Origin of the sequence: Pseudomonas fluorescens NCIMB 11764 (genome assembly GCF_000293885.2) — a bacterium.
Classification (GTDB): domain Bacteria; phylum Pseudomonadota; class Gammaproteobacteria; order Pseudomonadales; family Pseudomonadaceae; genus Aquipseudomonas; species Aquipseudomonas fluorescens_B.
Window position 1 is genome coordinate 3,721,537 of the sequence record NZ_CP010945.1, and the last position, 230,686, is coordinate 3,952,222.

The 230,686-nt window shown below is 59.7% G+C and carries 209 protein-coding genes and 6 pseudogenes (2 of these 215 running past the window's edge); 126 read left to right on the top strand and 89 right to left on the bottom strand.

What is annotated here, in order from left to right; all coding sequences use genetic code 11:
• From B723_RS17225 to B723_RS17255, 7 genes are all read left to right on the top strand, one after another.
• Positions 1-618: the 3' portion of a quinone oxidoreductase family protein gene (locus B723_RS17225; protein ID WP_017337878.1), read on the top strand. The gene continues 363 nt to the left of window position 1, outside the view; only the last 618 of its 981 coding nucleotides appear in the window; its start codon lies beyond the left edge, outside the window; the stop codon is at positions 616-618.
• A gap of 14 nt (positions 619-632) precedes the next feature.
• Positions 633-1,481 (top strand): TauD/TfdA dioxygenase family protein, encoded by an 849-nt coding sequence (locus tag B723_RS17230; RefSeq protein WP_017337879.1) that lies wholly within the window; start codon positions 633-635, stop codon positions 1,479-1,481.
• An 87-nt stretch (positions 1,482-1,568) separates the two neighbouring features.
• The gene (locus B723_RS17235; RefSeq protein ID WP_017337880.1) at positions 1,569-2,621 is read left to right on the top strand and encodes a 3-keto-5-aminohexanoate cleavage protein; all 1,053 of its coding nucleotides are present in this window, start codon (positions 1,569-1,571) and stop codon (positions 2,619-2,621) included.
• A 91-nt stretch (positions 2,622-2,712) separates the two neighbouring features.
• Positions 2,713-4,044, top strand: coding sequence for an MFS transporter (locus B723_RS17240; protein WP_017337881.1), 1,332 nt, complete (start codon positions 2,713-2,715; stop codon positions 4,042-4,044).
• Positions 4,041-4,703, top strand: coding sequence for a DsbA family oxidoreductase (locus B723_RS17245; protein ID WP_017337882.1), 663 nt, complete (start codon positions 4,041-4,043; stop codon positions 4,701-4,703). Before B723_RS17240 ends, B723_RS17245 begins: the two co-directional genes overlap by 4 nt.
• Complete coding sequence (locus B723_RS17250; protein WP_017337883.1) at positions 4,700-5,026, top strand: Rieske (2Fe-2S) protein; 327 nt, start codon at positions 4,700-4,702, stop codon at positions 5,024-5,026. Before B723_RS17245 ends, B723_RS17250 begins: the two co-directional genes overlap by 4 nt.
• Positions 5,023-6,033 carry a YeiH family protein gene (locus B723_RS17255; protein WP_017337884.1) on the top strand — a complete coding sequence of 337 codons (1,011 nt, stop codon included), beginning with the start codon at positions 5,023-5,025 and terminating at the stop codon, positions 6,031-6,033. The genes B723_RS17250 and B723_RS17255 overlap by 4 nt, the downstream gene beginning before the upstream one ends.
• A 127-nt stretch (positions 6,034-6,160) precedes the next feature.
• On the opposite strand, the gene B723_RS17260 is transcribed toward B723_RS17255, so the two are convergent.
• Positions 6,161-7,213, bottom strand: coding sequence for an AraC family transcriptional regulator (locus B723_RS17260; RefSeq protein ID WP_017337885.1), 1,053 nt, complete (start codon positions 7,211-7,213; stop codon positions 6,161-6,163).
• A gap of 356 nt (positions 7,214-7,569) precedes the next feature.
• Here B723_RS17260 and B723_RS17265 point away from each other — a divergent pair, with 356 nt between their 5' ends.
• The 7 genes from B723_RS17265 (at position 7,570) to B723_RS17295 (ending at position 18,838) form a co-directional block, all read left to right on the top strand.
• On the top strand, positions 7,570-8,136 hold the full coding sequence (locus tag B723_RS17265) for an RBBP9/YdeN family alpha/beta hydrolase (RefSeq protein ID WP_017337886.1): 567 nt from the start codon (positions 7,570-7,572) through the stop codon (positions 8,134-8,136).
• Between the two features lie 128 nt (positions 8,137-8,264).
• Positions 8,265-10,268 (top strand): DUF1302 domain-containing protein, encoded by a 2,004-nt coding sequence (locus B723_RS17270; protein WP_017337887.1) that lies wholly within the window; start codon positions 8,265-8,267, stop codon positions 10,266-10,268.
• Between the two features lie 41 nt (positions 10,269-10,309).
• Positions 10,310-11,668, top strand: a complete 1,359-nt coding sequence (locus B723_RS17275; protein ID WP_017337888.1) for a DUF1329 domain-containing protein — start codon at positions 10,310-10,312, stop codon at positions 11,666-11,668.
• Between the two features lie 97 nt (positions 11,669-11,765).
• Positions 11,766-12,842 (top strand): WD40/YVTN/BNR-like repeat-containing protein, encoded by a 1,077-nt coding sequence (locus B723_RS17280; RefSeq protein ID WP_017337889.1) that lies wholly within the window; start codon positions 11,766-11,768, stop codon positions 12,840-12,842.
• Between the two features lie 16 nt (positions 12,843-12,858).
• Positions 12,859-15,378: an efflux RND transporter permease subunit gene (locus tag B723_RS17285; RefSeq protein WP_017337890.1), complete on the top strand. Its 2,520-nt coding sequence runs from the start codon at positions 12,859-12,861 to the stop codon at positions 15,376-15,378.
• A 7-nt stretch (positions 15,379-15,385) separates the two neighbouring features.
• A complete protein-coding gene (locus B723_RS17290; protein ID WP_017337891.1) occupies positions 15,386-17,164 on the top strand; it encodes an acyl-CoA dehydrogenase C-terminal domain-containing protein in 1,779 nt (592 codons plus the stop codon).
• A gap of 30 nt (positions 17,165-17,194) precedes the next feature.
• On the top strand, positions 17,195-18,838 hold the full coding sequence (locus B723_RS17295; RefSeq protein ID WP_031318700.1) for a fatty acid--CoA ligase: 1,644 nt from the start codon (positions 17,195-17,197) through the stop codon (positions 18,836-18,838).
• Positions 18,839-18,954: 116 nt separating this feature from the next.
• On the opposite strand, the gene B723_RS17300 is transcribed toward B723_RS17295, so the two are convergent.
• Positions 18,955-19,161: a hypothetical protein gene (locus B723_RS17300; protein ID WP_017337893.1), complete on the bottom strand. Its 207-nt coding sequence runs from the start codon at positions 19,159-19,161 to the stop codon at positions 18,955-18,957.
• Between the two features lie 235 nt (positions 19,162-19,396).
• Here B723_RS17300 and B723_RS17305 point away from each other — a divergent pair, with 235 nt between their 5' ends.
• Positions 19,397-19,591, top strand: coding sequence for a hypothetical protein (locus B723_RS17305; RefSeq protein ID WP_017337894.1), 195 nt, complete (start codon positions 19,397-19,399; stop codon positions 19,589-19,591).
• A gap of 46 nt (positions 19,592-19,637) precedes the next feature.
• Here B723_RS17305 and B723_RS17310 read toward each other — a convergent pair whose 3' ends face one another.
• Positions 19,638-20,675, bottom strand: a complete 1,038-nt coding sequence (locus tag B723_RS17310) for an AraC family transcriptional regulator (protein WP_017337895.1) — start codon at positions 20,673-20,675, stop codon at positions 19,638-19,640.
• A 9-nt stretch (positions 20,676-20,684) separates the two neighbouring features.
• Complete coding sequence (locus tag B723_RS17315) at positions 20,685-21,599, bottom strand: GGDEF domain-containing protein (protein ID WP_017337896.1); 915 nt, start codon at positions 21,597-21,599, stop codon at positions 20,685-20,687.
• Between the two features lie 416 nt (positions 21,600-22,015).
• On the opposite strand from B723_RS17315, the gene B723_RS17320 reads away from it, so the two are divergent.
• The 5 genes from B723_RS17320 (at position 22,016) to B723_RS17340 (ending at position 28,798) form a co-directional block, all read left to right on the top strand.
• Positions 22,016-24,544, top strand: coding sequence for a TonB-dependent receptor (locus B723_RS17320; protein ID WP_017337897.1), 2,529 nt, complete (start codon positions 22,016-22,018; stop codon positions 24,542-24,544).
• 278 nt (positions 24,545-24,822) lie between these two features.
• Positions 24,823-26,736 carry a phytase gene (locus B723_RS17325; RefSeq protein ID WP_017337898.1) on the top strand — a complete coding sequence of 638 codons (1,914 nt, stop codon included), beginning with the start codon at positions 24,823-24,825 and terminating at the stop codon, positions 26,734-26,736.
• Positions 26,737-26,833: 97 nt separating this feature from the next.
• Entirely contained in the window at positions 26,834-27,535 is a 702-nt protein-coding gene (gene tolQ, locus B723_RS17330; RefSeq protein ID WP_017337899.1) for a protein TolQ, read from the top strand.
• Positions 27,536-27,548: 13 nt separating this feature from the next.
• A complete protein-coding gene (tolR, locus tag B723_RS17335) occupies positions 27,549-27,995 on the top strand; it encodes a protein TolR (RefSeq protein WP_017337900.1) in 447 nt (148 codons plus the stop codon).
• Positions 27,992-28,798, top strand: a complete 807-nt coding sequence (locus B723_RS17340; RefSeq protein ID WP_017337901.1) for an energy transducer TonB — start codon at positions 27,992-27,994, stop codon at positions 28,796-28,798. The genes tolR and B723_RS17340 overlap by 4 nt, the downstream gene beginning before the upstream one ends.
• 49 nt (positions 28,799-28,847) lie before the next feature.
• Here the strand turns inward: B723_RS17340 and B723_RS17345 are convergent, their stop codons facing one another.
• From B723_RS17345 to B723_RS17375, 7 genes are all read right to left on the bottom strand, one after another.
• The gene (locus tag B723_RS17345) at positions 28,848-29,135 is read right to left on the bottom strand and encodes a DUF6124 family protein (RefSeq protein ID WP_017337902.1); all 288 of its coding nucleotides are present in this window, start codon (positions 29,133-29,135) and stop codon (positions 28,848-28,850) included.
• Between the two features lie 349 nt (positions 29,136-29,484).
• Positions 29,485-31,668 carry a lipase family protein gene (locus B723_RS17350; RefSeq protein WP_017337903.1) on the bottom strand — a complete coding sequence of 728 codons (2,184 nt, stop codon included), beginning with the start codon at positions 31,666-31,668 and terminating at the stop codon, positions 29,485-29,487.
• A gap of 12 nt (positions 31,669-31,680) precedes the next feature.
• Positions 31,681-32,475: a hypothetical protein gene (locus B723_RS17355; protein WP_017337904.1), complete on the bottom strand. Its 795-nt coding sequence runs from the start codon at positions 32,473-32,475 to the stop codon at positions 31,681-31,683.
• Between the two features lie 13 nt (positions 32,476-32,488).
• On the bottom strand, positions 32,489-33,283 hold the full coding sequence (locus B723_RS17360) for a hypothetical protein (RefSeq protein WP_017337905.1): 795 nt from the start codon (positions 33,281-33,283) through the stop codon (positions 32,489-32,491).
• A 13-nt stretch (positions 33,284-33,296) separates the two neighbouring features.
• Entirely contained in the window at positions 33,297-34,079 is a 783-nt protein-coding gene (locus B723_RS17365; protein WP_017337906.1) for a hypothetical protein, read from the bottom strand.
• Positions 34,076-34,930 (bottom strand): DUF4123 domain-containing protein, encoded by an 855-nt coding sequence (locus B723_RS17370; RefSeq protein ID WP_031318703.1) that lies wholly within the window; start codon positions 34,928-34,930, stop codon positions 34,076-34,078. Before B723_RS17370 ends, B723_RS17365 begins: the two co-directional genes overlap by 4 nt.
• Positions 34,927-36,996: a type VI secretion system tip protein VgrG gene (locus B723_RS17375; protein ID WP_017337908.1), complete on the bottom strand. Its 2,070-nt coding sequence runs from the start codon at positions 36,994-36,996 to the stop codon at positions 34,927-34,929. Before B723_RS17375 ends, B723_RS17370 begins: the two co-directional genes overlap by 4 nt.
• Positions 36,997-37,288: 292 nt before the next feature.
• Between B723_RS17375 and B723_RS17380 the strand changes: the two genes are divergently transcribed.
• Positions 37,289-38,515, top strand: a complete 1,227-nt coding sequence (locus B723_RS17380; protein ID WP_017337909.1) for an RtcB family protein — start codon at positions 37,289-37,291, stop codon at positions 38,513-38,515.
• Positions 38,516-38,522: 7 nt separating this feature from the next.
• On the opposite strand, the gene B723_RS33930 is transcribed toward B723_RS17380, so the two are convergent.
• From B723_RS33930 to B723_RS17395, 4 genes are all read right to left on the bottom strand, one after another.
• On the bottom strand, positions 38,523-38,648 hold the full coding sequence (locus B723_RS33930; RefSeq protein ID WP_017337910.1) for a hypothetical protein: 126 nt from the start codon (positions 38,646-38,648) through the stop codon (positions 38,523-38,525).
• A gap of 119 nt (positions 38,649-38,767) precedes the next feature.
• Complete coding sequence (locus B723_RS17385; RefSeq protein ID WP_017337912.1) at positions 38,768-39,181, bottom strand: VOC family protein; 414 nt, start codon at positions 39,179-39,181, stop codon at positions 38,768-38,770.
• Positions 39,182-39,346: 165 nt separating this feature from the next.
• Positions 39,347-39,949 (bottom strand): TetR/AcrR family transcriptional regulator, encoded by a 603-nt coding sequence (locus B723_RS17390; protein WP_033037264.1) that lies wholly within the window; start codon positions 39,947-39,949, stop codon positions 39,347-39,349.
• Positions 39,936-40,787: a 3-hydroxybutyryl-CoA dehydrogenase gene (locus B723_RS17395; RefSeq protein WP_017337914.1), complete on the bottom strand. Its 852-nt coding sequence runs from the start codon at positions 40,785-40,787 to the stop codon at positions 39,936-39,938. The genes B723_RS17390 and B723_RS17395 overlap by 14 nt, the downstream gene beginning before the upstream one ends.
• 168 nt (positions 40,788-40,955) lie before the next feature.
• Here B723_RS17395 and B723_RS17400 point away from each other — a divergent pair, with 168 nt between their 5' ends.
• The 3 genes from B723_RS17400 to B723_RS17410 all read left to right on the top strand — a co-directional run bounded on the left by B723_RS17400 (position 40,956) and on the right by B723_RS17410 (position 44,727).
• On the top strand, positions 40,956-41,984 hold the full coding sequence (locus B723_RS17400) for an AraC family transcriptional regulator (RefSeq protein ID WP_017337915.1): 1,029 nt from the start codon (positions 40,956-40,958) through the stop codon (positions 41,982-41,984).
• 169 nt (positions 41,985-42,153) lie between these two features.
• On the top strand, positions 42,154-42,750 hold the full coding sequence (locus B723_RS17405) for a DUF6338 family protein (RefSeq protein ID WP_017337916.1): 597 nt from the start codon (positions 42,154-42,156) through the stop codon (positions 42,748-42,750).
• Between the two features lie 162 nt (positions 42,751-42,912).
• Positions 42,913-44,727 (top strand): ABC transporter ATP-binding protein, encoded by a 1,815-nt coding sequence (locus B723_RS17410; protein WP_017337917.1) that lies wholly within the window; start codon positions 42,913-42,915, stop codon positions 44,725-44,727.
• A gap of 3 nt (positions 44,728-44,730) precedes the next feature.
• Here the strand turns inward: B723_RS17410 and B723_RS17415 are convergent, their stop codons facing one another.
• From B723_RS17415 to B723_RS17425, 3 genes are all read right to left on the bottom strand, one after another.
• On the bottom strand, positions 44,731-45,687 hold the full coding sequence (locus B723_RS17415; protein ID WP_017337918.1) for an alpha/beta hydrolase: 957 nt from the start codon (positions 45,685-45,687) through the stop codon (positions 44,731-44,733).
• A gap of 99 nt (positions 45,688-45,786) precedes the next feature.
• Entirely contained in the window at positions 45,787-46,785 is a 999-nt protein-coding gene (locus B723_RS17420) for an NAD(P)H-quinone oxidoreductase (protein ID WP_017337919.1), read from the bottom strand.
• 57 nt (positions 46,786-46,842) lie between these two features.
• Positions 46,843-48,054: a YbfB/YjiJ family MFS transporter gene (locus tag B723_RS17425; protein ID WP_017337920.1), complete on the bottom strand. Its 1,212-nt coding sequence runs from the start codon at positions 48,052-48,054 to the stop codon at positions 46,843-46,845.
• A gap of 112 nt (positions 48,055-48,166) precedes the next feature.
• Here B723_RS17425 and B723_RS17430 point away from each other — a divergent pair, with 112 nt between their 5' ends.
• Complete coding sequence (locus tag B723_RS17430; RefSeq protein ID WP_017337921.1) at positions 48,167-49,042, top strand: LysR family transcriptional regulator; 876 nt, start codon at positions 48,167-48,169, stop codon at positions 49,040-49,042.
• Between the two features lie 93 nt (positions 49,043-49,135).
• Here B723_RS17430 and B723_RS17435 read toward each other — a convergent pair whose 3' ends face one another.
• A complete protein-coding gene (locus B723_RS17435) occupies positions 49,136-49,858 on the bottom strand; it encodes a pirin family protein (protein ID WP_017337922.1) in 723 nt (240 codons plus the stop codon).
• A gap of 259 nt (positions 49,859-50,117) precedes the next feature.
• Here B723_RS17435 and B723_RS17440 point away from each other — a divergent pair, with 259 nt between their 5' ends.
• Together B723_RS17440 and B723_RS17445 are read left to right on the top strand one after the other, a co-directional pair.
• Positions 50,118-51,068 carry a GlxA family transcriptional regulator gene (locus tag B723_RS17440; RefSeq protein ID WP_031318704.1) on the top strand — a complete coding sequence of 317 codons (951 nt, stop codon included), beginning with the start codon at positions 50,118-50,120 and terminating at the stop codon, positions 51,066-51,068.
• Positions 51,069-51,245: 177 nt separating this feature from the next.
• Positions 51,246-52,730 carry an ATP-binding protein gene (locus tag B723_RS17445; protein WP_017337924.1) on the top strand — a complete coding sequence of 495 codons (1,485 nt, stop codon included), beginning with the start codon at positions 51,246-51,248 and terminating at the stop codon, positions 52,728-52,730.
• Here B723_RS17445 and B723_RS17450 read toward each other — a convergent pair.
• Positions 52,695-55,499, bottom strand: coding sequence for an ATP-binding protein (locus tag B723_RS17450; RefSeq protein ID WP_017337925.1), 2,805 nt, complete (start codon positions 55,497-55,499; stop codon positions 52,695-52,697). The genes B723_RS17445 and B723_RS17450 overlap by 36 nt on opposite strands.
• Before the next feature lie 357 nt (positions 55,500-55,856).
• Here B723_RS17450 and B723_RS17455 point away from each other — a divergent pair, with 357 nt between their 5' ends.
• The 3 genes from B723_RS17455 to B723_RS17465 all read left to right on the top strand — a co-directional run bounded on the left by B723_RS17455 (position 55,857) and on the right by B723_RS17465 (position 58,802).
• Positions 55,857-56,432 carry a flavodoxin family protein gene (locus tag B723_RS17455; protein WP_017337926.1) on the top strand — a complete coding sequence of 192 codons (576 nt, stop codon included), beginning with the start codon at positions 55,857-55,859 and terminating at the stop codon, positions 56,430-56,432.
• A gap of 31 nt (positions 56,433-56,463) precedes the next feature.
• The gene (locus B723_RS17460; protein WP_017337927.1) at positions 56,464-57,288 is read left to right on the top strand and encodes an alpha/beta fold hydrolase; all 825 of its coding nucleotides are present in this window, start codon (positions 56,464-56,466) and stop codon (positions 57,286-57,288) included.
• A gap of 71 nt (positions 57,289-57,359) precedes the next feature.
• Positions 57,360-58,802, top strand: a complete 1,443-nt coding sequence (locus B723_RS17465) for a catalase (RefSeq protein ID WP_144425245.1) — start codon at positions 57,360-57,362, stop codon at positions 58,800-58,802.
• Between the two features lie 29 nt (positions 58,803-58,831).
• Here the strand turns inward: B723_RS17465 and B723_RS17470 are convergent, their stop codons facing one another.
• Entirely contained in the window at positions 58,832-59,287 is a 456-nt protein-coding gene (locus B723_RS17470; RefSeq protein WP_017337929.1) for a helix-turn-helix domain-containing protein, read from the bottom strand.
• Positions 59,288-59,499: 212 nt separating this feature from the next.
• Here B723_RS17470 and B723_RS17475 point away from each other — a divergent pair, with 212 nt between their 5' ends.
• From B723_RS17475 to ycaC, 6 genes are all read left to right on the top strand, one after another.
• On the top strand, positions 59,500-60,483 hold the full coding sequence (locus tag B723_RS17475; RefSeq protein WP_017337930.1) for an MBL fold metallo-hydrolase: 984 nt from the start codon (positions 59,500-59,502) through the stop codon (positions 60,481-60,483).
• Positions 60,484-60,514: 31 nt separating this feature from the next.
• Positions 60,515-61,435, top strand: coding sequence for a LysR family transcriptional regulator (locus tag B723_RS17480; protein ID WP_017337931.1), 921 nt, complete (start codon positions 60,515-60,517; stop codon positions 61,433-61,435).
• Positions 61,436-62,078: 643 nt separating this feature from the next.
• Positions 62,079-62,495 carry a DoxX family protein gene (locus B723_RS17485; protein WP_017337932.1) on the top strand — a complete coding sequence of 139 codons (417 nt, stop codon included), beginning with the start codon at positions 62,079-62,081 and terminating at the stop codon, positions 62,493-62,495.
• Positions 62,488-63,078 carry an antibiotic biosynthesis monooxygenase gene (locus B723_RS17490; RefSeq protein ID WP_017337933.1) on the top strand — a complete coding sequence of 197 codons (591 nt, stop codon included), beginning with the start codon at positions 62,488-62,490 and terminating at the stop codon, positions 63,076-63,078. Before B723_RS17485 ends, B723_RS17490 begins: the two co-directional genes overlap by 8 nt.
• The gene (locus B723_RS17495) at positions 63,075-64,913 is read left to right on the top strand and encodes an amidohydrolase (protein ID WP_017337934.1); all 1,839 of its coding nucleotides are present in this window, start codon (positions 63,075-63,077) and stop codon (positions 64,911-64,913) included. Before B723_RS17490 ends, B723_RS17495 begins: the two co-directional genes overlap by 4 nt.
• A 70-nt stretch (positions 64,914-64,983) precedes the next feature.
• Entirely contained in the window at positions 64,984-65,610 is a 627-nt protein-coding gene (gene ycaC, locus B723_RS17500) for an isochorismate family cysteine hydrolase YcaC (RefSeq protein ID WP_008032694.1), read from the top strand.
• Between the two features lie 173 nt (positions 65,611-65,783).
• Here the strand turns inward: ycaC and B723_RS17505 are convergent, their stop codons facing one another.
• Positions 65,784-67,220, bottom strand: coding sequence for a mechanosensitive ion channel family protein (locus B723_RS17505; RefSeq protein ID WP_017337935.1), 1,437 nt, complete (start codon positions 67,218-67,220; stop codon positions 65,784-65,786).
• Between the two features lie 203 nt (positions 67,221-67,423).
• A complete protein-coding gene (locus B723_RS17510) occupies positions 67,424-68,443 on the bottom strand; it encodes an alpha/beta hydrolase (protein ID WP_017337936.1) in 1,020 nt (339 codons plus the stop codon).
• Positions 68,444-68,603: 160 nt separating this feature from the next.
• Here B723_RS17510 and B723_RS17515 point away from each other — a divergent pair, with 160 nt between their 5' ends.
• Complete coding sequence (locus tag B723_RS17515; protein ID WP_017337937.1) at positions 68,604-69,500, top strand: LysR family transcriptional regulator; 897 nt, start codon at positions 68,604-68,606, stop codon at positions 69,498-69,500.
• Positions 69,501-69,583: 83 nt separating this feature from the next.
• Here the strand turns inward: B723_RS17515 and B723_RS33685 are convergent, their stop codons facing one another.
• From B723_RS33685 to gspG, 3 genes are all read right to left on the bottom strand, one after another.
• On the bottom strand, positions 69,584-70,159 hold the full coding sequence (locus tag B723_RS33685) for a hypothetical protein (RefSeq protein WP_080995127.1): 576 nt from the start codon (positions 70,157-70,159) through the stop codon (positions 69,584-69,586).
• 149 nt (positions 70,160-70,308) lie between these two features.
• A complete protein-coding gene (locus tag B723_RS17525; protein WP_017337939.1) occupies positions 70,309-71,496 on the bottom strand; it encodes a type II secretion system F family protein in 1,188 nt (395 codons plus the stop codon).
• Positions 71,497-71,508: 12 nt separating this feature from the next.
• Positions 71,509-71,958, bottom strand: a complete 450-nt coding sequence (gspG, locus tag B723_RS17530; RefSeq protein WP_017337940.1) for a type II secretion system major pseudopilin GspG — start codon at positions 71,956-71,958, stop codon at positions 71,509-71,511.
• 193 nt (positions 71,959-72,151) lie between these two features.
• Here gspG and B723_RS17535 point away from each other — a divergent pair, with 193 nt between their 5' ends.
• The 20 genes from B723_RS17535 to B723_RS17630 all read left to right on the top strand — a co-directional run bounded on the left by B723_RS17535 (position 72,152) and on the right by B723_RS17630 (position 94,593).
• On the top strand, positions 72,152-72,760 hold the full coding sequence (locus B723_RS17535; RefSeq protein ID WP_017337941.1) for a lytic transglycosylase domain-containing protein: 609 nt from the start codon (positions 72,152-72,154) through the stop codon (positions 72,758-72,760).
• Between the two features lie 206 nt (positions 72,761-72,966).
• Complete coding sequence (mnxG, locus tag B723_RS17540) at positions 72,967-78,783, top strand: manganese-oxidizing multicopper oxidase MnxG (RefSeq protein ID WP_017337942.1); 5,817 nt, start codon at positions 72,967-72,969, stop codon at positions 78,781-78,783.
• 79 nt (positions 78,784-78,862) lie between these two features.
• Complete coding sequence (locus B723_RS17545; protein ID WP_017337943.1) at positions 78,863-80,815, top strand: YncE family protein; 1,953 nt, start codon at positions 78,863-78,865, stop codon at positions 80,813-80,815.
• Between the two features lie 13 nt (positions 80,816-80,828).
• Complete coding sequence (locus B723_RS17550; RefSeq protein ID WP_017337944.1) at positions 80,829-81,485, top strand: SCO family protein; 657 nt, start codon at positions 80,829-80,831, stop codon at positions 81,483-81,485.
• Positions 81,482-82,102, top strand: coding sequence for an SCO family protein (locus tag B723_RS17555; protein WP_017337945.1), 621 nt, complete (start codon positions 81,482-81,484; stop codon positions 82,100-82,102). The genes B723_RS17550 and B723_RS17555 overlap by 4 nt, the downstream gene beginning before the upstream one ends.
• A gap of 9 nt (positions 82,103-82,111) precedes the next feature.
• Entirely contained in the window at positions 82,112-83,662 is a 1,551-nt protein-coding gene (locus B723_RS17560; RefSeq protein WP_017337946.1) for an ABC transporter substrate-binding protein, read from the top strand.
• 15 nt (positions 83,663-83,677) lie between these two features.
• A complete protein-coding gene (locus tag B723_RS17565; RefSeq protein WP_017337947.1) occupies positions 83,678-84,631 on the top strand; it encodes a peptidylprolyl isomerase in 954 nt (317 codons plus the stop codon).
• Positions 84,632-84,852: 221 nt separating this feature from the next.
• Positions 84,853-85,386 carry a response regulator gene (locus tag B723_RS17570; RefSeq protein ID WP_017337948.1) on the top strand — a complete coding sequence of 178 codons (534 nt, stop codon included), beginning with the start codon at positions 84,853-84,855 and terminating at the stop codon, positions 85,384-85,386.
• Between the two features lie 84 nt (positions 85,387-85,470).
• Positions 85,471-87,177 carry a GspE/PulE family protein gene (locus B723_RS17575; protein ID WP_017337949.1) on the top strand — a complete coding sequence of 569 codons (1,707 nt, stop codon included), beginning with the start codon at positions 85,471-85,473 and terminating at the stop codon, positions 87,175-87,177.
• A complete protein-coding gene (locus tag B723_RS17580) occupies positions 87,158-87,961 on the top strand; it encodes a hypothetical protein (protein WP_017337950.1) in 804 nt (267 codons plus the stop codon). Before B723_RS17575 ends, B723_RS17580 begins: the two co-directional genes overlap by 20 nt.
• Before the next feature lies 1 nt (position 87,962).
• Positions 87,963-88,508: a PilN domain-containing protein gene (locus B723_RS17585; RefSeq protein WP_017337951.1), complete on the top strand. Its 546-nt coding sequence runs from the start codon at positions 87,963-87,965 to the stop codon at positions 88,506-88,508.
• Positions 88,495-89,043: a GspMb/PilO family protein gene (locus B723_RS17590; RefSeq protein WP_017337952.1), complete on the top strand. Its 549-nt coding sequence runs from the start codon at positions 88,495-88,497 to the stop codon at positions 89,041-89,043. Before B723_RS17585 ends, B723_RS17590 begins: the two co-directional genes overlap by 14 nt.
• Complete coding sequence (locus tag B723_RS17595; protein ID WP_017337953.1) at positions 89,043-89,561, top strand: hypothetical protein; 519 nt, start codon at positions 89,043-89,045, stop codon at positions 89,559-89,561. The genes B723_RS17590 and B723_RS17595 overlap by 1 nt, the downstream gene beginning before the upstream one ends.
• Positions 89,558-91,396, top strand: a complete 1,839-nt coding sequence (locus tag B723_RS17600) for a secretin N-terminal domain-containing protein (protein WP_017337954.1) — start codon at positions 89,558-89,560, stop codon at positions 91,394-91,396. Before B723_RS17595 ends, B723_RS17600 begins: the two co-directional genes overlap by 4 nt.
• Before the next feature lie 2 nt (positions 91,397-91,398).
• Positions 91,399-91,872 carry a type II secretion system protein gene (locus B723_RS17605; RefSeq protein ID WP_017337955.1) on the top strand — a complete coding sequence of 158 codons (474 nt, stop codon included), beginning with the start codon at positions 91,399-91,401 and terminating at the stop codon, positions 91,870-91,872.
• Between the two features lie 4 nt (positions 91,873-91,876).
• Positions 91,877-92,251 (top strand): type II secretion system protein, encoded by a 375-nt coding sequence (locus B723_RS17610; protein WP_017337956.1) that lies wholly within the window; start codon positions 91,877-91,879, stop codon positions 92,249-92,251.
• Positions 92,252-92,426: 175 nt separating this feature from the next.
• Positions 92,427-92,891 carry a type II secretion system protein gene (locus B723_RS17615; RefSeq protein ID WP_238588341.1) on the top strand — a complete coding sequence of 155 codons (465 nt, stop codon included), beginning with the start codon at positions 92,427-92,429 and terminating at the stop codon, positions 92,889-92,891.
• Positions 92,888-93,277 carry a curli production assembly/transport protein CsgE gene (csgE, locus tag B723_RS17620; protein ID WP_017337958.1) on the top strand — a complete coding sequence of 130 codons (390 nt, stop codon included), beginning with the start codon at positions 92,888-92,890 and terminating at the stop codon, positions 93,275-93,277. The genes B723_RS17615 and csgE overlap by 4 nt, the downstream gene beginning before the upstream one ends.
• Entirely contained in the window at positions 93,274-93,708 is a 435-nt protein-coding gene (locus tag B723_RS17625; protein ID WP_017337959.1) for a curli assembly protein CsgF, read from the top strand. Before csgE ends, B723_RS17625 begins: the two co-directional genes overlap by 4 nt.
• Before the next feature lie 30 nt (positions 93,709-93,738).
• The gene (locus B723_RS17630) at positions 93,739-94,593 is read left to right on the top strand and encodes a CsgG/HfaB family protein (RefSeq protein ID WP_031318713.1); all 855 of its coding nucleotides are present in this window, start codon (positions 93,739-93,741) and stop codon (positions 94,591-94,593) included.
• 554 nt (positions 94,594-95,147) lie between these two features.
• Here B723_RS17630 and B723_RS17635 read toward each other — a convergent pair.
• From B723_RS17635 to B723_RS17650, 4 genes are read right to left on the bottom strand one after another with little or no spacing between them, the layout of a single operon-like run.
• Positions 95,148-96,593 (bottom strand): curlin, encoded by a 1,446-nt coding sequence (locus B723_RS17635; protein ID WP_017337961.1) that lies wholly within the window; start codon positions 96,591-96,593, stop codon positions 95,148-95,150.
• 27 nt (positions 96,594-96,620) lie between these two features.
• Entirely contained in the window at positions 96,621-97,082 is a 462-nt protein-coding gene (locus B723_RS17640) for a curlin (protein WP_017337962.1), read from the bottom strand.
• Between the two features lie 59 nt (positions 97,083-97,141).
• Positions 97,142-99,391 carry an Ig-like domain-containing protein gene (locus B723_RS17645; RefSeq protein WP_017337963.1) on the bottom strand — a complete coding sequence of 750 codons (2,250 nt, stop codon included), beginning with the start codon at positions 99,389-99,391 and terminating at the stop codon, positions 97,142-97,144.
• 35 nt (positions 99,392-99,426) lie between these two features.
• Entirely contained in the window at positions 99,427-100,773 is a 1,347-nt protein-coding gene (locus B723_RS17650) for a hypothetical protein (RefSeq protein ID WP_017337964.1), read from the bottom strand.
• Positions 100,774-101,053: 280 nt separating this feature from the next.
• Between B723_RS17650 and B723_RS17655 the strand changes: the two genes are divergently transcribed.
• From B723_RS17655 to B723_RS17675, 5 genes are all read left to right on the top strand, one after another.
• Positions 101,054-102,499 (top strand): sensor histidine kinase, encoded by a 1,446-nt coding sequence (locus B723_RS17655; RefSeq protein WP_017337965.1) that lies wholly within the window; start codon positions 101,054-101,056, stop codon positions 102,497-102,499.
• A gap of 182 nt (positions 102,500-102,681) precedes the next feature.
• Positions 102,682-105,489 carry a multicopper oxidase domain-containing protein gene (locus B723_RS17660; RefSeq protein ID WP_017337966.1) on the top strand — a complete coding sequence of 936 codons (2,808 nt, stop codon included), beginning with the start codon at positions 102,682-102,684 and terminating at the stop codon, positions 105,487-105,489.
• On the top strand, positions 105,486-106,517 hold the full coding sequence (locus B723_RS17665; RefSeq protein WP_017337967.1) for an SCO family protein: 1,032 nt from the start codon (positions 105,486-105,488) through the stop codon (positions 106,515-106,517). The genes B723_RS17660 and B723_RS17665 overlap by 4 nt, the downstream gene beginning before the upstream one ends.
• A 96-nt stretch (positions 106,518-106,613) precedes the next feature.
• Positions 106,614-108,110 carry a sensor histidine kinase gene (locus tag B723_RS17670; RefSeq protein WP_017337968.1) on the top strand — a complete coding sequence of 499 codons (1,497 nt, stop codon included), beginning with the start codon at positions 106,614-106,616 and terminating at the stop codon, positions 108,108-108,110.
• Positions 108,079-109,509: a sigma-54-dependent transcriptional regulator gene (locus B723_RS17675; protein ID WP_017337969.1), complete on the top strand. Its 1,431-nt coding sequence runs from the start codon at positions 108,079-108,081 to the stop codon at positions 109,507-109,509. Before B723_RS17670 ends, B723_RS17675 begins: the two co-directional genes overlap by 32 nt.
• On the opposite strand, the gene B723_RS17680 is transcribed toward B723_RS17675, so the two are convergent.
• Positions 109,500-109,895 (bottom strand): hypothetical protein, encoded by a 396-nt coding sequence (locus B723_RS17680; RefSeq protein ID WP_017337970.1) that lies wholly within the window; start codon positions 109,893-109,895, stop codon positions 109,500-109,502. The two genes, B723_RS17675 and B723_RS17680, sit on opposite strands and share 10 nt — an antisense overlap.
• Before the next feature lie 172 nt (positions 109,896-110,067).
• Here B723_RS17680 and B723_RS17685 point away from each other — a divergent pair, with 172 nt between their 5' ends.
• The 8 genes and pseudogenes from B723_RS17685 (at position 110,068) to B723_RS32315 (ending at position 116,696) form a co-directional block, all read left to right on the top strand.
• The gene (locus B723_RS17685) at positions 110,068-110,874 is read left to right on the top strand and encodes a class I SAM-dependent methyltransferase (RefSeq protein WP_017337971.1); all 807 of its coding nucleotides are present in this window, start codon (positions 110,068-110,070) and stop codon (positions 110,872-110,874) included.
• A gap of 220 nt (positions 110,875-111,094) precedes the next feature.
• A complete protein-coding gene (locus B723_RS17690; protein WP_017337972.1) occupies positions 111,095-111,763 on the top strand; it encodes an ABC transporter ATP-binding protein in 669 nt (222 codons plus the stop codon).
• Between the two features lies 1 nt (position 111,764).
• Entirely contained in the window at positions 111,765-114,236 is a 2,472-nt protein-coding gene (locus B723_RS17695; protein WP_031318715.1) for an ABC transporter permease, read from the top strand.
• Positions 114,226-115,293 carry a lipocalin-like domain-containing protein gene (locus tag B723_RS17700; protein WP_017337974.1) on the top strand — a complete coding sequence of 356 codons (1,068 nt, stop codon included), beginning with the start codon at positions 114,226-114,228 and terminating at the stop codon, positions 115,291-115,293. Before B723_RS17695 ends, B723_RS17700 begins: the two co-directional genes overlap by 11 nt.
• A gap of 65 nt (positions 115,294-115,358) precedes the next feature.
• Positions 115,359-115,601: a hypothetical protein gene (locus tag B723_RS17705; RefSeq protein WP_017337975.1), complete on the top strand. Its 243-nt coding sequence runs from the start codon at positions 115,359-115,361 to the stop codon at positions 115,599-115,601.
• 11 nt (positions 115,602-115,612) lie between these two features.
• A complete protein-coding gene (locus B723_RS33490) occupies positions 115,613-115,786 on the top strand; it encodes a hypothetical protein (RefSeq protein WP_017337976.1) in 174 nt (57 codons plus the stop codon).
• Positions 115,787-115,865: 79 nt separating this feature from the next.
• A pseudogene (locus B723_RS17710) lies at positions 115,866-116,237 on the top strand (hypothetical protein); the annotation flags it as partial.
• Positions 116,238-116,456: 219 nt separating this feature from the next.
• Positions 116,457-116,696 carry a hypothetical protein gene (locus tag B723_RS32315; RefSeq protein ID WP_425311785.1) on the top strand — a complete coding sequence of 80 codons (240 nt, stop codon included), beginning with the start codon at positions 116,457-116,459 and terminating at the stop codon, positions 116,694-116,696.
• A 43-nt stretch (positions 116,697-116,739) separates the two neighbouring features.
• On the opposite strand, the gene B723_RS17715 is transcribed toward B723_RS32315, so the two are convergent.
• The gene (locus B723_RS17715; protein ID WP_017337978.1) at positions 116,740-117,675 is read right to left on the bottom strand and encodes a DUF6708 domain-containing protein; all 936 of its coding nucleotides are present in this window, start codon (positions 117,673-117,675) and stop codon (positions 116,740-116,742) included.
• A 133-nt stretch (positions 117,676-117,808) separates the two neighbouring features.
• On the bottom strand, positions 117,809-118,912 hold the full coding sequence (locus B723_RS17720; RefSeq protein ID WP_017337979.1) for a DUF6708 domain-containing protein: 1,104 nt from the start codon (positions 118,910-118,912) through the stop codon (positions 117,809-117,811).
• 795 nt (positions 118,913-119,707) lie between these two features.
• Between B723_RS17720 and B723_RS17725 the strand changes: the two genes are divergently transcribed.
• Entirely contained in the window at positions 119,708-120,703 is a 996-nt protein-coding gene (locus tag B723_RS17725; protein ID WP_017337981.1) for a formylglycine-generating enzyme family protein, read from the top strand.
• Positions 120,704-120,741: 38 nt separating this feature from the next.
• Here the strand turns inward: B723_RS17725 and B723_RS17730 are convergent, their stop codons facing one another.
• Together B723_RS17730 and B723_RS17735 are read right to left on the bottom strand one after the other, a co-directional pair.
• Positions 120,742-121,224 carry a hypothetical protein gene (locus tag B723_RS17730; RefSeq protein WP_017337982.1) on the bottom strand — a complete coding sequence of 161 codons (483 nt, stop codon included), beginning with the start codon at positions 121,222-121,224 and terminating at the stop codon, positions 120,742-120,744.
• Positions 121,225-121,504: 280 nt separating this feature from the next.
• Complete coding sequence (locus B723_RS17735) at positions 121,505-122,401, bottom strand: LysR family transcriptional regulator (RefSeq protein ID WP_017337983.1); 897 nt, start codon at positions 122,399-122,401, stop codon at positions 121,505-121,507.
• Between the two features lie 139 nt (positions 122,402-122,540).
• Here B723_RS17735 and B723_RS17740 point away from each other — a divergent pair, with 139 nt between their 5' ends.
• A complete protein-coding gene (locus B723_RS17740) occupies positions 122,541-123,671 on the top strand; it encodes an asparaginase (RefSeq protein WP_017337984.1) in 1,131 nt (376 codons plus the stop codon).
• A gap of 178 nt (positions 123,672-123,849) precedes the next feature.
• Here B723_RS17740 and B723_RS17745 read toward each other — a convergent pair.
• Positions 123,850-124,263, bottom strand: a pseudogene (locus B723_RS17745) (IS66 family transposase); the annotation flags it as partial.
• Between B723_RS17745 and B723_RS17750 the strand changes: the two are divergent.
• Positions 124,264-124,977: pseudogene (locus B723_RS17750) on the top strand (transposase); the annotation flags it as partial.
• Between the two features lie 312 nt (positions 124,978-125,289).
• Here the strand turns inward: B723_RS17750 and B723_RS17755 are convergent.
• From B723_RS17755 to B723_RS17790, 10 genes and pseudogenes are all read right to left on the bottom strand, one after another.
• Positions 125,290-125,511: a hypothetical protein gene (locus tag B723_RS17755; RefSeq protein ID WP_017337987.1), complete on the bottom strand. Its 222-nt coding sequence runs from the start codon at positions 125,509-125,511 to the stop codon at positions 125,290-125,292.
• Between the two features lie 651 nt (positions 125,512-126,162).
• A pseudogene (locus B723_RS34130) lies at positions 126,163-126,298 on the bottom strand (RHS repeat-associated core domain-containing protein); the annotation flags it as partial.
• A gap of 135 nt (positions 126,299-126,433) precedes the next feature.
• Positions 126,434-126,784 (bottom strand): hypothetical protein, encoded by a 351-nt coding sequence (locus tag B723_RS17760; RefSeq protein ID WP_017337988.1) that lies wholly within the window; start codon positions 126,782-126,784, stop codon positions 126,434-126,436.
• 123 nt (positions 126,785-126,907) lie between these two features.
• A pseudogene (locus B723_RS33495) lies at positions 126,908-126,997 on the bottom strand (Hcp family type VI secretion system effector); the annotation flags it as partial.
• Between the two features lie 59 nt (positions 126,998-127,056).
• Positions 127,057-128,151: a DUF6708 domain-containing protein gene (locus tag B723_RS17765; RefSeq protein ID WP_031318719.1), complete on the bottom strand. Its 1,095-nt coding sequence runs from the start codon at positions 128,149-128,151 to the stop codon at positions 127,057-127,059.
• An 81-nt stretch (positions 128,152-128,232) separates the two neighbouring features.
• Positions 128,233-129,390, bottom strand: a complete 1,158-nt coding sequence (locus B723_RS17770; RefSeq protein ID WP_338012302.1) for a DUF6708 domain-containing protein — start codon at positions 129,388-129,390, stop codon at positions 128,233-128,235.
• Positions 129,360-132,680 (bottom strand): toxin VasX, encoded by a 3,321-nt coding sequence (locus tag B723_RS17775; protein ID WP_017337991.1) that lies wholly within the window; start codon positions 132,678-132,680, stop codon positions 129,360-129,362. The genes B723_RS17770 and B723_RS17775 overlap by 31 nt, the downstream gene beginning before the upstream one ends.
• Positions 132,677-133,576 carry a DUF4123 domain-containing protein gene (locus tag B723_RS17780; RefSeq protein ID WP_017337992.1) on the bottom strand — a complete coding sequence of 300 codons (900 nt, stop codon included), beginning with the start codon at positions 133,574-133,576 and terminating at the stop codon, positions 132,677-132,679. The genes B723_RS17775 and B723_RS17780 overlap by 4 nt, the downstream gene beginning before the upstream one ends.
• The gene (gene tssI / locus B723_RS17785; RefSeq protein ID WP_052909695.1) at positions 133,569-135,611 is read right to left on the bottom strand and encodes a type VI secretion system tip protein VgrG; all 2,043 of its coding nucleotides are present in this window, start codon (positions 135,609-135,611) and stop codon (positions 133,569-133,571) included. The genes B723_RS17780 and tssI overlap by 8 nt, the downstream gene beginning before the upstream one ends.
• Positions 135,612-135,738: 127 nt before the next feature.
• Positions 135,739-136,254, bottom strand: a complete 516-nt coding sequence (locus B723_RS17790; protein WP_007919523.1) for an Hcp family type VI secretion system effector — start codon at positions 136,252-136,254, stop codon at positions 135,739-135,741.
• A 410-nt stretch (positions 136,255-136,664) separates the two neighbouring features.
• On the opposite strand from B723_RS17790, the gene B723_RS17795 reads away from it, so the two are divergent.
• The gene (locus B723_RS17795) at positions 136,665-137,342 is read left to right on the top strand and encodes a type 1 glutamine amidotransferase domain-containing protein (RefSeq protein ID WP_017337995.1); all 678 of its coding nucleotides are present in this window, start codon (positions 136,665-136,667) and stop codon (positions 137,340-137,342) included.
• A gap of 96 nt (positions 137,343-137,438) precedes the next feature.
• Here the strand turns inward: B723_RS17795 and hglS are convergent, their stop codons facing one another.
• The 3 genes from hglS to B723_RS17810 form a co-directional block, all read right to left on the bottom strand.
• Positions 137,439-138,818 (bottom strand): 2-oxoadipate dioxygenase/decarboxylase HglS, encoded by a 1,380-nt coding sequence (gene hglS, locus B723_RS17800; protein WP_017337996.1) that lies wholly within the window; start codon positions 138,816-138,818, stop codon positions 137,439-137,441.
• Positions 138,819-138,944: 126 nt separating this feature from the next.
• Entirely contained in the window at positions 138,945-139,886 is a 942-nt protein-coding gene (locus tag B723_RS17805; RefSeq protein ID WP_017337997.1) for an alpha/beta fold hydrolase, read from the bottom strand.
• Between the two features lie 22 nt (positions 139,887-139,908).
• Positions 139,909-141,363: a flavin-containing monooxygenase gene (locus B723_RS17810; RefSeq protein ID WP_017337998.1), complete on the bottom strand. Its 1,455-nt coding sequence runs from the start codon at positions 141,361-141,363 to the stop codon at positions 139,909-139,911.
• A gap of 193 nt (positions 141,364-141,556) precedes the next feature.
• Here B723_RS17810 and B723_RS17815 point away from each other — a divergent pair, with 193 nt between their 5' ends.
• Together B723_RS17815 and B723_RS34135 are read left to right on the top strand one after the other, a co-directional pair.
• Entirely contained in the window at positions 141,557-142,630 is a 1,074-nt protein-coding gene (locus B723_RS17815; RefSeq protein WP_017337999.1) for a diguanylate cyclase, read from the top strand.
• 46 nt (positions 142,631-142,676) lie between these two features.
• Positions 142,677-142,826, top strand: a pseudogene (locus tag B723_RS34135) (glutamate carboxypeptidase); the annotation flags it as partial.
• Positions 142,827-143,030: 204 nt separating this feature from the next.
• On the opposite strand, the gene B723_RS17820 reads toward B723_RS34135, so the two are convergent.
• The 3 genes from B723_RS17820 to B723_RS17830 form a co-directional block, all read right to left on the bottom strand.
• Positions 143,031-143,900 (bottom strand): isocitrate lyase/PEP mutase family protein, encoded by an 870-nt coding sequence (locus B723_RS17820; protein ID WP_017338000.1) that lies wholly within the window; start codon positions 143,898-143,900, stop codon positions 143,031-143,033.
• A 154-nt stretch (positions 143,901-144,054) separates the two neighbouring features.
• A complete protein-coding gene (gene astA / locus B723_RS17825) occupies positions 144,055-145,089 on the bottom strand; it encodes an arginine N-succinyltransferase (RefSeq protein WP_017338001.1) in 1,035 nt (344 codons plus the stop codon).
• Positions 145,090-145,144: 55 nt separating this feature from the next.
• Positions 145,145-146,161 (bottom strand): arginine N-succinyltransferase, encoded by a 1,017-nt coding sequence (locus tag B723_RS17830; RefSeq protein ID WP_017338002.1) that lies wholly within the window; start codon positions 146,159-146,161, stop codon positions 145,145-145,147.
• Positions 146,162-146,700: 539 nt separating this feature from the next.
• On the opposite strand from B723_RS17830, the gene B723_RS17835 reads away from it, so the two are divergent.
• Complete coding sequence (locus B723_RS17835) at positions 146,701-147,273, top strand: histidine phosphatase family protein (RefSeq protein ID WP_017338003.1); 573 nt, start codon at positions 146,701-146,703, stop codon at positions 147,271-147,273.
• Positions 147,273-148,028 carry a precorrin-6A synthase (deacetylating) gene (cobF, locus tag B723_RS17840; protein WP_017338004.1) on the top strand — a complete coding sequence of 252 codons (756 nt, stop codon included), beginning with the start codon at positions 147,273-147,275 and terminating at the stop codon, positions 148,026-148,028. The genes B723_RS17835 and cobF overlap by 1 nt, the downstream gene beginning before the upstream one ends.
• Before the next feature lie 20 nt (positions 148,029-148,048).
• On the opposite strand, the gene ftrA is transcribed toward cobF, so the two are convergent.
• Positions 148,049-149,023 carry a transcriptional regulator FtrA gene (ftrA, locus tag B723_RS17845; RefSeq protein ID WP_017338005.1) on the bottom strand — a complete coding sequence of 325 codons (975 nt, stop codon included), beginning with the start codon at positions 149,021-149,023 and terminating at the stop codon, positions 148,049-148,051.
• Between the two features lie 101 nt (positions 149,024-149,124).
• On the opposite strand from ftrA, the gene B723_RS17850 reads away from it, so the two are divergent.
• The gene (locus B723_RS17850; protein WP_017338006.1) at positions 149,125-149,559 is read left to right on the top strand and encodes a rhodanese-like domain-containing protein; all 435 of its coding nucleotides are present in this window, start codon (positions 149,125-149,127) and stop codon (positions 149,557-149,559) included.
• Between the two features lie 226 nt (positions 149,560-149,785).
• Here B723_RS17850 and B723_RS17855 read toward each other — a convergent pair whose 3' ends face one another.
• Positions 149,786-150,427, bottom strand: a complete 642-nt coding sequence (locus tag B723_RS17855; protein ID WP_031318722.1) for a type 1 glutamine amidotransferase — start codon at positions 150,425-150,427, stop codon at positions 149,786-149,788.
• Positions 150,428-150,601: 174 nt separating this feature from the next.
• Here B723_RS17855 and B723_RS17860 point away from each other — a divergent pair, with 174 nt between their 5' ends.
• From B723_RS17860 to B723_RS17870, 3 genes are all read left to right on the top strand, one after another.
• Positions 150,602-151,381, top strand: a complete 780-nt coding sequence (locus B723_RS17860) for an ABC transporter substrate-binding protein (protein ID WP_017338008.1) — start codon at positions 150,602-150,604, stop codon at positions 151,379-151,381.
• A gap of 203 nt (positions 151,382-151,584) precedes the next feature.
• On the top strand, positions 151,585-152,697 hold the full coding sequence (locus B723_RS17865; protein WP_017338009.1) for a succinylglutamate desuccinylase/aspartoacylase family protein: 1,113 nt from the start codon (positions 151,585-151,587) through the stop codon (positions 152,695-152,697).
• 179 nt (positions 152,698-152,876) lie between these two features.
• Positions 152,877-153,593, top strand: a complete 717-nt coding sequence (locus B723_RS17870) for an alpha/beta hydrolase (RefSeq protein ID WP_017338010.1) — start codon at positions 152,877-152,879, stop codon at positions 153,591-153,593.
• A 3-nt stretch (positions 153,594-153,596) separates the two neighbouring features.
• On the opposite strand, the gene B723_RS17875 is transcribed toward B723_RS17870, so the two are convergent.
• The 3 genes from B723_RS17875 to B723_RS17885 form a co-directional block, all read right to left on the bottom strand.
• The gene (locus tag B723_RS17875; RefSeq protein WP_017338011.1) at positions 153,597-154,166 is read right to left on the bottom strand and encodes a hypothetical protein; all 570 of its coding nucleotides are present in this window, start codon (positions 154,164-154,166) and stop codon (positions 153,597-153,599) included.
• A 166-nt stretch (positions 154,167-154,332) separates the two neighbouring features.
• Positions 154,333-155,007, bottom strand: coding sequence for a glutathione S-transferase family protein (locus B723_RS17880; protein WP_017338012.1), 675 nt, complete (start codon positions 155,005-155,007; stop codon positions 154,333-154,335).
• A gap of 84 nt (positions 155,008-155,091) precedes the next feature.
• Positions 155,092-155,883 (bottom strand): hypothetical protein, encoded by a 792-nt coding sequence (locus tag B723_RS17885; RefSeq protein WP_017338013.1) that lies wholly within the window; start codon positions 155,881-155,883, stop codon positions 155,092-155,094.
• Between the two features lie 188 nt (positions 155,884-156,071).
• Here B723_RS17885 and B723_RS17890 point away from each other — a divergent pair, with 188 nt between their 5' ends.
• A complete protein-coding gene (locus B723_RS17890) occupies positions 156,072-157,391 on the top strand; it encodes an Nramp family divalent metal transporter (protein ID WP_017338014.1) in 1,320 nt (439 codons plus the stop codon).
• 264 nt (positions 157,392-157,655) lie between these two features.
• On the opposite strand, the gene B723_RS17895 is transcribed toward B723_RS17890, so the two are convergent.
• The 3 genes from B723_RS17895 to B723_RS17905 are packed head-to-tail and all read right to left on the bottom strand — an operon-like array spanning position 157,656 to position 160,249.
• Entirely contained in the window at positions 157,656-158,837 is a 1,182-nt protein-coding gene (locus tag B723_RS17895; RefSeq protein ID WP_017338015.1) for an acetyl-CoA C-acetyltransferase, read from the bottom strand.
• An 11-nt stretch (positions 158,838-158,848) separates the two neighbouring features.
• A complete protein-coding gene (locus B723_RS17900) occupies positions 158,849-159,514 on the bottom strand; it encodes a CoA transferase subunit B (RefSeq protein WP_017338016.1) in 666 nt (221 codons plus the stop codon).
• 36 nt (positions 159,515-159,550) lie between these two features.
• The gene (locus tag B723_RS17905) at positions 159,551-160,249 is read right to left on the bottom strand and encodes a CoA transferase subunit A (RefSeq protein ID WP_017338017.1); all 699 of its coding nucleotides are present in this window, start codon (positions 160,247-160,249) and stop codon (positions 159,551-159,553) included.
• Positions 160,250-160,484: 235 nt separating this feature from the next.
• Here B723_RS17905 and B723_RS17910 point away from each other — a divergent pair, with 235 nt between their 5' ends.
• A complete protein-coding gene (locus B723_RS17910; RefSeq protein WP_017338018.1) occupies positions 160,485-161,387 on the top strand; it encodes a LysR family transcriptional regulator in 903 nt (300 codons plus the stop codon).
• A 118-nt stretch (positions 161,388-161,505) separates the two neighbouring features.
• Here B723_RS17910 and B723_RS17915 read toward each other — a convergent pair whose 3' ends face one another.
• Together B723_RS17915 and B723_RS17920 are read right to left on the bottom strand one after the other, a co-directional pair.
• A complete protein-coding gene (locus B723_RS17915) occupies positions 161,506-162,348 on the bottom strand; it encodes an NAD-dependent protein deacetylase (RefSeq protein WP_031318725.1) in 843 nt (280 codons plus the stop codon).
• A gap of 147 nt (positions 162,349-162,495) precedes the next feature.
• The gene (locus B723_RS17920; protein ID WP_031318726.1) at positions 162,496-163,542 is read right to left on the bottom strand and encodes a class I SAM-dependent methyltransferase; all 1,047 of its coding nucleotides are present in this window, start codon (positions 163,540-163,542) and stop codon (positions 162,496-162,498) included.
• A 348-nt stretch (positions 163,543-163,890) separates the two neighbouring features.
• Between B723_RS17920 and B723_RS17925 the strand changes: the two genes are divergently transcribed.
• The 3 genes from B723_RS17925 (at position 163,891) to B723_RS17935 (ending at position 166,959) form a co-directional block, all read left to right on the top strand.
• The gene (locus B723_RS17925) at positions 163,891-165,225 is read left to right on the top strand and encodes an acetamidase/formamidase family protein (protein WP_017338021.1); all 1,335 of its coding nucleotides are present in this window, start codon (positions 163,891-163,893) and stop codon (positions 165,223-165,225) included.
• A gap of 143 nt (positions 165,226-165,368) precedes the next feature.
• Positions 165,369-166,208, top strand: coding sequence for a DUF692 domain-containing protein (locus tag B723_RS17930; protein WP_031318727.1), 840 nt, complete (start codon positions 165,369-165,371; stop codon positions 166,206-166,208).
• The gene (locus tag B723_RS17935) at positions 166,201-166,959 is read left to right on the top strand and encodes a DNA-binding domain-containing protein (RefSeq protein WP_017338023.1); all 759 of its coding nucleotides are present in this window, start codon (positions 166,201-166,203) and stop codon (positions 166,957-166,959) included. The genes B723_RS17930 and B723_RS17935 overlap by 8 nt, the downstream gene beginning before the upstream one ends.
• 82 nt (positions 166,960-167,041) lie before the next feature.
• On the opposite strand, the gene B723_RS17940 is transcribed toward B723_RS17935, so the two are convergent.
• The 5 genes from B723_RS17940 to B723_RS17960 all read right to left on the bottom strand — a co-directional run bounded on the left by B723_RS17940 (position 167,042) and on the right by B723_RS17960 (position 171,360).
• Entirely contained in the window at positions 167,042-167,989 is a 948-nt protein-coding gene (locus tag B723_RS17940; RefSeq protein WP_017338024.1) for a phosphatidate cytidylyltransferase, read from the bottom strand.
• Positions 167,986-168,585 (bottom strand): lysophospholipid acyltransferase family protein, encoded by a 600-nt coding sequence (locus tag B723_RS17945; RefSeq protein WP_017338025.1) that lies wholly within the window; start codon positions 168,583-168,585, stop codon positions 167,986-167,988. Before B723_RS17945 ends, B723_RS17940 begins: the two co-directional genes overlap by 4 nt.
• On the bottom strand, positions 168,572-169,204 hold the full coding sequence (locus B723_RS17950; protein ID WP_017338026.1) for a CDP-alcohol phosphatidyltransferase family protein: 633 nt from the start codon (positions 169,202-169,204) through the stop codon (positions 168,572-168,574). Before B723_RS17950 ends, B723_RS17945 begins: the two co-directional genes overlap by 14 nt.
• Positions 169,205-169,309: 105 nt before the next feature.
• Positions 169,310-170,623 (bottom strand): ATP-binding protein, encoded by a 1,314-nt coding sequence (locus B723_RS17955; protein ID WP_017338027.1) that lies wholly within the window; start codon positions 170,621-170,623, stop codon positions 169,310-169,312.
• Complete coding sequence (locus tag B723_RS17960) at positions 170,620-171,360, bottom strand: response regulator (protein WP_017338028.1); 741 nt, start codon at positions 171,358-171,360, stop codon at positions 170,620-170,622. The genes B723_RS17955 and B723_RS17960 overlap by 4 nt, the downstream gene beginning before the upstream one ends.
• A gap of 306 nt (positions 171,361-171,666) precedes the next feature.
• Between B723_RS17960 and B723_RS17965 the strand changes: the two genes are divergently transcribed.
• The 3 genes from B723_RS17965 to B723_RS17975 all read left to right on the top strand — a co-directional run bounded on the left by B723_RS17965 (position 171,667) and on the right by B723_RS17975 (position 173,572).
• Positions 171,667-171,927 carry a DUF2790 domain-containing protein gene (locus tag B723_RS17965; protein ID WP_017338029.1) on the top strand — a complete coding sequence of 87 codons (261 nt, stop codon included), beginning with the start codon at positions 171,667-171,669 and terminating at the stop codon, positions 171,925-171,927.
• 48 nt (positions 171,928-171,975) lie between these two features.
• The gene (locus tag B723_RS17970; RefSeq protein WP_017338030.1) at positions 171,976-172,230 is read left to right on the top strand and encodes a hypothetical protein; all 255 of its coding nucleotides are present in this window, start codon (positions 171,976-171,978) and stop codon (positions 172,228-172,230) included.
• Positions 172,231-172,339: 109 nt separating this feature from the next.
• A complete protein-coding gene (locus B723_RS17975; protein WP_017338031.1) occupies positions 172,340-173,572 on the top strand; it encodes a cytochrome c biogenesis protein DipZ in 1,233 nt (410 codons plus the stop codon).
• A 17-nt stretch (positions 173,573-173,589) separates the two neighbouring features.
• Here the strand turns inward: B723_RS17975 and B723_RS17980 are convergent, their stop codons facing one another.
• Together B723_RS17980 and B723_RS17985 are read right to left on the bottom strand one after the other, a co-directional pair.
• Entirely contained in the window at positions 173,590-174,051 is a 462-nt protein-coding gene (locus B723_RS17980; protein ID WP_017338032.1) for a GNAT family N-acetyltransferase, read from the bottom strand.
• Positions 174,052-174,092: 41 nt separating this feature from the next.
• Entirely contained in the window at positions 174,093-175,082 is a 990-nt protein-coding gene (locus tag B723_RS17985; RefSeq protein WP_017338033.1) for an AraC family transcriptional regulator, read from the bottom strand.
• Between the two features lie 182 nt (positions 175,083-175,264).
• Between B723_RS17985 and B723_RS17990 the strand changes: the two genes are divergently transcribed.
• Entirely contained in the window at positions 175,265-175,534 is a 270-nt protein-coding gene (locus B723_RS17990) for a DUF4242 domain-containing protein (protein WP_017338034.1), read from the top strand.
• Between the two features lie 36 nt (positions 175,535-175,570).
• Positions 175,571-176,383: a class I SAM-dependent methyltransferase gene (locus tag B723_RS17995; protein WP_017338035.1), complete on the top strand. Its 813-nt coding sequence runs from the start codon at positions 175,571-175,573 to the stop codon at positions 176,381-176,383.
• 136 nt (positions 176,384-176,519) lie between these two features.
• Here the strand turns inward: B723_RS17995 and B723_RS18000 are convergent, their stop codons facing one another.
• The 3 genes from B723_RS18000 to pcsA form a co-directional block, all read right to left on the bottom strand.
• Positions 176,520-177,446 (bottom strand): universal stress protein, encoded by a 927-nt coding sequence (locus B723_RS18000; RefSeq protein WP_017338036.1) that lies wholly within the window; start codon positions 177,444-177,446, stop codon positions 176,520-176,522.
• A gap of 167 nt (positions 177,447-177,613) precedes the next feature.
• Positions 177,614-178,000, bottom strand: a complete 387-nt coding sequence (locus tag B723_RS18005; protein ID WP_017338037.1) for a DUF488 domain-containing protein — start codon at positions 177,998-178,000, stop codon at positions 177,614-177,616.
• 6 nt (positions 178,001-178,006) lie between these two features.
• Entirely contained in the window at positions 178,007-178,729 is a 723-nt protein-coding gene (gene pcsA, locus B723_RS18010; RefSeq protein WP_031318729.1) for a phosphatidylcholine synthase, read from the bottom strand.
• A 601-nt stretch (positions 178,730-179,330) separates the two neighbouring features.
• On the opposite strand from pcsA, the gene B723_RS18015 reads away from it, so the two are divergent.
• Entirely contained in the window at positions 179,331-180,047 is a 717-nt protein-coding gene (locus B723_RS18015; protein WP_017338039.1) for a tellurite resistance TerB family protein, read from the top strand.
• Between the two features lie 9 nt (positions 180,048-180,056).
• Here the strand turns inward: B723_RS18015 and B723_RS18020 are convergent, their stop codons facing one another.
• On the bottom strand, positions 180,057-180,488 hold the full coding sequence (locus B723_RS18020) for a cupin domain-containing protein (protein ID WP_017338040.1): 432 nt from the start codon (positions 180,486-180,488) through the stop codon (positions 180,057-180,059).
• A 194-nt stretch (positions 180,489-180,682) separates the two neighbouring features.
• On the opposite strand from B723_RS18020, the gene B723_RS18025 reads away from it, so the two are divergent.
• The 4 genes from B723_RS18025 to B723_RS18040 all read left to right on the top strand — a co-directional run bounded on the left by B723_RS18025 (position 180,683) and on the right by B723_RS18040 (position 186,828).
• Positions 180,683-182,068 (top strand): iron-containing redox enzyme family protein, encoded by a 1,386-nt coding sequence (locus tag B723_RS18025; RefSeq protein WP_017338041.1) that lies wholly within the window; start codon positions 180,683-180,685, stop codon positions 182,066-182,068.
• A gap of 10 nt (positions 182,069-182,078) precedes the next feature.
• Positions 182,079-183,071 carry a methyltransferase gene (locus B723_RS18030; protein ID WP_017338042.1) on the top strand — a complete coding sequence of 331 codons (993 nt, stop codon included), beginning with the start codon at positions 182,079-182,081 and terminating at the stop codon, positions 183,069-183,071.
• A gap of 3 nt (positions 183,072-183,074) precedes the next feature.
• Entirely contained in the window at positions 183,075-185,660 is a 2,586-nt protein-coding gene (gene ligD, locus B723_RS18035; protein ID WP_017338043.1) for a DNA ligase D, read from the top strand.
• A gap of 106 nt (positions 185,661-185,766) precedes the next feature.
• Positions 185,767-186,828 carry a hypothetical protein gene (locus B723_RS18040; RefSeq protein ID WP_017338044.1) on the top strand — a complete coding sequence of 354 codons (1,062 nt, stop codon included), beginning with the start codon at positions 185,767-185,769 and terminating at the stop codon, positions 186,826-186,828.
• A gap of 41 nt (positions 186,829-186,869) precedes the next feature.
• On the opposite strand, the gene B723_RS18045 is transcribed toward B723_RS18040, so the two are convergent.
• From B723_RS18045 to B723_RS18060, 4 genes are all read right to left on the bottom strand, one after another.
• Positions 186,870-187,151 carry a DUF3303 domain-containing protein gene (locus tag B723_RS18045; protein WP_017338045.1) on the bottom strand — a complete coding sequence of 94 codons (282 nt, stop codon included), beginning with the start codon at positions 187,149-187,151 and terminating at the stop codon, positions 186,870-186,872.
• A 202-nt stretch (positions 187,152-187,353) separates the two neighbouring features.
• Positions 187,354-187,755: a hypothetical protein gene (locus B723_RS18050; protein WP_017338046.1), complete on the bottom strand. Its 402-nt coding sequence runs from the start codon at positions 187,753-187,755 to the stop codon at positions 187,354-187,356.
• Positions 187,756-187,900: 145 nt separating this feature from the next.
• Complete coding sequence (gene grxC / locus B723_RS18055; RefSeq protein WP_017338047.1) at positions 187,901-188,152, bottom strand: glutaredoxin 3; 252 nt, start codon at positions 188,150-188,152, stop codon at positions 187,901-187,903.
• A 27-nt stretch (positions 188,153-188,179) separates the two neighbouring features.
• Positions 188,180-188,698 (bottom strand): carboxymuconolactone decarboxylase family protein, encoded by a 519-nt coding sequence (locus B723_RS18060; protein ID WP_017338048.1) that lies wholly within the window; start codon positions 188,696-188,698, stop codon positions 188,180-188,182.
• Positions 188,699-188,832: 134 nt separating this feature from the next.
• Here B723_RS18060 and B723_RS18065 point away from each other — a divergent pair, with 134 nt between their 5' ends.
• The 6 genes from B723_RS18065 (at position 188,833) to B723_RS18090 (ending at position 194,890) form a co-directional block, all read left to right on the top strand.
• Positions 188,833-189,660, top strand: coding sequence for an AraC family transcriptional regulator (locus B723_RS18065; protein ID WP_017338049.1), 828 nt, complete (start codon positions 188,833-188,835; stop codon positions 189,658-189,660).
• 281 nt (positions 189,661-189,941) lie between these two features.
• Positions 189,942-190,439: a hypothetical protein gene (locus B723_RS33690; protein WP_017338050.1), complete on the top strand. Its 498-nt coding sequence runs from the start codon at positions 189,942-189,944 to the stop codon at positions 190,437-190,439.
• 364 nt (positions 190,440-190,803) lie between these two features.
• Complete coding sequence (locus B723_RS18075) at positions 190,804-191,361, top strand: polysaccharide biosynthesis/export family protein (protein WP_017338051.1); 558 nt, start codon at positions 190,804-190,806, stop codon at positions 191,359-191,361.
• 26 nt (positions 191,362-191,387) lie between these two features.
• Entirely contained in the window at positions 191,388-192,503 is a 1,116-nt protein-coding gene (locus B723_RS18080) for a hypothetical protein (RefSeq protein ID WP_031318732.1), read from the top strand.
• A gap of 21 nt (positions 192,504-192,524) precedes the next feature.
• Complete coding sequence (locus tag B723_RS18085; protein ID WP_031318733.1) at positions 192,525-194,090, top strand: GumC family protein; 1,566 nt, start codon at positions 192,525-192,527, stop codon at positions 194,088-194,090.
• Positions 194,091-194,158: 68 nt separating this feature from the next.
• Positions 194,159-194,890: a CpsD/CapB family tyrosine-protein kinase gene (locus B723_RS18090; RefSeq protein WP_238588342.1), complete on the top strand. Its 732-nt coding sequence runs from the start codon at positions 194,159-194,161 to the stop codon at positions 194,888-194,890.
• A gap of 43 nt (positions 194,891-194,933) precedes the next feature.
• Here B723_RS18090 and galE read toward each other — a convergent pair whose 3' ends face one another.
• Genes galE through B723_RS18105 form a run of 3 tightly spaced genes read right to left on the bottom strand, consistent with a single transcriptional unit; the run spans position 194,934 to position 200,104 of the window.
• On the bottom strand, positions 194,934-195,911 hold the full coding sequence (gene galE, locus B723_RS18095; RefSeq protein WP_017338055.1) for a UDP-glucose 4-epimerase GalE: 978 nt from the start codon (positions 195,909-195,911) through the stop codon (positions 194,934-194,936).
• A gap of 45 nt (positions 195,912-195,956) precedes the next feature.
• Complete coding sequence (locus tag B723_RS18100) at positions 195,957-198,572, bottom strand: cellulase family glycosylhydrolase (RefSeq protein ID WP_017338056.1); 2,616 nt, start codon at positions 198,570-198,572, stop codon at positions 195,957-195,959.
• Between the two features lie 5 nt (positions 198,573-198,577).
• Positions 198,578-200,104 carry an O-antigen ligase family protein gene (locus B723_RS18105; protein WP_017338057.1) on the bottom strand — a complete coding sequence of 509 codons (1,527 nt, stop codon included), beginning with the start codon at positions 200,102-200,104 and terminating at the stop codon, positions 198,578-198,580.
• A gap of 95 nt (positions 200,105-200,199) precedes the next feature.
• Here B723_RS18105 and B723_RS18110 point away from each other — a divergent pair, with 95 nt between their 5' ends.
• The 13 genes from B723_RS18110 to B723_RS18170 all read left to right on the top strand — a co-directional run bounded on the left by B723_RS18110 (position 200,200) and on the right by B723_RS18170 (position 213,399).
• Positions 200,200-201,576 carry an oligosaccharide flippase family protein gene (locus B723_RS18110; RefSeq protein ID WP_031318735.1) on the top strand — a complete coding sequence of 459 codons (1,377 nt, stop codon included), beginning with the start codon at positions 200,200-200,202 and terminating at the stop codon, positions 201,574-201,576.
• A gap of 119 nt (positions 201,577-201,695) precedes the next feature.
• Complete coding sequence (locus B723_RS32350) at positions 201,696-201,890, top strand: hypothetical protein (protein WP_080995132.1); 195 nt, start codon at positions 201,696-201,698, stop codon at positions 201,888-201,890.
• Positions 201,887-203,350: a GMC oxidoreductase gene (locus tag B723_RS18115; protein WP_017338059.1), complete on the top strand. Its 1,464-nt coding sequence runs from the start codon at positions 201,887-201,889 to the stop codon at positions 203,348-203,350. The genes B723_RS32350 and B723_RS18115 overlap by 4 nt, the downstream gene beginning before the upstream one ends.
• Positions 203,351-203,426: 76 nt before the next feature.
• Entirely contained in the window at positions 203,427-204,041 is a 615-nt protein-coding gene (locus B723_RS18120; protein ID WP_031318737.1) for an acyltransferase, read from the top strand.
• The gene (locus tag B723_RS18125) at positions 204,038-204,994 is read left to right on the top strand and encodes a glycosyltransferase family 2 protein (RefSeq protein ID WP_017338061.1); all 957 of its coding nucleotides are present in this window, start codon (positions 204,038-204,040) and stop codon (positions 204,992-204,994) included. The genes B723_RS18120 and B723_RS18125 overlap by 4 nt, the downstream gene beginning before the upstream one ends.
• A gap of 8 nt (positions 204,995-205,002) precedes the next feature.
• Entirely contained in the window at positions 205,003-205,554 is a 552-nt protein-coding gene (locus B723_RS18130) for a serine O-acetyltransferase (protein WP_017338062.1), read from the top strand.
• Positions 205,555-205,559: 5 nt separating this feature from the next.
• Positions 205,560-206,537, top strand: a complete 978-nt coding sequence (locus B723_RS18135; RefSeq protein ID WP_017338063.1) for a glycosyltransferase family 2 protein — start codon at positions 205,560-205,562, stop codon at positions 206,535-206,537.
• Positions 206,538-206,544: 7 nt separating this feature from the next.
• The gene (locus B723_RS18140; protein WP_017338064.1) at positions 206,545-207,534 is read left to right on the top strand and encodes a DUF535 family protein; all 990 of its coding nucleotides are present in this window, start codon (positions 206,545-206,547) and stop codon (positions 207,532-207,534) included.
• Between the two features lie 12 nt (positions 207,535-207,546).
• A complete protein-coding gene (locus tag B723_RS18145) occupies positions 207,547-208,749 on the top strand; it encodes a glycosyltransferase family 4 protein (protein WP_017338065.1) in 1,203 nt (400 codons plus the stop codon).
• Positions 208,746-209,933 carry a glycosyltransferase family 2 protein gene (locus B723_RS18150; RefSeq protein ID WP_017338066.1) on the top strand — a complete coding sequence of 396 codons (1,188 nt, stop codon included), beginning with the start codon at positions 208,746-208,748 and terminating at the stop codon, positions 209,931-209,933. Before B723_RS18145 ends, B723_RS18150 begins: the two co-directional genes overlap by 4 nt.
• On the top strand, positions 209,933-210,667 hold the full coding sequence (locus B723_RS18155) for a WecB/TagA/CpsF family glycosyltransferase (protein WP_017338067.1): 735 nt from the start codon (positions 209,933-209,935) through the stop codon (positions 210,665-210,667). The genes B723_RS18150 and B723_RS18155 overlap by 1 nt, the downstream gene beginning before the upstream one ends.
• 375 nt (positions 210,668-211,042) lie before the next feature.
• Complete coding sequence (locus B723_RS18165; RefSeq protein WP_031318739.1) at positions 211,043-212,185, top strand: hypothetical protein; 1,143 nt, start codon at positions 211,043-211,045, stop codon at positions 212,183-212,185.
• A gap of 77 nt (positions 212,186-212,262) precedes the next feature.
• Complete coding sequence (locus B723_RS18170; protein WP_017338070.1) at positions 212,263-213,399, top strand: glycosyltransferase 61 family protein; 1,137 nt, start codon at positions 212,263-212,265, stop codon at positions 213,397-213,399.
• A 23-nt stretch (positions 213,400-213,422) separates the two neighbouring features.
• Here B723_RS18170 and B723_RS18175 read toward each other — a convergent pair whose 3' ends face one another.
• From B723_RS18175 to B723_RS18205, 7 genes are all read right to left on the bottom strand, one after another.
• Positions 213,423-214,847 (bottom strand): undecaprenyl-phosphate glucose phosphotransferase, encoded by a 1,425-nt coding sequence (locus tag B723_RS18175; RefSeq protein WP_017338071.1) that lies wholly within the window; start codon positions 214,845-214,847, stop codon positions 213,423-213,425.
• A gap of 414 nt (positions 214,848-215,261) precedes the next feature.
• Entirely contained in the window at positions 215,262-215,783 is a 522-nt protein-coding gene (locus B723_RS18180) for a hypothetical protein (protein WP_031318741.1), read from the bottom strand.
• Between the two features lie 100 nt (positions 215,784-215,883).
• The gene (locus B723_RS18185) at positions 215,884-216,405 is read right to left on the bottom strand and encodes a methylamine dehydrogenase light chain (protein ID WP_008079640.1); all 522 of its coding nucleotides are present in this window, start codon (positions 216,403-216,405) and stop codon (positions 215,884-215,886) included.
• 19 nt (positions 216,406-216,424) lie between these two features.
• Positions 216,425-217,045, bottom strand: coding sequence for a methylamine dehydrogenase accessory protein MauD (gene mauD / locus B723_RS18190; protein ID WP_017338073.1), 621 nt, complete (start codon positions 217,043-217,045; stop codon positions 216,425-216,427).
• 3 nt (positions 217,046-217,048) lie between these two features.
• On the bottom strand, positions 217,049-217,588 hold the full coding sequence (locus tag B723_RS18195) for a MauE/DoxX family redox-associated membrane protein (RefSeq protein ID WP_017338074.1): 540 nt from the start codon (positions 217,586-217,588) through the stop codon (positions 217,049-217,051).
• Positions 217,589-217,601: 13 nt separating this feature from the next.
• The gene (locus tag B723_RS18200) at positions 217,602-218,750 is read right to left on the bottom strand and encodes an amine dehydrogenase large subunit (protein WP_017338075.1); all 1,149 of its coding nucleotides are present in this window, start codon (positions 218,748-218,750) and stop codon (positions 217,602-217,604) included.
• A 275-nt stretch (positions 218,751-219,025) separates the two neighbouring features.
• A complete protein-coding gene (locus B723_RS18205; protein ID WP_017338076.1) occupies positions 219,026-220,507 on the bottom strand; it encodes a PAS domain-containing sensor histidine kinase in 1,482 nt (493 codons plus the stop codon).
• 225 nt (positions 220,508-220,732) lie between these two features.
• Between B723_RS18205 and B723_RS18210 the strand changes: the two genes are divergently transcribed.
• The 9 genes from B723_RS18210 to feaR all read left to right on the top strand — a co-directional run bounded on the left by B723_RS18210 (position 220,733) and on the right by feaR (position 228,704).
• A complete protein-coding gene (locus B723_RS18210) occupies positions 220,733-221,896 on the top strand; it encodes an acyl-CoA dehydrogenase family protein (RefSeq protein ID WP_017338077.1) in 1,164 nt (387 codons plus the stop codon).
• A 26-nt stretch (positions 221,897-221,922) separates the two neighbouring features.
• A complete protein-coding gene (locus B723_RS18215) occupies positions 221,923-222,294 on the top strand; it encodes a hypothetical protein (RefSeq protein WP_008033901.1) in 372 nt (123 codons plus the stop codon).
• 3 nt (positions 222,295-222,297) lie between these two features.
• Positions 222,298-222,783, top strand: coding sequence for a nuclear transport factor 2 family protein (locus tag B723_RS18220; RefSeq protein ID WP_017338078.1), 486 nt, complete (start codon positions 222,298-222,300; stop codon positions 222,781-222,783).
• The gene (locus B723_RS18225; protein ID WP_017338079.1) at positions 222,780-223,928 is read left to right on the top strand and encodes an amidase; all 1,149 of its coding nucleotides are present in this window, start codon (positions 222,780-222,782) and stop codon (positions 223,926-223,928) included. The genes B723_RS18220 and B723_RS18225 overlap by 4 nt, the downstream gene beginning before the upstream one ends.
• 22 nt (positions 223,929-223,950) lie before the next feature.
• A complete protein-coding gene (locus B723_RS18230) occupies positions 223,951-225,234 on the top strand; it encodes an aromatic ring-hydroxylating oxygenase subunit alpha (RefSeq protein ID WP_017338080.1) in 1,284 nt (427 codons plus the stop codon).
• Positions 225,231-225,731 carry an aromatic-ring-hydroxylating dioxygenase subunit beta gene (locus B723_RS18235; RefSeq protein ID WP_017338081.1) on the top strand — a complete coding sequence of 167 codons (501 nt, stop codon included), beginning with the start codon at positions 225,231-225,233 and terminating at the stop codon, positions 225,729-225,731. Before B723_RS18230 ends, B723_RS18235 begins: the two co-directional genes overlap by 4 nt.
• A gap of 11 nt (positions 225,732-225,742) precedes the next feature.
• A complete protein-coding gene (locus B723_RS18240; RefSeq protein WP_017338082.1) occupies positions 225,743-226,483 on the top strand; it encodes an SDR family NAD(P)-dependent oxidoreductase in 741 nt (246 codons plus the stop codon).
• Positions 226,484-226,682: 199 nt separating this feature from the next.
• A complete protein-coding gene (locus B723_RS18245) occupies positions 226,683-227,630 on the top strand; it encodes a PDR/VanB family oxidoreductase (protein WP_017338083.1) in 948 nt (315 codons plus the stop codon).
• 153 nt (positions 227,631-227,783) lie between these two features.
• Positions 227,784-228,704: a transcriptional regulator FeaR gene (gene feaR / locus B723_RS18250; RefSeq protein WP_017338084.1), complete on the top strand. Its 921-nt coding sequence runs from the start codon at positions 227,784-227,786 to the stop codon at positions 228,702-228,704.
• Positions 228,705-228,739: 35 nt separating this feature from the next.
• On the opposite strand, the gene B723_RS18255 is transcribed toward feaR, so the two are convergent.
• Positions 228,740-229,369: a response regulator transcription factor gene (locus B723_RS18255; RefSeq protein ID WP_017338085.1), complete on the bottom strand. Its 630-nt coding sequence runs from the start codon at positions 229,367-229,369 to the stop codon at positions 228,740-228,742.
• A 261-nt stretch (positions 229,370-229,630) separates the two neighbouring features.
• Here B723_RS18255 and hpaC point away from each other — a divergent pair, with 261 nt between their 5' ends.
• Positions 229,631-230,143 carry a 4-hydroxyphenylacetate 3-monooxygenase, reductase component gene (gene hpaC / locus B723_RS18260; RefSeq protein ID WP_017338086.1) on the top strand — a complete coding sequence of 171 codons (513 nt, stop codon included), beginning with the start codon at positions 229,631-229,633 and terminating at the stop codon, positions 230,141-230,143.
• 83 nt (positions 230,144-230,226) lie between these two features.
• Here the strand turns inward: hpaC and B723_RS34140 are convergent, their stop codons facing one another.
• Positions 230,227-230,686, bottom strand: the 3' portion of a protein-coding gene (locus B723_RS34140) for a methyl-accepting chemotaxis protein (protein ID WP_425311822.1). It continues 305 nt past the right edge of the window; the window shows 460 of its 765 coding nt (coding positions 306-765); the start codon falls outside the window, past its right edge; the stop codon is at positions 230,227-230,229.

Here is a 230,686-nt window from a genome sequence, read left to right on the forward strand (position 1 = left end):
ATGACCATGCGTGGCCTGACCTCGTCGTACCTGATGCGACGCATTTACGATTTCAAGGCCGGCGACAGTATTCTGCTGCACGCCGCCGCCGGTGGTGTGGGCCTGATCGTTTCGCAGTGGGCCAAGCTGCTCGGCCTGAACGTCATTGGCACGGTGTCCACCGAGGCGAAGGCTGACATTGCCCGGGCCCATGGCTGCGAGCATGTCATCAACTACAGCCATGAAGACGTCGCCCAGCGCGTTCGCGAGCTGACGGACGGCGAGGGGGTCAACGTGGTTTTCGACAGTGTCGGCAAGAACACCTTCATGGGGTCGCTGGATTCGCTCAAGCGTCGTGGCCTGATGGTCTGCGTCGGTACGGCATCCGGTCCTATCCCGGCCTTCGATCCGGTACTGCTGGCGATGAAAGGCTCGTTGTTCCTGACCCGCCCAGCCCTGGCCGATTACATCGCCGACCCGGCGGAAAAAGCCGCGTTGGCGGGCGAGTTGTTCGACCATGTCGGCAGCGGTCGGATCAAGATCGAGATCAACCAGCACTATGCCTTGCAGGACGCCGTACAGGCCCATCGCGACCTGGAATCACGCAACACCACTGGCTCATCGATATTCGTCATTTAGGGGAGTTGCCTGCCATGAAAGTCGAACAATTGACCTGCAGCATTGGTGCGGAGCTGGTAGGCGTCAACCTCGCCGACGCGGTCCATGACGACGATCTTTTTGCCGAGATTCGTGCTCAGTTGCTCAAGCATCGAGTGGTGTTCCTGCGCGATCAGGACATCACTCGCGACGAGCATGTGGCCTTCGCTCGCCGCTTTGGCGAGTTGGAAGACCATCCGGTGGCCGGCAGCGATCCGGATCATCCTGGGTTGGTGCGCATCTACAAGAACCCGGACCAGCCGATGGACCGCTACGAAAATGCCTGGCACACCGACGCGACCTGGCGCGAGGCGCCGCCGATGGGCTGCGTGCTGCGCTGTGTAGAGTGCCCTCCGGTGGGCGGCGACACCATGTGGGCCAACATGGTCGAGGCCTATGCGCGCTTGCCGGAAGACGTGAAGGTGAAGATCGCCGACCTGCGTGCCCGTCACAGTATCGAAGCCAGTTTCGGTGCCGCCATGCCGATTGAAAAACGTCTGGCGCTCAAGGCGATGTACCCGGATGCCGAGCATCCGGTGGTGCGCACCCACCCGGAAACCTTGGAAAAGGTGCTGTTCGTCAACGCCTTTACCACCCACTTGAGCAACTACCACACCCCCGAGCGGGTGCGTTTTGGCCAGGACGCCAACCCGGGCGCAAGCGAGCTGCTGCGCTACCTGATCAGCCAGGCCTATATCCCCGAATATCAGGTGCGCTGGCGCTGGAAGCCCAACAGCATCGCCATCTGGGACAACCGCAGTACCCAGCACTACGCCGTCATGGATTACCCGCCGTGTCATCGCAAGATGGAGCGTGCCGGAATCATCGGCGACAAGACTTACTGATCGACCCCTTCTGCATATGCACTCGTAGACACGTCTGCCCGGCACGATTCCGGGTGGGCGCAACAATCATAAGAACAGGAGTAACCCATGCAATTCTTCGACGATTCCCTGCACCCGGAAAACATGGAAAAGGTGGTCATCACCGTGGCTCCGTACGGCCCGGAATGGATGCCGGAGGACTTTCCCGAAGACATCCCGCTGACCATGGACGAGCAGGTCCAGAAGGCAGTCGATTGCTATGAAGCCGGGGCCACGGTTCTCCACTTGCATGTGCGTGAACTGGACGGCAAGGGTTCCAAGCGACTGTCGAAATTCAACGAGCTGATCGCCGGTGTGCGTGAAGCCGTACCGGACATGATCATCCAGGTCGGCGGCTCGATTTCCTTCGCCCCGGAAAGCGATGGCGAAGCGGCCAAATGGCTGTCCGACGACACCCGTCACATGCTGGCCGAGCTGACGCCAAAACCGGATCAGGTCACGGTGGCGATCAACACCACCCAGATGAACATCATGGAGTTGCTGTACCCGGAGTATCTGAAGGGTACTTCTCTGGACAACCCCTTGATCAAGGCGGCCTACAGCGAAATGACCGTACCCGCCGGCCCGGCCTGGGTTGCCGAGCACCTCAAGCGCCTGATGGACAACGGCATCCAGCCGCACTTCCAGCTGACCGGCATGCACGCCCTGGAAACCCTTGAGCGCCTGGTGCGCAAGGGCGTCTACAAGGGCCCGTTGAACCTGACCTGGATCGGCATCGGCGGCGGTTTCGATGGCCCCAATCCGTTCAACTTCTTCAACTTCATCCACCGCGTGCCGGACGGTTGCACCCTGACTTCCGAGTCGCTGCTCAAGAACGTCATGCCGTTCAACACCCTGTCGATGGCCATGGGTATGCACCCGCGTGTGGGCAATGAAGACACTATCATTGATCACAAGGGCGATCGTTTCGGCTCGGTGGCGCAGATCGAGCAGACCGTTCGTATCGCACATGAACTGGGTCGCGAGATCGCCACGGGTAAAGAAGCCCGAGAGATCTACCGCATCGGCGTGCAGTACCAGAGCATCGAAGAAACCCTGCTGGCCAACGGTATGGCGCCCAACCGCAAGGCTGGGCAGAAAGGTGTTCCGCAACGCGGCTGATCGGCAGACGAAGCGGGGGGCCATGGCCTCCCGCTCGCTGCACTGCAACACGCTTGATAACAACAATAAAACAAAGCTTTGAGGAGGCTGCATGGCCTTTCACCCAATCGCCACCGACGATGACGACGCAGGTTGCGTCGGCGTGTCGCGCCAATATGCCTGGATCGTTTTTGCATTGACGTTCGGCCTGTTGATTTCCGATTACATGTCGCGTCAGGTATTGAACGCGGTATTCCCGCTGCTCAAGGGCGAGTGGGCCCTGAGCGACGGCCAGCTCGGGTTACTCAGCGGCATCGTTGCCCTGATGGTCGGCCTGCTGACATTCCCGCTGTCGTTGATGGCTGACCGCTTTGGACGAGTCAAGAGCCTTGCGCTGATGGCGCTGCTGTGGAGCCTGGCCACGCTGGGCTGCGCATTGGCGCAGGATTACCAGCAAATGTTCATTGCCCGGTTCATGGTCGGCGTCGGTGAAGCGGCTTATGGCAGCGTCGGCATCGCTGTGGTGATTTCGGTGTTCCCGAAACACATGCGCGCCACCCTGGCCAGTGCCTTCATGGCGGGCGGCATGTTCGGCTCGGTGTTGGGCATGGCATTGGGCGGTGCCATTGCGGCCAAGCTGGGCTGGCGCTGGTCGTTCGCCGGTATGTCGCTGTTTGGGCTGGTGCTGGCGGTGCTTTACCCGATCATCGTCAAGGAAGCGCGCATCGCACCGCAACGTGCCGCCCAGATGGCAAACAAGGCAACCGTGGCCATCAAACGGCCGTTGCGCACGCTGTGGTCCAGTCGTTCGGTGGTGGCGACCTACGTCGCCAGCGGCTTGCAGTTGTTCGTCGGCGGCACGGTGATGGTGTGGATTCCCAGCTACCTCAATCGTTACTACGACATGCCGACGGACAAAGCCGGCGGCATGGCGGCGATCATTGTCCTGTGCAGCGGCGCGGGAATGATTCTGTGCGGCATGCTCAGCGATCGCCTGTGCCGTCACTCGCCCGAGCGCAAAGTCAGCCTGGCCATCGGATTCTGCCTGGGCAGTTGCCTGCTGTTGTCGGCGGCGTTTGCCTTGCAGGCAGGGCCGGTGCAGTTGCTGTTGATTTGCCTGGGGATGTTGATCGCCACCGGCACCACCGGCCCTTGCGGCGCAATGGTCGCCAATCTGACCCATTACTCGGTCCATGGCACGGCCTTCGCCACACTGACACTGGCCAACAACATGCTGGGGCTGGCGCCGGGGCCGTTCATCACCGGTCGGGTGTCCGACCAGATCGGTCTGCATGCCGCTTTCCAGTGGGTGCCCTTGGTCAGCCTCGCGGCAGCGGCCGTGTTTTTTTATGCCAAGTGTCATTACCACAAGGACATTGCCCGGCTTAAGGGCGAACGGGTCAACGACCCGGTGGGTGAATCCGTGTTAGAGGTGAAGTTGTGAGTGGTCGTCTACGTATTGATGTGTTTTTCGATTTCATCTGTCCCTGGTGCCTGATTGGCAAGCGTCAACTGGAGCATGCGCAGGTACAGTTTCGCAGTCGCCACCCGGATGTGCAGATCACCACGGTGTGGCATGGCGTGCAGTTGCTGCCTCAGTTGCCGGTACAAGGTGAGCCCTTCGCCGACTTCTACCGCAAACGTCTGGGCAATGCCGCGGCTATGACCATGCGCCAAACCCAGGTACAGCAAGCTGCCGCAGCGGTTGGACTGACCATCGACCTCAGCCGTATCGAGACGATGCCCAACACAGCAGACGCCCACCGTTTGTTCGAACGAGTCAGCGTACTGGGCAATGCTACTCAGCGTGAAATGTTGCTCGAACGGCTGTTCGCCGCTTATTTCCGCAAACGCGAAAACCTTGGGTGCCGCGAGACTTTGCTCGCCATTGTCCGCTCCTGCGGCGTCGACGCGGACGTGGTGCTCGATTGCCTGAAGGGCGACGCCACGCCCTTTGAAGGCTTCCCCGGCGCGGCGAGTGGCGTGCCGAGCTTTCAGTTCGACCGCCGGATGACGCTGATCGGTGCACAACCTGCACAGGCGCTGCTCGAAGCCATGAACGAGTCACTCAAGGAAAGTGATCACGAGCGGCAACCTGCATGATCCGGCGTATCCCTGTGCCTGCCGGAAAACTCCCGCAGGCGGGCGGTCGTGCACTGTTCGAATTCGATGACAAAAGCCTGGCGCTGTTCAACGTCGAAGGTGACATGTTCGCCATCGACGACAGTTGCCCGCACCAGGGCGCCTCGCTGTGCGGCGGGCGCCTTGAGGGGCGGGTGATTCAGTGTTGCGCCCATGGGCTGCGCTTCGATCTGCGCAGCGGTTACCTGCTCAATTCCACCGCAATCAAAGTCACCAACTACCCGGTCGAGATCATCGACGACCAGGCATTCATCGTCATTGTTCCCGAGGAGGCCACGCCATGAGCGCCATCGCTCTCACCCGAATCCACAGCCGAACGCGCGAACTGGCACCGGGTTTTGTCGTCAGTCTGATCGTGGCGGCGGCCGCGTCCTTTTTGTCCGAGCACTACGGCGCGCCGGTGATGCTGTTTGCCTTGCTGTTGGGCATGGCACTGAACTTCCTGGCCGGGGACGGCGCCTGCAAGGCCGGCATCGAATTCACGGCGCGCACCGTGTTGCGCGTCGGCGTGGCGCTGCTGGGCATGCGCATCACCCTTGAACAGATGGCGGCGCTGGGCTGGAAGCCCGTGGCGCTGGTGGTGATTCTGGTGGTGGTGACCATCGGCGTTTCGGTGATCGCCGCCAAGGCCCTGGGCTTTCAGCGTTTGTTCGGCATGCTCACCGGTGGAGCCACGGCGATTTGTGGTGCATCGGCTGCATTGGCGCTGGCGGCAGCGTTGCCCAATCATCCGCAGAAAGAACGCGCGACGCTGTTCACGGTGATCGGGGTGTCGGCGCTGTCGACCCTGGCGATGATCGTGTACCCGATGATTGCCAATGGGCTGTCGTTGTCGCCACAACTGGCCGGCGTGTTCCTGGGCGCGACCATCCACGATGTCGCTCAGGTGGTCGGTGCCGGCTACAGCCTGTCGACCGAGACCGGCGATACGGCCACGGTGGTCAAGCTGATGCGGGTCGCCATGCTGCTGCCGGTGATTGTCTGTGCCGCCATGATTACCCGCCTGCAGGGCGCGGACCCGACCGGTAAACGGCCACCGCTGCTGCCCTGGTTCGCCGTCGGGTTTCTGATTCTGGCCTGTATCAACAGTACCGGCTGGGTGGCCCCGGTGGTGCAGGGATCGGTCAATGAATTGTCGCGCTGGTGCCTGGTGGTTTCCATCAGCGCCCTGGGCATGAAAACCCAACTCAAGGAGCTGGCGGCCGTGGGTATCAAGCCGATCCTGCTGATGGTGGGGGAGACGGTGTTCCTCGTTGTGCTGGTGCTGCTGTTGCTGCGTTGGGGAATGTAGGCACACACATTGTGAGGAGGGCGCAAGCTCCCTCGCCACAGGACTCCTCGGCCGGTGTCACGGACACCGGTTCTTTTGCGGCGACTGTACCAGCAGTCGTCGCTTTTTTTTTTGCATGCCGTTCGGTTCAGCGTTCGCTGGAACCGGGCAGGGTGATCAGGTCCGGCGGTGGTTTGACGGTATGCTTTTGCGCGCTGCGCCAGGCAGCGGGCGGCATACCGAACTGGGTGATGAACCAGCGTGTGAAGGAACTCGCCATCGAATAGCCGAGCATGTCGGCTATGCGCCCCAACGAGTAATTCGGATTGTCCAGGTAGCGCAACACCAGGTCGCGGCGCACGTCATTGATCAAGTCATTGAAGGCGCAACCGTCGTCTTTGAGACGGCGCTGCAACGTCCGGACGTTCATGCCCTGGGTCTGGGCGATCTGTTCGATGGTGGCGCGGCCCATCGGCAACAACAGGTAGATGGCTTTGCGCACCTCGAACAGCATCGAAGGGCCTTCATGACTCTGCAGCGAGTCCAGGTAACGCTGGGCGTAGCGCGCCATGGCCGGGTCGGCATGGGGGTTGGTCATGTCGAGGCTGGTATTGGGACAGACAATGCCATTGAACTCGCTGCCGAACTCCAGTTTGCAGCCGAACAGACGGCGATGCAGTTGCAGGTTCTCGGGAGGCTGGTGCGTGAAGTTGACACTGTAGGGTTGCCAGTGTGCGCCGAGCAGGGCGGCGCATAGACGGAACATCACCCCGATTGCCAGTTCATTGGCTTGTCGGCAGGGCATCGGCGATTCCGTAACCACCTCTTCGCGGATGATCACCATCTTGCCGGTCTCTTCGATGAAGAGCGCCAGCGAATCGTTCATCAGATGGCGGTAATGCACCAACACTTGCAACGTATCGCGCAGCGTACGCTGGTGGCTGAGCAGCAGGCTGACCACGCCGAAGTCCGAGAGCTGGCGTGACTCGGCCATGCTCAGGCCGAAGCTCTGGCAGCCGCTGGCGGCGGCCGAATCCTCCAGCAGACGCACGGCGGCATCGATGGGAATGCGATGCTCAGGGGCTTGCAGCAGGGCTTTGCTCAAGCCGACGCCGGCCAGTACATCGCGCGGGTTGAACCCCAGGTACTGAGTGACCTCCAGGTAGTTGGTCAAGACGGCGGCGCGAACAAGCTTGGGCATGCGAAGGTCTTTCCTGGGCCGGTTGCGATTCAAATGAGCGTGGCGACTATATCCAGCACATCAGCAATTTAACAGTTGTGATGGTGTCGAGGGCGTTCGCCCGATTCTGTCCGCAATCACCTCCGTTGTCGTGGAGCAATCGACGCTCACCCATTGATTACAGTGAGCTGCAGAGAACCTGCGGGGATTTTCGACCAGTGGTCGGTGCGCGCCGATACCTGGAAATTTGTCATGAAAAGAAAAGTGCCTGACGTCCAATGAAAAGCACCTCGGGCGGGGGCTCTTTAATGTCAGTCCTACAAAAAGCCCCTGGCGAATAGAGCCAGTCGAGTCATCGAGAAAGCGAAGGTGTTGAAGTGGACAAACTGCAAACTGCCGCAACCGTTCTGATTGTACCGGGTCTGCGCGAGCACGTAGCCGAGCATTGGCAAACGCTGCTTGAAGCCAGGCTGTGCAAAGTGCGCAGTGTGCCGCCGCTGGAAACCGACAAGCTCGATTGCGCCAAGCGGGTCGAAGCGATTCAACACACCCTTGCGCAGATCGACGGGCCGGTGATTCTGGTCGCTCACAGCGCCGGTGTGCTGATGGTCGCGCACTGGGCTGCGCGGCACAGCCGGCCGATCAAAGGCGCGTTGCTGGCCGCTCCGCCGGACCTTGATGCCCCATGGCCGCAAGGCTACCCATCCGCTGAAACCCTGCGTGCCCAGGGTTGGGACCCTCTACCCAAAGGCCGGTTGCCGTTTCGCAGTCTGGTGGCCGCCAGTACCAACGACCATCTCGCCAGCCTGGGCGCCGTCACGCGCATGGCCGAAGGCTGGGGCAGCGAACTGCTTAATGTCGGCGAAGTCGGTCATCTCAATCCTGCTGCCGGGTTTGGGTACTGGCCACATGCCGAAGCACTCATCCTCGAGCTGGATCGCTAGTTCAGGCGCCGGTTGGTTCGCGCCATCCGGCATTTGCCCTCACTCCTGAAAAACGTAAACCCCTGGAACAAGGGGTTGCGCGAGGGCGGCTGCGCTTAAAACAAATACAAAAAGGCGGAGACAACGCAATGCACAACAATCAGCGTCACGGGTTCGCACCCTCGCGTTACACCTTGTTGGCCTCGGCCATTCTGGCCGCTGCCGTGCCGGTCGCGCAGGCGGTCGAGGTCGATACAGGTAACCCGGACTGGACCGTGCGTCTTGATAACACCGTGAAGTACAACTACGGCGTACGCACCGAAAGCGCCGACAAGCGCATGCTGGCAACGCCAAACAACAACGACGGCGACTACAACTTCCGCAAGGCCGGGACCAACATCACCAACCGTATCGACCTGTTGACCGAGATGGATGTGGTGTACCAGAACCACATGGGTTTTCGCGTCAGCGCTGCCAGTTGGTACGACAAGGCCTATGAGAACACCGGTTCCAATTCCAACCCGTTCGTCAACGGCAACGGTGCGAGGTCGGGGCTGGTCGCCAACGACCCACGTCTGGCCGCGGTCACCGGCGACAACGTCGGCAATGGCAGCCCGCACCTGAGCAACTACGCCCGGCGCTACTACACCGGTCCGTCCGGCGAAATCCTCGATGCCTTCGTGTTCTACAGCACCGAAGTGGGCGAGGAGTCGCTGCTGAGCGTCAAGGCCGGCCAGCACAACGTGTTCTGGGGCGAGACCATTCTCAACCCGGTGCACTCGATCAGCTACGGCCAGTCCGGCCTCGACCTGGCCAAGCTGGCTGCGTCGCCGGGCACTGAAGCGAAGGAACTGTTCGTTCCGCGCAACCAGCTGTCGATGTCATTCACGGTCAATCCCGAACTGACCGTGGGCGCCCAGTATTTCCTCGATTGGGACGCCGCGCGCCTGCCGGAAGCAGGCACCTATTACGGGGGTTCCGATCTGGTCGGTTTTGGTGCGCAGTCGTTCCTGTTGGGCAACACCAATGGCGTGGTCCCGGGCAGCCCGCTGGGCTGTGGCCTGGCGCCGTGCAACGGCTTGACCAACGTGCGTCGCGGTCACGACCTGACGCCGGACAAACGCGGCGACTGGGGCGTTATGGCCAAGTGGTCACCGGCCTGGCTGGACGGCGCCCTCGGCATTTACTACCGCGAAACCTCGGAAATACTGCCGCAAGCCTGGCTGGATGCCAGAGGCCTGAGTTCGGCCAATCCAAACGGCACCCGTCCGGCAGGGCAGGTACCCGCGGTGATCAACACCCTCAATTCGCTGAGCACCGCCACCTATCAGATGGCCTATGCCGACAACATCAAGATCGTTGGCCTGAGCCTGTCCAAGGACGTGGGTGGGGTGAGCGTGGGTTCTGACCTGAACATTCGTCACAACATGCCGCTGGCCAGTATTCCGGCGGTTGTCAGTACGAACAGTCCGCTGGGCCTGGGTGCGGGTCTTGGCCTGTTGCCGGCGCGTACGGCGGCCACCGGCGTGGTGTATGACACCCCGCATAAGGGCGACAGCATGGCCGCCACCGGCGACACCTTGCACTGGACGCTCAACGGTCTGATGACCTTTGCCAAAACGCCCGTGTTCGATTCGGCAACCCTGCTTGGCGAGCTGTATTACAGCAACCTGCTCAAGCTCGATAGCAAGAACGAGGCGCTCTACAAAGGCAAGGACAGCTATCGCGGCATCGACGCGCCGACCCGGGACAACTGGGGCATCGCGGTCAACTTCACACCGACCTGGTACCAAGTGTTTCCCGGTGTCGACCTCAACGCGCCGATGTCCATCAACGTCGGTCTCGATGGCGTGTCACCGGTCTCCGGTGGCGGTGCCAAAGACACCGGTAACTACGCCATCGGCCTCGGGGCCGTTGTGTACAACAAATACTTTGTCGATCTGAAGTACGTGGACGCTTTCGGCAAGACCGACAAGTGCGATGTCAGTGGCGTGAGTACCGGCCCGACCGGAGGTGACGGCGCTGCGCCGAACGCTTTCAGCGGCAACGAAAACTACGCCTGTTACGCCGGTGGCTACTCAGCCTTTTCCGGCGGTGGTGCAACGACTGAGGACCGTGGCGCCGTTTACCTGACGATGAAAACCACTTTCTGATTCACCACTGATTTGCTCAATGCAAGCAGGAGAATAACAAGATGACATTCGCCAAAACCGTGTTGGCCGCTTCTCTGGCCATGGTCCTTGCCGCCCAGGCACAGGCCGCTGTTTCAACCCAGGACGTTGCCAAATTGGGCAGCAGCCTGACCCTGGTGGGCGCCGAAAAGGCCGGGAACGCTGATGGTTCCATCCCCGCCTACGACGGTGGCCTGACCACTGCCCCGGCCAGTTTCAAATCCGGTGACAGCATGCGCCCGGATCCGTATGCCAGTGAAAAACCAGTGCTGGTGATCGACGGCAAAAACGTCGATCAGTACAAGGGCATGCTAAGTGCCACCACGGTGGAACTGGCCAAGCGTTTCCCGACGTTCCGTGTCGATGTCTACCCGACCCACCGCACCGTTTCGCTGCCCAAAGCCATCCTCGACAACGGCGTGAAGAATGCCAGCGGCGCCAAGTCTCTCGAAGGCGGTCTGGCCATCGATAACGTGCTGCCGGGTGTGCCGTTCCCGATCCCGCAGTCGGGCAACGAAGCGATGTGGAACTTCCTGTTGCGTTATCAAGGCGTGAGCATCAACTCCAAGTACGACTCCTGGAACGTTGACTCCGCCGGTGTGCCGAGCCTGGCCACCACCGGCCAGGCGTTCATTTCCTACCCGATCTACGAAAACCTGACGCAGCCGATCAGCAGCGCCGACGTGTACTACCAGATGAAGCTGTCCTACACAGGCCCTGCGCGCCGGGCCGGCGAAGCGGTAATGCTAAAGGACGCCGCCAACCCGCTGACGCAACCGCGTCGTGCCTGGCAGTACTTGCCGGGCCAGCGTCGGGTCAAACTGGCACCGAACCTGGCCTACGACACGCCTAACCCAGGCACCGCCGGCGCGGGTACCTACGACGATGTTTTCGTGTTCAACGGCGCGCTGGACCGCTACGACTGGAAGCTGGTGGGCAAGCAGGAAATGATCGTGCCCTACAACACCTACAAGTTGACCTACGCCCAGGATCCGAAGTCGTTGACCACCGCCAATCACCTGGCACCGGATTTTGTGCGCTGGGAAAAACACCGCGTCTGGGTGGTGGAGGGCAACCTCAAGGCCGGCGCCCGTCACATCTATCAAAAGCGCCGCTTCTACCTCGATGAAGACAGCTGGACCGCTCTGGCCTCGGATCAATACGACGCTCGTGGTCAGTTGTACCGTGGCTCCTTCGCCTTCCTCAGCCAGAGCTACGACAAGCAGATTCCGGATTCCACGCCTTTCATGATCTACGACCTGGTCGGTGGTTCCTACAACATCAACGGCGTGGTCGGGCCTTACGGCGGCATCAAGTACATCGATCCGCTTTCCAAGGCGCAATGGTCATCGGAGTCCCTGGCCGGCAGCGGCATTCGCTAAGCCAACTGCAAAAAAGCGCCCACAGGGTCCACTGCCCACAAGGCGGTGGACCGTGCGCCGACGGCGCGGGCGCCAGGTTTTCCGAAGAGGAAGCGGTATGTGTTCGTATAAAGACTATTTGCAGCTGGCGTTGGGTGTTGTGCTCGGCGTGCTACAGGGCGTGACCCACGCGGCTAATTACATCGATGTGCTGGACCTGCCCTCCAGGGTCAGTGCCCTGGCCATCAACAGCCCGTTGTCCGGCGTGGCCCGCGCCGGTGAGCGCGTGATTGCCGTCGGCCAGCGCGGCCATATCCTGTTTTCCGATGATGCTGGCAAGCATTGGCAACAGGCCGCCGTACCGGTCAGTGCCGATCTCACCGCGGTGAATTTTCCGACCACCACCCAAGGTTGGGCGGTGGGCAACGACGGCGTGGTGCTGCACAGCAGTGACGCCGGCGCGACCTGGCAAAAGCAGCTCGACGGCCGCCAGATCGGCGATGTGCTGGTCAAGCATTACACGGCGTTGGCCAGTGCCGAACCGGGCAATGAGCAATGGCCGTTGCGGGTTGCCGAGGGCCAACGGTTGATCGAGCAGGGCGCAGACAAACCGCTGCTCGACGCATGGTTCGCCAACGACAAAGTCGGTTATGTGGTCGGCGTGTTCAACCTTATCCTGCGCACCGAGGACGGTGGCCAGAGCTGGACGCCATTTCAGGATCGAACCGACAACCCTCAAGGTTTCCACCTCAATGCCATCGCTTCCACCGGCGACGCGTTGTACATCGCTGGCGAACAAGGCCTGTTGCTCAAATGGGATGACAACACCCAACGCTTCGCTGCCGTGCCGACGCCTTATCAAGGCAGCTTTTTCGGCGTGCTCGGCAAGCCTGGCGAAGTGCTCGTCTATGGGTTGCGCGGCACCGTCCTGCGTAGCACCGATGGCGGCCATGACTGGACGGCACTCGACACCGGGCTGCACACCAGCATCACCGCTGGCCTGATCGATGCCCGTGGCAATTACGGCCTGTTCACCCAAGGTGGGCAGATGCTGGTCAGCCGGGGCACGGGTGCGCAATTGCGCCTGCTGCGCCAACCGGTGCCGACCCCGGTCGCCGGTGCCACCCAGTCCGCCGCGGGTGCGTTAGTGGTCGCGGGCAGCCGTGGTGCCCAAACGCTAGCCCTCGAACCCTAAGAGCGAGAACCCTGACATGGGCACTATCAAACAAGACGCCATGCCGGTCATCCGCGAGCTGCGGGATTTCGACCGGCACTCCGGCAACCTCCTCGAACGGCTGGTGTTCAACTACCGCCCGCTGTTCATGCTGCTGATGGCACTGGCCACCGTGGTGCTGGGCTTCATGGCCGTGACACGCCAGGAGCTGCGCCCCAGCTTCGAAAAAATGATTCCGCAGAGCCAACCGTACATCCAGAATTTCCTGGAGAACCGCCAGTCGCTGCGGGGCTTGGGCAACTCGGTGCGCGTGGTGGTCGAGAACACCCAGGGTGATATTTTCGACCCCGCCTACCTCGACGTACTCAAGCAGGTCAATGACCAGTTGTTTCTCAGCGAGGGCGTCGACCGCGCGTGGATGAAATCCCTGTGGAGCCCGTCGGTGCGCTGGACCGAAGTCACCGAAGAAGGTTTCCAGGGTGGTCCGGTGATGCCCGATACCTATTCCGGGCAGCCTGAACAAATCGAACAACTGCGCCAGAACATTTCCCGCGCCGGCCTGGTTGGCAGCCTGGTGGCCAGCGACTTCAAGTCGAGCATGTTGATCGTACCGCTGCTGGACAAAGCCGCCGCCGGTGGTCAGCCCATCAACTATCACGCGTTCTCGCGGATGCTCGAGGAGCAGTTGCGCGACAAGATCGAGTTCGTCGGCGACAGCGCGGCGCGCAAATCCGGAGAAGAGGGCAAGGGCCATTACAAGGTTCGGGTCATCGGTTTCGCCAAACTGATGGGCGACCTGATCGATGGCCTGATTCAGGTGATGATGTTTTTCGGCCTGGCGGTCATCACTTCGCTGGCGATCATCTACGCGTACACCCGTTGTGTGCGCAGTACGTTGCTGGTGGTCGGCTGCTCGCTGATTGCAGTGGTCTGGCAACTGGGCATCGTCGCCTGGCTCGGTTATTCCATCGACCCGTACTCGGTGCTGGTGCCGTTTTTGATCTTCGCCATTGGCGTGTCCCACGCCGCACAGAAGATGAACGGCATCATGCAGGACATCGCCCGTGGCACTCATAGACTGATCGCCGCGCGCTATACCTTCCGCCGCTTGTTCATCGCCGGCGTCACCGCGTTGCTGGCCGATGCTGTGGGTTTCGCGGTGCTGATGCTGATCGACATTCCGGTGATCCAGGACCTGGCGGTCACCGCCAGTATCGGTGTTGCCGTGCTGATCTTTACTTCGCTGTTGCTGATGCCGGTGGCGCTGTCCTATGTCGGTGTTGGCGCCAAGGCCGCGGAACGCGCGCTGAAGATCGACACCCGCGCCGAACACCACAGGGGTTTCGGCAAACTCTGGGACCTGCTCGACCGCTTCACCACCCCCCAGTGGGCGACCGGCGCAGTTCTGGTCGCTGTGCTGATGGGCATCGGCGGCTTCATCGTCAGCCTCAACCTGAAGATCGGCGATCTCGAAAGCGGTGCGCCTGAGCTGCGTGCCGACTCGCGTTACAACCGCGACAACGCCTACATCACCCAGCATTACGCGCTGTCCAGCGACCTGTTCGCGGTGATGATCAAAACCCCGCCGGAAGGCTGCCTGAACTACAAGACGTTAGTCCTTGCCGATCGTCTGGCCTGGGAGCTGCAACAGTATCCGGGCGTGCAGGCGACGACCTCGTTGGTCAACGCCGTGCGCCAGATCACCGCCGGCACCTATGAAGGCAACCCCAAGCTCAACAGCATCCAGCGCAACCAGGACGTGCTCAACTACGCCGCGCAGCAAGCCTCGGTCAACTCGCCTGAGCTGTTCAACAACAACTGCTCGCTGATGCCGGTGATCACGTTCCTCAAGGATCACAAGGCTGAAACGTTGGACGCGGTGGTGGCGATTGCCGACAGGTTCGCCAGGGAAAACAGCACCGAAGAGCGTCAGTTCCTGTTGGCGGCCGGCAGCGCTGGCATCGAAGCGGCGACCAACATCGTCGTGCGCGAAGCCAATCGCACCATGTTGCTGTACGTCTACGCGGCAGTGACGCTGTTTTGCCTGATCACCTTCCGCAGCTGGCGCGCCACGCTGGTGGCGCTGTTGCCGCTGGTGCTGACCTCGATCCTCTGCGAAGCGCTGATGGTCGCCATGGGTATCGGCGTAAAGGTGGCGACCTTGCCGGTGATCGCCCTCGGCGTGGGCATCGGTGTTGACTACGCCTTGTACCTGCTCAGCGTGCAACTGCACTTCCAGCGCCAGGGCTTGCCGCTGTCCCAGGCCTACCGCAATGCGGTGTCCTTCACCGGCCGGGTGGTCGGGCTGGTGGGCATCACCCTGGCGGCCGGCGTGGTGTGCTGGGTCTGGTCGCCGATCCAGTTCCAGGCCGACATGGGCATCCTGCTGACCTTCATGTTCCTGTGGAACATGCTCGGCGCGCTGATCCTGATTCCTGCCCTGTCTTATTTCCTGCTGCGCGAACGAGCGATTGAGCCCGGTCCTGTTGCGCAGGGCGATCACACCGAAATCTCTCAACGTCCTGGCATGCCCCATGCCCTGACCACTTCCGAGTAAGCCAACGATGTCTGACTACAAAGCTCCTTTGCGTGACATGCACTTCGTACTCAACGAGGTTTTCCAGGTGTCCCGGTTGTGGGCCAGATTGCCTGGCCTGGCCGAGGTGATCGATGAAGAAACAGCTGCCGCAATTCTTGAAGAGGCTGGCAGGATCAGCGCCGAAGTGATAGCACCGCTGAACCGCAGCAGTGATGAACAGGGCTGCACCTGGAGCAATGGCTCGGTGACGGCACCGGACGGTTTTGCCGCCGCGTACAAGGCTTTTGCCGAAGGTGGCTGGGTCGGCGTAGGCGGCAATCCGCAGTTCGGTGGCATGGGCATGCCCAAGGCCATTTCGGCGCAGGTCGAAGAAATGGTCAATTCGGCGAGTCTGTCCTTCGGCCTGTACCCGATGCTGACGGCCGGCGCGTGCCTGTCGATCAATGCTCACGCCAGCGAAGTACTGAAAGCCACCTACTTGCCGAACCTCTATGACGGCACCTGGACCGGCTCGATGTGCCTGACCGAAGCGCATGCCGGCACCGACCTGGGCCTGATCCGCACCCGAGCCGAACCTCAGGCCGACGGCAGTTTCAGGATCAGCGGCAGCAAGATCTTCATCACCGGCGGTGAACACGACCTGACCGAAAACATCATTCACCTGGTACTGGCGCGGTTGCCGGATGCGCCGGCGGGGCCGAAAGGCATTTCGCTGTTCCTGGTGCCCAAGGTGCTGGTCAATGCCGATGGCACGCTGGGCGAGCTCAACTCGCTGTCCTGCGGTTCCATCGAACACAAGATGGGCATCAAGGCGTCCGCCACGTGCGTGATGAACTTTGACGGTGCCACCGGCTGGATCGTCGACGCACCGAACAAAGGGTTGGCGGCGATGTTCACCATGATGAATTACGAACGTCTGGGCGTGGGGATCCAGGGCCTGGCGCAAGGCGAGCGTTCGTACCAGAACGCCGTCGAATACGCCCGTGACCGTCTGCAAAGCCGTGCGCCGACAGGTGCGCAGAACAAGGACAAAGCCGCCGATCCGATCATCGTTCACCCGGATGTACGACGGATGTTGTTGACCATGAAGGCCTTGAACGAAGGCGGGCGGGCATTCTCCAGTTATGTCGCGCTGCAACTGGATACCGCCCGGTACAGCGATGACGCGGCAACCCGCACCCGCGCCCAGGAACTGGTGTCGCTGCTGACCCCGGTCGCCAAGGCGTTCCTCACCGACATGGGGCTGGAAACCACCGTGCACGGCCAACAGATCTTCGGCGGCCATGGCTACATCCGCGAATGGGGCCAGGAGCAATTGGTTCGCGATGTGCGCATCACCCAGATCTACGAAGGCACCAACGGGATCCAGTCGCTGGACCTGGCCGGGCGCAAAATTGTCGGCAGCGGTGGGGCGCTCTACCGGCTGTTCGCGTCGGAAATCCGCAACTTCACCGCCAATGCCTGCGCGGACCTCGGCGAGTTCACCAGGCCGTTGAACGCCGCCGTCGACACCCTCGACGAATTGACCGCTTGGCTGCTGGATCGAGCCCAGAACAACCCAAATGAAATCGGCGCGGCCTCGGTCGAGTACCTGCACGTGTTCGGCTACACCGCGTACGCCTACATGTGGACGCGAATGGCCAAAGCCGCCATGAGCACGCATTCCAAAGATGCTTTCTATGCCAGCAAACTGGCCACCGCGCGCTTCTACTTCGCCCGTCTGCTGCCACGCATCCACTCGTTGAGCGCGTCGGCCAAGGCTGGCAGCGAATGCCTCTATCAACTGGATGCAGAGCAGTTTTGAGCCCACGTAAAAAGGACCGGGAACCCAACCATTATGGCGACAAAAATAATACCGCCCGCCGACGGTGCCTACGCCTATCCCTTGCTGATCAAGCAATTGTTGTTGTCCGGCGTGCGCTACGGGCCGGGCCGGGAAATCGTCTATGCCGACAAGTTGCGCTACAGCTACCAGACCCTCAACCAGCGGATCCGCAGGCTGGCCAACGCCTTGACCACTGCCGGCGTCAAGGCCGGGGATACGGTCGCCCTGCTCGACTGGGACAGTCATCGCTACCTGGAATGTTTCTTTGCCGTGCCGATGATCGGCGCGGTGCTGCACACCGTGAACATCCGTCTTTCGCCGGATCAGGTGCTCTTCACCATGAACCATGCCGAGGACGACCTGGTGCTGGTGCATGACGATTTTCTGCCTCTGGTTGAACAGATTCAGGGGCAGCTCAACACCGTCACAGGTTACCTGCAGCTGACGGACGACATAGCAACCCAGACATCGCTACCGGTGCTGGGCGAATATGAAAACCTGTTGGCCGGGTCGGCCGACCAGTACGACTTTCCCGATTTCGATGAAAACTCTGTCGCGACCCTGTTCTACACCACGGGCACCACTGGCGCCCCCAAAGGCGTGTATTTCACCCACCGCCAATTGGTCTTGCACACCTTGAATGCCGTTGGCACTTTGGGCGTCTATCAGGGGCTGCCGCTGCTGCGTTCCGATGATGTCTACATGCCGATCACACCGATGTTCCACGTGCATGCCTGGGGTGTGCCCTATGTCGCCACCCTGATGGGGATCAAACAGGTATACCCCGGCCGCTACGAGCCCAACAGCCTGGTCAGGCTGTATCGAGAGGAGAAGGTCACGTTCTCCCACTGTGTGCCGACCCTTCTGCAAATGATCCTGAACTGCGAGGAAGCGCAATGGACTCGTTTCGATGGCTGGAAAATGCTCCTGGGCGGCAGCGCATTAACCTTGGGTATTGCCAGCGAAGCGAGTGCCAAAGGGATGCACGTACACAGCGGGTACGGCATGTCGGAAACCTGCCCGTTGCTGTGCCTGACTTACCTGCGTGACGAAGACCTCGAACAATCCACGCAAGCCCAATTGGCCACCCGCATCAAGACGGGTATGCCGGTGCCGATGGTTGACCTGAGAATCATCGATGCCAATGGCAATGACGTTGCCCATGACGGCGAGTCCCTGGGCGAGATCGTGGTGCGCGCGCCCTGGCTGACCCAAGGCTATTTGAAGGCGCCCGAAAAGGGTGCCGAGTTGTGGCACAACGGATGGCTGCACACCGGCGACATGGCCTCTATCGACGCCTTGGGTGGAGTGGAAATCAAGGATCGCATCAAAGATGTGATCAAGACGGGCGGGGAGTGGATCAGCTCACTGGAACTGGAGAGCCTGATCAGCGAGCACCAGGCCGTCATGTCGGTCGCGGTGGTGGGCATTGCCGACGAGCAATGGGGCGAACGGCCGATGGCGCTGGTGGTGTGCGAGCCCGGGCAATACCTCGACCGCAAGATGCTGGAGGCGCACCTGCAAGGGTTTGTCGAGCGTGGCCGTATCAATAAATGGGCGATCCCCAAGCAGTTCAAGTTCGTTGCCGAGATTCCTAAAACCAGCGTCGGGAAGATTGACAAGAAGCTCATCCGGCAAAGCGAATCGAACTGAAAGGCGCGGCGGAGCCAGGTCTACCCTGACTGCTCATGGATCAGTCAAAAGGGATCAGGCATCCAGATGCTTGATCCCTTTTTTGCTTCAGGTCTGCGTAAATATCACGCCAAGGCTCAGGGCAAGTAGCCAGCAACCTGCACGAGATGGTTGTCCTGCGCCGCAACGATAAGATGCATGGGTACATGGGGTTGCTCATCCACTGACGTGACCTCGAACCCACCCACCACCAGCGGCTGTCGTTCACACATTTCGGTCGACTCTCCCGCCAGTTTTTTCGCCATTTTCGCGTGGTTCGCTGCGATTTCATTGAGAGTTGACACGTTACATCTCCGGGTGCTGGACCCAGCGTAGCGCTGGTGCCCATAAATATTGATTGATTGGCCGCCACGTCAGAATTCCGTCGTTCCGGGGCGGTTACGGCCAGCGTTTGCAAAGCCTGAGCCAAAGGTGGTTACAGTTTCTTGACGGGGGTTTTCAGGCGACGAATGGTGGTCGGTTGCGGGTTATGAATCAGGCGTAAACTGGCAGGGCTACTTCATCAAAAGGAGCCGCACTATGACTGCCGACCCAACCACCGCACAGACGTCCGCGGACAAAGCCGTGTGGGATCAATATTTCTGCGCTGCGCTGATTGCGGAAAGCCATCTGACGGCGCCAGTTGTGGGAGGGGCCACTCATGAGGACAGGCAGAATCTGTTGATTGAAAGAGCCAAGGCCCTCGCTGACAAAATGATGGATACCCGCCCATAAATGAGAAAGCCCGACCTTATTGAGGTTGGGCTTTTTCGTGTTTGTCTTAACCTGAAGTGAACAGCTGACGGATCAGGTTCGGTGTACTACCGGTCCAGCGCTTGAACGAACGCCGGAAATTCGCCGCATCGTTAAAGCTCAAATACTCCGCGACTTCCTCGTTGCTGAACCCCTTGATCTGATACAGGTACAGCGCCACATGCTTGCGCACTCGATCCACCTGTTGCTGAAAACCGGTGTCGTGCTTTTGCAGTTTGCGTTTGAGCGTGGCGGGGCTCATGGCGAAGGCCTGAGCGGCTTGTTCCAGGCTCGGGGCTTGTCGTATATGGGTTTGCAGGTAGCGATAGAGGCAGTCGACGAAGCTTGAGGCAAAGCCCAGTTGTTCGATTTGTCCTTGGGCTTCCTGACGGGCGACCTGGCTGGCGGTGGCCGACGCGGCGGGCCAGGCGAGCGTGAGGTATTCCCGTGGGATGCGCATCAGGTCCAGTGGGCGGTTGAACTGGGTGTGCTCGCCCAGATGCACCCAGTATTGCTCGACGTAACGTGGCTCGGCATGGCTGAAGCTGCATTCCCACGGCAGGCGTTGGCCGCTCTGTGAGCGGCTCATGGCGACGATGGAGGTCATGCTCGCTTCCAGCAGAAAACGCCATTGTTCGCCCGCGCCGCAACTGTCCAGCCAATAGAACCAGGCGTGCTTTTCATCCAGCACCAACCGCGGCGTTGCGAGCGGGCTGAGCAGCGCCTGTTGCTGCACCAGTGTGTCGAGTGCCTGGTGCAGGTTTTGTGCGTGGCGCAAGGCATGGCTGGCCGGTCCGTAATGCCCCGGCAGCAAGCGTTGGCCGAACAGGAAACTGCTGTCGTCGGCGTCCAGCAACCGGCGGCTGTTGTTGATCAGCCCGAAAAATTGCTGGGGACTGAGGCGGGTCTGGCCGGCGAGGATGTCTTCATGAAACAGGCCGGTGCCACGCAGCAGGCGATGGCTATCGATATCCCGGGACAAGGCCAGATCAATCAAGGTCGCCGGTTGGTAATGCCCGGGAATGAAGCGGCTGTCGGTTTCATACCATGTGGTTTTCAGGGTCATGACCGCGCCTCAGGCCGTTTTTGCCAACGGCTGCCTGGCCCGTGCCAGCGCCAGGTTAAGGCGTTTGAGCAGGGGATCCGGAGCCTCGTTGACCGCCATGACCACGGCGGTACTGGCCGACAACTGCAGGCGCTCGCCGTGTTGCCGGGTTTTGTGTGCCAAGCCCTGAACCGCCTGTTCCAGCTCCAGCGCCAGCAGCCGTGCCTGGCTCTCGCCGGTGTTGGGGAGCAGCACCACGAAGCGGTCGCCGGCCAGTCGGCAGAGCAAGTCCTGCCGCCGCAGATTGAGCAGCAACAAATGGCTGAGCGCCTGCAATACGGCGTCGCCTTCGGCATGGCCGAACGTCTGGTTGATGGCCGTGAAGTTATCGACATCCAGCGCCAGCAGTGACAGCGGCTGCTGTTGCCGCTGACTCTCTTCAAGGCTTTCGGTCAGTTGTCGCTTGAGGTAGTCGGCGCCGCCCAGTGGCGTGAGTTTGTCGAACAACCGGTGCTCGCGGAACAGCTTTTCACGCTTCTCCATTTGCGCGCTGATCGCCAGTTGCTCGCGGTGCCAGTGATAGATGCCGAGGGTCAGCAGAATCATGCCCACCGGCATCGGTCCGGATTCCAGCCAGTGGTCCCAGGTGATGCTGTCGGGCAGGCGGATGAACTCGTCGAGGCTGTCGATCCACCAGGAGAAAAAGATGCCGCTCAAGCCGAGCGCCAGGTAATTGGTGACGCGACCGGCCGGGCGACTCTTGAGTACCAGCCCCAACCAGACCAGCGCCAGCAGCGCCGAGCCACCTTCGCCGACGATGTCCAGCCAGACCCATTCGCTGATGCTTTTCAACTCGCCGCACGCCAGGTGCAACAGCAATCCCGCGTTCGCCGCCAACAGCAGCAGTGCAAGTTTCCAACGATGGGGTTTGAGCACTGAGAACATGGCCGTGATCCTTTGGCAAAGAGGCGATGCGCGTCAGCACAGCAGATGTTTGTGACAGTGGGGTGACTGGGGTGAAAGGTCGAATCAGCTCATGGTGCAGCGGTTTTTTTCTGCCTGGCGATGACCTGTGGCGAGGGCGCTTGCTCCCGTTCGGTCGCGCAGCGGCCGCCGTTAGATTCACTGCGTGTTTGATAGGGGAGCGCTCGCACTCCAACGGGGGTAACCCCCCTCGCCACAGGATTAGCGCCAGACTCAGGTCATTTGAGCTCATTAACCAGCCTGAAGCCTGGCAAAACCCCGGTTTACAGCGTCTCCCGCCAACCCCTGTCACAGAACCGTCATCCCCCGAACCTAGCTTGCCCTCCCAGTTGCCGGGCCACTTGCCTGGCGTTATCGGACTCTTGGGGGAGGACACCATGTACCAGCGCAGCAGCACTGCCGGGCTCGTCAGCTTCACGCTCACCGCATTGGCCATGGCAATGGCCAGCGAACGCTTGAGCGCTGCCGAAACCACCGCGAACACGGAACACGTCGAAGTGGTGGGGCAAGCGGCAAGCATCGACCAGGCGCTCAAGGAACAACGCAACGCCGACAGCATCAAGAGCGTGGTGCATGCGGACGGCGTGGCGCAGCTGCCGGACGAAAACGTCGCCGAAGCCGTGCAGCGGTTGCCGGGAGTCAGCGTCGAGCGCGATCAGGGCGAAGGGCGGTTTGTCAGCGTGCGCGGCCTCGGTCCGGACCTCAACAGCGTGACCATCAACGGCACGCTCGTACCGTCGCCGGAAAGCGAGCGCCGCGCTGTAGCCCTCGATGTGTTGCCCTCGGAACTGGTGCAGTCGTTATCGGTGATCAAGACCCTGACCCCGGACATGGACGCTAACTCCCTGGGCGGCACCGTCGACGTCAAAAGCCTCTCGGCGTTCGATCACAAAGGCCTGTTCTACACCGGCAGCAGCGAAGCCAGTTATGACAAAAACACCCACCAGACCAGCCCGAAATTTTCCGGCGCCATCAGTGACCGTTTCAGCCTCGGCGACGGCATCGACAATTTCGGTGTGGCCGCCGCGCTGAGCTGGCAGAAGCGCGATTTCGGTTCGGACAACGTCGAAACCGGCGGTGCCTGGGATTTCGAGCAAGGCGCCCGTCTCGAAGAGTTCGAGCAACGCGACTACGACATCAGCCGCGAACGCGCCGGCGGTGGTCTTAACTTCGACTACAAGCCCGATGACCTCAGCAGCTATTACCTGCGCACCCTCTACAGCCGTTACAAGGACAGCGAAACACGCAACGCCGCGGCCTTCGAATTTGCCGACCCGCAAGCTGCGGGCGAGTTGGGCGACGCCGAAGGCTCGCGCAAACTCAAACAACGCGAAGAGACCCAGGAAATTCAATCCTACGTCCTGGGCGGCGAACGCATGTTCGGCCTCTGGACACTCAGCGGCCAGGCTGGCTACAGCCGCTCCGGCGAAGACAGCCCGGGTCACATTGCCAACGCTGCGTTCACCGGCATTGATGACTTTGCCGACAGCGGTTACTACGACAAGGACAAACCACGGCCGATCATTGGCCAGGCCTTCTACGATCCGGCCAATTTCAGCCTCGACAAGGTCGAGTGGGAAAAGCAGAAAACCACCGACACCGAGAAAAACCTGCGCCTGGACCTGGCCCGGGATTACGACTTCAAAGGCTACGCGTCCCAGGTCAAATTCGGCGGCAAGGTCAGTCGGCGCAACAAGGACAACGACCTCGACGCCTGGGTCTATGAGGATTTCGACGGCCTGGGTTTCAGCGACGATCAGCTCAACCTGTCGCATTTCACCAAAGGCAACGTCGACTATCGCCTCGGCCAGTTCGGCCCGGGGATCAGCGGCAGTGCGATCAAGCAGTTGATCGGCGGCCTCAACCAGGCGGACTTCTATGACGAAGTCGAATCGCGGGTCAACGACTTCAAGATCAGCGAAGACATCAACGCCGGCTACCTGATGAACACGATCGATATCGACGACTGGCGGTTCATCGCCGGCCTGCGCTACGAAGGCACCGAGTTCGAAGCCAAGGGCACCGGCGTGACCGATGGCGCGTTCACTTCCACCGACACCCAGCGCAAATATCACCACTGGCTGCCGGGCCTGCATGCGCGCTATCAACTGGACAAAAACACCCAGGTTCGCGCCGCGTGGACCAAATCCGTGGTGCGCCCGACTTTCGGTCAACTGGCGCCAGGGTTTGTCATCGACGATGACGAAGCCACGTTCGGCAACCCGGAACTCAAACCGCTGGAGTCGAGCAATCTTGACTTGGGCATCGAGCATTACATGGGCCGCGCCGGCACCGTCTCGGCGTTCGTGTTCTACAAGGACATCAAGAATTTCGTCTACAACACCGACCTGGCCGGCACGGGTGCCTGGGTCGATTTCTCCGAAGCCCACACCTTTGCCAACGGCGACAGCGCCAAGCTCTATGGCCTGGAACTGGCTTATTCGCAGAAATTCGATTGGTTGCCGGCGCCCTGGAACGGCCTGCTGATTGGCGCCAACAGCACCTTCAGCCGTTCGGATGCCGAGATCAAGGGCTTCGACGCCGCCAGTGGCATCAACCGCAAGCGCAGCATCGATTTACCCAACCAGTCCGACACGGTCGGCAACCTGATGCTCGGTTGGGAAGACGACAAGCTGAGCCTGCGCCTGTCGGCCAACTACAAGTCGGATTACCTCTTTGAACTGGCGTCCATCAACGACAAGGCCCACGACCTGCACGTCGATGCCCAGACCTTTATCGACTTCAGCGCCCGTTACTCGCTGACCAAAAGCCTGCAAGTCAGCTTCGAGGCGCAGAACCTCACCGACGAGCCGTATTTCGTCTACACCGGCCACCGCGCCTACAACGGCCAGTACGAAGAATACGGCCCGACCTACAAGCTCGGCCTGACCTTCACCCACTTTTGAGCCCCGATGCGGCCTCCGTAGGAGCGTAATGCTGTTTGCTTGGCGAACACTGACAACTGTGGCGAGGGGATTTATCCCCGTTCGACTGCGAAGCGGTCGTCGATCCGGACAATTCAGTCTGTTTGGCCGGACGCTGGGGGCCACTTCGCGACCCAACGGGGATAAATCCCCTCGCCACAATTGTCGGTGCCCACACTTAAGTGAACAGCATTGCCGTAGGAGCGAGGCTCGCCCGCGATGGCCGTTACACGATTCCACGACAAGGACTTTGCCTGTTCATGAGTATTTCGTTTCTATCCAAGCGCCATCTTCTGGCCGCATTGATCAGCCTGACCGCCGGCCAGGTGCTGGCGGCGGTACCCAGCCTGACACTCAAGCCATGGGGCGCCAATCTGTCGGTTGATGCGGTGGCGTTCCTGCCCGCCAATGTTGGCGCCGAACGCCTGGCGGCCAGCGAGCAAGACGGTTTGCTGCTGCTCGATGCACAGGGCCGGGAACTGGCGCGTTTACCAGGATCGTTCAGTGGCGTGGACAGCCGCGCAGCCGGCCGGCAAGTGTTGGTCGCAAGCCTGGACAACAGCCGTCAGCAGGCATTTTTGGTCAGTCTCAATCCGGACAAACGCAGTTGGGGCCAGCCGGTGTATCTGCCGACGCGGGATTACCCGGTGAACGGCCTGTGCCTGTATCGCGACGAGGCCAGCAACCTGTTCCTGTTTCTGGTGGGCGAGGAGGGCAAGGGCGAGCAATGGCTGGTGGGTAACGACGCGGCGCTCAACCCGCAACCACAACGGGTGCGCGGTCTGCCGCTGCCACCGTCGGCCACGGATTGTCAGGTCGACGACGGCGCCAATCAGTTGGTGGTCAACGAAGAGAATGTGGGGTGGTGGGTGTATCCGGCGCATCCCGAAGCCGAGGTCAGCCGCACGCCGGTGGCTATGCGCGAACCGTTCGGCACGATCAAAAAAACCGCTGGCGCCATGGCTTTGGTGCCCGGTGGCCTCGTCGCGCTGGACCCGAAAGCCGCGCAATTGCATGTCTACCAGCAGCAGGGCGAACACTGGTCGGCCCAGGCGACCTTGGCGCTGCCAGGTTTGATAGAACCGGAAAACCTCGCCCTGCGCTCGACCGACAAAGGCCTGCAGGTTCTTCTGCGCGACGATGACGACGGCCGTCTGTATGAAGGCGAACTGAACTGGCAGCCGACACCGGTGCCCTTGGCGCCGGTGCTGCCGAACGTTAAAGCGCTCAGCCAGAGTGATCCGGTCGGCCGTCAGGGCGATGCGGCGGACGATCCGGCGATCTGGATTCACCCGCAGCAACCGTCGCTGAGCCGGGTGCTGGGCACCAATAAAAAGCAGGGGTTGCTGGCGTATGACCTGCAAGGCAAGTTGCTGCAGGAGTTACCGGTCGGGCGCCTGAACAACGTCGACCTGAGGCCGAATTTCAAACTCGGCCCACAGACTGTCGACCTCGCCGTCGCCAGCAATCGCGATCACAACAGCCTCAGTCTGTTCAGCATCGACCGTCTTAGCGGCGAACTGCGTGAAGCCGGCGAGATCCCCACGCCGCTCAAGGAAATCTACGGCATCTGCCTGTTCCAGCCTGCCAGTGGCGAGCTTTACGCCATCGCCAACGGCAAGGACGGCACGTTCCTGCAATACCGCCTGAGTGCGCCGAACGGCACGGTAAAAGGTGAGTTGGTGCGCCAGTTCAAGGTCGACAGCCAACCCGAAGGCTGCGTGGCCGACGACCAACGTCAACGGCTGTTTCTCGGTGAAGAAGATGTCGGCGTCTGGGCGGTGGATGCCCGCGCCGATCAGCCGGCGACACTGACCAGCGTGATCAAGGTCGGCCCACAACTGCAGGCCGACGTTGAAGGTCTGGCGCTGTATCAAAGCGAGGCTCGCGATTATCTGGTGATCTCCAGCCAGGGTAACGACAGCTACCTGGTGCTGGACGCCGAGCCGCCGTTCGCCTCGCGGGGCGCTTTTCGCGTCGGCCTGAACGCCGCGCTCGGCATTGATGGCGCCTCGGAAACCGATGGCCTTGAAGTCACTTCGGTGAACCTCGGCGGACCTTGGAGCCAAGGCCTGCTGGTGGTGCAGGACGGCCGCAAGCGCATGCCCGAGCAGACGCAAAACTTCAAATTCGTGCCTTGGACCGAGGTCACTCAAGCCCTGAAGCTGCCTTGATCCGGGCCGGTCATCAACCTGTCATCCCACTTTCATCCAATAGCTCAACGGCCGTCGCGCATCGACGGCCCGAGCGCTTCAGACAAGGAGTTTCACCATGCAGGCCACGCTCGAACACATGACGATCTGGGGGCTGATCAGCGACGCCAGTCTGTTGGTCAAGGCGGTCATGCTCACCCTGTTGCTGGCGTCGTTGCTCAGTTGGTACCTGATCATCCAGCGCGGTCGCGTGTTGCAGCAGCGCGAGCGGCAGATGAATGCTTTCGTGCAGCAGTTTCGCGGCGCTTCGGATCTGCAGCCGCTGTACCGGGAAACGGCAGGTAGCGAGAGCGGTGTGGAGCCGATTTTTCATGCAGGGCTTCGCGAATTCAGTCATCTCAATCAGCGTTCGGGCAACCCCGCCGACGTGGTGCTCGAAGGTGTGGAGCGCGCGTTGTATGTGGCGATCAGCGAACAGGAAGTGCAGCTGGAGAAAGGCTTGCAGTTTCTCGCCACCGTCGGCTCGGTCAGCCCTTACATCGGTCTGTTCGGCACAGTGTGGGGGATCATGAATTCCTTCCTCGGCTTGTCTCAGGTCCAGCAAGCGACGCTGTCGACCGTGGCGCCCGGCATCGCCGAAGCGCTGATCGCCACGGCCATCGGTTTGTTTGCGGCGATTCCGGCGGTGATTGCCTACAACCGGTTTTCCTCCCGCAGCCAGACCTTGCTCACCCGTTACTACGCCTTCGGCAATGAACTTCAGGTGCGTCTGCATCGCACATTGCACGGTGCGCCGTTGAACCTGGCCGCCGCAGCCTGAGAGGAGCGTGAAGATGCTGATCAAACCGCAACGCAAACACGGACCCAAGGCCGAAATGAACGTGGTGCCATACATCGACGTGATGTTGGTGCTGCTGGTGATTTTCATGGTCACGGCGCCGATGCTGACCCAAGGTGTAAAGATCGAACTGCCCAAGGTTGCCAGTGAAGCCCTGGCCACTGACACGCGTCAGCAAATCCTCACGTTGTCGGTGAAGGCCGAGGGTGGTTACTACTGGAATGTCGGCGGTGAACTCGACACTCAACACCAGACCGACAGTGCGGTGAGCCTTGACGACATGCGGGCGAAAGTGGCGCAAATCGTCGCCGAGCGCCACGACACTCAGGTCTACATTCGCGCCGACAAGGACGCCGGTTATGGCAGCGTGGTCGCGGCCATGGCGGCGTTGCAGCAGGGCGGAGTCAGCAACCTCGGGCTGGTGACCGAGGCCCCGCAATGACGGCGATGATCATGCACAGTCCTTCGATGACGTTGCTGCCCGGTGCTCGCAGCGGCTTCTGGCAGAACAGTCTGGCGGCGAGCCTGGCGGTGGCGTTGCACGCGGCCGTCCTCGCGTTGCTGGTGCACGGTTGGTCGCCGCAGAAGCCGCCCGTCGAACCGCCTTCTGTGCTGAGAACCCAACTGGTGATGTTGCCGCCGGCGCCGCAACCTGTGGCACCCGAACCGGCACCGGCGTTGGTCGAGCCATCACCGCCCGAACCGATTGCTCCGGCTCCCGTCAAACCCGCCATCGACCCACAGATCCAGGCGCAGAAACTCGAACAAGCTGCGTTGGCGCGCAAACGGGTCGAAGACAAAAAGCGCGATCTTCAGGCCGAGCACCAACGCCAGCGCCTTGAGTCGGAAAAACGCACTCGCGAGGCTGAACAACAACGCCTCGCCGAGCAGCAAGTGCAACAGGCGCATCAAGCCGAACAGGCCCGGTTGAACGCTGAACGCGCTCGCCAGCAAGCGGCCCAGGTCGCCGCCAACAGTCGTCAGTACCTGCCCTTGAGCAAGGAAGCGCCGGACTACCCGCAACGGGCGCTGGACAAGAACATCGAAGGCGATTGCACCGTGGAATATACGGTCAACCCCCAAGGCAAGGTTGAGAATCCCAAGGTGCTCGACGGCTGTCATCCGCTGTTCATGCGTCCGTCGTTGGCGGCGGCCAACACCTTTCGTTATCAGCCCAAAGTCGTCGACGGCCAGGTGGTTTCGGTGCCGGCGGTGCGCAATACCTTTCATTATCGGATCAAGTGACTCGGTCAGTGGTGGTGACGAGGGCGCGGGCCCTCGCCACAGGACAGGACTACTCGATTGGATCGAGTTGATCCAGCGCCCGGTTCACGTTGAGTTCGCCCAGCATGATCACTTGGGCGATGCCCAGCAGGGTATTGCGACTCGGCCCGAGCGTACGGTCCGCCAGATCCATGGTCATGACATGGGCCGAGGCCAGTGATTCGCAAGCGTGTCCCAGCAGGTCTTCGGTGTTGATGTGTGGATCGAGGGTGTACATCGTGCTCGGTGTTCGTGGGGTGGCGTGGATGTCGGCAGCGGAGGGGGTAGCTTCCGGTGGGTTGGGTGTTGGTTTGATCATTGATGAAACTCCCGGGATGTAAATGAGGAGCCATCACCCCTCGCTACCAAACGATGGGTGGCAGCCATACGCAGGTTGGTAGACCGGTCCAGGAACCCGGCGCGTCCGAAGACGCCCCGCGCATGGCCACCATAAAGGAGCAGAGATGAAGCAGGTCTGCAAAAGGTGGCGCGATGCGCCTGGACAATCCGGGCTACCAAACCCGATCACTGATTTTCAGCGACCGACCAACGATAGAATCCGGGCCCAAGGCGCACAAGCCGGCGGATTCTGGCGTAACCGTAGGCAATGACGCAAGGCGCTGTAGCTTTCGCGAAGTAACCGGTAAGGCTTTTAAACACAGGCGTGTTTAACAGAACGAATCGATATCCAGCGTGTGCGGTGCACCGATGGTGTGCCCATAGATCGAAGCCGTCAGCGCGTCCCCCTCCGGGTCTTCCGGCGCCATGGCGAACGGATCCTGGACCTTGTTTTCGGGATGCGCCAGCCAGCGATCGACGTTTTTCCTCAGATCTTCGGGTTGTTCTGACAGCGATCCGTAAAGCGCTTGTGCGCTAATCCTCTGAGGATGAATGCTTTTCAGGCGTGCGACGGTGGTCTCAATCCTGCTCTTTTCAAGGACGAGTGCGCGAATGTTGTTCTCCTGTGTGCGAGCGTAAGCCTCCGAACGTCCTCTTAAATCACGTTCTATCGCCCGCAGGTCAGTGGTGGCCTGTGCCAGTGAATTCTTGACCCACTCAAACTCGCTATCAGTGATCCGCGTACGTTTCTCTTCGTGCGCCTGCTTCCATCGCAGTAAAACCGCCCAGCACGCGGGAACGTAGCCACCGGTCATTGAATGATTCCCTGCCTGGAATATCTGCGCCAGCAATGGCGGCCGGTCCGGCAGCCCGTTTTTCTGCTGAATGGCCAAGGTGCACGCCGCATGTTGGGTGATGGTGTCGCAACCGGGTTCCCACATGAACGCGGACTTTTTCCCACGTTCAAAATCCACCGGCATGAAGTGCTGCAACTTGCCATGGTGATCGTAGGGCTCACCCGTCCAGTTCGTGATGCCCGTAAAAAACACCGACATCCCGACCGGCACGTTAGCAAGCGTCAAAGCCAACCCCGTCGCGAAGACACCGGGCTTGGTGTCCATCCAGGTGCCCGGCACGCTCGGCACCGGGTCGTTGTGATTGACGACGCGGTGATGCACCAAGTCCTTCGCGCCTGCAACGAAGTTGGCATCGCCCGCGCGGGGGGCGCCGTAGGTGTAGAGCTGGAGGGTGTAGCCCTCAGTTCTGCGACGCAGCATTTCCGAAAGTATCAAGGCCACCGCACCACCGAGACTGTGGCCGCAAATGATGAGCTTCTGCCCGACATAGAATTTTTCAAGATAGTTAACAACAAATTCGTAGGCTTTCTGCGCAGCTTCGTAAAAACCTCGGTGCACTTTGCTGTCTGTGGCTTCAAACGGCACTTGGAGTGCATCGGCATCGCGTAGTCCATCCGCGATAAGCTCGTAGGTGCCACGTACCGCGATCAAAATCAGTTCGTCATTGTGGGTAATGAAAGCCTGGGTATCGGTGGCTCCTTGCTTGGCTCTATCGTCGAGAAAGTGAAGTTTTGCGGGGTGTTCCTGCTCGTCATTTCGTTCAGGGTCGTTTACTTCATAAAGGTTCGGATCAAACGGCACGATTTCAAAACGTTTGGAGTACGGCACATCCTCATACAGTGGGTAGAAGACTTTGTTTTGCGCCGCATCGACACGCCATAGCTCATCAGACTTTGCCAGCGCATCGCCGAACCAATTCCCAACGCTGGGCTGTTTCGGGAAGGTGACGGTTCGCGATTTCACAGGGTGTTTTTCGGGCTGCTGGCCAAATGGGCAATAACTTAAGGTTGCCATCAGCGCCAATTGATAAAGGTTCAATGCGCAGAATTCGGGGCTGGTCGACAACATCGGCCGAAGCGCCCGCATAGGCCGCACTTCCAATACGTTGTTTTTTTGCGGTATCAGAGCGACGCCAAATTCACCGTGTTTGCCCATGAGCTTGGCCGTGCCCTCACGGTGATGATAATGGCGATAAACCTCTGGAGGTAGATGCGCGATCTCCATGACTAGATGCCGCACTTCCACTTGGAAGAATGCGTCGGCGCAGGCTTGTGCAGGATTCATTTTGGTACGGGTTGAGTCTTGATTTAGATAACGGGTTCCTTCGGCTCGTACTTGAAGTTCGGTTATCTCGAGCGGGTAGTGTGGTCGTTTTCTGAGGTCTTTATAGAGTTGATTAGCACCTTGGTATTTCTCATCAAACGTCAGCGAAACAGGCCCTGCAAAGTGGTTATCAACTTTGGCAGCACCGTTAGCGTCAAGATATCCCGTGTATTTCTTCCCCTCTGAATCGGTAACAACGTAAGCCAATCCTGCGTAAGGCTCGCCCGAGCCGCTCTCATCAACCAACTGAAAACTACTCCACTTACCTTGAGCCGGGCAGGCAAGCACGCGATTACTCAATCGTGACTCCATCTCTTTTTCAAATGATGTCATGTCAAAATCTCCTTATTCCGTGCAGCCGGGGTAAATGGTGCAGATGCGCCCATCCACCATTTTGAAGGTGCTGAAATCGGTGTAGTTACCATCGCAATAAGCACGTTCGTCTTCGAAGCCTTTGCCTAGGCAACGCTTCCAGCCACCGGGCACTGCCACCCATGTGTCGCCCCAGCCGGGTTTTTCCTCCTTGGCTAACATGATCTTCATTTTCACGGTCTTGCCTGGCAGTTGATCGAGGGTGTAAGCCGAAAATGGACGGCCACGTTTACGCTCTCCCTTTTCATCAGCTGCTTTGCAGTCGAGGATTTTTCTGAGGATGCGCGGCTTGCCTGAAGTGCGGAACAGCCACTGACAATGACCGTAAAAGACGCTTTCACCCGTTTCACTAAAGGTACCTTTGGACTGTTCCTTCAGTTCATGGCGAATAACAACCATGGCGCTTTCCCTACCGAAGTCGCCTCGATCTTTTCCATACGCCGAGTTGATCTCCAACTCGATGCGCCTAACGACCAACGGGCAGCCCTTGCGCGTAATGCGGATCTCTACTTCAGAATCAGGTTTGTATTCTTTTCGCCACTGGCTATTGAAAACCGGCGCCAAGTTGTCTTTCGTTTCGACAGTGCAGGTTTCACCTTCGGCGGGTTCGTAGTAAACCGCAGCGACGTATGCAAAATCGGGCGGTAAATCGGCGGTAAAGGTGAATGTATTCGGCTGACTCTTGGCACAGCCGGTGATTAATGTGATGCAGCAAGCCAACGCAGCAAATTTCAGCGTCAACTTTTGCTGTGAAGAAAAAATACGCATGTGATTAATGTCCTTATTCCGTGCAGCCGGGATAAATGGTGCAGATGCGGCCATCTGGCATTTTGAAAGTGCTGAAATCAGAGTGATTTCCAAAACAGAAAGCATCCTGATCTTCAAAATTTTTCCCCATGCAACGCTTCCAGCCACCGGGCACTTCGACCCAGGTGTCACCCCAGCCAGGTCTTTCCTTCGTGGCCAACGTGATCTTCATCTTCACGGTCTTCCCAGGTAGCTGATCAAGGGTGTACGCCGCAAATGGGCGCCCACGCCCTAGTTGGCCCTGTGCGTCGGTCGTTTTGCAGTCGAGGATTTTAACGATGCGTCGCTGAGCACCCGCAGTGCGAAACAGCCACTGGCACTGACCGTAAAAGACACTTTCACCCGCTTCACTAAAAATGCCTTTGGATTGCTCCTTCAGTTCATGGCGAATAACAACCATGGCGCTTTCCCTTCCGAAGTCGCCTCGATCTTTTCCATACGCCGAGTTGATCTCCAGTTCGATGCGCCTAACGACCAACGGGCAGCCCTTGCGCGTTATATGAATCTCTATTTCGGAATCGGGTTTGTATTCTTTTCGCCATTGGTCATTGAAAACCGGCGCCAAGTTGTCCTTTGTTGCAACAGTGCAGGCCTCACCTTCGGCGGGTACGTAGTAAACCGCTGCGACGTATGCAAAATCAGGCGGTAAATCGGCGGTGAAGGTGAATGTGTTCGGCTGACTCTTGGCACAGCCGGTGATTAATGTGATGCAGCAAGCCAACGGAGCAAATTTCAGCGTTGACTTCGCCGGTGAAGAAAAAATCGGCATGTGATTAATGTCCTTATTCTGTGCAGCCCGGGTAAATGGTGCATTGCCTTCCATCCGGCATCCGGAAACTGCTGAAGTCTTTGAAGTTGCCGAAGCAAAAGGCGTACTGGTCTTCAAAGTTGTCTCCCATACAGCGCTTCCAACCTTTGGGAAGTTTTACCCAGGTATCGCCCATATAAGGTCTTTCCTCGCCAGCCAACGTAATCTTCATCTTCACGGTCTTACCCGGTAGCTGATCGAGGCTGTACCCCGAAACTGGGTGGCCTCGTTCCGGCTCTCCTCGGGCGTTCGCTGCTTTGCAATCGAGAATTTTGACAATGCGTCGCTGCGCACCCGAAGTGCGAAACAGCCACTGACAATGGCCGTAGAAAGTGCTTTCGCCGGCGTCACTGAACGTGCCTTTGTATTGTTCCTCCAGATCATCGCGGATGATGACCATTGCGCTGTCCCCACCGAAGTCCCCCCTATGTGTCCAATAGGAAGCGTTGATATCCAGCCTGATACGCCTGATACGCCTGATCACCAGCGGACAGCCACTGACTGTTCGATACATGGAAATTTCAGAATTCGGCGTGTAACTTTCACGCCACTTCATGTTGTACCCGACGGCCGTATTCCTTCCCCCCGGCACGGTGCAGGTTTCTCCTTTGGCCGGCACATACTCGGCGATGGCCTTGTAGGCAAAATCGGGCGGTAAATCGGCAGTGAAGGTGAATGTGTCCGGCTGCCCGGTAGAGCAACCCGTGACCAACCCAAGACAACAAGCCACAACTGCGATTTCTGATTTCCATTTCATATCGGCACATCCCCCCGCCAAAACCCCACCAACTGCCGCACCCGCTCAAAGTGCTCCACCGGACTCTCATCACCCCGCACCTCCCACTCCGGGGGCAAAGTAAAACCCGGCGCTTGCAAACTCTGAATCAACAGAAATTCCAGTTGCTCTGGCTCCAACCAGCCCCACCTGTCTGCCAGCGCTAAACGCTCACGCAACCACGCATCAGGTTCATGTTCTTCGGCGAGATTGACGTAGGCCTCAACATGCTCGGCCAGCAAATAACGATGGGCGTTGAGCCGGCGAATTTCCGAGGCCTGTGGCTGGGGCAGGGGTGTGCGCAACCAGAGCGGCTGGTCCGGCACGGGGTACGTTCCGGGGATAGGATTGTGAGCTGTGTTCCAGGCAGCGCCGTCCCAGTAGCAGACGCTGATCGCCGGCCCAAGAAAGGCTGGATATTCTTCAGGCCGCAGGTGTTTCAGCGCGCGACTCAACACTCGGTTGTCGTGAAAGCGATACAGCGCCTGATAGGGACGCGTCCCGACAATCAATCGCTGTTGCCAGTGATTGACCAACCCGCGTAACGCACCTTTTTCGACGCTCGCGAGCCAGCCCCAGTTGCGTTCGGGATGATCCAGCAGTTCGTCGAGGCGCCGGTCGCCGGACTGTTCCAGGGTGAAGATGAACGGACCGGCATCGGCCAGGTTCGCGAGGGTCGTTGCGTTGTAGACGCTCAGGTAGTGGTCGTGTCCGCTGGACTTCAACAACAGCTGACGGGTTTCACGCTCGTTCTGCGAGTCCAGCACCAGGCACAGTTCGCGGCCCAGGCGGCGCTGTTCGTTCATCCATTGGCGGGGGAGTGTGTGGGTCATGCGGCAGCTCCTTCCGTTGGGCAGAAGCCATCACGACACGCTTCGCAAAGGGGGCAGAGATCCGCCGCCAACGCGTTGCTTGCCGCCATCAGTGCGGGCTGGGACGACGCGAGCATGGGCGGCAGTTCGGGTGGCACGGACAAGCCATCGACTGAGCGCGGCATTGCTATCGAGTCGGCTGGCGCGCGCATCGGAGCGCCACCGATCTGGAGTTCGCTGCTGCCGAAAATTCCGCCGCCGCCTACCTGTAAATGTTCTCCACCGGCTTCGATCGAGAACTGGGTCCTGGCCTTCAGAATGATCAGATCGGCTTCAATAACAACCGCCCGGCCAGCGCTGAGTGCCTGGGTTTGATCTACGTGAGTGTGGCTGTTGCCGGCAACTTGCAGGTAGTCGTTGGCCTTGAGCTGTGTGTGCCGATCACCGCTGGTGGTGCGGTGTTCCGTGGCATGCAGCACGGTAACGCTGTCGCCCTTGACGGTGGTGCGCAGCTCGTTGCCGACCTCCAGGCGGCTGTCGTTTTCTATCCGTTGTTCCATGTCCCGCTGGGCGCGCAGGTAAATCAATTCCTGACCGGCGCGGTCTTCAATATGCAGTTCGCTGAACCCCGTGCTGTCTGGCGAGCTGCGGGAGCGGAATACGCTGCGGGTTTTGTTGGCGGGTAATTCGTAGGGCACCGGGTTGGCACTGTTGTGCAGGCAGCCGCTGATCTCGGGATGGTCGGGGTCGCCGTCCTGAAAACTGACCTGGACCTCCATGCCGACTCTCGGCAAGGCGACGCCGCCAAAGGCGTTGCCGGCCAGGAGGGAGGAGACACGCAGCCAGCAACTGCTTTTATCGTCGTAGCGACCTTCGCGATCCCAGAAGAATTGCACCTTGACCCGACCGAAGTCGTCGCAGTGGATTTCCTCGCCTTTGGGGCCTGTGACCACGGCGCTTTGAACGCCGGCGATTCGTGGTTTGTCGTGGGTCAGCGGCGAGCGGTAGATCACGTCCCAAGGCGTGGCGAGGAACTGGTTGCGATAACCCTGAAAGCCGTTGTCATCGCCGGTGCCGGTGTAGGCCGCGTGCTGTTGCAAGACTTGCGGTTGTGCACCTTCATGCTCGATTTCGGTCAGCAACCACAGGTCGTTCCATTCTTCGTCCGGGTGTTCGGCCAGCGGCAGGAAATGCCCGCAGAGCAGCATCGGTTGATCGCTCTTACCCCGTGCCACCCGGCACGCAGTGCCGTGACGTTCCTGTTCGCGTCGACTCAACAGTTTGCCGCGATCTCCCTGGGTAAAACGACCGGGGTACTGGTAATCCTCCAGATCCGCTTCAGTCCCGGACCTATCGGACCTGCTCTCGGCCTCCAGCAAGATGCGCGCTTTTTTGAAGTCGTAATCGCGGCGAGTGGTGCGGTGGGTGCCAACTCGCACTTGCACGTCAAAGTGCTTGATCACCGGTGTGTCGGCGACCAGGCCGTTGTCGTGTCTAAAGCGTGTCGGACGGTCGAGCCGGGGAAACACTGTCTGGTCGTCGCCGAACACCATCACATGTTTTTCGCGGCTGTGCTGGAAGTGGTAGTGCAGGCCTTCTTCCTGGCAGAGTCGCTCTATGAACGCTCTGTCGGACTCTTTGTACTGAACGCAGTACTCACGATCCGGGTAAGCGCTGCCCAGTTGAAACTGGTGGAAGTCACGATGGATGCCGTGGCCGTCGAGCACCTGCGCGATGATTTGCGGAACGGTCATTTGCTGGAAAATACGGCAATTGGTGCGGTGGTCCAGGTACGCCAGCCTGGGCGCCAGCGTCACGCTGTAGCGGGTCAGGCCATGACCGAGACTGCCTTTGACCACGCCATGAATTTGCCCGTGAATGCCGTCGCCGGAACCGTTGAAAGCGAGAAAGGCTTGTTTGTGCAGCAGCTCATTCTGGTCCAGGTCTCGCCTGCCGCTGACCAGCTCGATCTCAAAGGCGAAAGGCTGGCTGATGAGCTCTTTGCCGGTGAACCTGAGCACCTGAAGGTCATGTTGAATGTCGTTGATCGCAAGGCTGAAACGGGCACGAGGGTTTGCATTAACCATCCAGGTTTCCTTTTCCTGTGACGTGGCACAGGCTCCGGGACGTTGATGCAACGTGCGTAAATGACCTTCCCTGGTCAGATCACAATAGAACGTCCCGTAGCCGGGTTCTGTGCGAGGCTATCAAGGGGGCTTGGGAATTGATGTCAGACGGTTCCTAAACTGGCGTTACATGTCTGACAGACATGTTCGACGCCAGGGAATGTTCGCGTTCGCTGGGATACTATGAGGACTCAATGTACGGTTCAGTCATCAGAACAGGGCCGAAACATCGGCCACTGGAAAGCAGCGAATCATGCAAGACCCTACCTATCAATTGCTGGAAGTCGCTAACGGCAAACCGATCAAGCTCTGGACCGAAGGCGTTCCGGTAGAAAACGAAGCCCGGCAACAGTTGATCAACACCGCGAAGATGCCGTTTATCTTCAAACACCTGGCGGTGATGCCCGACGTGCACCTTGGCAAGGGCTCGACCATCGGCAGTGTGATTCCTACCGTGGGCGCGATCATCCCGGCCGCTGTCGGGGTGGATATTGGCTGCGGCATGATCGCCGCGCGCACGTCGCTGACCGCCGCTGATCTGCCGGATAACCTGCATGGTTTGCGGTGCGCGATCGAGAAGGCGGTTCCCCATGGGCGCACCGTCGGTCGTGGCGTCCGGGACACCGGTGCCTGGGGCAGCGTTCCCAAACAGGCCGATCACGCCTGGGCTGCCTTGAACCCACGGTTCAAGGCGATCACCGACAAGTACCCGAAACTCGCCAGCACCAACAATCGCGGGCACCTGGGCACGTTGGGCAGCGGTAATCATTTCATTGAGGTATGCCTGGATGAAGCCAACCGGGTCTGGTTCATGCTGCACAGCGGTTCACGCGGGGTTGGCAACGCCATTGGCAACCTGTTCATTCAGCTGGCTCAGAGCGACATGCGCCAGCACATCGCCAATCTGCCGGACCGTGACCTGGCCTACTTCAAAGAAGGCAGTCGGCATTTTGATGATTACGTTGAAACCGTCGGTTGGGCTCAGGATTTCGCCCGGCAGAACCGCGCGCTGATGATGCAATCGGTGATTCAGGCGACACGGAAGGTGATCAGCAAGCCGTTCGACGTCGCCCTGGAGGCGGTGAACTGCCACCACAACTACGTGCAGAAAGAGCGGCATTTTGGTCAGGATGTTCTGGTGACCCGCAAAGGTGCGGTGTCGGCGCAGAAGGGTGAGCTGGGGATCATTCCAGGATCGATGGGGGCGAAAAGTTTCATCGTTCGCGGGCTCGGCAACGAGCAATCGTTCTGCTCCTGTAGCCACGGCGCTGGCCGCACCATGAGCCGTACCAAAGCGAAAAGCCTGTTCACCGTCGAAGATCAGATCCGCGCCACCGCCCACGTCGAGTGTCGAAAGGATGCGGCGGTGATCGATGAAATACCGATGGCCTACAAAAACATCGACCACGTGATGCACGCCCAGCGCGAACTGGTGGAAGTGCTGCATACCTTGCGTCAGGTGGTGTGCGTGAAGGGGTAGCCGACCGCTAGCAGTACTTGATCACGATCCCTTTGAGTTTGCGCCCCTCGATGGTTCTTACATCGCGAGCCCAGAGCGGCCCATTGACATAGGCGCCCATGGCGGACGAAGGGGGCGCGTCATGAGCGGGCATGGCGGACTTCCTCCGAAGGGGCCGCGGCGAGGCGGGGTGGCCTGTTGACGGTAGCAGACGGCCCGGGGGGTTCCAGAACGCCCGACTTTTTCAGGTTGGGCGTTTGCTTGCCTGAAAAGTCACTGATCCTTCTCGCAATTGACCATCCATGACACACCAAACCGATCGACCAGCATCCCGAAACGTGCGGCCCAGAAGGTCGCTTCCAGAGGCATTTGCACGCTGCCGTCTTCCGCCAGCGCATTGAAGACGCGCTCCGCCTCGGCAATGCTGTCGACATTCAGCGAGACCGAACAGCCGGCCATGTCATCCGTGGGGCGATCAGGGGTGGTATCCGACCCCATGATCGCCTGATCGCCCACCGACAGACGGGTATGAATGATCAGGTTGTGCAGGTCTGCCGGAAAGTGCTCGCGCGCCGGGCTTTCGCCGAAGGTCATCATCATTTCGAGCTGGCCTTGCAGGGCCTGGGCATAGAAGGTGAACGCGGCTTTGCAGTCGCCGTTGAAGATGAGGTAGGGATTGATTTTCATGTTTTACTCCCGGTGATAAAGGACACAGAGGGAGGCGCTATTCACCTGCGGCTCTGCAATGGATGGGCTCCATCAGCAAAGCGTTAGAGGTGGTAATTCGCAACATTCGTTTAGATGTTTTTCCTATTGGGCCGACGCGGCTTATGGCTTTGCGCAACTGCGCTTTCAGGCCACTGCGCGTGGCGCCGAGGGACGCAGCAAACGTTCAATGGCCCCGCCCACGAGATTTTCCAGCATCTCGACCCGCTCATGTTCCTCCAGCGCCTGGTGCGCCAGCCAGCTCGGCGCGCTGTTGAGAAGATTGGCGATAGCATGTGCGGCGGCACGTTGCGCCTGTTCGCTGAGGCGGGCGCGGGTGCCGAGCATCAGCAGTAATTTGCGTTCGTACTGTTCGCGCAACTGCTGAACGCGCGCCTGTTGCTCTTCATTCAGGCAACCGCTGTCGCGTTCTGCCAGGCGGAAATGCCAGGGCATTTCCTGATGCAGATTCAGGTGTGCGCGGATCAGGTTTTGCAGTTTGTCGCGTTTCGCTGAAGCTTTTTGATCGATACGCCCCAGCGTCGACAGCAGTTCTTCATAGAACTCCTCGATCAGGTCGAGCAGCAAGTGCTGCTTGCTGGGGTAATGGTGATACAACGAGCCCGGGGCGAGCCCCAGGCAGGTCGCGAGCTCACGCATGCCGACCTGCCCGAACCCCTTGCTGGCAAACAGCTCCAGCACCTTGTCCCGGTACTCGGCGAAACGTGAGCAACGCTCAGGCATAGGCATGGAAGCCGCGCCCCGTTTTACGTCCCAGGTAGCCGGCGGCGACCATTTCCTTGAGCAGTGGCGCGGGACGGTATTTGCTGTCGTTGAAACCGTCGTAGAAGGCTTCGAGAATCGCCAGTACGGTGTCCAGGCCGATCAGGTCCGCCAGTGCCAGCGGGCCGATCGGCTGGTTGCAACCCAGGCGCATGCCGGCGTCGATGTCCTCGGCACTGGCCAGGCCTTCCTGAAACACCAGGATCGCTTCGTTGATCATCGGCACCAGAATCCGGTTGACCACAAAACCCGGACGATTGCCTGCGGTGATCGCGGTTTTGCCCAGGGTCGTGGCCATGTCCAGCGCCAGCGCGTGGGTCGCGTCGCTGGTTTGCAGGCCACGAATCACTTCGATCAGGCCCATCACCGGCACCGGGTTGAAGAAGTGCAGGCCAATGAAACGCTCAGGCTGGCTGACACTGGCGGCGAGCTGGGTGATGGACAGCGACGACGTGTTGGAGGCGATGACACACTCGGTACTGACCTGCGCGGCGATCTGTTGCAGCACACGCAGTTTCAGATCAAGGTTTTCGGTGGCGGCTTCGATCACCAGTTGCACGTTCTGCAAACTAGCGTAATCGGTGCTGGTGCGGATCTTGTCGAGGGCGGCGAGCTTTTGCTCCTGGGTCAGCGTGTCTTTGCTGACCTGCCTGTCGAGATTTTTACCGACGGTCGCGAGTGCCTTTTGCAAAGCGCTCTCGGAGATGTCGATCAAGGTCACATTGAAACCCGCCAGGGCACAGACTTGCGCGATGCCGTTGCCCATGGTGCCAGCGCCGATCACGCCGATGTTTTGCAGATTCATGTCACACGTCCTTCCGGTCAAACCCTGCGATACCTTGGCCGAGGCAACGGCCGAAGGCGTACTATTGGCCGCGAGTCTAGAACCGGCGGGGCGGTTGTCCTATGCCGAAACTGTTCAACGGTGCTGGTGTTTTTTGCCATTCGGGTAATTGGGGAGCGAAGCGTTCAGATGCGGGAAAAGGACTCGGTGGCCGCCTACTTTGTGCAGGCGATGATCCATGGGCTGGGGGACGACCCGCAGCGACGGCGGGCTGCGCTGGAGCAGGCAGGCATCGATCCGGCGTTGATCGAACAGCCCGTGGCGCGGGTGCCGGCCAGTGCGTTCGCTGCACTCTGGCTGATCCAGATCCGCGAGCTCGACGACGAGTTCTTCCGGCTCGACTCCCACGGGATGCCGCCGGGCAGCTTCGCCCTGATATGCCGAGCCTTGATTCAGGAGCCCGATCTGCACAAAGCCCTGCGCCAGTGCCTGAGCAACTTTGCGCTGTTCCTTCGCGACTTTCGCGGCACGCTGACGGTGCGCGGCAAACGTGCGGTCATCAGCCTGGATACCTGCGCGCAAAACGATGATGTGGCGCGTTTGGGCGAAGAGACGTTTCTGGTGCTGATGATCAGCCTGCTGTGCTGGCTGGGCGGTCGGCGCATCCCCATCGATCGTGCGGATTTTCGTCATGAACGCGTGGCCCTCAGCGATGATCGTTTGCTCTGGGGCCCCAACCTGACTTTCGGCGCCGAGCGCACCGAAATCGAATTCGCCAGCCACTACCTGCGCCTGCCGGTGGTTCAGGACCTCGCCTCCCTGAAAGTGTTTCTGCGTACCGCGCCGCAATGGCTGGTGATCCGCTTCCGCAACCAGCATGGCCTGGCGTCGCAGGTTCATCAGCGTTTGCGCCACAGTCATTACAGCCAGTGGCCGACCCTGCAAGCCTTCGCCCTGGAACAACACCTCAGCCCCAGCACCTTTCGTCGCAAGCTGGAGCGTGAAGGGTGTTCGTATCAGGAGATCAAGGACGAAGTGCGCCGCGGCGTGGCGTTTGAACAGTTGCGTCAGAGCAAGGCCAGCATTGGTGACATTGCCGAACAACTGGGTTTTCAGGAGCCGAGTGCGTTTCATCGGGCGTTCAAGAAGTGGACGGGGGAGAGTCCGGGGCGGTATCGGGCGCGGTTTCAGGAGCACATGACGTCGGATCTGGATTGAGTTTTTGTCCAGTTTTTCTTTGTTAAATGTAGGAGGATTTTCGGCTTGTAGTCCCGCTTGTAGTCCCGACATTTCTTGTGACGAGCCTCCATTTTCAATGGATGACACAGGCTGTTGTAGTGCTGTATTTATTTGCGCCAGCTCGAACTTTTCAATGGATTGGAATGGCATGGATGGCTTGGTCAAGGAAGTGATTCCGTTACTTCAGTATTTGCTCCCGGGTTTTTTGGCAGCCTGGATTTTTTACTCGCTGACGGCGTTCAAACGTCCGGATACCTTTGGGCAGATCGTCCAGGCGTTGATTTTTACGTTTGTGATTCAGTCGCTGGTTGTCGGTTTGGGAGCGGTGCTGCTTTTAACGGGGGAGCGTTTTTTCTCAGTCGGCGCGTGGGACAGGAAATCGGAGGCTCTGTGGTCTGCTGTGATAGCGGTGCTGTTGGGCTTTCTATCCTGTCACATCGCTAGCAGCGACAAGCTTCACGCTTTACTGCGGAAGCTGAAAATCACCACGCAATCTTCATATCCTTGCGAGTGGTACAGCGCTTTTTTATCGCGGAAAAGATATGTAGTGCTGCATTTGGTAGATAGCAAACGCCTGTTTGGCTGGCCAACAGAATGGCCGTCGGAACCTGCACGAGGACAATTCGTTCTCGAGTACCCTAGCTGGATTGATGGTGCAAACAAACCGTTTCACACCGGGATCGAAGTCATTGTTATTGATGTTTCAAAGGTTCAGTGGGTCGAGTTCACGAAAACAACAGGGTGATTAAATGACAAGCAAAGCACCGCAAGAAATGCCGGCTGAACTTCGGCGGTTAATGGAGGAGTGGCACAATGGTGGCCCTCCACCCCCCGGGCTGGTTATTCCCCTCGGTCCTCCACCTTCAAGAAGACCCTTCGAGAAACCACGCAAGCGCAGCAGATAAACATGCCTGCGAACCTCTCCCGCATCACCTCCTTGCTCGACCAGGCCAGACGCGCCTTGCTCCTTGTCTGGGGAACCTCTCGCGGGTTGTTTCTGGGCCTGGTACTGGCCACCCTGATCGCTGGCATGCTCCCCGCGCTGGCCGCCTGGCTGGGCCAGCGCATCGTCGATGCCGTGGTGTTCGCCATGCAGTTGCATGCGCAGCAGGGCAGTGCGCCATTATGGCCGGTCGTGCGTTACGTGCTGTTTGAAGCCGGTGTGCTTGCTTTGCTGTCCGGGGCGCAACGGGCGCTGTCAGTGCAGCAGTCGTTGTTGCGGGTGCAGTTGGGGCAAAAGGTCAACACAATGATTCTGGAGAAAGCCCAGACGTTGTCGTTGGTGCAGTTCGAAAATTCGGAGTTCTACGACAAGCTGGTTCGGGTGCGGCGCGAGGCGTCGACCCGGCCGCTGGCGCTGGTGATGAAGTCGCTGGGGCTGATCCAGAACCTGATCGTGCTGATCAGCTTCGGCGTGTTGCTGGTGCATTTTTCGCCGTGGGCGCTGGTGCTGTTGGTGGTCGGCGCATTGCCGGTATTTTTTGCCGAAGCGCATTTCTCCGGTGACGCTTTCAGGCTGTTCACCCGCCGTGCGCCGGAGAGTCGGCAGCAGAACTACATCGAGACGCTGCTCTCCCACGAGGCGTACATCAAGGAGGTCAAGCTGTTCGGTTTCGCGCCGCTGCTGTTGAAGCGGTATCGCGAGACGTTCGCGCGACTCTACGCCGAGGACCGCCGGTTGACCTTGCGCCGGGATGGCTGGGGTTTTGTGCTGGGGTTGCTGGGCACGGGGGCGTTTTACCTGGCTTACGCGTGGGTGGTGGTCGACACCGTTCACGGCAGTATCAGCCTCGGCCAGATGACCATGTACCTGGTGCTGTTCAAGCAAGGGCAGACCGCGGTGAGCAGTAGCTTGAGCGCCATCAGCGGTCTTTACGAAGATGGCCTGTACCTGTCGAGTCTTTATGAATACCTGGCTGAACCCGTCGTCGTGGATACCGGGCATCTCACCGAGGGTGCACTGCCCGGCGATGGTTTGCGGTTCGAGAACGTCGGGTTCTGTTATCCGGGCGCGAGCCGCCCTGCGCTGGAGGGCATCGATCTGCACCTCGTGCCGGGGCACAGTGTGGCGCTGGTGGGGGAGAACGGTTCAGGCAAGACCACGCTGATCAAGTTGCTGACCCGTCTGTACCGTCCCGATAAGGGCCGAATTCTACTGGACGGCAGCGATTTGCAGGCGTGGGAAGAAGGTGCACTGCGTCGGCGTATTGGTGTGATTTTTCAGGATTACATCCGTTACCAGTTCTCCGTGGGCGAGAACATTGGCGTCGGTGATACGTTGGCGTTCAACGATGAACAACGTTGGCAGGCGGCCGCCGCCGAGGGCATGGCTGCGCCTTTCATCGAGCGTCTGGATCGCGGCTATGCCACGCAATTGGGCCGCTGGTTTGCGGGGGGCCAGGAATTGTCCGGCGGGCAATGGCAGAAGATCGCCTTGTCCCGCGCTTACATGCGCCGTGATGCCGACATACTGATTCTGGATGAGCCGACTTCAGCCCTCGATCCGGCGGCGGAGGCGGCGGTGTTCGAACATTTCAGCGAGCACACCGAAGGTCGCATGACGCTGCTGATTTCCCACCGGTTTTCCAGCGTGCGCAACGCCGACCACATCATCGTGCTGGATCAGGGGGCGATCCTCGAGCGCGGCGACCATGACAGTCTGGTGGCGGCGGGCGGGCGTTATGCGCAGTTGTTCAAGCTGCAGGCGCAAGGTTATCGATAGTCTTCAGGAATCCTGAGTACCGCGAGTCAGCGCCGGCCCGGCCATCTGCGGCGGCTTTGCCTTCATCAAGCCTTCAAGTGCCTGGCGATACTGGTTGCCGCCCAGGCTCATGCTGTTGTTGTGCGTACCGCCCGGCACCAGCAGCAGGCGTTTGGGTTCGCTGGCAGCATTGAACAACTGCTGGCTGAATCGCGAGGGCATGAACGCGTCGGCCAGGCCATGGACCACCAGCAGCGGCATATCGATGTCGACGATCTTGTCGATGGAATCGAATTTCTGCGAAAGCAACCAGCGCACGGGCAGCCATTTCACCGGCAGGTTGCTTTCGGCCACCTGCGCCACGGCATCGCCCAGCGACGTGAAGGTGGACTCGATGACCAGACCGCGCACCGGAACGGCGGCGTGGTCTTTTTTCGCCTGTGCGGCAAGGTCAGCCGCCAGGTCGATGGCCACGGCACCGCCGAGGGAGTGGCCGTAGATCAGGCGCTTGCCGGCGTCGGGTTGCATCGTCTTGAAGCGCTCCCAGGCGGCTCGGGCGTCTTCATACACGCTGGCCTCCGATGGCAGGTCCCCCTTGCTCTGACCAAACCCACGGTAATCGATGGCCAGCACTGAATAGCCCATGGCGCGCAATTGCTCGATACGGAACGCCTGCCCCGTCAGATTCCAGCGCACGCCATGCAGATAGAGGATCGACGGTGCATCCCGCCGCGCGGCGGGCCACCACCAGGCATGCAGGTTTTGCCCGCCTTTGAAGCTTGCGGACTTGATGTCGAACTCCTGAACGTCCTTTGGCAAGCCGCGATACCAGCCAGCGGTGCCCGGCTCGATACGAAACAGCAGCTCGCGTTCGGTGTGCTCAAGCACCCCGCAACTCACGGGCAGACCGACAACCAGCCCGGCCATGCACAGCAAGGGCAGCCAGCGTCGGCGAAGACGGGTGAGCAGGGAGGAGGCCATTGGGTGGTCCATCGGTAAAAAACTGAAGTTCGTTTTTTAACAGAAGCGCAGCGGGGGCGGGAATAATTTCGACAGTCGTTCACGGCCCCCTGTGGCAGATCAATCCACCCGCAACACAATCTTGCCAATGTGATCGCCACCTTCCATCCGCGCATGAGCCTGTGCCGCATCAGCCAGTGGATAGACCTTGTCGATCATCGGCAGACAACGCCCGGCAGCCAATACCGGCCAGACGTACTCGCGCAGTTGCTCGGCGATCGAGGCTTTTTCTTCGCGGGTCCGCGAGCGCATCAGTGAGCCGGTGATCGTCGCGCGTTTGCTCATGATCGCCATCAGGTCGACGTCTTTGGCGTGGGCGCCGCCGAGAAAGCCCAGCATCACCAGTCGACCCTCCATGCCCAGCGCCGCGATGTTCGAGTTCAGGTACGAGCCGCCCATGATGTCGAGAATCACATTGACGCCTTTGCCGGCGGTTTTTTCCTGAATCACCTGGACGAAATCCTGGTCGCGGTAGTTGATCGCCTCCGCGCCCAGCTTGCGGATCGCCGCGCACTTTTCCTCACTGCCTGCCGTGGCGAATGCCTTGACGCCGAACTCGCGACACAACATCAAGGCCGTCGTGCCGATGCCGCTGGTGCCGCCGTGAATCAATGCTCGCTGGCCTTTGCTGGCGCCACCCATGTCGAACAGATTCGCCCACACCGTGAAGAACGTTTCCGGGACCGCCGCCGCTTGCACCCAATCCATGCCTTGAGGAATCGGCAATGTCTGGCTGGCCGGTGCGACGCAGTATTGTGCGTAGCCGCCGCCATTGGTCAGCGCGCAGACGTTGTCGCCGACGATGAATTCGCTCACGTCTTTACCGACTGCAACCACTTCGCCGGCCACTTCCAGGCCAGGGATCGGGCTCATGCCGGGTTTCATCGGGTACTTGCCGGCCCGTTGGATCACGTCGGGGCGATTGACCCCGGCGGCATGCACGCGAATCAGCACTTCGCCCACACCAGCGGTGGGGACCGCTTCCTGGCGCGGCTTCAACACCTCGGGCCCGCCGGGTTCGGTGATTTCAATCAGGGTCATGGTTTGGGGCAGATTCATGGGCGCGTCCTGTCTGGAGGTGTTCAGTAAATGGGACCACTTCGAGGTGGCAGTGACTCAGTTCAATGCCGATTGCAGCCGATCGTGGCGGTTCAGCAGGCGCATGCCCGGTTCCAGCAGCAGCGCCACGACAATGGCTCCCGCCGCGATGATGAACAACAACCCGTGATGCCCGCCGCTGGCGTTGAACAATGCTGAATAGGCAAACCCGGCAATTGCCTGGAATGTAGCAAACGACACGGTGGCGCGACTCCAGGCAATTTGCTGCGGGTGATGCTGCGGGATCAGTTCGTGAACCCGGGCCAGTGCCAGCGGAACGATGCCCGGCGGGAACGAGCCGAGGATCACTGCCAGCAAGGCCAGGGCGGTGAATGAGCTGGAAATCGACAGCAGACCCACGGCAAGCGCCTGTACCACCAGCACCAGGCGAATGCTCAACCGTGCGCCCAGTTTATCGGCCAGGAAACCGTAGCTCACCGGACCGATAATCGCGCCGATACCGTACATCACCCAAATCAGCGCACCCACATGCGACCCGGCACCGAGCCCGCGAGCGACATAATCCACCAGAAACACCATGGCGGGTACGAGGCCGGCCGCCATGAATGCGTACTGGGCAAACAACAGATAAACCCGTGGATCGGTCGGCGCACTGAATTCTTCGTCAGACGGCATGACAGTTGCCGGATGCGCAGCTGACGGCCAACCGAACCAGCTTGCGGCGGTCAGCACCAGCGCAATCAAACCGAGACCGAACCAGGTGTTCTGCAAACCCAGGCTCAGCAGCGGCGGAACAATCGTTCCCGATCCGGCAATGCCCAAACCGATACCCAGAAAAATCGCGCCGCTGGCCAATCCTCGGCGGGTGACCGGCACATGCGGCAGCACGGTCGCGGCGACCAGTACCATGATCGCGCCACCGGCGATGCCCGACAGCAGGCGCCAGCCGAAGAACCAGCTCACCGACAGCGGAAAGCCACAGGCGAAAAACGACAGCGTCACCGCCAGCATCATCAGGCGCAGCGCGGTTTTGTTGGAGGTGCGGCGGGCCAGCGGATGGCCGATCAGTGCGCCGATCAGGTAGCCAACCAGGTTGGCGGCACCGAGGTACACCACGTCGCTGGTGGAAAACCAGTGCGCCTGGATCAACGAAGGAATCAACGGCGTGTAGGCAAACCGCGCCAGGCCGATGCTGACCAGGCTGGCGCAAAGACCGGCGAATATCGGCAGCCATATCGCGCTGCGTGGAGTGGATGATGTGCTGAGCATGGGGGCTGTCCTGCAGGTTTATTTCAGGTGCCCAGCTTATCCAGGTTTACTGATTCATTAGCGCAGCGAGTTTGCGCTATCGTGATGCGTATATGCATCAGTGGAGGTCCGTATGAATTGGGATGACGCGCGAGTCTTTCTGGCGGTTTGCCGGGAATCGACGCTACGCGGCGCAGCGCGGGTGCTGGGTGTTGATCAGGCCACCGTCGGGCGGCGAATCACGGCACTGGAAAAGTCCTTGAGTGCGACGCTGTTTCTGCGCACGTCCGAGGGGTACGCGCTGACGGCGGTGGGCGAGGCGGCGTTGAAAGCTGTGGAAAAAATGGAGCATTCCGCACTGGAGCTCGAACGACGGATTCAAGGGCTTGATGATCGACTGACGGGCACCGTTCGGGTCAGCACCACGGACTCCATGGCCATCGACTTCCTGATCCCGGCCATTGCCCGCTTGCATGAGCAGCACCCCGACGTGCGAGTGCAACTGGACGCTTCGACGCAAATTATCAGCCTGTCGAAACGCGAAGCCGACATCGCCGTGCGCAACACCCGGCCGGATAACCCGGACCTGATCGCCCGGCGCATTGCGCGTTGGCCGGTGGGACTGTTTGCTTCCAGAGACTATGTGGACGCCCACGGCGTGCCGGCACCGGGCTCCGCGTTCGAGGGGCATGATCTGGTGGTGTATCAGCCGTATTTGCAGGGCCACAAGGACATGACGCTGGTCTCGGAACCGCTGGGGCGCGGCCGCATCGTGTCGAGCTTGAGTTCCGGCCTGCTGGTGCGCCGAGCCATTGCCGCCGGAATCGGACTGGGGGAAATTCCGGTGTACATGGGGGAGAGGGACGGGCTGGTCCGGCTGTGGCCAGAGCGCACGCGACCGGTACCGTATGAGGTGTGGCTGGTGACCCACGAGGATTTGCGGCATACCGCCAGGGTTCGTGTGGTCATTGATGAGATTGTGGCGGTGTTTTCGGGGACGGGTGAGTAAAGCTTGAAAGATCGCAGCCTCGCTCCGCTCGACAGCTTCTACAGGGATTGACATGTAGGAGCTGTCGAGCGGAGCGAGGCTGTTATCCCAGGGTTATGGCATTTCCGGCAATTCCTGAGGACGCAGGTCGAACACCAACACTTCGGCATCGACGCCATTGCTCAAGCTCAGCAATTGTTCATCCCGAACCCGTACGCCATCGCCTTCCTGCAATACCATGCCGTTGAGTTCGACACTGCCACGAGCCACATGCACATAGGCGTACCGATTGGCGGCCAGTTCCAGGGTGGCGGATTCCTTGCCATCGATCAGCCCGGCATACACCCGTGCATCCTGGCGCACCTGCAGCGAACCGTTTTTCCCCTCGGGGGAGATGATCAGTTGCAGGCGGCCGCGTTTTTTCTGCGTGCTGAAATGCTCTTGCTGATAGCGCGGTTTGGCGCCGCTGACGTCCGGCACAATCCAGATTTGCAGGAAGTGCACGCCACGGGTGGCCGAGTGGTTGTACTCGCTGTGCGCCACGCCGCTGCCGGCGCTCATCAATTGCACGTCACCGGGGCGGATCACCGAACCGGTACCCAGGGTGTCCTTGTGTTCAAGGGCACCTTCGAGCACATAGGAGAAGATCTCCATGTCGCGATGCGGGTGCTGGCCGAAGCCTTTGCCGGCGGCGACGCGGTCATCGTTGATCACCAGCAGGTCGGAAAAACCCTGCTCTTTCGGGTTGCGGTAGTTGGCGAAGGAAAAGGTGTGGAACGACTTCAACCAACCGTGATTGGCCGCGCCGCGATCGGAAGCTTTGCGAAGGGTCAGCATGATGAAATCTCCTGTTGGGACGTTGATTCGTCCGAGTGAGGAGAAGGTTAATGTTTATCGGTTTGTGCAATAAGTAGATGAAAATTGAAATACTGTCTCGTTCAGGTTGACAATAATGGGTAGGCTGTTCCTGTTCCATTGGCCATAATGCATATCACTGCCTTAATGCCGAGCACATAACGTGCAGGAGCCAGCAAGCCGGTTCCTGCAGGGTGGGTGTTCAGCCAGTAATCCTTTTTTGACTTCAGTGATGTAACCCATGAAAACCGTAGCAATGGTGCTGTTTCCCGACTTTCTCCTGCTCGACATGGCCGGGCCCATGGAGGTGTTTTCCATCGCCAATCGCTACCTGGAGCCGGCACAGCGTTATGAGCTGATGACCATTGGCACCGAACACGGGGCATTGCGTGCGTCCAACGGCGTCAACGTTCACCCCGACATGCACATCGATCAGGCGGGTCAGGCTTATGACTTGTTGCTGGTGCCTGGCGGTCCCGGTGCCTACAACGAAAAGCACCCGCCGTTACTCCACTGGTTGCAAAACGCCGTCAGCCGCGCAGGCTGCTATGGCTCGATTTGCACCGGCGCCTTCGTGCTCGGGCACGCCGGCCTGCTCGACGGTTACCGCGTCACCACCCATTGGCATTACACAGAACGGCTGATCAAGGGCTTCCCGAAGGCGACAGTGGAGACCGACCGGATTTACGTGCAGGACCGCAACCTCATCACCTCCGGCGGCGTTACGGCCGGCATCGACCTCGCGTTGTCAGTCGTCGCCGAAGACCACGGCAAGAAAGTCGCCCAGGACGTGGCCAAGGTGTTGCTGGTGGTGATGAAGCGCCAGGGCGGCCAGGCGCAATTCAGTCCGTTGATGGCCACCATCGCGCCCCATGAAACGCCAGTGACCCGCGTGCAGAATTATGTGCTTGAGCATCTGGATGAGGCATTCAGCATTGAACGCATGGCGGGCCTGGCCACCATGAGTCCCCGTCATTTCGCCAGGGTGTTCGCCCGGGAAGTGAACATGACCCCGATGGAATTCCTGCAAAGCGCGCGCATCGACTGCGCCAGGAATCTCCTGGAAACCACTGACTTGCCGCTCAAGACCGTGGCGTTCAAAAGTGGCTTCGGCAGTGTTCGGCACATGCGGTTCCTGTTCAGTGAAAAACTTGGATTGACGCCGACCCTGTACCGGGAACAGTCGAGCTAGAGCCTTCTTGTCCGTCTTGCGCACTGTGATGGCCGTGATGCTCCCATCTTCGCAGTTGTACCTTCACCGATGCCTGCCAAGATACTGCTGAACTCTTTGCAATGGAGGTGCGTGAGCCTGGCGCGGGATGAATGTGCAGTCCTTTTAGCCGCCCCGGGTTTGCGCACGTGAACGTGCATGAACAGCATGACAAATTTGAACAGCGATGCAGTGCTGCAATTCGGCCCCTACGCACTCCACCTGCGGCAACGGTTGATCCTGGACGGTGCCCGGCCGCTGCGCATGGGCGGGCGGGCCCTGGATATCCTGCAGGTGCTGGTCCAGCGTGCAGGCACTGTCGTCAGCAAGGACGAATTGATCGCGCTCGTCTGGCCGACTTCGGTGGTCGAGGACATCAACCTGCGTGTGCACATCGCAGCGCTGCGTCGCGCCTTGGGCGACGGGCAGAACGGGCAGCGCTACATCGTCAACATTCCCCAACGAGGCTACAGCTTCATTGCGGCGGTGCAACGTGTGCCGGCGTGTTCTCTGGTGTCGATCGAGACGGCTCAAAAACTTCAACACAACCTGCACGCGCGGCTCACACCGGTCACCGGTCGCGATTCGATCGTCGGCAGCCTGGTCCGGCAATTGCCGGTTCGACGCTTCATGACCCTGGTGGGGCCCGCTGGCATCGGCAAGACCACCGTGGCGTTGCGTGTGGCCGAACTGCTTTTGCAGCACTATCAGGACGGCGTCTGGCTGGTCGATTTCGCGGCAATCGATGATCCGGCGCAGGTGGTCGATCAGCTGACCCGGGCGCTTGAACTGGAGGTCGGGACGACACTCGATACGTTAAAACAGCGCCATGCTTTGCTGGTGCTGGACAATTGCGAGCACCTGCTCGAACGCTGCCGCACGCTGGTCGAGGACCTGCTGAAGTCCGCACCGCGTCTGTCGATCCTGGTTACCAGTCGAGAGCCGCTCAACGCGCAGGGAGAATCGGTCCAGCGTTTGCCGCCACTGGCGGTGCCGCCGGCGTCGGCATTGCACAGTGTGGCGGAGGCCATGGGCTATTCGGCGGTGCAACTGTTCGTCAGTCGCGCCCGTGCCCGTCAGCAAGGGTTTGCCCTGCGCGAACAGGACCTCAAGGCTGTGCGCGAAATCTGTCGTCGCCTCGATGGAATACCGTTGGCCATCGAGTTGGCGGCCGCACAAATCGACGCGTTGGCGCTGGTGGGCGTGCAAGCCCAACTCGACAACTGTTTTCAGCTTCTGAGCCACGGCCGGCGCACCGCCGTGCCCCGCCATCAAACCCTTAAAGCCGCGCTGGACTGGAGCTATGAACACCTGAGTCCGCTGGAGCAAACCGTGTTGAAGCGTCTGGCGGTGTTCAAAATGGCCTTTACACTGGACGCGGCGATTGGCGTGCTCGGTTGCACGGCGCTGCTGCCCGGACGTGTGATTGAGGTGGTGGAAAGCCTGGCGCTGAAATCGCTGCTGTCGCTGGAGCAGGGCGGTGGATTGAGCCGATACCGCTTTCTCAACACCACGCGCGCCTACGCCCTCGAAAAACTTGAACACAGCGGTGAGCTGCGGACCTTGGAAATGCGTTACGCCCGCTACATCAGCCGGACGCGCTGGACATCAAGCGGGCAGGTGGCGTTGCAACTCATCGAGTAACCGGCGCACCTTGGTCAGGTCTGGCGTGGCAAAACCCTCAGTGAACCGGTTATAGACCGGCAACAGCAACGTATGGGCTTGCCGGTGCCGGCCCTGTCGCTGCCAAAGCTGTGCCAGTGAAGTGGCGCTACGCAATTCCCAGGCAAGGGCGCCCTGGTGTTTTGCCACGTTCAAGGCCCGAATCAACACGGCTTCGGCTGCTTCGGTTTTCAACGGGCAACCTTGCGCCAGCAGTGCATCAGCCCTGGCGCGGAGGATTTCCGCCGTGCTCCAGCCGGCCATGCCGGTGTCCGCCCGTTGCAAGGAGGCGTCATCGACGAAGCCGGTGTCCAGCGTGACCATGATGTCCTTGATCAGCCCCACGCCCGGCAGGAGGGACGAGCGCACCTCGGCGTGGTCGATCACCTGGGCGTAGTGCAGGGCCCAGGTGTAGAACAGCAGTACCGAGTGTTTTTGCGCTTGTTCCAGCAGCAGACGCAAGAGTTCGCGAGCGGTGCGGGTGTCGCCGTTGTAGTGAGCGATCAGGCAACTGGCCAGCGCCAGGGTGTAGCAGATGGAGGTGCCGTGGTTGATCTGCAGGGCAATGTCCAGTGCCTGTCGGGCCGTGCGCCAGGCTTGTTCCGGTTGACCCTGCAACCAGAGAATGCGCGCCAGAATCGTCAGCGAGGCGACGCTCTGGTCGTATTGCACACCAAAACCGTGGGTGAAGCGGTTGAGATGCCCGCTCTGGGTCATGCGTTGGAGAACCTGTTCGGCATTCAACCGCGCCTGTGGCTGGTCTCCGGCAAAATGCAGGGCCAATACCCGCAAGCGGTGGGTGCTGAGGGACAGCACCGGATCGCCGTGCACGCCCAACCGATCAAATTGCCGGCTCTGCTCGAGGGCCATTTGATAGTGGGCGCAACTGAGGTTGACCGCCATGTGGCCGGACACGGCTCGCAGTTGACCGGCCAGGTCGTCGCACTGTCTCGCCAGAGTCCTGGCGCTGACGAAAGCCTCGACGGTCTCCGCCGTGCCGCCCTGGGTGTGATAACACGAGCTGCCGAGGGCCAGCTTGAGGGCCATTTTCAGCCGAGGGCAAGGCTCGGGCGCGGCGTCCAGCAAGGCCAGCGCCTTGCGCACGTACACGCCGTGCTCCCTGAGCAGCGACAATTCCTGCCACAGCGGAGCTGACGTCGCAGCGAGGCGGATCGCCAAGGCTTGCGGCCCTTGCGCGTTCAATCCCCAGTCGAGGGCGGCACGGATGTCTTCCAGGCTGCGGGCATATCGCTCGATCCACGTGCACGTCTGGATCGCCTCCCATTCGTGCTGGGCCTGATGCATCAAGGCCAGGCAGCGTTCGGCGTGACGTTTTCGGGTGTCGGGCAGGTCGGTGGCCTGGTCGAGTTTTTCCAGCGCATAACTGCGGGTCGTGTCGAGCAGACGGTAAAACACCTCTTCATCACCGACCTCAACGTTCAACAGCGATTTGGCCACCAGTTGGGTGATCGATCCAAACACCTCACGGGGTTCGATGTGTTCGCCGACGATCACTGCCGCAGCGGACTCCAGTGTGAAACCGCCCCTGAACACACCCAGTCGGCGCAGGCAGACTTGCTCACAGGGGCTGAGCAGTTCGAAGCTCCAGTCCAGCGTGGCGCGCAGGGTTTGATGCCGGCCCAAGGTGGTCTGACAGCCTTGGGTGAGCAGGCGAAAGCTGCCCTGCAGTTGCGTCAGCAATCCGCTCAATCCGAGGCTGTTGACTTGCGCGGCCGCCAGTTCGATCGCCAGTGGAATGCCGTCCAGGCGCCGGCAGATTTCAATCGCCAGCGGCAGTTCGTCATCGGTCAGTTCGAAACTGTCGTGGCTGGCCATCGCCCGCTCGACAAACAGTTGCAAGGCCGAAAACGTCAGGGCCTGGGCGCGGTCGAGCACGGCGATGGGCGGGGGGCAGTCCAGTGACCCAAGGCGCTGGACGAATTCACCTTCGGCCCGCAGGCTCTCGCGGCTCGTGGCCAGAATATGCACCTCGGGCGCGGCGCGCAGAAGGCTTTCACTCAGCAAGGCGACCGCGTCGATCAGGTGTTCGCAGTTATCGATCACCAACAACATTTGCCGATCGCGCAGGAATGCCGCGAGGCCGCTCATCGGTTCGGCGCCGTGCAAGGGCAGTTCGAGCAAGGTCGCCAGATGCGCGGTGATCATCGCCGGGTCGTTGATCGGTGCCAGGTCCAGCAGGCGAATGCCGTCCTGATAACGCCCGATCAGTTGCTCGGCGACGCGCAGGGCCACGGTGGTCTTGCCGATCCCGCCGGGACCGACCAGGGTGATGAATCGCTGGCGTGACAACTGCCCCACCAGACTGTCGACGAGGGACTGACGCCCGATCATGCGGGTTCGACGCACCGGCAGGTTGTGGACGCTCGGCGCCGGTGCCTGACTCGCCGCGGGTTGCTCGATGTATCCCAGCGAATACGGCGCGACAAAGCTGTAGCCACGCTGGGCCACGGTGACGATGTACCGCTGGCCGGCCTGACCATCGCCCAGCGCCTTGCGCAATGCCGCCATGTGCACCCGAAGGTTGATGTCTTCGACAACGCTTTTGGGCCAGACCCTGGCGATCAGTTCCTGTTTGCTGACCACATTCCCGGCGTGCTCCAGAAGGATCAGCAGAATGTCCATGGCACGCCGGCCCAGACGCACGGGATGCTCGGCTTCCATCACCAGGCGTTGGCCGGGATAGATCCGGTAGGGGCCGAAATGGATGGCCTGTACGGGTGAAAGGGACAACGGGGCACTCCTGCTTGCAACCGTCTGGTATGCGGTTCTCGAACATATTCGTCAGGTTTGTCGATCTGTGCAATGCACGGTGCAATGGTTTTCGGAGGGCATCTGGCCCGGCCGTTTGCCGTCTTTGTTCGTGAGTTCCGTATTTATTGGGCGCGGTACTCGCAAAGGTGATGTCGGGGCTTTTGGCGCGCCAGGGAAAATTAACAACGTTTAACTCGTGCTGCGTCTGGTCTACGCCCAAAACTCTGCTTCTTCAACATCCACCGGTCAGCTGCAGTGAAAACCTGTGGGAGCGGCGTTGGCTGGCTGGTACTGAGCCTTGTTGCAAAGGGAATGATTCGTCATGAGGACGCCGGAATGAGCAACGTGGTGGTGGTCTATCACAGTGGCTACGGGCACACCCGGGTCATGGCCGAGGCCGTGGCCCAAGGTGTGGAACGGCACCTGGGCAGCACGTGCCTGCTGATTCCGGTCGAGGACGTGCACCAGCATTGGGACCGTTTGCACAACGCCGACGCGATCATCTTTGGCGCGCCGACCTACATGGGCAGCGCCTCGGCGCGCTTCAAGGGGTTCATGGAAGCCACGGCGGCGTTCTACCTGGCTCAACCCTGGCGCGACAAACTGGCTGCCGGTTTCACCAATTCCGGCTGCCTGTGCGGCGACAAACTCAATACCTTGCTGCAGATGGCGGTTTTCGCCGCCCAGCATTCGATGATCTGGGTCGGTCTCGACCTGCTGCCCGCGCGCTCCGGCGTCGGCGTGTTCGACGGGCAACTCAACCGCCTCGGCAGCTCGCTGGGCGCCATGGCGCAATCGAATGTCGAACAGTCCCCCGAATTCGCACCGCCCGCCGAAGACCGTTGCACCGCCGCGCACCTGGGCGAGCGCGTGGCGCGGCTGGCCGATCGCATGAGCCACTCACCGGTTTGATTCACCCCGACACTCACTAAGGAGACATCGCATGAGTACGTTCACGACCCGAGACGGAACCGAGATCTACTACAAGGACTGGGGCACCGGTCAACCCATCGTCTTCAGCCACGGCTGGCCATTGAACGCCGACAGCTGGGAATCGCAGATGATCTTCCTCGCCTCCCAAGGCTACCGTGTGATCGCCCACGACCGCCGTGGTCACGGCCGTTCCAGTCAGCCGTGGACCGGCAACGACATGGACACCTACGCCGATGACCTGGCGCAACTGATCGAGTTGCTGGACCTGAAAGACGCCGTGCTGTTTGGCTTCTCCACTGGCGGCGGCGAAGTGGCGCGTTACATTGGTCGCCATGGTACTGGCCGGGTGGCCAAGGCCGGGCTGATTTCCTCGGTGCCGCCGCTGATGCTCAAGACTGAAGCCAACCCCGGCGGTTTGCCGATTGAAGTGTTTGACGGCATTCGTCAGGCCTCCCTGGCCGATCGTTCGCAACTCTACATCGACCTCGCCAGCGGTCCGTTCTTCGGCTTCAACAAGCCGGACGCCAAACCCTCGCAAGGCATGATCGACTGGTTCTGGATGCAAGGCATGACCTCCGGCCACAAGAACGCTTATGACTGCATCAAGGCGTTCTCCGAAACCGACTTCACCGAAGACCTGAAGAAGTTCGACGTGCCGACCCTGGTGGTGCATGGCGATGCGGACCAGGTGGTGCCGATTGAAGCTGCGGGGATCGCTTCGGCGAAACTGGTGAAAGGTTCTACGCTCAAGGTCTACCCGGGCGCGCCCCATGGCTTGACTGACACTCACAAGGATCAGCTCAACGCCGATCTGCTGGCGTTCCTCAAGGGTTGATGCACACCGGCGCGGGCCTAGATCCGCGCCGTTTTTGCTCCTGATGAGCTGAATTCTTCGAGTACATGACCATGAAAAAGCTGACCAACGCCACCGGCGCGCCGGTGGTCGACAACCTCAATATCCAGACCGCCGGCCCTCGTGGGCCGGCACTTTTACAAGACATCTGGTTGCTGGAAAAACTCGCCCACTTCGACCGCGAACTGATCCCCGAGCGACGCATGCACGCCAAGGGGGCGGGCGCCTACGGCACGTTCACCGTCACCCATGACATCAGCCGCTACACCAAGGCCAGTATTTTCAGCGCCGTGGGCAAGGAAACGCCGCTGTTCGTGCGCTTCTCCTCGGTAGCCGGCGAGCGTGGCGCGGCGGATGCCGAGCGCGACATCCGTGGTTTCGCGGTGAAGTTCTATACCGACGAAGGCAACTGGGACATTGTCGGCAACAACACGCCGGTATTTTTCTTCCGCGACCCGCTGCGTTTCTCCGACCTCAACCACGTGGTCAAGCGCGACCCGCGCACCGGCCTGCGTAACGCCACCAGCAACTGGGATTTCTGGACCCTGCTGCCCGAGGCGCTGCACCAGGTGACCATCGTGATGAGCGATCGCGGGATTCCTACCAGCTTCCGTCATATGCACGGCTTCGGCAGTCATACCTTCAGCCTGATCGACCGCGACAACAAACGCGTTTGGGTGAAGTTTCATTTTGTCTGCCAGCAGGGGATCGAAAACCTCTCGGACGCCGAGGCAGAAGCCGTGGTCGGCAAGGATCGCGAAAGCAATCTGCGGGACTTGTACGAAGTCATCGAGCAGGGCAACTTTCCGCGCTGGAAACTGTGCATTCAGGTGATGGAAGAACAGCAGGCGATCAACTACCGGCACAACCCGTTCGACCTGACCAAGGTCTGGCCGCACGGCGAGTTTCCACTGATTGAAGTGGGCATCATGGAGCTCAATCGCAACGCCGAAAACCACTTCGCCGAGATCGAGCAAGCGGCGTTCTCGCCCGCCAACGTGGTGCCGGGCGTGAGCTTCTCGCCGGACCGCATGCTCCAGGCGCGGCTGTTTTCCTACGGCGATGCCCAGCGTTATCGTCTGGGGGTGAACTTCAACCACATTCCGGTTAACGCCCCGCGTTGCCCGGCCCACAGTTACCATCGCGACGGCGCCATGCGCACGGACGGCAACCTGGGTGGCACCGCCAGCTATTTCCCGAACAGCGTCGGCGAGTGGCAGGATTCGCCGGAACTGGCCGAGCCACCGCTGCCCCTGGAAGGTTTTGCGCAACACTATGATCATCGGCTGGAGGAGGATCATTACGAGCAGCCGGGCAATCTGTTTCGTTTGCTGGACCCGGTGCGTAAACAGTTGCTGTTCGACAATACCGCGCGGGCCATGAACGGCGTGCCGCAGGCGATTCGTCAGCGCCATATCGACAATTGCACCAAGGCTGATCCGGCGTACGGGTTTGGCGTGGCCGAGGCGTTGGAACGGTTGGTGCCGTTGGTTTAATAAAGCAGGATCGCAGGCTTGAGCGGCGGCTACAGGGTTATGCACATACCTGCAGCCGCTGGCGAAGTCTGCGATCTTTTGCTGTCGAGCCCGCGCACGGCGCGGCAACGCCACGCAAACGGATTGATACCTTCGCTGCGGGTGAAGATGTGGCAGAAGTGCGCCTGGTCACAGAAGCCGCATTCGAGGCTGATCTGGGTCAGGCTGAGGTCGGTGCTCTGGATCAGTTGCTTGGCGCGGGCGATGCGCTGCTGGCGAATCCAGTCCTGGGGCGAGAGGCCGGTGCTGCACTTGAAGGCGCGGGAGAAATGGCTGCGCGAGAGCGCGCAGGCGCGGGCCAGTTCGGTCACTTCTATGGTTTCCCCCAGACGTTCGAGGATCAGTTGCTTGGCCAGGCTTTCGCGCCACGGGGTCAGGCCGCCCGTGTTCTTCCTTGGCGTTTCAGTGACGGTCGCGCGAGCGACGTTTTGCTGAGAATGAGCCATGACAAATGTCCGTGTCGGTTGAGCGTCATTCTTGGGCGCGAGCGCTCTGGCAGGCGAGTTAAACGTTGTTAATTTCGTCTGTGCGCCGTTAAGGACAACCGTGCCAACTCAGCACATTGCTGCAATTTTCAGGACGCGGGGACCGTGCATGATTGATGTCATGTGGCGGACCCGGGCAGGGCCGCTTTTGCGATTCGATCAAGGGTGAAGGCATGAAACATTCTCTGATTTGCGCGTTGGGCCTCGCGATGGCGCTGGCGTCCGGCGTTTCCTCGGCTCAGGCACCGGCACAGGTGGGTTCGCAAGTGCCCGGCTACTTCCGATTGGCCGTAGGCGATTTTGAGGTGACCGCACTGTTTGATGGTTACAACGACCTGTCGCCCAAGCTGCTCAAGGGCTTGACCCAAAGCCAGATTCGCGCGCTGCTGGCTCGTCGCTCGATTGAAACGCCGGGCGTGCAGACCGCGTTCAACGCCTTTCTGATCAACACCGGCAAGCAATTGATCCTGGTGGATACCGGCGCCGGTCAATGCATCGGTGCGACGGCGGGCATGCTCTCGGACAACATGAAAGCCGCCGGCTATGAGCCTTCGCAGGTCGACACGATCCTGTTGACTCACCTGCACCTGGACCATGTCTGCGGACTGGTCGACGGCCAGCAGAAGCCGGTGTTTGCCAACGCCACGGTCTACGCCGCGAAGGCAGAAGCCGATTACTGGCTCGATCCCCAGGCCCTCGCCAAGGCCCCCGAGGGTGCCAAACCGTATTTCAAAATCGCCCAGGATTCCACGGCACCGTACGTCGCGGCAGGTCGCTTTAAAACGTTCGATGCCGGTCAGTCGCCTGTGCCGGGCGTCGAAGCCACGCTGGAAGCCGGACACACACCGGGCAGTACCACGTACCGTTTTACTTCCCAGGGGCAGAGCATCCTGTTCATGGGCGATCTGGTGCATAACCTTGCGGTGCAGTTCTCGCACCCGGAAGTCTCGATCGGATTTGACGTCAACAGTCAGCAGGCGATCAAAAGCCGCGCCAAAGTTTTCAGCGATGCCGCTGCGAGCAAGACCTGGGTGACGGCGGCGCACTTGCCGTTCCCGGGTATCGGTCACATCGCGGCAGAGGGCAAGCACTTCCAGTGGGTGCCGGTCGAATACGGCCCCTACAAACGAGCGGCGAAAGTCCCGCTGATCGAGTAAAGTCCGATGCCCTCCCAAGGAAACCGTGCCTATGAACCGTAACGATCTGCGTCGCGTCGACATGAACCTGTTGGTGATTTTCGAGGCGTTGATGTTCGAAAAGAACCTGACTCGCGTCGCCGAAAAACTGTTCATGGGGCAACCGGCGGTGAGTGCCGCGTTGGGACGGCTGCGGGATTTGTTCGACGATCCGTTGTTGCTGCGCAACGGTCGCGGTATGGAGCCGACCGGGCGGGCGCTGGCCATTCTCAAGGAGTTGCAGCCGGCGATGGATGTCATTTCCGGAGCGGTCAGCCGGGCGAAGGAATTCGATCCGACGACAAGTTGCGATGTGTTTCGCATTGGTCTGTCGGACGATGCCGAGTTTGGCTTGTTTCCGCCGTTGTTGCGGCAACTGCAGGAAGAGGCGCCGGGGATCGTTGTTGTGGTGCGTCGCGCCAACTATCTGCTGATGCCGGCGTTGCTGGCCTCGGGGGAGATTTCTGTGGGGGTGAGTTACACCACGGATTTGCCGGCGAATGCCAAGTGCAAGAAGTTGCGGGACATTCCGTGCAAGGTGCTGCGCGGTGATAAACGGCCGGGAACGCTGACGCTTGACGAGTACTGCGAACGGCCTCATGCGATGGTGTCGTTCTCGGGTGATTTGAGCGGCAATATCGATCTGGATCTGGCCAAGATCGGGCGGAGTCGGCGGGTGGTGTTGGGGGTGCCGCAGTTCAGTGGGTTGCGGGCGTTGCTGGCCGGGACCGAGATGGTTGCCACTGTGCCGGATTATGCGGCGTGTGCGTTGGTTGAAGGGTGTGGCTTGCGTGCCGAGGATCCGCCGTTTCCGATTGAGGCGGCGCAGTTGTCGATGGCCTGGAGCGGGGTGCATGACAATGATCCGGCGGAGCGGTGGTTGCGGTCTCGGATCAGTGAGTTCATGTCCAGGCCTTTGCCGATTGCGGGTTGAACGTGGCGGCCTTTGGGCCGACCAGGTTCTGGCTGATTGAGTACATATCCATTTCTGCGGTAACGGCGGCTGGCGGTTTCGCCCTTACGGCGACTCACTTTTTTTTCAAACGCCAAAAAAAAGTAAGCAAAAAAAGGCTCGCCCCGAGCGTCCGGCCCCTCGCTGAGGCTCGGCGTTCCTTCGCTCCGGTATTCATCCGGGGACACTGCCCTCCGGTCTGCTTCGCGACGACCTACATGCAGCGTGTTCGACTGCGTCGAACGGCGCTGCGCGCCACTCCCCGGATGAACACCTCCACTCAGCCTCCCGAAGGGGCGGGTGGATCAAGATCAAGAGCGCAAGGCGAGCTAACGCTCGGCCTCGTGGTTTGGTGGGTGGGGGGCGCTGATTCATTGCGTGGGATGGCGGCCTGACAGCCGACCCGATTTCCGCTGATGCCCCCGATCCCTGTGGGAGCTGGCCTGCCGGCGATGGCGGTATGCCAGTCAATATCACGCTCAATGACCCATCGCATTCGCGGGGGGATGAGCGACGGCATTCAAAAAGAGCACGTACATTCAATTTTCTCCGCCCCCACACCGGCACTATCAAACGAGTTTCCGGCGCATTGACGCCGTTGGTTTTTCATTTGTGCAGGTAACCCATGAACGTTTCGCAATGGGATGAACGGGTCCAGGACGTCGGGCTGTTTTTTTTGCGGGTCAGCGGTGGTCTGTTTTTGCTGTGGGTGCATGGTCTGCCGAAGCTGCTTAACTACAGCGCTCAGCTGCAAGTCATCGAAGACCCTTTTCACCTGGGCGCGAATGTCACGCTAATGATGGCGATTTTTGCCGAGGTGTTGTGTCCGCTGCTGATCATCTTCGGGGTGTTGGTGCGTCTGGCGTGCCTGCCGATTCTGTGTGTGTTGTGGGTCGCGTTGCTGGTTGTGCACCCGCAATGGAGCCTCGATGAAGGGCAGTTCGGCTGGCTGCTGTTGATTCTGTTCACCAGCATTCTTATCGCCGGGCCGGGACGGCTGGCGCTCAATGTCCGATTTGCCGGAGCTTTGCGTTATGCCTGAATCCAATCGTTTCGAAGAAGTCGTGACCCTGGTCATCAAGCACCGGGTCAAGGCCGGTTTTGAAGTGCCCTATGAAGCCTGGTTGCGCAACATCGTCAGCATTGCCGGGCAGCAGGAAGGGCACTTGGGCGTGGATGTGATGCGCGGCAAGAACGCCGGCCTCGACATGTACACCTGCGTGCTGCGCTTTTGCTCCACCGACGCGATGCAGCGCTGGCTCGATTCGCCGCAACGGCTGGAGCTGGTCAACGAAGCCACGCCAATGCTCGCCGATGGCGACCAGACCGAGGTCAACCCGGTCAATGAGTTCTGGTTCGCGCCCCAGGCTGAAACCGGTTCACCGCCGCCTCGCTGGAAGCAGGCGGTGGTGACGTTGTTGGTGATTCTGCCGCACACCTTGCTGGTGCCGCTGATCTGGGGTCCGCTGCTGCGGCTCAACGCATTTTTGTCCAATTACGTGGTCGCCACGTTCCTGATCACGCTGACCATCGTCGTCTCGGTGGTGTACATGTTCATGCCGATGGCGACGCGGTTGTTCGCGCCTTGGCTGTCCTCTTCCACTCAGCCCAAGGAAACGCGATGAACGCCGATCTGATTCTATTCAATGGCCAATTTCATACCGTTGACCGTCAAAACCCGCTCGCCAGTGCCGTGGCCATCAGCGACGGTCGCTTCGTCGCGGTCGGTACCGACGCCGAAGCCATGGCCCTGCGCGGTTCCGGCACCCAGGTCATCGACCTCAAGGGCCGCTGCGTCATTCCCGGTCTCAACGATTCGCACCTGCACCTGATCCGTGGTGGTTTGAATTACAACCTCGAACTGCGCTGGGAAGGCGTGCCGTCGCTGGCCGACGCCTTGCGCATGCTCAAGGATCAGGCTGACCGCACGCCGACGCCGCAATGGGTACGCGTGGTGGGTGGCTGGAACGAATTCCAGTTCGCCGAAAAGCGCATGCCGACCCTGGAAGAACTCAACCAGGCCGCGCCGGATACGCCGGTGTTCGTGCTGCATCTGTATGACCGCGCCTTGCTCAACCGCGCTGCCTTGCGCGTGGCCGGCTATACCCGCAACACGCCGAACCCGCCGGGTGGCGAGATCGTGCGCGACAGCAACGGCGAGCCGACCGGCATGCTGGTCGCGCGACCGAACGCGATGATTTTGTACTCGACCCTGGCCAAAGGGCCGAAGCTGCCGCTGGAATACCAGGTCAACTCGACCCGGCAATTCATGCGCGAACTCAACCGTCTCGGCCTGACCAGCGCCATCGACGCTGGCGGTGGTTTCCAGAATTATCCGGACGATTACCAGGTGATCGAGCAGTTGGCGAAGGACCAGCAACTGACCATCCGCATTGCCTACAACCTGTTCACCCAGAAGCCCAAGGAAGAACTGGCCGACTTCAAGAACTGGACCAGCAGCGTCACCCTGCACCAGGGCGACGATTACCTGCGGCACAACGGCGCCGGGGAAATGCTGGTGTTCTCGGCGGCGGATTTCGAGGACTTCCTCGAGCCGCGTCCGGACCTGCCGCAAACCATGGAAGACGAACTGGAGCCAGTGGTCCGCCACTTGGTCGAGCAGCGTTGGCCGTTCCGTTTGCACGCCACCTACAACGAATCCATCAGCCGCATGCTCGACGTGTTCGAGAAGGTCAACCGCGACATTCCGTTCAACGGCTTGCCATGGTTTTTCGATCACGCCGAAACCATCACTCCACAGAATATCGAGCGGGTGAGGGCGTTGGGCGGCGGCATTGCGATTCAGGATCGCATGGCGTTCCAGGGCGAATATTTTGTCGAGCGTTACGGCGCCAAGGCGGCCGAAGCGACGCCGCCGATCAAGCGCATGCTGGCCGAAGGTGTACCGGTCGGCGCCGGCACCGACGCGACGCGAGTGTCCAGTTACAACCCCTGGACCTCGTTGTACTGGATGGTCAGCGGTCGAACCGTTGGTGGCCTGGAGCTGCACGCCGAGGGATTGTCCCGTCAAACCGCGCTGGAACTGTTCACCCACGGCAGCGCCTGGTTCTCTTCCGAGCAGGGCAAGAAAGGCATGATCAAGGTCGGCCAACTGGCTGACGTCGCGGCCCTGAGCGCAGATTTTTTCAGTGTCGACGAAGAAGCGATCAAGTGGATCGAATCGGTGTTGACCGTGGTCGGCGGCAAGGTGGTGTACGCCGCCGGTGATTTCGAAAAACTCGGCCCGGCCAGTGTGCCGGTGCTGCCGGACTGGTCACCGGTGGTGAAGGTGCCGGGTCATTGGCGCCCGACGTCGCCGATGCAGGCGCAGGTTCACCATTGCAGCGGGCCGTGCGGCGTGCATGCCCACAGCCATGAAAAGGCGCGTTTGTCGAATGCGCCGGTCAGCGATTTCGCGGGTTTCTGGGGCGCCTTTGGCTGCTCGTGCTTTGCGTTCTGACGATCACAAGAAAGCGCCGATGCAGCGGTGTCGGCGCCTGATGTAACACCCATCCATCGAGGAGCTTCACATGAGCAACGTTCCGTACAAACGCCTGAACAAAGACGATGCGGTTGTCCTGTTGGTCGACCATCAGACCGGTCTGATCTCGCTGGTTCAGGACTTCTCGCCGAACGAATTCAAGAACAACGTGTTGGCCCTGGGTGACGTGGCCAAGTTCTTCAAACTGCCGACCATCCTCACCACCAGCTTCGAAAACGGCCCGAACGGCCCGATGGTTCCGGAATTGAAAGAGCAGTTCCCGGACGCACCGTACATCCCGCGTCCAGGCCAGATCAACGCCTGGGACAACGAAGACTTCGTCAAGGCCGTCAAAGCCACTGGCCGCAAGCAACTGATCATCGCCGGTGTGGTGACTGACGTTTGCGTGACCTTCCCGACGCTGTCGGCGCTGGCCGAAGGGTTTGAAGTGTTCGTGGTGACCGACGCTTCGGGCACCTTCAACGAAACCGTGCAACAGGCCGCCTGGGCGCGCATGGCGGCGGCCGGTGCTCAACTGGTCAACTGGTTCTCGGTGGCGTGCGAGCTGCAGGGCGACTGGCGCAACGACATGGAAGGCCTGGCGAACCTGCTGTCGCCGCGCATTCCAAACTACCGCAATCTGATGAACAGCTATTCGGTGCTCACCTCGAAGTAAGCCGACCGGCCATGAAAAATACCCGCCAATGTGCGGGTATTTTTTTGTCTTAATGAGCCCTTCTGTGGCGAGGGAGCTTGCTCCCGCTTGAGTGCGAAGCACTCATAAACAGGGGCCGCTTCGCAGCCCGGCGGGAGCAAGCTTCCTCGCCTCAAAAAGGCCCCTCGATACAGTCAGGCTTGTTGGCGTTTCTGCAGCCAGCTCAGGAATCCGCCTTTCTTGATTTGCACCGGTTTGGCCAGCAACGCCAACCGGCTGTTCTGCTGCCTTACCGCCTGTAACTTGTTCAACGCCCGACCCACTTCAACCCGTTGTTCCATGCAGCTACGGGTCAGGGATTTGTCGATCCGGTAAATGATGCACGAAGTCAGCGTGGTGAACGTCGCCTGCGACGGCGTATCGGTAAGGATGCTCTGTTCGCCCATCACTTCGCTCGGCCCCATGCGACCGGCTTCGGTTTGCCCTGTACCGTCGGGAACGGTGGCGCTGACCACACCCGTGGCAATGACCATCAGACTGTCCGGCACTTCACCCAACGCCAGCACCACCTGACCGGCCGCGTACTGCTGCGCAACCATCGACTGCGCCATCTGATCGCGTTCCTCTTCACTCAAGGAACGGAAAACTTTCACCTCATCCAGCAACGCCCGTGCGCGCGTTGTCGGTTCGATCACGCCGTCGAGCTGACGGGAAATGCCCGCCGCTTCGAGGTGCCGATGGGCCAGGTCGAACAGTTGATTACGCACTTCGCTTTTCTTGCCAAGCTCGGCGATGAAGCCGCTGGCCACGTATTCGGACATGGTTTCGCCGGCCTCTTTCAGCACCGCTTTCGGTGCCGGGTTGAGTAACAACTGGCTGCTGCCCTGAAGCGTACGATCCAGTGCATCCAGGACCCGACGCGGGCGAATGTGGTTGGGCACCTGAATGCTGATCGACACGCCATGCATGTTGTTCGGCCGGCTCAGGTTGACGATTTTCGCCTTGGCCGCCACCGAGTTCGGCACCACCGCCGTACTGCCGGCGCTGGTCAGCATGTGGGTAGCGCGCCAGTCGATGTCGAGCACTTTGCCCTCGACGCCGTCGATCATGATCCAGTCATCCACCTGATACGGCTTGGTGGTGTTGAGCACGATCCCGGAAAACACGTCGCTCAAGGTGCTTTGCAAGGCCAGGCCGACGACGATTGCCACCACCCCGGACGTTGCCAGCAAACCTTTCACCGGCAGTTCCAGCACGTAGCCGGCCGCGGCGACGATGGCGATCAGAAACACCAGTGCGCCGATGACGTCCTGCAGCAAGCGACCGCTGTGACCGATGCGGCGCATCAGCACCAGGCCGATGACTTCGGTGAGCACCCGGGCGGCGTACAACCACCAGAGAATCCCCAGTGCCGTGGCACCCAGTTGCACCACGCGGTCATCTGCAAACAGCGGCGCCTGCAAGGGGCTGACGCCGGCATTGATGATGAGCGCGCTGAACATCACGAACAGGGCCAGGCGCACACCGACCCGTGTGACGCGATGCTTGAACGGCGCGAGGTGCCAGAGCACGGCGTCGATGACCAGCAGCAGGACGCTCCAGGAGAGCAGGTGACCGAGAAGAAGGGACATGGGACAACTCCGGCGGGAATGAGGGTGTTGATCGCAGGCAAACTAATTGTGGCGAGGGAGCTTGCTCCCGCTGGGCGGCGAAGCGGCCCCAAAATCTTCGCAACGATGCAAGTTTTGTGAGTGCTGCGCACTCAAGCGGGAGCAAGCTCCCTCGCCACAAAAACAGCTTCGCCACACATTTTTGTGTGGCGAAGGCTGTGGACTCAGTTCAGATGCGTCTTGAGTTCCAGCGCTGCCTGACGCACAGCCGCTTTCACTTCCGGAATCTGGCTCAGCGGATTGAGCAAACCGAAGTCGTGAATCATCCCGTTGTAGCGCACCGCCGTGACCGGTACCCCGGCTGCGTCGAGGTGGCGGGCATAGGCTTCGCCTTCGTCACGCAACACGTCGAATTCGGCGGTCTGCACCAACGCTGCCGGCAAGCCTTTGAGCTGTTCGGCATTGGCCTGCAACGGTGAGGCATGGATCTGTGCACGCTCGGCCTGGTCGGTGGTGTAGTTGTCCCAGAACCAGTTCATCATGCCTTTGGTCAGGAAGTGGCCCTCGGCAAATTGCTGGTACGAGCCGGTATCGAACTGTGCGTTGGTCACCGGCCACATCAACAGCTGGAAGCGCAGTGCCGGGGCTTTCTGTTCCTTGGCCATCAACGCCACGACTGCCGCCATGTTGCCGCCGACACTGTTGCCGGCTACGGCGAGGCGCTTGCCATCGACGCCGATGTCCTTGCCATGTTCAGCCACCCAGCGGGTCGCGGCATAGGCCTGGTTGATCGCGGTCGGGTAGTGCGCTTCCGGCGACGGCGTGTAATCGACATACACCGCAACGGCGCCGGAGCCGACCACCAAGTCATGAATCAAGCGTTGGTGAGTCGGGTAATCGCCCAGCACCCAACCGCCGCCGTGGAAGAACATGAACACCGGCAACTCACCTTTGACCTTGGCTGGCCGTACGATTTTCAGGTTGATGGTTTGACCATCGACCTTGATCGCACGATCGCTGACGTCCACACCCGACAGATCAACCTTCACCGAGTTTTGCGCACCGGTGAGCACCGCACGGGCGTCTTTCGGACTCAGTTGCTCGAGCGGCTTGCCACCACCGGCAGCGAGGGCTTCGAGGAAGGCTTGAGTGTTGTGTTCGACGCCGGGGCTGCCAGCGGCAAAAGCGTTGCCGACGGAGAGGGCGAGGAGGGACACGGTCAGGGCTTTTTTGACGAGGTTCATGAGGAAATCCTTTTTAATTGATTAGAGGTTGGTCACCTAAGGTTCGGGTTGCTGCTGCGCCGGGATCCAGACCTCAGCAACACCGTGGACACAGATTAATGGGATGCCGAAAAGGGAAAAAGCAGCTATAAAGCGTTTAACTGTCAACCAGAGTGTGACAATGAACCCGTTCGAAGATATGCGTATTTTTTGCCAGGTCATGGACTCCGGCAGTTTCACCGCTGCGGCCGATCAGTTGGGACTGTCCAAGCAGTTCGTCAGCCGGCGTTTGATGCAACTGGAAGAGCGCCTCGGCGTAAGGCTGCTTAACCGTTCCACACGACGGCTGGACGTCACGCCGCTGGGCCAGAGTTACTACGAGTCCGCGTTGCGCCTGCTCGGCGAAGTCGAACAGGTCGAGCAGGGCATCGCCGGCCAGACCACTGAACCGCGCGGCACCATTCGCGTGAGTGCGCCGTTGTCGTTTGCGCTGGCGCATCTGGGCTGCCTGCTACCGTTGTTCTTGCAGCGCTATCGCGATGTCACGGTGGAAGTGGACTTGAGTGATCGCCCGGTGGATTTGCTCGGCGAGGGTTACGACCTGGCGTTGCGCATCGGCACCCTCGAAGACTCGACGCTGATCGCCCGACGCATCGCGTCCATCCAGCGGGTGTATTGCGCCAGCCCGGCTTACCTGGCCGAGCGTGGTACGCCGCTCAAACCTGAAGACTTGCACGCGCATGACTGCCTGCCGTACGGCCACGGGCGTCAGGTGCAATGGCGTTTTGAAGGGCAGGGCAAGCCGCTGGCGGTCAATGTCACCGGGCGGATGCGCGTCAATAACGGGGAGTTGCTCAAGGATGCGGCCATTGCCGGGATGGGGGTTACTTACCTGCCGACGTTTATTGTCGGGGCGGCATTGAAGGATGGACGGCTGGTGCCGGTGCTGGATGAGTTTCGCCCGGAGCCCCTGACGTTGTCGGCGGTGTATCCGCAGCATCGCCAGAGTTCGCGACCAGTGCAGGCGTTGGTCGAGTTTTTGCGTGAGCGGCTGGATCAGACCGAGGGTGGTCTGTAGAGGGAGGGTTCGCACACTCCCTGTGGGAGCCGGGCATGCCCGACTCCCACAGGGATTTGTGGTGAACCTTTTCTCAATGGCGGTCAGGACCTTTTGTCATCCCCCGGCTCGCCACCGACATGCACACCATGGTCATCGCCGATCTCGCCAGCACGATGAACTCCATGGTCATCACCAATTTCACCGGAGCGGTGAACGCCGTGGTCATCGCCAATTTCGCCGGCATGATGAACGCCACGGTTATGGCCAATTTCACCCGCGTGATGAACGCCGTGATCGTCTCCCGGCTCGGCATGGGTGCCATTGCGGCCGGATGAGGCCGTATTGCCAGAGTGTCCCGAACCATGATCACTGCCGCTGTTGCCGCCGCTGCCGCTTCCACCATGGCCGCCGCTGTTGCCGCCGCCCCCGCTTCCGCCGTGGCCACCGCCAGAGCCGCCGTGGCCACCGCCAGAGCCGCCGTGACCACCACCGCCACCGCCACCGCCACCGCCACCGCTGCCGCCACCACCGCCACCACCACTGCCGCCGCCACCTCCACTCCCGCCGTCCTTGGCCTGTGCGCTCGATACTCCGGACAGGCTGTCCGGAATCAATACGGTCGACGCCGACAAAACTGCGCCAATCGCTACTGCCAGTAAAAGCTTGTTGATGTGCATGTCGTTCTCCGTCTTCTTATTCAGATTGGAGCGTTGATGAACAATGCAACGTGCTGCTCGATTCAGTGGGTGAACACCGCAACGTCCAGATTTATTCAGTTGTACCGTCGACGAGCGATGAGCGGTACAACCCGGTCCTGCTCCCGAGGCTAGTGAATGCTTGAGGCCAGCTCGAAAATCGGGATGTACATCAGGATCACGATGACCCCGATCAGCAGACCGATGAAGGTCATGAGCAAGGGTTCAAACAACCGCACGAACCATTCGATCCAGCGGCTGATTTCTTCGTCGTAGAAATCGGCGCTGCGCTCCATCATCTGCCCGAGGTTGCCGGACTGCTCGCCGGCGCGCAGCAAGCGCAGGGATACCGGAGTGACAAGGTGATTGAGCTCCAGCGCGGCGGACAGCGATTGGCCTTCGCGCACCCGTTCGCAGGCCTGGTCGAGGCGCACGCGGGAGGCGACGGTGAGCAGGCCGCGGACCATGCCCATGGCCGTGACAAGGGGGATGCCGCCCTGCAGCAGAATCCCCAGCGAGCGGTAGAAGCGCGCCAGTTCGTACATGAAGATGCGTTGATGGACCGCCGGGAGTTTTTCGATCACCCGGTCCACACCCCGGCGAAAGGCCGGTTGGCGCTGGAGGAAGGCGAGGGCGACGACGATTGCCGCCAATGTGCCGAAGAATTCGCCCTGATGAGCATGCAGGAACATTCCGCTGCTCATCAGCACTTGCGACAGCCACGGCAGGTTGTTGCCCAGCCCTTCGAACACCAGGCTGAAGCGCGGCACCACATAGCCCATCAGAAACAACACCACGCCACCGCCCACCACCAGCAACAGCATGGGGTAGATCGACGCGCTGACGATCTTCTGTCGAACCTCGTCCATGCGCTGGCGATAGCTGACGTAACGGCCCAGGGCATCGCCCACGGCGCCGGTCTTCTCGCTGGACTGCACCAGCGCAACATAGAGAGGAGGGAACACTGCCGACAACTGAGCCAACGCCTGGGAAAACGATTTGCCCTCGTACAGCAGGCGCACCAGTTCGCTCAAGGTCTTGCGGGCCTGTGGCGCGGTTTCTTTTTCCGCGAGACTTTCCAGCGCATCGATCAACGGCAGGCCCGCATTGAGCAACGTGGTCAGTTCCTGGCTGAACAACACCAGGTTGAAGGTCTCGCGCTTGTGCAATCGCAACGCGCGCCAATGGCGCTCGGCGTGCAGGCTGACCACTCGCAGCCCCTGGTCTTCGACCATGCGCCGGGCTTCGCTGTCGCCTTGGGCCTCGATGGTCATCGCGACCACGCCAGCCTTGCCGACCGCCTTGAGATGAAAGCGCATGGTCGCCTCCCGTCATTGCCAACTGGTGACTTCGGCGTTTTCGCCTTCACCGCCGGGCTGGCCGTCCTTGCCCATGGACAGCAAATCGTATTCGCCGTTTTCGCCGGGGTAGCGATAGGTGTAGTTACGGCCCCAAGGATCCTGCGGCAATTTTTTCTGCAGGTACGGGCCGGTCCAACGGGTCTCGTCGCTGGGCGCGGTGACCAGCGCCTGCAACCCCTGTTCGGTCGATGGGTAATGACCGACCTCCAGACGGTACAAATCCAGCGCTTTGCCCAGGCCTTCGATTTGCGCCTTGGCCACCTTCACTTCGGAGCGACCCAACTGGGCGAAATACTTCGGCGCGACGATGCCGGCCAATAACCCGAGCACCACCAGCACCACCAACAGTTCGAGCAGGGTGAACCCGCGCTGGGCTCGCGGTGAACAGTGAAGCGGGGCACAACACAGACGCTGATTCATGATGACCTCACACAGTCGGCAGAAGGGTCGCCATACCGCTCATGCAATTGCCATGCTCACCACCGGACTACCTTCTGCAACCCCTGAATTACCGGCCTTCGCGCATTCGGCACAGTGCTTGCGTACGGCTGGTTCACTACCGGCCATTGGGGCATTAGCCCCATTTTTCGGGGCCGGTCAGGGGAGACAAAAAATGAAAACACTCACCACTGGACTGCTCGGCTGTGTGCTGCTGGCAGGTACAGCTCAGGCCGATGTGTTCGTTTCCGTGGACAGCAAGGGCAGCTACGTTTTGTCCAATGTCCACCGTCCCGGTCGTACCTATGAACGGGTGATTCACGAGCCTGAATCGTCACTGGTCAGCTTCGATCAACAGCCGCAGATGATTGCCCGGCAACCCTATGCCGAGCTGGTGTCGGCAGCCGCCACGGCCAATGAATTGCCGGCGGCGCTGTTGCATGCAGTGATCCAGGCCGAGTCCGCCTACGACGCCCGTGCGCGGTCGGCCAAAGGGGCGGGAGGGCTGATGCAATTGATGCCCGAGACCGCCCGGGAGATGGGCGTGACCAACGTCTACGACCCCAAGGCCAACATCCAGGGCGGGGCCAAATACCTCAAGCGCCTGATGACCCTGTTCGACAACGACATCGCCCTCGCCGTGGCGGCCTACAACGCCGGCCCGCAAGCGGTGCTGAGCCGTGGCGGGGTGATCCCGCCGTTCGCCGAAACCCAGCGTTATGTGCCGAGCGTGCTGCGCCAATATCGCCGCTTGCAGGGCCTGGCCGTGGATGCGCCGCTGTGATTGGCGAACGTGGGGAACCTTGCCCCAACACTGGGGCATGGTGGCCCCGGCGGGAAAGTGGGGAATGGGTGGGGAATATCCCCCGAGTTATCAAGTCGTTTATGTAACCTGATGAAAAACAACAACAATATTTATGGCATGCGGATTGCTCAAGGGGATTTGTCGAGAATTATTCCCTGTGAGCACCCACAGCGAGGCCCGCGATCATGACCGGCATGCACCACGCTCCGTCCTTGTTAAAAATGCTGCTGTTGATGGCGTCTATGCTGGGCGTCGAGATGGCCGAAGCCGCCTTGCGCTGCGAGCGCAATCTGGTGGCGAATGTCGTGGCGCTGGATCAGCCGCTGATGTTCAACCGCCTCGGCGCACAGAACGCCAACGGCATGATGTTCGCCCTGCGTCGAGACGTGGCCGATGACCATGACATGTCCCTGGCCCAAGGCGGTGCGGCCGTACCGGGCAAAGTCTCGCTGCGGCCCGACAAGCGTCCGCGCCCGTTGGTGCTGCGGGTGGCTGCCGGTGATTGCCTGACCATCAATCTGCAGAACCTGCTTGCCTACCAGGCCAATCCCGGCAGCCACGACAACGGGGAGGAGGGCGAGATTGAGGGAGAGGTAAACATCGGCGCTGCAGAGAACTTCAAAGTCGATGAGCAGGTCACCGACCGCCACGTCGGCTTCCAGGTCAACGGGATGCAGGCAGTCAACAGCATCGATGACATCGCGTCCTTTACCGGACGCAATGCCAACACCTTGATCCCGCCGGGTGCAACCCGCTCCTACACCTTGTACGCCGAGCGCGAAGGTGCCTTCGCCGCCAGCAGCCGCGGTGCAACGTTCGGTGGCGAGGGCGATGCGGGGAACGTCGCCAACGGCCTGTTCGGCCAAGTGGTGGTGGTGCCCAAGGGCGGCCGCACCTATCGCAATACAGTGACCGAAGAGGAAATGCGCCTGGCCAGCAGCGGTCGCACCCCGGCCGGTCAACCCATTGTCGATTACCAGGCTCGCTACCCGCAGCGCGAACCGTGGATTCGTGAAGGCAAGGCCGGCACGCCGATCATCAGCATGGTCGACGGCAATGAAATCATCTCCAGCGAAAGCGATGCGATCGTGATGGGCAGCAACGCCGACGGCAGCTTCCCGCCGTCGACCTATCCGCTGGAAGCCATTGGCAAGCGCAACCCGGCGCTGCCCAACCGGCTGGAACCTTTCCGCGATTTCGCTTCGCAGTTCCAGGATGAGACCGCTGCGACCCAGGCATTCCCCGCCTATTGGGCAGACCCGGTCATGGCTCACGTGCTGGAGCCGACCCGCGACTCGTTCATGATCAACTACGGCTCCGGCGGCATGGGCGCCGAGGTGGTCGCCAACCGACTGGGCGTCGGGCCGATGCACGACTGCCTGTCCTGTGCCTATGAAGAATTTTTCCTCAGTTCACACACCGTCGGCGACGTAGCGATGCTGGTGGACGTACCGGCCAACGCCGGTCTGGAAGGCATTCTCCCCGGTCAAGTGCCGAGCGCCGATCAGGTCGGGGTCAAGGCGACCATGGCGCTGTATCCGTCCGAGCCGTCCAACGTCAACCACAGCTACATCGGCGACTTCGTCAAATTCCGCAACACCCACAACGGTCACGAGCAGCACATCTTCCACCTGCACGGTCATCAGTGGCTGTTCAACCCCAACGATGACAACTCCGACTATGTGGATGCCCAAGGCATCGGTCCGGGGGCCGGCTACACCTATGAAATCGCCAACGGCGGTTCGGGCAACCGCAACCGTGTTGCGGGCGATGCGATCTATCACTGCCACTTCTACCCGCACTTCGCCCAGGGCATGTGGAGCATGTGGCGAGTGCACGACGTGTTTGAAGAGGGCACCAAACTGGAAGTTTCCCAGCAAGGCGCCGACGGTTTTCACAGCGAACCTTACGCACTGCGCAGCGGCAAACCGGCCGCTGGTGCCCGGGCCTTGCCCGATGGCGAGATCGTTGCCGGGACACCGATTCCAGCGGTCGTGCCGTTGCCGGGCAAAGCCATGGCGCCGATGCCGGGCAAAGTCGCGGTGGTGCCTAAAATCGGCGAGACCCTCGTCGCCGGCAATGACGACGATGATGAAGACGACGGTGAACACCATGGCGGCAACGGTGGCCCGCAAGCCATCGGTTCCCTGGCACTGGTGGATCGCAGCGAGGCCAACCGCAATGCCGATGGCAGCCTGAAAAACCCGGGTTATCCATTCTGGATCGGTGGCATGGAAAGTTCGGTCGGCCAACGTCCGCCGACCCCACCGCTGGACATGCTCGACGCCACCAAGGCGCAGGCCTTGAAGACCAGTGGCAATGCCTTGTGGGCGAATCTCGACCCGGCTCAGTCCGGTGGTTGGGATGGCGGTCTGGGGCGTCACTCCCTCGACGGGTTCTCTGCCGGTGGCGTGGCGCACACCGTGACCACATCCCTGGATTTCTCCAAGGAGGTGACCCGCGCCAAACCGATTTACATGCCGGAAGAGGGCACCGAAGTCGAACAGGCTGCCATGGCCTTCCACGCCAAAAAAGACCACCCGAGCTTTGCCCTACTGCCCGGCAACCAAATCGTTGCGCGCAACTTCCGCACCAACGGCGCCTTGCCGATGGCGGGTGCGCCTTACTACGAACCGTGCATGGACGACCGGCAAAAACGCCTGACCAGCAGCGCCGGCACTGGCGAGTTCAATAGCGGCGAGCGAATCGACGGCATGTCCTACACCGGTGCCTCGACCTTCACCGCCGACCGCCCACGCGTCTACAAAGCGGCAAACATCCAGTTCGACGCGGTCTACAACAAGGTCGGCTACCACTTCCCGCAGGCGCGCATCCTGGCGCTGTGGGAAGACGCCTGGCCGGTGATCACCAAGCAGCGTCCGCCAGAACCGCTGGTGATGCGCATGAACACCTTCGACTGCGTCCAGTACCAGCAAACCAACCTGGTGCCGGCCATCTATGAGATGGATGACTATCAGGTGCGCACGCCGACCGACGTGATCGGCCAGCACATTCACCTGCCGAAGTGGGACCTGACGGCCGCCGACGGCTCGGCCAACGGCTGGAACTACGAAGACGGCGTGCTTTCCCCCGGTGCTGTGCAGGAGCGTATCCACGCCATTCGCGAGTTCAACCAATGCACGGGCAGCGACCCGCGTGAGGGCACACCTGCCTGTCCGAAGGCTAAAAACCACCCGTACTTCGGTCAGTTCGGCCGGGCTGACTGGGTCGGCGCGCGCACGGCGATGCAGCGCTGGTTTGTCGATCCGGTGGTGAACGCCAAAGGGGTCGACCGTGGGCTGGGGACCATCTTCACCCACGACCACCTCGGCCCATCGACTCACCAACAGATTGGACTGTACGCCACCGTGCTGGCTGAACCGGCCGGTTCCACCTGGTTCCACGCCGAAACCGGCGAGCCGTTGTACAGCGGCGCGCGGCAGGATGGCGGGCCGACGTCGTGGCAAGCGGTGGTGTCCACCGGCGACCTGGACGGCGATGGCAAGAACGACAGTTTCCGCGAATTCTTCCTCGAATACAGCGACTTCCAGCACGCCTATGAAGCCGGTGTGTACGTCGGCGCCGGCCCGAATGGCGTACCGAACCCGCAAGCGTTCCCGGCCACCGCGGACAGTTTCCGCTACGCGATCAACCCGCCGGTGCGCAAGGAAGCCGAGACGCTGCTTGAGCAAGTGGTCGAAGCCCGTGGGGGCTTGATGCCAGGCTGTCCAAGCCGGCCTTGCCCACAAGCCATCTCGGTCGATGACCCGGGCATGTTTGTGGTCAATTACCGCAACGAACCACTGGCCCTGCGAGTGTATGACCCGAACAAGGTCGGCCCGGACGGCAAGCGCGGCATGCAGGCGGACGGCCTCGGTGGCGACCTGGCGTATGCCATGCAAAGCCGCACCGACCGTGCGATCCCGGCGATGAACCTGGCACCGGACCTCATTACCGCTGCCACCGGCCCGACCGGCGGCACCACTCAGTTCCCGCCGCACATCAACCGTGGCGGCGCCGAACCGGGCGATCCGTTTACCCCGATGCTGCGCACCTACACCGGTGACAACGTGCGGCTGCGGGTGCATGCCGGTGGCCACGAAGAAGAGCACAACGTGACCCTGCACGGCGTGAAGTGGCTGCAAAGCGGCTCGGGATTCGGCAACAGCTCCAACTCCGGCTGGCGCTCGTCGCAGATGATCGGGATCTCCGAGCAGATGGGCTTCATCGCGCCCGTCTCGATGCTCTCCAGTTCGGCGGCGACCACAGGTGATTACCTGTACTCGATGGACGCTTCTCTGGAAGGCTATTGGAGCGGGATCTGGGGCGTGATGCGCAACTACACGGCCCAGCGCAGCGATCTGTTCGCGCTGCCGAATAACCCGAAACCGGCCGGGATGCGCAACACAGTGGCGTTCGAAGGTTCCTGCCCACGGTACAGCGCCAACCCCAACGGCATCGGTACACGGCCAACCGTGCAACGCAAGTATGAAGTGGTCGCGGCACTGGCGAACGATATTCTCGGCAACCCGCTGGGCCTGACCATCGGCGATCCGGCCGGGCTCGCTCAACACGTCGGTGGGGCGTTGAACCCGGCAGGCGGCACCCTGGTGTTCAACTCACGCCCAGTGAGCATTCCTCAGGTGACAGTGAACGACCCCGAAGACGGAACGACCTTCACCATCGGCGGGCAAAACGGGCCGTTGCATGACCCGACGGCAATCCTCTATGTGCGCAAGGGCGACCTTGACCCGATCACCGGAAAGCTCAACCCCGGTGTGCCTGTCGAACCGCTGGTGCTGCGCGCGACGGCAGGGGACTGCATCAACATCACCCTGGAAAACCGTCTGCCCCTGGTCATGCCAGACCTGACCCAGACGGCGTCGGTGATGGGCATGGTCAAGCGAGACCGCAACAATGGCGAAGGCTCTACCACCTTCAGCAACAACCTGATGCGGCCGTCCAGCCATGTCGGTCTGCACGCGCAGCTGTTGGCGTACGACATCACCAAGTCCGACGGCACCAACGTCGGCACCAACCCGATCCAGACCGTGCCACCACGCGTCGGCACCGTTGGTGCGTACCCGACGCGTACCTATCAGTACTACGCCGGGCACCTGGAACGTGAAGGCAAGCCGATCACGCAGCTGGGTCGCAGTGTCGACAACATCAACGCTACGGCAGTGGAATTTGGCGGGTTGAATTTCACTCCGGCAGATGTGATCAAGCAGCCGCAAAAAGGCCTGGGAGGTGCAATGAGCGTCCTGCCGGTCGGCGCCACCTGGGTTGAGGATGCGCGCAAGGTGAACGCGACCGTCACTGCGCCCGCACAGACTACCTACCGCGACTTTGCGATGGTCTGGCAGAAGGCATTGAATATGCGCTGGGCCAATGGGCGTCCGGTGGAAGGCATTGCCTCGGAGGCCGGGGTACCGACCGATCCGCAGGACAATTCCAGCATGGCCATCAACTACAAGACCGAGCCGATGTGGTTCCGCTTCGGCCTGCCACCGGATGCGCCGTTCGGTCACGCCGACGGCCATGGTTATGGTGACGTGCCCAACGCCCACATGGCCTACAGCAATGCGCTGGTGGGGGGCGATCCGCAGACACCGGTGCTGTATGTGAAACCGGGGCAACCGTTCCGCACGCACATCCTGATGCCTACCGGTGGCAGCCGCGGCACGACCTTCCAGCTCGACGGGCACGTCTGGTCGGTCAACCCGTTCCAGTCGGAGAAGAGCGACACCGGGGGTTACCCGATGAGTTCGCCGGGCGTGGGTTCGGTGCGGTTCGGCTACAACCCGATGTCGATGTACATCGGCGCCCACGAAAGCATCCTGCCAGCGGCGCACTTCAGCTTCATGCACCCGAGCGCCGGGGGCAGCAACGCGATACCGGGCGATTACCTGTTCCGCGATTACGCCGCCTACGGCAACACCGCCGGGTTGTGGGGATTGCTGCGAGTGACCAACGAACCCGAACCGGCACCGACGCCGTAGTTGCGAGACATAGTGTGGCAAGGGAGCAAGCTCCCTCGCCACAGGACCGGTGTGACGCGTAACTGAGGGGAGATGCGTTATGAATAGAACAATCAAGGTCGCCAGCGGTGTGTTGATTGTCGCAATAGCGCTGGTCTGGCTCGGCGTCTGGCGCACGACACCGCAGACCCTGCTCACCGAAGTGGCGCTGCCGGACACCTGGAGTGGCCAGACGCTGCAGCGCGATGGTGTGTCGGTCGCGCTGGAAGTACGGCCATTGGCCGAGGACGGCGTGTTGCGCGAAGGCGAATTTGCCGACGTACGCTTCCGGGTCAGTGACAGTGCGTCGGGTCAACCGCTGTCGGGCGTCAATCCCGGTGCCTGGCTGGACCCGGAAACCGTCGCCGCCGATCAGGCCCAGGGCCGGGAGCAGAGCTGCAAATCCCGGGTCGGGGTCTTCCTCAAATCCAGCATCGGCGCGCGGCCGCTGCTCGACCTCAACAGTTATTTCCTTTTGGTGATGAACCGCGACGCCAGCGTTTCGGTGGTCGATCCTTCGGTTTCGGTGGGTGGCATCACCAGCACCATGGCGCGCATCGACCTCAAGCAACCGCCAATGGATTGGGTCACCACCCGAGACAACAAACGTGTGTTCATCTCCATGCCCACTGCCGGCGAAGTGGCGGTGATCGACAGCGAGCAATTCAAGTTGATCGACTCGGTCACCGCCGGCAGCCACCCGGTGCGCGTGGCATTGCAACCGGACGAGCGCCTGCTGTGGGTCGGCAATAACGCATCGAAGGCTGAGGAGTCCGGGGTCACGGTGATCGACCCCCAGAGCCTGAAGGCCCTGAAGCACCTGGCCACTGGTAGCGGGCACCACGAAATTGCCTTCAGCACGGACAGCCGTTTCGCCTTCGTCAGCAACCGTGACGACGGAACGCTGAGCATCATCGACATCGCCAGCCTGACAATCAGCAAAAAACTTCAAACCGGCTCCAACCCGCTGTCGGTGGTCTATTCGCCGCTGTCCCAGGCGGTGTATGTCGCTGACGGCAAGGACGGCACCGTCACCGTCGTAGATGGCGCCAGCCTTGATGTGCGCCGGGTGATCAAAACCAGGCAGGGCCTGGGCCCGATGGGTTTCAGCGCAGACGGTCGTTTTGGCATCGTGCTCAACACGCTGGAGAACCAGGCTGCCGTGATCGACGCCGGCACCGACGCGCTGATCCATGAGCTGGACGTATCCGCCGAACCCTACCAGGTGGTGTTCACCAAGGCCTACGCCTACGTGCGCGGCCTGGCCTCGGCCAAAGTCACCATGATCAACCTGTCGTCGCTGGGCGAGGGCCGTGTGCCGATCAGCCAAGGCTTCGACGCCGGGCCGCAGGCGCCACGACTGGCCGGCGATTTGCCCCTGGCTTCGAGTCTCGCGGTGTCGCGTGATGACAACGCAGTGTTCGTGGTCAATCCGGTGGACAACACCACTTATTTCTACGCCGAAGGCATGAACGCGCCGATGTCCGGTTACCCCAATCGCGGGCAGGTGGCGCGGGCGGCCCTGGTCATCGACCGCAGCCTGCGCGAAGTCGAGCCGGGGCTGTACAGCGCGCGTATCAGGCTGCCAGACGCAGGCCGGTTGGATGTGGCGTTTCTGCTGAATCAGCCAAACATCATCCACTGCTTCACCGCACTGGTAGAGCCGGATACACGCCTTGCCAAGCTCCCCGGCGCACCGACAGTCGAATTCATGCTCGACACGTCCACCGCTGTCCTCGACCGTCCTTACACCGTGCGCTTCCGCATCGTTCAAGGCCAGCAGAAGGCACAGCGCAGTGGCCTGAAGGATGTTCAGGTGCGCTACTTCCGCGCCCCGACTTCGCGCGCCCGGGCAGTCGCCGCCCTTGAGATCGGCAACGGGGTCTATGAAGCGCCAGTGAACCTCGACCAGCAGGGCGCCTGGTACCTGCATGTGCGCGCCGCATCCCTGGGCGCGAGTTTCGACAACAAGACTTTTGCCAGCGTTCGGGTCCTGCCCGGCGATGCCCACTGAAGAGGAAATCGACATGAACCGATTCGCACACCGTGGACTGCTGACGTTCTGCCTGTTGGCCGCCGGTATCGGGCAAGCCCTGGCACACTCGGCGGATGAACACGCCGGTCACGACATGCCGGCCAAAGACGCCAGCTCGGAAAGTGCCCAGGTCAAATTCGCCGACGTGGCGCTGGTGGACCAGAACGGTCAGCCGGTGCGTCTGGAAAAAGACCTGGTGGACAACAAAATCGTGGTCATGAGTTTCATCTACACCAGCTGCACCACGGTGTGCCCGGTGGTGTCGTCGATCATGGGCAAAGTGCAGAAACAGCTGGGTGCGCGGGTGGGCGCCGAGGTGCAACTGGTGTCGATCAGCATCGACCCGCAGCGCGATGACGCCAAGCGTCTGAACGACTACGCCCGCGCCTTCCAGAACGGTCCGGGCTGGAGCTGGCTGACCGGCAGTTCGCAATCGATCAACGCCACCCTCAAGGGCCTCGGCAACTTCAGCGGTGACTTCAAAAACCATCAACCGCTGATCCTCGTCGGCGACGGCAATAGCCGCCACTGGACGCGCTATTACGGCTTCACCGACCCGGTCGTGCTGACCCGTGAAGTGGAAAAACTCAGCGGCCAGCGCAACGCGCACGCCAAGCACACCGCCATCGCCATGGAGCATCAGCCATGAGAACCCTCGACTGGGTCACCCTGATGGTGTGCTTCTGGATTTTCAGCGCGATGGCGTTCGCTCACGAAGGCCACGAAGAACCTGCGCCTGCGGTGGCTGCCGTACAACCTGCAAGCGGTACGCGGGATGCGAAAACCTGGTTCACCGACACACCGTTGCAGGACCAGAACGGCGAAACCCTGCGTTTCTACAGCGATGCCTTGCAAAACCGCGTCGTGCTGCTGAACGTGATTTTCACCCGTTGCGATGATGCCTGCCCGCTGATCACCCGCAAGCTCAAGGAAGTGCGTGAGTTGCTGGGCGACAAGGCGGACGGCATCACCTTTATCTCCCTTACCAGTGATCCGCTGCGGGACACCCCGGCGGTACTCAAGGCTTACACCTTGAAACAGGGCGTCGATGGGCCCCACTGGCTTTTTCTCACCGGTGACAAGGCGCAAATGGACCTGGTGCTCGGACGCATCGGTCAGATCGTGCCGACCCCCGAGCAACATTCCACCCAACTGATCGTGGGTGACGTGGCCAACAAGCGCTGGAGCAAAATTCGTCCCGATGCCCCGGCCGCCGCCATTGCCCAGCGCTTGCAGTTGCTGACAATGCCTGTGGCCGGCCGCTGAGCCTGCGCCATGAAAACAGCCCTTATCCTTGGCTTGCTGCTGATCGGTGGCGTGCATTTCGCTGCCGGCGCGTTGCCCTTGAACCCCAACGAAAGTGCCGGGAAGCGGCTGTATCGCGAGGGCGTGTCCAACAGCGGTGAGCCGATCATGGCGCGGGTCGGGGCGGCGGGCATGATGCTGCCGGCCACCAGCCTGCCGTGCGCCAATTGTCACGGCACCGATGGCCTGGGCCGTCCCGAAGGCGGGGTGCGACCGCCTGACCTGAGCTGGTCGCGGCTGACCAGCACCTACGGCCAGCAGCAGATCAATGGGCGCAATTATCCGGCGTACACCGAAGGCACGTTGGCGCGGGCGATCCAGGAAGGGCGCGATCCCGGCAACAATCGTCTCGACCCGGCGATGCCACGGTTCGTGCTGTCGATGAATGATCAGCGCAACCTTACGGCCTACCTCAAACGCCTGGCCGATGAGCGCGATCCTGGCCTGACGCCGGACAGCCTGCATCTGGGCACGCTGTTGCCCAGCCAGGGAGCGTTGGCCGAGGAGGGTGCGACGGTGGCGGCGGTGCTCAACGGCAGCGTGGCGCGAATCAACCAGGCCGGCGGGATTCATGGCCGGCAGTTGCGCCTGACCATCCTCGATCCGGGCCCGGACCGTGCCAGTGCCGAGCAGGCGCTGGACCGGCTGATCGAGCAGGAACAAGTGTTCGCCCTGATCGCGCCACTGGTGCCGGCACTCGACACGCAATTGGTCACACGCCTGGAACGGGCCGGCATTCCGCTGATCGGCCCGCTTTCCCTGCAAGGCACGGCCCAGAGCAGTCGGCAAATTTTCGAACCACTGCCGGGCTTGCGTGAACAACTGATCGCCCTGGCCGATTACGCCACCGGCAGCTTGCGTGTGCTTCAGGGACCGACGCTCATCACCTATCCGGATGAGCCCGGCCAGCGACTGGCGGCGCAGAACCTCAGCCGGTATCTGCAAGATCGCGCCTGGCAAAACGTCAGTCTGCAAGCCTACGAGCCGATGCAGGACGAACTGCCGCTGGGCTCGCGCTCGGTGTTTTACCTGGGCAGCGGCGGTGGTTTCAGCCGCCTTGCCGAACGCTTGCAGACAGCAGGGCAGGTGCCTTACCTGTTTGCCACGTCGAATCAGGTGGCCGGCGACCTGTTGCAGGTGCCCAGCGGTTTTTCCCGCCGGGTGTTCCTGTCCTATCCGTTCGTGCCCAGTGACTGGACGCTGGCCGGGCGCCTGGCCCTGACCCAGGTGCGTGAGCAGCAGGGGCTCGGCGGCCAGCATGCGGTGCTGCAAGTCGGCGCGTTCAGCTCGATGCTGTTGCTCAGCGAAGGCATGAAACAGGCCGGGCGTGACGCCAGCCGCGAAAAGCTGATCAATGCGCTGGAAGGCCTGCATGACTTCGATACCGGGCTGACCCCGCTGATCAGCTTCGGCCCGGGCCGACGCCTGGGGTTGAGCGGCGCGCATATCGTCACCGTGGACCTGCCCGACCAGCGCTTCTACCTGGTTGCCCCTTACAAACCGATTGCCGCGACACCCTGACCGGAGGCCTCGATCATGAAGCTCAAGACTCTGCTGATCCTGATATCGATGTGGGTGCCCGTGGCATTCGCCAGCAATGGCCCGGCTGCCGCGCGGGTCAATGGCGAGGAAATTTCCGAGTTCCGCCTCGAGCGTTATTTCGCCGAGTATCTGGAGGATCAGGGCCGGGCGCTGGGCAGCATTCGCAATCCCAAGGCTTACAAGCAATTGCGCCAGAAGGCGCTGGACGCGTTGATCGACCGTGAGGTGCTATGGCAGGAAGCGCTCAAGCGCGGGGTGGTGATCAGCGACGCTACGGTGCAACGCCAGGTTGAACAGACCCGGCAAGCCATCGGCGGTGCCGAAAAATTTGCTCGTCGCCTGGAAGACGCCGGTTTCGACGAAGCCGGTTTTACCGAATACACCCGCCGTGAGCTCGCGGCGCAGCAGGTGTTTGCCGAGCTGACCCAAGTGAGCGGGCCGGACGAAAAGCAGGTCCGCGCGTTTTACGAAGAACACCGTGCCGAAATGACTCGGCCCGAAGAAGTGCAGGCGCGGCACATCCTGATCAAAGTCCCTCAGGGCGCCGATACCACCACAGTCGAAGCGGCGCGGCTACGCTTAGTGGAGATGCAAGTGAAAATCAGCCAGGGCGCCGACTTTGCCGACGTGGCACGGACCGGGTCCGAGGATGCTTCCGCAAGCCAAGGCGGAAACCTGGGCTATTTTCCTCGTGGGCGTATGCTGCCTGAGTTCGAAGCGGCAGCTTTTACCCTGGCGCCCGGCGGGGTCAGCGAGCCTGTTCGCACACCGCTGGGCTGGCACTTGATTAGTGTGCAGAACCACTTGGAGGCGGCCGATGTCTCAGAGCAACAGGGACTTGACTGGGTTCGGGCCTACCTTGTCCGGCAGCAACAGGTCCGTGTTCGTCTTGAGGTTCTGGCACAGCTTAGATCGCGCCATCGAATCGAACGGATTGACGATGATTGAAGGTTCCCCCCCAATAATGGGGAAAAGCTTCAACGCACATTCGTACGCTTCCCCGCCTTTGGGGGACGCGGTGTCTGAGCGAAAAGGCTTTTCCATGGAAATCAACTACATGCAGCGGTAATACAACCGCCACTCAGCCTGGCATGAAGTGTGCGTTAGCCTCAGTAAGGCGCGCACTCTGCCAGGTTCGGAAATCGGACCTGCGGTTCAAGGAGTCCACCTTGTTGAACAAAGTACTGGTTGTCGAAGACGAACAGCTGCTTGCACAAAACCTCAAGGATTACCTTCAGGCGCAAGCGCTGGACGTCCGGATTGCACATGACGGTGCGACGGGAATCGGCGAAGCCGAACAGTTTGCACCCGATGTGATGGTGTTCGATTACCGCTTGCCCGATATGGAAGGCTTTGAGGTGCTCGATGCCGTCCGCCAGAACAGGAACTGTCATTTTGTGCTGATTACCGGGCACCCAACCGCTGAAGTCTGTGAGCGGGCCCGGCAACTGGGAGTCAGCCATATCCTGTTCAAACCGTTTCCATTGGCGGAACTGGCCCGTGCAGTCTGTGACCTTCTGGGAATGGAGCGCGAACCCAAAGCCGGCGTGAGCACATGCGAAGGTTTTGTCGAACGACGCCAGAGCAGGACCGAGAGTTTCCCGCTGCAGTTGTACGACGGCAGTTGGGTGCTGGCGGATCGTCGACGAAGTTCATCGACCTCCATGGCACCGGACGACGAACAATTGCTCACCGGGGAGTAGTGGCGCGACTAGCCGTTCCGGTAACCGCCGTAATTGCTCGCCGCGTCGACAGGGCTCAAAGCCCCCGGCGTTGGAGAGCAAGTCATGGACCGTCTATCCCTTGCCGTCGAACCGGCGCAGTTGGAATGTGTACCGTCTCGCTTTTCCAGTGAGCAACTCTCCCAGGCACGATCACTGGCCGCCAGTTCCGGCGAGCGGATGCTCGAAGCCCTCGGGACGCTGTGCGAACTGGCTCCCATGCCCTTCATCCAGTGTCTCGGCGCAACCTTGCATTACCCGGTGCTCGACACCGACAGCCTGTTCAAGGCCACCCCGGTGTTCGACCGGGTCACCCTGGCCCAATGCCTCAAGCGCGAATTCATCCTGCTGCGTCACGACGAGGCGGTCATTGGCGTGTTTGCCGACCCTTTCGATACTTCGCGCCTGGCCTGGATCGATGACTGCCTGCACGGCGCGCCGCTGTACCTGGTGCATGCCGACGACCTGAAGGCCTATCTGGCGCGCCACGAAGAAAGCTTCCATGCGGTGGAGTCGCTCAACGCTCAGGCTGAAGCCAACATCGAAATCGATACCCTGCAAAGCCTGTCCCTGACCAGCATCAGCGAAGACGCCAGCGTCGTCGTCAAACTGGTCAACTCGACCCTGTACGACGCGCTGAAAATGCATGCCAGCGACATTCATCTGGGCACCACCGGCAGCGGTCTGGTGATCAAGTACCGCATCGACGGCGTGCTCAACAACATCAGCAAGATCCAGGGCAGCGAGTTTGCCGAACAAGTGATTTCCCGGGTCAAGGTCATGGCCGAACTGGACATCGGCGAGAAACGCGTGCCCCAGGACGGTCGCTTCAAGATCGGCATCAGTGGTCGGCAGATCGACTTCCGGGTGTCGATCATGCCGAGCATCTTCGGTGAAGACGCGGTGCTGCGGGTGCTCGACAAACAAGACCTGGCGGACAAGGTCTGCGGCGTGCAGTTGCAAGCGCTGGGCTTTGAAGACGAGACCCTGCGCCAACTGCGCCGGCTGGCCGCCGAACCCTACGGCATGGTGCTGGTGACCGGTCCCACCGGCAGCGGCAAAACCACCACGCTCTACGCGATGATCACCGAGATCAACCACGGCGTGGACAAGATCATCACCATTGAAGACCCGGTGGAATATCAATTGCCGGGCGTGTTGCAAATTCCGGTCAACGAGAAGAAAGGCCTGACCTTCGCCCGGGGGCTGCGCTCGATCCTGCGCCACGATCCGGACAAGATCATGGTCGGTGAAATCCGCGACCCCGACACCGCCCAGATCGCCGTGCAATCGGCGCTCACCGGGCACCTGGTGTTCACCACCATCCACGCCAACAACGTGTTCGACGTGATCGGCCGGTTCACCCAGATGGAAATCGACCCTTACAGCCTCGTCTCCGCGCTCAATGCCGTGCTGGCCCAGCGTTTGATCCGCCTGGTCTGCACCACGTGCAGCGCGCCGAGTCACCCGACCGACGACGAACTGCGCGCCTCGGGGCTCGATCCGCATAACGTCGATCAGTACCGCTTCGTTCTCGGCAAGGGTTGCGGCCATTGCCGGGGCACCGGCTACCGCGGGCGCACGGCGATTGCCGAGCTGCTGCACCTGGACGACGAGCTACGGCAGATGATCGTCGAGCGCCAACCGATTTCGAAAATCAAGGCCCATGCGTGCAAACGTGGCTTGCGCCTGCTGCGCGAGTCGGCGCTGGAACTGGTTGCAGATGGGCGGACCACGCTCGAGGAGATCAATCGTGTCACTTTTGTCTCGTGATCGTTTTGTCGCCGTACTCGGCGCCAGTGGTGTCGGCCTCGGCCAGCGCCGTGGCAGCGAAACCCTGTGGCTGGGCAGCGTCGGTTTTATCGACGAAGGCTTCCATGCCTGGGCCGTGGCGCTGGATACCCTTGACCACTTGCTGGCCGACCACACCCGTTCCGGTGCCGAGTTGAGCGTGGTGATTTCCGGGCACTTCAGCCGCTTCTGCCTGGTGCCCTGGAGCGAACAGATCAGCAGCCCCGACGAATTACGCGGCTTTGCCCAGCTGTGCCTTGAAGACCTTTACGGTGCACCGGCTCAGCCCTGGAGCCTGGTGCTTTCGGCAGAACCGGCGGGGTATGACCGGATCGCCAGCGCGCTGCCGCAAGACTTGCTCACGCGCCTGCGCACACTGGTCAGCGCCCGTGGCCTGCGCTTGCGTTCGGTGCAGCCGTACCTGATGGCGGCGTTCAATCACTTCGATAGAAGCTTCGATGCCGGCGACTTCCTGTTCGTGGTCGCCGAACCGGTGCGCAGCGTGTTGCTGCTGGCCCGGGAAGGCCGCTGGGCCTCGGTGCGTTCTTTGGGCAGCAGCGACAGCGACGCCGCACTGACCGCGCTGATCGGCCGCGAAAGCCAGTTGCAGGCTTCCACCAGCGAGCGGCCGCTGAACGTCTACCTGCATGCCCCTGCGCGCATCGACGTGCAGCCCGATGTACCCGAGGTACATTTGCGTACCCTTGAAGAAGGCCGGACACCCGTACGCGATTGCCTGTACGTCATGTCCCGGGCGGTGGCCTGAGATGCGCGCCCTGAACCTCGACTTTCAGCCGCGCCGCCGCTCGGGCCCCCTGGGCTGGAGCCTGTTGGCCGTGGGCATAGTGCTGGTGCTGGGTTGCATCCTCGTTCAGCAGCACCTCAGTGACGAAACCGCGCAACAACAGGGCCATCTGCAAACCGCCCAGCGCGTCCTCACCGGCGACAACGGCACCAAGGTCAGCCTGACGCCGGCAGAAACCCGCGAGCAGGCGCAAAACCTCGCCGAGATGCGCAAGGTCTCGCAGCAACTGCGTCGGCCTTGGGAGAGTCTGTTTGCCCTGCTCGAAGCCATGCCTCGCGACAACATCGCCTTGCTGACCCTGACACCCGATGCCCGCAAGGGTCAGCTCAGGATCAGCGCCGAGGCGAAAGACCTCGACGCCATGCTCGACTTCCACCGCAACCTCGAAGCCAGCGACGAGCTGTCCGATGTGTCGCTGCTCAGCCACGAAATCGTGGCCAACGTGCCGGAGCACCCGGTGCAATTCAACTTGTCGGCTACCTGGGAGATTGGCGATGCGAATCCCTAGATTGATCGTCCACGAATACCTGCAAGGCCTGGGCATTCCCGGTCTGGCGGGGCTGGCAATGCTGGCGCTGGCGTTGGTCTATGGTCTGGCGGGCCTGGTGCCGGACTGGCAGTCGCTGCAACAGCTCAGCCAGCAGACCCGCGACGCCGGCGAGTACCTGGCCAGGGTGGAAGACGGTAGTGTCGCCGCCCCGGTGGTGCCGCAACGTCAGCTCGACGACTTCCGCAGCAAGCTGCCTTCGCAACCTCAGGCTACCGTCGCCATCGACAAGATCTACGCGCTGGCGGCCCAGGAACACATCACCCTGGCGCGCGGTGAATATGCCTTGGGCATCGACCCTAAAACCCATCTGGCCCGCTATCAGATTCTGCTGCCGGTGCGCGGCAGCTACCCGCAACTGCGGCGCTTCCTGCATGCCTTGCTCGGCCAGTTGCCGGCGGTGGTGGTGGAGGACGTGGAGTTCCAGCGCAAGAAAATCGCCGACACCGACCTGACCGGGCGGATCCGCATGACCCTTTACCTGTCGAGGTCATGATGAATATCAAGCGCGTAGTGGGCTGGATGGGGTTCTTCGGTGTTGCGGCGGCGCTGGCCTGGTTGCCGGATTACTTGATGCCGGTCGACGAGGGCGATGCGGCCGTTGCCACCTTGCCGACCGCGAGCAAAAACAAAACCCGGGGTGCGCTGCCTGCCGCGCCGGCCACTGCCAAGCCGGCAGTGGTGAAGGACTTGAGCCCGGCCGGCGACTTGTTCGCCGCCCGCAGCTGGAAGGCGGCGCCGACCCTCGCCAGCGTCATCGAACAACCCATCAACGTGACCCCGGTGGTGCAGGTCCCCAGCGTACCGCCGATGCCTTTCCAGTTTGTCGGGAGGCTGGATGACCGTTCTGACCTGCAAGTGTTTTTGCAGAACGGCGAAAAAATATACGTCGTGCGCAAAGGGGATGTAATCGACGAAACCTGGCGGATCGAGGGCATTTCCGATGTGGAACTGAGCTTCATCTACCTGCCTTTGCATGTGTCCCAGACCTTGTCTGTGGGGAGCGCGCCATGAACAGATGCCGTTTGCTGATGAGCCTTGCCTGCCTCTGCGCAGGGCTGGCCGCGTGCAGTTCCGCGCGGATCGCCAACAAGGAAGCGTCCGAGCTGATCGAGCAAGGACAATACGAAGCCGGCCTGGCGCGTATCGAAGAAGGGCTGCGGGAAAATCCTCGTGATACTGAACTGCATCTGGCCCTGAATACCGCCCACGCCAAGGCAATTACCGCGCTGTTGACCGAGGCCGATACGGATCGTGCGCATCGGGACTTTTCCGCCGCACGCGTCAACTACAGCCGGGTGTTGACCATCGAGCCGAACAACCGTCGTGCCCAGGACGCCATGCGCCAACTCGATTACATGCGCAGCCTGGATGAAAAACTCGAGCTGGCCCGTGGCGACCTGCGTCGCGGCGACATCTACGGGGCCGACCGCCAGGTCAAACAGATTCTCGAACTGGACCCTAAAAACGACGGCGCACTTGAACTGCAAAGCAACATTCGCCTGGTCCAGAGCCGCAACGTGATTCCGTATCCACAGCTGCGCACACGCCTGGAACGGCCCGTGACCCTGGAGTTTCGCGACGCCAACCTGAAGACCATTTTCGAAGTGCTGTCCCAGGTCGCCGGCCTGAATTTCATCTTCGACAAAGACCTGCGCCCGGACATGAAAGCCACGATCTTCGTGCGTGATGTGCGCATCGAAGACGCCGTGGAACTGCTGCTGCAACAGAACCAGCTGCACCAGAAAGTGGTGAACGAAAACACCTTGCTGATCTACCCGGACTCGCCGCAAAAGCTCAAGGATTACCAGGAGCTGGTGATGCGCACGTTCTACCTGACCAGCATCGATGCCAACACCGCACTGAACATGATCAAGACCATGCTCAAGACCCGCGATGTGTTTGTCGACGAGCGCCTCAACACCCTGACCATGCGCGACACCGAAGACGCCATCCGCATGGCGGAAAAGCTCCTGCAATCGCAAGACCAGTCCAACCCTGAGGTGGTGCTGGAAGTGGAGGTGATGGAAGTTGCCACCCAGCGGATTCTCGACCTCGGCCTGCAATGGCCGAACACCTTTGGCGTGGTCAACAGCGACGGTTCGCCGGTGTCGCTGCTCAACCAATTGAAAGGTATCGACTCGAGCCGGATCACCATCAATCCATCGCCCCAGCTCAAGATCAACGCCCAGGACAACGACATCAACACCCTGGCCAGCCCGGTGATTCGTGTCAGTAACCGCGAGCAGGCGCGTATCCACATCGGTCAGCGTGTGCCGATCATCAGTGCCACGTCGGTGCCGTCGACCCAAGGCCCGGTGATCACCGAAAGCGTCACTTACCTGGACGTCGGTCTGAAGCTGGAAGTGCAACCGACCGTGCACCTGAACAACGAAGTGGCGATCAAGATCGCCCTGGAAGTCAGTAACGCAACGCCGCTGGAACCGACCCGGCAGGGCACGATCCCGGTTCAGGTCGATACCCGCAACGCCCAGACCACCCTGCGTCTGCATGACGGCGAAACCCAGATCCTCGCCGGCCTGATGCGCAATGACCATGGCGCCACTGGCAACAAGATTCCGGGTCTTGGCGACATCCCGGGCCTGGGCCGGTTGTTCGGCAGTAACAAGGACAACGTCAGCAAGTCGGAACTGGTGTTGTCGATCACGCCTCGCATCGTGCGCAACCTGCCGTACCAGAGCCCGTCGGACATGGAGTTCCCGACCGGCACCGAAACCAGCATGCACATTCAGGCACCGGATCGCCGGATGGAATCATCGAACCAGCCGGAGTCCATCGATCGGCCGGTGGCTGCCACCAATGTGCAAGTCAGCGTCGGGAAGCCTTGATCATGAGCGCCTCGCAACGTGGTTTTACCTTGATCGAAGTCGTGGTGACGCTGGCCCTGATCGGCTTGCTGGCCGGTATGGCCGCACCGCTGACCGAGACCGTGGTGCGCCGGGGCAAAGAGCAGGAATTGCGCACGGCGCTGTACCAGATCCGCGATGCCATCGACGCCTACAAGCGTGCATTCGATGCCGGTTACATCGAGAAGTCGCTGAACAGCAGCGGCTATCCGCCGAACCTCAAAGTGCTGGTAGACGGCGTGCGCGACGTGCGCAGCGCCAAGGGAGCCAAGTTCTATTTCTTGCGCCGCGTACCCCATGACCCGCTGGCCCCGGTCAAGCGCGACGACGAAGGCGGCTGGGGCCTGCGCGCCTACGACAGCACGGCTCAAAACCCGCGAGAAGGCGAAGACGTCTTCGACATTTATTCGAAAGCGCGCGGCAAGGGTCTCAACGGCATCGCGTACCGGGAGTGGTGAGCATATGCGTCGGGAAAAGGGTTTTACCCTGCTGGAACTGATGGTGGTCATGGCAATCATCGCGACCTTGATGACCATCGCCATGCCACGCTATTTCAACAGCCTCGAAGCCTCGAAAGAGACCACGCTGCGCCAGAGCCTGTCGGCGATGCGTGAAGCGCTGGATCACTACTACGGCGACACCGGGCGTTATCCCGACTCTATCGAACAACTGGTGGAACAACGTTACCTGCGCAACCCGCCGATGGACCCGATAGCCGAGCGCAAGGACCTCTGGGTCATGGTCGCGCCGCCGGAAGGCGTTCCGGGCGGGGTCGCCGATATCAAAAGCGGTGCCACAGGGAGGGCGCGTGATGGCAGCCTTTTTTCCGAGTGGTAAAAATCTGTGGCGAGGGAGCTTGCTCCCGCCGGGCTGTGCAGCAGCCCCACTTTTAGGGCCGCTGCGCAGCCCGGCGGGAGCAAGCTCCCTCGCCACAAATCCGCTGTCACGCTTAAGTGAGAAGCGGCGGACCAGCGAGGGCGGCTTCACCTACCTGGGCGTGCTGTTCCTGATCATGCTGATGGGTATGGGCCTGGCCAGTGCCGGTGAGTTGTGGTCGACCGCTTCGCGCCGTGATCGTGAGCGCCAGTTGCTCTGGGTCGGTACGCAATACGCCCAGGCATTGCGCAGCTACTACCGCAGTTCTCCAGGCCTGGCCCAATACCCCAAAGCGCTGGAAGACCTGTTGCAGGACGAGCGTTTTCCCAGCCCCAAACACCATCTCCGGCAGCTGTATCCGGACCCGATTGGCGGTGGCGAATGGGTCCTGATGCGCGGTTTCGACGGGCGCATCACCGGCCTCAACAGCGCCTCCACGGACAAGCCGCTGAAGCAGGCGGATTTTCCCACGCAGTGGTCGGACTTCACCGGCATGGCCAGTTACAAGGATTGGCAGTTCGTGGCCGAGAAGGCCTTCCTCGATGGCACATCGGGACCTGCCAAGGGCCAGTCGAAATTGCCTCAGGCGCTGCAGCCATGAACAGATTCTGCGTGGCCATGATCCTGATGCTGACGTCCGCTGCCGCCCCGGCCGGCGAGGAGGACGAAATGATGGGGTTCATCGTCGATGACACGATCTCGCACATCGGCCACGACTTCTACTACTCATTCAGTGAACGCCTGCGCGCCACCAGCCCGATGGATTTCAACCTGGTGGTGCGCGAACGACCTTCGGCGCGCTGGGGCGCCCTGGTCACCGTGGAGTATCAGCAGCGTTTGGTTTATCGGCGTTTTCTGCCGCCCAATACCGTGGAACTCAAGGACGAGGCCTATGCCGCCGCCGACTGGGTTCGCGGGCAGATCGTCCAGCGCAAGCTGGAAGCCATGTTGCAGGACACAACGGACCTTGAGAGGGACGAATTATGAAAACAACAATCTTCTCGCAGCGCCCCCTGTTTTCAAGGGCAGGTATCTGGTTGATCGGGCTCGGCAGTTGCGGCCTGGTCCAGGCCACCGAGCTGGTCTACACGCCCATCAATCCATCGTTTGGCGGCAACCCGTTGAACGGGACCTGGCTACTCAACAACGCCCAGGCCCAGAACGATTACGACGATCCTGATTTGAAAAAACGCACCGCTGCGGCCGGGACGTCGGCGCTGGAGCGGTTCACCAGTCAGTTGCAATCACGGCTGCTCGGTCAGTTGCTGGACAACATCTCCGCGGGCAACACCGGGAGCCTGACCACCGACGCTTTTATCGTCAACGTGGTCGACGACTCCGGACAATTGACCATCGTCGTGACCGACCGAGCGACCGGTGAAGTCTCCGAAATTCAGGTAAGCGGCCTGGCCCCTTGACGGGATTCGGGTTGATGGGGAGTGAAGGACATGAAAAAAATAATGGTGCTAGGGCTGATGTTGGCGGCGTTACAAGGGTGCAGTCTGCGCGACCCCGTCGGGGCGGAGCAGGACACCGAAACCCCGACGCTGACCCCGAGGGCTTCGACCTATTACGACTTGATCAACATGCCGCGACCCAAGGGCCGGTTGATGGCGGTGGTGTACGGTTTTCGCGACCAGACCGGTCAGTACAAACCGACGCCGGCCAGTTCGTTTTCCACCAGCGTCACCCAGGGCGCGGCAAGCATGCTGATGGATGCGTTGCAGGCCAGCGGCTGGTTTGTGGTGCTGGAGCGTGAGGGGCTGCAGAACCTGCTGACCGAGCGCAAGATCATCCGCGCCTCGCAGAAAAAACCGAACACACCGGTGAATATCCAGGGTGAACTGCCGCCGCTGCAAGCGGCGAACATGATGCTCGAGGGCGGGATCATTGCCTACGACACCAACGTGAAAAGCGGCGGGGAAGGGGCGCGTTACCTGGGGATCGATATTTCCCGGGAGTATCGGGTGGATCAGGTCACGGTGAATCTGCGGGCGGTGGATGTGCGCAGCGGGCAGGTGTTGGCCAATGTGATGACCAGCAAGACCATCTACTCCGTGGGCCGTAGTGCCGGGGTGTTCAAATTTATCGAGTTCAAGAAGTTGCTCGAAGCTGAGGTCGGGTACACCACCAACGAACCGGCGCAGTTGTGTGTGTTGTCGGCGATCGAGGCGGCGGTGGGGCATCTGTTGGCTCAGGGGATCGAGCGGCATTTGTGGCAGGTGGCGGGGGATAATTCGCCGCAGAGTAGTGAGACGCTTGATCGATACCTGACCCAGAACAAGCTGCCTGAAGAAGAGTGAACCGAGGCGGCCTTCGGGCCGACCAGGCTCTTTCAGGTGTACCCGTTCGACTGATTTCACAGATCCACCACAATCCCTGCTAGCGATGGACGCCCGGACATCGCGTTCATTCAGACAGCACGCGTTATCGTTGACGTCCATCGCTAGCAGGCTAGCTTCCACAGGGAAATGCGTACTATCAAAGAGCAAGGCCTGCCGGTAGGCCGCCTTGCGTTGCTGTGGCGGTAGCCGCCCCCGGCCATGGATGGGCGATGGCGGCGGGCCCACGGAGCAGGACCGGAAGGAGGGCATGCCGAGGTTCTCGCCGGGCTGACCATCTCATTAGGGGCAAAAGCTCTTGGTTACTTGGCGCTTTTCCAAGTGACTCGCCGAAAGGGCGAAACCAATAGCCGCCGTTACCGCAAAAACGGATATGTACACCTGAAAAAAATGGTCGGCTGTCAGGCCGCTTTCGCTGGCAAGCCAAGCTCCTACAGGGACCGTTCAACCTTGCAAACCCCAGACAAAAAAACCGCGACCCTCACCCAGGGCCGCGGTTTTTTATACCTCCACAATTACTGCTGCAACACCGTCGCCCGGTTATCCGTCCCCAACTGCTGAACAGTCGCCATCTGCGCCACACCGCTCTGATCAACATTGGCAATGTTCCCGGTGCCGCCCTGGGTCACATACGCCACGTTCATCGTGTCAGCCTGTTTCAGCGTGATCTGGTTATCGCTGCCCCACTGGGTGGTGTAGGCCTGGTTGCCGGTGCCGGACTGGTCGAATTCGGTGCGGTTGGCCGTGCCGGTGCTGGTGCCCGAGGCGAGGTTGGTGGTGCCGCGTTGATCGGCGATGAGGATGTTGTCGCTGCCGTTCTGGTCGAAGTACAGCTCGTTGTAACTGTCGGCCTGGCTGACCGTGGTTTTGTTCCCGGTGCCGGTCTGGTTGGTGGTCATGATGTGGCCGACGCCGTCCTGGGTGAAGTTGGCGATGTTGGCGTTGCCGGTCTGGTTGATGGTTGCGCGCTGATTGCTGCCGAACTGGCCACCTTTTTGCGGGCCTTTCCAGTTGCTGGCGTAGACCTTGTTGTCGTTGCCTACCGAGGTGGCGGTGAGTGAATGACCTTCGCCGGTCTGGTAGGTGAAGTGCGTGTTGCCCGTGCCTGTCTGGTACAGCGCGATGGTCGAGCCGGTGGATTCGAACTGATCGGCATAGATCGCGTTGAGGTCGCCGACCTGAAAGACCCGGGCGGTGTTGTTTTCGCCGAAGCTCTGGTCGACCACGGTTTCGTTGGTCAGGCCGATCTGGTCGACGGTGGTTTCGCTGCCGACTTGTCCGTCTTGCCAGACTTCAGCGCCGTTGCCTTCGCCGAGCTGGTTGATGGTCAGGTTGCCGCCGTCGCCGTTGCGCTGGTCGCCGTAGGCGTAGTTGCTGGTGCCGGTCTGGTTGAGGTTGATCTGACCGCCCATGTGGTTGATCTGTTCGGCGGTGGCGTAGTTGGTGGTGCCGTACTGCATGATCACCGCAGTGTTGGCGATGCCGAGCTGGATCTGTTCGATGTTGGCTTCGTTGCTGTCACCGAACTGGAAGGTTTGACCTGTCGTACCTTCCTGGCTGTCCTGATAGACGAACGAGAAGTTGCCGGTGCCTTGCTGTTGCTGCAGCACTTCACCGCCACCCACACCAATCGACTGGCTGGCATGGCTGGTGTTGAAGCTGCCGGTCTGTTGCTGGTTGATGGTGCTGTTGTTTTCGAACAACTGCTCGGCGTAACCGGCGTTGTACTCACCGACCTGGTTCTGGTCGATGGTACTGGTGGCCGAGTCCTGCACGGCGGCCGCGTCGTTACCCTGTCCGAGTTGCTGCTGGGTGGCGGTGCTGAAGGGGGCCAGGGTCTGTTTCACATCGGCGACGTTGGCGGTGCCGACCTGGTCCTGGGTGGAAACACTGTCGTCGGCCATCGCCTGGGCACTGACAATGACCAGGATGGCGGCGGTGAGGGGCGTCAGTTTGAACATGATGAAACCTCCAGGTGGTGCAGTGCTTTAGCGGTATTGTTTGACCGAAACGCTCATGCCGTTTCCGGACTGGCTCACGGCGCTGGAAAGCCCCGTGCCGGCCTGGTCGATGCTGGCGTCGTTGTTGTTGCCGTTCTGGGAAATCTGCGCGCGGTTCTGGCTGCCGGCCTGGGTGATCGAGGCGGAGTTGCCGGAGCCTTGCTGGGTGATCATCGCCATCAGGTCGCTGCCTTGTTGCAGGATGTACGCTTCCTGATTGCTCCCCGACTGGACGATGGTGCCGAGCAACGACTGGCCGTTCTGTTGCAGCAACGCCACGTTGGCCTGGCCGGTCTGGTCGATCAGCGCGTGCTGGCCAATCGGCGGTGGCAACTCGCCGAGGTCGGTGCCGGGGCCCAGGTCGTCGTTCTCCATCAGATCGTCGGCGCGCACGCTCGCGCTGCTGCAGAGCAGAAGCAGGCAGAGCAGGGCGGCGGTCGACGTTTTCATGAGGCTGTCCTTCAGCAAGAGGCCTGCCCCATCGGCCACATGACCGATGGGGCGAGGACTCAGTTCGAGATCACCGACACCGAACGCACGGTGCCTTGGGACGAGGTGATGGTGGCAGTCGGGTTCGCCGACGGGATCACCGTGGTGGTGTTGTTCACCGTCAACCGCCAGCGACCGGTCACCGGCACCGTGGTGGTGCCCAGGGTTTGCAGCCCGGTTGGGGTGCTGACCCGGACGGTGATGGTGTTGCCGGTGATCACCGACGAGGTGCCCGCAAAGTCCCAGGTGAAGCGGTTGTTGGAGCGTGCCGACACCGTTGCCGTGGTCACCGTGAAGGCTTCTGCCGGTGGCCGTGGCGAGACTTGCACCGTGACTGTGGCCGGTGTCACCGACAGGGCGCCGAAGTTGTCCCGGGCGATGTAGGTGAAGGTGGTGGTGAACGCCGTGGTCACGGTGGCCGGTGGTGTGTAGGTGATCACCGTGCCGTTGCTGCTGACGGTGCCGCGACCGGCCGCTGGTTGCGTGAAGCTGGCTATCGCGAGCGGCACGTTGCCTTCCGGGTCGGTGTCGTTGAGCAACACGTTGATCGGCACCGCCACTCCCAGGGTTGCGATGCTGTCGGCGACGGCCACCGGAGGCTGGTTAGGCGCCACGGTGATGGTCACGGTTGCCGGGGCGGTCGAGGCCAGGCCTTTGATGTCTTGCGCCTTGTAGGTGAAGGTCGTGGTCAACGGTGCATTGACCACCGCTGGTGGCGTGTAGACCACGGCGGTCGTGCCGCTCAATGCCACGGTGCCCTGGCCGGCGGCGGGTTGGGTCAGCGCGGTGATGCTCAACGGTGTATTGCCGTCCGGATCACTGTCGTTGGCCAGCAGGTTGAGGGTGATCGGCACACCGAAACTGGTGCTGCCGGTGTCGGCGACGGCCAGCGGCGACTGGTTTTCACCGCTGTTCGGTGCCGTCCCTACCACCACAACCGGCTCGGTGTCACTGCCGCCGGCGGCGGACTTGATGGTGACACTGGCCGGAGGCTGCGTCAGATCGGCAACGGTCAGCCGTTGCAGGATGCCGGTCTTGCTTAGACGTCCGTAACCCTGGGCGACCATGTCCGGCACCAGCACTTCGTCAGACGAGGTGGCCTCGATGAGCAGGCTGTGGTTGCTCCAGTTGTAGCGAGCGGTCTGGATTTTCACCACATCGGTGACTTTGCTCGACACTGCGGTTGGTCGGCTGGTGCCACTCGGGTCGGTAGCGGTGACCACCACCACCGAAGGAACGGTGGTCCCCGTCAGGCGATGAGCGAAGAACTCACCGGTGTTGTCGCCGAGCATGTTGACCAGGCATGGCGTCTGCGGTGGTCCTGGAACCAGGGCCACGGTTTCGCGGAAGCACAGGCTCGAACTGTTGGAAGATTTGCCGAAGACTTCCACCCGGGTACTGCTCGTTCCCGGACCTGTAGACATGCGGCGGTAAGTGGCGCGGCCGATTTCCACAGGGGTTTGCGCGCGGCTGTCGAGGACTTTGCCGGACACGGTGAAGAGGTTGGTCTGGATGGTACCGGCCGGCCCCTGGACACGCAGGAAGTTGTTGTTGAACGGACTGCCGGTGACCGCTTCGGTGAGGTTCGGATCGCCAACATAAGTTTCGACGGACCCGGTGTCCGGATTCACTTCGGTATACGGACCGTTGACGCTGCGCAGGAAAGGTCCGACCTCCCCGTTGAGCGCACCCGAGAAGTTGCCCGGTGCGCCGATGCCGATGTCGCGGGTGATGTTGATCGCCCGACGGCCCGGGGTGGTGACGTTGACCGTTTCCACTCCGTACGGGTGGGTGATGGTGTAAGTCCCCGCGACAGGTATGTTCACCCGCAGACGAATCCGCGCGAAGCTGGCCTGATCGCCATCGACCGGGTTTTCCGCAGCGAATGCCGCTTCGATCCCGGCCACGTAGGCATCCACGCCATAACCTCCGACATCGTTGATGCTGGTCTCGGCGAGGAACCAGAACGCTTCCGGTGGCCAGTTATCCGGAAACACCATGGGCTGGGTGTCGTCGAAGATCCCAGGTTCCGGGTTCAGGATGCACATGTAGGCGGGCGCGCCAGGAGCGCCGGGTGACCGCGAGCTGGTCGCCCGTGACTGGCACAGTTCCAGCGACAGCAAATTGCTGTCCTGATACCACATGGGGAATTTCCCCGTGGCAAAGGTGTAGGGGCCGGTATCGACGGCATTGAGTTGCGCGAACGCACTGCCGGACAGCGAGAGCGTCAGCCCGAGCGCGTTGAGCGCGAAGCGTGGCCACTTGTTCATGATGCCTCCTGATGCGGATCTGGGCATGAGAGCGTTCATTGCACGATGACCACTTCTTCGGTATCGCTGCCGCCATTGGATGACGTCACCCGAACCTTGGCCGGTGGAATCGGCGAGATGCCGGTCGACAGGGTTTTTTCTGCGCCATTGCCACTGAGGGCACCAATGGCGACACCCGTGCCGGAGGTGACGGTGAGTACCGGCGGCGACGTTTCATCGCTGGTCGAAGCCACTACCGTGATTTGCCCGTTGCTCAGGCTGTACTCGGCCCGTGAAATCACGACCAGGTCGGTCAGCGGCATGGTCAAGGACGTCGGCGTGCTGGTGGGAATGGCCAGGTGGTTGTCGGCCGTCACCAGCAAATTGCTCGGTAATGTCGGGTTGGTGGCTGACTGGGCATACCAGTGGCCGGTGGTGTTGGCTTCGGTCAGGTTCAGCACCGGGCTGTTGCTGTCCAGGGTCACGGTGGCCGGTGGTGGCGGGGCCAGGACGAAGACATCCTGTTGGGCCTCCGGGGCGCTGCTGCCGGCCTTGCGTGAGTAGGTGCTGCGCTCGGCTATGATCGGGGTGGGCCGAACCACCGTCGAAAGCTTGCCGGAGATAGCCATGACCGTTGTGCGCAAGTCCAGGCCGTTAGGTCCTTCAATGCGGATGTAGTTGGTGTTGAAAGGGCTGCCGGTAAACGCTTCCTCCAGGTTTGGATCACCGACGAATTGGTCGGCGGAACCAGTGACCGGGTTGGTCTCGGTGTAGGGGCCGTTGACGCTACGCAGGAAAGGGCCGATGTCACTTTTGAGCGCGCCGTCGTAGGTTTTCGGCGAGCCGATACCGATGTCCCGGGTCATGTTGATCGCGCGACGTCCGGGGGTATCGACATTGAAGACATCGACGCCGTAGGGGTGGGTGATCACATAGGTGCCAGCGGTGGGCACGTCCACCCGAATACGGATACGGCCAAAACTGACCTGGTCGCCTTCAACCGGATCTCCAGCGGCGAAGGCCGCTTCGACGGCGCTGACGTAGGTCAGGTCAATGCCCCGTGCCGCGTCGACAATGGATCCGTCACCGGTGAACCAGAACGCTTCATCGGGAAAGTTGGTCGGGAAAACGATCGGCTGAGTGTCGTCGAAAATACCGGGATTCGGATTCAAGAGGCACATGTAGGACGGCGCACCGGGCGCGCTTGGAACCCTGGAGCTGACAGCCTTGGACAGGCATAAGTCAAAGGTTCGACCGTGGGAGTCCTGATACCAGGAAGCGAAATTGCCGTTGGCGGGAACGTAGGGGCCCGGATCGACAGCAAACAGCGCTGCCTGGGCCACGCCTTGGGCCAGAGCGGACACAACCAGGGCGATCGCGGTTTTGGACAGTAAAGGGTGCATGAGTATTCCCTCTATCAGAGACCTGCCCGTGGGGATGGGTCAGTTGAGGGTGCTTCGGCAACTTCCATACCAATCGCGGGAAACCGCCGCCAGAGGCCCGGAATCAGGGCTTTTCAGGCATAGGCAGCGGCGGCTTGCCATCCGGTCATACGGGCCACTGTCCCCAGCATTGGGGGTAGATGGGGAGAGCGGGCAGGTTGGGGGCGGCGGGGACCCAAGGTCGGGCAAACAGCCATGAGTGGGCTATAACCAATGGGGGGAATCGCCAGGAAGTACGCCCATGAACATGCCGACGCAAATGCTCCAGTCCGAGGAGGGCAGTCGCCTGAGCTCGCGCAAGCAGCCGTTCAATCTGCTGCGCTGGTTTTCACTGATCAGCATGGGGGTGATCGGCACGGTGGCGGTGTCGCTGGGCGTGGTGTCCACGCGGTTCGTGATTACCGAGAGTGTGCAGCGTGATGCGCTGCTGACATCGCAGTTCATTCAGGCGATTGCCTCGGCCGAGGTGCGCCACGTCTCGATTCCCAATGTGCGAACCATGGGCGAGCTGCTGGACCCCCGCCAGGACCGCAACTTTCCCGACGTCGACCCGCTGGCCCGCGCCAATGCCCGGGGCGAATTTCTCGACCATATCGAGCATCTGCCAGACGTGATTCTGGCCAACGTCTATGCGCCTGACCGTATGGTGATCTGGTCGACAAACCCGGCCTTGATGGGCACGACCATCCATGCCGACGAGGACCTGGACAAGGCCTTCGAGTTCAGGAGGCCGGTGTCGGCCAGTTATCACGAAGTGGACAAGGCGCGCATGGAGCAGAAGTTCGTCAAGCAACCGGAATACATCTTTATCGAAAACTACATCCCGCTGTTCGATGCCGATGGAACAAATGTCACCGCGATGGTGGAGATCTACAAGGAGCCGAACGATTTGATCGACCGCATGGAGCGCGGCCTGGTGCTGATCTGGCTGGCCACTGCGCTGGGCGGCGGGCTGATTTATCTGGGGCTGTACTGGATCGTGCGGCGGGCGGCAATTCTGCTGGAGGTGCAGCAAAAACAATTGATCACCAACGAAACCTTCGTCGCACTGGGCGAGATGTCGTCGGCGGTGGCCCACAGCTTGCGCAACCCGTTGGCGACCATTCGCTCCAGTGCCGAACTGGCGCTGGAGTTCGACAGCGGCCCGGCACACAAAAACATCACCGACATCATTGGCCAGGTGGATCGCATGTCGAAATGGGTCAGGGAGCTGCTGCAATCCCTGCGTCCACTGCATGACGAGCCCGAACCGGTGAATCTGGTGGCGGCGTTGCAGGACAGCCTCATGGCTTTCGAACAGCAGATTGCCAAGGCCGGGGTCCACGTGGTGTTCGAGCCGAAGGAAACGCCCATGGTCCTGAGCCAGCAGGTGCAGTTGTCGCAGATCCTCAACAGTTTGCTGGCCAATGCGCTGGAAGCCATGGACAAGGGAGGCACGCTGACCATCGCCCTTGAGTCGACTGATTTCCGAGGCGTCAGCGTAGTGGTGAGCGACACCGGCAAGGGCATGAATGAGGAACAACGCAGCATGGCCTTCCGGCCGTTTTTCACCACCAAGCAAGGCGGGCTCGGTGTCGGGCTGGTCCTGGTCAAGCGCATCATGGAGCGTTGCGGTGGTGCCGTGAGCCTGGACAGTCGTGAGGGCGAGGGGACGAGGGTGCGTCTGTCATTCAAGCGGGTTCCCTGAAACGGGGATGAGCTTTCCCCGTTAGCGGGTGTCAATCCCCAGCCCGTTTTCGGTCGTGGCACATTGATGTTGATAAGTCGTTGTTTTATCGGGATTATATTTTTCGTATAAAACTGTTACAAATTTGGCGAGCTCCTTGCAAAACCCTCATCACCCCCTTCACGACTTCGAGGCGGCTGGTGATGGACAGTAAAGCGCGGCACCCTTTCAAGTGGTTCGGCCTCCTGACGCCCCTGAGCGTCCTGCTGACAATGACGCTGGGCACAGCGACGCTGCGTGCCAGTCCGATCGATGACGAGCGACAGCCTGAGCCGTCCGACCCTTCGGCTTACTACGACGAACCGGCAGACAAACCAGCCGCCCTGAACGCCATCCTGACCATGCCCGAGGCTAACGAAGACTCCTTCGATTTGCCTGATGGCGTCAAAGGCAGCCGCGACACCCCGCGCACGGAAAACATCCTGCCGCCGGCGGTGCAGACCAGTTTCAATTACCCCACCAATGGCAAACCCAGCCCGCTGTTCGGCGCCCAGCCGTTCACCCAGCAACTGTTGCTGTTCGAAGAGTTCGGCCCGGAAAAACTCGACCCCACGACGCCGGCGGCGCTGCTGCCATTTCCACCGGCAGCCATTGGTCCGGCGCCTCAGCAAGACCCCAACAATGCAGCCCGCAGCGCACCACAGAGCGCGGCCCTTGACGCGTTTTTGCGTCAACCGGGGCTGACGCCGTTCCCGAGCCAGTTTTCCAACGTGGTCGACCGCAACCCGTGGCAGGCGCAGATCGAGTACTTCCTCAACCGCCACATCGGCTCTTCGGCGGAAGGTCGTCCACCAGGAAAGGGCTGGTCGCATCAGCGCTGGAACGAGTTCTACCCGCAACTGGCCTACAAGACCGTGCAGACCGGCGCACGAGCCAATGGCGGCTTGCGTGACGCCCGTCAGATGCACGGCTATGCCCTGGGCGAGTTCGGCCCCGGTGGTCTCTATCACAACGTCGCCGGAGTGCCGGCAACCGATGGCACCGCCAAGGGGGTGGATACGCGTTTCCACCCGAACATGCCGGTGCAAAACCACAACTCGGTGTGGACCTTCGACGGCACCTTGCCGCCCAAATTGCTGATGGTGCGTTACGGTCAACCGGTGCTGATGCGTCACTACAACGGTTTGCCGATCGACCCGTCGGCCAACATGGGGTTTGGTCTGCATACCATCAGCACCCACGAACACAATGGTCACGCGCCGGCGGAAAGCGACGGCTATGCCAACGCATTTTTCTTTCCGGGGCAGTATTACGATTATCGCTGGCCGATCCAGCTGGCCGGTTACGACAGCATCAACACGGACGCGCACGATCCGCGCGCGGCGTTCCCGTGCGCGCCGGGCGAAACCCTGTGGACCAACGACCTCAGCCCCAGCCGCAAGACCTGCGATCACGGCACGATCAAGATCCGCGGCGACTGGCGTGAAACCATGAGCACCCACTGGTTTCACGACCACATGCTCGATTTCACCGCGCAGAATGTCTACAAGGGCAACGCGGCGATGATGAACTACTACAGCGCCCTGGACCGCGGCAACGAATCGGTGAACGACGGCGTCAACCTGCGCTTCCCCAGCGGCAGCTCCTTGCCGTGGGGCAACCGCGACTACGACGTCAATCTGGTGGTGGCCGACAAAGCCTGGGATCCAGCCGGTCAGCTGTGGTTCAACCCGTTCAACACCGACGGTTTCCTCGGTGACCAGGTGCTGGTCAACTGGCAATGGAAACCCACCCTGGATGTGCGTGCCCGCAGCTATCGGTTCCGCATCCTCAATGGCTCGGTGTCGCGGTATTTCAAACTGGCGCTGGTGCGCGAGATCAAGGGCAGCAGCGGCGAATTCCAGGGCCCCAAAGGTTCCGGGGTGTCGTATGCCCGCGTGCCGTTCCACATGATTGCCAACGACGGCAACATCATGGAACACAGCGTGCCGTTCGATGGGAGCATGGACCTCGATGCCGACGGCGATAAACAGAATCACAATGCGATCCTGCCGACCCAAGGCATCGCCGAGCGCTTCGACATCATCGTCAACTTCGCGAAAAACGGCATCAAGCCCGGAGACAAGTTGTTCTTCGTCAACCTGCTGGTGCATGACGATGGCAAAGGCCCGAAAGAACCGGTGTCGCTGTCCGATGTGCTGTCGGAGAAATACCTGGCCGTGATCAAGCAAAGCAGCAAGGGGCCGCAGTGGGACAAAGGTGACCCGGCGGTGGGCAAACTGTTGCAACTCAACGTCAAGGCCTACACCGGTCAGGACCTGGCCATGGACCCGGCAGCGTACGAGCCGGCCAAACCCGGCAAGGCCGAAGGGCTGGTGATGATCCCGTTGAAGATTCATCGCGATAACGCTGCCGACAAGCAGCTGCTGGCCAACGCCCGTCACCGCACCTTCACCTTCGGCCGTTCCGACGGCACGGATGAAGCACCGTGGACCGTCAAGACGGATGGCGGCTTCGGTTTCCACATGGATCCGCGCCGATTGAACGCCTCGACCAAACTGGCCAGCGGCCCGACCGATGCCGGCATCACCGCCTTCGGTACGCTCGAAGTGTGGAACATCAAGGCCGGCGGCAAGGGCTGGAGCCACCCGGTGCACGTGCACTTCGAGGAGGGGATCATCCTCAGCCGCGGCGGCAAGGCGCCACCGGAATGGGAAAAGTGGGCGCGCAAGGATGTTTACCGCATCGGCTCGGAAAACGATGGCCTGGACAGCGTCGAGATGGCGATCAACTTCCGCGAATTTGCCGGGACCTACATGGAGCACTGTCACAACACGCAGCATGAGGACAACTCCATGCTGTTGCGCTGGGACATCGAGAAACCCGGGCAATTCCAGTTGATGCCGACCCCGTTGCCCAGCTGGGATGGTGTGCGCTATGTGAACTCGGCCGCGCTGCCAACCTTCCGCAATGGCGATGGCTTCGGCCCGCAAGTGACGGTGAAAAAATGAACCGGGCAGGCGCCGACAGACCACTGCCGACGCCGCGCTCCCGCGCTTTGGGCATGCACCTGATTTTGATGCTGGTGACCTGTCTGCTGGCGACTCGGGTGCTGGTCGCCCATGAAGGTGCTCTGGCGCCGCAGGAGTCGGCAACCCCCTGGGGCGGCGACTATTTCCCCAACACCCTGCTGACCGACCAGGACGGTCGGCAGGTGCATTTTTTCGATGACCTGATCAAGGGCAAAGTCGTAGTGATCAACTTCATCTTCACCTCGTGCAGCGACTCCTGTCCGCTGGAAACCGCGCGCCTGCGTCAGGTGCAAAAGTTGCTGGGGGACCGGGTCGGTCAGGACATCTTTTTCTACTCGATCAGCATCGATCCGTTGAGCGATACCCCCGAAGTGCTCAAGGCCTACTCGCAACGCTTCAAGGTCGGGCCGGGCTGGCAGTTTCTCACCGGGGAATTCGACGCCGTCACCGACTTGCGCAAGAAACTCGGGCTGTTCATTGAAGGCGTCGACAACGGCCGCAACAAGGACCACAACCTGAGTCTGATGGTCGGCAACCAGGGCACGGGCCGCTGGATGAAAGCCTCTCCCTTCGAGAACCCATGGATCCTCGCCGATCAATTGGCCAACACCTTGCAGAACTGGAAGCAGGCCAGCGCTGAAGAGAGCTATGCCAACGCACCCGAGATCCGTGCGCCGAGCAACGGCGAAGAGTTGTTTCGCACCCGTTGTGCGTCGTGCCACAGCCTCGGGCCGCAAGACGGGCAAGGCATCGGTATGCGCAGCATCGGCCCGGACCTGATCGGCGTGACCCGTCTGCGCGATCCGGCGTGGCTCAGTCGCTGGATCCGCGAACCGGACCGCATGCTCGCCGAGCAGGACCCGATCGCGACGAAACTGTTTGAACGTTTTGACCGGATCCCGATGCCGAACCTGCGCCTGGATGAGAACGCGGCGCAGTCCATCATGGGTTTTTTGCAGGAAGAAACCGATCGTCAACAACCGTTGCAGGCAGCGCAGGTGCAATAGCGGCTACTTACTATCATTCGGGCGCCGGTCTCGATCATTGCCACCTACACTGATTCGAAACGTCACTGAAAAGGCTTCAGCATCAAGGATCCAGCCATGCAGATACTGGAAGAGCAAAAAGTACCTGCGCCGTCGAGTACGCCGGCGGCACAAGGCATGGGCTGGCGCGGCCAGTTCAACCTGCTGCGCTGGTTTTCCCTGGGCAGTTTTTTCATCATCGCCGCCGTGGCGCTGGGCTTGGGCTACATTTCCACGCGTTTTGTGGTCGAGGAGAGCATCGAGCGTGACTCGATGCTGACCGCGCAATTCATTCAGGCGATCGGCGATGCTGAAATTCGTCACGCGGGCATCACCCTGACAAGAACCATGGGTGAAATGCTTGATCCTCGCCAGGACAATAACTATCCCGACGTCGATCCTGGATCCCGTGCAGCGGCCCGCATCGAGTTTCTCGATCATGTCGAACATCTGCCGGATTCCCTGTTGGCGGTGGTGTACGCCCTGGATCGCACCGTGGTCTGGTCGACCAACCCGCAAATGATCGGCATGCGTGTCGAAGGTGACGAGGAACTGGACGAGTCCTTCGAAATGAAGGAGCCGGTATCCACCAGTTATCACCAGATCGACGACGAGCGACCCGAGCAGATGCTGCTGCGCGAGCCCAAGTATCTGTTCATCGAGAACTACATCCCGATGTTCAACGCCGACAAGAGCAAAGTGATTGCGATGGTCGAGATCTACAAGGAGCCGGCGGACCTGGTGGACCGTATCCAGCGTGGCTTCAAGGCCATCTGGCTGGCGACCGGGCTCGGCGGCGCGGCCATCTTCCTCGGGCTGTTCTGGATCGTGCGGCGCGCGGCCACGCTGCTGGAAAGCCAGCAGAAACAACTGGTCGCCAACGAAACGTTTGTGGCCCTGGGGGAAATGTCTTCGGCCGTGGCCCACAGCTTGCGCAATCCGCTGGCGAACATCCGCTCCAGTGCCGAACTGGCGCAGGAAATCGCCAGCCAGAGCGCGCAGAAAAATATCGGCGACATCATCAATCAGGTCGATCGCATGTCGCGCTGGGTTCGCGAGCTGCTGGTGTCGTTGCGACCGATGAATGACGAGTACGAAAGGGTGGACCTGATGCTGGCCATCGACGACACCCTGAGTGCCTTTGAAGCGCTGATCAACCGCTCTCATGTCGAAGTTCGTTTCACTCCCAATGCCTGCCCGCCGGTCGTCAGCCAACAAGTGCTGTTGACGCAAATTCTCAACAGCTTGTTCGCCAACGCGCTGGAAGCCATGCCTAAGGGCGGACTGCTGGGCATCGAGATTGAATCGACGTCGCCCGGTCACGTGCGCATGACCCTGAGCGATACCGGCAAGGGCATGACCAAACAGCAGCAGCAAATGGTCTTCAAGCCGTTTTTCACCACAAAGCAAGGCGGGTTGGGCGTCGGCCTGGCGTTGGTGAAACGAATAATGGAACGCTACGAGGGCTCGGTCGAACTGACCAGTCAGGAGCAGGAAGGAACCCGCGTCAGTCTCAACTTTAAAGTGGCAACGGGAGGGGAATATGGAGCACAGCATTCTGCTGGTCGAGGATGACGAACTCCTCGCCGAGAACATCCAGACCTACCTGGAGCGCAAGGACTTCGAGGTGACGGTCTGCCACTCGGCTGAAGCGGCGCTGGAACAACTGCGCACGGTCGCCCCGGACGTGGTACTGACCGACAACTCGCTGCCGGGCATGAGCGGTCACGAGCTGATCCAGAAGCTGCGCATCAGCGCGCCGGACCTGAAAGTGATCATGATGACCGGCTACGGCAATGTCGAAGACGCCGTGGTGGCGATGAAAGAGGGCGCGTTCCATTACGTCACCAAACCGGTGGCGCTGCCGGAGCTCAGACTGTTGCTGGACAAGGCCCTGGCCACCGACCGGATGGAACGCACGCTGTCGTTCTATCAGGAACGTGAAGCGCAGAAGTCGGGGGTGCAGGCCTTGATCGGCGAATCGGCTCCCATGCTCTATCTCAAAGGCACCATTGCGCAGCTGCTCGACGCCGAGCGCCGGATGGCCAACACCGATCTGCCGCCCGTGCTGGTAGAAGGCGAGACCGGCACCGGCAAGGAACTGGTGGCCCGCGCGCTGCATTTTGACGGTCCGCGTGCCAAGGGGCCGTTCATTGAATTCAACTGCGCATCGATTCCTTCCAACCTGGTGGAGTCGGAATTGTTCGGCCACGAAAAGGGCGCGTTCACCGATGCCAAGGACCGTCGCGTCGGCCTGGTGGAAGCGGCCGATGGCGGCACGCTGTTTCTTGATGAAGTGGGTGAAATGGACCTGCTGCTGCAAGCCAAATTGCTGAAGCTTCTGGAGGACCGGACCATTCGCCGGGTCGGTTCGGTGAAGGAGCGCAAGGTCGATTTGCGGGTGATCAGCGCCACCAACTGCAACCTTGAGCAAATGGTCCAGCAGGGCAAGTTCCGCCGTGACCTGTTCTTCCGCCTGCGCATCATCTCGATCAAGGTGCCGCGCCTGTTCGCCCGTGGCGAAGACATCCTGCTGCTGGCCCGGCACTTCCTGGGGATCCACGGCAAGCGCTATGGCAAACCGAACCTGCATTTCAGCGATCAGGCCGAAGAGTTGCTGCTCGGCTACACCTGGCCGGGCAACGTGCGCGAGTTGCGCAACATGCTCGAACAAACCGTGCTGCTGGCCCAGACCGACACCATCGCCCCTCACCAGTTGAATGTCTGCCTGAGCCTGATGGACGAACCGCTGGCGATGCCGGAGGCACCACACCACAGCGAGCCACGACCGGCCTACAACGGCAACGAATCGATGAACCTGCCGGAAGTGGAACGCGACATGGTGCGCAAGATGCTCGACAAGACCGACTGGAACGTCACCAAGTCCGCTCGGCTGCTGGGCCTGAGCCGCGACATGCTGCGCTACCGGATCGAAAAACTCGGCCTCGCGCGCCCGGACAAGCGTCAGTGGTAAACGGGCGTCGCCTGGCCCTGGCGGCTGAGACAGGCCAGCAGGCAGGTGGGATCGATGACTTCTTCGTTCACGTAGACGCCGCGTTCGGCGTCGTAGGAGCGGATGAACACCCGTACGGTGGCGTCCGCGACCGTCGGCAACCGTGAGTCGGAGAACTCATGCTGGCTGGCGATCGGGATGAAATCCGGAGGGGGTGTCGGGATGTACGAGCGCGGTGGCACGGTGCTCAGGGTCGGCGGAACGGGGTGGGCGAACGGCTGGTTTTCCCCGTAATAGTTGAACTCGCTGCTGTACGCGGACGTGGGTGTCAGGCTGTCTTGCGCGTGAGCACCGGTGGCGGCAGTCAGGCAGAGGGCGAATATCAGCGGCAGATCGGTGTGTTTCATGGCTGCACCTGCGAAATCGGTTTTCCCGCAATTTCCCCAAGGTCATTAACTATAGCTGCCAGACGTGGGCGATGCCTGGCTTACAACATTCCAACAAACGCCACATGGGTTTTTCAAAAACACTGATCTAGACTCGGGTCGGTCTGATAACCCCCGAGTTCTGGAGTGTGCAATGGAAATGCCGACAAAAGAAAACGCCATCGCCAGCAACCGCGATGCCTGGAATGACTCCGCCCGACACCACAAAAACGCTCCTGAATGGCAGTCCCTATTGAAGGCCGTCACTCAACGGGATTTTTCCTGCATCGACGACACCTTGCGCGGTGTGCTGGAACAGGTCGGCGTCGACGGCAAGGATGTGGTGCAACTGGGCTGCAACAACGGCCGCGAAAGTCTTTCCCTGTTTGCGTTGGGTGCCCGCAGTGTCGTGGGTGTTGACCAGTCCGAGGCCTTTCTCGATCAGGCGCGGGAGCTGGCGTCCCGCTCGCCGCACGCACCTGAATTCATCGAGGCTGACATCCATCATCTGCCGAGTGAACTGCATGACCGGTTCGATGTGGCGCTGATTACCATCGGCGTCTTGAACTGGATGCCGGACATCGGCAAATTCTTCCGCCACGTCGCCCGCACCCTCAAGCCCGGTGGCGCGCTGGTGATCTACGAAACCCATCCGTTCCTGGAGATGTTCGACCCTGAAGCCGCCGACCCGTATGGCTTGGCCAGTTCATACTTTCGCAGCGAGCCGTTTGTGCAAGACCAGCCGATCGTCTACGAAGGCAAGGTCGAGCAGCAGGCGGCGACGTCCTACTGGTTCGTCCACACGCTGGGCGCGATCTTCACCGGCGCTATCGAGGCGGGGTTGCAGATGAGCCATTTCAAGGAATATCCGCATTCCAATCGTGAGGAGCTTTATGACCGCTATCAGAAGCGCACGGCGCAATTGCCGTTGTGTTTTTCGTGGGTGGGGGTGAAGTACTGAGGTCAAATCAAAAACACCGCAGTACCTGTGGGAGCGTGGCTTGCCCGCGAATAGGCCGGCCCGTTCACTGCAGCTGTAAAGGTCTCCTCCACCGCGCTCAATCCAACCTGATCGCGCTCCCTAGAGCGTGTCGTTGGCGGAAAAGGACCGAAAACCGCAACGGACAAAACCCGCCCCGGCCCGCTATCCTTTGCCCCACGCTCCTCAATCAGGTTCAACCATGCTTCAGGTCCAAGGCGTCTTCAAAAGCTACGCCACTCCGCAAGGTCCGCTGCCGGTGTTGCAAGGTGTCGACCTGACGCTCAAAGCCGGCAGCAGCCTGGCGTTGATGGGCGAGTCGGGCAGCGGCAAGAGCACCTTGCTGCACCTGATCGCCGGGCTGGACAAGGTCGATCGCGGCAGCATCCGCAGTGGCGTGCATCAGCTGGATCAGATGAACGAAGGGCAGCTGGCGAACTGGCGGCGGACTGAAATCGGTCTGGTGTTCCAGCAGTTCAACCTGATCGGCAGTTTGCGCGTGGAGGACAATCTGGCGTTTCAGGCGCGGCTGGCCGGGCGGCACGACCCGCGTTGGCAGGCGCATCTGGTGCAGCGTCTGGGGTTGGGGGATTTGCTGCGGCGTTATCCGGAGCAGTTGTCCGGCGGTCAACAGCAGCGGGTCGCACTGGGGCGGGCGCTGGCCTCGCAACCCAAACTGCTGCTGGCCGACGAGCCCACCGGCAGCCTCGATGAAGCCACCAGCGATGAAGTGTTGAAGTTGTTGCTGGAGCTGCTCGACGACAGCCCCACGACGTTGTTGATGGTCACTCACAGCCCGAGAGTGGCGGCGCGACTGGCGCAGAAAGTGGTGTTGCACCGTGGTCGCCTGGCTGGCGCGGACGAGCGCTGAAGTGCGGGTTTTTCGCGAAACGATGCGCGCGCTGCTCAGCCATTGGCGGCAGCACCCGGTGCAGTTTTTCAGTGTGCTGACCGGGCTTTGGCTGGCCACTAGCCTGTTGACCGGCGTGCAGGCGCTGAACAGTCAGGCGCGGGAAAGTTATGCGCGGGCCAGTCAATTGATCGGCGGCGAACCCCAGGCCAGTCTCAGTGCCCCGAGTGGTGGGACGTTTCCACAGGCATTGTTTGTCGAGCTGCGCCGTGCGGGCTGGCCGGTGTCGCCGGTGTTGCAAGGACGAGTCACGCTCAAGGGCCATGAAGATCAACGCTTGCAGTTGATGGGCATCGAGCCGGTGTCGTTGCCGGCCGGTTCGGCGGTGGCCGGGCGGGCGATGGAGATTGAACAAATTGTCAGGTTCTTCAGCCCGCCGGGCAGTACCTGGATATCGCCGCAGACGTTGCAGGCGTTGGGGCTGCGCGAAGGAGAGCGTCCTTCCAGTTTGAACGGTGTGGCGTTGCCGCCACTGCAAATGCAAGCCGACATGGCCCCCGGTCTGTTGCTGGTGGACATTGGTTTCGCCCAGCAGATTCTGGGGCTGCCGGATCAACTGTCGCGGCTGCTCTTGCCCAAGGATTTCACCGCGACTTCGCCTGATCAATTCAAAGGCCAGCTCCAACTAAAAACCAGCGGCGAAGAGAACAACCTCTCGCGCCTGACCGAAAGCTTTCACCTGAACCTCGATGCCTTGGGTTTTCTCTCCTTTGTCGTTGGCCTGTTCATCGTGCACGCCGCGATCGGACTGGCACTGGAGCAACGTCGGGGCCTGCTGCGAACCCTGCGCGCCTGTGGGGTCAGTGCTCGAATGCTGATCGTTTGCCTTGCTGTTGAGCTGGGTGGACTGGCGCTGGTCGGCGGCATCGCAGGCGTCGCCAGCGGCTACCTGCTGGCCAGTGTGTTGCTGCCAGACGTCGCCGCCAGTCTGCGCGGGTTGTACGGCGCTGAAGTGGCGGGGCAGTTGAGCCTCAGCCCTGGGTGGTGGCTCAGCGGGGTTGGCCTGAGCCTGCTGGGTGCGATGCTGGCCGGTGCCAACAGCCTGTTGCGGGCGGCACGTTTGCCGTTGCTGGCCCTGGCCGATCCGCAGGCCTGGCATCAGGCCCATGCGCGCTGGTTGCGGCGTCAGGGCTGGGTGGCAGCGATTGCGGGCGTGATCGCACTGCTGGCGTTGATCGTTGGCGACAGCCTGGCCAGTGGATTCCTGCTGATGGCCGCGCTGCTGATCGGCGCGGCGCTGGCGCTGCCGGTGGTGCTCGATACGGTGCTGAACCTGGTGCTGCAGCGCAGCCGCTCGGTGCTCGGTCAATGGTTTCTCGCCGATTGCCGTCAGCAATTGCCGGCCCTGAGCCTGGCGTTGATGGCGCTGTTGTTGGCGCTGGCGGCGAACATCGGCGCCGGCAGCATGACCGCCGGTTTTCGCCAGACCTTCAGCGACTGGCTCGAACAACGGCTGACCGCCGAGCTGTACGTGAACCCGCAAAATCCGGCCCAGGCCAGAGAATTGCAGAGCTGGCTCAAACAGCAACCCTCACTCAGCGCGGTGCTGCCCAACTGGCAGGTGTCGATCCAGTTGCAGGGCTGGCCGGCGGACGTTTTTGGCGTGATCGACCACCCGACGTATCGCCAGCACTGGCCGTTGCTGGAAGCCTTGGGCGACAATCCATGGGACCGATTGGCCAAGGACGACGCGTTGATGCTCAGCGAGCAACTGGCCCGGCGCCTGAAGGTGCATCTCGGCGACCACCTCACGCTGCCCACGCCGAACGGCCCGTGGTCGCCGCGAATCGTCGGGATCTACGCCGACTACGGCAATCCCAAGGGCCACCTTCTGGTCAACGTCGACCACCTGCTGCGCGGCTGGCCGCAACTGACGCCGAACCGCTTCAACCTGCGCATCGAGCCGCCGCTGATCCCGGCCTTTCTGAAGACATTGCAAACACGTTTCGCCCTGGACGACAGCCGCATCGTCGATCAGGCCCGGCTCAAAGGCTGGTCCACCCAAGTGTTCGAGCGCACCTTCGCCGCTACCGCCGCGCTGAACAGCCTGACCCTTGGTGTCGCGGGCGTGGCGCTGTTCATCAGCCTGTTGACCCAGAGCCAGAGCCGACTCGGGCAACTTGCGCCACTGTGGGCGTTGGGCGTTACCCGCCGACAGTTGATGCTGCTCAACCTCGGACAAACCTGGTTGCTGGCGGTGCTGACGCTGGTGCTGGCGTTGCCGCTGGGCATCGCGCTGGCGTGGTGCCTGGACACGGTGATCAACGTTCAGGCGTTCGGCTGGCGCCTGCCGTTGCGGGTGTTTCCGCTGCAACTGGCGCAGTTGATGGGGTTGGCGGTGCTGGCGACCTTGCTGGCGTCGGCGTGGCCGCTGTACTCGCTGTATCGCTCGCAACCGGCGGACCTGCTGAGGACGTTTGCTCATGAGGATTAAGCTCGGCTTGCTGTTGCTGGCACTTTTTTTGAGTGGTTGCGATGACTCGACGCCGGTCGAAAAAGGCTTCGCTGGCCTCGGTGGTGAAGCGGCCGCGTTTACCCCGGTCGTGCCTGGTCGGGTGTTCAGCTTTCCGGCGGATCACGGACCTCACGATGGTTTTCGCATCGAGTGGTGGTACATCACCGCCAATCTCAAGGACGATCAAGGTCACGAGTTCGGTGTGCAATGGACGCTGTTTCGCAGTGCCTTGAAAGCCACACCCGAAGTGGCAGGTTGGGCTAACCAGACGATCTGGCTGGGCCATGCGGCCGTGACCTCGGCGACGGTGCATCATGCGGCTGAACGCTATGCCCGTGGCGGCGTCGGCCAGGCCGGGGTGAGCGTGCAGCCGTTCAATGCGTGGATCGACGATTGGCGTTTCAGCAGTCAGGGCGCCGATACGCTGGTGGATCTTCAACTCAGCGCCCGTGACAAGCTTTTCAGCTACCAACTGCGGCTCACGTCCACGCGTCCGCCGGTGCTGCAAGGGGACAAGGGCTTCAGCCAGAAGTCCGAACAGGGCCAGGCGTCTTACTATTACAGTCAGCCTTTTTTTCAGGCCAGCGGTACGCTGGAGATCGACGGCAAGACCTATCAGGTCAGCGGCCCGGCGTGGCTTGATCGCGAGTGGAGCAGCCAGCCGCTGACCGCGAACCAGAGCGGTTGGGACTGGTTCTCCCTGCATTTGGACAGCGGCGAACAAGTCATGCTGTACCGCATGCGGCAGAAGAACGGCGAGCCATATCTCACCGGCACCTGGATCGACGCCCAGGGCCAGACTCAGTTGCTGCACGCCACCGACATCCGCCTGATTCCACAAGACACCGCCACCGTCGCCGGGCGCTCAATGCCCGTGCGCTGGTCGATCACCATCCCCGCCAGACACCTCGACATCACCATTGACGCGCTCAACCCCAATGCCTGGATGGATTTGCGCATTCCGTACTGGGAAGGCCCTGTGCGTCTGAGCGGCAGTCACGGAGGGCAGGGCTATCTGGAAATGACCGGCTATTAAGTCGGAACTCTCAGCAGCGCGTCGGCCTCCTAATTCAAGAATGCCCGCGTTCCCAGGAGCCCGCCATGAGCGACGACCTCAAACCACCCGACCTTGCAGCATGGCAGCGCCTGTTTGAAGACAAGGCCTACTGGCAGCAATCCCCCGACGCCCATTACGCCGAGCTGCTGCGTGTGGCCGACGATTTGCTGGGGCAGGGCGCCATCGACCTCGACCAGTGGCAAGCCCTGAAGGCCAAGGCCGATCAATCCCACAAAGACTCGCCTGCCGTGAACGTCGCCCACGAGGTCGACGACCCCGACGCCTGAGGAGAACCAACGTGAACCGCCAATCGCCTGACACCTCGGAACACCCCGACGAACCGCGTCCACCCGGAGAAGTCGAGCGCGACAACGACGCCCTGCGACCCACCGATCCCACTCGCCGCAAGGACAGCGGCAAAGGCACCGAAAGCGGGGAATCCACCGCGCAAGAAACGGCGGACAATCGCTGAACAGCGTCTATGCTCAGTGGCACGGACGGCGCTGAGCTTTGGTTCAGAGTCGTCCGCTGCCATTCATTACAGGGAACGTAAGAATCTGGGCAACCTGAAGGTCGGGGATCAGGTCAAGATCGAAGTCACCCGCTCGGTGGCGGCCTACCTCGATACCGATGTCGACAAAGGGCTGCCTGGCTCCATCGAGCACACCGGCGAAATCCGCGCGACAAAAGACAATCCCAACCCGGGCGGTGAAGCGTTCCGTCAGGTCCAGGTGCAGCTGAAAATCACTGGCATCGACCTGAAGAAAAACCAGGTGACTTTCGAAAACCCGGCGGGCCAGTCGAAAACCGTCAACGTCGAGAATCCTGAAGTGCAGAAAAAACTGAAGGACTTGAAAGTAGGGCAAAGCGTTGTCGTGACTTACACCGATGTATTGAAAGTGACCACCCAACACGAAAGTTGAGTATTGACTCTATAGTATCGATTGTTCCTGTATAACTTTTTTGTACAAGAATATTCGGTTTTATGGCCTAACCAGTGAGTTTTGTGGGTGTATGTAAGTCATATTTGGAATGACATTTAATCGTTGTTCGATAAATTTCATGTTATATGCGCGGACATATTCAAAGAGTTCTACTAAAATACTTTCCGTTCGCCCAGTGGCAGGGCTCTTTACCGGTGCATGGATTGCCAAGGCCATTACACTGGGCGAACACCTTCTTCGGGTGTGCTGATCCGTTGGCAGAGAAGACTGTTCCGTCAACTGGCCTGGCGCTTCTCCCGCAAGCACTGCGCCGGCCCGAAAGACTCGTTTGAGCGTTTGCCGTTCCGCTACCTCAAACACACCTCCAAGCTGATCCGCAAACTTGGTAACTCCGACCTTGCGCCGCGTCGTCATTGGTTGTTGGAGGCGAGGGTATAAAAAACGCACGATCAATGAGATCGTCCGATTTTTTTTTGGGGTTTTATTCGGGGTTTATCCTGGTTTCGAAATACGCACTAAAGCCCTTACCTTGGGTGAAGGCTTGTTCAATCCTGGCGCTTTGTATATTCAACTCAGCACTTGGCTTCACCCATTGCTCGGGTGGCAAGGGCCTGGACCAGTCTGAAACCGAGTCAGGCAGGCTTTTCATGCTGAAGCCATGATCCCACTCGGCAACCCAGTACGGGAATCGCCACCAAGTGATTGCATGCGAAAAATACCACCAGCCAACACCTGGCACCGAGCGCTCGTTGTGCCGGTACTCCTCGTGCATATCGGCCCGTTCTTGATCGAAAGTATGGCGACCCTCGTAAGGCGCCTTGCCGGGGCAGTATTGCGGCCCCTTTTCCATATAGATGCGGATCGCTTCCCACGTACCCAACCCATGGATAGGTGTCGCCACACCTCGATTCACAAAGTGGACTTTATCGGCCTTAGGGTCGTCGAAGGCCATGCCGAAGGTGTAAGTGCTCATCGTGCCTACGCCGGTTGAGCCCGTGCTGACGGAGAGCCAGGAGACCAGTTCTTCCCATGGCTGGATGACGGGTTCGTCGGAGTTGTGGGGGAAGAAACAGACTTCGCGGCGTTGGCGGTTGAAGCGGATGGGGCGGGTGCGGGATTTGGTGAGTGTGGAGCTGATCACAACATACAGTCCTAAAACTGCTGCTCCTGCTGCTCCCCAAGCACCGATGACAACGCCAGTGGAAAAAAACTCTATGAAAATGTAGATAAATGTTCGGCCGTAGGGATCTCCAATACTCATCAAACCGGCGATGGAAGGTCCTACTATCAAACTAACAATCAGCAAGAGCATTCCACTCGCGATCATAACCCTGGCTTGAAAAGCCTTATTGAAGTTGCTACTACCCACATCGAGATAAGTATCGTTGACCTCAAGAAAGCTTCCATCCAAGTCCATTGGCGTCTGCCCGGTAGGAATGGGTAAGGGTGAAAAGAACACTGCCTCGCCAGTGGCAAACCGTCGGGACTCACCAGCGACAGGACGCTGATTGTTCTGGTCCCGCCAATCACCGGGCTGTTGATCTCTGCGCTCATAATGCCGAACTACCTGCGGACTCTTTTGCATCGGTTTTACTTAAGTTTGCGTTGAAGTACGTCATGAAATCCTGTCCTTGAGCAAAGGCTTTTTCGATCTTCGCGCTTTGTTCTTTCAAAGCTTGGCTTGGCTTCGCCCACTGCTCAGGCGGAAGAGGTTTAGACCAGTCTGCAATGGATTCAGGTAGAGATTTCATGCTGAAACGATGGTCCCATTCCGCAACCCAGTACGGAAAACGCCACCAGGTGATCAGGTGCGTCAGGTACCACCAACCAACTCCTAAAGCGGAGCGTTCGTTGTGCTGGTATTCCTCGTGCATGTCTTGTCGTTCTTTATCGAAGGTGTCGCGACTCTCGTAGGGTGCTTTGCCAGGGCAGAACCCTGGACCTTTTTCCATATAGACCCGTATGGCTTCCCACTTACCCAAGCCATGAGCAGGAGTCATTACTCCTTGTCTAACAAAGTGCACTACGTCCGTTTTGGAGTCGTCGAACGCCATACCAAAGGTATAGGCGCTTGTCACTCCCACTCCAGTAACTCCTGTACTGATTGAGAGCCAAGATACTGTCTCTTCCCATGGTTGAATGACGGGGACGTCGGAACCTTCGGGGAAGAAACAGATTTCACGCCGTTGGCGGTTGAATCGAATAGGGCGGGTGCGGGACTTCGCTCTGGTAGTGCTCAAGATAACGTAAGTACCCAGGAGCGCCGCTATTCCTCCCCCCCAAATACTAAAGGTCACACCGAAATGGAACATGCCTGCCGTTCTGTCCCAAAAGGACTCGGAAAATGGATTTCCCCAAGTAGTAGATCCTGCAAGCAAAGGCAGAACAATCAGGCATGAGAAAATGAACATCATACCGAGCCCAATCATTGCCCTAGCTTGGAAAGCCTTGCCGAAATTACTACTGCCTACGTCAAGGAATGTGTCATTCACCTCAACAAAGCTTCCGCCAAAATCCATGGGGATTTGCCCGGTGGGCACAGGCAGTGGCGACAAAAATAGAGCCTCTCCAGTGGCAAAATGACGGGTTTCACCAGCGACAGGGCGCTGCTGTCGAATATCGAACTCGTCGTACTGCGGAGAGGTAGGTGTCATTCAGGATTACCATAAGGTGGGTTTGGACTGGGGCACGCCCACGGCAGCCTCTTTATCCGTTTCGGCAAATTTTACCTTGAAGTAATCCAACAGGTTCTGCCCTTTGGAGAAGGCCTTCCGGATTTCAGCGCTCTCCTTGAGCAACGCTTCGCTCGGCTTAGCGTGTTGCTCGGCGGGGATAGGTTTTGACCATTCCAGGACTTCCTTAGGGAAGGCGGCTTTTGTAGTGGTCTAATGAAACCGGACACCCATTTAAGCGAGATGCTTCGAAACTGATAGGAAAAATGACATTGTAGAACTCGATCATAGAGGTTTTGTAGTTGTTGGACCAATTAGCAGGAGCGACCCCAAATTTTGTACCTTTCACCCATTTTTCCAATGGGGTGTCCTGAGTGTAGAGTCGTGCAAATACCCCCCAACTATCAAAATGGTCACTCCCAACGCCTTAAAGGCTAGATGGGGGGCTTGCCTGACTCCTCGGCCAATCGCTGCAGCGTCACCAAGAATGACCGCAGCTCGTGCTACCCGAACAGCTCTGAATGTCTGAACATAAATGGCCAGATTCGCCCCCCATGCTGCGCTCAAACCTGCGTTGATTCCATGCCAAAACCCGATTGGCCAGACCGCGCCTGCAAGCCACGCTTGACGCATCTGCGTTGCGTCACCCAAGCGCAGCCAAAATTCTCGCCAGCCTGGCAAATACCGAGATATTGAAAGGGCTTTGTGCGGGACTTTGTTGTGCGGGCAGGGGATGTTAATGTTCGGCATTTGTCGCATTTTATAAGGATATTTCCAGTGCTACGTCAGCTCGTACTTGCCCTGCCAGCCATGATGTTTTTAGTCGGTTGCGAGGCGGAGTCCGGCCCTTTGCCTACCAGCAAGAGTCTTGCACCAGAGAAAGTTTCCACCATCGCGGCCACCATTGCGAAGAAGTACCCTGATCTTTCCAGCGAACTGCGCGGCAAGGTGCTCAACACCGTCGTGCAGTCCATCGACAATATGGTCTTTGTCGAGGGTGGACAGTTTGATATGGGGGACTTTGGCTGGATTTGTGAGTACGACGAAAAGGATGTGTGTACCTGGCCTTGTGGGCAAGATCCTGAGCAGATGTGTAACATTAGTCCTGATGGTGATGATGATTTCGTACACCCGGTAAAGCTGAGTGGTTACTACTTATCGAAACTTCAGACTACGCTTGAGCAGTTTGATCTGTTTTTTGTCGCGAACGGAAAGCCTTTGTTTGACACTAAATATCGAAATAGAGAAGATCTAAAAGACACACTTTATAATCCAACGCTACCTGCTCCCACTCAAAGCTGGCAGGAGGCCAAAGATTACTGCCAGTGGATTGGAAAACTAAGTGGTTACCCCGTGGAACTTCCCACTGAGGCCCAGTGGGAGTATGCAGCCCGCAGTCGAGGCGATCATGTGCTGTTTCCGACCGATACTGGGAGTCTAAGTTATGGGAAAAATTTTCCAATGGTGTCTGAAACAGCCACTTTTTCTGTAAAACGTTTCACACCCAACCCTTTGGGCCTCTACGATATGTCAGGCAATGCTACTGATTGGGTCAACGATTGGTATGGCAAAGATTATTATCAGCACTCTCCATTAGAAAACCCAAAAGGACCAGACACCGGTACTAAAAGAATAAAAAGGGGATCAAATTATTCTGAGGCGCCTTTGTTTGCCGCCCCTATAGTCCGCCGTTGGGCTGAAGAACCAATTCAAGATGGTCACTATCAAGGTAACAGTTTTCGATGCGCCATTCAGTCGGATCAGCCGCTTTAGAGCAACGAAACCATGGGGGCGCCTATTGGCGCCCCTCATTAAGCTAAACCGTCAAATAAACTGCTCCGTTTTGCTGCAATTAAGACATTTTCTTTACGCCATGGAAGGCCCGGAGTCCACGCAAGCATCCCTTCCGACCGCATAGAAGAATCACTATTGATTGCCAACGAACCGATAAACCGGTTGAACTCACGTTGTTCACCACCATCGAGCAGAGCATTGATACGATTCAAACTATCCATTGCCTTAGTTTTGCTGCCGCTTTTCGAACAGTGTTCCAGTACCTCAATGAAATGCCTCCAACTGCGTAAATGGGATAGCAATAGAACAACAGCTTTTTCCTGATCTTCAGCCCAGCTTTCTACGAAGCTTTCCGTTAACAGGTACAGCATTGGCCCAATGGTTTCTGGCGGCAGCATATTTAACGGGATTTTTTTGCCCTTCAAATCTATCGAATGGTTACTGAGCAAGTAGGTCGCTAGGTTTTTAGCTTCTAGAAGGGTTGCTTTGTCGACCGCCAACCGTGAGCGTTAGTGCTATGCGTAGAGTAGTTCTCTGTAAGCGTCCGGCCAGCACACCTTGCGTTAAACCGACGCCCATCGATGCGGAAGCAGCTCGGCAATTTCACTCATCCGCTGCGTCGGCAGACGTGTGAGAGCATCCTTCAGATAAAAACCATTCCAATACATACGGCCGTTTGCGTTGCAGCTACATGCCCGATCAGCCTAACGTACTCTCAAGCAGCGCAGTCAGCGCATGATTCCATTTCTATTTAGCTTGGCTCTATCTGTGAAAACTCAATCAATCCCAGGTAGCTTGGAAGTCGAACGCTTGCAGGTATGTTTGAAGGTCAAAGATCAGCTTGCTTTGATTTGCCTTGAGGCAAGCAACACACGTTACGGCATGCTGAGGGACATCCGCTAGTGGAAGAAAACTCAGCCCACTCGCACGCGAGCGTTTCAAGGAGGCAGGAACGATAGCGCCGCCCAGCCCCATCTCAACGTAGGATAGGATCGTCGGGATGATACTGCGATGGCCATACCGTGGTACCAGTCGATGGTCGATGAAAATCTTTGAAAGAAGCCCATTAAAGTACGGCGAGATACGACTGTCGTACTCAATCAAAGGAGCCGCCGCCACGTTGCTCAGCCGGATCTTAATCTGGCCTGTACCAGCTTGGTCAGCACGAATGCAGTAAACGAGCGGTTCCTTGTAGAGCGTCATCATGTGTATGTCTGGGTGAGTGTTCACTGGGCGCATGAACGCGATGTCCAACTTGCGCTGTCGAAGGCCAGCCACCATGTCTACGGAATTGAGCTCGTGAAGCTCCAGCTCGACATTCGGATGCGAGATGCTGAAACGGTAGATAGCCTCCGCCAATGATGAACAGGCAGCGGTAGGGGTTAAGCCTATTTTTAATAATCCCGCCTCTCCTTGAGCTACCTGGCGAACCTGACGAAGCATGTCATCCGTCTCAGCTTGCAGCAGTCGCGTTCTACGCAGCAGCGTTTCGCCGGCAGGCGTGAGGAATACCGCCCGCGTACTTCGCTCAAACAGCATCGCGTCAAGCTTTGATTCTAGGCGCTTAATCTGCTGAGTCAGCGCCGGCTGACTGATGAAAAGCCTTTGCGCGGCCTTCCCAAAATGCAACGTTTCTGCGACCGCAACGAAACACTCAAGCAATCGCGCATCGATCATGATTGATAACCTAGGAAAAATAATCTGATTGTAAACGACGAATAGACGTTATCAATCCCTCTTTGTAGCATCGTCCTGCCTGCCATAACATTAACAATACGGCTAATCCCGCTAGGTCTAAGCCACAGAGAGATACACCATGCCCCACTTTCCTGCGACATCCCGCATATACTTATCGCAACGTTCTTTCAGCTCGCTGGCAAAAGGGGTTTTCCTGGGGGTCGTGCTGTCATCCGTACCCCTTTACGCGCTCGCCGACTCACCCAACCTGCAGGGTGCTGAGAAACCCCACATCGTTGTCGTAGGAACAGGTGGAACCATCGCTGGGGCGGGGAAACTGGCCACAGATACCTCTACCTACAAAACTGCGTCAGTGGGGGTGGACAAGATACTAGAGCAAGTGCCCGACGCGGCGAGATTCGCTAACGTTACCTCTGAGCAGTTGTTCCAGGTGGGCAGCAAGAGCATGACTGAGGAGTACATGATCAAGCTTGCCAAGCGTGTCGAGAAGCTACTTGAAGATCCGTCCGTCGATGGAGTCGTGGTAACCCACGGCACCGACACGTTGGAAGAAACCGCGTACTTCCTTAACCTGACCGTGCACAGCAGCAAGCCAATAGTCTTCGCTGCGTCAATGCGTCCCTCGACGGCAATCAGCGCAGATGGGCCTCTTAACTTGCTCGATGCGGTGGTCATCGCCGCCTCACCTCAATCCCAGAACAAAGGCGTCCTCGTTTCGTTGAACGACGAGATCCACAGTGCCAGGGACGTGAGTAAAACCAGCTCTTTCAAGACCGATACATTCAAGTCGCCCTACGGCCCGCTCGGCTATGTCGTCGAGGGGAGACCATTTTTCTATCGGGATGTGATTCGCGCCAACACTGTTAAATCGCAGTTTGATATCCGCAAGATCGAAAAACTGCCGCGAGTCGATATCACCTACCAGTACACCAACAGTGACATGACTGCGTTCAATGCGTTTGTGAAAGCGGGAGCGCGGGGAATCGTGATTGCTGGTACAGGGAACGGCAACGTTTCAGATCAACTGTTGCCAGAACTTGCCAACTTAGGCGACAAAACGTTGCTTGTACGAAGCTCACGCACTGGCAGTGGCTCGCTGTACCGTGGCGCTTCGTATGATGCCGATAAGCGTTACGGATTTGTGGCTGTTGACGACCAGACGCCCGTAAAAGCCCGCCTGCTGACAGCGTTGGCGCTGACTCAGACGAGCGATCCAGTAGAAGTACGTGAAATAATGTACAAATACTGACCTGATCTGCCACCCAGACGCTGATCAAGATCACTTACAAAGCCACTTCGCCGAGCTCCAGTTCAGGGGGATCACTCCCTCAAGGAGCTCACTCCCAAGCAACTCGTGATCAACGGATACGATCTCAGGCCCATCGGGCGCTACAAGTTAAGTGTCCACCAAAGTCACCCCGCATGACTCAGGCCGATACCCACTGATGCGGTAACAGCTGGTCAATCTTACTCGCCTGCTGCATTGGCAGGCGAGTAAGAACGTACGCATACGGATCATGCCCACTCATGCGTGCAGACTGGATCAAACTCATGATTGCTGCCGCCCGTTTGCCGCTGCGTAGCGATCCGGCGAACAACCAGTTGGAGCGCCCAAGTGCCCACGGCCTGATCTGGTTTTCGACTTGGTTGTTGTCAATGGGCACAGCCCCGTCGTCCAGGTAGCGCGTCAGCGCTACCCAGCGTTTAAGGCTGTAATCCAGGGCTTTGGCTGTTGCCGATCCGTTGGGCACCAGATCACGCTGGGCCAACATCCAGTCATGCAGCGTTTTGATGATCGGGGCTGCTTTTTCCTGGCGTATTCGCCAACGATCCTCATCGCTCGAGGCACCGGAACGGTTGGCTACAACCTACAAACAGCTGTCGACGACAAACACCATCTGATCGTTGCCCATGAGGTGACCAACGTTGGTAATGATCGTGGGCAACTGAGCAATATGGCGAACCAAGCGCGTGAAGAAATCGAGGCTGAATTGCTAACGGTGGTGGCCGACCGAGGCTATTACAAAGGTCTGGAAATCCTTGCTTGCGAGCAAGCCGGCATCACTACCTTCGTACCGAAACCCCTCACATCTGGCAGCAAAGCCGAAGGCCGATTCGGCAAACAGGATTTCATCTATCTTATTGCGTCGGACGAGTATCGATGCCCTGCGGGGCAGCTACTGACCAGGCGGCATTCGTCGATGGAAGACGGCATGTTATTGCATTGTTACTACTTCTCGGGCTGCCAGTCCTGCTCAATGCAAAAGCAATGTACGACGGGTAAGGAACGTCGTGTGACGCGCTGGGAACATGAGGCGGTAATCGACGCGATGCAGGTTCGGCTGGAACATGACCCGGGGAAGATGAAGGTTCGCCGCCAGACTGTTGAGCATCCTTTTGGAACGCTCAAATATTGGATGGGAGCCACCCACTTCCTGACCAAAACACTTCCGCGGGTAAGTACCGAAATGAGTCTTCATGTACTCGCCTACAACCTCAAACGAATGATGAGCATCTTCGGCACAGTAGGACTGCTTGAGGCGATCAGGACGTAAATCCAGCCACTTGCTCGCCCGTTAGTAGCCGTTTGGGCCGCTGACGCGGCCCAAACAGCATTACGAACGTCTATGTAGCTGACTAAGGCAATTCGCGCTTCCGTCTGCTGGTTGTCGCAGACAACGCCCGTAGTTCTAAACTTTCGACGTATTCAGTGCTTTTTCACACAGCCTGGGTAGGTAGCGGACGTCTATTCGCGAGTGGAGAATGAGAGAAATGGCGTCTGCTGCGTCTCCTCGTTGAGCCTGGCTAGGTAGCAACCAGAAAAAGTCAGCACCGAGGACCAGCATGAGTGCTAGCGTGTAAGCCGCTTACCCGTACATGTATAAAAGGTCGTCGATCAGTTCAAGTTCCTCTTGCGTGAATTGCACATTATTGAACCGTCGGATGTCTTCGAGCACCCCTCTGATCGGTACTTGCCTTGAAGTATCCTGAACGATTTCGATCAGACGATCGTAATCGGGATCTCTTCCCTTCAGGTATTTTTCGATCAGCTCTTTAAGGGATACGCGGGCCTGCAGGTCAGTTAGCACGTTTACTACTCCGGCAAAATAGTGACTTCATCCACTTTAATGACAGTGGGATTTCCCGGTTTTGGGATGAGTTGTTGCGAGCCGCCCGTTCCGTACTCAGGGTAGGCTTTGGTGAACGGTTCCAGATTCGGACCTTTGCCACCAAATTCGTACGGCACTGTAACGTTTGGTGCTCCGTCCTTGTAGAGCTGTAGCGTGTCAAATTTCAAGCGCAGACGGCCGTCATTCCATGCCGGCGATGGATCTGCCGCAGTGACGTGTTTGGGCGCGCGAACCTAGAAAGCTTCCGTCGCAGCGTCTCCAGTCTCAAATTTTTCAAAACCAAAATACGAAAGCCTGGCTTCCTGAGTGTCGATCGTATTCTGCGCGTGACCGTTGACGCTTCCGTCAGCATTTTTGTAGCCCATATACCGGTAGCCGGTAGATGGCAATGTTGAGTCCGGCCCGGATGGTCCGACGTAGACGTCAGGCTTTGATTCGGTGACCACCGGTGGGGTGACGTCTCCGCTCTTGACGCTAGTGTCCGCTTAGGGTTATTGCCTGGAAGATGATTCGCCGGGGCTGGGTCAGTGCGAGGATGGCTTCAGCGGAGCCTTCTTGGGGAGACTGGAGCAGCTTTCGTAATTGCTCTGAACATCAACCCCAAGTAGGCCAGCCAGTAGGGTTAGATGCGTACTGGTAGTTGTTCAAGCCGCCCGCAAGCTTCATGGGACCCAGTGTCTGAAATCGCCCTGCAATTGGACTGTAAGAGCTAATGACGATTGTAATGGAGACCTGTCTCTGCCTCGAGTCAGGTAAAACTCGATTACCGTGCGCAGTCTAGGCGATCCTGACTGTTAGGGTGTTTTGCTGACGTCGTCAGCAAAACACCCCCTTTTCATCGAAGGCAGGTCAAGCATTTAAGTATGAGAAATGGGTTCTGCTACTCGTAAAGTCCTTTAGATGAGTCCAGCGCGTTTAGCAGTTCCTCTTCAGAAATCGAATACTGACTAAGGTGGTTTGTATCTAAATCACCCCATTCCTGCTCATCTTCGATTTCCAGGAGCAGTAGTGGAAGTTTCTTTTGACTGAAGAAACTAATTATGTCGCGAATATCCTTGTCGCGCTCAACATGGTCATTTTGATAGAGGTCACACGTGTAAAAAAAGCCTTTATCGCCCATGGCGAGCTTTTTTTGTGAGCCAATCAGCGACATTTTAAATCGTTGGTGCAGGAATTTGGCCACTTCAAGGTCGCTGGTGGGGGCTGCAGAAGCAATACTTATCTTAGTCATGGCTCAAAAATCCTCGGGTACCAATGGGTTAAGTGGTCTTCCTTTGGTCTCGTTTTGGAAACTACCACCGTGCCATCTATATAGATGCTCATCTCTTGTTGCTGGATAGATGTTAAAAGCTTTTTCCAAGTGGGTGAAGTGCGAGTTCGACGTATCCTGGCAGTTGTGCATTTTGTTGTTGATGGCGACGATGATGGCGTCTTCCAGTTTTGTAAAAGCTCAGACTTGATCTAACGGTTATCGGGCCACCTGATTTTTGGCAATCATATAGCTCAGCTATTTGATGATTCTTCTGCCTTGCTTTCGTTTAGGTTTGCCTTGAAGTACGTCATAAAATCCTGCCCTTGAGCAAAGGCTTTTTCGATTTTCGAGCTTTGCTCTTTAAGCGCTGGGCTTGGCTTGGCCCATTGTTCAGACGGAAGAGGTTTGGACCACTCAGCAATGGAATCAGGTAGAGACTTCATACTGAAACGATGGTCCCACTCCGCCACCCAGTATGGAAAGCGCCACCAAGTGATCATGTGTGTCAGGTACCACCAACCAACTCCTAATGCGGAACGTTCGTTGTGCTGGTATTCCTCGTGCATGTCTTGTCGTTCTTTATCGAAGGTGTGGCGACCCTCGTAGGGTGCTTTACCAGGGCAGAACTCCGGTCCTTTTTCCATGTAGGTACGTATGGCTTCCCATTTGCCTAGTCCATGAACAGGAGTCATGACCTCCTGTGTGAGAAAGTGCACCGTATCGGCCTTGGGATTATCTAGGGCCATGCCAAAGGTGTAGCTACTGATTACGCCTACTCCAGTGAATCCGGTGCTGACTGAGATCCACGCAACCGTGTCTTCCCAAGGCTGGATCACGGCTTCGTCGGAGCCATTCGGGAAGAAACAGACCTCTCGGCGTTGACGGTTAAATCGGATGGGTCTGGCGCGGGCTTTGTTCCTTGTGGTGCTGATAATCGCGTACAGGCCAATCAGCGCTGCTCCCCCTCCACACCAGAGCGCTAGTGATATTCCGAATTCAAAAAAATCGTTGAAGTAAAACCAGAAGCTTCTGCCGAATGGGTTTATGAATGCTGCGAAGCCCATCAATGTTGGGAGAACAAATAGACAAACGATAACTACGACTGTTGGGAGTGACACAGCTAATCGTGCTTGGAAAGACTTGGTGAGATTGCTGCTACCCAAGTCCAGATAGGTGTCGTTGACTTCAACAAAACTTCCGCCGAGATCCATTGGGATTTGCCCGGTCGGAACGGGTAGTGGCGAGAAAAACACCGCATCGCCAGTAGTAAAGCGTCGAGATTCACCAGCGATGGGGCGCTGTTGTCGAATATCGAACTTGTCGTACTGTGGAGAAGTAGGTGTCATGCCGGATAACCATAAAATGCATGTCCGGCATGAGGTAGTCGATTATATTTAAGCATTAAGGACGCGACTCATCGATACCATTCAATTATTTATCGATTCTTCTGTCTTGATTTCATTTAGGTTCGCTTTGAAGTACGTCATGAAATCTTGTCCCTGAGCAAAAGCCTTTTCGATCATGGCACTTTGCTCTTTCAATGCATGGCTCGGCTTGGCCCATTGCTCAGTCGGTATAGACTTTGACCACTCAGTAATGGAGTCCGGCAGAGATTTCATACTGAAACGATGATCCCATTCAGCAACCCAATACGGAAAGCGCCATAAGGTGATTACATGAGTGAAATACCACCAGCCAACACCTAACGCGGAGCGCTCGTTATGTTGGTACTCCTCAATCATATCTCCGCGCTCTTTATCAAACGTATGCCGGCCTTCGTACGGTGCTTTACCGGGACAGTGTTGTGGCCCTCTTTCCATGTAAACACGTATCGCCTCCCATTTACCCAAGCCATGAACTGGAGTCATTACTCCCTGGTTCACAAAATGGACGGTATCTGTTTTAGGGTCGTCAAATGCCATGCCAAAAGTATAAGTACTCATGACGCCGACCCCAGTCACACCAGTACTGACAGAAAGCCAGGACACCATTTCTTCCCAAGGTTGGATGACCGGCTCGTCAGAACCATTAGTAAAAAAACAGACTTCGCGGCGCTGTCTATTAAAGCGTATCGGACGGGTATGGACTTTGGCTAGGGTAGTGCTGATGACAACGTAGAGCCCCAGAACTGTGGCTCCTGCTGCTCCCCAAGCGCCGATTGCAGCGCCGGTAGGGAAAAACTCTATGAAAATATGTGTAAATGATCTGCCATAGGGATCACCGAAACTCATTAGCCCGGCGATGAAGGGGCCGATTATTAAACCCACAATCAGTATGAGCATGCTGCTTGCGATCATAACCCTGGTTTGGAATGCCTTATTGACGTTACTGCTACCTACGTCCAGGTAAGTGTCGTTGACATCAAGAAAGCTTCCCCCCAAATCCATTGGGATTTGGCCGGTAGGGACGGGGAGTGGCGAGAAAAACACTGCTTCGCCAGTAATAAAACGTCGAGATTCACCAGCGACGGGGCGCTGGTGCTTGAGATTAAATTCATCGTTATTCATTGATTTGGATGGCATGTTATTCAACCGGAAAGTGGTGAGTCGGGCAGCTACAGGAAGTCGCTGTTGACCAATAGCCATGGGGCATCGGTTGTGCGCGACTTTAAAACAGAGACAGCCGAAAATAGTTTGCCATTTTGCGCGTTCAACGTCGTAGTTTCGAAGCGTTTCTCTCGGAAGGATTTATCGCCAGCAAGGGGGTGATAGCGTAGGGCGATAGCCAAACCATGTTGGGCATTGGCTTCGTGTTGGAAAATGTCCATGCCTAATCTAAGCGGTTCATCCGGAGCACTGAGCAAGTTGAATTGATAAAGCAGCGGCTCGCTCCATGCCTCCCAATCATTACGTTGGTGGTTTGTCAGCCAGTAAGCGCTCACGCCAAACTCTACATCATTTAGTTCACGAGCCGTAATTCCCGGTATGCGCAGTACCGCCATAGGCTTATTGTTTATCGTCTGCAACGCTACCTGCGGTGCTGCCGTTATGTCGGCAAGCAGTAGGCGCTCCTCAATCAGACTGCGGTTGGCGCTCTGCTTACCCCAAGGGCCTTTTTGCAACCAAGTATCCAAAGCTGTTTTGTTGTTTCGGTTGTACAGCCACTCTCCGCCCAACTGCAGACCAGTAAGCACCAGGCCAATCAAGTTGGCTTTGGCAGCAATGCTCAACAGTTGACCACCCGCTTTGACCCAAACCAGCGCACGTGCTTGATTTACAGTGGTAAACGCCTCATAAATTGATTGGCCACTCCTGGCGAAGGCCCAACCATTGAGCGCAAGTTGTCCAGAGTCACCAGCTAATGTCATGCTGGCGCCTGTCAACTTGGCACCATTCCCTGAACGTAACGCCTCTGTCCATTTGGCAGCCGATCCTTTTTCACCATACATACCTGTTCCTGCGGCAACTGCGCTGAATATGTAGGCAAATGGGCTCAATGCTCCGGTGATTTTCCCTAGTTTTGCGGCCAATTTGATTTTGCCGGCGGCGCTTGTGTAATTTTTGATAGCGACAGAAAGACTTGTAATGGCAATACCCTGTGCAGCAGCCAAACCGCCTCCTACCGTAGAAAATAGAGCGTTAAAGAAAGATAGAGTATCTGCGGTATCCCACACGGCTTTAGAACGTACTTCGATAAAAACTTGGTAGAAATTTATCGTTTGCATGACAAATGCAGCCGAAGCAAACACATCGCCACCCACTGATTTGAAAACTTCTCCAGTCAAACCTTTATACGGACGCTTGAGCCGATAGTCATCGGCCATCCGCTCAAACTCAAGCACCTGAGCATTGTTAAGCCCTTTAATCTTGAAGGCCGCCTTGCCCGGCCCGTCACCAACAGGACTCATGGCCTGAGCTATCCGTCCTTCAAGGGGAGCGACAGTCTGTTGAATGGCTTTGCGGCGAGATACCAAGGTTTTGTAACCGCCTTTTGGTGACCTTCCTTTACGTTCATCAGCAAGGGTTTGCCGAATCTGATTTTTCAGCGAGGTCATTTGCTGGCGCAGATCTGTCAGTTTGGCTATATCAGCTTTGAACGTGGCAATTTGATTCGCAGAGGCAAACTCCAACGTAATACCTCCCTTACCGAAGGCTCGCAGAACATCTATCCAGGCCGAGCCAGGAATTCGGCGCAATACTTTTGCTGGATCTAGCGGCTGGCCACTGCGTAGCGCTTGCATTGCCTCATCCAGCGCTCCTGCCAGGCGCAATTGCTTTGCCGGCTCATACGCCGTGTCGCGCAACTGACCGAGCACAATGCCGTTTTCACTCAATTGCATTGCTGCTGCGAGATTCTGCGTGAGCAATTTGCCAAATTTTCCGCTGAGTGCCTGCGCACCCTGATAGTCGTCCTTGGCCATATAGGTATCGCGCAGGGACTTGATGAACGATGTGACCTTTGCGTGCATGTCCTTCTGATCAGTCAAGCTCAATGTGAAGAAGGTTGGTACGGTAAAACCCGGCTGTTTCTCGATCAGATCGGCAAGCTTTTCAGTCGCTTTGTCTGTCCGGCAAATGTCTCTCATACAGGCATATTCAGTAGCGAGAGTTGTGTCGAGTTGATCGCCAAATTTGGGATCGAAATACCAGGCTGAGCGTTGGAAGCGTTCTTCACTGATCAGATTTGCGCGATCGTCACTGATCAGGTCCAGCCGTTTGTTCCAACGACTGAGTTGGGCGCGTTGCTGTTTCAGAAAGGCTTCCATAGCGGGCCGATCAATCAGATCGTTGATGCCCTGTTGTCCCATTTTCGCGCCCTCGAGCGCGTCACCCGCATTTTCTTCGATAGTCTCGATCAGGTCTTCGTACTTGGAATGCAAAGGTCCAAGACTCGTACGCATCCGCGACTTTGAAGCTGCAATAGCCCCACGATGCGTACCAGCGCCTGAATACTGGGTTTGATTTTTAACGTTGACATAGTCGACGATGGATTGCCGTTGCTCTTCGCTTGTTTCGTCCTTGAGTTTGGCAAAACGTGGGTCGCCTTGGGCGGCATTCAGAATGGTTTCGCCGGTTACGGTGTACAACGATTCGATATAACAGCCAAACACATACTTTTTTTGATTGGCTTCAGCGTCACTCCAGTCACTGATCCAGCCAGTGACCAAATCCTGATGCTCGGCAAGATCGCGCAGCACGCCCAAGTCATCCTGCACGACCAGGTACAGATGGTCATGCTCGTTTTCCGACTTAACTTGCTTTTTGAGCGCACCCAACTGGGTTTTCTTGAAGTGAGGTGTTTGTTCCCAGAGATAGTCTTTGCTTTCCTCAGGCTTGGCACCCGTAATCGCCGGCTCTTTACTCGGCTGCTCCGCAACCTCCGCAATCCACTTTTCCGCCTGACTCGGGGTCAGCAGATTAGCCGCGCCTTTCTCCGGATCGGCCCTGGTCAGGTCCACTGCCTGCATGAAGTATTCACGCTCGGACTTGTGCTTGATGACCTGCGCGCATTTGGCGGCGGTCCATTGCACTTCGGAGTAGTTGACGTAGAGCTTGCTCAAACGCGGGAAGACCAGCACGGCTTCGCCCACGTTGCTTTCGCGTTTGTTGGCGGTGATTTCGCCTTTTTCCCACAGCAGTTGGGTCACGATGCCGTTCTGGATTCGGTATTCGTGCATGACGGCTTGAGGTTTCTTGTCGACGATGACGTAGAGCCAGCCGTCGCGAATCAAGCGAATGCCCAGTGGGCGTGAAGCTGTTTTGTACGGCATCGCCAGTGCGCTGGATGGGTCGAGTCGTTCGACTAGACCGTAACGCAGAGGGATGAGCTGGATCTTGGCCTTCATCAGGGGGCAGCCGCCCATGGCGCACTTGCCGTCGTCCTTGCTTTTTGCAACGTTGTTCGGGCTTTTGCCGGCCGATGTTGGCGTGGTCATCCTTGGCTCCTGTGCAGGGTTTCAGCCCGTTCCTGGGCAATATCAGCGACCCGTTCGAGTCGCTGAGCGGACGTTTGTTCCGACGGGGTCTTGAGTATTGCATCCAGGTCCGGATGCTCCTCCAGCGCTCGCTCGCCGAGGAACCCGTGAATGTTGGCGTAAAGAGTGATGTCGAGTTCGGTGTTGAAGCCGCGGTCGTACGAGGTCGATGCCAATGCGTGCAGGTGTTCCCAGCGCTGCAACGGCGTCAATTGTGCCTGATAGGACGGAAAGTATTCGTGCATGTGTTGGTCGAGGCGCACGACGATGCTGCGGAAATTCACTTCGTCCAGTTGGCTGAGTTGCTCGTCGCTCAAGCGGTAGCGTTTGCTGTAGTTGGCTTCGGAGGCTTTGCCCGGTCGCTGGTTGATGTGCCAGCAGCCCAGCGCCGCGTCGGCGGTGACGATCTGTGAGCACGGGCCGAACAGGGTAGAGTCCTTGATGCTCTCGGCGTGGCTGAGCAACGCGTGGGCTACGGCAGGGTCGGCGACGCGCAGTAGGACCTCTTCACCCTGAGGGTGCATGACGCTGGTCAGCCAGCGGAAATGCTCGACCATTTGCGCCCAGGGTTGATCGCTGAACACCAGGTAGCCCCACTCTTGGCGGGGTTCAGCCAGAAACTTCGCGAGGATGGGATTGTTCTGGGTGTTTATCCGGACAAGGCACGGTGAGAGATCGCCCAACTCGGCCCACTGAGTGCCGAGGTAGAGTGGCTCGAACACCGGATCGTCCGACCATTGATAAAGGTGCTGGGGCAGTTTTTCGACGCTGACGCCATCCAGCAGCAAACCGACGGTGCCATTCCACGGCAGGCCTTGAGGTAATCCGATCTCCAGCGGCCAGTCGGACTTAAGCATTTTGCGCCTCCAGTTTGGCCTTCTCGCAGATTGCGCAGATCGGCTTCTTCTGCATCAACGCTTGTCGCTGTGCCGGTACCAACAATTGCCCAGCCTTATCCGCATCCGCCTGCTTCAACACCCCCGGCAACAACGGCGCCGCTCCCGTTCCGCTGCCCGGCCCTCCACCGGAGTTCATGTTGATCACCGGCCCGCTCAGGGTCACGCCGCCCGCATCGATCTTGATGAAGCTGCCGCCACCAATGAGTGTCAATTCGCTCCCGGCCTCAAGCACCACTTTCATGCCGCTGCTCAGGTGGATTTCCTGGCCCGCATCGATGAATTGCCCGGTGCCGATCTTGATGTGCTGGTTCACGCCCACGGTCAGGTGGTCGTTGGCGCGGGCTTCGACTTTGCGGTCTTCATAAACGGTGTGGTGTTCTTCTGCCTTGAATTCGCTGTAGCTGTTTTTCTCGACGGTGTCGTGGCGTTCGTTGCCGACGCGGATTTTCTGGTCGTGTTCGACGTTTTCGTCCCAGTCGCGCTGGGCGTGGAGGAAGATCTGCTCCTGGCCTTTCTTGTCTTCGATGCGCAGTTCGTTGAAGCCTGCGCCGCCCGGTGAGCTGAGGGTTTTGAAGGTGGTGCGGGTCTTGTTCGCCGGCAGGGCGTACGGGACGACGTTTTCCTTGTGGTACAGGCAGCCGCTGATCAGCGGCTGGTCGGGGTCGCCTTCAAGGAAAGTGACGAGCACTTCCATGCCGATCCGTGGGATGGCGATGCCACCGTAGTGTGCGCCGGCCCAGGCAGAGGAGACGCGCAGCCAGCAGCTGGTCTTGTCGTCGGCCTGACCTTCGCGGTCCCAGTGGAATTGCACTTTGACGCGGCCGTACTGGTCGCAGTGGATCTCTTCACCTTTGGGGCCGGTGACCACCGCACTCTGGCTGCCGAGGATGCGCGGTTTTTTCTGCGTCAGCGGTGGGCGATTCGGCACGTCCCACGGCGTGGCCTGGAAGCGGTTGCGATAACCCTGGTGGAAATCGTCTTTCAGGTTGGTGGTGCTGCTGGTGACCGACTCTTCCAGCACTTGCGGCTGTTTGCCTTCGTGCAGGACTTCGGTCAGCAGCCACAGGTCGTTCCATTTGGCTTTCGGGTGTTGGGTCAGGGCCAGGAAGTGGCCGCTGACCAGCAACGGCTGATCGCTTTTGCCTTCGGCCAGCTGGAAGTCGCTGCGGTGGCGTTCGAGGGCGCGTTTGGCCAGGTGCTTGCCGCGTTCGCGGTCGATGAAACGACCGGGATAGTCGTAGTCTTCGAGATCGGGCAGGGCGTCGCCGCGGTTTTCACTTTCGAGGGTGATGCGCGGTTTTTCGAAGTCGTAGTCGCGGCGGGTGATGCGGCTGGTGCGGGTTTCCAGGCGCAGGTCGAAGCGTTTGATCACCGGGTCGTTGGCGACCATGCCGGAGTCTTGCTGATAGGCCACCGGCGCGAGTTTCGGGAACACCGTCTGGTCATCGCCGAACACCAGTTTGTGGGCCGTGGCGCTGTGCTGGAAGTGGTAGTGGATACCTTCTTCCTCGCACAGGCGCTGGATGAACTGCAGGTCCGATTCATCGTACTGAACGCAGTAGATGCGTTCAGGATAAATCGCCCCGACCTTGAATGCGTAGGCATTGCTCTGGATGCCATGTTCTTCGAGGACCTGGCCGATGATTTTCGGCACCGTGAGGTTCTGGAAGATGCGCTGGTTGATGCGATGCGCCAGGTAGGACAGTTGCGGGCGCAGGGTCACCGCGTAGCGGGTCAGGCGCTTGCCGGAATCCCCCTGGGCGGCGCGATAGATCTGGCCATGAATGCCGCTGCCGTCGGGCGAGAGCTGCAAAAAGGCCGGTTTGTGCAGCAGGGTCTCGAGGTCCAGGGACGGCTTTTCGCTGACCAGTTCCACCTCAAACACAAACGGCTGGCTGATGGCTTCCCGACCTTGCAGGGACAGGACCTGGAAGTCGTTGGAAAGACCTTCGATGGTCAGGGCAAAGTGAGTCTGATTGGCCGGCGCGAACATCCCTTGTTCCTCGTGTGCACTGCGGCGTTCGTCGACCGCAAGGCGGATCAACGCACGCGAAATTCTGGAGGGGCGTAAACAACATCGACCAGCAGAGCTGGCCGATGTTTGCAACGATCAGCCGTAATTAAACGACTGGAGCACGCCAGTCATCGGAACCCGAAGTACCGGATACTTCGTGGGTCCAGGTGATTTTGCGATAGGTGAACTGCACTTCTTCCAGGTGGGTGAAGTGCGAGTTGCCTGGATCCTGGCAGTTGTGCATTTTGTTGTTGATGGCGACGATGATGGCGTCTTCCAGTTTGGTGGTGTAGTAGTGCTCTTGAGTACCTTGAGCCGAAGTACGGAACCACTGGATAACGATTTCGCTCATGCGCTCGCCGGAGGTCAGAGCCGCCTGCAGCAGTGGCGAGGCCTTGTCGTAGACCTTGGTGATCACGACTGGCTTGTGTACGCGCTGACCGGTCGGCTGGCCGGATTGCGGGTCACGCGGGATGATCACGTCGTGGCTGAAAGCCTGAACCATGACCTGGTCTTCGTGACCTTCCTGGTAGGTGTTGCCAACCGAGTCGGCGGTGAATGCGCCGGCAGTGATCAGGCCTTGTTTTTCGCCAGTGACGGACATGTACGCTGGTGTTGCCATGGATGCTCTCCTTGCTGAATAAGTGAGGTGCCCGGGAGGCGATATCGCCCGGTGGGTGCATGACTGTTATCAAGGTCCGTGCCATAAACGACTAAAGTTATATAAATCAGTGTGTTATGTATGTTATTGGCCACTGAAAAAGCTTACCGGGCAACGTTCACCCCTGAATGTGCGCAAGAACTTGCGCAGCACTGCGCAACTTCTTGCGCACTGGGCCGGAAGGCCTGAAAAGTCGGGCGCTCAGCCCTTAAGTAACGTGTCTCGCCGTATCGATTGCGCAACTTCTTGCGCATCAAGGCGGTTGGCCATCACGCAGAGAGCCTCTGTGAAAAGTGCAACGAACGACGCAGTCTGATGGTCAAATCCAGCGCCGAGGTGACTGAACATTTTCCGAATTCAAGGAGCGCGACATGAAAATCCTGATGGTTCTGACATCCCACGATCAATTGGGTGACACGGGTAAGAAAACCGGCTTCTGGCTGGAGGAGTTCGCCGCACCGTATTTCGCTTTCAAGGATGCTGGCGCTCAGCTGACGCTGGTGTCGCCCAAGGGCGGGCAGCCCCCGTTGGACCCGAAGAGCGACGAGCCGGACGCGCAAACCGCGGCCACCGATCGCTTCCGCAAAGACTCCGCGGCCCAGTCGGCATTGGCATCGACCGCGCTGCTGAGCAGTGTGAGGGCTGACGATTACGATGCGGTTTTCTATCCGGGCGGCCATGGCCCGTTGTGGGATCTGGCCGAAGACAATAACTCGATCGCGTTGATCGAGGCGCTGTACAAGGCAGGCAAACCGGTGGCGGCGGTCTGTCACGCGCCGGGCGTGTTGCGTCACGTCAAGGGTGCGGATGGTCAGCCGCTGGTCAAGGGCAAGCGGGTGACGGGTTTCACCAACTCCGAGGAGGAGGCGGTGCAACTGACGAACGTTGTGCCGTTTCTGGTGGAGGACATGCTCAAGGAGAAGGGCGGGATTTATTCCAAGGGCGATGACTGGGCGAGTTATGTGGTGACCGATGGTCTGCTGCTGACCGGTCAGAATCCGGCTTCGTCCGAGGCCACGGCGGAAGCGTTGTTGGCGATGTTGAAATAGGATCAAAAGATCGCAGCCTGCGGCAGCTCCTACAGGAATCCACATTCCCCTGTAGAAGCTGCCGCAGGCTGCGATCTTTTTTGCATTGTTAATGACTCAATTGTTCAACGCTGCAAAACACGCTTCGATCGAACGCCGCTGCGTCTCGGCATACAACCCCAACTCGTCGATGGTCGATCGCCCAAGGGCCTTCTCGAACGCTTGCCGATTCGAATGCTCGCCATAGTGGGTCTGCGCCGCATCCCCCAGGTTTGACTGAAAAATCCCCGCTGCGCTGACGGGCAGGAAATCTTCGTAAACCAGTGGTTCAACCCGCAAATAACCGCCGCTGAGCAGATCTTCCAGCGACGAAGACTTAAGCGCTTCCGCCCCTTGGCCTTTTTCCGTAACGAAATAGCGAAAATACGCCAGTTCCTGCTGACGCATTCCCTCAATGGTGTCAGGAAATTCGCTGAAGTGCTGCGTCATCAGCGCGTTGTAGCGTGCGGCGTTGGCTTCGTTGGGGAAGTCCTTGAGTTCGTCACGGGCAGCGTTGAGCAAACGGTCATAAAGCGCCCGACCTTTGGGCGTGAGCGCGGCACCGCGCTGCTCGATCTCGCCGAACCGGGCACTGTGGCTGCCGTGACTTTCGGCTTGATCGGTGAAGGCAACGGGTTCGTCCAGCGCCTTGAAACTGGTCTGGCGCAGCAGGATCGGACACTGACGGCGGGGCGGGCCTTCGATCACCGCTTTGGGGGTGATGCCGTGGGCGGGCATTTGCGCCTGCACAATGTCGATGTCCAGGGTGCGCGGCGTCAGGTGGTTGATATGCGGGCCCTTGAATGCCACGACATCGGCGATCAGGCGATGCTGGGCGCTGAGTTTCCGGTATTGCTCGGCGGTGACCGTGGCGCTGTGGTGCCAACGGAAGGTTTCCAGCGCCTGCAGAACGAACTCCTGCGCCTCTTGTTCGGTGAGGCCTCCCTCGGACTCGGCGCGTTCGATGAGGGACAGCGCAGTGGGCGTGAAGATCGAGCGCTTATCCAGCACCGATTGGGCAAAGGCACGCAGTTCCGGGTCTTCGATCAACTCCAGACGCAGCAGCGAGGTAAACACCCGAAACGGGCTGACCTGCAACGCGGCCTCATGCACCGCGCGGAACGCCGTGGAGTGCACCGGTACGCCGGCCGGGGTCAAGTCGTAGTAGCCAACGGGCTGCATGCCCATCACCGCGAACAGTCGGGCGAGAGTCGCCAGTTCAGCGGCCGTGCCGACGCGAATGGCGCCATGGCGCTCCAGGTCCAGACGCTGGATTTCGCCCGTGCTGTTCAACTGCCGGGCGATCTGCGGTTCGCTGTCCAGCACATGGCGGTTGGTCTGTTCCACCAGTTCCATCAACGCGCCGTACAGCGGCACTTCTTCGCGGTACATGTCGGACATCGCTTTGGAGAAGCGTTGGCGGATCAGGTCAGGGCTGACAAAGCTTGGGTGGCTCATGAAAAAATTCCAGGCGCGGTGACGTGAAGGATGGGGGAAAAGATCGCAGCCTTCAGCGGCGCCGACAAACGAAGAATCTTACGGACTTCATTCTGCAAAGGACTGCTATAGCCAGCTTGGCAGGTGTTACACGTGGAGTTGAGTGCGCTGGGATGCCAAAAACTCACGATACAGCCGCGCCGTACCCGCCGGTGCCTCGACCATCGGCATATGGCCGACACCTTCCCAGATTTCCACCCGCAGGTCTTCGATGCCTTTGCTCCAGATCGCCACGCTGCTGACGTCGATCAAGCGGTCCTTGCGCCCCCACAGCAACAGCGCCGGGCATTTGATGTCGGGCAGCTTCGGCTCCATTGGCGGGCTGGCACGGAAGTCCCTGAAGATTTCTTCCAATTCATCCCGAGACTGTTCATAACGCTGGGCGATGGCGTCCAGCACCACGCCGGGCACCCATGGCGGCTCGGCCATGGTCATGGCGTAGAAGCGCCGGAATTCTTCCCGGGAGTTAATCAGGAACGGGTTGTGGCCCTTGGCCAGATGGCGTTCCAGGTCACTGATTTCGGGCGCGGTGACACCGGCCGGGTCGATCAGGGCAACCGAGGCGATGCGGTCCGGGTAAGTCGCCGCGAGCCACGCCGCCATGTAGCCGCCCATCGAGTTGCCGATCACATGCACCTTCTCGACGCCGCAGACATCAAGCAACTGGATCATCCGCTTTGCCTGCAAGGGAATGTCGTAACCACCGCCGGCCTTGAAGCCGGTTTCGCCATGCCCGGCGATGTCGGGGATGATGACCCGGTAAGTGCCGACGAAATGCCGGGCGAAGCGCAGCCAGATGTTCTTGTCAGCGCTGTAGCCGTGCAGCATCAGCACGCTGCTTGAGGCTTCGTACGGTCCGCCCTGCCAGGTCGAAACGGTCATTTCGGCAATCGGCACGACGATCTTGTGCAGCCGATACAGCCTGGCTTCGGCCGCCATGTTCAAGTCATAGAGCCAGTGACCGATGGCCGGGTAGCTCAACCAGCTCCAGGCCACGAAAACCGCGATTGCGACAACCAACAAAAGCATCAGGCGTCTCCCTTCTCTCTGATCAGGACAAGATGTGATCGGCTGGTTTCAGCGTCCGGGTCATTCGGTGGTAGCTGAAACTGAACCCGGGAAACATGGCAATCACATGACCACTCTTGCTTTGATACCAACTGTGGCAGCCTCCGGACTTCCACACCGTGCGTTCCATTTCCCGGTGGATCATTTCAGTGTAGGTACGTTCTGCCTCGGGGCGAACTTCGATGCTGCGCAAACCCTGTTCTTTCAGCGTGCGAATGCAATCGAGAATGTAGTTCATCTGGGATTCGATGATGAAAAGCGCCGAAGTGTGGCCGATTCCGGTGTTGGGCCCGGTGACGATAAAGAGGTTGGGGAAGTCCGGCAGACTGGTACCGAGGTAGGCGCGAGGGTAGGTGGCCCAGAAATCCCTGAGTTGCTTGCCGTTTTTACCTGTTACCGGGTAGGAAATCACCCCGTCGGTGGCGTCGTAACCGGTGGACCAGACAATCAGGTCCAGGTCGATGTGCTGCCCGTCCTGGGTAAAGATGCCGGTTTCGTCCATGGACGCGATGCCCTGTTCGCGGCTGTGCAACGTTACGTTGGACCGACCGAGTGCCGGGTACAAGGTGCTCGAAACAATGACGCGCTTGCAGCCGATGGTGTAGTCCGGTGTCAGTTTGCGTCTGAGTTCGGGGTCGGGGACCTGGCGTTTGATGAAGCGCAGGGTGTGTTGCTGGACCAGGCGGATCGCCGGTTTCGAGTATTTGAAGGCGATCACCCGGGTTTCGAATTGCCAATAAATCATCCAGCGCAGCACCTTGTAGGCCGGTTTGAGGCCGAGCAACCAGCGCTGGAAGGGGCCGAAGGCGCGATCGGCCCGTGGCAGCACCCAGTGCGGCGTGCGCTGGAACACATGCAAATGCTCGACGTCCGGGGCAATGGCCGGAATCACCTGCGCCGCGCTGGCGCCACTGCCTACGATGGCGACGCGTTTTTGCCGATAGTCGTAGGTGTGATCCCAGTTGTTCGTGTGAAAAGTCTTGCCTTGAAAGCGCTCCATGCCCTCGAAATGCGGAATGACCGGTTGACTCAGCGGCCCCGTGGCATTGATCAGGAACCGGGCGTAGAACGTGCCTTTGTTCGCGGTGTGCACCGCCCAGTGTCTGGCGTCGTCGTCCCATTCGATGCGTTCAACGTTGGCTTCCAGTTCCACACGGTCGCGCAGGCCGAATTCATCCACCACGTACTGCGTGTAGCGATGGAGTTCGGCCTGTTCAGCGAACATTTGGGTCCAGCGGTAAGGGGCGAAGGACAGCGAATAAAGCGGTGAGGGCACATCGACGGCCGCACCGGGGTAGGTATTCTGGCACCAGGTGCCGCCGAAAAAGTCCCGCCGCTCCAGCAGTCGAAAATCATCGATGCCGGCCTTGAGCAAATTGATCGCCGCACACTGTCCGCCAAATCCGCTGCCGATGATCAACACTTGAAAAGTTTGCATGGGTCTCCTTTTTTATCGTTGTGTATTGAACCCTCTCTTCATGTATAGCCAAACATTCGACGCCTGCTTCACGGCAATACCGCGGTATTCAGACTGCCAGCCGGTGATGGCTATTTGACGTTGCCCTGTTAGACTTCCAGCACACCTGAAACCTCGGTGTCAGCAGGTTCCGTGCAGTGGCGCAGAGGCTCCAATGGAAAAAACGGGCGGAAAAGGACTTTCACTAACCAAGAGGCTCTACGCAACGCGAACCCTGGGGCTCGCCGCGGGGCTGGTGTGTGTGGCCGCCGCGATGTACCCGCTCGACCCGGCGCCGTGGGTCTGGGCGCTGATGCTCTTCAACGGTGTTTTCTGGCCGCACGTGGCTTACCAATGGGCGCGTCGGGCAAAAGCTCCCTATCACGCCGAACATCGTAATCTGCTGGTCGATGCCTTTCTGGGTGGCTTCTGGGTTGCCGCCATGCAATTCAATCCGCTGCCTAGCGCAACCACCATCGCCATGATGGCGATGAACAACGTAGCCATCGGCGGCCCTCGCTTCCTGCTGGTGGGGGCCGTTGCGCAGGTGTTGGGGGGCGGTGTCGGATTTCTGGTGTTTGTGCCGGCCTTCGTGCCGCAAACCAGCCCGTTGCAGATGTATGCCTGCCTGCCGCTGTTGACCCTGTATCCGCTGGCGCTGGGTTGGATTTGCTTCCGACAGGCCACCACGCTGGGACGGCACAAGCGTGAATTACTGACCCTGAGCCGCACCGACAGCCTCACCGGCCTGCTCAATCACGGGGCCTGGAAAGATCAGCTGGAAATCGAATTCCAGCGCGGCAAACGCCAGCCGCAGGGCGGGGCGATTGCACTGATCGACATCGACCATTTCAAAACCATCAACGACACCTACGGCCATGTCGCCGGGGACATCGTGTTGCGTCAGCTGAGCAAGATGCTCAAACAGAATCTGCGGGCGGCCGATGTGGCGGGTCGCTACGGTGGCGACGAGTTCTGCGTCATCCTCCCGGGCCTTGCGCTCGATCACGCCGCAGCCGCCATGGATGCGCTTCGTGATCGCTTCGCCACCCTCGGTTATGAACAGAACCCGGCGCTGAAAGTCAGCCTCAGCATTGGGCTCGCCGCCTTCAACCCGGCTCACAATGACGCGATGCTGTGGCTCAACGACGCTGACCAGGCGCTCTACGAAGCCAAGACCACCGGCCGTAATCGCGTGATCTGTTGCGGGGATGGCAAGCCGCGTCACGTACTGATCGACTCGATCTGAACGCTACACCGTGCACTTGTGGAATCTTTGGTGAATCGGGATTGCCGACTCCGGCTCCGGTTATGAACCGGGCCTGACCCAGGTCCGCGACATCGCCATCGATGAACTGAAAGAACTCGGCGCCACCCATCGAGTTCGTGCCGAACACCCCCTCGACAAACGCAACCCCGTGATCGCGACGCTGAAGGGCACCGGCTAGGCGAGGCGTGGGTACGCCAGCGCTGGACGGGTTCGGGATTGTGGGCGGCAATATTCATACGCCGGAGGAATACGCGGAGGTTGAGAGCGCGGCGCCGCGGATTTATCTGTTATCGCGGATGATATGGAGTTGGCCAAGAAACAAGTCGTCAATGCTGACGCCATCGCCGGCGGGCGTTGGCGTCAGAACAGATGCACGCTTTTACTCTTTAACGCTCATGAACTCTTCCGCCCAACGAATGTATTCCTCAGGCTGCGTGTAGGTATGCGTCAGTTCCGTCGCGCTCAGATCCGACGCCTGGGTGAAGATCTGCCGCTGCTCGCGCAGGCTGTCGTAGGTCGCCTTGATCGCCGCGAAGTACGCGCCATGCCCGTCGATGGTGACGCGCACGCCCAGTTCGGCCAGGCGATTGTCGTCGCGCAGCAGCGGGTTGCCGTAGGTGACCAGCATCAGCGGCACGCTCAGGTGTTCGGCAATCTGTTCGAGGTGATCGAAGTCACGCACGCCCACCATGCAAATCCCGTCCGCACCGGCTTTCTGGTACTGCTGGGTGCGGCTGATGACTTCCTGCACCGGCAGAATCCCGGCATTGGTGCGAGCCACGATTGCCATTTCCGTATCAACCCGTGCTTCCAGCGCGGCGCGGATCTTGCCGACACCTTCAGCGACGCCGATCAGGTCGGTGGACTTGCGGCCGAATTGCGCGGGCAACAGCGTGTCTTCGATGGTCAGGGCCGCCACGCCGGCGCGTTCGAGCTCGACAATGGTGCGCATGACGTTCAATGCATTGCCGTAGCCGTGATCGGCGTCGGCGATGACCGGCAATTGGGCAACGCGACCGATACGGGTGGCTTGCTCGGCGAACTCGCTGAGCGTGATCAGGGCGAAATCGGGGGCGCCCAGTACCTGCAGCGAGGCAACCGAACCACCCAGAATTCCCACTTCAAAACCCAGGTCCGCCGCGATGCGTGCCGACATCGGGTCGAAGACCGATGCCGTGTGATAGCACTTGTTGGACGCGAACAGTTCACGGAAGTTACGGCGCAAATCCTGATGGGAAAGCCTGGACATATGAGTTCCACCAATACAAAGGAATGGAAAGGCTTGAACAAGAGTGTCAACGCCGAAGATACAAAAGGCTATCACGCAACAGGGGTGAGAATGATGACGAATTTGCAGGGTGGCCCTGATCGGGCCCCATCCTGCTGGGCGGGAGGCCGTCTTTTCAGGCAGCCACAGCCTGTTGTTGTTGATTGAGCAGTAGCACTGCGCGTACGGAGTTGCCGGGTTGCAATTGCAGGCGTTTGGCGGTGAGTCGGTCGACAATCAGGCTGTTGCCCACCCGTCGGGCCGGGGCGGCGGTGATGCGGCAGTTTTCCAGTCGGCGGTTGTGGATCAGCCAGACCGGAGCCTGTTCGTCCGGGGTGCCGATGGCCAGCACCAGCGCCTGGCTGTCGCGCACGGTACGGATTTTCGACAGCGGTGCCTCGATGACCGGGCCGGCGTCGAAGATGTCGATATAGCCTTTGTGGGTGAAACCTTCGGCCGTGAGGATTTTCATCGCCGGCTCGGTGTTGGGGTGGGCCTTGCCGATCACGGCCTGGGCCTGCTCGGTGAGCAGGCAGGTGTACAGCGGTTGGCGCGGCATCAGTTCGGCGATGAACGCTTTGCTGCCCAGTCCCGACAAGTGATCCGCGTGGCTGAAGTCCATCTTGAAAAAGTGCCGGCCCAGGCTGTCCCAGAACGGTGAACAGCCTTGCTCATCGGCGCTGCCTCGCAGTTCGGCGATGAGCTTCTCGCCGAACAGGTGGGCGAATTCGGCCGCAAACAACAAGCGTCCCAACGACAGCAATCGGCCATTGCTGCCCTGGCGTTGATCGGGTCGCAGGAACAATGAACAGATTTCCGATTGCCCGGTCATTTCATTGTTCAGAAACAGGGTTGGAATCTGTCGCTGGATGCCCAGGTCCGGTGATGAACTGACTGTCAGCCCGACCCGATAGTTGTACCACGGCTCACGCAGCCCGACGGCCCCCGTCAGGGCACTGACCCCCACCACTTGCTGGTCATCGTCTTCGAGCACGAACAGGTAGTCGGCATCGGCCCGCTCGACCTGTTCGGCGAAGGTCCGTTGTGCCCAGCGCAGCCGGTGGGCCAGGCGATCCTCGTTGGCGGGCAGGGTGGTTAACCCCGGGCCAGCCTGCCGTACCAGTGCCAGCAGGGCGGGCAGGTCGGTGACGTGAACCGGACGGACAATCATGATGCAGCTCCTTCTACGGGCCGACGCAAATGCAGGGCATGGGGCCGGATGATGCTCACAGGGCGATCAACCGGATCGGGCTGCCTTCGCTCACGTTCAGGGCCGTGCACATCTCGGTGCTCAGGGGCACGGGATGTCCGGCGGTGTACTCCAGATCGGCGACGATGGCACGATAGTCCTTCAACGAATCGTTACTCACGAGATAGCGGCCGCGAGCATCGATGACGTCGCCCGGTGTTGCCGTGCCGGTCTGGCTTTGCGCGATGGAACGGATGCTGGCGAGACGCGCGTACAAGGTCGGGCCGCCGTCGAACAGGTCGATGTAGCTGTTGGTCTCGAACCCCTCGCGTTCAAGGATATCGAAGGCTTCCTGGCCATCGGGGTGGATGCGGCCGATGCAGTCCTGCGCCGCCTGGGGCAGCATCGGCACGTAGATCGGGTATTGCGGCATCAGTTCGGCCAGGAACGTCCGGCTTTCCAGCCCGCAAAGGCGCTCGGCCTCGGCGTAGGGCAAGTCGAAGAAATGTTTGCCCAGCGCATCCCAGAATGGCGACCCTCCTTCATCGTCGCTGTAGCCGACGATCTCGGTGATGACCGCTTCGGCAAAGCGCTTCGCATGAGCGGCAATGAACATCAGTCGCCCCCGTGACAGCAGTTCGGAGGACGGCGTACGCACCAGCGCCGCATCGATGTGAAAACCGCGCAGCAAGGTATGGCCGCTGAGGTCGTGACACAACGACAGCGCCGGCACGCCGTGCTCGATGTTCAGTTCTCGCGAGGCGCTGGTGAAATGGCGGTTGCGCAGGCTGTAGAACGGTTCGTCGAAACCGGCCGTGGCGAGGATCTCCGAGCAGCCTGCCAGGCGTCGGTTCGTCAGGTCCTCCAGCACGAAGAAGTAGTTTTCCGGGCCATGACCCTGGACGTCTTTGGCGAACGAGGCGCAGGAGTCGAGAATCCGCTCATGCAAGCGTTCGGTATCGTCCGGCAAGGACGTGACGCCGACCAGGCTTTCGCGCGCCAGTCGCTGCAGCTGGGGCAGGTCGGTTAACTCCACTGGGCGTAAGACCAGCATGGATGCACTCCTGTATCAAAGGGTTCGGCGATTGGCACGAACCTGACTATCACTGTCGGTTTCCACGCGTTTAATCGGCGGTCGCTTGATGGCTTGCCAGCGCCGCTCTTTTTCTAATCAGTCGTTATTCGGGACAGCACTGTTTCGGCGTCCCATGCAATTGAGAGGCCGGTCGGGTTCTGGCAACGGAGGCGGTGGTTCATGTCTCTGGGAGAGGGCATCCGGGCTCCTGCTGGATGGGGGGGTGTTGTTTACATTTTATAATCCGTTACAGCAGTATTTATTTATCCCGCGCCCCATGTCTAGTGAATTTTTGCGCGGTCCTGTCCAGCCCCAATATGGGGCGAAATGCCCGTAGGTCGGGGGCTACACGGATGTCGATCAGCGTTGTAGGCCCTCGCTGACAGTGATGTCGGAGATCGCTGTTTTTTAGGGAGGATCGGTGTAATGAAACGCCCCCGATCGCACTTCTTACGGCACAATTACGCCTGAATGGTGGCTTGACGCCGTTTTCTTTTCCTTAAACCGAGTGATCTTTCGTGCAGGCAACCCGTTTGACCCTGATGTGCCACGCTCGAACCGTCGCACAGAAATTGGCGCGTTTTCCTACGGATGAGCCTGTTGAGATGGATTGGCAATCGGCACAAGGCTCCCTTCGTTCCCGGTTCAAGGGGACGCCGCGGCTGTTCAGCGGACCGGAACGTCGAGCACGGCAAACCGCCGGGTTGTTCGGCAGTGATGTGGAGATTGTCGAGGCGCTGAGGGATTGCGATTTTGGACGCTGGAACGGCGCGCAGATCGATGATCTGCAGAAATCCGAACCGCAGGCACTGCAGGCCTGGCTCGATGATCCGCATTCCGCGCCTCACGGTGGCGAGTCGGTAGCAAAACTGGGTGATCGGGTGGCTGCATGGCTCAAGACACTGGAAGCTACGCCGGGCCACATCGTTGCCATCACCCATCCATTTGTCATTCGTGCGGCGTTGACCCAGGTGTTGCAAAGCCCGTCGTTTAATCGGGTCGACGTCGAACCGCTGTCAGCTATCGAGTTGCGGTTCAATGGTTGCTGGCGTTTGCGTTTGTCGAGCGCTGACGTTGAGGGAGGGTATTAATGAAAAAACTGATGGTCATCGGCATCGGTGCCGGCAATCCCGACTACATCACGATGCAGGCCGTGAAGGCGCTGAACCTGGTTGATGTGTTTTTCCTGATGGACAAAGGCCAGAGCAAGGACAAGCTGATCGACCTGCGTCGCGAGATTTGCGAACGCTACATCAGCGAACACGTTTACCGCTTCGTTGAAGCGCATAGTCCGGAGCGTGAGCGCGGTGATGTGGACTACAAGGCCAGTGTGGAAGATCTGAACCTTGCCAAGCAGATGACCTTCGAGCGGCTGATCAATGAGGAAATGTCCGACGGCCAGTGCGGCGGTTTCCTCGTGTGGGGCGATCCGGCGTTGTATGACAGCACCATCAGAATCCTGCAGGCGATTCTGGCGTCAGGCCGATGTGACTTCGAGTTTGAAGTGATCCCCGGCATCACCAGCGTTCAGGCGTTGGCGGCGCAGCACAAGGTGCCGCTGAACCGGATCGGTCGATCCATTGAAATCACTACCGGCAGGCGGTTGGCGGCCGGGCAGGTGAGTGATGCCGACAGCCTGGTGGTGATGCTGGACGCGGAAGACTCCTACCATCAGGTGGCGGATCAGGAGACAGAGATTTACTGGGGCGCTTACCTGGGGACGCCGGATGAAATCCTCATCAGCGGCAAGCTCAAGGACGTGGCGGATGAGATCGAGCGGGTGCGCAAGGCCGCGCGGTTGGCCAACGGGTGGATTATGGATACGTATCTTTTGCGTAAGCCTTGAGATCAGGGGGGGCACGGGCCTCACATTCCCGTTTTGACCTCCCGTCCAAACCGCTCCCGATACACCGACGGTGGCACGCCGACCACGCTGCGAAACGCCACCCGGAAACTTTCCACCGAGCGATAGCCGCAATGTTCGGCAATCCGGTCGGTGTTCTGGCTCGTGCTTTCCAGCAACTCCCGAGCCCGCGCCAGGCGTTCATGTTGCAACCACGCTTTGGGCGGCATACCGGTCGCTTCTGTGAACCGACGCAGAAAAGTGCGCTCACTCATGGCCGCTTCGCTGGCCAGGTCGCGAACCTCCAGGGGTTCATGCAAGCGCTCACGAGCCCACTGCATCACGCGTGAAAGATCGCTGCGCGGCGTAGGACTGACCGGTGTCGGAATGAACTGCGCCTGGCCGCCGGTGCGTTGCGGTGACATCACCAGTCGCCGCGCCACCGAATTGGCCACTTGCGTACCGAAATCCCGCGCCACCAGGTGCAGGCAGGCATCGATACCGGCAGCGCTGCCCGCTGAGGTAATCAGTTGCCCCGAGTCGACGTAAAGTACGTCGGGGTCCACCAGAATGTTCGGGAATCGCTCGGCCAGTTCCGCGGTGTAGCGCCAATGCGTGGTAGCGCCGTGACCGTCGAGCAAACCGGTCGCCGCCAGCACGAACACACCGGAGCAGATCGACAGCAACCGCGCCCCGCGCGCATGGGCCTGGCGCAGGGCCGCGAGCAACGTTTCGGGCACCGGGGCGCTGCGATCACGCCAGCCGGGAATGATGATGGTTCGGGCGTCGCGGAGCAGTTCCATGCCGCCATCGGCCAGCACCTGAATCCCGCCCATGGCGCGCATCGGGCCCTGGTCGACGGCGGCGATCCGGTGCTCGTACCAGGGGAAATCGAACTCCGGCCGTGCCAGGCCGAAGATCTCCACGGCGATGCCGAACTCGAATGTGCAGAGGCCATCGTAGGCCAGAATCGCGACCAATCCAGGGGTGGGCTGCATTTGGCGGAAAGTTCCCGGTGAGTGTCTTGTGCGCCACTTTAGCCGCTGGCGACTGGGGAATAAAGTCTTCTCACACCCACCGAGACACTGGAGTACGACCCATGACCAGCCTGGTCCGCAATGTTCCCGCCGCACCATCGGCCATTGCCCTGATGCATTTCAGCAACCGTCTGACCTTTGAAACCGACTGTTCCGACGTCTACAACAGTCAACAGGCGGGGGACGTGGATTTTGTCCTGGTGGACGTGCGCGGTCCGCAGGCGTTCGAGCGCGGACATGTGCCGGGCGCAATCAATTTGCCGGGGCGACTGCTGACCGCCGAAGGATTGGCGGGTTACGGTAAATCCACGCTGTTCGTGGTGTATTGCGCCGGGCCACACTGCAACGGTGCCAACAAGGCCGCGGTGAAACTGGCGGCGCTGGGTTACCCGGTCAAGGAAATGATCGGCGGGGTGACCGGGTGGCTGGATGAAGGATTTGAGTTGAGCGCACAGGTGCAACAGCCTGCGGTGACCGTCATCGGTTGCGAATGCTGAATTTCAGGCAACGCTGATCAAATGTGGCGAGGGAGCTTGCTCCCGCTGGGTCGCGAAGCGGCCCCAGAAACTGCGACCCGATTCGTACAGTCACTGCGCATTCGCAAGGACTGCGGCCGCTTCGCAGCCGAGCGAGAGCAAGCTCCCTCGCCACAAAAGCACCTGCCGTAAACCTTCTGCCACTAAAGCACTTGCCACATTTACCACAAAGGCATCGGCCACAGAGTCAGCGGGCGCCTGAAGCCGCCCACCATTTGTCCAGCGTCGCCTGCAACCAGTCAAGAACGGCTGCATGGGCGGCGCTGTCCGGTTCTCCCCGCGGCAACGGCGACTCATCGGCAAAGTGCGCATTGAGCGTCGCCACCGATTCTGCATTCCACTCCGGATGAAACTGCAACCCCACCCGCGCAGGGCCTACCCGATACATCTGCTGCTCGCACTGATCGCTGCTGGCCAGCAACTGCGCGCCGGGTGGCAGGTCTATCGCATCTTCGTGCCACTCCAGCACTTTCAGCTCCTGGCCATCGGCAAACGTCACTGAGGTCCAGCCCGTTTCGGTCCGATCCATCCGCCGCACATTTCCGCCCAGACCCAGCGCCAATAACTGCGCTCCCAGGCATATCGCAAACACCGCAGCGCCTCGATCCAGGCAGCCCGCAAGCCACTGCCGTTCGGCCTCCAGCCACACCGGTCCGGCGTTGGACTCATAAGGCCCGCCCAACACAATCAGCGGTTGCGCACTCACGGGTGGTAACTGGCCTAGGTCTGCGCGAAAGACATTCAACGGCAGCCCCCGCAACTCGGCCCACTCGGCAATCGCGCCCGGACCTTCAGCCGGGTGGTGCTGGATCAGGTTCAGCCCGCGCATTTCATTGTTCATTCAGCTCGCCTTTTTTATAAATATTTGTCGCCTATGCACAATTTGCACGCCGACAGCCGCTCTAGACTGCCCGCCACTTCGGTCTTCTCCAATAAAAAAGCTCTGACCGAAAGCTACCAATCGAACGCTGCCAATAAAAGCCTCCGCACACAGGAGTTATAAATGAAGAAGCTAGTGATGTTCGGTGCCCTGGCACTGTCGATGTTGTCCCTGACCGCCGTGGCCGAAGACGCCAAGCCGATCCGCATCGGTATCGAAGCCGGTTACCCGCCATTCTCGATGAAGACCCCTGATGGCAAACTCACCGGTTTCGACGTCGATATCGGCGACGCGCTGTGCGAGCAGATGAAAGCGAAGTGTGTCTGGGTCGAGCAAGAGTTCGACGGCCTGATCCCGGCCCTGAAGGTCAAGAAAATCGACGCGATCCTGTCGTCCATGACCATCACCGACGACCGTAAGAAAAACGTCGATTTCACCATCAAGTACTACCACACCCCGGCGCGCTTCGTGATGAAGGAAGGCTCCGACGTCAAAGACCCGTTGACCGAACTCAAGGGCAAGAAAGTCGGTGTGCTGCGCGCCAGTACCCACGACCGCTTCGCCACTGAAGTGCTGCAACCGGCCGGCATTATCCTGGTGCGTTACGGCTCCCAGCAGGAAGCCAACCTGGACATGGTCTCCGGCCGCCTCGACGCGATGCTGGCCGACTCGGTCAACCTCGACGACGGTTTCCTGAAAACCGATGCCGGGAAAGGCTTCGCGTTTGTTGGTCCGACCTATGAAGACGCCAAGTACTTCGGCGGCGGTGCCGGCATTGCGGTGCGCAAGGGTGATAAAGAGCTGGCGGACAAATTCAACGCCGCCATCACTGAAATCCGCGCTAACGGCAAGTACAAGCAAGTGCAGGACAAGTATTTTGACTTTGACGTATACGGTCATTAATACGCTGTAAAAAAGTGGCCTCCGTTGACGCGGTGGCCACTTTTTTTATGCTGTCATTTCTATGAAATGAGAACCCTGTGGGAGCGAGCCTGCTCGCGATAGCGACCTGTCAGTCGACATTAAATGTTGAATGTCAGTCCGCTATCGCGAGCAGGCTCGCTCCCACAGGGGACCTCACTGTTTTGATATTCAGGAGTTCTCCCATGCAACGCATCGACCATCCACTGCCCTGGAGCCACCTGGGCACCGAACGCTCCCTCAGCGTGTTTCGTTATGGCGCCGGCACCCGCAAGGTTTACATCCAGGCCAGCTTGCACGCGGATGAATTGCCAGGGATGCGCACGGCCTGGGAACTGAAGAAACGCCTGGCAGAACTGGAAACCCAGGGCCAGTTGCAAGGCGTGATCGAACTGGTGCCGGTGGCCAATCCCATCGGTCTGGACCAGCACCTGCAAGGCAGCCACATGGGCCGTTTCGAACTTGGCAGCGGCAAGAATTTCAACCGCTCGTTCGTCGAGTTGAGCGCGCCAGTGGGCGAATTGATCGGCGACCGGTTGGGTGCCGATGCAAGCGCCAATATCGCGTTGATTCGTCAGACCATGGGCCAGGTGCTCGACGATTTGCCTGCACCCAAGTCGCAACTGGAAGCCATGCACCGTTTGCTGTTGCGCCACGCCTGCGACGCCGACATCACCCTCGACCTGCATTGCGATTTCGAAGCGGCCATTCATATTTATGCACTGCCGCAACACTGGCCGCAGTGGCAGCCACTGGCGGCTCGCTTGAAGGCGGGCGTGGCGCTGCTGTGTGAAGATTCTGGCGGCAGTTCATTCGACGAATCCTGCTCCTCGCCGTGGTTGCGACTGGCCAGGGCGTTTCCCGAGGCGGCGATTCCGCCGGCCAACCTGGCGACAACGCTGGAGCTGGGCAGCATGGGCGATACCCGCGTCGATCAGGCCCAAGCCAATTGCGAGGCTATTCTCGGGTTCCTCGCCGAACAGGGTTTCATCAAAGGCACCTGGCCAGCGGCACCGAGTGAATGTTGTGAAGGCATGCCGTTCGAAGGCACGGAGTATCTGTTTGCGCCCCATCATGGCGTGGTCAGTTTCCTGCGCGATGCGGGTGAATGGGTGGAGCAGGGGGATGCGTTGTTTGAAGTGGTTGATCCGTTGAACGACCGGGTTACTACGGTGCGCGCCGGGACCAGCGGGGTGTTGTTTGCGATTGATCGTGGGCGCTATACGCAACCCGGGACGTGGCAGGCGAAGGTGGCGGGGCGTGAGCCGATTCGGGCCGGGAAGTTGATCAACGACTGACCGCAAGTTTTTTAGTGCTCTATCGAGCCTCTTCGCGAGCAAGCCCCCACATTTGAAACGCCTTCCCCTGTGGGAGCGGGCTTGCTCGCGAAGAGGCCATGCGGGGCAGCGAAAATCCCTCGACCGGCTTCACAATGTTAGGCTCTGCCCCGAATCCTGCGCTTTGTGAAGGAAGGTTTATGTTGAAGGTTCTCGCTCTGCTGACACTCCTGGCGTCCGCCGCCGTCCACGCTCAAACCCCGCTGCACACTGATCTGCCGCTCAAGTACCTGGCGCAAGCCAACCCCGAATCGGTCAATCAGCCTCTGGTTATTTTTCTCCACGGCTACGGCAGTAACGAACAGGACCTGTTCGGCATCAAGGATGAATTGCCTGCCCAATACAACTTCCTGTCGGTGCGGGCTCCGATGGTGATGGAAGAGGGCAGTTATCAATGGTTTCGCAAGAAAGGCGAAGGTGCCTACAACGGCGAGACGGATGATCTGAAGGCCAGCGGCCAGGTGTTGCTGGATTTCATCTCACAGGCTGCGAAGAAATATCACACAGAACCGAACAAGGTTTTCCTGGTGGGCTTCAGTCAGGGCGCGATCATGTCCTACGAGGTCGCGCTACGTCATCCCGAGGCGGTGGGCGGGATTGCCGCGTTGAGCGGGCGGATTCTGCCGGTGCTCAAGTCCGCGCTCAAACCGGATGAAAAACGCCAGAAACTGGCGATTTTCATCGGGCATGGCACGGCGGACAAACGCCTTCCCTTCAACGACGGCACTGAAGCGGACAGCCTGTTGCAGAGCCTGTCACTCAAACCCGAGTTCCATGCCTACCCGGGTGTCGGGCACAGCATCAGTGCCACCGAGATGCAGGACTTGAGCGCCTGGTTGCAGCGGCTCAACCCTTGAGCCTTACTTGCCGCTGACGATCTGTTTGACCAGCGCTTCGTGGCCGGCATTGTCGCTGAGGCGGGAAATCACCTGAACCAGCGCCATGCGCGTGCCCGAGGCAGCCATCAGCGTGGTATCGAGGGTTTTGCCGCCGCCCTGGGTGGCGATGCTGTCGATCTGTCGCAGCCCCAGGCCGGTGCCTTTCTGAGTGATGCTTTTTTCGCTGAGCTTGGTGAAATCCGGCAGTGCCTTGGCTTGCTCGGTGGCGAAGTCGGACGCCGTGGCGTCGAGGAACTCACCGTCGTTGTCCTTGGCATTGACGCCACCGGGGATGGTGTTTTCAGCAGCGATCACCACGGTTTTCGTGGTTTCGTTGGTGTACATGGTGCCACTCGCGCCGGTCGAGCTCGGTGGCAGAGGGTTGGCAATGAAGCCCTTGGGCAGGGTGAAGATGAATTTATTGCCCAGCATCGAGACTTTCTGCGTCGACGCCGCCTCTTTGGCCACGACCTTGGCAGCCTGCGCGTTCAAAGCCCCCAGGCTGGCAACCGCCAGCAGCAGGACAACGGCTTTTTTACTCAACAGTGACATTCAAAATCTCCAGGGTGGTCTCGCGGTGGGGGGCGATCATCCCATGGAGGTCGTGACGCATTCCAGCGTGGGCTAACGGACGGTCGGGTAAACCGCTTTTGAATGTAGCCAGTGTCGCCGTGGTGAGAGCCGAGCCCTCACCACGGGAACGAGTATCGCAAACGGCTTACTGCGCCTGATTCTGCGGAAATAGATTGCGGCGGGTTTCTTCGTCGAACTCGGCCTTCAACACCAGTTTCTCTTTAAGACCCTGGGCACGCTGCGCTGCCGGGCGGGCGCTGATTTCATCGAACAGACGCTTGACGTTCGGGTACGCCGCCAGGCCATTCTCGCCGAGGATGTACGGCGCATAACCGGCCCAGCCCCAGAGCGCCATGTCGGCGATGCTGTAGGTGTCGCCCGCCAGATAGGGATGATCGGCCAGGCGCTGGTCGAGCACGCGGTAATGGCGTTCGACTTCCTTGAGATAGCGGTTTTTCGCGTAAGCCAGGTCTTCCGGTGCGTGATGCAGGAAATGCACAGCCTGGCCGGAGAACGGCGACAGGCCGGTGGCGATGAACATCAGCCACGACAGCAGTTCGGCTTGCCCGGTGATCGAGGTCGGCAGGAAGCGTTGATGTTTTTGCGCGAGGTGCAGCAGGATTGCCTGGGAGTCGAAGACGGTAGCGTCGCCATCGACCAAGGCTGGCACCTTGGCGTTTGGGTTGATCGCCAGGAACGCTGGCTGATGTTGCTCGCCCTTGAAGGTGTCGACGCCGATCAATTCGTACGGCGTTTGCAGCTCTTCGAGCAGCAGGGCAACTTTCATCGGGTTGGGCGAAGGGTGGAAAAAGAACTTCATGGTGTAGGCCTCAGTCAGTGATGGGTAAGTAACTGAGGCTGATGGTGGGCGAAACCCGTTCGATTGACGTACCAGGTTGTCGTTCTATTCGTTCGAAATAGTTGAACGAGTTGTCGGTGTATTCGCGGGTTTGGCCAACAGGCGTTTGGTGACGCCGAGCATGGCCACGGAGACCGCTACACCGACGCCGAACCCGCTCAGGCCCATGACGGGCAACGTCAGTGCTAGGACGAGGCAGAACGCTGCGAATGAATACATGCCCGTCGCTGTGGCTCGCAACAAGGCCGCAGTAAAGGCTGGCCCGCGGGTTTGCTGGGAAAACACTGCCATCACGCTGCCCAATACCGGGAACACCGCGAGCAGGCCGCTCCAGCGTTCGCCGACGGTGCTCGCCAGTAAGGTCACGGCGAGGGTGAGCAGGGCGCCAGCGATCATGCGCAGCAACAATTTATCGGACTTGGGTGCGGAGCCTGAAACGATGGGCTGTACGGTCGGGAACAGATACGGCGCCGCCAGCAGCGCAGTCGCGGCGGCGATGACGGAGAACGTCAGGGACGGCGGGATCACCGATAGCACAACGGCTGCCGTCGCCCAGACCAGCAGCGAAACGGTCAGTGCCCATGGCCATCCAGTCCGTTGTGCGACCTGGGCGTAGGTGACGCAGAAGGCGATCATCGCAAACATCGCGGATAACGCGGCGCTGGCCGATTGCGCGGCAAACACTTCGCCTTGCTCGATGGCGAGGAAAAACAGAATCGGCCCGACCACCACAGGCAACCCCGACAGCCAACCGGCGACGCTCGGACCCCAGCGTTTGCCCGCGAGGGAGATCAGCAAGAGAAACCCGGGAATGACCAGCAGTTTGAGCAGCAGCACGCTTGCGCCTCCGACCTGTGTGAGGGGCAACGTTAGCATTGTGGGTGGCGGATTGCTCTATGGATATCGATGTTTTGTATACAAAGCGTCAGGTTTCAAAAGATCACCTTCCCTACGGGTTTTGCCTGTACATCAGTTCGAGTGAAACGTCTAAGCTGCCCCTCCCGTCTGTTTTCTGGAATAAGTGCGTGAAATTCAGTTTGCCCAAAGTCGCCACTGCGCCATTTTGCCCGCCGGAAGTGGCGGGCAGCGTTGCCGTTGACCCTCGCGCGTCATTCTTCAAGCGTGTCCTGCGTTTCGCCGGTCCGGGTTTGCTGGTGTCCATCGGCTACATGGACCCGGGTAACTGGGCCACCGCCATCGAGGCCGGTTCGCGGTTTGGCTACAGCCTGTTGTTCGTGGTGCTGCTGGCCAGTCTGGCGGGCATGGTGGTGCAGTGTTTGTGCTCGCGCCTGGGCATTGCCACCGGGCGGGACCTGGCGCAGTTGTCCCGCGAACGCTACAGCACGCGCACCGCGCGCACCCAATGGTTACTGGCGGAAATCTCGATCATCGCCACCGACCTTGCCGAAGTACTCGGCTGTGCGTTGGCATTCCATCTGTTGCTGGGTTGCTCGCTGACCTTCGGCATCGCCCTCACGGCGTTCGACACGCTGTTGGTGCTGGCCCTGCAGAATCGGGGCTTCCGCCGCCTGGAAGCGATCATGCTGGTGCTGGTGAGCACCATCGGTGTGTGTTTCTTCGTTGAGTTGCTGTTGATCAAGCCTTACTGGCCAGACGTCGCACGGGGATTCACGCCGTCGTTGTCCGCCATCGGCGATGCTGCGCCGCTGTACCTGGCCATCGGGATTCTCGGGGCCACGGTGATGCCGCATAACCTGTACCTGCACACCTCGATCGTACAGACCCGGATGATCGGCAAGGACCTGGCCAGCAAGCAGGACGCCGTGAAGCTGGCGCGTATCGACACCATCGGCTCCCTGGCACTGGCGTTGCTGGTCAATGCCGCGATCCTGATTCTCGCGGCGGCGGCATTCCACAAGACCGGGCACACCGACGTGGTGGACATCCAGGACGCCTATCACCTGCTTGATCCACTGGTGGGCGGGGCGTTGGCCAGCGTGTTGTTTGGCGTTGCGTTGCTGGCGTCCGGTCAGAGTTCGACGTTCACCGGCACCATCGCGGGGCAGGTGATCATGGAGGGTTACCTGAACCTGCGGATTCCCTGCTGGCAACGGCGGTTGATTACACGAGGGCTGGCGCTGATCCCGGCGTTTATCGGCGTGTGGCTGATGGGGGACGATGCGATTGGCAAGCTGCTGGTGCTGAGTCAGGTGGTGTTGAGTCTGCAGCTGCCGTTTGCGCTTTATCCGCTGATCCGGATGACCAACGACCAGAAATTGATGGGGCCGTTTGTGAACCGGCTGCCGACGCGGGTGTTGGCGTGGGGATTGTTTGTGGTGATCAGTGGGGCGAATAGCTGGTTGATTCTGCAGTTTTTGGCGTGACTGTCAGGGCTTCATCGCAGTCTTCCTCAGGCAAAAGGACCCCGGTGCATCTGATGTCTGCCAGCCCTTTGTGGCGAGGGAGCTTGCTCCCGCCGGGTTGCGAAGCAGCCCTGAAATCTCGGCAACTGTCGAAGATTTTGGGAGCGCTGCGCACTCCAGCGGGAGCAAGCCCCCTCGCCACAAAAGCTAGCCCTGCAGAAACACCGGGGGTGTTGCCGGACGGCAGCGGATCTTCGTGGGTCCTCGCGCCGTCCGTTGAACGCGTTACGCTCGTTCGAGTGCCAGCGCCACGCCCTGACCGCCACCGATGCACAGGGTGGCAAGGCCTTTCTTGGCGTCACGCTTGATCATTTCGTGCAGCAGGGTCACCAGCACGCGGCAACCTGACGCACCAATCGGGTGGCCCAGCGCAATGGCACCGCCGTTGACGTTGACCTTGTTCAAGTCCCATTCCAGGTCCTTGGCCACCGCCAGGGATTGCGCGGCGAAGGCTTCGTTGGCTTCAACCAGCTCAAGCTGGTCGATGGTCCAGCCGGCCTTGTCCAGGCAACGGCGAGTCGCCGACACCGGACCGATGCCCATGATCGCCGGGTCCACGCCCGCGTTGGCGTAAGCGGCGATTTTTGCCAGCACCGGCAAACCCAGGGCCTTGGCTTTTTCCGCGCTCATCAGGATCACGGCGGCGGCGCCATCGTTCAGGGACGAAGCGTTACCGGCGGTCACCGAACCGTCCTTCTTGAAGGCAGCTTTCAGTTTGCCCAGGGATTCGGCGGTGGTGCCGGCCCGTGGCTGCTCGTCGGTGGCGAAGGACAGTGGGTCGCCCTTGCGCTGCGGAATCAGGATCGGCGTGATCTCATCGGCAAAACGCCCGGCTTCGATAGCAGCCACGGCTTTCTGTTGCGAGGCCGCCGCGAAGGCGTCCTGTTGTTCGCGGGTCAGGTTGTACTTGTCTGCCAGGTTCTCGGCGGTGATGCCCATGTGGTAATCGTTGAACGCATCCCACAGGCCGTCGCTGATCATGGTGTCGACGATTTGCGCGTGACCCATGCGCAGGCCGGTGCGCGCCCCGGGCATGACGTAGTTGGACAGGCTCATGTTTTCCTGACCGCCCGCAATGATCACCTCGGCGTCGCCGCAGCGAATCGCCTGGGCGCCCAGGTGCAGTGCCTTGAGACCCGAGCCGCAGACCTTGTTCAGGGTCATCGCCGGTACAGCGAACGGCAGGCCGGCCTTGATCGACGCCTGGCGCGCAGGGTTTTGCCCGGCGCCGGCGGTCAGCACCTGGCCCATGATCACTTCATCGACTTCAGCAGGGTCCAGACCGGTTTGCGCCAGCAACTGACGGATCACCGCGGCGCCGAGGTCAACGGCGGACACATTGGCCAGCGAACCCTGGAAACTGCCGATGGCGGTTCGGGTGGCGGCAACAATGACGACTTCTTGCATGGAATGATTCCTCACTGGTCAGCGAACTGCATTTCCGGAACGTGATCAGGCACGATCAGTTTACCGGCGGTCTTGGCGACGATTTCCTCGACGCTTACACCCGGCGCCCGTTCCTTGAGAATGAACGCGCCGTTTTCGATTTCAAGATACGCCAGGTCGGTCAGGACGCGCTTGATGCAACCGGCGCCGGTCAGCGGCAGGCTGCATTGGGACAAGAGCTTGGACTCACCGTCCTTGGACGCATGGGTCATGATAACGATGATGTTGTCTGCGCCGGCCACCAGGTCCATGGCGCCGCCCATGCCCTTGACCAGCTTGCCAGGGATCATCCACGAGGCGATGTTGCCTTGCACGTCGACTTCAAAGGCGCCCAGCACGGTCAGGTCGACATGACCACCGCGGATCATCGCGAAGGACTCGGCCGAGGAAAAGATCGACGCACCGATCCGCGCGGTCACGGTTTGTTTGCCGGCGTTGATCATGTCGGCGTCGATGGTTTCTTCAGTGGGGAAGGGACCCATGCCGAGCAGGCCGTTCTCCGACTGCAGCATGACTTCCATGCCTTCAGGAATGTAGTTGGCGACCAGGGTCGGAATGCCGATGCCCAGGTTCACGTAGAAGCCGTCCTGCATTTCGCGGGCGACGCGTTGAGCCATTTGTTCGCGGGAAAGTGCCATTGTTGTTATTCCTTCATTCGGTCCGGGGGCAGGGGATCACTTACGCACGGTGCGCTGTTCGATGCGCTTCTCGAACGTGCCGCAAATGACCCGGTCGACGTAGATGCCAGGGGTGTGGATCTGCGACGGTTCCAGCTCGCCGGGTTCGACGATTTCTTCGACTTCGACCACGGTGATCTTGCCGGCGGTGGCCGCCAGCGGGTTAAAGTTCTGGGCGGTGTGGCGATAGATGACGTTGCCGAAATGGTCGGCTTTCCAGCCTTTGACGATGGCGAAGTCACCGGTGATGGATTCTTCCATCAGGTACTTGCGACCATGGAACTCGCGCACTTCCTTGCCTTCGGCAACAGGTGTGCCGACACCGGTGGCGGTGAAGAAGGCCGGGATGCCGGCGCCGCCCGCGCGCATTTTTTCGGCGAGGGTGCCTTGGGGGGTCAGGACGACTTCGATTTCGCCTTTGAGCAATTGGTCTTCGAACAGTTTGTTCTCACCGACGTAGGAGGCCACTACTTTGCGGATCTGCCGGTCTTCCAGCAGGACACCGAGACCGAAACCGTCGACGCCGCAGTTGTTGGAGACCACGGTGAGGTCACGGGTGCCTTTGCGCTTGATCTCGGCGATCAGGTTTTCCGGAATGCCGCAGAGGCCAAAGCCACCCGCGATCACGGTCATGCCGTCTTCAAGACCTGCCAGAGCTTCCTCGTAGGAACTCACGCGCTTGTCGAAACCTGCCATATGCACCTCTTTTATTCTTTGTGGGCGGCTGGCTAGCCGTATGGGATGAAGTGTCTCGCTCGATGATTTATTTGTTAAGTTGATTTTTAAGGTTGATTGATAGATAAAACTCACCAATCCGTAGGAGCTGCCGGAGGCTGCGATCTTTTGATCTTCAGCGATTTCAGCATCGCCCAGTAAAAATCAAAAGATCGCAGCCTTCGGCCGCTCCTACAATACCTCGGAGATACCGCAGATGACCGTTAAGCAGATCCGCGCCTTTCTGGCCGTGGCCCAGAGCCTGAGCTTTGCCGTGGCCTGCGAGCGGTTGCACCTGTCGCAATCGGCCCTGAGCCTGACCATCAAGGCGCTGGAGGAGGGCCTGGGCGGACGGCTGTTTACGCGTAACACGCGCAATGTGGCGCTGACCGCTGAAGGTGAGTCGCTGGTGCCGTTGGCCCGTCGATTGATCGCCGACTGGGACAACGCCGAAGATGAGCTGCGCCAGCGTTTTACCCTGCAACGCGGACGGGTGACGCTGGCGGCGATGCCGTCGTTTGCCGGCAACCTGTTGCCGCCCATCCTCAAGACGTTTCGTGCGCGCTATCCGAAGGTCAACGTCACGGTGAATGACGTGATCAACGAACAGGTGCTGGAGATGGTGCGTGATCGGCAGGTCGAGCTGGGTGTGGCATTTGAGCCGACGCAGAGTTCGTCGCTGGCGTTCACGCCGCTGTACATCGACCGTTTCGTTGCGGTGGTGCCGTTTGATTCCGCGTTTGCTGAACGGGACGATATCGACTGGCAGACGTTGCTTGAACAACCGTTCATTACCTTGCAGCGACCGTCCACGGTACGGGTGATGCTGGAAGAGCACTTGCAGGCGCGAGGGATGAAGTTGCCGGTGGAGTTCGAAAGCCATCAGTTGGCGACGGTCGGAAGAATGGTTGCCAGCGGGCTTGGGGTGAGTGCGGTGCCGGCGTTGTGTGCCGGACAGATGCGCGAGTTGGGCGCGCGGTGCATCACGTTGCGCGACCCGATCGTGGAAAGGGCGATTGGTGTGCTGACCAAACCGGGGATTGAATTGTCGGCGGCGGCGCAGGCGTTGTTCGATATTTTGAAGGAGGAAAACCTGGGCCAACGGGTTTCCATGGACTGATCACCGTCCACCTGATGTGGGAGCCAGCCTGCTGGCGATAGCGGTGTGTCAGTGACCGTGAATGCTGGATGTGCTGACCCAATCGCCAGCAGGCTGGCTCCCACAGGGGGTAGTGGCGTCAGGTGGAGAGGCGTTGAGCCAGCAGCGGCAACAGCTGTTCGCAGGAGGCTTCAATCTTCAGGTCCAGGAGATCGTCCGCCCGTGTCTTCCCCAGGTTGATTGCCAGCAACGGCTTGCCCTGATCCGCCACTGCCCGGCACAAACGAAACGCCGAATACGCCATCAACGACGACCCGACCACCAGCAGGCCCGCGGCTTTCTCGACCGCCGCCATCGCTTTGGCTGCCGTCTGTTGCGCCACGTTCTCGCCAAAAAACACCACATCCGGTTTCATCCGTTCACCGGCGCAATGCGGGCATTGCGGCACCTGGAAGCGCGCCTCGAACGCCGAGTCGAGCAAGGTATCGCCATCCGGCGCCTGTACCGCGTCGACACCGGCCAGGTAAGGGTTCTGCGCTTCCATCAACTGCTGGATCGAGTCGCGTTCGCTGCGTTGCCCGCAATCCAGACACAACACCCGGTGCAGGCTGCCATGCAGTTCAATCACCTCGTGACTGCCGGCCTGATCGTGCAAGGTGTCAACATTCTGGGTAATCAATCCGCCGATCCGCCGAGTGCTTTGCAGACTGGCCAACGCCTCGTGCGCCACATTCGGTTGTGCCAGGCGCACCCGCGGCCAGCCGAGCATCGCCCGCGCCCAATAGCGGCGCCGGGATTCCGGGGCGGAGAGAAATTCCTGATACATCATCGGCTGCCGGCCACGCCGTATGCCCTGATTGTCGCGGTAGTCCGGAATGCCCGACGGGGTGCTGATGCCGGCACCGGTCAGGACCACAAACGGTTGGTCGGCCATGAGCTGCTGGAGCCGGTCGAGTTGTTCGCGGGTACGGCTGTCGAGCATGTTCAACACTCCGATGGGCCTGTAGGCGCTGCCGAAGGCTGCGATCTTTTGATCTTCAGCGATTTCAGCATCGACCAATAAAATCCAAAGATCGCAGCCTTCGGCAGCTCCTACAGTAATCGGTTCGCAGTCCGCGGTCACCGGTGCTTATTTACGCGCTTCCAGAATCAGGTTGAACGGCGTTTCCGTGGCTCGACGGAATGTCTTGAATCCGGCCTCGGTAAACACTTTGCGCAGCCGCGCCTCACCCGCCTGGGCGCCGAGCCCGAGCCCGACTTCCTGGGACAGGGAGTTCGGCGTACAGATGAAGGTCGAAGCCGCGTAGAACAACCGGCCGACCGGGGTGACGTTGTCGTCGAGCTTGTCATTGGCGAACGGTTCCACCAGCAGCACCGTACCGTCGGGTTTCAGCGAGTCATACGCGTGCCTGGCTGCACCCACCGGATCGCCCATGTCGTGCAGGCAGTCGAAATAGCAGACCAGGTCGTAGTCATCACCCGGATAGCTTTTCGCCGTGCCCTGGAAGAACCGCGCCCGGCCGGCCACGCCGCCTTCTTCAGCACGCTGGGTGGCGACGGTGACGGACGGGGCGTGGTAGTCGAAGCCAACGAACCGCGAATCCGGGAACGCCTGGGCCATGATCACCGTGGAGGCGCCATGGCCGCAGCCGATGTCGGCGACTTTGGCGCCCGCTTCGAGTTTGGCGACGACGCCGTCTAGGGCCGGTAGCCATTCGGTGATCAAGTGCGCTTTGTAGCCGGGGCGGAAGAATCGCTCTGTGCCGCTGAACATGCACGGATGGTGATCGCCCCAGGCCAGGGCCCCGTTGCCGCGCATGGCGTTGACCAGTTTGTCCTTGTCATGGAAAAACGACGCGACCACCCCGACACCACCGGCGATGTAGACCGGCGAATCTTCGATGGCCAGGGCCAGGGCTTGTTCTTCGGGCAGACGGAACTGGCCGTCGCTGTGTTCCATATAGCCGGAAGCGGCGTGGGCGCTGAGCCATTCGCGCAGCAGACGGGGGTTGCAGCCGGTCTTGTCGGCAAGTGCTTCAGGGGTGATTGGCTGGCTGTCGGCCATGGCCCGGTACAGGCCGAGCTCTTCGCCGAGGATGACGTTGGCGAGCATGGCCGCACCGCCCATGTCGTTCACCAGTTTGCCCATGAAATCGTTGAGTCTGGCCTCGTCCATCATGTGTGCTCCTTCAGCAGGATCACGGTCCAGAGGCATTGTTTTCGAGGCGTTCAGCTCTGGGCGGTGGTCGTGGGAATGAACAGGACAATAACCGCGTCCTGGGTGCTCTAAGTTTAGTCCGGTGGTTGTGGGCCGCCGGCCGCAGCGACGAAAGCCCATCCTCCAGACACCCCCAATCCCCTGTGGGAACCCCCAGGGGATTGGGGGTGTGTATCTCACTGTATCTAAACACCACCCCGACACATTCCAGTTCATTCCCCGCCACTGCCGAACACAGCCCAGATACAAACCTGCGATGAACTGCATAGGCCGCTTGGCGCCCTATACACCGTGAAGGGGACAACAATGACCATGCTCCTGCCTGAAACCGACCTGAATTCCACCCCCGTCGATCGCCTGCGCGTCGACCAATACACCAACGGCCTCATCGGCCCGAGCCAGCCGATGCTCGGCCCATTGGCCGACGGTGGCACCCTGATCACCGGCACGCCGCCGGGCTGTTGGGGGCCGATGATTACGCCAGCCTTCGAGGGCGGCCATGAAGTCACTCAACCGGTGGCCATCGCCGGTGCCGAAATCGGCGATGCCGTGGCGATCAAGATCAAAAGCATGCGCGTCACGTCGCTGGCCACCTCGTCCGGGGTGATGAGTTTTGTCGAAGGCCGATACAACGGCGACCCGTTCGTTTCGAAATTCTGCAGCAAATGCGGCACCGAACACCCGGCCAGCCACGTCGAAGGCATCGGCGAGGATTCGATTCGCTGCAACAACTGTGGCGCCGAGGTCAGCGCGTTCCGTTTCAGCCACGGTTACGTGATCGTGTTCGATGCGCAGAACCAGGTCAGCCTGACCGTCAATCAGGACATCGCCAATCAACTGGCCGGTAACGCCTCCGAAATGTCGGCGCTGCCGGAATTCGCCGCCCAGCATTCGATCCTGTCCCTGGCCCGCGCTGACATTCCCGGCGTCGCCGCGCACATGCGGCCGTTCCTCGGCAACATCGGCACCACGCCGTCGCGGGACTTGCCGGACTCGCACAACTGCGCCGATTTCGGCCAGTACCTGATCGGCGCGCCGCACCGTTTCGGCATGACCCGCGAAGAACTCCACGCGGCCAAGACCGACGGTCACATGGACACCAACTCGATCCGCGAAGGCTGCGTGCTGATCTGCCCGGTGAAAGTCCCGGGTGCCGGCGTGTACATGGGCGACATGCATGCCCAGCAGGGCAACGGCGAAATCGCCGGGCACGCCACCGACTGCTCCGGGGAAACCGAAGTGCAGGTCGAAGTGATCAAGAACCTGACCCTGGAAGGGCCGATCCTCCTGCAGAACCTCGACGATCTGCCGCCGATGGCCCGGCCGATGAATGCCCGGCAGCGGCAGAAAGTCCGTGAGCTGGGCGAGCGCTGGGGTCAGCATGACATCGAAGAGAGCGGCCCGATCACCTTCATCGGCAGTGGCGAAAACCTTAACGTGGCGGTGGAAAACGGCCTGAAACGCGCCGCCTCGGTCACCGGCCTGCCGTATGACGAAGTACTCAACCGCGCGACCATCACCGGTTCCATCGACATCAGCCGCTTGCCGGGCACTGTGCGCGTGACGTTCCTGTGCCCGATGCCGGTGCTGGATCGCATGGGCATTGGCCATCTGGTTCGCGAGAAATACGACCTGGCGTAACGCCACCGGCGGGTCTGTACCGAAGTGTGTACAGACCCGCCGGCGATACAACCGCTGCGATTTTCTGCCGGAACGGAACACAGGCCCGATACACCGCTTCGGTTAACTGTGATTCTGTTCTGGCAACCCCTGAGATCGACATCATGCAGACTTCCCTCACATCAACGAAGGCCACCGTCGGACTTGGCCTGCGTCGCGGTTTAATGAAGGACCTCCAGGCCGCCCCGGTGGGCGATTTCGACTTCCTGGAAGTCGCGCCGGAGAACTGGATCGGCATCGGCGGCGCCCATGGCGCGGCGTTGCGCGCCCTGGCCGAGCGGTATCCGTTGTCCTGTCACGGTCTGTCGCTGTCACTGGGCGGGCCGGCGCCGCTGGACGTCGGGTTTTTGCAGGAAGTCCGGGGTTTTCTTGATCAATACAACGTGCCGCTGTACAGCGAACACCTGAGCTACTGCAGCGATGACGGCCACCTTTACGACCTGTTGCCGCTGCCCTTTACCGAAGAAGCGGTGCATCACGTCGCCGCGCGCATTCGCCAGTCCCAAGACATCCTCGGTCGGCGCCTGGCGGTGGAAAATGTCTCTTACTACGCCGCGCCACAGCAAGACATGGACGAGCTGACGTTCACCAATGCGGTGCTGCGCGAAGCCGATTGCGACCTGTTGCTGGACGTCAACAATGTGTACGTCAACTCGATCAACCACGGTTTCGATCCGCAGACCTTTCTGGCCGGCATCGATTCGGGGCGGGTGGTGGCGATGCACATAGCCGGGCATTTCGATGAGTCCGATACCTTGAAAATCGACACCCATGGCGCCTCGGTGAAGCCAGTGGTCTGGTCGTTGCTGGCCGAGGCCTATGCCCGGTTCGGCGCGCAACCGACGTTGCTGGAGCGGGATTTCAATTTCCCTGCGTTCTCTGAATTGGTCGCCGAATTGCGAACCATCCGCCGCTTGCAGGCCAAGGGGATGAACCGTGGATAAACCCACCCTGTTTCAACAGCAGAACACCCTGGGTCTTTACCTGCGCGACCCGGAACACTGCGCGCCACCGGCCGGGATGGATGTGGCGCGGGCGCAGGTTTACCGCGACTTGATTTTCAACAACCTGTCGATGCTGCTCAGCGGCACTTTTCCGGTGTTGATCAAGATTCTGGGTGATGAGCACTGGCGTTCGCTGATGCGGATCTTCCTGCGGGACTACCGCGCGCACACGCCGAAATTCGGTGAGATCGCCCAGGAATTCGTCGAGTTTCTTGCCGCACAGCCGCCGGCGTTGAACGACGGGCCGTGGCCGCCTTTCATGGTGGAGCTGGCGCATTACGAGTGGGTCGAGATGGCGTTGCAGCAGTCCGAGGCCGAGCCGTTACCGGCGAGCGACGCCGGGGCGCTGCTGGATCGACCGTTGCGGATTTCGCCGCTGGCCTGGCCGTTGGCGTATGCCTGGCCGGTGCATTTGGTCGGACCGGATTATCAACCGGACGCTGTACCGGCCGAGCCGACGTTGCTGCTGGTGCGGCGGGTTGAGGACTGGAGTGTGAAGTTTTCCGCGCTGAGCCCCTTGGCGTGGCGGTTGTTGCAACGCATTGGAGAGTTTCCCGAACTGAACGGGCGGGCGCAGCTGGAGGGATTGGCCGTCGAGGCAGGAACCACCGGATCGCAGGACTTCATCGACAGCGGGACGGCGTTGTTGCGGCAGATGCAGGGAGAAGGGGTGGTTGGCGTAATTGCCTGACCAAACACAATCCTCCAAGCACCCGATAACCCTGTGGGAGCGGGCAAGCCCGCTCCCACAGGGAATGGGGAATGCCCGTTATTTACTGGGCCGAAAAGAAATACCGCGTCAGGTGAAAGAAGATCGGCGCCGCGAAGCAGATCGAGTCCATCCGGTCGAGCATGCCGCCGTGGCCCTTGATCATGGTGCCCCAATCCTTGGCGCTGAGGCTGCGCTTGATCGCCGACATCACCAGCCCGCCGAGGAAACCCATCACCACGATGACGAATGACATCATCAGCGACTGCCAGAAACTGAACGGCGTCATCCAGAACATGCAGCCGCCAATCAGCGTGGCAGACAAACCGCCACCTACCAGGCCTTCCACGGTTTTCGACGGACTCACCAGCGGCGCAACCTTGTGCTTGCCGAAGAGCTTCCCGAAGACGTATTGCAACACGTCACTCAACTGAACGACGAACACCAGATAGAACAGCAGCAACGCGTTCTGGCCCTGGAAACCTTCCAGGTCGAGCAACAACAGCGCAGGCGCGTGGCTGATGCAATAGATGCAAATCATCACGCCCCACTGGATCTTCGCGGTTCTTTCCAGAAAGCCTTCGGTGTCCTGGCTCAGCACCGCAATCGCCGGCAGCAGCAGGAAGGCGTACACCGGAATCAGCAGCGTGAACATCGAATACCAATGGGTGCCGATCAGCACGTATTGCAGCGGAATCAGGATGAAAAATGCCGAGAACAGTGCGTTGTGATCGCCCCGGGTGGTGGGTGTCAGGGTAATGAATTCCCGCAGCGCAAACAGCGAAATGAAGCCAAACAGGATGACCGTTGCGTTACCGCCCAACTGGTAGGAAACGAAGAAGATGATCACCATCCCCCACCAGGCATTCACGCGCTGGTTGAGGTTTTCGATGGTCGAGATCGAGCTTTCCGTTTTGGCCCGTCGGGCCAGCAGTCGGCCAATGAGCGAAGCCACGGCCAGCAGGCAGGCGATCGCAAAAAAGAACCACAAGAACTTTGCTTCAAGACTCATTTCGACAGCCTCACAATGGCGTCACGCGCCCGCTCCAGGAACACCTGTTTTTCCTCGCCGGCAACCCTCTCCAGCGGATTTCCGATGCGGATCGTGCAGATAATCGGCAGCGGCACGTGTTTGCCTTTGGGCATGGAGCGATGCAGGTTTTCCAGGTAGATGGGCACCAGGTCGACATCGGGGAAGGCCTCGCTCAATCGATACAGACCCGATTTGAACTCACCGGGCAATGCCTGGCTGGACCGGGTGCCTTCCGGGAAGATGATGATCGAATGGCCGGCGCGCACCACATCGAAAATCGGCTCCAGCACGTTCACACCGGGCGCCGGGTTACGTTCGATCAGGACCGCATTCAAGCCTTTCTGCGAGATGTACGACAGAAACCGGTTCTTTCCCCAGTAATCGGCGGCGGCCACCGGCTTCACATTCACCCGGGCTTCGGGGGGCAGGGCGGCGATGATGGCGAGGGTGTCCATGTGGCTGGTGTGATTGGCGAAATAGATGCGCTGGCGTGAAAGATCCGGCGGGCTTTCCCACCTCGCCGTGACGCCGATGAGAAAACGAAGCACCGAAATCAACGCATTACTGATCCACATGGGCGGCACCTTTGAGCTGCTTGGAAATGTCCAGCGTGCGCGTGACGCAGGTAGCAACGGAGCCGATGGCGATGATGGCCAGCGCAATCAACAGCACGTAATGACTGCCATAAACGCTCGCTTCGACAGCGTTCAGCAAAAGCCCCGCCGTCATCACCGCCATCCGGTGTTGCTTGGCCATCGGGCCGATGAAACTCTGCTTGAGACCGATCGAACCGCCAAACACCCTGACATACGCCGTCAGCGCCGCGGCCAGCGCGGCAAACCAGCCAAGGTCCGGATAGCCGATGGCATATCCCAGCCCGACAATCAGCAGGCTGTCGGCAATCCGGTCGGGGAATTCGTTGTAGAGGCTGCCGATGTCGGATTTCTTGCCGCCTTCAATCGCGACCATTCCGTCGAAGAGGTTGCACAGCAGGCGCAGCTGAATGCCGATTGCGCAGAGGATTGAGCCGGCAATGCCGTTATCGATGTTGAGCGCCACGATGCCAACGAGCGCGAAGGCGATGCTGGCCACGGAGATCTGATTGGGGGAGAGGTCTCTTTTCACCAACGTGTCGGTGATGCGTTTGGCCCATCCCGCAGAACGCGTCTTGATGGGTCTTCTGTTTTCATCCATTAGCCAATGTCCATATCAATGATGAGGTACTGCCGAGTACAGCACAGCGGCGATTCACCGACTGCGCCCGACAATATAAAGGCTTTCCTTCGCCCTTGTGTCTGTTTACTGACTGACAGGTCGAGTCGGCAACTTCAACTCTGCACACAAACCGCCGCCCTCGCGGTTGCTCAAGGTCAGGGAGCCGCCGATGGCCAGTGCCAGTTGCTGGGCAATCGCCAGGCCCAGGCCGGTCCCGCCGGTGCTGCGGTTACGCGAGTTTTCCACGCGGTAGAACGGCTCCATCACGTGGGCCAGTTCTTCTTCGGCAATCCCGGGGCCGCGATCCATCACCTTCAACGACAAACTGCCGCCGGGTTTCGACTCCACCCGCAATTCAGCCGCGCCAGCGAATTTGAGCGCGTTGTCCGTGAGGTTCACCAGCACACGTCGCAATGCATGCGGCCGGATATCAATGACCGCTTCACTTTTTCCACTGAGCTGTACGTCTTTGCCCACGTCCTGATAGTCGAACACCAGGCTGTCGAGGAACGAATCCAGATCGGTGCGGCGGTTCTCTTCGGTGGCGCCATGGACGCTGCGGGCATAGGCCACACCTTCACGCACCAGGTGCTCCATTTCGCCGAGATCGTTCCACAGTTTGTCTTTTTCGCTGCAGTCGTCCATGAGTTCGGCGCGCAGTTTCATGCGCGTGATCGGCGTTTGCAGGTCGTGGGAAATCGCTGCCAGCAGTTGCATGCGTTCTTTCAGATAGGCCGCGATGCGCGCCTGCATGGCGTTGAAGGCCATGGCGGCATGGGCGACTTCGGTCGGGCCTTTTTCATCCAGGTGCACGGCGTGGGTGTTGGGGTCCAGCGTTTCTACCGCCTGCGCGAGGCGGGTGAGGGGGCGGATGGCGATTCGCACGGCCAGCCAGGTGCAGAGGATCATCAGCAACAGTTGGCCCAGCAGAACGATGGGCAACCAGGGCGACAGCGGCACCATCGTCGGGATCACGTCGATGGTCACCGGGCTGCCATCGGCCAGTTTCAGATGGACCTGGAAGTGTTTTACCGGGCCGGGAATGTCGGTCATGGTCATTGGGTAGTCCTTGCCGATGGCGTCCTTGATCGACGTCATTGCAATCGGCGTGTCGCTCATGGCCGTACCCGGTGAGCCTTCATTCAGCAAGTAGCGGTAGTTACGGCGATTCAGCTGTTTCAACCAACTCATGCGTTCTTCGGCCGGCAAGCGGTCGAGGATGGCAATGGAGGTCGAAACGTCGGTTTCCAGATTGCCGAGCATGGTGTTTTTCGAGCTTTCGTAACGCTCGTAATACTGCGCGCCGAACGACAGTGCCTGCGCCAGAATCAGACCGATCAGAAAGATCAGCGACAGCCGCGAGGCGAGGGTGCGAGGCCAGCGCAGAGAGTATTTCATGATGGCGCACCGAGGACTTCGACCGGCAGGGAAAACACATAGCCCTCACTGCGCACGGTCTTGATGTAGGCCGGTTCCCGTGCATCGTCGAGCAAGCGCTGACGCAAGCGGCTGACCAGCAAGTCGATGGAGCGGTCGAACAGGTCAGCGTCGCGGCCCTGGGTCAGGTTCAGCAACTGGTCACGATTGAGCACGCGCTGAGGATGGTCGAGGAATACCCGCAGCAACCGATACTCCGCGCCGCTGAGGGCGACCATGGTGCCGTCGTCATCGAGCAAGTGGCGGGCGGAGGTGTCGAGGCGCCAGCGACCGAAGGCCAGCAGGCGCCCGCTTTCGGTGACCACCAGGTTCGGCGGCAGCATCCGCGTACGGCGCAACACCGCATTGATCCGCGCCAGCAATTCACGGGCGGCGAACGGCTTGACCAGATAGTCGTCGGCGCCCATTTCGAGGCCGATGATGCGGTCGGTTTCATCGTTGCGGGCGGTGAGCATCAATACCGGGGTGGCCTTGTGCTTGCCGGCGCGGATCTCGCGGCACAGCATCAGGCCATCGTCGCCCGGCATCATGATGTCGAGCACGATCAGGTCCACCGGCGTGGACTCCAGGAACGCGCGCATCTGTCGGCCGTCAGCGACAACGGTGGTGCGCAGGCCGTTCTTCTTCAGGTAGTTGCCTACCAGCTCTCGAATCTCGCGGTCATCGTCCACGATGAGAATGTGATCGACGTGTTCCATGGGACCAAGCCTCTGAAAATGGGGGATGACGCACAGTCTATCGAGCCTTTGCCCATTCGCCCGCCACCTTTTGTATTGCAGTGTATCTGGTGTATCGGCGGATACACGCAGACGCAAAAACGCTGGATTTCAGGGGGTTTGTATCGCTGTGTATCCGCAGGCCCCTTTGATACGTACCGATTTACAGGCGCCGGTTTTCGACACAGACGAGATACCTCGCAGGCTTCTAATAGGTTCCATCGAGGCAAACCCAACCGCCTCGGCTCAATTGAACGACCTACTTATTGAAGCCTTGAGGAAACCACCATGAATACCAAAGCCATCTACGCCGCTTGCCTGTTTGCCGCCCTGAACATCTGCACCCTGTCGGCCCGTGCCGAAGCAGACGTCACCGCCAAGACCTACTCCTACGGCACGCACCTGGACATCAAGAAAGTGGTGTCGCTGAAACAGGATGCCTCGAATTCCTGCGGGATTGTGGACGCCCAGCTGACTTACCTGGATTCCCAGAACAAGACCCAGGTCCTGGACTACCGCAAATTTGCTGACTGCGACTCGGACAACTGAGTCCTTCGTTGACTGATTGCCAATCCCCTTCGATACAGGAAAACCATCATGAAAAACGTAACCCGCTACTTGACCGCCGCCGCCTTCGCCCTTGCCGGCGCCGCCGCCCACGCCAACACCGCCGTTGAACAAAGCACCTGCGGCAGCAGCACCTGCTTCCAGCTGACCCCGGTGAACGAGCAGGGCGCCAACGCCTTCCTGGCACAGGATGGCTCCAGCCGTACACCGCAAGGGCAGTTGTTGGCCGAGAACGGCAGCAGCCGCACGCCACAAGGTCAGTTGCTGGATGAGCAGACGGCCTGAGGCCGGACAGTGTTTCAGTCATCACCCCTGATCCCATGTGCGAGCGGGCAAGCCTGCTCCCACAGGTCATGGGTGGTGCGTCGCCCTCCATCATTTCAAGGTGATTCTCATGTTTCTCATCGCTTTCCTGGGCGGCATATTGACCGTCCTCAGCCCCTGCATCCTCCCGGTCGTACCGTTTCTGTTCGCCGGCGTTGACCGCACTCGCTCGTCGATCCTGCTCACCCTCGGCGGCATGGTCCTGACTTTCGCCCTGATCTCCAGCCTGGCCGTGGTCAGCAGCGAATGGGTGGTACAAGCCAACAACACCGGTCGTCATGTGGCTCTGGTCGTGATGGGTCTGTTCGCCCTGTCGCTGATATCTGCACGGGTCGGTGGCTGGCTGGCTCGCCCGTTGGTCCTGCTGGGCAACCGCCTCGACCCGGAAACCCGGAAAATGTCCGGGCCTTTGGGGTCGGTGATGATCGGTGTCGCGACAGGTCTGCTCTGGGCACCGTGCGCCGGGCCGATCCTCGGGGTGATCCTCACTGGTGCGATGCTGCAAGGCGCCAATGCGCAAACCAGTCTGTTGCTGGTGGCGTACGGCCTGGGCAGCGCGTTGTCCCTGGGCACCCTGATTTTCGCCGGTCGCGGCCTGGTCAATCGCTTGAAAGCATCGATTCCGGTCACCGGTTGGTTGCGTAAGGGGGCCGGGGTTGCGGTACTGGCCGCCGCGGTGGTGATTTCCACCGGCGCCGACAAGACTCTGCTCGCTGGCACCTCGTCCGAAGGCGTCAGTACCCTGGAGAAAGGTGTGTTGGAAAGCGTACCGAAAGTGGTGGATTACCTGGTCAGCAAGGTCAAGGCCGACACGACCATGGATAACGCCCAAGGCGCCATGCCGTCGCTGTCCGGCGCCGTCGAATGGATCAACTCGCCAGCCCTGACCAATGACTCGCTCAAAGGCAAGGTGGTGCTGGTGGACTTCTGGACCTACGACTGCATCAACTGCCAGCACACCCTGCCTTACGTGAAAGACTGGGCGAAGAAATACGAGAAGGATGGCCTGGTGGTGATCGGCGTCCATACCCCGGAGTACGGCTTCGAACGCATCATCGGCAACGTCAAGGATCAAGTGAAGAAGCTCGGTATCACCTACCCGGTGGCCATCGACAACAACTACGCGATCTGGCGCAACTTCGACAACCAGTACTGGCCCGCTCACTACCTGATCGATGCCAAGGGTCAGGTGCGTTTCACCCACTTCGGTGAAGGTCGCTACGAGACTCAGGAGAAGATGATCCAACAGTTGCTGGAAGAGGCCAAGGCAGACGCCAAGGCCGCCACCGCACCCGCGGCGTAAGCCTGAACATCAATGGCTCACAGGTCTCGCACCATGAGCCATTGTTCTTTGTCCCACGCCCGAAAAGATTCCAGCTCCGTCCAGCCACGCTTGGCGTAGTAGTCGCGTTTATCCTGGGTGTGCAGATAAATCCTCGTTACACCGCTGGCCCTCGCTTCCTCGCAGATCCCCTCGATCAATCGCTCCGCCAGACCCTTCCCGCGCGCTTCAGGCGTGATGAAGACGCAGGCCAGCCACGGCCCCAGATCCGGGCGATGGGCCAGATCCGCTCTGGCCAACGCTGCGCCACCCTTCAATTGATTCCCCTCCAGCGCAATCAGGCATTTCCAGTGGCCGTTCAGTTGGCCTTCGGCAAACTCCTGTTGCCAGTCGGTCAGGGGTTGGTCGGCGTATTCGTAGTGGAATTGCCGATGAATCCAGGCCGCGAAGGTGTCGCTGTGCTGCGGATGGGCGGCGAGCCAGTCCAGTTGAGGTGTCATGGTTGAATCCTTTCAAAAGTCGGTGGCCCATAAGAGCCGATTCACGACGTCCCGGCAATCCCGAGGTGGCTCCGCGAAGCCGTCTGACCTCGTCGCCATGCCGCGGGCGGCGCGCCGAACTCACGACGAAATGCTCGGCTGAAGGCCGTGTCGGTCTGGTAGCCGACCTCTTCGGCGATGCGCAACAATGAGCTGTTACTGCTGCGTAACAGGTTCGCCGCCAGCAGCATCCGCCATTGCGTCAGGTACTGCATCGGCGAAATGCCCACCAATTGTTGAAAGCGTTCGGCCAACACCGATCTTGACGTGCCGGCGGTGCGCGCCAGTTCATCCAGTGTCCAGGCATGACAGGGTTTTTTGTGCAACGCGTTGAGGGCGGCGCCAACGATCCGGTCACCCACGCCCGCCAGCCATCCCGTTCGTCCTTCGCCCTGTTCGTGCATGTACAGGCGCAGCACCTCGATGAATAGCACCTCGGCCAGTTTGGCCAGAACCCCTTCGCCGCCGGGCCTCGGCGAGCGTGCTTCAGTCAGTGCGTAACGAACCGACGATTCCAGCCACATGCCGGCATTCGAATCCCGCACATTGACCCGCACCACGGCCGGCAACCCGGTCAGCAACATGCCCGCCAACCGCGTGTCGCACGCCAGATAGCCGCACACCAGCCGCGTGACTGTGCCGCCACCGCCGTAGCTCAACTGCCGCGGACGCCGTGACAGCACCACGTCCAGCCGCGCCCCTGTTGCCGGTTTGAGGCCGGGTGCCGAGCTCATGCGGTGCGCGTCTCCCTGAGGGAACACCACCACATCACCGGCCGTTAATAGAAGGGGCGGATCATCGCCGAGTTCGACAAAACACTCGCCTTCGGTGATCAAGTGAAAGATCACCACGCGTTCGGCGCCGGGCTCCAGGAACGGCGCTGCCGTATCGGCGCTCGGCGACTGGTAGCACCAGGGCGCGGTGAACCTGGCGTTGATGAAAATTGCGCCGACCAGGCGGACGACGCGCAGGGTCTGGGACAGGGCGTCCATGGTGGTTTTCCCCTGTGGGCGGGCAGCTTTTGATTGTGAGCCTGTCGCGGCGCAACGCAAAACCTCCGGACGATCGGACAGTGTTGGCCGACGATCGGGCAGGACGCCCCCGGCCAGCAGCGCGATAGTGGTCACACAGGGTCTGCCGACCCTGTCATCAATAACAAGAATGAGAGGTTGCCATGCCGAAGTTCGTCATTGAACGCGAGATTCCGGGTGCTGGAACACTGTCAGAAAGGGATTTGAAAGCGGCTTCGCAAAAGTCCTGCAGGGCGTTGCGCGATTTGCCGGAGGTGCAGTGGCAGCAGAGCTATGTCACCGGCGACAAGCTCTACTGCGTGTACATTTCGCCCAGCGAAGAGTTGATCAGGGAACACGCCAGGCAGAGCGGTTTCCCGGCCAACAGCATTTCCCGGGTCACATCCATCATCGATCCCACCACGGCAGAATGAGCCGGGGATGTTCCACCCTGTATCGGAGCGGATTTAATGAGTACACCCATTGATCTCACTGCCCTGAAAAACCGCCAGATGGCCTCCTGGGCCAGCGGCGACTATGCCGTGATCGGCACCACCTTGCAGATTGTCGGCGAGCAGTTGGCCGAAGCCTGCGACCTGCTTTGCGATGAACGCGTGCTCGACGTCGCCGCCGGTAACGGCAATGCGACGCTGGCAGCCGCGCGCCGTGGCGCTCACGTCACCTCAACCGACTATGTCGCTGCCCTGCTTGAGCGTGGCGAAGACCGGGCCCGGGCCGAACGCCTGGAGGTCACTTTTCAAGTGGCCGACGCCGAGGCATTGCCTTTCGAGGATGGCAGTTTCGATGCCGTGCTTTCGACTTTCGGTGTGATGTTTACACCGGACCAGGCAAAGGCTGCTGCGGAACTGGCACGGGTCTGTCGCCCCGGTGGCCGGATCGGCCTGGCCAACTGGACGCCCGAAGGCTTTGTCGGCCAGATGTTCAAAACCCTCGGCCGCCATCTGCCGCCACCGCCAGGGGCTCAACCGCCCTCGAACTGGGGCACCGAGGCCTGGTTGCATGCGCACTTCGATGAGCGGGATTTCCTGCTCCAGGTGACCCGGCGGTTCTTCAACTTTCGTTACCGCTCGGCGGCGCATTTCATCGACACGTTCCGCACCTGGTACGGCCCGGTCCACAAGGCGTTCGCGGCGCTGCCACCGGAAGGTGCCACAGCCCTTGAAGGGGATCTGACCGAGCTGATAAACCACATGAACCGGGCGGGAGACAAGTCGCTGGTGGTGCCGAGTGAATACCTTGAGGTGGTGATCACAAGGCGTTGACCGGTCCACGCAAAACCCCTTGTGGGAGCGGGCGTGCTCGCGAAGGCGGAGTGTCAGGCAACATCATTGTCGACTGAAAGACCGCCTTCGCGAGCACGCCCGCTCCCACAGGGATGTGGGGTGTCTGGTCGATTGATTACTCATCCAGCCGCTCGGTGTACACCACCCAGACACTGCACGGCATTTTGTACAGCAGGTGCTCCACCGTGCTGCCGATCAGCCGCCCGAGGCCACGATGGCCGATCCGGCCCATGACCAGCACGTCGACGTCGAAGGCATCGGCATAGCGGGTCAACACCTTGGCCGGGTTGCCCATGATCATGTGCCGTTGCTCCGGCGCGATGCCGTTACGTTCGACCAGCTCGTGGAAGGCTTCCTCCTGATAGTCGAATACGGTTCTGGCCTTGGCCGAAGAGAAAAACGCAGAGCCATTGTCGAAGCCGAATTCGTCGGCGCTGATGGATGACAGGTCGTAGGCGTAGACCACGTCCAGTTCGGCATCGCAGACGCTCGCCAGTTTCAACGCTTCGTGAAGGATCCGGTCGTTGAAGCTTTTGTACTGATCATCCCGATGAAAAGGATCGACCGCCGCAACAATCCTGCGGGGCAGGGCATGCACGGCATGGCTGACGAAATGCAGCGGCACCGGGCACTCACGCAGCAGATGCACATCAAGAGGCGTGAACATCAGCCTTGAGAGCATCGAATGCGGCTCCAGCGCCTTGATCAGCACGTCCATCGGTTGTTCTTTGAGGTGAATCAGTATTTCTTCCAGCGGACGTTCGACCCACGTCACTTCGGTGGTGACCTTCACGCCGATCTTGCGCAACGGCCGGGCCTGTTCCTCAAGCCATAGCCGGTGTCGATCGACATAGCCCAGGCGCATTTGCTCCAGCGCTTTTTCGTTGACCAGGCTGGCGGTCGCCAGGCCTTCCAGATAATCGAACGCCACAATGTGCAGCGCCGCGTCTTCGGCCTTGGCCAGCGCCGCGGCCCGGTCGAAGGCGGGGCTGTGTTCCATCAGGGGCGAGGCGACCAGCATGAAACGTGATTGCTCAGACATGACAAACCTCCCGTGGGTGAACGAGCAGGTGATGGTCCCGTTGCAACAGCCTGGACATTGCCGCCCGGTGCGCGGTCATTCGACAGGCATTCAATCCTTCAAGTATTGACCATGTTCGACGTCCTGTCCGTCAGGTGGGCACAGGGGGCATTTGGCGTTCGCGCGGCCTATACCACTTTGGCGCCGCGTGCCTTTAGCAGTTCGCGCAATACGGAGCGATGGCAGTGCGCTTCAACCTCGCAATAGCACCCGATGGCCATCGAGGTTTGATGGGAGAGGGCCGCCAACAAATCGAGCAGCTGGCTGGCGGCAGGATGATTCATTTCAGCCTTGAACTTGCGCCGAAAAGCCTCCCAGGCTTTTTCGTCTTCTGCGGCTTTTGCTTCTGCAACCAGTTCCGCACTGGGCGACAACAGCGGCTGCCACACATCATAAAAATCACGGCTGGCAAACTCGGCTTTCGGCACACCCCGAGGCGGGCGGCGCACCGTGCCTAAACGCAGGCCTTCATCGGGCAGGCGAGGTGAACCGAGTCGCACGATATGAATGGGCATGGCGACTTACCGGAGCCGCGACCCGTCAAACCACTCCAGCGCCGTACGCCAGATGCAGATCCCCAGAAAGTAGGCCGACATCAGCAGCCAAAGCCCCATGACCATCGGGTTGATCACCGGGTGGTTGATCACCAGCGACAAGCTGCACAGCAACCAGATGGCGGTCACGGCAATGTTGATCGGCATGAACTTGCGCACGCGGAACGGGTGCAGGAATTTCATCCGGGTCACGGTCAGCAGTGCCAGGCCGATGACGGTGAGCAGGGTGATCCACGGCGACGGTGCGATGATGTACAGGCATAGCGCAACCACGTTCCAGGCCGCGGGGAAGCCCTGGAAGTAGTTGTCCTTGCTTTTCATATTGACGTTGCAGAAGCAAAACAGCGACGAGACCAGAATCAGCGACACGGTCAACAGCAACGTGTAGTCCGGCAATGGAATGTAGCGATAGATGAACAGCGCCGGGATGAACACATACGTGAGGTAATCGATCACCAGATCGAGGATCGAACCGTCGAAACTCGGCAGTACCGACTGGACATTGACCTTGCGCGCCAACGCACCGTCCAGCCCGTCGACGATCAGGGCGACGCCCAGCCACAGCAGGCAGTTGGTGGGCTGGTTTTCCAGCAGGGCGAGGGTTGCGAGGAAGGCAGTGACCACGCCAGTGGCGGTAAAACCATGGGCGCCCCATGCTTTGAGCCTGGCGATGTGTAGAGTCGAAATCACGGGGGCGTTCTCCAGAAAGTGAAGCAAGCCAGTCATCACCCTCGTCGATCGAGGGCGGCGGCAAACCGGGTCGGGTTGCAGGTATCGACCGGAAATCCAGGAATAAGGTTCACCGTCTGTGAATCTTAGCTGCGCCGCCAAAAAATACTTCGGATTAATCCTGAGGCTGTTCGTTTGAGAAAATGCTTGAGTGGGACTGACATTCTTGACGGTGGGGAATGTCCCCGGCGGACTGTGCTGGTACATATCCGTTTCTGCGGTAACGGCGGCTATGGGTTCCGCTCTTACAGCGGGTTACTTGGAAAAGCGCCAAGTAACCAAGCGCCAGCGCCCCTGACGTACGGCCTCCCGACGGGGCAGATCAAGATCAAAATCAAAAACAAAGCGAGGCGGCCTGATAGCCGACCTGAATTCCGTCAAGATCATCGGCGGTGAACACCCATGTCATGCCACCCGCCAATCCACTGTGGGAGCTAGCCTGCTAGCGATGGACGTCCAGACACCGCATTGATTCAGATCGCCCGCGAAGTCAGCCAAACGGTGCTGGCGCAATAGCCTGCGAGGACTATTGTTGCCTGACCCAACCCATGAGGACGTCGTCATGAATACCAGCGATTTGCTCGAACAACTCCTGCGAGCCGGCCAGGGCTCGATGACACAGCAAGGTAGCGGCGTACCAGGCCAGGGCGGCATGGGTGGCGGTCTTGGCGGATTGCTCGGGGGCCTGCTGGGCGCAGGGGGCGGTGCAAACAGCGGATTGGGCGGTTTGCTGGGAGGACTGCTCGGCGGCGGCTCCGGCTTGGGCGGTTCAACCCAGCGGCGCTCCGGTGGCGGCACCCAGTACGCGGCGCTGGCCTCCCTCGGCATGATGGCTTTTCAAGCGTATCAGGCCTGGCAGCGCAGCCAGGCGGCCGCGCCGCAACAGGCACCCCGCACCGTGGACCTGTTATCCGGCCCGGAAGTCGAGGATCACAGCCACGCCGTCCTGCGAGCATTAATAGCAGCGGCAAAGGCCGATGGCCGGATCGATGACGCCGAGAAACAGATGATCAGCACTGAACTCGGCCGCCACACCGATGACCCGGAACTCCAGCAATGGCTGGACAATGAAGTTGCACGTCCGCTCGATGCCGCCAATGTGGCGGAGGCGGCGACGGACCCGGCGATAGCCGCGGAAATGTACCTGGCCAGCGTGATGCTGGTGGACGATCAGCAGGACGCCGAACGCAGCTACCTCGATGAACTGGCGGCGGCGTTGCAGATCGATCCGGATTTGCAGGTGCATCTGGAACAGCAGGCCAAGGGCGGCGCGGCCTGACCGGTCGGCCTACACCAGAAACGTCACCCCGTGCGCTTCGGCAATCTCCAGTATCTGCGGCAAATCCTCCGGCACCCTGAGCCGGTCCACTGCCGCAAAGAACTGGCCGCCCCGTGGATCAGACACCACGCCGATCATCTTCGCCGTGGCGCTGATGTTCTTGTAGGCATGGATGGACCCACCGGGTATATGTACGTAACCGCCGGCCGAGACGGTGGTGGAAGTGCCCTCGACCGTCACCTCCACCTGCCCGTCAATCACGTAGAACGCCTCATCCCAAGGATGAAAGTGCAGTGGCGGGCCGCCTCCCTGCACGCCTTCCTGGATGTGCACCTCAAAGGGCTTGCTCAGATCACCGCCCGCGAGAATCGTGATCGCCTCACCCACGACATTGACCGGCCTGGGGGTTTTTCCAGACCCGATGACGTGAACCGTTCGCATGACTGCTCTCCCGAAGATGAGTCCACACCCGGTTGAGTATATTCACTCGAACCGCGCCGGGTGCGGCGGCGCAAGGCCGTCTGTCAGGGTAATTTCAACCCCGATTGAATTTTTCTCCGGGCAAATCGCTCTGCTGAATTAGAGACGTGATGATTCAGCGTCCTGCCACTGGCCATAGACCGAGAGATGCGCCCATGACTGCCCTGACACGACTTGAAGCCCAGCCTTCCCACGAGCACGCCATCCCGACTGCCGGCAGCCTGAAGCAGTGCTATGAACAGTTACTGCTGGGCGACGATGCCGAGCAACGCCGCGCACTCGGCAATACGTTCCTGAAAGCGCAACTGCAACGGTCCGCAGACCTTCCCGAAGAAATACCGGAGGACGTGTCGGCCCTGCAATCCTTCGTCGAGCAGCACAGCACCGAAGTGGCGCGCCAATATGCTGATTACCTGAGCGCCCGCAAGGAAGGCGGGCCACGGCAGTTCTTCAGCAACAAGGCCCACGCGCTGTTCTTCCTGCAAGCCGTCAGCCCGACCAAACTGGTGGACGGTGCCTGGTTGTACGGCCTGTTGCAGCACTGGCGCGACCCGCGTTACGAAGGGCTGATCTGCACCTATCTGGAGGAGTTGGGCGATGGCAACCCAGCCCAGAATCATGTGGTGATCTACCGCAAGCTTCTCGCCGAACTCGGTTTGCAGGACAGCGGCGTCATTGCCGACGAGCATTACCTGCAAGGCGCGATTCAACTGGCGCTGGGCGAATGCGCCGACGACTTTTTGCCAGAAGTGATCGGCTACAACCTCGGCTACGAACAGCTGCCGCTGCATTTGTTGATCAGCGCCTACGAGCTCAGCGAACTGGGTATCGATCCGTATTACTTCACCTTGCACGTGACCATCGACAATGCCAGCACCGGGCACGCGCAAAAAGCAGTGCAATCGGTGCTGCAACTGCTGCCGATCGAAGGCGATCGCGAGGACTTTTTGCGCAGGGTCGCGCTGGGCTACCGGCTCAATGACCTGGGACAGGGCAGTCGCGCGATTATCGAGTCGTTCGACCTTTACGCTGAAGTGTTGAACATGCTGGAACGCAAACGCCCGTTCGGCCAGCACATGCATTCCGACTATTGCCGGTTCGAGGGCAAGACCGTCAATCAATGGTTGACCTCGCGGGAGCAGTTGCCAGGTTTTCTCGATGCCATGGAAAACAAGGGCTGGATCAAACGTCATCGGGACCCGCAGGAAAGCCGCTTCTGGCAGTTGATTGATGGCGACGGTGCGGCCATGTTCGGTGTGTTCAGTCCTTACGAAAAGCAACTGCTGCACGACTGGATCTCGGGTGACTGGACAGCGGAGCGTTCAGCACCTGCGGCTCGCCGCCTGAGCAGTGGCGCGGTCGAGCCGGTGTTGCCCGCCAGCGACCCGGATATTCAAACCCTGCAAGCCGCGCTGGAAGGATTGTCCGCCGCCGAGCAAATGCCGGTGCTGATTCCGTGGCTGTCCGCCCATCGACACGCCCATCCTGCCGGCCTGATGGCCACGCGGCGATTCATCGAACTCAAATCCAGCCTTCGATAGGGTGCACGGCATGAATCAGGAAGAACAACTGGGGGCTGCGGATCTGGCCTTGCTGCAATTGGGGCGCCGCTTGCAAGCGGACGGTTACCGCTTTATCACCCCGACGCCGCTGACCCATCAGCGAGTCAATGACCGCGCGTTCGGCCAGAGTGCCCGGACCCTGCGCGAGGTGTTCGGTTGGTCGCGGCCATTCGAGCCGGGTCTGTTATCGGCGGACGAACAGCGGCAATTACAACAGGCGGGCGTTCTCGAAGAGAGCAATGGCCGGCTGAAAAGCCGAGTACGCTGGTCCAGCCTCGATGACCTGCTGTTCGTGCATTCCGGATTCCCCACGGACGCGGCCGACGCAGTGTTCTTTGGTCCGGATACCTACCGTTTTGCCCAGTTGATTCACGCCCATCTGCAACAGCGTCTCGCGCCGATCAGACGCGCCGTGGACATCGGCTGCGGCGCTGGCGTCGGCGCCATCGTGATTGCTCGTGCACGCCGTGAGGCCGAGGTGCTGGCGGTGGACATCAACCCGGCGGCGCTCCGCCTGACGGCTGTGAATGCAGCGCTCGCCGAAGTGGCCAACGTCAGTATTGAAACCAGTGATGTGCTGCAGGATGTCGACGGCACATTCGACGTGATCGTTGCCAATCCGCCCTACATGGCCGACCCGGCCGAGCGTGCCTATCGCCACGGCGGCGGGGCGCTTGGCGCGCAATTGTCGGTGCGCATTGTCGAGCAGGCGCTGAATCGACTGACCGCTGGCGGTTCGCTGGTGTTATACACCGGAGTGGCAATGGTCGACGGCTGCGATCCGTTTATCGCCGCGTTGGCGCCGTACCTGGATTCGGCCCGGTTCGGCTGGACCTATCGCGAGATCGATCCCGACGTGTTTGGCGAAGAACTGTTGATGCCCGACTACCAGAGGGTGGAGCGGATCGCAGTGGTCGCGCTGATCGTTACGCGTCTCGCTCCGGGCATCGGGGGCAGCGTTGAATCAGCCACAGGCGAGTGAGCCATGAACAAGAACCTGGATGACTACAACCGCATGCGCGACTTCTCGGCGACCTCTGAGCCGGCCGCTAAACATTCGGGCAAGAAAGCCGCGAAAGATCACGCCTTGCAGTTCTGCATCCAGAAACATGACGCCTCGCGCCTGCATTATGACTTTCGCCTGGAACTCGATGGTGCGTTGAAGAGTTGGGCGGTGCCGAAAGGCCCGTCTCTGGACCCCAAGGTCAAGCGCCTGGCGGTGCATGTCGAAGACCATCCGTTGGATTACGCCACGTTCGAGGGCAGCATTCCCGAAGGGCATTACGGTGCCGGTGACGTGATTGTCTGGGACCGTGGTGTCTGGATTCCGCAGGAAGACCCGGTAAAGGCCTACGCCAAGGGCAAGCTCAAATTCGAACTGCAGGGCGAGAAGCTCGGCGGCCTGTGGAACCTGGTGCGTACGCACATGCCGGGCAAGCAGGAGCAATGGTTCCTGATCAAGCATCAGGACAGCGCCGCCAAACCCGAAAGCGATTACGACGTGGTCGCCGCCGAGCCGGACAGTGTGCTCAGTGACCGGACAATCGTTGCGAGAAAACCGAAAGCAGCGGAAAAACCCAAGCCCATCAAAAAACCGGCGCGCAAAGTTGCGGCTAAACAACAGGCGGCGCAACTTACCGGTGCGCACAAAGCGAAAATGCCGGACCTGATGAAACCCGAACTGGCGACGCTGGTGGAAAAGGCCCCGGACGGTGAATGGAGCTACGAGATCAAGTTCGACGGTTATCGGATCATGGCTCGCATCGACCATGGCGAGGTCAAGCTGTTCACCCGCAACGGTCACGACTGGACCCACAAACTGCCGAAACAAGCCGAGGCGTTGGCTTCGCTGCAACTCGAATCAGCCTGGCTTGACGGTGAAATGGTGGTTGCCAACGAGCAGGGCGTGCCGGACTTTCAAGCGCTGCAAAACGCCTTCGACTCCGGGCGCAGCGGCAATATTCTTTACTACCTGTTCGACATGCCTTACCTCAATGGCGTGGACCTGCGCGAGGTACCGGTCGAAGAGCGTCGGGTCGCGCTGGCGACGGTGCTCAAGCCGAATGAAGATCCGTTGTTGCGGTTCTCCGACGCGTTCGCCGAAGAGCCCGACGCCTTGCTCAACAGCGCCTGCCAGATGCAGATGGAGGGGCTGATCGGCAAACGCCTGGGCTCACCTTACGTGTCGCGTCGCAGCAGCGACTGGATCAAGCTCAAGTGCAAGCACCGGCAAGAATTTGTGGTAGTCGGCTACACCGATCCGAAAGGATCGCGCAATGCGTTTGGCGCGTTGCTGCTGGGGCTGCACGACCGGGACAGCGGTCAGCTGCGGTATGCCGGCAAGGTCGGCACCGGTTTCAACGAGACAACGCTTAAGAGCATTTACGAGCAACTGAAACCGTTGCAGACCAGGAAGCCGTCAGTGGTCAATCCACCGACCGGTTTTGACGCCAAAGGTGTGCACTGGCTCAAACCCGTTCTGCTGGCTGAGATTGCCTTTGCCGAAATGACCAAGGAAGGCTCGGTGCGCCACGCCGTGTTCCATGGCCTGCGCGACGACAAGCCGGCCGAAGACATCACCGAGGAGCGCCCGAAAGTGGTGAAGAAAAGCACAGCAGAAAAACCTGCCACCCGCCAAAAGAAAAGCTCGGAAAAAGCCGCACCGGCGCCGTCACAACTCGGTCTGGGCGAGGGCAAGGTGCGGATCACTCACCCGGACCGGGTCATCGACGCCAGCAGCGGCACGACCAAAGTGCAGCTGGCGGAGTATTACGCCCGCGTCGCCGAATGGATTCTGCCCGAATTGAAAGACCGGCCCGTGGCGCTGGTTCGTGCGCCGGACGGTATTGCCGGTGAATTGTTTTTCCAGAAGAACGCCGAACGCCTGGCCATTCCCGGGATTACCACACTCGACAAGGAACTCACCGGTCAGCCGATCATGATCATCAACAGCGCCGAAGCACTGATCGGTGCCGTACAGATGAGCACCGTCGAGCTGCATACCTGGAACGCCACGTCGGACAACCTCGACAAGCCCGATCGCTTCGTTCTCGACCTCGACCCGGACCCGGCGCTGCCGTGGAAAAGCATGGTCGAGGCGACTCAGCTGACGCTGTCGGTGCTGGATGAGCTGGGGCTCAAGGCTTTTCTCAAGACCAGCGGCGGTAAAGGCATTCACCTCGTGGTGCCGCTGACCCGCAAGCTCGGCTGGGATGAAGTGAAGGATTTCAGCCACGCCATCGTCAGTCACATGGCCAAACTGTTGCCGGAACGGTTTTCCGCGGTGTCGGGGCCGAAGAACCGGGTGGGTCGGATCTTCATCGATTACCTGCGCAACGGCCTCGGCGCCACCACCATTTGTGCCTACGCCGCCCGCACCCGCGAAGGGCTGCCGGTGTCGGTGCCGATCTTTCGCGAGGAGGTGGCCGGGCTCAAGGGCGGCAATCAGTGGAACATCCACACGGTGCATGAGCGCTTGGCCGAGGTGGGCGACGGGCCTTGGGCCGACCTGAAGAAAACGAAACAGACGATTACTGCCGAGATGCGGCGGCGGGTGGGGATGAAGAAGTAGCCTTTTCAGCCGGATTAATATGCTCTGATGTGCGCGATGGACAGGGTGGTGGCCCTTTAGTAGCATCGCGCCCTCTCCATAGCCTTCGCGCGTCAGGGACGATCCAATGCCGGTTTCCTTCAATCGCTCCACACGCGTCATTGCTGTCGCGGCGCTTCTGTCCGCTCTGCTCAGCGGCTGCGCCGTCAAAGACACTTACACCGATGCCACCGAGCCCGACGCCGCCAAGGTGCGCTTCATCGCCAACACCAGCAATGCGAAGCTCTACTACTACGATCCGGAACATTGTCAGGGGCGAGTCACCGGTGAACTCAACAACCTGTACGCCCGTGATACCGAGCGTCGGGTGGGCATGAGTGTCGCGCCGCCGGCCGATGCCAGGGGCTATCTGGAGATCAAGGTCAAACCCGACCAGGATAATTACCTGCACCTCGCCACGAGTGGCAGCAACTGGGTGTGTGTCACCAGTTTGAGCCTGACACCCGAGCGCAATGCTGAATACGAGGTGACGTTAAATCTGCGCGACGGCCGTTGCGGCGTGCTGTTGAATCAGTTGAAGCGCATCGATGGCCGTGCGGTGCGGTTGCCGATGCCGGTCATGGACAAGGGCTTGCCTGCCTGTGTCGGTCGCGGCACGTCATTCCCGGCGCTTCCGCCCGCGCTCCCCGACACGCCTCAGCGGGTGATGTTGATAGAGCGGATCTTCGACGGTGCGACCATCGCCGGCATGAAACCGGACCCGGCCAAGGACAGCAGCGAACGCTACACACCGGAAAAACTCGACAAGCTGATTGCCGAACGCAAGGCGAAGCTGGGCTTTACCCTGCCGGACGATTACTGGACCCTGTACCGCCAGAACCTGATTGCCTTCGACGAAGAAGCGGCGGGAAACAAGGCGGAAACGTTCAAGCGTTACAGCGACAAATACCGTCTGCGCCTGCAACGACTGACCGATCAGCAACTGGAACAATGGGCACATCCTGAGGACAAGGCGTCCAGGCCTACGCACTTTGCGGCGTCTGAAGAGCGCAAGACGATGGCGAAGTTTTACGTCCAGACCAGCCAGAATCTGTTGCTCGAAACCATCAATCACCATCTCGACCGGATGGCGCAAATGGATCGGCAGTATGGCGTGTGCGCGCGTTACGCAGAGTGCTGGAAACGCTGACAGGGTGCCGGGCGGCGAGCGGCACTCGCCGCCCCGAACGTTTATTGCTGGCTGACAGCCGCCGCCAGCAGCGGCCCGGCCTGATCATCGGTGAGTGCCGCATGCACCTCCATGTTCATCAGGTCATTCCATTCCAGCACCCACTTTTGAATCTGTACGACATCATCGGTTTCTGCGATGCCAAAACCGCTCGAGCCGCCGACGGCATGCCAGCGCCCCAGCATCTTGACGCCGGCGGGTGGTGCCCCTTTGGTTTCGAGGAAACGCTTGATCACGCTGTTACGGTTTTGCGGACTGATCGACCAACTGACCATGAATAACATTTGCCACCTCCTGCTACGGACTGGCACCTGTTGCTCTTTGCGCGCCTGGCTGGCGCCGGACCACGGCCACGCCTGTTTCCCGTGTCTCCCTGACAGGGCTGAAGCAATTGCTCCCATGAGAAGGCATAGCAGCGCGGAACGGTTCGCGTATGACCGCTGATCCTCTTTTATTGCATCTGGAATTGATCGCGGCGCCTGACCGTCAGGTATCGCGCAACAGGTCGTTGGCGTTGAGCAGTTCGTAGGCGATTTCCGGACGTTTTTCCATACCGCGGCGAATGGCGGTCGGGATTGCCTGGCGGGTTTTGCGGCACAGGCCTGGCAGTTCGGCGATGGTGATGGCGATACCGCGCATGGTGCGGACTTCGTTGAAACCCGGGGCGACTTCTACCCGGATGCCCAGTTGCTCGTACATCCGTTGCTGTAACCGTTCGAGGTCGCTCAGGCTCTGGAGGTTTTCCAGGCGTTCGATCAGGCGCCTTTCCTCGGTGCGAGTCAGAAACAGGATGCGCAGGTCCGCGCCGGGTGTTTCCAGCAGCGGTTCACGCTCGCAGATGCAGGCACCGGGCGGGCAGGGTTGGCGGATCGGCAGCGGTGTTGTCATGGCGGCAATCATAGTGCGCTGTGTACTGATTTGCCCATAGGGATTGCCGGTGTGCTCGAGGGGGCATTGTTAAAAGCGCGGCGGTTTGGGGATGTATATCCGTTACCGCAGCAACGGATATGCACCCCAACAAAAATCCGTCGCCTCAGGCCAGCATCGATAACAAACCTCCCTGACGATCAAGCTTGGCCAGTTCGTCAAAACCGCCGACATGGGTGTCACCGATAAAAATCTGCGGCACGCTGCGTCGACCGCTGCGGCTTTGCATCTCCTGGAATTTCCCCGGTTCTGATTGAACGTTGAATTCCTGGGCTGCAATGCCCCGACTGGCCAGCAGTGCTTTGGCGTTGCGGCAATAAGGGCAGGTGTCGGTGGTATAGAGCGTCACGGTCTTCATAAGCGGTGCTCCCGAATTGAAAGTCGTTCAAGCATCGATGGCCGGGAAATCAATCTCGGTCAGGGCAACGTTGTTGAGATAATTGGTCAGGGTCTGCGACGCCACATGGCCGATCACTTCGACAATCTTGCTGTCGTCGATGCCGGCTGCCCGTGCCGCCTCGATCTGCTCGCTGTTCAAGTGACCCCGGCTTTCGGTGATCTGTCGGGCGAGGGTGGCGAACGCATTGAGCTGGCCATCACGGGCGCTGAGGATGTCTTGTGCAGACAAACCGGCCTTGCCGGCAAACAGGGTGTGGGCCGCCAGGCAGTAGTCGCAACCATTCACCTGAGAGGTGGCGAGGAAGATCGCTTCTTTCTCGGTAGCGCTCAGGGATGTTTTACCGAGGGTCGCGGACTGTTGCAGATAAGACGCAAGCACCGCAGGTGCATGGGCCAGCGTCTTGAAGACATTGGGCAGAAAACCGATTTTTTTCTGCACACCTTCCAGCAACGGGCGGGTGGTGTCGGTGGCGTGTTCAAGACTCAGGGTATTGATGCGGCTCATGATGGATCTCCGTAGATGACTGCGCGGTGTGCGCTGGGTACGGAGTCCATGTTATTGACGGACGCTGGTCTATTGGGTGCAAATCGTCGAGGATATACGACAGATCGTCCAGATTTGCCCTCGGGAGCCTGCCAATGGATCGCTTGTCTACGTTGCTCAGCCACTTCGGCGTCAGTGCCGGAACCTTCCACAGCGGCACGTTCTGTGGCACCACGGGTTTCGACGGTGAGCAGGCGTGTGGGCACCTTCATTTGCTAAAGGACGGTGACCTGACCCTTAAGCTGGCCGATGAGCGCGATATCCAGATCAACAAGCCCACCTTGATTTTTTTCCCCCGACCCTTCCGTCATCGCTTGTTCGCTGCAGAGACGTCCGACACACAACTGGTGTGCGCCTCACTGACCTTCGATGGCGGTGCGGGCAATGCGCTGGCGGCCGCCTTGCCCGATTACCTGGTGCTGGGGCTCGACGAAATACCCAGCATGACCGGCACGCTGGACTGGCTGTTCAACGAAGCCTTCGGTGGCATTTGCGGTCGCGAAGCGATGATGGACCGCTTGTTCGAAATGCTCGTGATCCAGTTGCTGCGGCACCTGTTGACTCACCATCAGCAAAGCCCCGGCATGATGGCAGGCCTGGCCGACCCGCGACTGGCGCGTTCCTTGAGCCTGATGCATGACACCCCGGGCAAAGCCTGGACCGTGGCGCAATTGTCATCGGCGGCCAACATGTCCCGGGCCAGCTTCGCCGAGCACTTTCGCCAGGTGGTGGGGCAGACGCCGGTTGATTATCTGGTGAGCTGGCGCATCAGCCTGGCGCAGAAACGCTTGCGTGAAGGCAAGTCCATCGCCCTGATTGCCGAGGAAGTGGGCTACGAAAGCCCTTCGGCGCTGGCTCGGGCGTTTCGGCGCAAGACTGGCGTCAGTCCGCGGGAATGGATGCGCAACGGGACGCTGCGATAGTTTTTTGTCGCCGGCCTTTCGGCGGGGGGGCGGAACGGGTCTATCACACCTTGGAAAGCGCCCAAAGCCCACGCTTGAGCCGTTTCATATGAATAGAGAGAACCGTATTCAACGGCATTTGTTGGCGTTTTTTTGACGCCATTCTCCGTAGAATTTTATTTTTATTTATTGTTGTGACGGACCATTGACGTAATGGCGATGTGCTTATAGGCTCCAAGCAACTGGGTAACGAATCCTTCATTCGATATCAGGAAAACCCTGTAGGCAGGGAGGCGGTCTTCATGCGTTCATCACTGGTTCTCAAATCCGTTTTGTTCTGTGTGCTCTTTAATGGTGCGGCCATTGCCACCGCTCACGCGAGCCATTTGGCCCATGAAATTAACCGCATAGCCGATTCTTGTGCAGCGTCCGGGCCAAAAGTGGGCGCGACAGCGGAAGGGCAGGCTGGCGCCCCTTCTACTGTCGAAAGCAAACTTGGCGCGACAGTCTCGCTGGGCGATATTTCTTCCGTTGATACTGCAAAAGATCAACTCAAAAACCTTATCACTTCTGTTGTCAAGGTGGGTGCCACCGTCAATAGTACTTCCTGTGACGGATTAATGGCGCAACTAAATACTGACAAGTTCACGGCAGATTTAGATGCACAGGCTAAAGTATTGAGTGGAGGAGCCGACGCGTTCGTTAATCAACCCAATGCAGTTCCGTTGTCTGCTGCAGCCTGGTTGTTTTCGTCGGCATTGTTCGGGTTTGTCATGGTCGCCAACCGGCGGAAGGTGTAACTAGCAGTTTGATTTTGCTGGCGATTAAGTGGCGCATTGATACTAGTGGTTGATATCAGTTTGATGTGTCAGTGGTTGGCGATGTATTGGCTGAATGACGGACTCTATTGAAAAGAGTGCTATTAATTTGGCGAGTAAGCATCGGGGGTCATATGTTTAACGACAAGTTACTGTTAAATAAAAAACTTCCTTCACTAGAGGCCTTGCTGCAGATAATTGATACGTCGGGCCGACGAAAAATGGCCGCTGCCAGCCGCGAAAAAATGCTCGTTGAGCGGTTACCGAGCGACAAAAATTGCGAGCGTGATTTGCCTTGGTTTTTGTGTGAAACTCTTGGCAAGGCTACTTAGGCGGAGGGATCCCGATGTTGCGTTTCTGGTTACCTGTGGTCTGCGCGCTGGCTGTCCTGCCCAGCATTTCCAATGCCGTCGCAAACGAAGCGAACTACCGGCTGAGTCCGGGTGATACGCTCAATGTTTCTGTTTGGGGCGAAGACAAGCTCAATAAGGATGTGATCGTTCTTCCCAACGGAAGCATCACCTTCCCGTTGGCAGGGCAGGTTGATGTGGTGGGTCTCGATGCCACCGCAGTCGAAGAGAAAATAGCGGCCAAGCTTGTAAAATTCATACCCGATCCGCAGGTGAGCGTGGTTGTCACGGGCACCGCCGGTAATCTCGTGTACGTGCAGGGCAAAGTGTTGAAGCCCGGCAGTGTCCACTTATCAGGTCAAACGTCAGTGCTGCAGGTTTTGAGCATGGCGGGTGGCCTCGACAAATTCGCCGCCAAGAATGACATCAAGGTCGTGCGACTCAATGGATCAAAACAACAGATCCTGCGTGTCGACTACAACGAGTTGATGTCCGGCGATGACATGACGACCAATTTTATTCTTGAGGCCGGCGATACGCTGGTCGTGCCTTAGCCTTGCGCGATGCACTAGGGATTACCTTGCTTTCTCTTCGAACCACCGGGGTTGCCACGGCAACCCTGATCCTTTCGTGTTCCGGTGTGGCCTCTGCGGCGACCTGGCTACCGGCAATATCGCTGCCTTCGACGGTTGAGTACGACAGCAATCCACTGTTGCTCACAAGTGGCGAGAAGGGCGTGACCCGCGCCATCATCGCCCCCGACCTCAACCTTGTCGGCACCTCCGGACGAGATGAGTTCCAGTTCGGTCTCGGGGTGTATGTCGTGCGTTCGTCCGATACAGATATCGTGTCAGATCGTGAAGACCCCAGATTGAGGTTCCGGTGGAGTCGCGAGACCGAAACCGGTGGTTATGGACTCACGGCCCGCTATGAAGAGAGCTCCACGCTTTCCACCGAGGTCCAGGAAACCGGCGTAGTGGCTTCCGACGGCACGCAAAAGCTTTATACCGTGGGGGGCAACTGGCGTACGGCGCTCAGTGAGCGAACCACTCTGCTCAACGAAACTGACTACACTCATGTCACTTACGACATTCCCACCCTGATCAACTATGACGAGTTGGCAAGCCGCTTTAGCTTGACCTATGCATGGAGCGAGCGGGTCGAGCTCTTCACCCGTATTGGCGTGAGGCGTTATGAGCCGGATGAGGGAACCGTGGCGTCTTCCTCCAATAGCTACACTCCCACGGTTGGCCTGAATTTCCAGGTCTCCGAGGCATTCAAGGGGTCGGTGTACGCGGGTGTCAATCAAGTCTCCGGCACGGGTGACGGTCCCACAGGCGAGGGCGGGGTGAACTTGCAGTACACCGGTGAGCGCTTTGAAAGCATCTTCGATGCCAGCCGTAGCACCGTCGCCAGCGGGGACGGTGGGTTCGTCGAGGCCGATAACCTGAAGGGCTCCGTGAGTTACCTCATCGATGAAACCCGACGCACCGGTCTTGATGCTTCCTGGCAGGACACCAAGGGGCAGACGCCGAATACCCTGGTCAATTACAGCGCCTGGATCAGTCAGGAACTCTCGCCTTTTTGGAATGCCCGCCTATTCTTCACTTACAAAGAACGCAAGCAGGACAGCTTGCCGGATGCCAGCGCAAATGTCGTCGGGTTGACCTTGACTTATAGTTACCCCGGTCTCTGAAATTCAGCTTTGTGATGATCTATGACTACTGAATACGAAATGTCGGTCAACGACTACATTGCAATCATCAAGCACCACGCGGTGCTGTTGATCGTCAGTTGCGCAGCGATCCTTGGCGTGAGCATCGCGGTCGCGATGTCACTCCCGCCCACCTTCGAGTCCTCCGGCACGATTCTGATCGAGTCGCAACAGATCTCGCCTGAGCTGGTCGCGGCGAACAACAGCACCTTTGCCGATGAGCGCATCGAAGTCATTCGCCAGCGCGTGATGACCCGAGAAAACCTGGCCGCGATCATCGACAAATACAACTTGTTCTCTACTCAAGGCCGGAATTTGAGCGTTACAGAGAAAATCGATGAAATGCGCAATGCGATTGGCGTCACCCTGGTCAGCGCCGCGATCAAGGGGCGCGGGGAAGTGACGATTGCGTTTCGCCTTTCCTTTGAGCACCGCCAGCCAGAGATTGCCACCCAGGTGGCCAACGAACTGGTGACGCTGTTCCTCAATGAAAACATTCGGCAGCGCACCGAGCGCGCCAATGAAAACACGGAGTTCGCCAAGCAGGAGGCAGACAAGCTCGAGGTTGCCCTGAATGCCCAGGACAGTCGCGTGGCGGAATTCAAGGAGAAACACAGCGATGCACTGCCCGAGAATCGGGAACTGCTCACGAACATGTTGACCCGCGCCGAGAGCGACCTCAAAGAGGTCGACCGTGACTACAAGGCTGCCCGCGAGGAGTTGCGTTTCAATGAATTGGAGCTCATTGCCGCCAATTCCGGCGTAGCGACCAAGCCTGGAGTAGCGGGAGCAGCCGCCGACAAACCACAGGACCTCGCCAGCCTCAAGGCGGAGTACGCCCGTTTGCAGACGCTGTATACCGACGCCCACCCCGATGTGCGTTCCGTGAAACGCAAGATTGCGGCACTTGAGGCGAACAAAATGGTTGCCGGTAGTGCGGCAGCGCCCGTCAATATGGATGTATCCAGGGCTCAGACGCGGATCGCCGCCACCGAGGCGCGAATCAAGTCACTGGCCGATCAGAAGCAGCAGACGGTCCAGAAAATATCCGAATACCAAGCGCGAATTATTGAAATGCCTCAAGTCGAGCGCGGCCTGATCACGCTGATGCGCGACCATGACAACGCGAAAAAGAAGTATGAGGAAATGCGCGCCAAAGAGATGAACGCGAGAATTTCCGAAAGCCTGGAACAGGAAAACAAGGCGGAGCGTTTTGTTCTTCTGGAGTCGCCGCTGATGCCTGAAAAGCCGGTTCGGCCGAACCGCAAGAAAGTGGTCGCCATGGGCTTCGTGCTTGCTCCGGTGGGCGCTGGCGCGCTGGTGATGCTGCTCGAGATGATGAGTTCGCGTGTGCGCGGTGCTGAAGCCCTGGCCAGTGTGCTCGGTAGACGTGTACTGGTTTCCATCCCCTACATTCACACCATGGCCGAACTGGAGCGCCGCAAGAAGTGGCGAACGCGCCTGATCGTGTGTGGAATCGTGCTGGTCGCAATCCTTTTGGTGCTCGTGCACTTCCTCTACATGCCTCTGGATCAGTTGGCGTATAAAACGCTGGGCCGGTTTGCATAAGGAATATAGACATGGAAATTATCAAGCCCGATACCGAAAACACCGAGCCCAAGAACTCGTCCAAAGCCATGACACCTACCGCGCATTCTTCAGGCCTGAACGCGCTCAGCTATGTGCAAACCAAAGTTGTCCCTTTGCGGCCGGACCACCTCGAGCGCAATCGCATTGTGGCGTACAACAAGAATTCGAATATGGGCGGGGCGTTCGATCTGCTCCGTACGCAAGTTCTGAAAGTCATGGAAGAAAATGGCTGGCGCACGCTCGCCATCACCTCGCCGACACCGGAGGCCGGCAAGACGGTACTGGCGATCAACCTGGCAATGAGCATCGCTCATCACACCACCAAGACAGCATTGCTGGTGGATTTCGACTTGCGCCGTCCGACCGTGGGTGCCTGCCTGGGCCTGTCGATGGAGAAATCGCTGAATGAATACCTGGCCGATGAAGCGGAACTGCAAGAGGTTCTGGTTAACCCGACCTTGCCACGCTTTGTAGTGCTGCCGACCCGCAAGCCGATTCCGCTCTCCACCGAGGTGCTGTCTTCGCCCAAGGTAAGCCACTTGATCAGTGATTTGCGCGAACGCTACAACTCACGGGTCGTGATTTTCGATTTGCCGCCCATCTTGAGTTCGGACGATGTCATTACCGTCCTGCCTAAATTCGACTGCGTCCTGCTGGTCGTCGCCAACGGCATGAACAGCAGGAAAGAGATCGAGGAAAGCCTTCACCATCTCGGGACAGCCAATCTGATTGGCACTGTGTTGAACAAAGCCGAGCCGCAAAACCGCTCTTACTACTAGCGCGTCATTCTCAAACGATCGGCGCTGGCGGCCAGCGCCGACTTCACTGCCAGGGATGCTTCTTTTCCCAACTCCAGGCGTGCGTCACGATCTGTTCCAGCGAGGCAAATTGCGGTTGCCAGCCAAGCAGGCTGTACGCCCTTTGGGGATCAGCCACCAGCCTTGGAGGATCACCCGCACGGCGTGGCGCATCGCTGACGGAGATCGCCTGGCCAGTGACACGACGCGCGGTGTCTATCACTTCCTGTACCGAGAATCCCTGGCCATTGCCGAGGTTGAACGCCGTGCTTGCACCGCCGGTCACCAGGTAATCCACGGCCAGTGCGTGAGCGGCCGCCAGATCGGCGACATGGACGTAGTCGCGAATACAGGTGCCGTCAGGCGTGTCGTAATCGCGGCCATAGACGGTGATGCTCGCACGCCGGCCGGAGGCGGCTTGCAGGATCAACGGCAGCAGGTGGGTTTCCGGTTCGTGGCGTTCACCCAGCTGTCCGTCAGGGTCTGCTCCGGCCGCGTTGAAGTAGCGCAGGCAAACCGACTTCAGCCCGTACGCGCGATCAAAATCTTCAAGCATCTGTTCCACCATCCACTTACTGCGACCATAAGGATTGATCGCCGCCTTGGGATGTTCTTCGTCGATGGGCACATACGCCGGGTCGCCATAAATGGCGGCAGTCGAGGAAAAGATGAAGCGCTTGACGTTCGCGCGAACCATGGCCTGTAGCAGCGTCAGCGTGGCGGCCAGGTTGTTCTGGTAATACTTGGCCGGTTCGGTGACGGATTCGCCAACCTGTATGAATGAGGCGAAGTGGAACACGGCATCGAAGTGGTGCGTGGCAAACAAGGTGTCCAGGGCTTGCGCGTCGGCGATGTCCAGTTCAACCAGTGTTCCGCCCGTCAAGGCGTCGCGATACCCCGTGGAAAAATTGTCCGCCACCACCAGCTCGTGACCTGTGCGCAGCAGATGCTTGACCATGTGCGAGCCGATGTAACCTGCGCCGCCGACCACCAAAAAATTCATCCTGTCCTCCTGGAAACTGTTGCTGTGCAAACGCAGATTGTACCGTCAGTGCGCAGCGCTTTTTTTCAAAAACAACCAATTGAAAGCCTGCACGCCGTCGAACTTGATCGTGTAGCGCCCATCAAGGTAAGTCGCGGGCAACTTCTTCAGTTGGGCCTGCGTGCCTTGGGTGTACAGCGTCAGGCCTGGCGGTCCCTGAATGCTGAGCGTGCCTTCAAGCGGCTCGACGTAAAAAGGTGTTTTGTCATCGTCTTTGGGGATAGCACGAGTGCCCAGAGAAATCAGCAGATCCTGCGACCGACCGACAGGTGCGGCGTCCAGGCTTTGCACCACCACGCTGGCATTGGCGGTCTTCACTTGAACCTGGATGTTGCCCAGGCTGATCGACTCGCCACCGATCCAGCCGGTGACGGCCTGGGTGCGCGGCGTATTGATGGTGTAGATGCCTTGTTTCCAGTTGCGCTTGAGTTCGCCCGTATCGGTCGTGGACTCGCTGGCATTGGCGTCCAGCAACGATTGGTCAGGATCATGAAACACCTGCGCATTGCTCGGGATAATGCCCGGCTGCAACCAGGGCAGTTCCGGCGTCTGTGGCATGGCGATTTGCAGCTTGCCTTTCTCCATGGCGGTACGCAGCAGAACCGAGTTGGCCGGTGAGACGGGTTTGTTGAACAGGGTGTCGGGTGTCGGTGCGAAGACGTAAGTCGTGTTGGCTTCGCTGACGTCGGCACGGCGGTAGAGCAGGGCGGCGGCGGGCAGGGTCGCCAGCATCGCAGGGTCGTTGTAGGCGTGCCAGTTGTCGGCCGTTACCCAGCCGCCGTCGAGCGGCTGCTGGCTGTAGGCATATTGCATCAGCGCGTCCCAGCCCTGGTGGCTGGCGGTGCCGGCGACATAGAGGGGCAACGAGTGGCGGTCGGGTGTCGGGAACGGTTCGTTGTTCCACTCGGTGACGGTCAGCGGTTTGCCGGTGACCTGGCCAGCGCTCATCCAGTCGACGATCCCTTCGGTGGTGAGCGGGTTTTTCTCCAGCTGCCCGGAGCCGCCATAGCTGTGAACGTCGATGACGTCGCCCGCAGTCAGGGCCGGCAAGGAACTCAGGCCATCGCCGCCCCAACTGCTGGTGGTGGCAATGGGTACCTTCACGCCCAATTCGCGAAGATGCTGGATCATCTCTACGTTGAAATTCCGTTCCAGATCGTTAAGGAACAGCTTGGCGGGGCCATGCTCCCACGAGCGCCAGGTGAGGCTTGCCGATAGATTGTGCTGACTGGCAAAGGCATCCGCCCGGTTCTTGTAGAGCTCCCAGTGCCTGGGAACGCCCTTGTCTCGCAGCAGGGCGTTGCCAAAGTGTTGAGTGACGTCATTTTCGTTGGTGATCAGCACGGCGGCGATTGCCGGATCATCTTTATAGGCGAGGCCGGTAAAGGGATTTACATGGGTCATGTAGGCTTCGGCGAAGCGTTTCATCGCCTGCTGAATGGTGATGTTCACATACGCGAAGCCCTTGAGGCTGGCATTGTTCTGCTCGTCTTTTGGCAGCTCGTCGAAGCCGAAAATGTTGTCTTTCGCCATCAGGGCTCGCTCGACGTGCATGTCGAGCCATACATAAATGCCTTCGTCTTTCAGGCACTTGATCCACCAGTCGATTTTTTTCAGCGATGCTGCGCTGAGTTGCTGAGTGTCCTGCGTTTGGTCGCGGTCACCAAAGATGTTGGGGCTGACCCAGGGGGAGTCATGGTGGTGCAGGCGGACGAGGTTGAAACCGAGTGCCGACAGGCGTTTGGCTTGTTGCTTGATTGCATCGTCGGACGTTCGGAACAGCGCATAGGACGTGATGTTGGTGCCCCAAAAGCGCGCCGGGGTGTTGTCCGCGAACAGCAGTTGTTCGCCGGACGCTTTGACGAAGCCGCGCTTGCCCGCAGGTTTTTCGCCAGCGTTGAGGAAGGACAGATCGACCGGAGAGGTTTTGATGTCGACCTTGTCATCTGGCCAGGTCTTCGGGTCCGTCAGGCCAAAACGCTCTGTCGTGGTGGGGCCGAGAACAACGTCGCCAGAAATGCTCAGGGTCGCTTTGACGTGTTGCTCGCCGGGTTTGATCGTGTTTTTGTAGAAGAAAGCACGTACCTCGGATGGGCTGCCGGGCTCAAAGTACACGCTCGCCAGCGCCGGCTCGAAACGCATCTCGATGCGTCGGCCTTGTGCATTGCCCCACGACCAGCCGCGGTTGCCGGGCAGCAATTGCGGCGTGCTCATTTCACCGGCGAAAAGGGCCGGGTCGAAATTGAAGACGATACCTCCACCCATCACGCCTGACTTCACGCTGTGTGCATTCAGGTCAAAGTCCCAGGTCAGTGTCTTTTCGTCTTCTTTCTGAATCTGCCCCGTAAGGTCGAAGTCCAGTGCTTTGTTCTGGCCTTCCAGGGTGTATTTGTAGGGGGCGTCGACCTTGAACCGGGTGCCGAAGGACGTCCAGTCCCAGTTACTCCCCCAGAAGGTAAATTTTGACGCCGCGACAGGGCTGCCGCCGCGCGTCAGCACGGGCAGGCCGCTGCGTTCATCGACACTGGCAACCCACTCCGAGGCCCAGGTACTGAACGGCCAAATGGCAACGCACAGGAGCGCCGGAAGCAGCATCGGAGTGCGGCGTAACAAAGTGGTCATTGGCATTACCGGAGTTGGAGGTGGGCACTCGCAGTGACTGCGATCGAAGTGTGCTTGAGCTTGCGAGCCATCTGGACATAGGCAACGCCCAGCCCGGCCACCGACCAATACACAATGGGGATGAACGTGATACTGCTGACCGTCACGATGGTCACCATGATCCCGGCCAGTGTCGCCAGGAGTGCGCGTCCGAGCCGGCGTCTTTCATCATCCTTGTCGGGGAACGAACGCATTGCCTTGCGGATACCCAGCAGAACCGTGACGAAAAAAGCCACGAACAGCGTCAACCCGACCAACCCGACCTGCAGCGCCACGTTGATGTAGGTGTTCACGATATCGATGATGCCCTGGCCCTGGATCATGGACTGCATTTCCGGCGTGCTGCGGAAGTCGAAAGCGCCGAACAAGGGGTTGCGCTGGATAACGATCATTGCGTTATCGAACAAACGTTGTCGGTACGTGATGTTCTCTACTTCGATGGTGCCGATGAACGGTAGCAGGTCCAGGAATTTTTGCCCGCCCGGTACGATGGCCAGCAAAGGAATAGCGAGCACGGCGGCGAGCGCCAGCAGCATCAAGCGTTTGGCAGCGCCGCGACCCGTGGCGATAAACGCTGTGATCATGACGACGGCGCCGATCCAGGGACCACGCGACAGCGGCGCGAACAGTCCGCCAGCCAGCAGGAGACCACCGAGCCGCCGCTGGAGCTTGCTGCGCACACCTTCCTGCAAAAACAGGTACAGGCCGAGGGCGACGCTGATGACAAACCCCAGCGCAATGGCCTGGCCAGTGGTGGCGCTCGCGCGCAATGAACCGCCACGGCTCAAGTACCCGGACATTTCCCATTGCATGCCCAGGGCGTCCGTCAGCGCGCTGTAGAGCAGCCAGCTGCGGGCAAATTCGAAGAGCCCGATAATGGACAGCACCATCGCGGCGAGGACAAACGCCAACAGGGCGTCCTTGAAGTCGCTGAGGTCTTTCAGGGCCCGGCTGGCGACGTAGTAAGGCAAAAAGACTTCGATGAACATGTAGGCCGTTTGGCGCAACGTGTCGGTGAGTGTCGTTTCGCGCAGCAACAGCAGGCTCGTCAGCACAAGGCCGGCGGTCAACAGTTTGTCAGGCCAGGTGCGCCCGAAAGGCAGCGTGTCCGATCGCCTGCGCAGCACGAAAAACGCGGGAAGCAAGACGCACAGGGACAGCAACCGGATATGGTTGAGATCAAAGAAATAGTTGATGACGCCCATGCCGGGAATCTGCGCCGACGCCGGCGGGACGAGAAACAGCAGCATGAAGAACAGTGCCATGGGATTGCGCTCGCGTTTCCGTGCGACCGTCAGCACCACAGCGGCAACCGCTGCATACACCCAGAAACTGTGCGCGAAAAAAACCAGCAGGGTCAAAACGAACCACAGATTGCGACGACGTGTGAAGTCGTTGTACGGAATCAGGTCCTTTGCCGGTCGACGGGCCAGGGTAAAAACGGTGCCGGCGAGGACCAGAATGACGATTAGCGCGCGTATGTGCTCAGGCATGAATTAATGCACTTATTGATTGGTGAGCGAAGCATAGTGGATTGCCTGATTGCGGCTATAGTAACGTTCGTGCAACTGATTCCGGGATTGATGTTATGCCTTCAATTGATTTATCGCCATCGTTGAGCCTGCGCAAGCGAGCGATATTCGCCGGGGCATGGAATATCGGAGCGCTTGTCACGTCTCAGGCCATGCGCCTGGGTGGCAACCTGATCATGGCTCGCCTGCTGATGCCGGAGATGTTCGGCATCATGGTCATCGCGACCACCGTTTCGGTGATCCTCCATTTGCTTTCCGATGTGGGCTTGCGCCAGAACATCATCCAGAGCCCGCGGGGTGACGATCCAGTATTTCTCAATACCGTGTGGACCGTGCAGATCGTGCGCGGTTTTGTCCTTTTTGCCTCAACGTTACTGATCGCGGGCTTTGCCTGGTTTGCGCAAGTCATCCATTTGTGGTCGCCCGAATCCACTTATGCGGCACCCGAGTTACCGCTGGTGTTGGCCTGCACGGGGTTGTCCGCGGTCATCTATGGTTTTCAGTCGACAAAAGTCGACGTGGCCGTTCGCGCATTCCAGCAAAAGAAAGTCGTGCTCGCCGAGTTTGCGTCCCAGATTGCCGGCCTGCTGGTGATGCTGGCTATCGGTTACTTCACCCGGTCTATCTGGTCGCTGGTGGGCGCGGGCCTGATCTCCGCGCTGGTCAGTACGCTTCTGGGACATTTCTGGTTTCAGGGTCCGCATAACCGTCTGCTCTGGGATCGTACCGCGCTCCAGGAACTGGTCGTCTTCGGCCGTTGGATATTGCTGTCATCGGCGGTAGGCGTACTGGCCATGAATGGCGACCGCATCTGGTTCGGCGGCAGCATGTCGGCTGCCGAACTGGGCGTCTACTCCATCGCCGTGCTGATTCTTGGGGCTATCACGCTCGGCGTGCAGAGGCTGGTTGGCGCCGTGGCGTTGCCCGCCTTCGGCGAGGCGGCAAGAACCAACGACACAGCGCGGCTCCGCTCTTTGTATGATCGCTTCAGACTGATTGTCGACATCGTCTTGCTGTTTATCACCGGACTGTTGTGGATCATCAGCCCACTGATCATTCACTGGTTATACGACGAGCGTTATGCCGAGGCCGGCGGCATGATGGCCGTGCTGTCACTCTCTTTCTTCACTTTGCGCTACGGCGTCGCGCATCAAGCCTGGCTGGCCTTGGGACTCACCAAGTATCAGGCCATGGATAACATCATTCGCGCCATCTCGTTATGGGTGTTGCTGCCGGTGTTGCTGGCGGTTGGCGGCGTGAAATATGCGATTTGGGGTGTTGCGCTGCATACGCTCCCTACACTTGTGCTAATTGTTTATGTGAACTGTCGTATAGGGCTGTTCAATCTCAAGCGGGAGCTGGTTGTCCTGCCAATGTTGCTGGTCGGGGTGTTGTGCGGGGAGTTGGTGCTGGGGCTCGCTGAATGGCTTTGATTTGATCTGAGTCACTGGCTGTTTCCAGCGCTTGGGGGAACGTCACCTTTCGGGGAGTGATGGGTTTGACGGGTCGCTGAAAATACAAACGCAATCTTAATGTCGTGGGGCTTTGAATCATGAATGAACTTGATTTGAATACCTCTGTGATGGGGCGCAGAGACTTCCTCCAGGCGTTTGCGGTGTTGAGTCTGGGGGGGATGACATTTGGATTGTCCTCGTTCCTTGTTCCGCCTTCTTCTGAAAAAAACGGGTTTGTCGTCGTTAACGGCTGGGTGTTGCCTGCCCAGTATTTTCGGCAAACGCGCACATGATCAAAGATTACCAATCGCAGAAAGAACTGCGCGATCACTATGACTTCTGCATCATCGGGGCCGGGCCGGCGGGCATCACGCTGGCGTTGCGTCTGGCCGGTGATGGCCGGCGCGTGCTGCTTGTCGAGGGCGGGGGGCACGAATATTCACCGTCCTCGCAAACCCTCTACAACTGCCCCTCGACAGGTCTGAATGTCTACGCTGAAGAAACACGCCTGCGGTTTCTCGGCGGCACGTCGAACCACTGGGCGGGGCGTTGCCGGCCCTTCGAAAAATCAGATTTCGACTGGGGCCCTCCGGTCAGCCTTCCTGGCTGGCCCATCAGATTTTCCGAGTTCGAACGCTATCTGCCAGCAGCCATGGCCATTGTGGATCTCCCGTCGGATTCCGGATTCAAGACGATCAATGCGTCCATGGACGGCAACGACTTTGTAGCGGATCGTTTCCTGCTGAGTCCGCCGACGCGATTTGCACAAAAATACGCCAAGGATCTTCAAGAGACCGAGGGGCTTGATGTCTTCATCAATTGCAACTGTGTCGATCTTGAATTTGATGACAAGACCGGCCGCATCGCCGCCATCGTTGTGTCCGATTACGACAGGCACCGAGAGCGAGTGAAGGCAAAACAGTTCATTCTGGCCACGGGCGCCATCGAGAATGCCAGGCAGCTGATGAACAGTGAGTCTTTGACAGCCGCCGGAGTCGTCAGCAAGGACGGTTTGGTCGGCAAATGTTTCATGGAACACCTGAACCTCGACCTGGGGACTTTCATCCTGGGGGAGGGGCAGAGTACAGAGCCTCGACAGTACTTCACGACCGATGCGTTTGTAGCGCAATATCAATCAGGCAAAGGAAATGTATCGGCATCGCTCCTGGCGCACGTGCAGGCCTATGGGCGAACGGCAGCCATCAAGGACTTTCTGGAGAACCTCGCCTGCGATGTAGGGTTGGCGCACAAGCTCGATTTCATTTCCCGCTTCAATTGTCCCGGGGATGGGGTGATCACCACGCTTATCGAACAATTTCCCAATCGAAACAGCGGCATCACGTTGCTTGATGAACGGGATGCATTGGGGGTGCGCAAGGTCAGCATCAATTGGGAAGTGGCACCCGAAGACAGGCGTACCATCAAGTGCATAGGGATGGAGGTGGCGAAGTGTTTTGCCGACACGGGGCTGGGCTTCGTCAAGCTGGAAGAGTGCGTGTATGACGTCTCTGTGCCATTAAAAGTGACGCCCCACGCTCATCATATGGGGACTACTCGGATGGCCTCGGCGCCTGAGTTCGGAGTGGTCGACGAGAACTGCAAAGTGTTCGGCATCGACAATCTTTACGTGGCGGGCAGCAGTGTCTTTGCTACAGCCGGTGCGAGCAATCCGACCATGCCTCTTTTACAACTTGCCCTGAGGCTGGCAGATCACCTGAATCGTCAAGCGGGCCCGGCGGGCAGATATTCCTGATACTACAATCAAAAAAACACAGGGTGTATCTGACTCTGACACGGATGAAAATCGCAGGATATGTGAGGCTGACAGGATGATAGGGCTGGCAAGACGTGCAGTAAGTTACTACGTCAATAAAACGGGGCGCGGACCCGGAATCTTCAAATGGTTTTGTAAACCTAACGGATACCAGTGGGCTAAGTATCTGGCGCGCTGGGGATCGCTGCATTCAGTCGGCACCGGTGTGTGGATCAATGTCGGATGCAACATCACTGACCCTTCGCTGGTCCGCCTGGGCAACAACGTCGGCTTATCGGATTGCACGCTGTTCGGGCACGACGGCGTCATCGGCATATTTGCCGAGCGTTTCAACGTAAAGCTCGATTCTGTCGGACCGGTCGACATCCGTGACAACTGTTTTGTCGGGCACGGTGCGATCATCATGCCGCGCGTGACCATAGGTCCGGATTCAATTGTCGCCGCAGGTGCCGTTGTCACGAAAGATGTTCCACCCGGGGTGGTAGTCGGGGGTAATCCGGCAAAGGTCATTTGTACGATCGAAGAGCTGATCAGAAAACTCGAGACGCGTTGCAACACCTATCCGTGGATGGACATGATCAGAGAACGCAAAGGCGCCTATGATCCAAGCGTGGAGCCGACGCTCATGGCCATGCGAGTGCAGTACTTTTTTGGCGAGCCACCAAAATGACCCGTACTCCCCTTGATGTACTGGTCGTCAACTACAACACGGCGACGCTGTTACAGCCGATGTTCGATGCATTGCGCCAGGCAAGCAGTGCGGATCCGACGCGCTATCTGGTCGTGGACAATGCCTCTGCCGATAATTCCCTGGAACGTCTGGAAAATGTTTGCCCAGAGGCATTGTTGCTGGCCAATGAAAACAATGTGGGCTTTGGCCGTGCCAACAATCAACTGGTTGAACACTTGCAGGGCAAGTACGCGTTGCTCATCAATACCGATGCCTTCGTTGCCGCCGACACCCTGAAAAAAACCCTCGACTACATGGAGGCGCATCCGGATTGCGGAGTCCTCGGCGTTCGGCTGGTTGGCCGGGAAGGCGATCTGCAACCCTCGTGTCGCTACTTTCCGACGCCGCTGAATGTCTTCCTCTCGCGCACCGGGCTTGAACGGTTTTTCCCGGTGGTGAAGAGGGTGGATGACATGGACTGGGATCACGCCTCGGTCCGTGAGTGCGACTGGGTACCGGGCTGCTATTACCTGATCCGCCGTGAAGTCATCGACCAGGTGGGCTTGTTCGATCCGCGCTACTTCCTCTATTACGAGGAGGTCGATCACTGCAAGCGCGTCAAGCAGGCTGGCTGGAAAGTGGTGTATTACCCCGACACCACGGTGGTGCATATCGGCGGTGAGAGTGCCAAGACGGTTGTCGAGCTCAATGCGGTCAGTCGACAGATACCCAAGATACAGATCGAAAGCGAACTGTTGTACTTCCGCAAGCACCACGGTCTGTTGGGGCTGGCTTGGCATATGTTCCTGGTTTGCCTGGGAGATCTGATTCTGGCGCTCAAGGCACTGCTGAAAGGCCGTGGCCGAGCCGCCATCGCAACGTGCTGGCAGCATACGCGCGCTACTTGGGCGCTGCTGCGAGAAACCCGATTCGCTACCCAACCCACACGGTAGGTCAATCAATGTTCGAGAATATACGCGCGGACTTGCGTGCCTATGGCGGTGATTGGGGTGCTCAGGGCCTCTGGGTGATGCTGGTTTATCGCTTCGGACGCTGGCGTTACGGGGTGCGCCCGGCACTGTTGCGCAAGCTGCTCTCCTTTATCTACAAAGTCCTCTACAAACTGGTGCAGATCCTCACGGGCATCGAGCTGCCCTGTGAAGTCGTGATCGGACGCAACTTTGTCATCGATCATTTCGGCGGGATCATTATCAGTGGGTATGCGCAGTTCGGCGATGATTGCCGGATCCGCAATGGCGTGGTCGTGGGCCTGAAGAATGTGAATGAGCCGATCGCCCCGGTGATCGGCAACAACGTTGATATCGGCACCGGGGCCAAGGTGCTGGGCAATATCCGCATTGGCAACAATGTCGTGATTGGTGCCAATGCCGTGGTGCTGACCGATGTACCGGATGACTCGGTGGCAGTGGGCGTACCCGCCATTATCAAGAGAAGGCAGTCGGCTGAAGCAACAGCATCCTCCCTGGACACTTCCGACTGCGACGCCAAGTGAACCCCATGGCGATCGGCATGGGGGTCGTTGTTATCGGTCGCAACGAGGGCCTGCGGCTTGAGCGCTGCCTGGTTTCGCTGGTGGGTGCGGCAGAGCAGGTGGTCTATGTCGACTCTGGATCAACGGACGATTCGGTGGAGATGGCAAAGGCGCTCGGGGTCGAGGTGGTCGAGCTGGATATGTCGATCCCGTTTACGGCGGCCCGCGCTCGCAATGAAGGATTTGCCCGCCTGCAACGTCTGCTGCCGGCGATGCGCTACGTACAATTTGTCGACGGTGATTGCGAGGTTGTCGAAGGCTGGTTGTCCCGGGCACAGGACTTTCTCGATACCCGGCCTGACGTGGCGGTGGTCTGTGGGCGGCGCCGCGAACGATTTCCACAGCGCTCGATTTACAACTTGTTGTGCGACCTCGAATGGGACACGCCGATAGGCGAGGCCAAGGCCTGTGGTGGCGATGCGTTGATGCGGGCGGATGCCTTCGCCGCAGCGTCGGGGTTTCGAGCGGACCTGATCGCCGGGGAAGAGCCCGAATTGTGTGTGCGCCTGCGGGCGAATGAATGGAAGGTCTGGCGTCTGGCCGAGGAAATGACTTTGCACGATGCGGCCATGACCCGCTTCGGCCAGTGGTGGCGGCGTACATTGCGCGGCGGACATGCCTTTGCCGAAGGTGCTTTTTTACATGGGGCTGCACCGGAGAAACATTGGCTGCGGGAGTCGCGTCGTGCCTGGTTCTGGGGCTTGGGCGTGCCACTGGCGACGGTGATCGCACTGTTGATGCTGGGCTGGTCAGGGCTGCTTCTGCTGCTGGTCTACCCGTTGCAAGTCGTGCGCCTGGCTCGTCGAGGCGGTAGATCAAAGCGCGAAAACTGGCTGCTGGCTTTATTCCTCGTGCTGGGAAAATTTCCCGAGATGCTCGGGCAAGCCAAGTTTCTTCTGAACAGATTCGGCACCGGCAAAACCGCGTTGATCGAATACAAGTGAGACGTCCATGAATAATTGGCTGCTATTGAAGAGCGTGTTTACCTTGCATGCGGGCTATTCGTTAAGAGCCTTGAAAAACAAGCTTAAATTATTGGTTTTGATTGGGAAGAACTGGTCGGGGCTCAATGTGTTTTTGGGGCGCATGTCGAATGCCCTGGGCAAGTCCGGTATTGAGAAGTTGGGGGCAGATTGTATCGGTGTCGTTCATTGGCCCTACATCAGTAAAAACTGGAGCGCTCAGGACCGATTGGATGTGCTGGCTTCGCATTACGAAGTCATCACAAAAAGCTGCCCGCAATTATTGCTTTCCGGGCGAAGCGAACGTCTGGTGTTGAGTGACTTGTCGGAATACTCCGCGGGTTGTTTCCTGGTGCTGGACCGTCCTACATGGTTCATGCGGGAAGGGGAGCTGGTACTGAATTTGTTTCAGGGGGATCTGCGCATCGCCTCCATCGCGTTCTCCTTGTGCCGCACGGACACTGAGTTGTGTATTTTTATCGGCGCCGTTCAAGGGATACACAAAGGCGTGGAGAGTGATCTGTCGTTGAGCATCTACAGGGACCTGACAAAAGATTTTGAAGGTCTGCGGCCAAGAAGCTTTCTGATCGAAGTGATCAAATACCTTGCCATCAACCTTGGCGTTGAAAAAATCTATGCGGTAGGGGATGGGTATCGCCACCATCGTCACCCGTATTTCGGTACTGAAAAGGCTCAGGATCTGGCGGCAAATTACGACGTGATCTGGCTGGAGCACGGCGCGACGCCTTCGCAGCGCGAGGACTTTTTCGAGATTCCCATGGAGCCGTCCAGAAAACCGCTCGACAGTATCGTCGCAAAAAAACGTGCCATGTACCGCCGACGCTATGAGCTTCTGGATGACACCTTCAGAAGGATAGACAGCGTGTTGTCAGCCAGTTACAGCAAGCGCCGTGACGTACCTGATCGCTGTACGACGGTGGAATCACCTGCAGCAATAACCCTCCGCAACGACAACTAAGCCTGGGTTCCTATGCGCATTGCTTATTTCATCAATCAGTACCCCAAGGTCAGCCATAGCTTCATTCGTCGCGAGATTCTGGCGGTGGAACGTCAGGGTTTTGAGGTGCAGCGTATCGCGCTGCGTGGCTGGGATGCCGAGTTGGTGGATGCCGAGGACGTGTCCGAGCGCGATAAAACCCGGTATATCTTGCAGGACGGAATAAAAGGGTTGTTGGGTCCCGCGCTGCAGGTATTGCGCGCCCAGCCACGCCGCTTCTTTTCGGCACTGTGGCTGGCGTTACGCATGGGCCGGCGTGCTGATCGCGCCTGGCCGTATCACCTGGTTTACCTGCTCGAAGCCTGTCGCCTGCTGACCTGGTTGCAGGCGTTCGGCGCGAGGCATGTGCATGCGCATTTCGGCACTAACTCCACCGAGGTGGTAATGCTGGCCAACGCGCTCGGCGGGCCAGCGTACAGTTTTACCGTGCACGGCCCGGAAGAGTTCGACAAACCGCAGTTCATTCATCTGGGCGAGAAAGTACGGCGCGCGGCGTTTGTCGCGGCCATCAGTTCTTATGGCCGCAGCCAGTTGTTTCGCTGGGTGGATCATTCGCACTGGGCAAAAGTAAAAGTGGTGTATTGCGGCCTGGAGCGGTCCTTTCACGATGTGACGCCGGTGGCGGTGCCTGCCGTGCCGCGTCTGGTTTGCGTCGGTCGCTTGTGTGAGCAAAAGGGTCAGTTGCTGTTGCTGGAGGCCGCGCGTCTGTTGGCCGCGCAAGCCGTGGAGTTCGAAATCGTACTGGCTGGCGATGGGGAAATGCGTGGGCAAATCGAGGCCCTGATTGCACAGTATGGCTTGCAGTCGAAGGTACGCATTACCGGCTGGATCAGCAGCGACCAGGTGCGTACGGAAATTCTTGCCGCGCGCGCCCTGGTACTGCCCAGCTTTGCCGAGGGCCTGCCGGTGGTCATCATGGAAGCCATGGCCTTGCGCCGGCCGGTGTTGACGACTTATGTGGCGGGCATTCCCGAGCTCGTGCGCCAGGGCGAGAACGGCTGGCTGTTTCCCGCCGGCGAAGTGGAGGCGCTGGCCGCGGCGATGGCGGACTGCCTCGCGCAACCTGTCGAGGTGTTGCAGCGGATGGGCGAAGCGGCCTGGCAGCGGGTGGTGGAACGCCACGATATCGATACCGAAGCAGCCAGGTTGGCTGATTTATTCAAGGCACAAGCATGATCACGTTACTGGGTTGGCTGTTCAGCGCACTGCTGGTGCTCATCGTCCCGCCGGTATTGGTGTTGTCTGCCCAGGTGTTGCTGGCCTGTCTGCCTGCGCGGTCACGTCCGTTGACGCCGGGACCGCGGCCGAGGGTGGCGGTGCTGGTGCCGGCGCACAATGAATCCTCACTCATCGTTGCGACGCTGGACAGCATCCGGCCGCAGCTGCGGGAAGGCGATCGCCTGTTGGTGGTGGCGGACAATTGTTCTGACGACACCGCAGCGCTGGCCCGCGCCGCGGGTGCCGAGGTGGTGGAACGTCGCAACGAACAGCAGCGTGGCAAGGGGTATGCGCTGGACTTTGGGGTGCGCCATCTGGCGATCGACGCGCCGGACGTCATGATCATTGTCGATGCCGACTCCCTGGTGAGTGAAGGCTCGATCGAGCGTCTCGCCGTGTGTTGCATCAACTCGGGGCGGCCAGCGCAGGCACTGTATCTAATGCATGCTCCAGCGGGTTCCGGGTTGAAAGTGCAGCTTGCCGAGTTCGCCTGGTGTGTGAAAAACCGAGTGCGGCCGCAAGGTTGGGCACGGCTTGGCTTGCCTTGTTCATTAATGGGCTCGGGCATGGCTTTCGTCTGGAAGGACCTGGCTTTGGTCGATCTCGCCAGCGGCCATATCGTCGAAGATCTGAAGATGGGCCTGGATTTTTGTCGAAGCGGCAAGCCGCCTTTGTTTTGTCCCGATGGGCTGGTCACCAGTTATTTTCCGCGCAGTGACGAAGGCTTGAGTATCCAGCGTAAGCGTTGGGAACACGGTCATCTGGGGGTCATCCTGGGGGATGCGCCAAAGTTGATGGTAGAGGCGATCACCCGGCGTAACGGGAGCCTGTTAGCGATGACGCTGGATTTGCTGGTGCCTCCGCTGGCCTTGCTGACGTTGGTTCTGGCCGCAGCCTTTATCCTCTCATGGCTGGTGTTTTTGCTGGGCGGAGCATTGGCGCCCGCATTGATCGCTTCGCTGGGGATGGCTCTGTTGGGAGGGACTGTCCTGCTGGCGTGGAGTCGCTTCGGTCGGGGGATCATCGCTTTTTCGACACTGTTGTATGCGCCGTTCTACGCGTTAAAAAAAATCCCCCTGTACATTGGCTTTATTCTGAAGCGTCAGGTTGAGTGGGTGCGGTCGAAGAGGGACGATAATTAATGCACGCTTTGTCCTGGCAACACCGTTGGCAAACGATTACCCGAAAACTCAGGGTGGTCAGCGATGTTGATGATGAGCAACGATTGATTGAGGTGTTGTCCAGACCTGAAGGGACGACCGTGCTCGGATTCGCCAATGCCCATGCCATGAACCTGGTGGCAGCCAATACCGATTACCATAGCGCGCTGCTCTCGGCGGATGTGCTGCTGCGCGATGGCTCCGGCCTGGCCATCCTGTTTCGTCGCCTCGGACTGGAGCCGGGACTGAATATGAACGGCACCGATTTCATCCCCAAACTGCTGGCCGCGTACAAGGGCCGGCGTGTGGCTTTCTGGGGGACTGAAGAGCCTTTTCTGACCCATGCCGTGCGGCACAGCGAAGCGCAATTTGCGGTCAATGTTGTCTCTGCGCATCATGGCTTCGCGCCAGTGGATACCTACATCAACCTTGCCCGGGAGTTTCAGCCGGAACTGGTTGTGCTGGGGATGGGCATGCCCAAGCAAGAAGCCGTTGCTGCCAGGCTGGCCGACAGCGGCGTGCCCTGTCTTGTCGTGTGCGGCGGGGCGATCCTGGACTTTCTTGGCGGCAAGGTGACTCGCGCTCCGCAATGGGTGCGTCGTATCGGTTGCGAATGGGTGTTCAGACTCATCACGGAGCCAAAGCGACTCTTCCGTCGTTACGTGATGGGCAACCCGCTGTTTCTACTGCGTACTTTGATCTTCAGGCAAGCCTGACTCAACAGGTCTTTTGATACCTGGCTCAAGCTTTTCCGGCGCCATAAAAACAGCGTCTGAAATATCTTGCAAAACTTCGGCGTTACACCTTTACTCATGTTGAAGTTTCGACTTGGCGGGTGTGCTTGAGGTTGTTTGCTTCATTAAGATTGGCGTCAACAAAATGTTGTCGAACAATCTTGAGTTCCAGGGAAGGAGTGGCGAGTTTTTCGCAAGAAGAAGGGTGGCAGGCTCAAAGTGGATGACGGATTGTATCGAGATTGTAATAACCGACCGTTTTGAACAATGTGCTCAGTTGTCGCGCTTTCATTTCAAGTCTTTGGTTTATTGATTTGAAACTAAAATGGCCCTTCCTTGAATTGTGCTAATAACCAAATGAAAGAATATATAGCAGAACCCATGCGTCGCTTATTAACTCCTTCAATGCGATTTGAGCTAAGGAAAGCTGTCGCCTGGCTGCGGGATATTCTCGGACGAGCCTGTTTTTGGCGCTGGGAAATTGTCAGGTTCAAACTGCGGGAAGACAGCCTCTACGACATACTTTATGTGGGCAGGAAAACACAGCGGGAGTTTGTGAAGGTTTTACTGGGCGTTCAATCTCAAGGGGTTGATGGGCCGTTGAAGCTGGGCAAGTCAGACCGGACAGTGGTGGTCAGCGAAATGCCGACCCCGGGGGCCTTATACGTGCCTCAGTACTTGAGTGCTGTCGTGCCGCTGAGCAGGTCAATCGACGAGATCACCGCGAGATACAACACCGAGCTGCGTCGGAACCTGCGCAAGAATCGTCTGCGTTACCGCATGAAGCAAGCGTTGAACGATGACGAGATTGAAATCGCCGATCGGGAAATGCTTCAACCTTATGCCGCGGCCCGGCATGGTTCGGCCGCCTCACAAATTGAAGCACAGGAAGTTCATCGGGTGGCAAAAGTTGCCGGGCGACTCGATCTGGTGCTGCTGGAAGACGAGGTTGTTGCATGCCATCTTGGCTGCGTAGTCACCCGGGCAGGTAAGCGTTATTGGAGTACCGTGCGCTTCGGTTACCCCGATGTAGTGTTTTCGGATACAAAGAAATTACGTGAAGTTAACTCCATTACCACTTTCATGGCGCTGGAATGGGCGATTGAAAATGGTTTTGACTATTACGATATTGGAACTTGCCTGGCACGCCCGGACGACGGGCTTCTGGAATGGAAAAGAAGACGCGGTGGCGATGTCGATACGCTGGGTAACCACGGTTATTTGTTTGTTCAACTGCCCAAGGCAGGTGCAGCTCAGTTTCTCTGGGAGGCGCCGTTATTTGCGGTTGAGGGTAAAAACCTGACACTTCATCTTGGGTTGCCGGACGGGCCGAGTGATGAAGAAGTTGCCAGCCGATATCGCGAGATGGGATTTGGTGGTCTTTCGACAATATATATCCATTGTTCCAGAGTGCCGGGAGAAGCGCTTCTCGACACCTTGCGCAGTCGTTACGCTCATTTGAAGTTGCCCCCTGTCCTGGAAATTGTTGTATCCACCTGAACAAGTTGTTGCCTTTAAAAAGCCGGTTTTAACCAAGAACGCTTGTTGCTGTTTATCCATATCTGGATGGGGTGGCTATGTCTCAATTTAATGCATTGACGAGTGGCGGCCAATCGAAATGGAGCTTCGCGGCGTATAAGCACCTTTTCAACACGCGTGTCACTCGGACGCCGTCGCTGGCCCTTCAGAGTCAGGCCGTGAAAACCTGGGACATTGCCCCGGGCGAAATCGCGATGGCTCCGCCCGCGTTCTACCTGCCCGATCAACTGGAGCGTATGACGGGTTGGGCCGAGGCGCTTTTTTATCCTCATGAGCATCCTCGACGCACAATGGAAGGTATCGGTCGTGTTGAACATAGTCCGACCCGAGGCTACTTGCTGAAGGATGTCTGGTTGATCGATGGCACGCTCTACAAAGGCAATGCCAAATCATGGTTGACCCCGGGTGCTGGCCGGTTACCGGGCATTCGCGTAGAAAACGAAATCGATCGCGGCGCGTTGTATTGCACTGCGGGGGGAAACAAATGGTTTGGCACCTGGCTGATGGATGATTGTTTGACCTATCGATTAGCCTGCGACGAAGGTGTCCCGGTGACCACGGCACCCTTTGCCGATAATGTTTCCATTGCCAGGAACGGCATACTTCATGCCCCCGGTTACGAGAACTGGCTGGACATGAGGCCCGTTCGCTTACGTAATGCTTTTTTCCGTGAACTCGTGATCTTTGACGATCTGAGCCAAAACCGAAACAAGCACCTGCGTTTCCGGGCGATGGGTGAAAAATTGCTGTCGCACGTCAACGTCAGCGCTCATCCGGGCGTGTTCATCCTGCGAGGCGGCAAGGGTGAGCTGCGATTGCTGCGCAATGAGAGGGAACTGGCAGAGCGCCTGCGTGACCGCAGAGGCTTTCGCATTCTCGACCCGGCGACATCCGATGTTCCAACCATTGTCGCGGCCTGTGCCGGGGCAAGAACCGTGATAGGGATCGAGGGGAGCCAGCTTATCCATGGGGTCAATGTGCTTCCCCCGGGCGGCTCGCTGCTCGTTTTGCAGCCGCCTGATCGTTTCGTCTGTTTCTTCAAATACCTGACCGATCGTGACCGGCAGAACTTTGGCTTTGTGGTCGGCACGCCCGCGGGCACCGGTTTCACCATTGACCCCGATGAAGTGGAGCGCACGCTGGATCTCTTTCCGTCATCGTACGGCGAGGCTTAATCCTCGCCTTTACGCGTGACCGGCTAGTAGGCTTGTTTGCCGGAGAAGGCCGATACCGTCCGTAAAAGAATGATGAAGTCCAGCCAGAGCGACCAGTTGTTGATGTACTCGATGTCTGAGTCAACCCGCCGAATCATTTGTTCTATATCTTTCGTTTCACCGCGAAGGCCGCGCACCTGAGCCAGGCCGGTGATGCCCGGTTTAATGTTGTGGCGCGCAAAGTAGCCCGAGACATCGGGCGAGTACTGCACGTCGTGCTGGATCGCGTGCGGACGAGGGCCTACCAGCGACATTTCCCCCATCAACACGTTGAACAACTGCGGTAGTTCATCCAGGCTGGTTTTCCGAATAAAGGCGCCGACCCTCGTCACGCGTGGATCATTCTTTTGTGCCTGCTTGACGGTGCCGTCCGACGCTTGATGGACCACCATGCTTCTGAACTTCCAGATCCGGAAAACTTCGCCACTCCACCCCATGCGTTGTTGACGAAAGAACACAGGGCCGGGGTTATCGATCTTGATCGCAAGGGCGACGATCGCCAGCACGGGCGCCGCAAAAAGCAGGATGAGAAAAGCTCCGACCTTGTCTTCGAGATTCTTCAGAAACAGCCGCATACCCATCAGCGGCGTTTCGGACAAGGTCAGCACGGGAATGCCGGCAATCTCGCGAACGCTGTGGTTGATCAACTTCAAGGCGAAAATGTCAGGCACCCAGTTAACCCTGACGTGTTTGTCGAACAGGCTTAAATAGACCTTCTGGATAACTTCGGAGCCGCCCACAGGGGTCACAAAATAGACGGTACGAATGGCGTGTTTGACAACCAACTCATCAAGATCGGAGATATTGCCCAGTATCGACAGACGAGTTGCGCCTTCCTGGCCTTCCTTTCCCCAGTCATCGTCCGCGCCAATCAACACACAGCCGACGATGCGTTCACCGAGCCAGGGGTTATTGCTGATTTTCTTGTGGAGGTAGCTCGCCAGTTCCCCCGAGCCAATGATCAGCGAATTTTCCAGTTGCGTCGGGTGAGCCAGAAACCGCTTCTGCATTTCCCGTGTGGCGAGGTGCAAAAACAACTGGGCAAAGTAGCCAAGAACAAATAACTCCCCAACCAACAGCCGCGAATACCGTTCGCTTGTTTTGGTCAGAAAAGCCATGGCCACGAGAAAACCAAAGGTCGCGGTCCACGCTTTCAGAAGCTTGAAGGCTTTGACGGTAAAACCGACATTGCTGCGGTAAATGGCGTAGTGGTCGTACACCACCGCCAATGCCCCCAGCAGGAGCAGGAGCAGGATGACGTAATCCTGGGAAATGAAGCCGATATGATAATTGATCAAAAACCACGCGACACCGGTTACCGCAACGCAATCGAGACCGGCCTGAATGACGATACTGGTGCTGCTTCTTCGCTGGAGAACGGAACGCGTACTGTTGGGCTCAAAAATCATTTTCAGACCTCATTTGCTTTCCCTTGCGCTCGATATGACAGGATTCAGGTCAAACAGCCCTCGCTTGAGAGCCTCAGCGCCACCGACAAGTTACTCATGCTTGTGACAGGTCTCCACCCTAAAATGTGTAAATCTGGTGAGACGAAGTCGGGTGCTATCACTTTAGCACCACTGTGCAAACATTCACTGAATCACTGCTGTTTCATACAACAATCAAGGCAAAAAATGAAGTTGGGCAGGAGGGGCCGAGCAAACACGGGGGGACGCCTCCGCGGTGTCTACCGCAGGCTTGTCTGATCAGCAATCTTGGGGACGGTAACTCGCGCGGGACAGACGTCTCGCAGGGCAGGGCTCAAGCGGCAGGGCGGGAACCGGGGTCCCCGTTTTCATCGTGGCGGTCCGGTTACACCGTTGTCAGTTATTCATCCCGTCTTCAATGGCGATGCCTTGCGCACGCATCTGCTGGATCAGTTCGGCGCGGGTGCCGGGAAGGTTGAGCATGGTTTTTGCGCGTAGGGCCGCCACTTCTTCCGCGCTGTAAGGTTGATAATCCGCAGGTGTGCTTTTGCCGGCCATGCCGTCTGCACGCATGAGCCAGTTCAGCAAGTCGGCCAGCTGCGCGTTGTCCAGCGCGGACTGCGACATGCCGGGAACACGCACGAGAAACTCGCGCCCGCCCGGCACCTTGAGAAAGTTGCCGACAAATCCCGCCATCCGCGGTGTGTCATTGGCGGGGGAGCCCATGCCGTTGCCGAGGTGGCAACCGGCGCATTGCAATTGGTAATTCACGCCAACGCTGTAGCCGGCCTGGGCAATCGGTTTCTGCAGCGCTTCATTACCCGGCGCATGACGCTGCGCCGGGTCGGGGATGGCTCTGGCGTGTACGAGCGGGGCAGCCATGACGCAGGCAAGACCGAGGAATAGCAACTTACGCATGACAGACACCTTGTGCTGATGGCCGGTAACCGCAAATAAAAAAAACGACAAACCCAAAAAAAAACCGCCGATTGCGCGAACAATCGACGGCAACTGCGCGTTAAACCGCCACGCCACGAATGATCGAAACGGTGCAGTGGTAGATGTGCGATTTGGCGGCCAGGCACCAGTTCACATCGTTGTTGTTGAACGGGCGATAGGCCGGTTCTTCACTGTCGTTACGGGTGCAGGCGCACTGGGCGCAGCTCTGTTTACCGCAGCAGTCGTTGTACGAAATGATGTAGTCCTTGCCGTCGGCCGGGTTGCGGCACGTGCCGATCCAGGTGACTTGCGACGCTTCGGTGCCCGGCGGGCAGGACGTCACCGACCCCCCGCAGCAGCTGCACAGAAAACCGTCGATCGAGCAGTAGCGCCAGTAGTCGCAACTGTTCGGATCACCCGGGTCACCGGCCTTCGGGTTGTCCGCGGCCAGGGCTTTGCTGGTGCGGTCCAGCGGCAACAGCAGGGGCAGCGCGGCGCCCGCGACCATCAGGGAGCCCATGCGCGCCAGCAGTTTGCGACGCGAGGTGGTGTCGGCCACTCGACGGGTCGAGCGCTCGAATAACAGATCCAGCAGTTTCATAAAAGTCTCCCTGCCTTAATCAGTGGCTATGGCCGTGGCTGTGATCGTGAGCGTGCGGCTGGCTGTTCAGGTATTCCTGCAGCGTGGCGCTTTTCAGGTGTTCGACTTCGAACAGGCTGTCCAGGTGCTCGCGGGAGTTGACCAGGCCTTTGGCGCGCAAGGTGCCGGTCTTGTCGATCAGGGCGGCGTACGGCAGCTTGCCGATCTGATAGGTCATGCCGACTTCCGGCCCGACCACATAAGTGGCGTCTTCCAGTTTGTGTTCGCGGATCAGCGCTTGCTGGGCGTCCATGTCACCATCGCTGATGAACACCACGTCGAGGCGATTCGCCTGTTCCCTGGCAATCGACTTGATCGCCGGCAGCAGGGATTTGCAGATCGGGCAGGTCGGCGAAAGGAAAAACAGCAGTTGGGATTTTTCACCGGCATAGCCGAAGTTGACCGGGCGACCGTGACGGTCGGAAGCCGTGACTTGCGGCGCGGCTTCGTTGACTGCCACGCCTTTGTCGACCATCAGCGCACCGGCCGGGGCCAGACGCCCGTGCAGCACACCAATCTGCCGGACCAGGCCCATGACGACAAACGCCACGGCCACCAGCAGTACCCAGAGCAGAACGTTGGAAACGATTAAGCCTTCCATTGATCACCTACCAATCAGTTTGAGCAGAAGAGGGGAGTTCGCCAGCAAGCCGTCGGCTGCGGCGTAAATCAGCAGCGCGACGGCGCTGGCGGCGACAGTGACGAAGCCGTCGAAAAAACCAAGGTCACGGGCGACCGGCGACACGCTGGCCAGCAGCGCCAGGACCACCAGCGCGCTGTTGCGCAACAGCAGAACCGGACGCAATGGCTGCGCCTGGTCCGGGCCGGCACAACCGCAGTCGATGTCGCCGCGACCGCGCCACAGGTTGATGCCGATGGCCGCGGCGTAGAGCGCGATCAGGCTGGCAGCACTGAGCGCCGCCCACGAACGGCAGGCCGGCACCAGCAGCGCAAAGGCAATCGCCAGTTCAATCACTGGAATGACTCGGGCGACAGGGCGCACGATCGCGCCAGGCAGCAGTTGGTAGTCGCCCAGTTGCCTGGCAAAACGTGCCGGTGCACGTAACTTGTGCGTCGCGGCACTGGCCAGCAACACCGCAATCGCGAGCGCGCTGGCAATGATGAAGATCGGATCGATATACATGGCCGAACCTCGTTTAGTAGCTCATGACCTGAGTCGCGGTTTTGGCGACTTTCGGCATGCTGCCAGTGAGCGTGTTGGTCTTGAGGTCGAAAATCTGCAAGCCGCCTTCAACGTCCGTGCCGAGCAGCAGCGGCTTGTCGTCGCCGGTGGCTTGCATGCTCCAGACCGGTACCGGTGCTTCCAGCGTCGCCACCTTCTTGTGGGTTTTCAGATCAAACGCCCAGATCAGCGGGCTCGGGTCTTCCCACTTCATCGGTTCGTGAGCGTCGTGCATCAGCACGTACAAACGGTTCAGCTTTGGCGCGACGGCCATCAGCTGCCAGCCACCGGGCGCCCATCCGGCTTTCTTTTCCTCGTCGCTGGTCAGTGACCACGCCGGCAGGATTTTCGGTGCATCGGCAGAGAAATCCACCGGGCGCACCGTGCCCGTCGTGGTGGTGAAGTAATAGGTGTCGCCGATGTTCACCGCGCGCTCATTGAGCTTCTCAGCATTGGGGTCGAAGAACGGCGTGCGGCTGCGCGCGGTTTCCTGGCCCTGATCGTTGAGCGTGATCACCTGCAGGCTGCCATCGCCGCACAGCGAGGCGAAGCGGCGGTTGCCGATCGGGTAGTTGAGTACGCAACCCGGAATCGCCAGTTCAGCGGCGACGGACTTGGCCTGGGTGTCGACCACGGTCACTGAAGTCGACGGCGTGAAGTTGTAGACGTAGACGAAGCGGTCATCGCCGCTGGTCTTCAAGCCGTAGCGCTGGGTCAGCGACTCGGCGCGCTTGGTCGGAATCAACAGCTCCCAGGCCGGCGACAGGGTCGAGCTGTCCCATGCGGTCAACACATCCGTGCGTGTGCCACGGGTGCCGCGTGAGTAAAAGATGTCGGCGCTGTAGAGGGTTTTCTGATCGTGGCTGAGCGTCGAAGGCGCCGCAAAACCGGTGGGTACCATGCCGAGGACGCGTTTTTTGTCGGGGTCGACCACGGTGACGCGGCCGGCCACGAAGCTTTCGAATTCGACGTCGACGATGAACGCGCGATGGACTTCCGGTGGAAATGCCAGAACGGTCTGGCCGATCGTGTCAGCGGGCAGATCCGCGCTGGCATTGTTCAAACCCAGTACCAGCAGGCTGAGACTCAGCGCTGACTGTACGGTGATCCTGGTGGCTCGCATTAGGGGGAACTCCCTGAATTATTGTTCACGCAAATCGCGGGTGCATTGGCAGATTTTTGCAGTTCGATTCTGCCTCGCCGGCCGAGGGGGTGAATTGCTGTGGCTGCCAAGTGTTTGTGTGTCTGTGCCAGTCTCAAGAAGCACATTTCGAAATCGCAGAAACTGCCGATCAACTGGGCGCGGGAGTCGGGTGAAAAACCTGTGGCAAGGGGGTAAACCCCTCGCCACAGGTTTTGTGCTTGTCTCAGGTTTTGGTCGTAGCGAGTCTTCGAGTGTCAGGCGGGAGTGGCGAGGGGAAGGGAGAAGGTGAACACGGCGCCGCAGGGCTCAAGGTTTTGCGCCCAGATATCGCCACGGTGGCGGCCGATGATGTTTTTGCACAGCGCCAGGCCGATGCCGTTGCCGCTGACCTTGGAGGAGAAGAAGCCGTCGAAGAGCTTCTCTTGCGCCTGGGCCTGAATGCCGCGACCGCAGTCTTCGATGCGCACCAGCGCCAGGTGGTTCTCGGCGCTGGCCTGAATCCGCAACACCCGTCGTTCGACCGGCAAGTCGTTCATCTCTTCAATCGCGTTGAACGCCAGATTGAGAATGACCTGACCGATCAGCACTTTTTCGCAGCTCACCATCAGCGGCACCGGGCTGGCGACAATGTCGACGCGGACCTGACTCGGGTCGGCGCGCAGGCTGATGAAGTAACGGGTTTCGCGCAGCAACGCATTGAGGTCGATCAGCTCTTCGCTTTGCTCCAGCTTGACCACGTAATCGCGCACGCTCTTGATGATCAGCGACGCATGCTCGATTTGCCGCACGGCGTTTTGCAAGCCCCAGGCGACGCCCTGATCGGTGGCTTGCTCTTTGTTCAGGCGAATCATCGCGCCTTCGATGAAGTTGCGGGTGGCGGCCAGCGGCTGGCTCAGCTCATGGGCTATCGCCACGGCCATTTCGCCCATGGCGTTGTAGCGGGCCAGGTACTCGAGTTTTTGCTCGCTGACGCGCCGCGCTTCTTCGGCGCGCACTTGCTCGGTGACGTCGCGAAACAACAGCAGATGGCCAACCAGATCGTCTTCGATTTCGATAAAACGACAGGTCGCTTCATGCCAGCGCCACTCACCGTCGCGGCGCTGCACGTGGTAATGCACGCTGAACGGTGCGTGTTCCGGTGTTTCGCTGGCCAACTGTTGCAACAGGCGCTGGCGTGACTCCTCGTCGCACCAGGACAGGAAATTTTCGCCGATCAGCGCGTGCTCTTCGCTGTTGAGCAAATGGGCGCCGGAGTCGCTGATAAAACGGATATCTCCCTCAGGACCAAGCACCGCAACACCTTCGGCCAGGTCCTGCATGAACGCCTTGAGCCGACTCTCGAAACGCTTGAGGTCGCGCTTGACCTTGTCTTCCCTGGAAATGTCGCGGAATTGCACCATCAACACATCGCGCCCTTCCAGATGCACCAGTGTGGCGACCGCCTCGGACAGAATTTCAACCCCCTGCTTGGAGCGATAACACCACTCGATGGCGCGCTGGCCCGTGCGCGCGGCGCCTTCGAGCCAGCGCAAACCCACCGAGCGCCGGTACTTCGGCGCATCGCGGGTCATGTCCGGGGCTTTGAGCGGCGTCAGTTCTTCCAGGGTGAAACCGAGCGCGCTCAGGGCGGCGGCGTTGGCCCAGAGAATCTCCTTGCTCTGTGCGTCGTGAAGAATGATGCACAACGGCATGGCTTCGATGAGGGTGAAAAAGTCGTGCGGTTTTGGCAGGTACATCGCGCAGCCCAGAGGAACCGGTGAAAGGGAAGTATGGCGTTTTATACCGTCTTGCGCGTGGGGATGCGCTCAGAAGTAACCGGGGGCGGGCTAGGGGATTTCTTTAGCCAAGTGGCTACACGCACCAATAGTGGCGACCCGATGCGGTTTTTACACTGAGCCCATCAACGGTCGCCACGCCGCCAGGCAGGCTCCGACCAATAACAATTAAACGGAGAGAAGCCCATGCTGCGTTCAGCTGTCGCGGAGAAAGACCCTCTGCCAGGCGTCGACGAGAACACCGTCCACAGCCAGGCCTTTGAGCAGGTGCTGGAGGAAGTGCGCCAGCGTCGTGAGGAATTCGACACCGGCTCCCACGTGCCGAGGGACATGATCGAACGCTTCAAGCAGGTGGGCATCTACCGTGCCGCCACGCCGAAATGCTTTGGCGGTGACGCCCTGGCGCCGGCGCTGTTCCTGCGAATGATCGAACGCATTTCCGAAGCCGACGGCTCGGCCGGCTGGGTGGCCAGCTTCGGCAGTGCGGGTGTTTATCTCGCCGCATTGCCGCCAGAAACCCTCGCTGAAATTTACTCTAAAAGTCCTGACCTGGTGTTCGCCGGCGGCTTGTTTCCGCTGCAACCCGCCGAAACCGTCGAGGGCGGCTGGCAGGTCAGCGGCACCTGGAAATTCGCCAGCGGCTGCAAGGGCGCTGACCTGCTCGGCGTGGGTATTGGCGCTGCCGGCGGCAAACCACGCACCGCGGTCTTGCGCGCCGATCAAGTCGACATCGTCGAAAACTGGGACGTGGTCGGCCTCAAAGGCACTGGCAGCCACGATTTACGCGTCACCGACCAACGCGTCGATGAACGCTGGACCTTCATCCGTGGCGGCGCTTCGACCATCGACGAGCCGCTGTTCCGCTACCCCTCGATTGCCTACGCCGCGCAAGTGCTGGCCGTGGTCAACCTCGGCCTGGCCCGCGCCGCGCTCGATGAAGTCAGCCGCATGGCGGCCGGCAGCGGCATCACCGGCGCGCCGAAAATGGCCGACCGTGCCTACGTGCGCATCGAGATCGCCAAGGCCGAAGCGCGTTTGGCCGCCGCGCGCGGTTTCTTCTACGGCGCCACCGAGCAGGTGTGGCATTCGATCCTTGCCGGCAACCCGGTTACCGCCGAACAAACCAGCCTGTTGCGCCTCAGCGCGATCCACGTTTCCCAGGCCGGAGCGGCCGTGGTGCAGAGCGCTTACAGCCTCGCCGGCACCACCGCGATTTACCTGCGCCATCCGCTGCAGCGCTACCTGCGCGATTCGATGGTGGTCACCCAACACGCGTTCCTCAGCGAAGGCCTGTACGACGGCGCCGGCTCGGTGTTCCTCGGCGTGCCGCCATTCCCTGGCTACATCTGAACCCATTATTCAAAGGATCAACCCCCATGTCCCAGACCACCCAAGAACCTCTGCGCGTCGTCTTTTGCATCGGTATCACCCAGAATTTTTTTGACCTGCCCACCGGCGAAGGCCTGAGCGTGTGGAAGGGTTTCAGCCAGATGATGGGCTCCCTCGGCGCCATGCCCGGGATTACCGTTCTCGGCGCGATGGACGATGACCGGCTGATGGTCGGCCCGTCCACCACCTCACCGTGGACCGTCTACATCATGGCCGACGTCGACTGCCACCAGTCGGTGATCGACGCCTGCAACCTGTTTCGCACCACACCGGTGAACGAATACAGCCTGTGGCGTTACGCCAAGGTAGAAGCGCGCATCGGTCGCCCGCTGACCATTCCAGATGCGGCCAGGGTGTAAGCCATGAACGAGGCCTTGCTGCAGCGTCTCGCGACGCTCGAAGGGGAGAGTCAGGTGCGTCGCTTGATGGCGCGTTATATGGACTTGTGCGATGTGCCGAGGGCGGTGACTCAAGTCAGCGAGTTGGCGGCGTTGTTCTGCATCGATGCGATCTGGGAAGGCATCGGCAGCGTTACCGCGCAGACCTTCGGCCAGCACCGTGGGCGTGATGCGGTGGCGGCGTTCGTCGGCAGTTACTTGCCGCCCTCGGAGCACTTTCGCCTGAACCTGCATTACCTCACCAGCGAGTCGATCACGGTCGACGGCAACACGGCTCGAGGGCAGTGGATCATGCAGCAGATATCCACTTACACCGATGGCCGCAGTGAGCTGTTCGGCACACGGTTGAATATCGATTTCCGCTGTGTCGACGGCTCCTGGCTGATCGCGCATTTGCGTACGCAACGCTTGTTCAACACGGACCTCTTCACCTCGGAGCCGGGCGCATGAGTACGTTTATCAGCGAATTTCGACTCGGTGGTGGCGGCAAACGGGTCGCGATCAAAGACTCGATCGACATTGCCGGCCATCCGACGCGTTCGGGCAGTCGTGCATTTGCCGATGCCAAACCGGCGGTGCGCAACGCCGACGTGGTGGACGCGATCCTCGATGCAGGCTGGCAAATCGTCGGCAAAACCAACCTGCACGAGTTGGCCTTCGGCGTCACCGGCATCAACGACTGGACCGGCACCCCGATCAATCCGCAGGCGCCGGACCGGGTGCCGGGCGGTTCCTCCAGCGGTTCGGCCGCAGCCGTCGCCGCTGGTCTGGCGGACATCGCCATTGGCACCGACACGGGCGGTTCGGTTCGCGTACCGGCGGCATGTTGCGGCATTGCCGGGTTGAAGCCGACATACGGGCGGGTCAGCCGGGTCGGCGCCCATCCGGCGGTTTCCAGTCTTGATTGCGTCGGGCCGTTTGCTGCCGACATGGCGGATTTGATTGCTGCGATGCAGGTGATTTGCCCTGGCTTTCAGGTTCAGGGTTTGCCAACGAGTAGCGCGTCAGTCGGTTTCCTTGAAGTCGATTGCAACCCGCTATTGCAAGCCTGCCTCGACACCGCCGCCGACCGTGCCGGCTGGCGTCGCAGCCTCCTGCACCTGAGCGAGTTCGAGGCCGCGTTTGCCGCCGGCCTGACCGTCATCAACGTCGAAAACTGGGCCGCGTTCGGTCACCTCACCGGTAAAGGCCTGATCGGCGCGGATGTCGAGCAACGTCTGTTGGCCGCCAGCCGTACCAACGCCGCCGAGCTGGCGCAGGCTGAAAAAGTTCGCGCACGTTTCACTCAGCAAGTGGACGCCGCCCTGGAGGAGTTTGCGGTGCTGTTGTTACCGACGATGCCAAGCCTGCCACCGACGCTGATTGAAGCGCGCAGCGCGAGCAAAGCCGTGGCCGGCATGACGCCACTGGTTCGGCCTTTCAACCTCAGCGGCCATCCGGCACTGACGGTGCCGGTGGAACTGGAGTGCGGCGGGCTGAAAGTCGGCCTGCAGATTGTGGGCCGTAAAGGCCAGGACGAGCTTGTCTGCGCCTTCGGTGCGCAGTTGCAACAGAGCATGGCCCTTGAGCGGCCAACCCCTGAAAAGAAGTCATAAGAAAAGCCATGAGGAGAACCGCATGAGCACTCATGAATACCGGCTGATCGCATCATCGAAAAGCCCGGACGAATTGGTCAGCCACGACCGGGTCGACGTTTCGCTGTACAACGACCCGGCACTGTTCGAAGTCGAGCTGGAAAAGATTTTCTACCGCACCTGGGCCTGGGTTGCCCACGAAAGCGAAGTGCGCAACAGCGGCGACTTCAAGACCGCGACCATCGGCCGTCGCCCGGTGATTGTGGTACGCGACAAGAAGGGCCAGATCAACGTCCTGGAAAACCGCTGCCGGCACCGTGGCGCCACGGTGTGTGAAAAGCACAAGGGCAACGCCACCGGTTTCACCTGTCCATATCACAGCTGGTCGTATGGCCTCGACGGCAAACTGCGTGCGCTGCCTTATCCGGATGGCTACGAAGGCATTCTGGAAAAATCCGAACTGCCGCTCACCCGCCTGCGCGTGGAGAGTTATGCCGGCATGGTCTTCGCCAGTTACAACGACGAGATCGAGCCGTTGGTGGATTTCCTTGGCGGTGCAAAACACTGGATGGACCTGTTCATGAAGCAGGGCGCCGGTTACCCGATCAAGACTCAGGGCGAACACAGGTTCAGCTTCAAGGGCAACTGGAAGATCCAGCTGGAAAACACCACGGACGGCTATCACTTCCCGATCGTACACAAGTCGTTCATGTCGTCGGTGGACGAAGAAACCTCGGAAATGCTCTCGTTCATGACCGACGAGCAAGCCGTCACCCATTCGCTGGGCAATGGCCACAGCGTGATGGTGATGGTCCCGGAGCACGTCGATCTGGATCACGACGACGGCACCGAACAATTGCAGGAACGCTTCGCTCACGTCACCGAAGAACTGTCGAAAACCATGGAGCCTGCGCAAGTACGCCGCATCGTCCGTTCGCTGCACGGCGCCGGTTTCAACCTGAACCTGTTCCCGAACGTCGCGATGTCGATGTCGTTCTTCCGCGTGCTGCGTCCGGTCTCGGTGACTGAGACGGAGATCCGTCACGTCGCGCTGGGCATGGATGGCGCTCCGGAAATCGCCAACCGCGAACGCTTGCGTATTCACGAGCATTTCCAGGGTCCGTTCGGTTTCGGCAGTCCGGACGATGCCGAGGCCTGGGACCGAGTGCAGCGCGGTTCGTACGCCGGCGTCAATGCGCCGATTCTGGTCAACCGCGGCCTCAATCGCGAAATCATTGCTGAAAACGGTGACAAGGTCAGCCACGCCACCGATGAGGGCGGCATGCGCGGTGCCTATGACATGTGGAAAAGGATGATGAGCCAATGAGCAATCACGACACCCTGAACGGTTTTTCCGGCCCGTTGGCCCAGGCCATCGAGTTCATCTGGCGCGAAGCCGAACTGCTCGATCACAAGCGCTACGCCGAATGGGCAACATTGTGGAGCGACAACGGCCGCTACATCGTGCCGATCGACCCGGACACCGAAGACTTCGAGGCCAGCCTCAACTACGCCTATGACGATGCACGCATGCGTGACTTGCGCATCGAACGCTTGACTGCCGGCTACTCGCCGTCGGCGGTGGACGCGGCGAAAACCGTGCGCAGCGTTTCGCGCTTTCGTCTGGTGGAAGCGGCGGGGGACGTGGTTGACGTGAATTCCGCGCAGTTGCTGTACGCCTACAAACGCGGCGTGCACACGCCGTTCGTGGCTGACCTGAACCATCGCATTCGCTTCACCGACGGTGTCGCGAAGCTGGAGCGCAAGGTCGTGCGCCTGATCAATTCCACGGACAGCCTGAGCGCGCTCGGTTTCCTGCTGTGAGGGTCAACACCATGAACCGAGTAGCCTTGGTCACCGGCGCGTCGCGCGGTCTTGGCGAATGCATCGCCCGTCGTTTGCACGCGGCGGGGTATCGCGTGGGTCTGGCGGATGTGCGCCTCGACGGCGTGCAACGTCTGGCGGCGCAGCTGGATGGCAGCGGCGCGAGTGCCGTCGCCATCGAACTGGACGTGCGCAATAAAGCCGATTTTGTCCGTGCCCGCGACGTGCTCGCCGAGCGGTGGGGCGGCACCGACATTCTGGTGAACAACGCCGGTGTGTCGAAAGTGGCGGCACTGATGGACATCACGCCGGAAGAGTTCGATGAGTCGCTGGCGATCAACCTGCGCGGCACGTTTGTCGCGTGCCAGGTGTTCGGCGCGCACTTTGCCGAGCGCGGGTTCGGCCGCATCGTCAACATCGCCTCGCTTGCCGGGCAAAACGGCGGCACCGCCACGGGCGCACATTACGCGGCGGCCAAGGGGGGTGTGGCGACGCTGACCAAAGTCTTCGCCCGTGAACTGGCGCCGCAAGGGGTGACGGTCAACAGTCTCTCGCCGGGGCCGCTGGACTTGCCGGTGGTGCGTGAAACGGTGGCGCCGGAGCGTCTGGAACAGATCCTGAAAATGATCCCGACGGGCACCCTCGGCGATCCCGGGTTCATCGCCGACACGGTCCTGCTGCTGATCGCCGATCACGCGGCCTCGGTAACCGGCGCGTGTTGGGACATCAACGGTGGGTTGTTCATGCGCTGATTTTTCGGTGCGACGCGGCCCGTTGTGGCGAGGGAGCTTGCTCCCGCTCGACTGCGCAGCAGTCGCAAAAACTGCGAGATTCGGGGCCACTTCGCAGCCCAGCGGGAGCAAGCTCCCTCGCCACAGAGGCTCCCAGACCACAGGTCCGTGTTCGACTTAAAGGCTCCTTAATAAAAACAACCGTATTTCAGGTGACGCAATGATGAAGGTGAAGATCGAAAGGATCGTCGACGAAGCGCTGGATATCCGCTCCTTTCGCCTCGTGCGCAGTGACGGTCAGCCGCTCGACGCCTATGAACCCGGTGCCCATGTCGACCTGACCGGGCCGACCGGGGTCACGCGCCAGTATTCGCTGTGCAGTCCGCCCCAGGACCGTCGTGCGTATCTGGTCGCGGTGAAGAAAGAAGCGCAGTCCCGGGGCGGCTCGGCGGCGCTGCACGAGGTGGAAGAGGGCATGGAGCTGGAAATGGGCGCGCCGCGCAACCTGTTCCGCCTCGACCCGACGGCCACCGAGCACGTGTTGTGCGCAGCCGGTATCGGCGTCACGCCGCTGCTGAGCATGGCCTACCGGCTGGCGGAAACGGGCCAGCCGTGGCGCTTGCATTATTTTGCTCGTTCGCCGCAGTACGCGGCGTTTGCCGAGCTGTTGGCGAGCACGTTCGCCGGGCATGTGCAGTTCCACTACGGACTCGAGCCGGGTGATATGGATGCCGCGTTGAGTGAATGCCTGAACCAGGCGGGCAGTGCCGCACATGTCTACACCTGCGGCCCTGCGCCGTTCATGAACACAGTGGTGGACGTCGCGGCGCGCAGCCGGTCTGACGACGCTATCCACCTCGAACACTTCCAGGCCGACCCGTCGGCCAATGCCGGTCCGAGCGGCGGATTCGAAGTGGAGCTCGCCAGTTCCGGCGTGGTGCTCCAGGTCCCGGCCAACGCCAGTCTGGTCGATGTGTTGCAGGCCCACGGTTGCGATATCGACACCGAATGCCGCGAAGGCATCTGCGGCACGTGCATCGTCGAGGTACTGGACGGCGTACCGGAACACCGTGACAACTGTCTCTCGAACAAGGAGAAGGCGTCCAACAAGCAGATTTGCGCCTGCGTTTCCCGGGCCGTTTCCGCTCGTCTGGTATTGGACATCTAACGCAAGGGAAGGCTGGCAACCCAGGGCCGGAGCCTGTTGAATAGCGCTCTGGCGGCCGTCAACGGAGGAGACAGCCAGGTACGTAATATTTGCCGAACCGCTCGACGAAGCGGTCGAAAAATAAAAATAAAACAGGCGTGAGGCTTTGCAGTGATGATGACTTCTTCGGCGGTTCGCAATGAGGCGTTCGAAAACTGGTTGAGCCAGGTCAACCAGGCCTGTGGGCGTTTCGATGCCAGGGCCCTGGATACGGATTTCTACGGTGAGCTCGCGGAATACCGCAGCGGTGCCATCAACCTCAGTGTGGTCGACATGGCGCACGTGCACCTGTATCGCACCAGCAAAGACGTCAGCGTCAGCCGCGACGGCCACTATTACGCGGTGTTCCAGATGCGCGGCAGTTCACAGCTGGAGCAGGGTGAAAATCGCGCTCGCCTGGGGGCGGGCGACATCGCCCTGATCGATGCGTGTCGCCCAAGTGACATGACCTATAACGAGGACTCCCGACAGCTGTCGCTGATCCTGCCGCGTCAGGTGGTCGAGCGCGGTTCGCATTTCAATGCGGTCAACTGCGCCACCCGAATCGCGGCCAGCACGCCACTGGCAGCGATGGCCAACAAACTGGTCATGGACACCCGGCAGCAGGAAGGCCTGGACATGCAAGAGAGCGAAGCGGTGCTCGATGCCCTGGTCAGCCTGCTGTTGCCGGGGATCAGCACCCGCGACAGCGGCGGCGATGCCCACGAGCGGCAGTTTCGCAAGATCATCGCCTACATCGACGAACACATCAGCGCCGAAGAGCTATGCCCCGAGCTGATCGCCCGGGAGGTGGGGATTTCAGTGCGGGGTTTGTACCGGATGTTCTCCAAGCGCGGCCTGGTGGTGGCGCAATACATCAAGCACCGGCGCCTGGATTTCTGCGCAGAGAACCTGCGCCGCTCCAACGTTGAACAGAAGCTTTCGGCGCTGTGTTATGCCTGGGGATTCTCTGATTCCAGTTACTTCTCGTCGGCGTTCAAGTCGCGTTTCGGCGTGTCGCCGGGGGTGTACCGCAAGCGTTATAGCCAGAACTGATTGCGTGATGGCGCTCTGACAGTCCCCGAAGCGCCTCAATGCCGCGCCGGCTCTTCCGCCGGCAAATGCAGCACTTCACGCACCAGCATTGCAATGCTGGTCACGCCCATTTTTTCCTTGATCTTGGTCCGGTGCACATCAACGGTTTTCACGCTGATGTTCAGCTCCCGGGCGATGACCTTGCTCGCCTTGCCATCGATCACCAGCATCAACACTTCCCGCTCACGACTGGTCAGCAAGGCCAGTTTGCTTTGCAGGTGCTGGCGTTGCTCCTGATCGGCCTGGGCATGCACGGCTGTCTTCAGCGCCGCCTGAATGCGGTCAATCATTTGCTGCGGGTTGTAGGGCTTCTCAACGAAATCCAGCGCACCGTTCTTCATCGCCGTCACCGACATCGGAATGTCGCCATGCGCGGAGACGAAGATGGTCGGCAGGGTGCTGCCGCGCTGGTTGAGGATTTCCTGCAGCTGAAAGCCACTGGTTTCCGGCATGCGCACATCCAGCACCAGGCACGCCGGTTGCCTGGGGTCGTACTGACTCAGGAACTCTTCAGCGCCGGCAAAACACTGCGCCTGCACGCTGACCGACTCCAGCAACCAGGCCAGCGACGTGCGCAAATCCTTGTCGTCATCAACGATATAAACAATCGGCTTGCGGGTTTCCATCAGGGACCGCCACGAGAATTTCTAATTATTGTTTTCGCACGCGTGCACGCTGCGGCGGACATCGGCGCCTGTGTTGACGCACATCAGCAGAATACCCATTGCGGCAGGCCCTGACGATAAAGAAACCACCTAGTCGACTAGCGGAAAGCCCACCTCGCCATGGGATTCGTCAGAATGGTTGCGCGCCGCGCCGGGCTTTAGTCTTGTTCCATCACCTACGGGCCGCGAACGCGCGGTCCTCATGAAGGAAGGGGCACCGACATGGCCGAACTGAGCCAGCAGCAAATCGACTTTCGCAACGCCATGGCGCAGTTGCCGGCGGCGGTGAACATCATCACCACCAACGGCCCCGGAGGGCGCTGCGGCATCACCGCCAGCGCCGTGTGCTCGGTGACGGACTCGCCGCCGACCGTGCTGGTGTGCGTCAACCGCAACAGCGCCACCCACGATGTGTTTCGCACCAACGGCCGGCTGTGCGTGAACGTGCTGTGCGGCGAGCAGGAAGAGCTGGCCCGGCACTTCGCCGGGATGACCAAGGTGTCGATGGAAGAGCGTTTCGCCTGGGATCTGTGGGACGGTGGCGACACGGGCGTGCCGGTGCTGCGGGATGCGCTGGTGCAGCTGGAAGGGCGCATCAGCGAGTGCAAGGAGGTGGGGTCGCATTCGGTGATGTTTGTGGAGTTGTCGAAGGTCGGGGTGCGTGGAGAGGGGGATAGCCTGGTGTATTTCAACCGGCTGTTCCATCGGCTGGAGCATGCCGGAGCGCATTGCTGAGAGACCGCGTTATCGTTCATTGCGGGCAAGCCAGGCTCCCACAGGGCTTGCCCGCGATGGCGGAAGATCAGGCAACGCTCATTTCAGATCCGAAAACTCCCCACCAACTGATTCAACCGCCCAACCTCCCGCTCCAGTTCGGTACAGGCCTGCAACGTCGATTGCAGGTTCTCTACCCCTTGTTGGTTCAGTGTGTTGATCTCGGTGATGTCCACGTTCAACGCCTCGACCACCGACGTCTGTTCCTCAGTCGCCGCAGCGACCGACTGGTTCACATTGTCGATCTCGCCAATACGCTGGGTCACGCTGCCCAGCCGCTTGCCGGCGAGGTTGGCGATGTTGACGCTTTCCTCGCTGTGTTGCTGGCTCTCGGTCATGGTCGTCACCGATTCACGCGCACCGATTTGCAGCGCTTCGATCATCTGTTGAATCTCCGCTGCCGAGGTCTGCGTGCGCCCGGCCAGGCTGCGCACTTCATCGGCAACCACCGCAAAGCCACGACCTGCTTCACCGGCCCGCGCCGCTTCGATCGCTGCGTTGAGC

Coding starts and splice junctions, on each gene's coding strand:
- B723_RS17230 (WP_017337879.1), top strand. CDS start 633: ATGAAAGTCGAACAATTGACCTGCAGCATTGGTGCGGAGCTGGTAGGC.
- B723_RS17235 (WP_017337880.1), top strand. CDS start 1,569: ATGCAATTCTTCGACGATTCCCTGCACCCGGAAAACATGGAAAAGGTG.
- B723_RS17240 (WP_017337881.1), top strand. CDS start 2,713: ATGGCCTTTCACCCAATCGCCACCGACGATGACGACGCAGGTTGCGTC.
- B723_RS17250 (WP_017337883.1), top strand. CDS start 4,700: ATGATCCGGCGTATCCCTGTGCCTGCCGGAAAACTCCCGCAGGCGGGC.
- B723_RS17255 (WP_017337884.1), top strand. CDS start 5,023: ATGAGCGCCATCGCTCTCACCCGAATCCACAGCCGAACGCGCGAACTG.
- B723_RS17260 (WP_017337885.1), bottom strand. CDS start 7,213: ATGCCCAAGCTTGTTCGCGCCGCCGTCTTGACCAACTACCTGGAGGTC.
- B723_RS17270 (WP_017337887.1), top strand. CDS start 8,265: ATGCACAACAATCAGCGTCACGGGTTCGCACCCTCGCGTTACACCTTG.
- B723_RS17275 (WP_017337888.1), top strand. CDS start 10,310: ATGACATTCGCCAAAACCGTGTTGGCCGCTTCTCTGGCCATGGTCCTT.
- B723_RS17280 (WP_017337889.1), top strand. CDS start 11,766: ATGTGTTCGTATAAAGACTATTTGCAGCTGGCGTTGGGTGTTGTGCTC.
- B723_RS17285 (WP_017337890.1), top strand. CDS start 12,859: ATGGGCACTATCAAACAAGACGCCATGCCGGTCATCCGCGAGCTGCGG.
- B723_RS17290 (WP_017337891.1), top strand. CDS start 15,386: ATGTCTGACTACAAAGCTCCTTTGCGTGACATGCACTTCGTACTCAAC.
- B723_RS17305 (WP_017337894.1), top strand. CDS start 19,397: ATGACTGCCGACCCAACCACCGCACAGACGTCCGCGGACAAAGCCGTG.
- B723_RS17310 (WP_017337895.1), bottom strand. CDS start 20,675: ATGACCCTGAAAACCACATGGTATGAAACCGACAGCCGCTTCATTCCC.
- B723_RS17315 (WP_017337896.1), bottom strand. CDS start 21,599: ATGTTCTCAGTGCTCAAACCCCATCGTTGGAAACTTGCACTGCTGCTG.
- B723_RS17320 (WP_017337897.1), top strand. CDS start 22,016: ATGTACCAGCGCAGCAGCACTGCCGGGCTCGTCAGCTTCACGCTCACC.
- B723_RS17325 (WP_017337898.1), top strand. CDS start 24,823: ATGAGTATTTCGTTTCTATCCAAGCGCCATCTTCTGGCCGCATTGATC.
- tolQ (WP_017337899.1), top strand. CDS start 26,834: ATGCAGGCCACGCTCGAACACATGACGATCTGGGGGCTGATCAGCGAC.
- tolR (WP_017337900.1), top strand. CDS start 27,549: ATGCTGATCAAACCGCAACGCAAACACGGACCCAAGGCCGAAATGAAC.
- B723_RS17340 (WP_017337901.1), top strand. CDS start 27,992: ATGACGGCGATGATCATGCACAGTCCTTCGATGACGTTGCTGCCCGGT.
- B723_RS17345 (WP_017337902.1), bottom strand. CDS start 29,135: ATGATCAAACCAACACCCAACCCACCGGAAGCTACCCCCTCCGCTGCC.
- B723_RS17350 (WP_017337903.1), bottom strand. CDS start 31,668: ATGACATCATTTGAAAAAGAGATGGAGTCACGATTGAGTAATCGCGTG.
- B723_RS17355 (WP_017337904.1), bottom strand. CDS start 32,475: ATGCGTATTTTTTCTTCACAGCAAAAGTTGACGCTGAAATTTGCTGCG.
- B723_RS17360 (WP_017337905.1), bottom strand. CDS start 33,283: ATGCCGATTTTTTCTTCACCGGCGAAGTCAACGCTGAAATTTGCTCCG.
- B723_RS17365 (WP_017337906.1), bottom strand. CDS start 34,079: ATGAAATGGAAATCAGAAATCGCAGTTGTGGCTTGTTGTCTTGGGTTG.
- B723_RS17370 (WP_031318703.1), bottom strand. CDS start 34,930: ATGACCCACACACTCCCCCGCCAATGGATGAACGAACAGCGCCGCCTG.
- B723_RS17375 (WP_017337908.1), bottom strand. CDS start 36,996: ATGGTTAATGCAAACCCTCGTGCCCGTTTCAGCCTTGCGATCAACGAC.
- B723_RS17380 (WP_017337909.1), top strand. CDS start 37,289: ATGCAAGACCCTACCTATCAATTGCTGGAAGTCGCTAACGGCAAACCG.
- B723_RS33930 (WP_017337910.1), bottom strand. CDS start 38,648: ATGCCCGCTCATGACGCGCCCCCTTCGTCCGCCATGGGCGCCTATGTC.
- B723_RS17385 (WP_017337912.1), bottom strand. CDS start 39,181: ATGAAAATCAATCCCTACCTCATCTTCAACGGCGACTGCAAAGCCGCG.
- B723_RS17390 (WP_033037264.1), bottom strand. CDS start 39,949: ATGCCTATGCCTGAGCGTTGCTCACGTTTCGCCGAGTACCGGGACAAG.
- B723_RS17395 (WP_017337914.1), bottom strand. CDS start 40,787: ATGAATCTGCAAAACATCGGCGTGATCGGCGCTGGCACCATGGGCAAC.
- B723_RS17400 (WP_017337915.1), top strand. CDS start 40,956: ATGCGGGAAAAGGACTCGGTGGCCGCCTACTTTGTGCAGGCGATGATC.
- B723_RS17405 (WP_017337916.1), top strand. CDS start 42,154: ATGGATGGCTTGGTCAAGGAAGTGATTCCGTTACTTCAGTATTTGCTC.
- B723_RS17410 (WP_017337917.1), top strand. CDS start 42,913: ATGCCTGCGAACCTCTCCCGCATCACCTCCTTGCTCGACCAGGCCAGA.
- B723_RS17415 (WP_017337918.1), bottom strand. CDS start 45,687: ATGGCCTCCTCCCTGCTCACCCGTCTTCGCCGACGCTGGCTGCCCTTG.
- B723_RS17420 (WP_017337919.1), bottom strand. CDS start 46,785: ATGAATCTGCCCCAAACCATGACCCTGATTGAAATCACCGAACCCGGC.
- B723_RS17425 (WP_017337920.1), bottom strand. CDS start 48,054: ATGCTCAGCACATCATCCACTCCACGCAGCGCGATATGGCTGCCGATA.
- B723_RS17430 (WP_017337921.1), top strand. CDS start 48,167: ATGAATTGGGATGACGCGCGAGTCTTTCTGGCGGTTTGCCGGGAATCG.
- B723_RS17435 (WP_017337922.1), bottom strand. CDS start 49,858: ATGCTGACCCTTCGCAAAGCTTCCGATCGCGGCGCGGCCAATCACGGT.
- B723_RS17440 (WP_031318704.1), top strand. CDS start 50,118: ATGAAAACCGTAGCAATGGTGCTGTTTCCCGACTTTCTCCTGCTCGAC.
- B723_RS17445 (WP_017337924.1), top strand. CDS start 51,246: ATGAACAGCATGACAAATTTGAACAGCGATGCAGTGCTGCAATTCGGC.
- B723_RS17455 (WP_017337926.1), top strand. CDS start 55,857: ATGAGCAACGTGGTGGTGGTCTATCACAGTGGCTACGGGCACACCCGG.
- B723_RS17460 (WP_017337927.1), top strand. CDS start 56,464: ATGAGTACGTTCACGACCCGAGACGGAACCGAGATCTACTACAAGGAC.
- B723_RS17465 (WP_144425245.1), top strand. CDS start 57,360: ATGAAAAAGCTGACCAACGCCACCGGCGCGCCGGTGGTCGACAACCTC.
- B723_RS17470 (WP_017337929.1), bottom strand. CDS start 59,287: ATGGCTCATTCTCAGCAAAACGTCGCTCGCGCGACCGTCACTGAAACG.
- B723_RS17475 (WP_017337930.1), top strand. CDS start 59,500: ATGAAACATTCTCTGATTTGCGCGTTGGGCCTCGCGATGGCGCTGGCG.
- B723_RS17480 (WP_017337931.1), top strand. CDS start 60,515: ATGAACCGTAACGATCTGCGTCGCGTCGACATGAACCTGTTGGTGATT.
- B723_RS17485 (WP_017337932.1), top strand. CDS start 62,079: ATGAACGTTTCGCAATGGGATGAACGGGTCCAGGACGTCGGGCTGTTT.
- B723_RS17490 (WP_017337933.1), top strand. CDS start 62,488: ATGCCTGAATCCAATCGTTTCGAAGAAGTCGTGACCCTGGTCATCAAG.
- B723_RS17495 (WP_017337934.1), top strand. CDS start 63,075: ATGAACGCCGATCTGATTCTATTCAATGGCCAATTTCATACCGTTGAC.
- ycaC (WP_008032694.1), top strand. CDS start 64,984: ATGAGCAACGTTCCGTACAAACGCCTGAACAAAGACGATGCGGTTGTC.
- B723_RS17505 (WP_017337935.1), bottom strand. CDS start 67,220: ATGTCCCTTCTTCTCGGTCACCTGCTCTCCTGGAGCGTCCTGCTGCTG.
- B723_RS17510 (WP_017337936.1), bottom strand. CDS start 68,443: ATGAACCTCGTCAAAAAAGCCCTGACCGTGTCCCTCCTCGCCCTCTCC.
- B723_RS17515 (WP_017337937.1), top strand. CDS start 68,604: ATGAACCCGTTCGAAGATATGCGTATTTTTTGCCAGGTCATGGACTCC.
- B723_RS33685 (WP_080995127.1), bottom strand. CDS start 70,159: ATGCACATCAACAAGCTTTTACTGGCAGTAGCGATTGGCGCAGTTTTG.
- B723_RS17525 (WP_017337939.1), bottom strand. CDS start 71,496: ATGCGCTTTCATCTCAAGGCGGTCGGCAAGGCTGGCGTGGTCGCGATG.
- gspG (WP_017337940.1), bottom strand. CDS start 71,958: ATGAATCAGCGTCTGTGTTGTGCCCCGCTTCACTGTTCACCGCGAGCC.
- B723_RS17535 (WP_017337941.1), top strand. CDS start 72,152: ATGAAAACACTCACCACTGGACTGCTCGGCTGTGTGCTGCTGGCAGGT.
- mnxG (WP_017337942.1), top strand. CDS start 72,967: ATGACCGGCATGCACCACGCTCCGTCCTTGTTAAAAATGCTGCTGTTG.
- B723_RS17545 (WP_017337943.1), top strand. CDS start 78,863: ATGAATAGAACAATCAAGGTCGCCAGCGGTGTGTTGATTGTCGCAATA.
- B723_RS17550 (WP_017337944.1), top strand. CDS start 80,829: ATGAACCGATTCGCACACCGTGGACTGCTGACGTTCTGCCTGTTGGCC.
- B723_RS17555 (WP_017337945.1), top strand. CDS start 81,482: ATGAGAACCCTCGACTGGGTCACCCTGATGGTGTGCTTCTGGATTTTC.
- B723_RS17560 (WP_017337946.1), top strand. CDS start 82,112: ATGAAAACAGCCCTTATCCTTGGCTTGCTGCTGATCGGTGGCGTGCAT.
- B723_RS17565 (WP_017337947.1), top strand. CDS start 83,678: ATGAAGCTCAAGACTCTGCTGATCCTGATATCGATGTGGGTGCCCGTG.
- B723_RS17575 (WP_017337949.1), top strand. CDS start 85,471: ATGGACCGTCTATCCCTTGCCGTCGAACCGGCGCAGTTGGAATGTGTA.
- B723_RS17585 (WP_017337951.1), top strand. CDS start 87,963: ATGCGCGCCCTGAACCTCGACTTTCAGCCGCGCCGCCGCTCGGGCCCC.
- B723_RS17590 (WP_017337952.1), top strand. CDS start 88,495: ATGCGAATCCCTAGATTGATCGTCCACGAATACCTGCAAGGCCTGGGC.
- B723_RS17595 (WP_017337953.1), top strand. CDS start 89,043: ATGAATATCAAGCGCGTAGTGGGCTGGATGGGGTTCTTCGGTGTTGCG.
- B723_RS17600 (WP_017337954.1), top strand. CDS start 89,558: ATGAACAGATGCCGTTTGCTGATGAGCCTTGCCTGCCTCTGCGCAGGG.
- B723_RS17605 (WP_017337955.1), top strand. CDS start 91,399: ATGAGCGCCTCGCAACGTGGTTTTACCTTGATCGAAGTCGTGGTGACG.
- B723_RS17610 (WP_017337956.1), top strand. CDS start 91,877: ATGCGTCGGGAAAAGGGTTTTACCCTGCTGGAACTGATGGTGGTCATG.
- B723_RS17615 (WP_238588341.1), top strand. CDS start 92,427: ATGCTGATGGGTATGGGCCTGGCCAGTGCCGGTGAGTTGTGGTCGACC.
- csgE (WP_017337958.1), top strand. CDS start 92,888: ATGAACAGATTCTGCGTGGCCATGATCCTGATGCTGACGTCCGCTGCC.
- B723_RS17625 (WP_017337959.1), top strand. CDS start 93,274: ATGAAAACAACAATCTTCTCGCAGCGCCCCCTGTTTTCAAGGGCAGGT.
- B723_RS17630 (WP_031318713.1), top strand. CDS start 93,739: ATGAAAAAAATAATGGTGCTAGGGCTGATGTTGGCGGCGTTACAAGGG.
- B723_RS17635 (WP_017337961.1), bottom strand. CDS start 96,593: ATGTTCAAACTGACGCCCCTCACCGCCGCCATCCTGGTCATTGTCAGT.
- B723_RS17640 (WP_017337962.1), bottom strand. CDS start 97,082: ATGAAAACGTCGACCGCCGCCCTGCTCTGCCTGCTTCTGCTCTGCAGC.
- B723_RS17645 (WP_017337963.1), bottom strand. CDS start 99,391: ATGAACAAGTGGCCACGCTTCGCGCTCAACGCGCTCGGGCTGACGCTC.
- B723_RS17650 (WP_017337964.1), bottom strand. CDS start 100,773: ATGCACCCTTTACTGTCCAAAACCGCGATCGCCCTGGTTGTGTCCGCT.
- B723_RS17655 (WP_017337965.1), top strand. CDS start 101,054: ATGAACATGCCGACGCAAATGCTCCAGTCCGAGGAGGGCAGTCGCCTG.
- B723_RS17660 (WP_017337966.1), top strand. CDS start 102,682: ATGGACAGTAAAGCGCGGCACCCTTTCAAGTGGTTCGGCCTCCTGACG.
- B723_RS17665 (WP_017337967.1), top strand. CDS start 105,486: ATGAACCGGGCAGGCGCCGACAGACCACTGCCGACGCCGCGCTCCCGC.
- B723_RS17670 (WP_017337968.1), top strand. CDS start 106,614: ATGCAGATACTGGAAGAGCAAAAAGTACCTGCGCCGTCGAGTACGCCG.
- B723_RS17675 (WP_017337969.1), top strand. CDS start 108,079: ATGGAGCACAGCATTCTGCTGGTCGAGGATGACGAACTCCTCGCCGAG.
- B723_RS17680 (WP_017337970.1), bottom strand. CDS start 109,895: ATGAAACACACCGATCTGCCGCTGATATTCGCCCTCTGCCTGACTGCC.
- B723_RS17685 (WP_017337971.1), top strand. CDS start 110,068: ATGGAAATGCCGACAAAAGAAAACGCCATCGCCAGCAACCGCGATGCC.
- B723_RS17690 (WP_017337972.1), top strand. CDS start 111,095: ATGCTTCAGGTCCAAGGCGTCTTCAAAAGCTACGCCACTCCGCAAGGT.
- B723_RS17700 (WP_017337974.1), top strand. CDS start 114,226: ATGAGGATTAAGCTCGGCTTGCTGTTGCTGGCACTTTTTTTGAGTGGT.
- B723_RS17705 (WP_017337975.1), top strand. CDS start 115,359: ATGAGCGACGACCTCAAACCACCCGACCTTGCAGCATGGCAGCGCCTG.
- B723_RS32315 (WP_425311785.1), top strand. CDS start 116,457: ATGGATTGCCAAGGCCATTACACTGGGCGAACACCTTCTTCGGGTGTG.
- B723_RS17715 (WP_017337978.1), bottom strand. CDS start 117,675: ATGGACTTGGATGGAAGCTTTCTTGAGGTCAACGATACTTATCTCGAT.
- B723_RS17720 (WP_017337979.1), bottom strand. CDS start 118,912: ATGACACCTACCTCTCCGCAGTACGACGAGTTCGATATTCGACAGCAG.
- B723_RS17735 (WP_017337983.1), bottom strand. CDS start 122,401: ATGATCGATGCGCGATTGCTTGAGTGTTTCGTTGCGGTCGCAGAAACG.
- B723_RS17740 (WP_017337984.1), top strand. CDS start 122,541: ATGCCCCACTTTCCTGCGACATCCCGCATATACTTATCGCAACGTTCT.
- B723_RS17760 (WP_017337988.1), bottom strand. CDS start 126,784: ATGACTAAGATAAGTATTGCTTCTGCAGCCCCCACCAGCGACCTTGAA.
- B723_RS17765 (WP_031318719.1), bottom strand. CDS start 128,151: ATGACACCTACTTCTCCACAGTACGACAAGTTCGATATTCGACAACAG.
- B723_RS17770 (WP_338012302.1), bottom strand. CDS start 129,390: ATGGCTATTGGTCAACAGCGACTTCCTGTAGCTGCCCGACTCACCACT.
- B723_RS17775 (WP_017337991.1), bottom strand. CDS start 132,680: ATGACCACGCCAACATCGGCCGGCAAAAGCCCGAACAACGTTGCAAAA.
- B723_RS17780 (WP_017337992.1), bottom strand. CDS start 133,576: ATGCTTAAGTCCGACTGGCCGCTGGAGATCGGATTACCTCAAGGCCTG.
- tssI (WP_052909695.1), bottom strand. CDS start 135,611: ATGTTCGCGCCGGCCAATCAGACTCACTTTGCCCTGACCATCGAAGGT.
- B723_RS17790 (WP_007919523.1), bottom strand. CDS start 136,254: ATGGCAACACCAGCGTACATGTCCGTCACTGGCGAAAAACAAGGCCTG.
- B723_RS17795 (WP_017337995.1), top strand. CDS start 136,665: ATGAAAATCCTGATGGTTCTGACATCCCACGATCAATTGGGTGACACG.
- hglS (WP_017337996.1), bottom strand. CDS start 138,818: ATGAGCCACCCAAGCTTTGTCAGCCCTGACCTGATCCGCCAACGCTTC.
- B723_RS17805 (WP_017337997.1), bottom strand. CDS start 139,886: ATGCTTTTGTTGGTTGTCGCAATCGCGGTTTTCGTGGCCTGGAGCTGG.
- B723_RS17810 (WP_017337998.1), bottom strand. CDS start 141,363: ATGCAAACTTTTCAAGTGTTGATCATCGGCAGCGGATTTGGCGGACAG.
- B723_RS17815 (WP_017337999.1), top strand. CDS start 141,557: ATGGAAAAAACGGGCGGAAAAGGACTTTCACTAACCAAGAGGCTCTAC.
- B723_RS17820 (WP_017338000.1), bottom strand. CDS start 143,900: ATGTCCAGGCTTTCCCATCAGGATTTGCGCCGTAACTTCCGTGAACTG.
- astA (WP_017338001.1), bottom strand. CDS start 145,089: ATGATTGTCCGTCCGGTTCACGTCACCGACCTGCCCGCCCTGCTGGCA.
- B723_RS17830 (WP_017338002.1), bottom strand. CDS start 146,161: ATGCTGGTCTTACGCCCAGTGGAGTTAACCGACCTGCCCCAGCTGCAG.
- cobF (WP_017338004.1), top strand. CDS start 147,273: ATGAAAAAACTGATGGTCATCGGCATCGGTGCCGGCAATCCCGACTAC.
- ftrA (WP_017338005.1), bottom strand. CDS start 149,023: ATGCAGCCCACCCCTGGATTGGTCGCGATTCTGGCCTACGATGGCCTC.
- B723_RS17850 (WP_017338006.1), top strand. CDS start 149,125: ATGACCAGCCTGGTCCGCAATGTTCCCGCCGCACCATCGGCCATTGCC.
- B723_RS17855 (WP_031318722.1), bottom strand. CDS start 150,427: ATGCGCGGGCTGAACCTGATCCAGCACCACCCGGCTGAAGGTCCGGGC.
- B723_RS17860 (WP_017338008.1), top strand. CDS start 150,602: ATGAAGAAGCTAGTGATGTTCGGTGCCCTGGCACTGTCGATGTTGTCC.
- B723_RS17865 (WP_017338009.1), top strand. CDS start 151,585: ATGCAACGCATCGACCATCCACTGCCCTGGAGCCACCTGGGCACCGAA.
- B723_RS17870 (WP_017338010.1), top strand. CDS start 152,877: ATGTTGAAGGTTCTCGCTCTGCTGACACTCCTGGCGTCCGCCGCCGTC.
- B723_RS17875 (WP_017338011.1), bottom strand. CDS start 154,166: ATGTCACTGTTGAGTAAAAAAGCCGTTGTCCTGCTGCTGGCGGTTGCC.
- B723_RS17880 (WP_017338012.1), bottom strand. CDS start 155,007: ATGAAGTTCTTTTTCCACCCTTCGCCCAACCCGATGAAAGTTGCCCTG.
- B723_RS17895 (WP_017338015.1), bottom strand. CDS start 158,837: ATGCAAGAAGTCGTCATTGTTGCCGCCACCCGAACCGCCATCGGCAGT.
- B723_RS17900 (WP_017338016.1), bottom strand. CDS start 159,514: ATGGCACTTTCCCGCGAACAAATGGCTCAACGCGTCGCCCGCGAAATG.
- B723_RS17905 (WP_017338017.1), bottom strand. CDS start 160,249: ATGGCAGGTTTCGACAAGCGCGTGAGTTCCTACGAGGAAGCTCTGGCA.
- B723_RS17910 (WP_017338018.1), top strand. CDS start 160,485: ATGACCGTTAAGCAGATCCGCGCCTTTCTGGCCGTGGCCCAGAGCCTG.
- B723_RS17915 (WP_031318725.1), bottom strand. CDS start 162,348: ATGCTCGACAGCCGTACCCGCGAACAACTCGACCGGCTCCAGCAGCTC.
- B723_RS17920 (WP_031318726.1), bottom strand. CDS start 163,542: ATGGACGAGGCCAGACTCAACGATTTCATGGGCAAACTGGTGAACGAC.
- B723_RS17925 (WP_017338021.1), top strand. CDS start 163,891: ATGACCATGCTCCTGCCTGAAACCGACCTGAATTCCACCCCCGTCGAT.
- B723_RS17930 (WP_031318727.1), top strand. CDS start 165,369: ATGCAGACTTCCCTCACATCAACGAAGGCCACCGTCGGACTTGGCCTG.
- B723_RS17940 (WP_017338024.1), bottom strand. CDS start 167,989: ATGAGTCTTGAAGCAAAGTTCTTGTGGTTCTTTTTTGCGATCGCCTGC.
- B723_RS17945 (WP_017338025.1), bottom strand. CDS start 168,585: ATGTGGATCAGTAATGCGTTGATTTCGGTGCTTCGTTTTCTCATCGGC.
- B723_RS17950 (WP_017338026.1), bottom strand. CDS start 169,204: ATGGATGAAAACAGAAGACCCATCAAGACGCGTTCTGCGGGATGGGCC.
- B723_RS17955 (WP_017338027.1), bottom strand. CDS start 170,623: ATGAAATACTCTCTGCGCTGGCCTCGCACCCTCGCCTCGCGGCTGTCG.
- B723_RS17960 (WP_017338028.1), bottom strand. CDS start 171,360: ATGGAACACGTCGATCACATTCTCATCGTGGACGATGACCGCGAGATT.
- B723_RS17965 (WP_017338029.1), top strand. CDS start 171,667: ATGAATACCAAAGCCATCTACGCCGCTTGCCTGTTTGCCGCCCTGAAC.
- B723_RS17970 (WP_017338030.1), top strand. CDS start 171,976: ATGAAAAACGTAACCCGCTACTTGACCGCCGCCGCCTTCGCCCTTGCC.
- B723_RS17975 (WP_017338031.1), top strand. CDS start 172,340: ATGTTTCTCATCGCTTTCCTGGGCGGCATATTGACCGTCCTCAGCCCC.
- B723_RS17980 (WP_017338032.1), bottom strand. CDS start 174,051: ATGACACCTCAACTGGACTGGCTCGCCGCCCATCCGCAGCACAGCGAC.
- B723_RS17985 (WP_017338033.1), bottom strand. CDS start 175,082: ATGGACGCCCTGTCCCAGACCCTGCGCGTCGTCCGCCTGGTCGGCGCA.
- B723_RS17990 (WP_017338034.1), top strand. CDS start 175,265: ATGCCGAAGTTCGTCATTGAACGCGAGATTCCGGGTGCTGGAACACTG.
- B723_RS17995 (WP_017338035.1), top strand. CDS start 175,571: ATGAGTACACCCATTGATCTCACTGCCCTGAAAAACCGCCAGATGGCC.
- B723_RS18000 (WP_017338036.1), bottom strand. CDS start 177,446: ATGTCTGAGCAATCACGTTTCATGCTGGTCGCCTCGCCCCTGATGGAA.
- B723_RS18005 (WP_017338037.1), bottom strand. CDS start 178,000: ATGCCCATTCATATCGTGCGACTCGGTTCACCTCGCCTGCCCGATGAA.
- B723_RS18015 (WP_017338039.1), top strand. CDS start 179,331: ATGAATACCAGCGATTTGCTCGAACAACTCCTGCGAGCCGGCCAGGGC.
- B723_RS18020 (WP_017338040.1), bottom strand. CDS start 180,488: ATGCGAACGGTTCACGTCATCGGGTCTGGAAAAACCCCCAGGCCGGTC.
- B723_RS18025 (WP_017338041.1), top strand. CDS start 180,683: ATGACTGCCCTGACACGACTTGAAGCCCAGCCTTCCCACGAGCACGCC.
- B723_RS18030 (WP_017338042.1), top strand. CDS start 182,079: ATGAATCAGGAAGAACAACTGGGGGCTGCGGATCTGGCCTTGCTGCAA.
- ligD (WP_017338043.1), top strand. CDS start 183,075: ATGAACAAGAACCTGGATGACTACAACCGCATGCGCGACTTCTCGGCG.
- B723_RS18040 (WP_017338044.1), top strand. CDS start 185,767: ATGCCGGTTTCCTTCAATCGCTCCACACGCGTCATTGCTGTCGCGGCG.
- B723_RS18045 (WP_017338045.1), bottom strand. CDS start 187,151: ATGTTATTCATGGTCAGTTGGTCGATCAGTCCGCAAAACCGTAACAGC.
- B723_RS18050 (WP_017338046.1), bottom strand. CDS start 187,755: ATGACAACACCGCTGCCGATCCGCCAACCCTGCCCGCCCGGTGCCTGC.
- grxC (WP_017338047.1), bottom strand. CDS start 188,152: ATGAAGACCGTGACGCTCTATACCACCGACACCTGCCCTTATTGCCGC.
- B723_RS18060 (WP_017338048.1), bottom strand. CDS start 188,698: ATGAGCCGCATCAATACCCTGAGTCTTGAACACGCCACCGACACCACC.
- B723_RS18065 (WP_017338049.1), top strand. CDS start 188,833: ATGGATCGCTTGTCTACGTTGCTCAGCCACTTCGGCGTCAGTGCCGGA.
- B723_RS33690 (WP_017338050.1), top strand. CDS start 189,942: ATGCGTTCATCACTGGTTCTCAAATCCGTTTTGTTCTGTGTGCTCTTT.
- B723_RS18075 (WP_017338051.1), top strand. CDS start 190,804: ATGTTGCGTTTCTGGTTACCTGTGGTCTGCGCGCTGGCTGTCCTGCCC.
- B723_RS18085 (WP_031318733.1), top strand. CDS start 192,525: ATGACTACTGAATACGAAATGTCGGTCAACGACTACATTGCAATCATC.
- B723_RS18090 (WP_238588342.1), top strand. CDS start 194,159: ATGACACCTACCGCGCATTCTTCAGGCCTGAACGCGCTCAGCTATGTG.
- galE (WP_017338055.1), bottom strand. CDS start 195,911: ATGAATTTTTTGGTGGTCGGCGGCGCAGGTTACATCGGCTCGCACATG.
- B723_RS18100 (WP_017338056.1), bottom strand. CDS start 198,572: ATGACCACTTTGTTACGCCGCACTCCGATGCTGCTTCCGGCGCTCCTG.
- B723_RS18105 (WP_017338057.1), bottom strand. CDS start 200,104: ATGCCTGAGCACATACGCGCGCTAATCGTCATTCTGGTCCTCGCCGGC.
- B723_RS18110 (WP_031318735.1), top strand. CDS start 200,200: ATGCCTTCAATTGATTTATCGCCATCGTTGAGCCTGCGCAAGCGAGCG.
- B723_RS32350 (WP_080995132.1), top strand. CDS start 201,696: ATGAATGAACTTGATTTGAATACCTCTGTGATGGGGCGCAGAGACTTC.
- B723_RS18115 (WP_017338059.1), top strand. CDS start 201,887: ATGATCAAAGATTACCAATCGCAGAAAGAACTGCGCGATCACTATGAC.
- B723_RS18120 (WP_031318737.1), top strand. CDS start 203,427: ATGATAGGGCTGGCAAGACGTGCAGTAAGTTACTACGTCAATAAAACG.
- B723_RS18125 (WP_017338061.1), top strand. CDS start 204,038: ATGACCCGTACTCCCCTTGATGTACTGGTCGTCAACTACAACACGGCG.
- B723_RS18130 (WP_017338062.1), top strand. CDS start 205,003: ATGTTCGAGAATATACGCGCGGACTTGCGTGCCTATGGCGGTGATTGG.
- B723_RS18135 (WP_017338063.1), top strand. CDS start 205,560: ATGGCGATCGGCATGGGGGTCGTTGTTATCGGTCGCAACGAGGGCCTG.
- B723_RS18140 (WP_017338064.1), top strand. CDS start 206,545: ATGAATAATTGGCTGCTATTGAAGAGCGTGTTTACCTTGCATGCGGGC.
- B723_RS18145 (WP_017338065.1), top strand. CDS start 207,547: ATGCGCATTGCTTATTTCATCAATCAGTACCCCAAGGTCAGCCATAGC.
- B723_RS18150 (WP_017338066.1), top strand. CDS start 208,746: ATGATCACGTTACTGGGTTGGCTGTTCAGCGCACTGCTGGTGCTCATC.
- B723_RS18155 (WP_017338067.1), top strand. CDS start 209,933: ATGCACGCTTTGTCCTGGCAACACCGTTGGCAAACGATTACCCGAAAA.
- B723_RS18165 (WP_031318739.1), top strand. CDS start 211,043: ATGAAAGAATATATAGCAGAACCCATGCGTCGCTTATTAACTCCTTCA.
- B723_RS18170 (WP_017338070.1), top strand. CDS start 212,263: ATGTCTCAATTTAATGCATTGACGAGTGGCGGCCAATCGAAATGGAGC.
- B723_RS18175 (WP_017338071.1), bottom strand. CDS start 214,847: ATGATTTTTGAGCCCAACAGTACGCGTTCCGTTCTCCAGCGAAGAAGC.
- B723_RS18180 (WP_031318741.1), bottom strand. CDS start 215,783: ATGCGTAAGTTGCTATTCCTCGGTCTTGCCTGCGTCATGGCTGCCCCG.
- B723_RS18185 (WP_008079640.1), bottom strand. CDS start 216,405: ATGAAACTGCTGGATCTGTTATTCGAGCGCTCGACCCGTCGAGTGGCC.
- mauD (WP_017338073.1), bottom strand. CDS start 217,045: ATGGAAGGCTTAATCGTTTCCAACGTTCTGCTCTGGGTACTGCTGGTG.
- B723_RS18195 (WP_017338074.1), bottom strand. CDS start 217,588: ATGTATATCGATCCGATCTTCATCATTGCCAGCGCGCTCGCGATTGCG.
- B723_RS18200 (WP_017338075.1), bottom strand. CDS start 218,750: ATGCGAGCCACCAGGATCACCGTACAGTCAGCGCTGAGTCTCAGCCTG.
- B723_RS18205 (WP_017338076.1), bottom strand. CDS start 220,507: ATGTACCTGCCAAAACCGCACGACTTTTTCACCCTCATCGAAGCCATG.
- B723_RS18210 (WP_017338077.1), top strand. CDS start 220,733: ATGCTGCGTTCAGCTGTCGCGGAGAAAGACCCTCTGCCAGGCGTCGAC.
- B723_RS18215 (WP_008033901.1), top strand. CDS start 221,923: ATGTCCCAGACCACCCAAGAACCTCTGCGCGTCGTCTTTTGCATCGGT.
- B723_RS18220 (WP_017338078.1), top strand. CDS start 222,298: ATGAACGAGGCCTTGCTGCAGCGTCTCGCGACGCTCGAAGGGGAGAGT.
- B723_RS18225 (WP_017338079.1), top strand. CDS start 222,780: ATGAGTACGTTTATCAGCGAATTTCGACTCGGTGGTGGCGGCAAACGG.
- B723_RS18230 (WP_017338080.1), top strand. CDS start 223,951: ATGAGCACTCATGAATACCGGCTGATCGCATCATCGAAAAGCCCGGAC.
- B723_RS18235 (WP_017338081.1), top strand. CDS start 225,231: ATGAGCAATCACGACACCCTGAACGGTTTTTCCGGCCCGTTGGCCCAG.
- B723_RS18240 (WP_017338082.1), top strand. CDS start 225,743: ATGAACCGAGTAGCCTTGGTCACCGGCGCGTCGCGCGGTCTTGGCGAA.
- B723_RS18245 (WP_017338083.1), top strand. CDS start 226,683: ATGATGAAGGTGAAGATCGAAAGGATCGTCGACGAAGCGCTGGATATC.
- feaR (WP_017338084.1), top strand. CDS start 227,784: ATGATGACTTCTTCGGCGGTTCGCAATGAGGCGTTCGAAAACTGGTTG.
- B723_RS18255 (WP_017338085.1), bottom strand. CDS start 229,369: ATGGAAACCCGCAAGCCGATTGTTTATATCGTTGATGACGACAAGGAT.
- hpaC (WP_017338086.1), top strand. CDS start 229,631: ATGGCCGAACTGAGCCAGCAGCAAATCGACTTTCGCAACGCCATGGCG.